This is a genomic window from Nocardioides aromaticivorans (genome assembly GCF_013408525.1).
Taxonomy (GTDB): domain Bacteria; phylum Actinomycetota; class Actinomycetes; order Propionibacteriales; family Nocardioidaceae; genus Nocardioides; species Nocardioides aromaticivorans.
Window position 1 is genome coordinate 4,586,944 of sequence record NZ_JACBZM010000001.1, and the last position, 223,514, is coordinate 4,810,457.

A 223,514-nucleotide genomic window follows, 5' to 3' on the forward strand; every position below is an offset into this window, starting at 1 on the left:
GTCCTCGCGCTCGGCCTTTGTGTACGCCGCCACCGGCTTCTCCGGCGGCAGGACCGCCTTGAAGGCCGCGACCATCCAGCCGTCCGCGGTGTAGCCGGGGACCAGGATCGCGCCGTCGACGAGCGACCTGCTCTCGTCGACGATCTGCGACAGGTCCAGGTCGGAGACCGTGCCGCGCCCCTCGCACTGCGGGCACATGCCGCCGAGGTAGACCTGCTGCTTGATGACGTTCTTCTTGCCCGACTCGGTGACCGACGCGCCGCCGACGGTCGTCGTGGGGATGTTGAACGAGAACGCGGTGGGCCCGCCGATGGAGGGCTCGCCGATCCGCGAGAAGAGCGAGCGCAGCATCGCGTGCGCGTCCGTGACCGTGCCCAGCGTCGAGCGCGGGTTGGCACCCATCCGCTCCTGGTCGACGAGGATGGCCGTCGTGAGGCCCTCCAGGACGTCGACGTCCGGCCGCGGCAGGTTGGGCATGAAGCCCTGGACGAACGTCGAGTAGGTCTCGTCGATCAGCCGTCGGGACTCGGCCGCGATCGTCCCGAAGACCAACGAGCTCTTCCCCGAGCCCGAGACGCCGGTGAACACCGTGAGGCGCCGCTTCGGGATCTCGACCGAGACGTCCTTGAGGTTGTTCTCCCGGGCGCCCTGGACCCGGATCAGGTCGTGGCTGTCGGCCGGTTCGGGGGTGGTGCTCATGGGTTCCTCTCGCTCCAGGTGCCGCCGCGCATGAGCGTGCGGCCCGCCATCTCGTTGACCTCGCGCCAGGCCTGGACCCGCTCGGGGCGCAGCACCAGGTAGACGTAGCCGGCCAGGCCGCGGGGGTCCCAGTCGGCCTGCGCTGCATAGGACTCGCCGAGCTCGCCGGACTCATCGGCCGGCACCGACCGCTCCAGCACGACGTCCAGCATCACGACGTCGCGGGTCGGACCCACCCCCAGCCGCGCCGTCCCCGACGCCAGCACGTTCCGGGCCGTCGGCGAGGCGGCGTCCGTCGCGACCACGGCCCGCTCCCCCACCCACGCCAGCGACAGCGGCACGAGATGGGGTACGCCGTCGGCGGACGCCGTCGCGACCCACGCGTCGGCCGCCGGGGCGGTCAGCTGCGCCAGGGCGTCGCGGGTGCGGGTCGCCCGGTCGCGGGGCTCGGCGGGCACCGGCACTCAGGCCTGGTTGATGCGGACGTGGTTGCCGGCCGGGTCACGGAACGCGCAGTCGCGGACGCCGTACGGCTGGTCGATGGGCTCCTGGATGACCTCGGCACCGGTGGCCTGGATCCGGTCGAAGGTGCCGTCGAGGTCGGAGGTGCTCAGCACCACCGTCGCGTAGGTGCCCTTGGCCATCATCTCGGCGATGGTGGTCTTCTCCTCCTCGGTGATGCCCGGGTCGGCCGCCGGCGGCGCGAGCACGATCGAGGGGCCGCCCTGGCCCTTCGGCGCGACGGTGATCCACCGCATGTCGCCGTACCCGACGTCGTTGAGGACCTCGAAGCCGAGCACGTCGCGGTAGAACGCGAGCGAGGCCTCGGGGTCGGTCTGCGGGAGGAAGCTGTGCTGAATGCTGATGTCCATGGCCGTCACGCTAGTGGCGTCCCGAAGCGGGGCGCTTCTCGATTCCTGACCTCTTGTCCTGCGTGCCCCACCTGGTCCGGGGAGGTCTGCGCGCCTCCGCGACGCAGCGGCCGGGTGACCTTCTTGGTCTCGCAGGAGGGCGGCTCGACCATGTCCTCCTCGCCGGCCGCGACGGCGTCGCGGTAGGCGCTCGGCGGCACCCCGACGAGCTCGGTGAACCGGGTGCTGAAGGTGCCGAGCGAGGAGAACCCGACCTCGAAGCACACGTCGGTCACCGACAGGTCGCCGCGCCGCAGCAGGGCCATCGCCCGCTCGATCCGACGGGTCATCAGGTAGGAGTACGGCGGCTCGCCGTAGGCACGCCTGAACTCGCGGCTGAGGTGGCCCGACGACATGTGCACGTCCCGCGCCAACGCCTCGACGTCGAGGGGCCGTGCGTACTCGCGGTCGATGCGGTCGCGCACCCGCCGCAGGAGGGCCAGGGTGCGCAGCCGCTCGGGATCCGCTGCCACGGGTCCATCTTGACAAAGGCTCCCCGGCCCTGGGCTTGACGTCTCTTGACCGATCGGTAAATTACCGATCGGTCAACACTGAGGAGGTGGCATGCGGATCCCCCGCGCGGAACGTGAGGAGCTCATCCTCGACGCGGCGACGACCGAGTTCGGCACCCTCGGGTACGCCGGCGCGTCCCTCTCCGCGATCGCCTCCGGCGCCGGCGTCTCGAAGCAGCTCGTGCTCGGCTACTTCGGCTCCAAGGACGCGTTGTTCGCCGCCTGCGCCGCCCGGGCGGGCGCCGGGATTACCGACCGGATCGACGTCGCACTGGCGGGCGGAGGTCCCCCGCTCGCGCTCGCCGAGGGCACCCTCTCCGCGATCTTCACCGCCCTCGAGAGCCGTCCGCACGACTGGAACGTCCTCAACGACCGCACGTTGCCGGCGGGCTCCGCCGGCCACGCCACCGCGCGCGCCGCCCGGCTGCGGATCGCCGGGCAGGCCCGGGCCGGCGTCGGCACGCTCGCGGCCCTCGACGAGGCCGCCGACGCCGACGACCTCGCGATCCTGACCGCCCTGTGGATGAGCGCCGTGTCGGCGCTGGTCGCCTGGTGGTTGCGCCACCCCGACCGCAGTCCGGCCGAGATGACCGAGCGCGGCCGCCGTGCCCTCACCGCCCTGTCCCGCACACCCGTCCCCGACGAAGGGAAGACCCGATGACCGCTCGATCCTGGTGGGGCTGGGGGCACACCGCGGCCGCGCTCGACGCGGCCGAGACCGACGCCCTGGTCGGCCGCGTGTCGGCGCTGCTGCCCGGCCACGACCTGAGCGACCACGAGCCCCCGGACCCGCGGTCACTCGAGGTCGCCGCGCCCCGGGTGGCGCTGCCGCCGGCGCTCGCCGGCCTCGGGTCCGACGACGTGGTCGACCGGCTCGGACACGCCCGCGGCAAGGCGTTCCGCGACGTCGTCCGCAACCTCCACGGCGACGTCGCCCACGTGCCCGACCTCGTCGTCCGCCCGCGCACCGAGCAGGACGTGGAGGACGTGCTCGACTGGTGCACCACCTCCGGAACGCCGGTGGTCCCGTACGGCGGCGGCAGCTCCGTCGTCGGCGGGGTAGAGCCGCGCTTCGACGGCCCCGCCGTCACCCTCGACCTCGGCCTGCTGGACCGGGTGCTCGAGGTGGACCCGGTCAGCCGCGCCGCGCGGGTCCAGGCCGGCGTCCTGGGGCCGGCTCTCGAGGACCAGCTGCGCCCGCACGGGCTGACCCTGCGCCACTTCCCCCAGTCCTTCGAGTTCTCCACGCTCGGCGGGTGGCTGGCCACCCGTGCTGGCGGCCACTTCGCCACCCTGGCCACGCACATCGACGACCTCACCGAGGCGCTGCGCGTGGTCTCTCCGGCCGGCACCGGCGAGTCCCGACGGCTCCCCGGGTCCGGCGCGGGGCCCTCGCCGGACCGGATGTTCCTCGGCTCCGAGGGCGCCCTCGGCGTGATCACCGAGGCCTGGATGCGGCTCCAGCAGCGCCCAGTGTGGCAGCGCACGGTCACCGTCGGCTTCACGTCGTACGACGACGCGGTCGCCGCGACCCGCGCCCTCGCCCAGTCCGGGCTGCACCCCTCGAACTGCCGCCTGCTCGACCCCGCCGAGGCGCTGATCAATGCCGGCACCACCACCTCCGGCGGGTTGCTGCTGGTCGCCTTCGAGTCCGCCGACCACCCGGTCGACGCCTGGCTCGACCTGGCGCTCGAACTGGTGCGCGACCACGGCGGCACGGTGCTGGCCAGCCGCGACCGCGACGGATCGGAGCGGGCGGCTCCGGACGCGCCCGACGCGTCTCAGGCGTGGCGCTCGGCCTTCATCCGGATGCCCTACCAGCGCGACGCGCTGGCCCGTCGCTCGATGCTTGTGGAGACCTTCGAGACCGCCTGCACGTGGGACGCCTTCCCGCGCTTCCACGCGGCGGTGACGGCCGCCGCGCAGCAGGCGATCGCGAAGGTGTGCGGCGGCCTCGGTGTGGTGACCTGCCGGTTCACCCACGTCTACCCCGACGGCCCGGCGCCCTACTACGGGATCTACGCGGCCGGCCGCTGGGGCAGCACCCTCGTGCAGTGGGACGAGATCAAGGCCGCGGTCTCCGACGCGATCAGCACGCACGGCGGCACCATCACGCACCACCACGCGGTCGGTCGCGACCACCGCCCGTGGTACGACGACCAGCGGCCCGCGCCGTTCGCCGCCGCCCTGCGTGCCGCGAAGTCGGCGCTCGACCCGGCCGGCGTGCTCAACCCGGGGGTGGTCGTGTGAACCCGCTCCGTCTCGCTGCCCCGGTCCTGGTGCCGGCGCTGGGCCTGCTCGACAGCCGGCTCCGCGCGTCGACCGAGCCGTTCGACCGCGACGACCTGTTCGTCCCGCACGCCCGCTCGCGCCGATGGGCGTGGACGCACTTCGGGGTCTTCCTGCCGGACCTGCCGGCGCCGTACCGCTTCCTCAACACGATGACGCTGATCGGCGCGACGGGCAGCACCTGCTTCGACGACGACCGGATCGCCGCAGCCGACGCACGCGACACCGCGATGCTGCTGTCGGCCACCGCCCACGCCGACCAGCACCACCATGCCGGCTACGACCTCGCCGAGTGCGACTTCCCCGACAGCGGGCCGCTGCGGTGGGGCGAGCACCTCGCCCTCGAGGTGGACCTGCCGCTCGTCCGCGTGAGCGGCCGCTACCTGGGCTTCGACGTCGACATCGAGCTGACCACCACGACCGCGGCGTCGTGGTTCATCCGTTCGGCGCCCTACGACCACGTCAGCCTGCTGGCCCCCTACACGGGCACGCTGACCGACGCGGACGGTCGCCACGAGCTGGGCGGGCTCGGCACCGTCGAGTACGCCCGCTGCCTGTCACCGCAGTCGCTGGTGCGCCGCCCGCTGCCCGCCTGGGCGAAGCTGCCGGTCGACTTCTTCACCTACCAGGTCGTCGACCTTGACGCCGACACCCAGCTGCTCCTCACCGACGTCAGCGCACTCGGGGCCACGGCGTGTCGGCTCGCCCACGTGCGCACCCGCGACGGCCGCGCCGAGGTGTACGACGACGTGGCCTTCGACGTCGTCGAGTGGGCCGACGAGCCGCAGGTCGACCCGGCCGGCCACCCGATGCCGGTGCCGCACCGGATGCGGTGGACCGTGCGCGACCGCGGCGAGGAGCTGCTCCGGCTGGACGCGGAGGTCGACGCCCCGTACCGGTACGGGCACGGGACCGGGTACGTGTCGGCGTACGCGCACCGCACGACGTGGCGCGGGCGCGAGCTGACCGGCAGCGGCTACCTGGAGTGGGTCGACCGGCGTCAGGGCTGGGCGACCTCGGCGACCCAGGCCTCGCTGCGCTCCCACAGCTCGGCGGCGAGCTCGTCGGTGACGACCCGCGACGGCTGCTTGATCCTGCGATCGTCGTAGTAGAGCCCGGTCTCGCCGGCGACATCGGGCGAGGTGGCGCAGTACAACGAGGTCTGCGCTCCCTGCGTGGTGTCCTTCATGAACAGCTTCATCACGTGCCGCAGCCCCGGCGGCACCTCCCGCCACACGTCGGAGGCGATCGCCCCCGGGTGCAGCGAGTACGTCGTCACGCCGGTCCCCTCCAGCCGGCGACCCAGCTCGCGGGCGTGCAGCACGTTGGCCAGCTTGGAGACGCAGTACTCGTCGAAGGCGGTCCGGGTGACCGACGGCCTGCGCACGGCGTCCCAGTCGATGCCCTTCGCGCGGTAGTGGCCGGTGCTCGCGACGTTGACGATCCGGCCGGGGCCGCTGGCGACGATGTGGTCGCGCAGCAGCTCGGTGAGCAGGAAGGTGCCGACGTGGTTGGTGCCGAAGGCCAGCTCGAAGCCGCTCGGGGTCATCCCGCGCTTCCCCGCGAGGCCCGCGTTGTTGATCAGCACGTGGAGCGGCTCCCCCGACGCGAGGAAGGTCTCCGCGGCCTGCCGCACCGACGCGAGGTCGCCCAGGTCGAGCGGGATCCAGTCGAGGTCCGTGTTGCCGGTCTGGTCGGCGATCTCACGGATCGCCGCCCGGTTCTTCTCCTCCGACCGGCCGGCGATGACGACCCGCGCGCCCCGTCCGGCGAGGTCGCGCACGGTCTCCTTCCCGATCCCGGTGTTGGCTCCCGTGACGAGGAAGGTGCGTCCGCTCAGTTCGCTCATGGCGCCGATGGTGTCGTGCCCGGAGACCTGTTGTCGTCCTCCCGTGGGAGGAACGACGGGGTCAGGACGTGAGCCCGATCCGCACCGCGAACAGGTCGAGCCCGTAGGGCAGCGGCTTCGACGGGTTGAGGGAGGGCGACACCAGCTCCGGTGTCGCCCGCGACAGCAGCGCCGCCAGGAAGGCCTGGCCGAGGAAGACCGACATGCCCGCGCCCGGACAGCCCTGCGGGCCGTGGCTGAAGAAGTTGAACGACCACGACGACGCGGCGTCGCCTCTGGCCCACTCCCCCGGGGCACAGCGGTCGGCGAAGGGGACCCGGTCGCGGTCGCGGTGGTTGTGCAGGTTGTGGATCAGCACCTGGCTGCCCTCCGGCAGCACCCGGCCGTCCGGGAAGGCCACCTCGCGCGTCGTGACCCGGCCGAAGAGCGGCGTCGTCGGCCACAGCCGCATGGCCTCGAGGATCACGCCGCCGAGGTAGTCGAGGGAGGCGACCTCCTTGGCCCGGGTGAGGACCTTGCCCTCGAGCTCGGCGTAGACCTCGGTGCGCACCTCGGGGTGGCTGCCGATGACCGCCAGGGCCCGGACCAGGTTGGCCGGCAGCGTGTCGCCCATCGCGAACAGCCAGTGCACGAGCTGGCCCGCCACCGCGGTGGCGTCGTCGTGCGGGGCCTGCGCGACGAGCGAGACCAGCGAGCCCTTCTCCCCCGCGTCGACGTACGACGCCAGCCGGGCCACCAGGTCGTCGTACCCCTTGGCGGGCTTGCCGGGCGTCTTGTTGCCGGCCGCCATGAGGTCGCCGAGCAGGTCGGTCAGCGCCGTGTCGTCGGCAGCCGCGTCACCGAGGACGACGCGGCGGGTCAGCCGCTGGAAGGCGGCGTTGAGGTCGTCGTACCCGATCTCGCCGGTGAGGCCCGCAGCCTCCTGGGCGGCGACCTTGACCATCCGCAGCGCCAGCGAGTGCAGCGGCCTCCCGGTCTGCAGCACGGCCTCGGCGAAGTCGCGTCGGTTGCGCCACAGGTCGCCGCGCGACAGCGTCAGCGCGTCGGGCTGGAAGGCGCTCATCCCGGCCTTCTTGGCCGGCGGGTCGGAGGCGAACGGGTCGGGCGAGCCACCGAGCACGAACTCGATGTCGGCAGGGTCGCTGAGCAGCAGGGCCTCGTCGGTGGCGACCCGGACCCAGAACGGGCCGGGGCCGTACTTGCGCACCAGCCCCTGGACCAGCGTGAACGCGAACAGGTCGGCGCGGGCGACGCCCGCCACCTTCGTCGGCAGCTCGCGCTTCTTGAACAGCCCCTGGATCACGTTCGGGACGCCGACCTGCGCCGTGAAGCGCACGCCCTCGATCACCGACGCGTGCGGAAAGTCCTCAGCCTTGCCCATCCCGGTCCCCCACGGTGTTGTTCCTCATCGGTTGGTCGGTCGCGGTCCGCTCGGCGCTCCAGCGCCGTCGTACCTCCAGCGCCAGGCACAGCTCGGCGACCTGGCGCGGGTCCGTCATCGAGCGACCGGTCAGCTCCTCGAGCCGCTTGAGCCGCTGGCGCACCGTGTTCGGGTGCAGGAAGAGGGCCTCCGCCGCATGGGAGGTCGAGCCGCCGGCGTCGAGCCAGGCCGCCAGGGTGTCGAGCATCAGCTCGCGGTCGCCCGGACGCTGCTCGTCGAGGCGGGCGAACACGGTCCGCGCCACTCGCTGCAGCAGCTCGGGCGAGCCGGTGGCGGCGAGGGCCAGGGGCGAGTCCTCGAAGACCCGCACGAGCTGGCCGGCACCGGTCCGGGCGCTCTCCATGGCCGACTCGGCGAGCCGGACCGCGTCACGGGCGTCGGCGAGGTCCTCGAACGAGGAGCTGATGCCCGTCGGGGTGGTCGCGAGCTGGCGGAGCCGCGTGACCAGCGCGCTCAGCTGCTCGGGGCGTCGTACCTCCACCACGCCGAGCTGGCGGTCCGGGCGCAGCAGCCAGACCGAGGGCAGGTCGCGGGCGCGCAGGTCCTCCTCGAGCCGCTCCAGCGCCGGCTGGCCGAGCGTCGGCACCGCGACCGCCACGGCGACGTAGGGGCCGGCGACACCGAGGCCGAGCATCCCGGCGAGCTCCCACACGGCGGACCGCTCGGCGATCCTTCCGCCCAGCAGTGCGTCGACCATCGCGGCACGGCGCTCTTGGTGGCGCACCAGCTGGCCGGCCACGACCTCGGCATGTGCGGCCGACGCGGCGTGGGCGAAGGCGTCGTGCGCGGCGACGGCGTGCTCGGTCGCGGCGAGCAGCGTCTCGGTGTCGACGCCGCTCCCGCGTCCCTCGGCGACGACGTGCTCCCAGATGTGCCGGAAGCCGACCCGGTACGCCGCCAGCAGGGCCGGCAGGGGCACCCCGGCCTCGGCCCGTTGCCGGCCGGTCTCCTCGGCCGCGGCGAGGTCGAGCTCCTGCTCGGAGGTCAGCGCGCTGAACACGAAGCGGAGGTGCTCGACCGAGCTCTGCCGCAGGTCGGTGGCGGCGACCGTCGGCGACGCGTCGTAGAAGGGGACCTGCGCGAGCACGGCGTCCGCGAGCGCCTCGCCGAGGTCCTCGGCCCGGTCCAGCAGCGCCTGGCCGAGGGCCGCGACGCTGCCCAGCTCGTCCACGCGCATGGAGCAGACAGTAGCGCCGTCGAGGCGCACATGTGATGTGTGTCACCACCGTCTTGGGGTCGGATCAGTGTGGCCGGACACATAGACGCGGCCGCGTGGCGCTCGTCACACTGAGCGCCGGGGCCGCCCCGACCGGGGGCCGGCGCCCGGCACGCAGGTCCATCGGTGACTGGGGGGTTTCGATGACGGACGCAGTACAGGACGGCGTGGACGCCGTGGCGCGTCTGGCAGACCTGCGTGCCGACGCCGGGAAGCTGGGGACAGCCGCGGCGGCGTGGGCCTGGCTGGAGGACCTGCGCGGCACCTCACGGGAGGACCTCGCGTCCGCAGAGCCCGTGCTGGACGCCCTGTTCGCCGCCGGGACCACGCCGACCGCGCTCGACGGGGCGACCGAGGGCATCCTGGTCGCGACCACCACGAACCGCGTGCTCGACACCGCGGTGAAGGCGCTCACCGCGGTGTGGATGCCGTGGCGCGGAAAGCGCTTCGACAGCGAGGCGGGCAGTGGCGACAACCGGATGACGGAGTCCTCCAGCCTGGTCGGCAAGCTCCTGTGGCCGCTCTACTCGATGCGGACCGACGACGACGGTCGCTCGGCCTTCGACTTCTCCACCTACGCCGAGCCCGGCGTCGAGGACCCGGACGTCACCGTCCTGGTCATCGACTACGCCGGCATCCCGCAGAACCCGGCTCTCGTCATCCGCAGCATCCGCGACGAGCTGGTCGAGCTCGTGCCCGGCGTCTACCTCGGGAAGATCTTCTTCAAGATGCCGAAGCTGACCGGCGACGGAGGCTTCGAGCGCATCGGCTTCTTCGCGCTCCGCTCGCCCTGATCCCCCACCGATCCCGCCCACCCACTCCCAGGAAGCAGGCACCGATGGTCCAGTGGCACCAGAACCCGTCGCTCATCCTCCAGCTCAAGGCCCTCTCCGGCGAGCGTGACGACCTCCGCTCGAAGAACCTGTTCGAGGGCGAGGGCGTGCGGCCCGAGGAGGACCCGAAGGAGACGCCGCCCGAGGAGGCGGTGCGGGCCCGTACGCCGGACGGCACGTGGAACGACCTCGGTTGCAAGCACATGGGGGCCAAGGGCACGGGCTTCGGCCGCAACGCTCCGATCGAGAGGACCGCTCCCGACCTCAAGCGACTGCTCGACCCCGACCCGCGCGTGATCAGCGAGCGCCTGATGGCCCGTGACACCTTCAAGCCGGCGGGCATCATCAACGGCCTGGCGGCGGCATGGCTGCAGTTCGAGAACCACAACTGGTTCTTCCACGGCGACGGCGTCCCGGACCGCACGATCGACATCCCGCTGCGCGACGGTGACGACTTCCCCGAGAACCCGATGCGGATCCGCTCCACCATCCCGATGGACGGCGGCGAGATCACCTCCGGCTGCCCGGCGCCGGTGTTCGCCAACCAGGAGACGCACTGGTGGGACGGCTCGCAGATCTACGGCAGCGGTCGCGAGCGCCAGGACGAGATGCGCACCTTCGTCGACGGCAAGATCAAGGTCGGCGACGACGGCCGCCTGCTCAAGAGCGACATCCCGGGGATCGACCTGACCGGCATGCGCGAGAACTACTGGGTGGGCGTGGGCCTCCTGCACACCATGTTCTCCCGCGAGCACAACGCGGTCTGCGACGCGCTGAAGAAGGCGTACCCCTCCCTCAGCGACCAGCGCCTCTTCGAGCTGGGAGTGCTCGTCGTGTCGGCCCTCATCGCCAAGATCCACACGGTCGAGTGGACCCCGTGCGTGCTGCGCCACCCGGCGCTGCAGATCGGCATGAGCGCCAACTGGTACGGCGCCCTCGGCGAGACCTTCCGCAGCCGCATCGGGCGGGTCGGCGACAGCGAGGCGCTGTCCGGCATCATCGGCTCGACCGCCGACCACCACTCCGCGCCGTTCTCGCTGACCGAGGAGTTCGTCTCGGTCTACCGGATGCACCCGCTCATCGCCGACGACTGGGACTTCTACTCGTTGGAGTCCGGCGAGTTCCTCGAGCACCGCGAGTTCACCGAGCTGCAGGGCCGCTACACGCGCGACTTCATGGACCGCATGGAGATGGGTGACCTCTGGTACTCCTTCGGGCTCGCCTCGGCCGGCGCGGTCTGCCTGAAGAACTACCCCAACGCGCTGCGCAAGCTGACCCGCGTCGACGGCCAGGTCACCGACCTCGCGACGCTCGACATCGTGCGCGACCGGGAGCGCGGCATCCCGCGCTACAACGACTTCCGCGAGGTGCTGCGGATGCCGCGGCGCAAGTCCTTCGACGACATCACGCCCGACAAGGCATGGGCCAAGGAGCTCGCCGAGATCTACAAGGGCGACGTCGACGCGGTCGACCTCCAGATCGGCATGCAGGCCGAGAAGCCGCCGAAGGGCTTCGGGTTCTCCGACACGGCCTTCCGGATCTTCATCCTGATGGCCTCGCGCCGGCTCAAGAGCGACCGCTTCTTCACCGACGACTACCGCCCGGAGATCTACACGCAGGTCGGCCTGGACTGGGTGAACGAGACGTCGATGAAGGACGTCATCCTGCGCCACTACCCCGAGCTCGAGCCCGTGATCGGCGACGTCGAACGGGTCTTCGCCCCCTGGCCGCAGCTCGGTGAGGCGGCTCCGGGCAAGCGGAACCCGGTCATCCGGCTGGCGGACACCGTGAAGTCGTACATGCCCCTGGGCTGACCAGCCGTCCGGCCACAGGCGGGATTGTCAGACAAGGTCTAGGTTGGAGACGTGGCCCTCAGCGTCTTCGACCTCTACTCCGTGGGCATCGGGCCCTCCTCGTCGCACACGGTGGGCCCGATGCGCGCGGCGAAGCTGTTCGCCGACGGCCTCGTCGCCGACGGGTGCCTGGACCAGGTCGCCCGGGTCCGCGCCGAGCTGTTCGGGTCCCTGGGCGCGACCGGACACGGGCACGGCTCCGAGAAGGCGGTGGTCCTCGGCCTCGAGGGTGAGGAGCCGGCCACCGTCGACATCGCGACGTACGACGCCCGCGTCGCCGCGATCCGGGAGGCCGGTCGGCTGCGGCTCGCCGGGCAGCGCGAGGTCGCCTTCGGCCCCGACGACCTCGTCCTGCACCGCCGCAAGTCGCTCCCCGGCCATCCCAACGGCATGCGCTTCGAGGCGTACGACGCCGACGGCGCCCTGCTGCGCGACCGGGTCTACTACTCGGTCGGTGGCGGGTTCGTCGTGGACGAGGCGGCGGTCGGGGCCGACCGGGTGGTCGCTGACGCCACGCCGGTGGCGTACCCGTTCTCCAGCGCGGCCGAGCTGCTCGCCATCTGCGAGCGGACCGGCCTGCGGGTCAGTGACGTGATGCTGGCCAACGAGCTGGCCTGGCGCTCCGAGGACGAGGTCCGCGCGGGCCTGCTGGAGATCTGGTCGGTCATGGAGGCCTGCGTCCGCAACGGCTGCGCCCACGAGGGCGTGCTGCCCGGCGGGCTCAAGGTTCCCCGGCGGGCGCCCGCCCTCCACGCCCGGCTGACGACGGAGGGCGGCGCGGACGACCCGCTGCGGGCGATGGACTGGGTCAACCTGTTCGCGCTCGCCGTCAACGAGGAGAACGCCGCGGGCGGGCGGATGGTCACCGCGCCCACCAACGGCGCCGCCGGGATCATCCCGGCCGTGCTGCACTACTACGACCGCTTCGTCCCCGGCGCCGATGCCGACGGCGTCGTCCGCTTCCTGCTCACGGCCGGCGCGATCGGCGTCCTCTTCAAGGAGAACGCCTCCATCTCGGGCGCCGAGGTCGGCTGCCAGGGCGAGGTCGGCTCCGCCTGCTCGATGGCCGCAGGCGCCTTCTGCGAGGTCCTGGGCGGGACGCCCGAGCAGGTCGAGAACGCGGCCGAGATCGGCATCGAGCACAACCTCGGCCTCACCTGCGACCCCGTCGGGGGCCTGGTCCAGATCCCCTGCATCGAGCGCAACGCGATCGCGTCGGTGAAGGCGATCAACGCGGCCCGCCTCGCCCTGGCCGGCACCGGCCGGCACACCGTGTCCCTCGACCGGGCGATCAAGACCATGCGCGACACCGGACGCGACATGCACACCAAGTACAAGGAGACATCGCGGGGCGGCCTCGCCGTCAACGTGATCGAGTGCTGATCCGCGACGCGCACGGTGCGTGAAAAGTGACGCACGTCATGTCAGGATGTTACCCATGGGTACCGTCACGCTCCTGGTCCTGATCGCCGCCGTCGTGTTCTTCCTCGGCCTCATCGGGGCGCTCTTCGGCGTCGTGTGGTTCGCGGGCAAGAACGGCCGGAAGGCCCAGCTGCGCGGTTGACGCACTGCTGTCAAACCCGGCAGCAGCATGACCGTTGCTTACACCGGTTGACCTTCCAGCCCGAATTCCTGCGGTTTGGGACCAAACCGCAGGCCTTCGACCCGCTCCGCCCTACTCGATCGCCTGCCCCAGCACCTCGGCCGCCCGCGCCCACACCTCCGGGTCGCCGTCGATCGTGATCCCGGTGGCGTCGAACCTGTGCCAGAGCCAGCCGTCGAGCCGGTCGGCGGTACCGGTGACCACGACGTCCGCCGCGACCGACGGGGCCGGGACGACGTGCTGGTCGGGCTCCCCGGTGCGGACGGTGCCGTCGGGCGCCGTGCCCGAGAAGGTGCCGAGCTGCGCCCACACCGAGCGCCCGGTGTCGCTGGTGCGGTACTCGACGTACAGCGGCTCGCCGTCGAAGCGACCCCACTCCGGCAGGCCGCCGTACATCACGTCGAGCACCTCGTCGACGCCGTCGGTGGCCAGGTCGGCCGGGAGCGGGCTGGTCGTGCCGGCCGCGAGCTCCGCGTCGAGGCGGTGGATGAGGGCCTCGTGCGCCTGGCGGCGGTAGGTGAAGGCGATGTTGTGGTGGCCGGGGTTGCTCGACCAGGACCAGGCCGCCTCGGCCGGGTCGGCGGCGGCGAGCTCCGTGAGGAAGCGGTCGTGCCACTCGTCGAAGAAGGACCGCAGCCCGGCCCAGGAGGCCGGCCGCTCGGGCTCGACGTAGCTCTCCGGCGGCGCCGGTCGGGTGGTGACGACGTGGTGCCACCAGTGCTGCACCTCGCCGAGGTGCCACAGCAGGTCGGAGGCGTCCCACTCGGGGCACGACGGCACTCTCGCGTCCGGGGCGAAGTCGGCCAGCACGGCGGCGAACCGGGCGGACTCCGTGCGGATGTGGTCGAGGTAGGTCGCGTCGTCGAGGCGGGTCATGTCGCAGAACCTAGGGCCCGCCGCCGACAGGGCGCATCCCGATTTGCCCGCGGGTCAGGGCTGCAGCATGACCTTGATCGCGCGCCGCTCGTCCATCGCCCGGTAGCCCTCCGGAGCCTCCTCCAGCGGCAGGGTCAGGTCGAAGACCTTCCCCGGGTCGATGGTGCGGTCCTGGACGAGCGCGAGGAGCTCGGGGAGGTAGCGCCGGACCGGGGCGATGCCGCCGCGCAGGCCGATGTTGCGCTCGAAGAGGGTCCGGATCGGCAGCTCGACGCCGTGCGGGACGCCGACGAAACCGACGCCGCCGCCGGGGCGGGTCACGCCGATCGCGGTCTTCATCGCCTCGTCGGTGCCGACGCACTCGAGGGCCGCGTCGACACCGATGTCGTCGGTGATCTCCCGGACCTCGGCGATGCCGTCCTCGCCGCGCGCCGCGACCACGTGGGTGGCGCCGAACGCGCGGGCGATCTCCTGCCGGGGCTCGTGGCGCGACATCGCGATGATCTTCTCCGCGCCCATCACGGAGGCCGCGAGGACGCCGCAGAGGCCGACCGCGCCGTCACCGACCACCACCGCGGTCCCGCCCTTGCGCACGCCTGCGCACACGGCCGCGTGCCAGCCGGTCGGCATCACGTCGGTGAGCGCCAGGACCGAGGCCAGCAGGTCGTCGGGCGGCGTACCGCCGGTCGCGACGAGGCTTCCGTCGGCCTGGTTGACCCGGGCGTACTCCGCCTGGCCGCTGGCCGTCATGCCGAGGTTGACGCACGCCGACTGGGCGCCGGCCTGGCAGTTCGCGCACGTGTTGTCGCAGTGGCAGAACGGTACGACGACGTAGTCGCCGGCCTTGAAGTCGCGGACCTCGCTGCCGACCTCCTCGACGATCCCGATGCACTCGTGGCCGATGGTGGCGCCCGAGCGGATCGGGTTCTCGCCGCGGTAGGGCCACAGGTCGGAGCCGCAGATGCAGCCGGCCGTGACCTTGACGATCGCGTCGGTGGGCTTCTTGATGACCGGGTCCGGGACCTCTTCGACGCGGATGTCTCCGGCGGCGTGGATCGTCGTGGCGCGCATGACCTGAATCCTGCCGCATCGGCGGTCGGCGGCCGAGACTCGCCGTCGCCGCCGTTGGCGATATCTCATATGTGAGTTACCGTCGTAGGCATGACGACGGACGAGTCGAACGACGACTACAAGGGCCGCATCGGGAACCTGATCCGCGACGCCCGCAAGCACCGGGGCCTGACCCAGGCCCAGCTCGCCGAGCGGCTGGCGACCAGCCAGAGTGCGATCAACCGGATCGAGAAGGGGCACCAGAACCTCTCCCTGGAGATGCTGGCCCGGATCGGCGCCGCCCTCGACTCGGAGATCGTGGCGCTCGGCGCCGGCCCGACCCACCTGCGGGTCAAGGGCCCCACGACGCTGTCCGGCAGCATCGACGTCAAGACCTCGAAGAACGCCGGTGTCGCGCTGCTGTGCGCCTCGCTGCTCAACCGCGGTCGCACGACGCTGCGCAAGGTCGCGCGGATCGAGGAGGTCAACCGCCTGCTCGAGGTGCTCGACAGCCTCGGCGTCCAGACCCGCTGGATCAACGCGGAGAACGACCTCGAGATCATCCCGCCCAAGGAGTTCGACCTCACCAAGATCGACGAGGAGGCCGCGCGGCGTACCCGCTCGGTCATCATGTTCCTCGGTCCCCTTCTGCACCGGATGGACACCTTCGAGCTGCCCTACGCGGGCGGCTGCAACCTCGGCACCCGCACCGTCGAGCCGCACATGTCGGCGCTGCGGCCCTTCGGGCTCGAGGTGAAGGCGACCGACGGGTGGTACCACGCCCAGGCCAACCGCGCGATCGTCCCCGGCCGCCCGATCGTGCTCACCGAGCGCGGCGACACGGTCACCGAGAACGCGCTGATGGCTGCCGCCCTGCACCCCGGCACGACCGTCATCCGCAACGCGTCGTCCAACTACATGGTCCAGGACCTCTGCTTCTACCTGCAGGCGCTCGGCGTCGAGGTCGAGGGCATCGGTACGACGACGCTGACCGTCACCGGCCGCGAGTCCATCGACGTCGACGTCGACTACTCCCCCAGCGAGGACCCGATCGAGGCGATGTCGCTGCTCGCCGCGGCGATCGTGACCCGCTCGGAGATCACCATCCAGCGCGCGCCGATCGAGTTCCTCGAGATCGAGCTCGCCGTGCTGGAGGAGATGGGTTTTCGCTACGACCGCTCCGAGGAGTACCTCGCCGCCAACGGCCGGACCCGGCTCGTCGACATCACGACGCACGCCTCCGACCTGGTCGCCCCGCGCGACAAGATCCACCCGATGCCCTTCCCCGGCCTCAACATCGACAACCTGCCGTTCTTCGCGGTGATCGCCGCGGTCGCCGAGGGCACGACCTACCTCAACGACTGGGTCTACGACAACCGGGCGATCTACCTCACCGAGCTCAACAAGCTCGGCGGCCGGGTGACCCTGCTCGACCCGCACCGGGTCCAGATCGACGGCCCGACCTCGTGGACCGGCACCGAGCTGGTCTGCCCGCCCGCGCTGCGTCCCGCGGTCGTCGTCCTCCTCGCCATGCTGGCCAGCAAGGGCACGTCGGTGCTGCGCAGCACCTATGTCATCCACCGCGGCTACGAGGACCTCGCCGAGCGGTTGAGCTCCCTCGGCGCCGAGATCGAGACGTTCAGAGACATCTGAGGATGACGTACCTCCCGAAGGGCAAGGTCCTGGCCTTCGCCCACCGCGGCGGTGCCTACCACCCGGAGATCGAGGGCCTCGAGAACACCATGGCGGCCTTCCGCCACGCCGCCGCGCTCGGCTACGACTACCTCGAGACCGATGTCCACCTGACCGCCGACGGCGTCCTGCTGGCGTTCCACGACGAGGTGCTCGACCGCGTCACCGACCAGGAGGGCGCCGTGCGCGACCTGACCCTGGCCGACGTACGACGGGCCCGGATCGGTGGGCGCGAGGAGGTCCCGACCCTGGTCGACCTGCTCGACGCCTTCCCGCAGGCGCGCTTCAACATCGACATCAAGTCCGATGACGCGGTCGCACCGCTGGCGGCGCTGGTGCGGGAGCGCGACCTGTGGGACCGGGTGTTCATCGGCTCCTTCTCCCGGCGCCGGATCCGGCGGTTCCGCGCTCTCACCGATCGTCGGGTGCCGACGGCGGCCGACCCGTGGCAGGTCGTCGTGTGGCGCCTCTCCCCCAGCGCCCGCATCGCCCGGTTGCTGGCCGGGGACGGGTTCGCGGCCTTCCAGGTGCCGCACCGCAGCGGCCGCTTCGTCGTCGTCACGCGCGGCCTGGTCCGCCGGGCGCACGCCGCCGGACTCCAGGTGCACGTGTGGACCATCGACGACCCGGCGGAGATGAACGAGCTGCTCGACCTGGGTGTCGACGGGATCTTCACGGATCGCACCGACCTGCTCAAGGATGTGCTCCAGGGGCGCGGCCAATGGTGGTCCGCGCAGGGAGGGGCGTCATGACGATCGCGGACCTGGGACCGCTCAACCGCGCGCGCGAGCAGCGTGCGTGGTACTTCACCGACTGGGCCGCCTCGGCGTTCCAGACGACCGTCGCAGGCGTGCTCTTCGCGCCCTACCTGATCTCGGTGGCGGAGAACGCCGTCGGCGAGCACGGGCGGCTGCACGTGCTCGGCCTGTCGATCGCGCCGGGCTCCCTGCCGTCGTACGTCATCACGCTCTCGACGGTGCTGAGCGTCTTCTTCTACCCCGTGATCGGCGCGTACGCGGACCGGATCGCGCGCAAGCCGGACCTCCTCGCCGCCTTCTCCTGGGTGGGCGCGGCGTTCGCCGGGCTGCTGTTCTTCATGAGCGGCGAGAACTGGCTCTTCGGCAGCATCGCCTTCATCGTCGCCAACCTGGCCGGCGGCGCCGCCATCGTCGTCAGCGACTCGATCCTGCCGGTCATCTCGACCGAGAGCGAGCGCGACCGGGTGTCGTCGGTCGGCTGGGCCTACGGGTACGCCGGCGGTGGGCTGCTGCTCGCGGTGAACTTCGCCGTCGTGAGCCTCCACGACTCGATCGGCCTCGACAAGGAGATGGCCGTCCGCCTCTCCCTGCTCTCGGCCGCGGTCTGGTGGGCGGCGTTCATGGTCATCCCGTGGCGCGGCATCAAGCGGCACCAGCCGGTCGCCGTGGAGGCGGTCGAGGGCGGCGTGCTGACCCGGTCCTTCGGCCAGCTGTGGGCGACCCTGAAGGATCTGCGCAACTACCCCGTCGCGCTCACCTTCCTGGCCGCCTACCTGTTCTTCAACGACGGCATCCAGACGGTCATCAACTCCGCGTCGACCTTCGGCACCAAGGAGCTCGGCTTCGGCGACGGCATCGTGCTCGGCACCTACCTGCTGGTGCAGCTGGTCGGCATCGGCGGCGCGATCCTCTTCGCCCGCGTCGCCGGCCGGTACGGCGCCAAGCGGGTGATCCTGGTCGGCCTGGTCGGCTGGATGGGCATCGTCACGGTCGCGCTCGTCGTGCCCGACAAGAGCGTGCTGCCGTTCCTGGCCCTCGGCGTGGCCATCGGCCTCGTGCTCGGTGGCACCCAGGCGCTGGCCAGGTCGTACTTCTCGCTGTTCATCCCCCGCGGCAAGGAGGCGGAGTACTTCAGCCTCTACCACGCCATGGACCGCGGGACGTCGTGGTTCGGGACGCTGACCTTCGGCCTCGTCTACCAGTTCACCGACTCCTACCGGCCGGCGATCTTCGCCCTGATCGCGTTCTTCGTCGTCGGCGGCCTGCTCCTGCTCCGCGTGGACACCGCACGCGGCATCCGCGAGGCGGGCAACACCGCTCCCCCGGTGATCTGACCCGCGACTCCTCCGACTGGTGGTCCGCCCGCCGATCTGCCACTGTGACCTGATCCGGCAATGCGCAGGGATTGGAACTTTTTACCGGCGGGTAGCGTTGTCAGACAGAGACGAAACACGGGAGGTGGAGTTCTCATGGCTGAGCGGACACTGCGTGGCGCCCGACTGGGGGGCCAGTCGTTCGAGGACGAGCGCGGCATCGAGTTCGCGGCCCGGCAGCAGGTGGGTTACCGCTGTCCCCAGGGTCACGAGTTCGAGATCACGATGTCGATCGAGGCCGAGGTGCCGGCGATCTGGGAGTGCCCGCGCTGCGGGCTCGAGGCCGAGAGCACGGCCGGCATCGAGCGTGAGGTCAAGGTCGAGAAGCCGCAGCGCACCCACTGGGACATGTTGCTGGAGCGGCGCTCGGAGAAGGAGCTCGAGGAGATCCTGACCGAGCGGCTCGAGCTGCTGCGCGGCGGCGAGATCGGCCCGGCGCACCTGCACCGCGCCAACGCGCGCAAGAAGAAGCCGGCGAAGGCCTAGAGCCTTTCGGGGCCGAGCGCGTCTTCGGCGTTGATGCGGGCAGCAAGCTGCCGTCGACGCCTCTCGCCGCGCTACCGGCCTTCGCGTCAGTCGTCGACGACCTCGCCCTGGACCACCTCTGGCCCGGGGCGAGTGCCATTTCCGGGCGCGGTGGACCCGCCCGGACCGAAGCCGGTACGCCGCACGACCTGGCGGCCGGCGTACGCCACCAGCAGTCCGCGGAACAACGGCCGCGTCACCGGCAGGATCAGCAGGATGCCGAGCGCGTCCGTGACGAACCCCGGACTGAGCATGAACGCCCCGCCGAGCACGACGAGCGCACCGTCGGCCAGCTCCTTGTGCGGCATCCGGCCGGTCTCGACCTGCTCACGCAGCGCCTGCCAGGCGCGCCGGCCCTCCCGCTTGATCAGCCAGGCGCCGATGATGCTGTCGAGGACGAGCAGCAGGATGGTCCACCAGGGGCCGATGGCCTGGCCGACCTGGATGAGCACGTAGATCTCCAGGATCGGCATTACGACGAAGGCGAGGATCAGCAGGACTGCTGCTCGCCGGCCGCGGCGGCTCATCGGGACCTCATGGTGTGCTCATCGGCTGGAGACCAGCTCCCGCCCGGTTGCGGGGCGGCCCTTGACCCGCGCCCAGCGCTCGCGGATGCCCCAGGCGGTGATCCGCTTGAGGGACTCCACGGCGACCTGGCCGCTCATCTTCGACTCGCCGCGCACGCGCTCGACGAACTCGATCGGCACCTCACGCACGGTCAGGCCGGCGCGCAGGGTGCGCGTCACGAGGTCGGTCTGGAAGACGTAGCCTGTCGAGCGCACCTCGTCGAGGTGGATCTTCTCCAGGGTGGTGCGGCGGAACAGCCGGTAGCCGGCCGTGGCGTCGCGGACCTTGATGCCGAGCAGCATCCGCACGTAGAGGTTGCCGCCCCGGGAGAGGACCTCGCGCTCCCACGGCCAGTTGACGACGGATCCGCCGGGGATCCAGCGCGACCCGATGACCAGGTCGGCGTCGAGCAGGCCGGTGAGCAGGCGCTGCAGCTGCTCGGGCTGGTGGGAGCCGTCGGCGTCCATCTCGCCGATGACGTCGTAGCCGCGCTCGAGCGCCCAGGCGAAGCCGGCGAGGTACGCCGCGCCGAGACCGCCCTTGGTCGTGCGGTGCAGGACGTGGACCTGCGGGTCGGTGGCAGCCAGGCCGTCGGCGATGTCGCCCGTGCCGTCCGGTGAGCCGTCGTCGACGACGAGGACGTCGAGGGACGGCTGGGCGGCGCGCAGCCGCCCCACGATCCAGGCGATGTTGTCCGCCTCGTTGTAGGTGGGCACGACCATCACGACACGTCCGAGGTCGGGGGTGTGGTCAACAAGCATCGCTGGGCTCCTTCGCCGGGACTTCCACGGGCCCGGCAAACTCTCGCCCTCGACGGTACGCGATGGCACCACAGACGAGAGCGGCAAGGGTCGATCCGGTGAACAACCGGGTGGGCCACGGCCCCAGCCACATCGCGGGGGTGAGCCCGCTCGCCAGGCCGACCTCCTCGACCATCACCGCGGTCCTCAGCTTCGGGGCCGTCGCGACGACGGTGCCGTCCGGCGCGATCACGCCGCTGCGGCCGTTGGTCGAGGCGACCGTGAGCCACCGGCCGGCCTCGATGGCGCGCAGCCGGGTGATGGCGAACTGCTGCTCGATCTGGTGGGTGAAGATGAAGCTCGCGTTGCTCGTCTGCACGGCGAGCAGTTCCGCCCCGTCGCGGACCTGCGGGGGCATCACGTCGTCGTACGCGACGTCGAAGCAGATCGCGTCGGCGACCCGCACCCCGGCGACCCGCAGTGGCTCGGTGCGGGTGCCGCTCTTCATGTCCCGGGAGATCAGGGCGAGCTGCCCGAACTTGGGGTCCCAGATGTCGCGGAAGGGGATGTACTCGCCGTACGGCACGGGGTGGTGCTTCGTGTAGCGGTCACCGGCACCCGCCTCGGGATCCCAGACGATGCCCTGGTTGAGCACGTGGTCGGGACCGTCGTCGACGATGCCACCGACGACGACGGGGACGCCGATCGCCTGCACCGCCTGCTGGATGCCGGTGCTGACCGGCAGGTCGTCGAAGGGGTCGACGGCGGTGGAGTTCTCCGGCCAGAGCACGAAGTCCGGCATCGGCTCGTTGCCGGCCGCGACGTCCGCAGCCAGCTCGACGGTCGCGTCCACGTGGTTCTGCGTCACGCCTCGCGGGTCCCAGAGGATGTCGTTGCCCGGGCCGGGCACGTTCCCCTGGACGACCGCCACCGTGGCCTTCCCCGTCTCGGGGACCGTCCAGGGGAACACCGCCGGCACCACGACGAGCGCGCACATGGCGACCAGTGCGCCGACGGCGGGCAGGGAGCGGTCCTCGACGGCACGGGCCAGCAGGAAGCCGAGCAGCGCCAGGAGGAAGGACAGCCCGGTCATCCCGACGTAGGCGACGGCCGGCGCGGCGGGCGTGTCGATCGCCGCGAAGGACAACCGCCCCCACGGCATGCCGCTGAACGGCCAGCCGCTTCGCGCGGTCTCCATCGTCGTCCACGCCGCGGCCAGCCAGACCGGCCACCACGGCAGTCGGCGCAGCAGCGGCACCGCGAGGCCCAGCAACCCGTAGAAGAGGGCCTCGACGGTGGACAGGGCGAGCCAGGCGTCCGGGCCGATCGAGGCCCGCATCCACTCGATGTGGCTGAAGTAGAAGGCGACGCCGAAGACCAGGCCGACCACGCCGGAGCGGCGTACCGACAGGCCGGAGGTGAGCAGCGCGAAGGACGCGACGCCGAACGGGAGCAGCCACGCGAACGCGATCGGCTCGAAGGACGCGGTGAGGAGGACTCCCCCGAGGACCGCGAGGAACGAGCGCTGCAGCACGCGCCGAGCCTAGCGGTGGTGGCCATCGGCCTTGCAGGCGCGAAAGGGTTCGAGCCGCCTTCGGACCATCCCGACTTCCGACCGGCTGCCGACGCGCGCGACGTTGTCTAGGGAGACCCGAACCCTTTCGGTCCGCCCTCGAGGAGCGAACCGACCTCCGCGAACCGCAACCCGGGAAGAGCTGGTGCTACTCCCCCGGGCGATGCGGCCACTCGGACGTCGGTCCGCCTGCCACGACCTGCACGGGCGAACGGTTCCGTACTTTTGTCAGCCGGACCGGCGCTGTCAACCGGCCGCTGACCTGCGCAGACGCGCGTTCTCGCAGGTCAGGAAGGCCTCACCGAACGAGAAAAATCTCAGAAAATCGGGACCTTGTCCGGCGTGTCGCGTCACAACACGCCGGCTCTCGTGCTGGATCAGCTCACCGGACGGTTCTCGTAGTACGTCGAGAGCACGATCGTGGTGCGCGTGGAGACGTTGGCCGCGCTCCGGATCCGGCCCAGCAGGCCCTCCATCTCGGCGGGCGAGGTGGTGCGGACCTTGAGGACGTACGACTCCTCGCCGGCCACGGACCAGCACGACTCGATCTCCGGCATGTCGACCAGCCGGTCGGGGCAGTCGTCCGGCTGGGACGGGTCGATGGGGCGGATGGCGATGAACGCCGTCAGTGGTAGGCCGATCTCGGCATAGTTCACCGTCGCGCCGTAGCCGAGGATGAGGCCGCGCTGCTCGAGTCGCTTGACCCGCTGGTGCACGGCCGAGGTGGAGAGCCCCGTGGCCCGCCCGAGATCGGTGTAGGACATCCGCCCGTCCTTGGCCAGGAGCTCCAGGATCTGCCGATCGGTCGCCTCGACGGCTGGATGGCTGCTCTGACTCACGCGCCCCACCCTAGTGGTCGCGGCGGCCCGTCACCGCGATGTCTCGCCGCGGCGCTCCGATCCACGCCGATCCACGCCGATCCGCACCACTACGCTGGCCCGGTGACGGACCGCCTGCTGCTCCTGGACACCGCCAGCCTCTACTTCCGGGCCTTCTTCGGCTCGCCCGAGATCCTCTCCCCCGGCGGCACCAACGTGAACGCTGTCCGCGGCCTGCTCGACTACATCTCCCGGCTGGTGGAGCAGTACCAGCCGACCCACCTCGCCTGCTGCTGGGACGACGACTGGCGCCCGCAGTGGCGCGTCGACCTGATCCCGACCTACAAGGCGCACCGTGTCGTCGAGGAGGTCGTCGGCGCCCCGGACGTCGAGGAGGTCCCGGACCCGCTGGAGCTGCAGGTACCGGTCATCCGCGAGGTGCTGGACGCGTTCGGCATCGCCGTGGTGGGCGCCCCCGGATACGAGGCCGACGACGTGATCGGCACGCTCGCGACCGGTGCCGGGATGCCGGTCGACGTGGTGACCGGCGACCGCGACCTCTTCCAGCTGGTCGACGACGCCGCCGGCGTCCGGATCCTGTACGTCGGCCGCGGGGTCGGCCGGCACGAGCGTGTCGACGAGGCCTGGGTGCTGGAGAAGTACGGCGTGCGGGCCGACCAGTACGCCGACTTCGCGACCCTGCGCGGGGACGCGTCCGACGGCCTGCCGGGCGTGAAGGGGGTCGGCGAGAAGACGGCCGCCAGCCTCCTGCAGAAGTACGACGACATCCCGGGCATCCTCGCCGCGGTCGAGGATCCGGGCAGCGACCTGGGCCCGGGTCCCCGGCTGAAGATCCGCGACGCGGCGGCGTACCTCGAGGTGGCTCCGACCGTCGTCGCGGTGGCCCGCGACATCGATCTCCGCCGCGACCACCTCGCGCTCCCCCAGCACCCAATGGACGCCGACCGGCTGGCGGCACTGGTGGAGCAGTGGGGCCTCGCGAGTCCGGTCGCACGGCTGACCGGCGTGCTCGCGTCACTCGCGGTGGAGCCCGCGGCCGACATGTAACACCGATTTCATTCCATTTGGTACTAGTTGGAAATCAGCCGTTCCTAGGTTCATCGCCACCGGGGCCCGGCGTCGTGCCCCCTGGCCCAGCGGCCGCCTCCCGAGAAGGCGGTCGCGATGACCGAGAGGGTTGTCCCTTGTTCCATTCCCGCTCCCGCCTTGCGACCGGCTCCGTGCTCGTGCTCACCGCGGCACTCAGCCTCAGCGCCTGTGGCGGTTCCAAGTCCGGGGAGTCGAGCTCAGCCGAGAGCTGCGTCGACACCTCCGGTGACACCATCAAGCTCGGGTTCCTGAACTCCACCTCCGGCGCCATGGCGATCAGCGAGCAGACCGTTCGCGACTCGCTGGTGATGGCCCTGGAGGAGATCAACGCCGACGGCGGCATCCTCGGGAAGAAGATCGAGCCGGTGGTGGAGGACGGGGCCAGTGACCCGGCCGTCTTCGCCGAGAAGATCGAGAAGCTGCTCACCGGCGACTGCGTCGCGGCCGTCTTCGGCGGCTGGACCTCCGCGTCGCGCAAGGCGATGCTCCCGGTCGTCGAGGCCGACAACGGGCTGCTCTTCTACCCGGTGCAGTACGAGGGCCTCGAGGCGTCGAAGAACATCTACTACACCGGCGCCACGACCAACCAGCAGATCATCCCGGCCATGGACTTCCTCAAGTCCAAGGGCGTGAAGACCCTGTTCCTCGCGGGTTCGGACTACGTCTTCCCGCGCACCGCCAACAAGATCATCAAGCAGTACGCCAAGGAGCTCGGCATCGAGATCGTCGGCGAGGAGTACGTCCCGCTGGACGACGACGACTGGACCACCCAGGTGTCGAAGATCGTCAAGGCGAAGCCGGACTTCGTGTTCAACACGATCAACGGCTCGTCCAATGTCGGCTTCATCAAGGCGTACTACGAGCAGGGCCTGAGCCCCGAGACGTCGCCGATCATCTCGGTCTCCATCGCCGAGGAGGAGGCGCCGGCGATGGGCAAGGACGTCACCGGCCAGTTCGCCGCGTGGAACTACTTCCAGTCGGTGAAGAGCCCGACCAACGACGCGTTCATCAAGGCGTTCAAGGCCAAGTACGGCGACAAGCGGCCCACGTCGGACCCGATGGAGGCGGCGTACACCTCGCTCTACCTCTACAAGGCGCTGGTCGAGAAGGCCGACTCCTTCGACGTCGACAAGATCAACGCCGCGGCCGACGGGGTCACCTTCGACGCCCCCGAGGGCACGGTCACGATCGACGGCGAGAACCACCACATCGCCAAGACCGGCCTGATCGGGCGGATCAACAAGGACAACCAGTTCGACGTGGTCTGGTCCTCGGACGCGCCGATCGAGCCCGACCCGTTCCTGAAGGGCTACTCGTGGTGGGACCCCAGCGGCGAGTGACCTGAGCCGGTCCGGATCGTCCCTCCCCCGGGGTGTCGTGCTCGCGCAGCGCGGCACCCCGGGGCCACCCGTCAGGAGTCCCCCGTGGACGCGTTCACCACCCCGCTGCTCGCCGGTGCCGCCACCGGCGCGTTGCTGCTCATCGCCGCGCTCGGCCTGGCCCTCACCTTCGGCCAGATGGGCGTGATCAACATGGCGCACGGCGAGTTCCTCATGGCCGGCGCCTACACGGCCTATCTCACCCAGCAGGTCGTGACCAACACCGACATCTCGATCCTCGTCGCGCTGCCGGTGGCATTCCTCGTCGCCGGCCTGCTCGGCCTCCTGCTGGAGGTCGCGATCATCCAGTGGATGTACCGGCGCCCGCTGGACACGCTGCTCGTCACCGTCGGCGTCAGCCTGCTGCTCCAGCAGCTCGCCAAGGACGTGTTCGGCGCGCAGGGCGACCCGGTGCACACGCCGGGCTGGCTCGACGGCAACGTCGACGTGTTCGGCTACCACTGGCCCTACCGGCAGATGTTCACGATCGTGCTCGCGCTCGCCGCGCTCGGAGCCCTCGGCGCACTGCTGAAGTACACCGCCTACGGACGCCAGATCCGGGCGACCGTGCAGAACCGCGACCTCGCCGAGACGATGGGCGTCTCCACGCGCACCGTCGACCGGGTCACCTTCTTCGTCGGCTCCGGCCTGGCGGGCATCGGCGGCGTCGCCGTGTCCCTCATCTCCGGCACGAACCCGAACCTCGGGACGACGTACATCATCTCGGCGTTCCTCGTCGTCGTGGCCGGCGGTCTCGGCCAGCTCAAGGGCACGGTGATCGCGGCCTTCGCCGTCGGCATCGTCACCGCGTACCTGACCGACTGGTACAGCTCGAGCATGGCCCAGGTGGTCACCTTCGGGCTCGTCGTGGTCTTCCTCCAGCTCCGGCCCCAGGGCCTGTTCACCGTGCGTACCAGGGGGCTCGCATGAAGCACCTGCAGAAGTGGGGACCGCTCGTCGGCATCGCCCTGATCGCGATCGCCCTGCTCGTCGTCGCGCCGGCCGTGCTCAGCCCGTTCCGGCTCAACAATCTCGGCAAGTACGTCTGCTGGGCGATCGCGGGCGTCGGCATCGGCCTCGCGTGGGGGCGCGGGGGCATGCTCGTCATGGGCCAGGGCGTCTTCTTCGGCCTCGGCGGCTACGCGATGGCCATGCACCTCAAGCTCGAGGCCGCGATGGCCACGGGTGGCCCGGACGCCATCCCCGACTTCATGGTCCTGTACGGCGACGGCACGATGCCCGGCTGGTGGGAGCCCTTCCGCAGCGGCGCCTTCACCCTGTTCGCCATCGTCGCCCTCCCGGCGGTCGCTACCGCGATCCTCGGCTGGGCAATCTTCAAGAGGCGGGTCAAGGGCGCCTACTTCGCGATCCTCACCCAGGCGCTGGCGGTCGCGTTCGCGACCCTGCTGATCGCGACCATCAAGCAGACGGGCGGCTTCAACGGGCTCAACCAGTTCACCGTGTTCTTCGGCTACAACCTCTACGACCCGGTGAACAAGAAGATGATCTACTCGATCGCCGCGGCCGTGCTGGTGGCCTGCCTGCTCGTGGTGTGGCAGCTCTACCGCAGCCGCTTCGGCGAGTTGCTGGTCGCGACCCGGGACGCCGAGGAGCGCGTCCGCTTCCTGGGGCACGACCCGGCCAACATCAAGCTGGTCGCCTTCGTGGTCGCCGCGGTGATGGCGAGCGTTGGCGGCGCCCTCTTCGCGCCGATCACCGGCATCATCTCGCCGTCCGACGTCGACGCGACCGCGTCGATCTTCCTGATCGCCGGCGTCGCGCTCGGCGGACGCGCACTCCTGCTGGGTCCGGCGCTGGGTGCGCTCGCCGTCGGCTACGGACGCACGTCGCTCTCGGAGTCCTTCCCGGACCAGTGGACCTACTTCCTGGGCCTGCTGTTCATCGTCGTGATCCTGTTCTTCCCCGCCGGTCTCGGCAGCGTCTGGTCCCAGGCCCTCGGACGGCTGCGCTCGGTGGTCCGCTCCCCCGCCGTCCCGAAGCACCGCACGGCAGAGCCGGCGGTCGACGACCTGGAGGTCGCCCGATGAACGACGACTACCTGGAGATCCGGGGGCTGAGCGTCGAGTTCGATGGCTTCAAGGCCATCGACGGGGTCGACCTGACCCTGCTGCAGGGCCGCCTGCACTTCCTGATCGGGCCCAACGGGGCCGGCAAGACCACGCTCGTGGACGCGGTGACCGGGCTCGTGCCCGCCACCGGGCTGGCCCGGTACCGCCACCGGGACCTGTTGCACACCAAGTCGCACCGGATCGTGCGCGCCGGCATCGGCCGCACCTTCCAGACGGCGACGGTGTTCGAGGGCCTCTCGGTCCTGCAGAACCTCGACATCGCCGGCGGGGTCCACCGGTCGGCGTGGAGGATGGCGCTCGCCCGGCGCGGCACGCCGTCGTACGTCGAGGAGGCGCTGGAGACCATCGGGCTCGCGGACCTGCGCGACAAGCCCGCGGGAGTCCTGGCCCACGGCCAGAAGCAGTGGCTCGAGATCGGGATGCTGCTGGTGCAGGACGCCCGGGTGATGCTGCTCGACGAGCCGGTGGCCGGCATGAGCGCCGAGGAGCGGGCCGAGACCGGCGAGCTGCTGCGGCGGATCGGCCGCGAGCGGACCATCGTCGTGATCGAGCACGACATGGAGTTCGTCCGCAGCTACGCCGACGTGGTGACCGTGATGCATGCCGGCAAGGTGCTGGCCGAGGGCAAGGTGGCGGAGATCCAGGCCGATCCGCGGGTCCAGGAGGTCTACCTGGGCCGACAGGCCGAGACGAGTGCCGCCGAGGCGAGCGAGGAGGTCGACCATGCTTGAGCTGCGAGGGGTGAGCGCCGGCTACGGCCGCACCCGCGTCCTGGAGGACGTGTCGCTGGAGGTCCCCGATGGCGGCGCCGTCGCCGTGATGGGTCACAACGGCGCGGGCAAGACCACGGTGCTGCGCGTCGCGGTGGGTCTGCTGCCGGTGATGCGCGGGCAGGTGCTGCTCGACGGCGAGGACGTGACCCGGCTCCGCCCGAACAAGCGGGTGGCGCGCGGCCTGGGCTACGTCCCGCAGGGCCAGCTGTCGTTCCCCCAGATGACGACCCTGGAGAACCTGCAGCTGGTCAGCACCGACCGGGCGGCGATCGACGAGGTGCTGGACACCTTCCCGGCGCTGCGTGACCTGCTCGCACGCAGGGCGGGTCTGCTCTCCGGAGGCCAGCGCCAACAGCTCGCGATCGCGCGGACGCTCCTGACCAAGCCGCGGATGCTGATCCTCGACGAGCCGACCGAGGGCATCCAGCCCAATGTGGTCGCCGAGATCGAGGCGGTCATCACCGCGCTCACGGCGCGGGGGGACCTGTCGGTCCTGCTGGTCGAGCAGCACGTCGGCTTCGCCCTGCGCAGCACCGACGCCTACTACGTGCTGGAGTCGGGCCGGGTCACCTCGAGCGGTGCCGGCGGCGCCGGAGCGCTCGAGGCGGTTCGTACGGCGATGGCAGTCTGAGGCCATGCACCTGACACCCTCCGACACGGAGAAGCTGCTGCTGAGCGTCGCCGGCATGGTCGCCCGGGACCGGCTGGACCGCGGGGTCCGGCTCAACTACCCCGAGGCGGTCGCCCTGCTGTCCTGCTGGGTCATCGAGGAGGCCCGCGCCGGTGCGCTGGTCTCGGACCTGATGGAGCGCGGCCGCGACGTGCTGCGCCGCGAGCAGGTCATGGCCGGCGTCCCCGAGATGCTGGTCGACGTCCAGGTCGAGGCCACCTTCCGCGACGGGCGCAAGCTCGTCACTCTCCACCACCCGATCGCGTGAGGAGCGAGCACCCATGGGCATCGTGAGCGACGGACCGGGCGCCACCCGGACCGCACCCGGCACGGTCGTGCTGAACGCGGACCGCTCCCCCGACGAGCGTGGCCTGCTGGTGGTCACCAACACCGGCGACCGGCCGGTGCAGATCGGCTCGCACATCCACCTGCCCGACGTGAACGCCGCCCTCGACTTCGACCGTGCGGCGGCGTACGGCTTCCGGCTGGACATCCCCTCGGGGACGTCACGCCGGTTCGAGCCGGGCGCGTCCCAGGAGGTCGCGATCGTCGCGCTCCGGGGAGCGCGGGTGGTGCCGGGCATCCAGGTGCGCACGGACGGAGGCCGGCTCGATGGTTGAGATCAGCCGTGCGGCGTACGCCGCCCTGTACGGCCCGACCGTCGGCGACCAGGTCCGGCTCGGCGACACCGACCTGTGGATCGAGGTCGAGCAGGACTGGGTGGTCGGCGGCGAGGAGGCGGTCTTCGGCGGCGGCAAGTCGATCAGGGAGTCGATGGCGCAGTCGACGCGCACGTCGGCCGAGGGCGCCCTCGACACGGTCATCACCAACGCGCTGGTGCTCGACCACTGGGGCGTCGTCCGGGCCGACGTGGGGATCAAGGACGGGCGGATCGTGGCGCTGGGCCGGTCGGGCAACCCCGACATCGCCGACGGCGTCCACCCCGACCTCGTGATCGGTCCCGGGACCGACGTGGTCGCCGGCGAGGGCAAGATCCTCACCGCGGGCGCCATCGACGTGCACGTGCACCTGCTCTCCCGCTCGCAGCTGGTGGAGGCGCTGGCCACCGGCATCACCACCATCGCGGGTGGCGGCACCGGCCCGTCCGAGGGCTCGAAGGCCACCACGGTGACGCCCGGTGCGTGGCACCTGGCGACCGTGCACCGGGCGCTGGACTCGGTGCCGCTGAACATCCTGCTGTTCGGCAAGGGCAACACGGTCAGCGCCGGCGGGCTCGCCGAGCAGGCGCTGGGCGGCGCGGCCGGCTACAAGGTGCACGAGGACTGGGGATCGACGCCCGCGGCCATCGACGCCTCGCTGCGCGCGGCGGACGAGTTCGGCCTGCAGGTCGCACTGCACTCCGACAGCCTCAACGAGGCCGGCTACGTCGAGTCGACCATCGCCGCGATCGCCGGTCGGGGCATCCACGCCTTCCACGCCGAGGGCGCGGGTGGCGGGCACGCGCCGGACATCCTCACCGTGGCCTCGCTGCCGCACGTGATCCCCGGCTCGACCAACCCGACGCTGCCGCACACCGTCAACACGGTCGCCGAGCACCTCGACATGCTGATGGTCTGCCACCACCTCAACCCGCAGGTCCCCGAGGACCTCGCGTTCGCCGAGTCCCGGATCCGGGCCACCACGATCGCCGCGGAGGACCTGCTGCACGACCTCGGGGCCCTCTCGATCACGTCGTCCGACGCGCAGGCCATGGGCCGCATCGGCGAGGTGGTCTGCCGGACCTGGCAGGTCGCGCACGTCATGAAGGCCCGCTACGGCGCCCACGGCGACCTCGCCGAGGGGCCGGCGGACAACGCGCGGGCCCGGCGCTACGTCGCGAAGTACACGATCAACCCGGCCGTCGCGCACGGCATCGACCACGAGGTCGGCTCGGTGGAGCCCGGCAAGCTCGCCGACCTCGTCCTCTGGGACCCGCGCTTCTTCGGGATCCGGCCGCAGGTGGTGATGAAGTCCGGAGCGCTCGTGTGGGGGGCACTCGGGGACCCGAACGCCTCCATCCCGACACCGCAGCCGGTGCTGATGCGGCCCACCCTCGGCGACGACGGCAGCGCGCACGGCGTGACCTTCGTGTCGCCTGCGGCGCTGGAGGACGGCCTCGCCGACCGGCTGGGGCTGCGTCGCCGGCTCGCGGCGGTGAAGCCGACGCGAGCGGTCACCAAGGCCGACATGGCCAACAACACCGCGCTGCCGCGGATCGACATCGACCCGGAGACCTTCGCGATCGACGTCGACGGCGAGCGGATCGTGCCGGCCCCGGCCACCGAGCTGCCCCTGGCGCAGCTGTACTCGATGTTCTGAGACCGCGATGGCCCACCCCGACCTGCTCACCCTGCTGCTCGCCGACGCGCGGCTGCCCGTCGCGGGGCACACCCAGTCCGGCACGCTCGAGGGCGCCGTGATGGCTGGTCTGGGAGCGGCCGACGTGCCGTCGTACCTCCGGACGCGGCTGCGGGGCGTCACCCGGGTCGAGGCGGGCACGGCGCTCGCGGCCCGGCGGGCGGTGCTGGACCGGACGCCGCTGGCGGACGTGGAGACGGCCTGGGCGGCGCGGACCGTCGCGCCGGCGGTCCGCAGCGCGTCGCGGGTGCAGGCCCGGACCCTGCTGCGCCTGTGCGCCCAGGTGTGGCCGGACGCCGCGGCGCCGCTGCAGGCGGTCCCCGGCGCGAGCAGGGCGGTGGCGCTCGGCGCCGTGGCGGCCGGCCTCGGGATCGGCGCGGAGGCGCTCGCCCGCCTCGTCGCGTACGACGACGTGCAGACCGTCTGCGCCGCGGCGCTCAAGCTGCTCCCCCTCGACCCGGCGGCCGTCACGGGATGGGTGGTCGACGCGCTGCCGCTCGTCGAGGACCTGGTCACGGCGACCGCCGGCGTCGCCGAGCCCGACGACATCCCCGCCGTCGGGGTCCCCCAGATCGAGGTGTGGGCGCAGGCCCATGCCCGCACCACCAGGAGGTTGTTCCGTGCCTGAGCACCATCACCACGACCACGCCCATGCCCACGTCGAGCGCCCGCTCCGGCTGGGCGTGTGCGGGCCCGTCGGCACCGGCAAGAGCTCGCTCATCGCGCTGCTGTGCCGCGAGCTGTCCGACCGGCTCAGCCTCGCCGTCGTCACCAACGACATCTACACCGACGAGGACGCCCGCTTCCTGCGCTCCGCCGGGGTCCTGGCAGCCGATCGCATCCGCGCGGTCGAGACGGGTGCCTGCCCGCACACGGCGATCCGCGACGACATCAGCGCCAACCTGCTGGAGGTCGAGGAGCTCGAGCGCGACTACCCCGACCTCGACCTGGTGCTCCTCGAGTCCGGCGGCGACAACCTGACGGCCACCTTCTCGCCCGCGCTCGTGGACGCGCAGGTGTTCGTGCTCGACGTGGCGGGCGGTGGCGACGTCGCACGCAAGGGCGGACCGGGGATCGAGCGGGCCGACCTGCTGGTGGTCAACAAGACCGACCTGGCGCCGTACGTCGGCGTGGACGTCGTGCAGATGAAGGCCGACGCCGTCGCGGCCCGCGACGGGCGACCGGTCATCGCCCTCTCCCGGACCGACCGGGCGAGCATCGACGCGATCGTCGCCTGGGTCCTCGAGGTCCGCTCCTCCCACCAGCACGGCCTGCTGGTGCCGGTGGATCCCGGCCCGATGGCCGCGCACTCGCACGCCGGTGAGCATGCTCACGAGCACTGAGCGCCTCGGCCGGACCCGCCTGCGCATCTCCGCCGGTCCCTCCGGCGGGCGCTGCCAGGTGCGCACGGCCGTCACCCGCTCGGACCCGACGGCGTCGGCACTGCGCGCCGTGGTGGTCGAGCACGCCGCCGCGAGGGCACGGGTCGCCCTCGTTCCGGAAGGTGCGCTGCTCCTCGCCGGCGACGCGATCGAGATCGACGTGTCGGTCGGCGAAGGGCTCGAGGTCGACCTCGTCGAGACGGGCGGCACCGTCGCCTACGACATGCGCGGCTCCGCCGCCCGCTGGGACGTGCGGGTCGACCTCGCCGCGGGAGCGACCCTGCGGTGGGGCGGGCTCCCCTTCGTCGTGGCGGCGGGGGCCGAGGTCGCGCGTGCGGTGCGCGTGCGGTGCGCTGCCGGCGCACGCCTGGCGCTGCGGGAGACCCTCGTGCTCGGGCGGTACGGCGAGCAGCCGGGATCGGTCCGGCAGACCACCACCGTCCACGACCCCGCCGGTCCGGTGCTGGTCGAGGACCTGCCGCTCGACGCCGCGTCCGCGCCGTGGATGCTCGGGGGCTCCCGGGTCGTGACGAGCGTGCTGTCGGTCGGTGCGGACGTGCCGGAGACTCCCGACGACCTCCACCGCTACGACCTCGACCGCCCCGGTGCCGTCCTGTGGCGGCGGCTCGGCCAGCAGGTCCACGACGTCGAGCTCACCGGCGCGTGGGACGAGATCAGCGGGTGCAGCTAGTGGGCGCGCGCGATCTGCTGCTCGACGCGGAACTCGAGCCCGTCCGCAGCGGCGAGGTAGACGTCCTGGTCGAGCAGGTTCCCGTCCAGGCGCATCAGGCCGCGGGGACTGGAGTAGAAGTGGCCCGAGGGCAGCGAGGCCGCCGCGTCGACGGTCAGCGAGCCGCACACCTCGCCGACGCGGGCGAGGAACGAGATGGCCTCGTAGCAGGACTCCCCGACGGCGTTGAGCGCCGGCGCCCACCGGCCCCAGCGCGCGTAGTAGTCCCGGGCGAGGGTCGAGCTCTCGACGGTGTCCATCCCGTCGAAGTACGCCGCCGCGGCGTACAGGCCCTCACTCGCGTCCGCACCGGCGGCGAGCAGCGTGTTCTCCTCGACCGCCGGGCTGAGCCGCGGGAGCGCCGCGGTGAGGCCCGCCCGGGCGAACTGCCGGTTGAAGTGCACGGCGTCCTGCCCCATCAGCAGCATGATCACGCCGTCCACCGGCTGCCGCTCGAGCTCACTGATCACGCCGGCGAAGTCGCTCGTGCCGAGCGGCACGTAGGTCTCGCTGACGATCTCCGAGGCGGTGCCCTGCAGGGCGAGGCGGGCCGTCGTCCCGGTCACCCGCGGGAACACGTAGTCGTTGCCGAGGATCGCCCAGCGACCGACGCCCAGCTCCTCGCGCATCCAGTGCGCCGCGGGCAGCAGCTGGTTGATCGGGCGCTCGCCGATCATGAACACGCCGGGCGTGGAGTCGCCGCCCTCGTGCATGGCGCCGAACGCGTAGACGACGCGACCCCCGACACGACGGGTGATCGCCTGGCGCACGGCCGAGGTGTGCCAGCCCGCCACGGCCTCGACCGCGCCCGTGTCGACCAGCCGGCCGACCTCGTCCGCCACCAGGTCCGGGTCGCGTCCGCCGTCGACCACGACCAGCTCGACGCGGCGCCCGGCGATGCCCGAGCCGGCGTTCAGCTGCTCGGCCGCCAGCTCGCCGCACGCCAGGCAGGACGGGCCGTAGATGCCGGTCGGCCCCTGCAGGGGGACCACGAAGGCAACCGGGAGGACGTCGTCTGGGCGCGTGCGAAGCACGGGGACCTCCGTGCGGGGCGTCGGCTGGTGCTGCCGGCGACGTTGCGGGCGACGGATCAACCGGGGGTCTTCGTGGTCCGCCCTAGGATAGTGCCGACGCCGCGGCGTGGCAGCGTCGTTCACGCGATTGTCACAATCCGACCGAGGAGATCGCCGTGACCCAGCCGCAGTCCCTGCACTCGGGAGAGCCCGGGAGCAGCCTCGCCGTGCACGTGCGCCAGGTCGAGGCGCGGCTGCGCGGCGCCCTGCGACCGCTGCTGGCCGAGCACGGCCTCACGATGGATCACTGGCGCATCATCGCCGTGATCGGCGCCGAGCCGGGCCTCGGGATGGGTGAGATCGCGACGCTGGCCGTCGTACCTGCCGCCAGCCTGACGCGGTACATGGACAAGCTGGTCGAGCGGGGCATCGTCGTACGCCGCATCGACCCGGGCGACAAGCGGCGCTCGGTGGTGGCGCTGTCGCCCCGGGGCGTCGAGTACGCGGCCCGGTTGCGGGCGGCTGAGGCGGGGGTCGCGTCCGAGGGACTCGGCTGAGGGTTCCCGTGGGTGGCGCTGCCGGGTGCTGCTGAGAGTTGCGGTTTGGTCCCAAACCGCAGCAAAGCGGCCGGGACGGCTGCAGTCGTGCCCGATCGACGGGGGTCCCGGGCCTGGTCGGGTCGCAGTACGCCGGACGTCAGTCGCCCGCGACGATCCCCCGCCGCAGCAGCTTCACCAGTGCCCGTGCGTTGTCCCGCACCGGCGTGCCGGCCGCGGCGTCGGCGATCTGCCCGGCGAAGTCGATCAGCTGCTTCATCTGGCGCACGAAGTCGCCCGCGGTCTGGTCGTTGCGGGTGATCACCTCGTCGAGGTCCTGGCCCTCGGCCCAGCGGTAGGCCGTCCACGCGAAGCCGCCGTCGGGCTTGCGGAGGAAGTCGAGCCGGTGCTCGCGCTCGAGCCGCTCCAGCTCGCCCCACAACCGGGTCATCGCGTCGATCGTGGTCCCGATCGCGCCGCCGGGGACGTTGGGCGGTCCGTCCTCGGGACGGCGGGCCTCGTAGACCAGCGCCGACAGCACGGCGCCCAGCTGGGCCGGGGACAGGTCGTCCCACAGCCCACTGCGCAGCGCCTCCGCCGCGACCAGGTCGAGGTCGGAGTAGATCCGCATCAGGCCGCGCCCGCGCTCGGTGACCTCGTCGCCGTCGAGGTACTCGAGCGCCTCCAGCACCTCGCAGACGCGGTCGAAGGTGCGCGCCACGGTGTTGGTACGCCGCTCGATCCGCTGCGACAGCGTCTGGGTGTCCTTGTCGAGCTTCGCCCACCGCTCGGCCCACCGGGCGTGGTCCTCGCGCTCCGCGCAGCCGTGGCAGGGGTGCTCGCGGACCTGGGCGCGCAGTGCCGCGATCTGCTGGGCGATCTCGGGGTCGACCTGGCCCCGCTCCGCCTTGGGGCGGGTGACCGACAGCGGCAGCCCGCGCACGGCCTCGCGGACGGCCTGTGCGACGTCCTTGCGCTGGTGCGGGTTGCGCGGGTCGAGCTTGCGCGGCAGCCGGATCTTGGCGACCGGCTCCACCGGAGTCGGGAAGTCCATCATCGCCAGCCTGCGGCCCTGCCGCTCCGCGGTGATCACGAGGGGGCGGTGCCCGTGCTCGGAGAGGCCCGGGTCGACGATGACCGCGGGACCGGCGAACTTGCCGACCGGCACCACGACGATGTCGCCGGGCTTGAGCCGCTCGAGCGACGCCTCGGCCTCGCTGCGCCGGTCGTTCCGGCGGACCTTGCTGGACTCCTTCTCGAGCTCGGAGATGCGACGGCGCAGGGCGGCGTACTCCATGAAGTCGCCGAGGTGGCACTGGGCGGCCTCGGCATAGCCGGCGAGCGCGTCCTCGGCCTTGCGCTGCTGGCGGGCGAGCCCGACGACGGCGCGGTCGGCCTGGAACTGCGCGAAGGACTGCTCGAGGAGCTCCCGCGCCCGGTGGCGTCCGTAGGAGTGCACCAGGTTGACCGCCATGTTGTACGACGGCCGGAAGCTCGAGCGCAGCGGGTAGGTCCGGGTCGAGGCGAGGCCGGCCAGCTCCCGCGGGTTCATGCCGGGCTGCCAGAGCACGACGGCGTGCCCCTCGACGTCGAGTCCTCGGCGGCCGGCGCGGCCCGTGAGCTGGGTGTACTCCCCCGGCGTGATGTCGGCGTGCGTCTCGCCGTTCCACTTGGTCAGCTTCTCGAGGACCACGGTGCGCGCCGGCATGTTGATGCCGAGCGCCAGGGTCTCGGTGGCGAAGACGATCTTGACCAGGCCGCGGAGGTAGAGCTCCTCGACGCACTCCTTGAACGCCGGGAGCATGCCCGCGTGGTGCGCGGCGACGCCGCGGGAGGCGGCGTCGAGGAAGTCGTGGTAGCCGAGCACGTGGAGGTCGTCGGACGGCAGGCCGCCGAGGGTGCGCTCGACGTACGCGATAACCTCGTCGCGCTCCTCGCCGTCGGTGAGCCGGAGGTTGGCGTCGAGGCACTGCTGGACGGCGGCGTCGCAGCCGGCCCGGCTGAAGATGAAGTCGATGGCGGGCAGCAGGTTCTTGCGCTGCAGCTGGTCGATGACGTCGAGGCGCGACGGGATCCAGATCCGCCGGCCGCTGCCGACCGAGCGCGGGTTCTTCGACGAGCCGGGGTTGCCCTTGCGGGGTGAGCGGCGGTCGCGCATCAGGCGGCTGCTCGCCCAGTCGTCGCGGGCCAGCTTCATCAGCTCGTCGTTGACCGGTGCTCCCTCGCGCACGAACCCGGCGGCCGCGTCGACGTCGGAGGAGGCGAACAGGTCGAGCAGGCGACGGCCGACCATCACGTGCTGGAAGAGCGGAACGGGGCGCCGTTCGGCGACGATCGTCCGGGTGGAGCCACGAACGGTCTCCAGCCACTCGCCGAACTCCTCGGCGTTGGAGACGGTCGCGGAGAGCGACACCACCGACACCGACTCGGGCAGGTGGATGATCACCTCCTCCCACACCGCGCCGCGCGAACGGTCGGCGAGGTAGTGCACCTCGTCCATCACCACGAAGCCGAGGCCGACGAGGGTGCGCGATCGCGCGTAGAGCATGTTGCGCAGCACCTCGGTCGTCATGACGACGACCGGCGCCTCGCCGTTGACCGTGGTGTCGCCGGTCAGCAGGCCGACGTTCTCGGCGCCGTACCGGTCCACCAGGTCGCTGTACTTCTGGTTCGACAGCGCCTTGATCGGGGTCGTGTAGAAGCATTTGCGCCCCGTCTCCAGCGCGAGGTGGACCGCGAACTCCCCCACGACCGTCTTGCCGGCGCCGGTCGGCGCGGCGACGAGCACCCCGTCGCCGTCCTCGACGGCCTTGCAGCCCTCGACCTGGAAGTCGTCGAGCGGGAATGGGAAGCCGGCGGCGAAGTCGCGGAAGACCGGGTGGCCCTTGTCGCGACGGTACGACGCGTAGCGCTCCGCAGCCCCGGGCTGCTGCTCGTCGTCACGGGCGCGGTCGTGGGCGCGATCGGCGTTGCGGTCGCTCATGCGCGCACCGCCAACGCGCCGGGGACCGCCTCCACGGTGAGGGGCAGCGGGCCGAAGCGCTCGCCGTCGGCGTACCCGACGATGCCGGCGCACGCGACCGTCACCCGCTTCACGCGGTGGTGCTCGTACTGCGGATGTTTCACGTGGCTCCCGTCGAAGAGCTTGGGATAGGTCCGGACCAGCTCCCGCCGGCTCAGTGGCTTGATGAGGACGACGTCGAGCAGACCGTCGTCGAGCTCGGCTCCGTGGGTGATGCGCAGGCCGCCGCCGAAGGACGGCCCGTTGCCGACGGCGACCAGCATCGCCTCCACGCTGCGCTCCTCGCCGTCGAGCTCGAGGAGGTACTTGAGCGGCTGGAAGACACGAAGCTCGGCCAGCGTGGCGAGGTTGTAGCGCATCTGCCCCCTGGGCCAGCGCATCCGGTTGGCGCGCTCGTTGACCACGGCGTCGAAGCCGGCGGCGAGGACCCCGCCGAAGTAGCGCTCGCCGATCCGCGCGAGGTCCACCGTGCGCGTCGTGGCGTGCACGATCCGGGAGGCGGCCGCGGCAGGGTCGCCGAGCGGGACGTCGAAGTAGCGGGCGAAGTCGTTGCCGGTGCCCGCGGGGAGGATGCCGAGCGGTACGCCGGTCCCGGCGAGCGCCTGCATCGCGATGTTGACCATCCCGTCGCCCCCGCAGACGGCCAGCACCTCGGGACGCTCGGCGGCGGCGACGCGCGCGAGGTCGAGCGCGTCGTCGGCGCTGCGGCTGGTGAGCGCCGTGGTCTGCCAGCCGGCGCCGTGGAAGCGCGGCAGGGCCTCGTCCCGCACCCGTGCCGCGCGCCCCTTGCCCGAGGTCGGGTTGGTCAGCACGACGACACGAGGCACAGGGTGAAGGTTAGCGGCCGGTCATCGTCAGGGCCCGCGGGTTGTGCGCTCAGAGGTCGAGCGGGCTCGCCTCGTCGGGCGAGAGGCCCGCGTTGATGGCGCGGCCGGCCCGGCGCTTGTCGTTGACCCGCGCGATCACCTCGGAGATGAGGAAGAGGATGACCATCGGGACGGCCATGAAGGTCATCGTGAACGGGTCGCCGGAGGGGGTCATCACGGCGGCGAAGATGAAGCAGCCGACGATCATCCACGGCCGGTGGGCGCCCAGCGACTTGCCCTTGACGATGCCCGCGAGGTTGAGCAGGACGACGAAGACGGGGATCTCGAAGGCGATCCCGAAGCCGAGGAGGGTGCGCACGAAGAACGACAGGTAGTCGTTGAACTCCACCAGGTTGGTGAGGTCCGCCTGGGTGAACCCGATCAGGATCTCCAGGCCCTTGGGCAGGGTGACGTAGCCCAGGACGATGCCGGCGATGAACAGCGGGCCGGCGACGATCGCGAAGACCAGCGTCCAGCGCTTCTCCTCCCGGTGCAGGCCGGGGAGGATGAACGCCCAGATCTGGTAGAGCCAGACCGGGCTGGTCGCGACGACGGCCGTGATGCCGCACAGCTTGAGGTAGAGCAGGAAGGGCCCGCCGATGCCGTTGGCCGTGGCCACCGTGCGGTCGGCGCCCAGCGCCTCGCGGGCCTGCTGGTAGGGCTCGTTGATGACCGCGAAGATCGGGTCGAAGAAGAACAGCGCGACCACGAAGGCCACGAGGATCGTGAAGACCGACTTCAGGAGGCGCGCGCGCAGCTCCCGGAGGTGGTCGGACAGCGCCATCCGGCCGTCCTGGCCGACGGGGTGGACCGGCTTGCCGATGAACAGCCGGGCGACCCCGGGCAGCGACATGGAGGTGGACCTGCGGGTGGTCGGATCAGGCGTTCTTCTCGCGGTGCTCGTCGACGATCTCGCCCTCGGCGATGTCGTCGGCGGCGTTGAGCTCGCCGGTGGAGGCCGGCGCGGCCGGCTTCTTGTCGTCGTCCTTGAGGCCCTTGGTCTCGGCCTTGAAGATCCGCAGCGCCTGGCCGGTGCCCCGCGCGAGGTCGGGGAGCTTGGCGGCCCCGAACACGAGGATCACGATGGCCAGAATGATGAGCCACTCGGCTCCCTGGGGCATTCCGATCAGGGCAGACATCGTGGGGACCAACTCTCACTTCACGGGGTACGACGGACAGGCACCATGCTACGCCCACGTCACCCGTAGAGCCTGAGTGTGTCCTGTGCACTGGTCGTGAAAGAGTCGGTGAACTCTTCGGGGGTCACCACCTCGGCGTACGGCGCGAGGCGGAGCAGGAGCCGGTTGAGCCACCTGCGGTCCACGACGACGAGGTCGACCTCGGCCGTCCCGTCGGGGTCGATGCGCACGTCGCGGACGGGGTAGTACTCCGTCGCCCAGCGCGCCTCCGGCGCCAGCCGCAGTGTGGCGACGACCTGGTCGGGCCCCTCGACGTCGGCGAACAGGCCGTCGCTGAGGTCCCGCGGCGGCTGCGGGTCGGTCGCGGTCGGTGAGTCGAGGACCTCGAGCTTGGTGATCCGGTCCAGCCGGAACAGCCGCTCCCCCTCCGCCCGGTGGCACCAGGCGTCGAGATAGGAGAAGACGCCGTGCGTCACCACGCCGCGCGGGTCGACGACGCGCTCCGACTCCTCGTCGCGGGAGGGTACGTAGTAGGTCAGCCGCACCTGACGGCCCGCCTCGACGGCGTCGTTGAGCTCACGGGTCCGCTCCACGATCGCGACCTGCTCCGCGTCGCGCGGCGACGGCGTGACCGCCACGTGCGCGGCACCGGCGGTCGCCGCCGCACCCTCGAGCTTGTCGAGCACCCGGGCGACCAGGGCCCGGGTGTCACCGGTCGAGGTGTCGCGGAGCATGCGCAGCGCCACGATGATCGCCGAGGCCTCCGTGGCGCTGAGGCGCAGCGGTCGGTCGAGGTACTCCGCGTTCTCGACCCGGATGACGCCCTCGGTGATGACCCCGCCCTGCTCGGTCTGGATGGCGTCCAGGTCGACGTCGATCAGGTCGCCCGGGAGCCCGCCGGGCAGGCCGCACATGAAGAGCACCTTGAGGTCGCGCAGGACCTGGTCGGACGTGGTACCGAGCAGGCGGGCGGCCTCGTCGAGGCGCACCCCGTCGCGGTGGTGGAGGAACGGGACGAGCGTGAGCAGGCGGGCGACCTGGTCGCGGGCGCCGGAGGGGGGTGGGGTGGCGCGGCTCATCGGGTGCCTCGTGAGGTGCGTCGATGGGGCAGGAACTGCAGCGTGGGGGGATCAGAAGTGGCGGTTTGGGACCAAACCGCAACACTCACGACGCGCATCCGACGACCTCCGTCAACCGAGCGACGACCTGGGCCCGGACAGCGGCTGGTTCCAGGATCACCACGTCCGGCCCGTGCCCGAGGACGTCGTCCGCGAGACCCTGCGCCTGTCGGACCAGCTCGACTCGGTCCCAGCGGGTGCGCTCGTCCGGCCCCGGTACGCCGACCTCGACCCTGGTCGCGGACCGCCGGAAGCCGTGCCCGGCACCCTCACGCACGAGCAGCACGGCGTGCTCGGTGGCGGTCGGCGGGGCCAGCCGTCGCGCGATCGAGCGGACGTCGGTGTCCTCCGGGACGTCGTACGCACCCGGCGGGCCGACGAGGCGCACCTCGCCCTGGACGCGGGAGAGCCGGAAGACGCGCTCGTCGGCGCGGTCGCGGTCGTAGCCGACGAGATACCAGCGGCCGGCGTGGCGGACCACTCCCCACGGCTGGACGTGGCGCGTCAGAGGCGCGTCCGCGCCCGGGCGCTGGTAGTCGAACTCGATCTCGGTGCGTTCGCAGACGGCGAGCCAGCACTTCTCGAAGCCCGGCTCCTCCGCGGTGAGCAGCGGCTGGGCGATGTCGAGGGCGTCGAGGTCGACGTCGATGCCCGCCGCCGACAGCTTCCGTACGGCGTCCGAGGTCGCCTGGGCCATGGTGGCGTGCTGCCAGACCCGGGAGGCGAGGCCGACCACGGCGGCCTCCTCGGGAGTCAGCTCGACGTCGGGGAGGGCGAACGCCTCGGGCGGGATCCGGTAGCCGACCTCGTCCTCGAAGAGGGGATCGATGGTGGCCACGTCGACGGGTACGCCGAGGCTGCGCAGCTCGTCCTTGTCGCGCTCGAACATCTTCTCGAAGGCGTCCGGGCGCGAGTCCGGGTAGAGCAGCTCCCGGATGCGCTCCTTGGCGATCGGTCGCCGCTGCACGAGCAGCATGATGAGGAGATTCAGCAGCCGCTCGCTCTTGGGTGCGGGCATGGTTCCGATTCTGCCCTGTGACCGCTACTCCGAGGGGGTGGAGGACGGCGAGCCCGTGGCAGACCCGGAGGGCGAGCCCGACGGCGAGCCGGACGGCGAGGCGGTCTCGGACGGCTTCGGGGCCGGCTCGACGTCCGCGACGTCGAGGATGTCGACCACGAAGTAGAGCGTGGAGTTCGCCGGGATGTCCTTGCCCTGCGCCTTGTTGCCGTAGCCCAGCTTCGGCGGGATCTGCAGGAGCACGCGGCTGCCGACCGGCAGGCCGACGAGGCCCTGCGACCAGCCCTTCACGACCGATGCCGCATCGCCGCCGACGACGGCCTCGAGGCCGCGCCCGTCGCTGTAGCTCTCGTCGAAGGGCTTCTTCCCCTTCGGGATCTGGCCGAGGTAGCTGGCAAGGATCTTCTGGCCGCTCTTGACGACCGGGCCGGTGCCCTTGACCAGGGTGGCGACCTCGAGGTCGCCCGACGGGGCGGGGGCGCCCTTGAAGTCGAGGCTGGCGGGCACGCCGTCCTTCTCGACGATCTTCGGCGCCCAGGCCGGCGCCTTCTGGGCGGTGCCGGCCGGGCCGGCGAGCGCGGCGACGTCCGCGACGATCAGCAGGCCGTCCTCGTTGCCGATGTCCATCGAGGCCATGGCCTGCTGGACCGTCGAGTTGCCGATGTAGTCCTTGAGCAGCTTGTCGCTGCCGACGGTCACCGCGATCCGGGTACCGACGGTCGTGCCGGGCTTGATCTCGGAGACGAGCGACTGCGTCAGCAGGTCGGCGACGCTTTGCGGCTCGGCCTTGGCGCCGACCTTCACGAGCGAGCCCACGTTGTAGTCGTGGCCGTCGTCGACGTACGTCGAGTAGTTGACCTTGTGGGTGTAGCCGTTGGCGATCGTGAAGTTCAGCAGGACCACGTCGTCCTTGGCGACCTCGTCGCCATCGCCCTTGGCGATGACCTTGCTGGTCGCGTCGCCCGGGGCGAGGGTGCCCTTCCAGTCGATCTTGGGCGCCTCACCCACGTCGCCGCTGACCGAGACGGCGTCGAAGCCCTTCAGCTCCTCGTCGCTGCTGCCGCAGGCGGCCAGCGTGAGGGAGGCCGGCAGCAGCGCGGTGACGAGCAGGGTCGCGGGACGAGGCAGGCGCTTCAGCACGCGCAAACCTTACCCAGTCGGCCTGAGCCCGGGTGTCAGGTGGGCTACATGCCGTCGATCAGGCGCTGGACCCGCTCGTCGTACGCGCGGAACGGGTCCTTGCAGAGAACGGTGCGCTGCGCCTGGTCGTTGAGCTTGAGGTGCACCCAGTCGACCGTGAAGTCGCGCCGGCGCTCCTGCGCCTTGCGGATGAACTCGCCGCGCAGTCGGGCGCGGGTGTTCTGGGGCGGCACCGACTTCGCCTCGAAGATCTTGAGGTCGCTGGTCACCCGGGTGACGGCGCCACGCTTCTCCAGGAGGTAGTAGAGCCCGCGGTTGCGGTGGATGTCGTGGTAGGCGAGGTCGAGCTGGGCGATGCGGGGGTGGCTCATCGGCAGGCCGTGCTTCGCGCGGTAGCGGTCGATCAGCTTCCACTTGATGACCCAGTCGATCTCCCGGTCGACGAGGCCCAGGTCGTCGGACTCGACCGCCTTGAGCGTGCGCTCCCACAGGTCGAGCGAGCGCTCGATCACGGGAGTGGCGATGCCGCGGCGGTCCACGAAGTCGCGTGCCTTGGTGAGGTACTCGGCCTGGATGTCGAGCGCGCTCGCCTCGCGGCCGTTGGCCAGCCGGACCTTGCGCCTGCCGGTGACGTCGTGGGAGATCTCGCGGATCGCCCTGATCGGGTTCTCCATCGTGAGGTCGCGCATCACCACGCCCTCCTCGATCATCCGGAGCACCAGGTCGCACGACGCGACCTTGAGCATCGTGGTCGTCTCGCTCATGTTCGAGTCGCCGACGATGACGTGGAGGCGGCGGTACTTCTCGGCGTCGGCGTGCGGCTCGTCGCGCGTGTTGATGATCGGGCGGCTGCGGGTGGTGGCGCTGGAGACGCCCTCCCAGATGTGCTCCGCGCGCTGGCTGACGGCGTACGACGTGCCGCGCGGCGTCTGCGTCACCTTGCCTGCACCGACGATGACCTGCCGGGTGACGAGGAACGGGATCAGGACGTCGGCGAGGCGGCTGAACTCCCCTGCCCTGCTGACCAGGTAGTTCTCGTGGCAGCCGTAGGAGTTGCCGGCCGAGTCGGTGTTGTTCTTGAACAGGTAGATCTCGCCGGCGATGCCCTCGTCGTGCAGCCGCTGCTCGGCGTCGAGCAGGAGGCCCTCGAGGACCCGCTCCCCCGCCTTGTCGTGGGTGACCAGGTCGACGACGTCGTCGCACTCCGGGGTGGCGTACTCCGGGTGGCTGCCGACGTCGAGGTAGAGCCGGGCACCGTTGCGCAGGAAGACGTTGCTGCTGCGTCCCCAGCTGACGACCTTGCGGAACAGGTAGCGCGCGACCTCGTCGGGGCTGAGCCGGCGCTGGCCGCGGAACGTGCAGGTGACGCCGTACTCGTTCTCGATACCGAAGATGCGCCGGTCCATGTATGCACATTACTGGCCCGGACGGCATCGGGTACCGGACGCGCATGAACAGCTCCGCGAACTTCGCGACCCGACCCGCCGACAGCATGCCGGTGTGGTTCACCCGCGCACGCCCGGGGCCGTTCCCGCCCCCGCCCGCGCGGTCGGTGTGCGACGTCGCGGTCGTCGGCGCAGGTGTGGCCGGGCTGCTCACCGCCCTGCTCCTGGCCCGGGCCGGACGGTCGGTCGTGGTGCTGGAGGCACGCCGTGTCGGCGACGGGACGTCGGGGCACACGACCGGGAAGGTGAGCCTCCTGCAGGGCACCAAGCTCAGCCGGGTGCTGCGGTCCAACCCGCCGTCGGCGGCGCGCAGGTACGTCGAGGCGGGGCGCGAGGGCCAGGCGTGGCTGCGGCGGTACTGCGACGACCACGGCCTGCTGGCCGAGGGTCGCCATGCGACGACGTACGCCGGCACCCGCGTCGGCGAGGTCCGGGCGCGGGCCGAGCTGCTGGCCTCCCGTACGGCGGGGCTGCCGGTCGAGTGGACCAACTCCGTCGAGCTCCCCTACGAGGTCCGTGGCGCCGTACGCCTCGAGGACCAGTTCCAGCTCGACGCCATGGAGCTGCTCTCGGCCTTGACGGCCGACGTCGTCGCGGCCGGCGCCGGACTCCACGAGGGGGCGCGGGTGACCACGGTGGTCCACGACGGGGACGGGGTGACCCTGACGACGGACGCCGGCGCCGTGGTGGACGCCGGGCAGGTGGTGCTCGCGACGAACCAGCCGATCCTCGACCGCGGAGCGTTCTTCGCGCGCCTCCAGCCGCAGCGTTCGTACGCCGCCACGCTCACGTCGTCATGGCAGCCGGCCGGGATGCACCTGTCGGCCGACCACGCCGTCCGCTCGGTGCGGTCGGTCAGCGGCGCCGACGGCGAGGAGCTGCTGATGGTCGGCGGCTCGGGCCACGTCACCGGCCGCAGCACCCCGGAGCGGCACGTCGAACGGCTCCTGCGGTGGGCGGAGCACTGCTTCCCCGGCAGCGAGGTGCGGCACGTCTGGTCCGCCCAGGACCAGTCGCCCGTCACCGCGCTCCCCTACGTCGGCCCGCTCCTCCCCGGCGACCACCGCATCCAGGTGGTGACGGGCTTCGACAAGTGGGGGCTCAGCACGGCGCCCGCAGCGGCACTCGTGCTCGCGGCCGACATCCTCGGCGGGGCGGTGCCGTCGTGGGGATCGGCCCTGCGCAGCTGGACGCCCCGGGAGGTGCTCGCCGCCGGCCGCGCCGCGCTGGTCAACGCGGAGGTCGGCTGGCAGCTGGCCTGCGGGTACGCCGCCCGCCCGTTCCGTGACGACGCACCCCGCTGCACCCACCTCGGTGGGGTGCTGTCGTGGAACGGCGCCGATCAGTCGTGGGACTGCCCGCTGCACGGGTCGCGGTTCGGGGTGGATGGGGGTGTTCTGGAGGGGCCGGCGACGCGGTCGCTCGAGCCCTGAGTGCTGCGGTTCGGGCCGAACCGCAGCAATCCCAACCCGCTACAGCGGCGGCGCCACCGGCGGCTCGCCCGAACCGTTCCCACCGTTGTCGCCGGATGCCGGCGTGGGCGGGAGGTCGGTGGGCGTCTCGGAGGTGTGTGCCGCGGGGGCGGTCTCGGCCGGTCCCCGCTCGCCCAGCAGCTCCGCCAGCCGCGCCGGGAGGATCCGGCGGAACTTGCGGGGCTGGATGCGGGTGCGGTCGAGCACCGCGACCTCGAGGTCCTCGACCGGGATCACCCGGTCCTGGACCTGCCCACCGTCGGCGCTGTGCCCCAGGGCGGCCACCGCGACCTTGAGCGCGGAGGCGAGGTCGGCCCCCTCCGCGTAGTTGTCCCGGAGGTACGACGACACCGTCTCCGCGTCGCCGCCCATCACCGCGTAGCCGTGCTCGTCGGCGACACGGCCCTCGTAGGTGAGCCGGTAGATCTGGTCGTCGGCGGCGCTCTCGCCGATCTCGGCGACGAAGATCTCGACTTCGTAGGGCTTCTCGCCGCCCGAGGAGAAGATGGTGCCGAGGGTCTGGGCGTAGGCGTTGGCGAGGCCGCGGCCGGTCACGTCGCGACGGTCGTAGGCGTAGCCGCGCATGTCGGCGAGGCGGACCCCGGCGATGCGGAGGTTCTCGAACTCGTTGTAGCGGCCGACCGCGGCGAAGGCGAGGCGGTCGTAGAGCTCGGACACCTTGTGCAGCGCCTGCGAGGGGTTCTCGGTGACGAGGAGCACGCCGTCGGCGTACTGGACGGCTGCGAGGGACCGGCCGCGGGCGATGCCCTTGCGGGCGAAGTCGGCCCGGTCCTTCATCAGCTGCTCGGGCGAGACGTAGAACGGGGTGCTCATGCCTGGGCCTCCTCTCCGCCGCCGGGAAGCGGGGCCACCGGTCCGTCGGGCCTCACCATCCGGGCTCCGACGAGCTGGTCGGCGAGCGCGGACAGCGTCTCCTCGGGCAGGCGCAGGACGCCGTCGGCGGTGACCACCCACACGACCGGGAAGATCCGGCGGGTGAGGTCGGGTCCGCCGGTCGCGGAGTCGTCGTCCGCGGCGTCGTACAGGGCCTGGAGGCACACACGCACGGCGTCGTCCTGGCTGAGGTCGTCGCGGTAGAGCTTCTTCAGCGCACCGCGGGCGAAGAGGGACCCGGAGCCGACCGTGAAGAAGGACGCCTCCTCGTGGCGGCCGCCGGTCACGTCGTAGCCGAAGATCCGGCCGACGCCGCGGTCGAGGTCGTAGCCCGCGAACATCGGGACGACGGCGAGGCCCTGCATCGCCATCCCCAGGTTGGCGCGGATCAGCGCGGAGAGGCGGTTGGCCTTGCCGTCGAGGGACAGGATCGTGCCCTCGATCTTCTCGTAGTGCTCGAGCTCGACCTGGAAGAGGCGGACCATCTCGACGGCGAGCCCGGCCGTGCCGGCGATGCCGACCACGGAGTACTCGTCGGCCGGGAAGACCTTCTCGATGTCGCGCTGGGCGATCACGTTGCCCATCGTCGCGCGGCGGTCGCCCGCCATCACCAGGCCACCCGGGAAGGTGGCGGCGACGATGGTGGTGCCGTGTGGGGCGAGCTCGGCCGCGCTGCCCGCAGGGAGCGAGCGGCGCGCCGGGAGCAGGTCAGGGGCGTTCTCGGCGATGAAGTCGCTGAACGAGGAGGTGCCCGGGCGCAGGAACGCACCCGGGATGCGCGCGTCGTTCATGGGCGACTACTCGCCGCCCTTCTGGATGAACGACTTCACGAAGTCCTCGGCGTTGGACTCGAGGACGTCGTCGATCTCGTCGAGGATCGCGTCGACGTCCTCGTCGAGCCCTTCCTTGCGCTCGGCGACGTCGGACTCGGTGACGGCCTCGGTCGTCTCCTCGGTCTCCTCCGCCTTGCGCGGCTGCTTCTGCTCCTGGGCCATGACGCAACCCTATCCACTTGCTGGCTGTGCGCGAGTGACTTGTCAGGTCACGGTTTGGCCATCGGTACGACGACCGGCCGATCGGCCACCACTCAGCGGCTGAGCGCCCGGACCAGCTGCTCGGCGGTCTCGCACGAGTCGATCAGCTCGCCGACGTGCTTCTTCGTACCGCGCAGGGGGTCGATGGTCGGCACCCGTTGCAGCGACTCGCGGCCGGGAAGGTCGAAGATCACCGAGTCCCACGACGCGGCGGCGATGTCGGTGGCGTACTTCTCGAGGCAGCGGCCGCGGAAGTAGGCCCGCGTCTCCGTCGGCGGGTTCGTCATCGCCGACTCGACGTCGTCGTCGGTGAGGAGCCGCTGGATCCGGCCGGCCTTGACCAGGCGGTGGTAGAGGCCCTTCTCCGGCCGGATGTCGGAGTACTGGTAGTCGATGAGCTGCAGCTTCGCGTCGTCCCACGCGAGCCCGTCGCGCGAGCGGTACTGCTCGATCAGCTTCAGCTTCGCGACCCAGTCGAGCTGGTCGGCGAGCGACATCGGGTCGGACTCCAGCCGGTTCAGCACGTCCTCCCACCGGGCGAGGACGTCGACGGTCTGCGGGTCCGCATCGGAGCCATAGCGGTCCTCGACGTACTTCTTCGCGAGGTCGAGGTACTCCAGCTGCAGCTGGATCCCCGTCAGGTGCCGACCGTCGGCAAGGGTCACCTCGTGGCGCAGCGTCGGGTCGTGGGACACCGCGCGCAGCGAGGCGACCGGCAGGTCGACGGTGAGGTCGCGGGAGATGAACCGGTCCTCGATCATCGCCAGCACCAGCGAGGTGGTGCCGACCTTGAGGTAGGTCGCGATCTCGGCGAGGTTGGCGTCGCCGATGATCACGTGCAACCGGCGGTACTTCTCGGGGTCGGCGTGCGGCTCGTCGCGCGTGTTGATGATCGGTCGCTTGAGGGTGGTCTCGAGGCCCACCTCGACCTCGAAGAAGTCGGCGCGCTGGCTGATCTGGAAGCCCTGGCCGCGCCCGTCCTGGCCCTTGCCGACACGTCCGGCGCCGCAGAAGACCTGCCGGCTCACGAAGAACGGGGTGAGGTGCTTGACGATGTCGGCGAACGGCGTCGAGCGCCGCATCAGGTAGTTCTCGTGGGCGCCGTACGACGCACCCTTGTTGTCGGTGTTGTTCTTGTAGAGCACGATCCCGGGGTTGCCGGGCAGGTTCTGCGCCAGACGGGCGGCGTCGAGCATCACCTGCTCCCCCGCCTTGTCCCACCGCACGACGTCGAGTGGCGAGACCACCTCCGGCGTGGAGTACTCCGGGTGCGCGTGGTCGACGTAGAGCCGGGCACCGTTCGTGAGGATGACATTGGCCAGGCCGAGGTCTTCGTCGGTCAGCTGCGACGGGTCGGCTATCTGGCGCGACATGTCGAAGCCGCGGGCGTCGCGCAGCGGCGACTCCTCCTCGAAGTCCCACCGGGCACGCCGGGCACGCACGGTGGCGGTGGCGTACGCGTTGACGACCTGGGACGAGGCGACCATCGGGTTCGCGGTCGGCTGCCCCTGCACCGAGATGCCGTACTCGACCTCGGTGCCCATCACTCGGCGCACGCTCATGACTCCAGCCTACGGCGCAGGGCACGCGCCGCGCTGCTGCCCGTCCGGACGGGCAGCAGCGATCGGGCGGATGCCGGTGCCCCGCGCGGGTAGTGCAGGACGAGGAGGAGCGATGACGGCCACGGGGGAAGCCGCGGGGCGGGCGGCACGGGAGGTCCGCGACCATCCGGTGCTGGACCGGATGGCCCGCATCGGCCTGGTCGTGTACGGCGTCGTCTACGTCCTCATCGGATGGCTCGCCGCCGAGGCCGGCCTCGGCCACCCGTCCGGCTCCGCGTCCGGTTCCGGGGCGCTGGAGGAGATCGCGCAGAAGCCGCTCGGCTCGGCCCTGCTGTGGCTCGTCGCCGGCGGACTGGCTGCCCTGGTGGTCTGGCAGGTCTGCCAGGCGATCGGCGGACACCGCGACGACGACGGCGCCAAGCGCTGGCTCGCCCGGCTCGGCTCCGCCGGCCGCGCCGTCGTACTCGGGGTGCTGTCCGCTCTGGCCGTCCGGACCGCGCTGGGCGACGGTGGTGGCGGAGGAGGGGGTACGACGGGCTCCCTGTTGCGGCTCCCGTTCGGGACCCTCCTCGTGCTGGCTGCGGCGGCCGTCGTCATGGCCGTCGCAGTCACCAGCGCCTGGCGCGGGCTGACCGACCGCTGGCGCAAGGACGTCGAGGTCGAGGGACGCACGGGAGACGTGGGTCGGGTGGTCCAGGTGCTCGCCCGCGCTGGACACCTGAGCCGCGCCGCGGCGTTCGGCGTGATCGCCGTGCTCGTCGGCCGCGCGGCCCTCGAGCACGACTCGCAGCAGAAGGCCGGGCTCGACCAGGCCATCGTCCGGTTCCGCGACGAGCCGCTGGGGCCGTGGCTGATCGTGGTCGTGGCCGTCGGCCTGGCCTGCTACGGCGCGTACCAGCTCGTCCGGGCGTGGTACCTGCGCAGCTCCTGAGGCCGACCCGGCGTGCAGGGATCACGCCACGTCGCCGGGTACGACGACGCCCCGGCACGGAACCGTGCCGGGGCGTGCTGTCAGGGGTGCGTCAGCGGGACTTCGCGACCTTGACCGCGGCGGTGACGCCGAGCGCGACGAGGACGACGAGGGCGAGCTTCTTGACCACAGGGGGCTCCTTCGGGAGTTGTCGATTGCTTGCTGGCCCAGCCTCTCAGGCCGGACCAAGGATTGTCAGAGGTACTGGCCCGTGTCGGACACGGTGTCGATCGACCGGCCCGGCTCGGTGCCCTGCTTGCCGGTGATGAGCGTGCGGATGAAGACGATCCGCTCGCCCTTCTTGCCGGAGATCCGCGCCCAGTCGTCGGGGTTGGTCGTGTTGGGCAGGTCCTCGTTCTCCTTGAACTCGTCGACGCAGGCCTGGAGCAGGTGGGAGACCCGCAGGCCCTTCTGGTCGTGGTCGAGGAAGTCCTTGATGGCCATCTTCTTCGCCCGGTCGACGATGTTCTGGATCATGGCGCCGGAGTTGAAGTCCTTGAAGTACAGGACCTCCTTGTCGCCGTTGGCATAGGTCACCTCGAGGAAGCGGTTCTCCTCGGTCTCGGTGTACATCCGCTCGACGGTCGCCTGGATCATGCCGGCGACGGCGGCCTGCTTGTCGCCGCCGAACTCGGCGACGTCCTCGGTGTGCAGCGGCAGCGACGGCGTGAGGTACTTGCTGAAGATGTCACGCGCCGACTCCGCGTCCGGGCGCTCGATCTTGATCTTCACGTCGAGTCGGCCCGGGCGCAGGATGGCCGGGTCGATCATGTCCTCGCGGTTGGACGCACCGATCACGAGGACGTTCTCCAGCGTCTCGACGCCGTCGATCTCGCTGAGCAGCTGCGGGACGATGGTGTTCTCGACGTCGGAGGAGACCCCCGAGCCGCGGGTGCGGAACAGGGAGTCCATCTCGTCGAAGAACACGATGACCGGCGTACCCTGCGACGCCTTCTCGCGGGCCCGCTGGAAGACCAGCCGGATGTGCCGCTCGGTCTCGCCGACGTACTTGTTGAGCAGCTCGGGGCCCTTGATGTTGAGGAAGTACGACTTCCCCTCGGCGCCCGTCTTCGCGGCGACCTTCTTGGCCAGCGAGTTGGCGACGGCCTTGGCGATCAGGGTCTTGCCGCAGCCGGGCGGGCCATAGAGCAGGATGCCCTTCGGCGGCTTCAGCTCGTGCTCGGCGAACAGCTCCGGGTAGAGATAGGGCAGCTCGACGGCGTCCTGGATCATCTCGATCTGGTTGCCGAGACCGCCGATGGTCTCGTAGGTGATGTCGGGGACCTCCTCGAGGACGAGCTCCTCGACCTCCGACTTCGGGACCTTCTCGTAGACGTAGCCGGCCCGGGAGTCGAGCAGCAGCGAGTCGCCGGCCCGCAGGGTCTCGTCGAGCAGCGGCTCGGCGAGCTTGACCACCCGCTCCTCGTCGGCGTTGGCGATGACCAGGACGCGCTCGCCGTCGGCGAGCACCTCCTTCAGCATCACGACCTCGCCGACCGTCTCGTAGTCGAAGGCGGCGACGACGTTGAGCGCCTCGTTGAGCATGACCTCCTGGCCGCGGCGCAGCGTGTCGAGGTCGACCGCGGGGCTCACCGTCACCCGGAGCTTGCGGCCCCCGGTGAACACGTCGACCGAGTCGTCCTCGTTGCGCTGGAGGAAGGTGCCGAACCCGGCCGGCGGCTGGGCAAGGCGGTCGACCTCCTCCTTGAGCTTCATGATCTGGTCACGCGCGTCGCGCAACGTGCTCGCGAGCCGCTCGTTCTGCGCGGTCACCGCAGCCAGCGAACGCTGCGCGTCCGCGAGCCGCATCTCGAGGGATCGTCCGGCGCCTCCCGGTGCGTCGACCGCCCGGCGGCGCAGGTCGCGGACCTCGTCCTCGAGGTAGCGCACCTGCTCCTCCAGCTCCTCGCGACTCGGAGAGCGGTGGCTACCCGTGCCTTCACCCATGCTCGTCATGTGGCACACCTCCTGTCACGACCCTACTCGCGGGCGTGTTGCACGGAAGTGCTTCGCCACGCTTTCGATGCAACGTTTCGGTTGCGGTGTGCGAGGTCGCGGCCGGTGCCGGGGGTGTCGCGGGGAGTCGTCGGTGGGGCACGAACTGCAGGTGGCCGGCCCGGATCGTTGCGGTTTGGGACCAAACCGCAACACTCCGCGGCGGTCAGTCCTCGGCCGGAGCCTCCGGCACCCCGGGCGGCCGCGGACCCGCGTAGTCCGGTCCGTACGCCCCCGGCGCCGGGCGGCGCTTCTTGATCGGCGCCCGCTCCCCCGGCGCCATCCGCCGGGCGGTGACCAGGAACGCCGTGTGCCCGATCATCTTGTGGCCGGGCCGCACGGCCAGGCCCTCGACGTGCCAGTCGCGGACGAGGGACTCCCACGGCGCGGGCTCGGTGAACCCGCCGTGGACCCGCACGGCCTCGACGAACTTGGACAGCTGGGTCGTGGTGGCGACGTACGCGCAGACGATGCCGCCGGGCAGCAGGGCGTCGGCGGCCGCGTCGAGGCAGTCCCACGGCGCGAGCATGTCGAGGATGATCCGGTCGCACCGCTCGCCGGAGGCCGGCAGCGCCTCGGCCAGGTCGCCGAGCGTGAGCTGCCAGGCCGGGTGGTCGCCGCCGAAGAACTGGGTGACGTTGCGGCGGGCGACGTCGGCGAACTCCTCGCGGCGCTCGTACGACGACACCTTGCCGTGTGGCCCGACGGCCCTGAGCAGGGAGCAGGTCAGCGCACCGGAGCCGACGCCGGCCTCGACGACGTGGGCACCGGGGAAGATGTCGGCCATCGCGATGATCTGCGCGGAGTCCTTCGGGTAGACGACCGCCGCGCCGCGGGGCATCGACACGACGTACTCCGAGAGAAGCGGCCGGAAGACGAGGTACTCGCCGCCCACCGAGGAGGTGATCGTGAAGCCCTCCTCGCGACCGATCAGGTCGTCGTGCTCGAGGTGGCCCTTGTTGGAGAAGAAGCGCTTGCCGGGCTCGAGGGCGAAATTGTGCCGCCGGCCCTTGCCGTCCAGCAGTCGCACCCACTCCCCTGCGCGCAGCGGGCCGCGGTGCACGCCGGACCAGGCGTCCTCGGGTACGTCGGGAGTTGCGTCGTTCACCGGCGCAATCTATCGGTTGCGCATCGCCCGGACGATGTCGGCCGTCGCGAGCACGCCGTGGACGCTGCCGTCCTCGGCGAGCAGGACGTACTCCGACGCCGGAGTACGCCGCAGCGCCGCGAGCAGGTCCTCGCCCGTGATCCCCACCGGCAGGGCGCGGCCGCCGACGAGGCTGCGGGCGACGGTCGACACGGCCAGCCAGGGCATCCGCTCCTCGGGGACCGCGCGCACCGCCTCGTCGGAGACGACGCCGACCGGCCGTCCGTCCGACGTCGTGGTGACGATGCCGGTGGTGCTGCCGGGGACGGAGGCGGCGCCGGCACGTCGTACGGCCTCGGCCAGGGGCAGGTCCTCGGGAACGGTGATGGCGGGTCGGGCGAGCTCGCGCGCCACGACGCCGGACAGGCCCCGGACCACGCCGGCGGCGGCGATCGCCTGGCTCGCGCCGGTCCAGAGGAACATCGCGACGATGACGAGGACGACCGAGTTGACGACCGTGCCGTCGCGACTGCTGAGGAACGCCCAGACGACGACGGCGACCGCCGTGACCCGGCCGCCCCAGCCGGCGACCACGGTGCCGACGTAGACCTTGCCCGTGAGCGCCCACACGCCGGCCTTGAGCACCCGGCCGCCGTCGAGCGGGAGCCCGGGGACCAGGTTGAGCACACCGATGACCAGGTTGGAGCCGGCCAGGCCCTCGACGACCAGCAGGAGCAGGCCCTGCTCCTCGGGAATGGCGAACCAGAGGGCGACCGCCACGGCACCGACCGCCAGGGACGTGATCGGGCCGACCACCGCGATCCAGAACTCCTGCCGGGGTCGGCGGGCCTCGCCGTCGATCGTCGTGGCGCCGCCCAGGAAGTGCAGGGTGATCGCCTCGACGGTGAAGCCGAAGCGCCGTGCGACCAGCGCGTGCGAGGCCTCGTGGAGCAGGATCGCGAGGTAGAGCGCCATCGCGAAGGCGACCCCGACGACGTACTTCCAGGCGCCGAGCCCGGGCTGGACCTGGTCGACGCGCGGTCCCATGATCCAGGCGATCAGCGCGGCGACGAAGAACCACGAGGTCGAGACGAGCACGTCGCTGCCCGCGATCCGGCCGATGCGGACCATGCCGCGGGGCACGGGTGGCCGCTGGGGCGCGGGCGACGGGGAGGACACACGGCGAGGCTATCCGGGCCCCGGCTGTCCGGTGGCGCGTGGGCAGGACCGGAATGTCGGAGGGCTGGCCTACTGTCGTGACATGACCACCTCACCAGCACCCGCCGGCGTCGAGCCGGCCGACCCGGCCGAGCGCGGTGGCACCCGCGTCGACGGCGTCGAGGTGCTGGGCGCGTTGTCCCCGTCCCGGGTCGGCGACTTCCTCAACTGCCCGCTGCTCTACCGCTTCCGCAGCATCGACCGGCTCCCCGAGCCGCCGTCGCCCGCCGCGGTCCGCGGCACGGTGGTGCACCGTGTGCTGGAGCAGCTCTTCGACCTGCCGGCGGCCGAGCGCACCCCGGAGCAGGCCGACACGATGCTGGCGCCGGCCTGGGCGGAGCTGCAGGCGATCGAGCCGGCCGTCAGCTCGATGTTCCCGGCCGACGGTCCCGAGATCGTCGCCTGGCTGGCGTCGTGCAGCGAGGTGCTCGCACGCTACTTCGCCCTCGAGGACCCGCGCCGGCTCGAGCCCGCCGAGCGCGAGCTCTACGTGGAGACGCTGACCGAGAGCAAGCTGCTGCTGCGCGGGGTGATCGACCGGGTCGACATCGCTGCCGACGGCGCGATCCGCGTGGTCGACTACAAGACGGGCAACTCGCCCGTCGAGATGTTCGAGGGCAAGGCCCTGTTCCAGCTCAAGTTCTACGCGCTCGTGCTGTGGCGGATGCGCGGCGTGGTGCCGAAGATGGTCCAGCTGGTCTACCTCGGCAACAGCGAGGTGCTGCGCTACGAGCCAGATGAGCAGGACCTGCTCGCGACCGAGCGCAAGGTGCTCGCGGTGTGGGACGCCATCCGGGCGGCGACCGAGAGGCGGCAGTTCGAGCCGCGCAAGGGTGCCGGGTGCGCGTGGTGCGCCCACCAGGCCATCTGCCCGGCGTGGGGTGGCGAGGCCCCGCCGTACCCGGTCCCCGAGGTCAGAGAGCCCCCAGCTCCTCCGGACTGAGGCCCTCGAGCGACTCCCGGAACACCCGGTTCGGCCCGTCCGGCACCGGCACGTGGTTCGGTACGACGAGCACGCGACAGCCGGCGGCCTCCGCGGAGCGGGCTCCTGTCGGTGAGTCCTCGATGGCCACGCAGTCCGCCGGGTCGACGCCCAGCGCCGCAGCGGCCGTCAGGTAGGCCTCGGGATGCGGCTTGCCCTCGCTCACCATGTCGCCGGTCACGATCACCCGGAAGGTCTCCGGCGGCAGGTGCTCGAGGATCGGCGCCACGAAGCGCTGGTAGGACATCGTGACCAGGCCGCACGGCACCCCGGCCGCGTGCAGCGCCAGCAGCAGCTCGCGGGAGCCGGCACACCACGGCACCGAGTGACGGACCTGGGCGACGACGCCGTCGAGGAGCATCTCGACGACCTCCTCGGGCGACTGGTCCAGGCCGAGCTTGGTCTTGAGGTACGCACCCGACACGAGCAGGTCGTTGCCCACGAGGCTCATCGCGTCCTCGTGGGTCCAGGTGCCGCCGTACTGCTCGGCGATGGCGGTCTCGGTGGCCATCCAGTAGGGCTCGGTGTCGACGAGGGTTCCGTCCATGTCCCACAGGACCGCGGCAGGCTTCACGAAGGGATCCTTTCACGCCTCGCTCGTCGGTCCGCCAGGAGCCACGAGGGCCTCGGCCCCAGATGGAACCGAGGCCCTCGCCGCGTACGTCAGGCTCAGTCGTCCGGGTCGTAGCCGAGGTTCGGCGAGAGCCACTTCTCGGTCTCGACGACGCTCCACCCCTTGCGGGCGGCGTAGTCCTCGATCTGGTCGCGGCCGAGGCGGCCCACGACGAAGTACTGCGCCTCGGGGTGGCTGTAGTAGATGCCGGAGACCGAGGCACCGGGCCACATCGCCATCGACTCGGTGAGCTCCATGCCGGTGTTGGCCTGGACGTCGAGGAGCTCCCAGATGGTGCGCTTCTCGGTGTGGTCCGGGCAGGCGGGGTAACCGGGCGCGGGGCGGATGCCGGTGTACTTCTCGGCGATCAGGTCCTCGTTGGAGAGCTGCTCCTCCGGCACGTGTGCCCAGAACTCGGTGCGCACCCGCTGGTGCAGCCGCTCCGCGAACGCCTCGGCGAGCCGGTCGGCGAGCGCCTCGAGCAGGATCGCCGAGTAGTCGTCGAGCTCCTCCTTGAACGCCGTGATCCGCTCGGTGGTGCCGATCCCGGCCGTGACCGCGAAGGCACCGACCCAGTCGCCGCCACCCGGTGCGAGGTCGGCGCCGATCGGGGCGACGTAGTCAGCGAGCGACCGGTTGGGCACGCCCTCGCGGTGCTGTCCCTGCTGGCGCAGCTGGTGCAGCGTCGTGCGTACCACGGCCCGCGAGTCGTCCTCGTAGACGAGGACGTCCTCGCCGTTGCTGGCCGCCGGGAACAGGCCGTAGACGCCGTTGGCGGTGAGCCACTTCTCCTCGACCAGCCGGTCGAGCATGGCCTGCGCGTCGTCGTACAGCTTGCGGGCAGCCTCGCCGTGCGTGGGGCTGTTGAGGATGTCGGGGAACTTGCCCTTCATCTCCCAGGCGTTGAAGAACGGCTGCCAGTCGATGAAGTCGCGCAGCTCGGTGAGGTCGTAGTCGGCGAGGACGTGGACCCCGGGCGTGCGCGGCTGCGGCGGGGCGTAGCCGGTCCAGTCGATGGGCGACTTGTTGGCCTGCGCGTCCGCGAAGGACAGCTGCGGGCGCTCCGACTTCTGCGCGTGGCGGGCGCGGAGCGCGTCGTAGTCGGCCTGGGTGGCCTCCATCAGCTCGCCGCGCTGGCGCTCGTCGAGCAGGGCGGCGGCGGTCGGCACGGAGCGCGAGGCGTCCTTCACCCAGACGACGGGGCCGTCGTACTTCCGGTCGATCTTGACCGCCGTGTGCGCGCGCGAGGTCGTGGCGCCACCGATGAGCAGCGGGATCTCGAGGCCCAGGCGCTGCATCTCGGTGGCGAAGCCGACCATCTCGTCGAGGCTCGGCGTGATCAGGCCGGAGAGGCCGATGATGTCGGCACCGACCTCCTTGGCCGTGTCGAGGATCTTCTGCGCGGGCACCATCACGCCGAGGTCGATGACCTCGTAGTTGTTGCACGACAGCACGACGCCGACGATGTTCTTGCCGATGTCGTGGACGTCGCCCTTGACCGTCGCCAGGACGATCGTCCCGTTGGTGTCCTTCTGGGTGGCCAGCGCGGGGTTGCTCGCCTTCTCCTCCTCGATGAAGGGGATCAGGTAGGCCACGGCCTTCTTCATCACGCGGGCCGACTTCACGACCTGCGGGAGGAACATCTTGCCCGCGCCGAAGAGGTCGCCGACGACGTTCATGCCGTCCATCAGCGGGCCCTCGATGACCTCGATCGGACGCCCGCCGCGGGCGGCGATCTCCTGGCGCAGCTCCTCGGTGTCGGCCTCGACGAAGCCGTCGATGCCCTTGACCAGCGCGTGCGTGATCCGCTCCCCCACGGGCAGCGAACGCCACTCCTCCGCGGCCGCCTCGACCTTCTCACCCGTGCCGCGGTGCGCCTCGGCGAGCTCGAGCAGGCGCTCGGTCGCCGCCAGGGAGTCGTCGGTGCGGTTGAGGACGACGTCCTCGATCGCGTCACGCAGCTCCGGGTCGATCTCGCTGTAGGGCACCAGGGCACCGGCGTTGACGATGCCCATGTCGAGGCCGGCCTCGATGGCGTGGAACAGGAAGACGGCGTGGATCGCCTCGCGCACCGGGTTGTTGCCGCGGAAGCTGAAGCTCACGTTCGAGATGCCGCCGGAGACCTTCGCGCCGGGCAGGTTCTGCTTGATCCAGCGCGTCGCCTCGATGAAGTCGACGCCATAGGTGGCGTGCTCCTCGATGCCGGTCGCGACCGCGAAGACGTTGGGGTCGAAGATGATGTCCTCGGCCGGGAAGCCGACCTGGTCGACGAGGATCCGGTAGGCCCGCTCGCAGATCTGCTTGCGGCGCTCGAGGTTGTCGGCCTGGCCGTCCTCGTCGAAGGCCATCACGACCGCGGCCGCGCCGTACTTCTTGCAGAGCCGGGCCTGCTCGACGAACTTCTCCTCGCCCTCCTTCATGGAGATCGAGTTGACGATCGGCTTGCCCTGGACGCAGCGCAGGCCAGCCTCGATGACCTCCCACTTGGAGGAGTCGATCATCAGCGGGACCCGGCTGATGTCGGGCTCGCTGGCGATCAGCTTGACGAAGCGGTCCATCGCGGCGACGCCGTCGATCATGCCCTCGTCCATGTTGATGTCGATGACCTGGGCGCCGGCCTCGACCTGCTGCGCGGCGACGGACAGCGCGGTGTCGTAGTCGCCGTCCTTGATCAGGTTGCGGAAGCGCGCGGAGCCGGTGATGTTGGTGCGCTCCCCGACGTTGACGAACAGGCTGTCGTCGGTGATGGTGAACGGCTCGAGGCCCGAGAGGCGCATGGCCGGCTCGTTGACGACGGGCTCGCGCACGGCGCGGCCGTCCATCTGCTTCGCGATCTCCGCGATGTGCGCCGGCGTCGTGCCGCAGCAGCCGCCGACGATGTTGAGGAAGCCGGCGTCCGCGAACTCGACGAGCACCGCTGCCGTGTCCGTGGGCGCCTCGTCGTACTCGCCGAAGGCGTTGGGCAGCCCGGCGTTGGGGTACGCCGAGACGAACGAGTCCGCGAGCCGGGACAGCTCGGCGACGTACGGGCGCATCTCCTTGGCCCCGAGGGCGCAGTTGAGGCCGACGGCGAGTGGCTGGGCGTGGCGCACCGAGTCCCAGAAGGCCTCGGTGACCTGGCCCGACAGGGTGCGGCCGGACGCGTCGGTGATGGTGCCGGAGATGACGACCGGCCAGCGGCGGCCGGCCTCCTGGAACAGCGTCTCGACGGCGAAGATGGCCGCCTTCGCGTTCAGGGTGTCGAAGATGGTCTCGATGAACAGCAGGTCCGAACCGCCGTCGACCAGGCCTCGGGCGGCCTCCAGGTAGGCGTCGACGAGCTGCTCGTAGGACACGTTGCGCGCGCCGGGGTCGTTGACGTCGGGGCTGATCGAGGCCGTGCGCGTCGTGGGACCGAGCGCCCCGGCGACGTACCGCTTGCGGCCGGTCTCGGCGGCGACCTCGTCGGCGATGCGGCGGGCCAGGCGAGCCGACTCGAGGTTGAGCTCGTATGCCAGCGACTCCATGCCGTAGTCGGACAGCGAGACCGAGTTCGAGTTGAACGTGTTGGTCTCGATGATGTCGGCGCCGGCGTCGAGGTACTCGCGGTGGATGCCACCGATGATGGCCGGCTGCGTGATCGAGAGCAGGTCGTTGTTGCCCACGAGGTCCGAGGGCCACTCCTCGCGGCTGGCGAAGCGCTCGCCCCGGTAGCCGGCCTCGTCGGGCCGGTCCCGCTGGATGGCGGTGCCCATCGCGCCGTCGAGGATCACGATCCGCTCCCGCAGGAGCGCCGTGAGCTCGCCGGTCGCGTCAGGCTGCCACTGAGCGTCGTGCGACCTGTCGTGAGCCATCAACCCATCCTTCCAGTGAAATGGAAGGCGCCCTTGGTGTCCCGGCCGAGCGTGGCGGAGATCCCTGGACGGCCCTCCGTTGCAACGCCTCTCGGCTGTTGCACATGTTACTCGTGCTTCGCTGACTAGGCTGGCAGAGTGATGGAGATCGAGACGGTCACCGGTCTGGTGCGGCCCGTGGTCATCGCTGCGTTCGAGGGCTGGAACGACGCTGCCGAGTCGGCGACGGCCGTGGTGGACCACCTGATGAAGGCGTGGAACGCCCGGGTGGTGGCCGCGATCGACCCCGAGGAGTACTACGACTTCCAGGTCAACCGGCCCACCGTCGGCATCGACGAGAACGGCTTCCGCAAGCTGACCTGGCCCAGCACCCACGTCGCCGTCGCCTCACCCCCGAACCTCGACCGCGACGTCATCCTGATCCGCGGCATCGAGCCGAACATGCGCTGGCGGCAGTTCACGACCGAGCTGCTCGAGGTCATCGACGAGCTCGGTGGCGAGCTGCTGGTGACCCTCGGCGCACTGCTCTCGGACAGCCCGCACACCCGCCCGATCCCGGTGTCCGGCTCCTCGACCGAGCCCGACCTGCTGGACCGGCTCGACCTCGAGCAGTCGACCTACGAGGGCCCCACCGGCATCGTCGGCGTCCTCCAGGACGCGTGTACGACGGTCGACCTGCCCGCCGTGTCGTACTGGGCCGCCGTCCCGCACTACGTCGCGCAGCCGCCCTGCCCGAAGGCGACCCTGGCCCTGCTGAGCCGTCTCGACGACCTCTTCGACATCTCCCTGCCGCTCGGCGACCTCCCGGAGGAGGCGCGGGCGTGGGAGCGCGGTGTCGACGAGCTCGCCGAGGAGGACGAGGACATCGCCGACTACGTCCGTTCGCTGGAGGAGTCGCGCGACACCGCGGACCTCCCGGAGGCGTCGGGTGAGGCGATCGCGCGGGAGTTCGAGCGGTATCTCAAGCGGCGGCGCGACGACGACTGAGGCGCTGTCGGGGGTCCGGAATTGCTGCGGTTTGGTCCCAAACCGCAGGAATTCGGCTCCGGATGTTGCGGTTTGGGACCAAACCGCAACCGTCAGGCCGACCTCAGAGGCTGAGGCCGAGCGCAGCGTCGAGCACCGGCAGCAGCGTCACCGCAGCCTCGGCGTCGCTGGTGTCCGCCAGCCCGTCGGTCCCGAGCGTGGCCCGGACCCACCCGTCGACCGCGGCCGTGGCGCGCGGGGCATCCAGGTCGTCGGCGAGCGCCGCGAGGATCTCCTCCACGACCGGCGCGGCGGCGGCACCGGCACCCAGCGCGAGCGCCCGGCGCCAGTCGGCGAGGTCGTCGACGGCGGTCCACAGCTGGTCGTCGGTCCACTCCCAGTCGGTCCGGTAGTGGTGGCGCAGGAGGCTGAGCCGGATGGCCATCGGGTCGATGTCGCTGTTGCGCAGCGCTGAGACGAAGACGAGGTTGCCGAGCGACTTCGACATCTTCTCGCCGTCGTAGGCGACCATGCCGGCGTGCGAGTAGGCCTTCGCGAACGGCTCGCCCGTCGCGACCTGCACGTGGCCGGCGCACATCTCGTGGTGCGGGAAGACGAGGTCGCTGCCGCCGCCCTGGACGTCGAAGGCGCCGCCGAGCTCCTTCAGCGCGATCGCGGCGCACTCGATGTGCCAGCCCGGACGGCCCTTGCCCCACGGGCTGTCCCAGGACGGCTCGCCCTCGCGCTCGCCGCGCCACACGACGCAGTCCAGGGGGTCCTTCTTGCCGGCCCGGTCCGGGTCGCCGCCGCGCTCGCCGAAGAAGCGCAGCATGGTCTCGCGGTCGTAGCCCGACTCCTCACCGAACGCCGGGTCGGCGCTGACCGAGAAGTAGAGGTCGTCCTCGACCCGGTAGATCGCGCCGGCTGCCTCGAGGCGCTGGATCAGCTCGATGACGAGCGGGATCGACTCCACGGCACCGGTGTAGGCCACCGGCGGCAGCACCCGCAGCGCCTCCATGTCCTTGCGGAACAGCTCGGTCTCGCGCTCCGCCAGCTCGACCCAGTCGACGCCGACCTTCGTGGCGCGCTCCAGCAGCGGGTCGTCGACGTCGGTGACGTTCTGCACGAAGCGGACGTCGTGGCCCGCCGTGCGCCAGGCCCGGTTGAGCAGGTCGAAGGCGATGTAGGTGTTGGCGTGGCCGATGTGGGTGGCGTCGTACGGCGTGATGCCGCAGACGTAGAGGCGCGCCGTACCGCCCTCGGGCGAGGTCTCGACGGAGCCGCCCGTCGCGGTGTCGTGGAGGACGACGGGAGGACCGGTCACCGGCAGTACCGGGATCCCCGGGGCGTTCCATGCGCGCATGCCGACGATGCTAGTTGCTGGCGGTGAGACGGTGAGCCGGGAGGGTCCGGGTCGGGTCAGAACGGTGGCCAGGGAATCGGCGGCCAGCCGCCCTGCGGCCCGGGGAGCACGCCGGCGGCGAGCAGCCGTTCGGTACGACGCTCCAGGGCCGCGAGCTCGTGCTGGGCCAGGTGGAAGCCGAGCGCCTCCCCCAGCTCGCCCCGGACGGCGGCGAGCACGGTACGGACGGTCGCGGTCTCGTCGCCGGTCAGCGGCTTGCCCGCCCAGCCCCACAGGACGGTGCGGAGCTTGGGCTCGTGGTGGAACGCGATGCCGTGGTCCACGCCGTACCGGTGGCCTCCGGGCATCGCGAGCACGTGCCCGCCCTTGCGGTCGGCGTTGTTGACGAGGACGTCGAAGACGGCGAGGCGCCGCAGCTCGAGGGTGTCCTCGTGGACGAGGGTCACCGGGTGGTCGCGGTCGTCGAGGCCCTCGACGACCTCGAGCCAGCCCTCGGGCGTCGTACCGGATCGGACCAGGTCGACGGCGTCCTGGTCCGGGTCGACCTCACGCCACTCCTGGAGCATGCCGGGGCCGTGCGGTCCCTCGTCCCACCAGGTCCGGGGCACCAGGTCCCAGCCCGTCGCGGCAGAGACGAGGTACGCCGCCACCTCGCGGTCGGCCAGCGTGCCGTCCGGGAAGTCCCACAGCGGACGCTCGCCGGAGACCGGCTTGTAGACGACCTCGGTGCCGTCGAGGTCGGCCAGGAAGGTCGCATTCGAGGCCGGCATGATCCGGCCCTTGATCGTCAGCTCGGCCATGGGCGGCTCAGGGCTGGCGGCGCTTGAACCCGTTGGCGCGCACGCAGAGGTGGCCGTCGGGGTCGATCGGCTGGCCGCAGAACGGGCAGGACGGGCGGCCGGCACCGACGACGGCCTCGGCACGCTTCACGAACGCACGCGCCTGGCCGGGCTCGAGCCGGACCAGCAGCATCTCGGCCGGCTCCTCGCCGTCGGCGAGCTCGGCCGGCTCCTCCCCGACGGGGAACACCTCGATCACGACGCGCTCGTCACCGGGGTCCCACGACAGGGTCATCGTGCCGGCCCGGAACTCCTCCTCGATCGGCTGCGCCAACGGCGCGTCGTCGGCGAGGCCGAACGGCGCGATCGCGGGGATCACGCCCCGGGCGGTGCCGTCGGCGATCACCTCGTCGAGGAGCTCGTCCACCCGCTCCGACAGCGCCTCGACCTGCTGCTTCTCGAGGGCGACCGAGACCACGCGGTTGCCCTCGACGGCCTGGAGGAAGAACGTGCGGCTCCCGGGCTCGCCGACGGTGCCGGCGACGAAGCGCTCCGGCGGGTCGAATCCGTGGACGATCGGCATGCCGCCACCCTAGCGACGGGCGGCTAGGCCGGCCCGGCGCCTCCTCCGACGACCGCTCCCTTGGCCGTCGGCGGCTTGCGGAGCCAGGACAGGTCACCGTCGTGCGTGTTGCTCGCCAGGACGTAGGGCCGGTCGGCGGCGTACCGGATCACCGAGACCGACGCAGGGTCGACGTTGATCCGCTGGAACAGGTCGAGGTGCATCCCGAGCGCGTCGGCGAGCAGCGACTTGATGATGTCGCCGTGGCTGACCGCGACCCAGACCGCATCGGCGCCGTGCTCGGCGGTGACGGCGGCGTCGATGCGGCGTACGGCGGCCACCGCACGGTGCTGCATCGCCACCATCGACTCCCCGCCGGGGAACGTGACGGCCGACGGCTGCTGCTGCACGGTGCGCCACAGCGGCTCCTTGAGCAGCTTCTTGATCGGCTGGCCCTGCCAGTCGCCGTAGTCGCACTCCGCGAGCGCCTTCTCGGTCGTCGCGCGGGTGACGGTGTGACCGGCACCCCGCTGGCCGTCGGCGACCGCCTTCGCGGTCTGCTTGCAGCGCTCCTGCGGGCTGGTCACGAGGCGCGCGATCGGCACCGCCGCGATCCGTGCGCCCGTACGCGCCGCCTGCTCGGTGCCGGTGTCGTCGAGGAGCACCCCCGGCGTACGACCGGCGAGCACACCGGAGGCGTTGGCGGTGGTCCGACCGTGGCGGACCAGCAGCAGCGTTGCCATGGCGGCGAGCCTAGAGCAGGCGCGGTCGCCCGCACGCTTACCGTGGTGCTGTGATCGTCGACAGCGCCGTCTACCGCCACGGGGTCCGCCTCCCGGTCGACTGCTACCCGCACGACTACGCCGCGCTCCGCGAGGCCGCCAGCCGTGACCACGACTTCGTCTGGGTCGGGCTCTACGAGCCCAGCCACATCGAGCTGTCCGAGATCGCCCAGGCCTTCGAGCTCCACCCGCTCGCGGTCGAGGACGCGGTCGTCGCGCACCAGCGACCCAAGCTCGAGAAGTACGACAACAGCCTGTTCCTCGTCCTCAAGACACTCTGGTACGTCGACGAGGACGACGCTGTCGAGACCGGCGAGATCAACGTCTTCATCGGCCCCGACTTCGTGATCACGGTGCGTCACGGCCGCGGCTCGGCCCTCAGCAACGCCCGCCACGACCTCGAGCAGAAGCAGGCCGTCCTCGACCACGGCCCCTCCGCCGTCGTGTACGCCGTCTGCGACGCGGTCGTGGACGGCTACACCTCCGTCGTGGCCGAGCTGCAGACCGACGTCGACGAGGTCGAGACCTCGGTCTTCTCCGAGGAGCGGACCAACGACGGCAACCGCATCTACATCCTCAAGCGCGAGCTGTCCGAGGTACGCCGTGCCGTGCTCCCCCTGCGCGAGCCGATGCGCCGCTTCGCCACCGGGTCCGTCGACCTGATCGAGGCCGAGGCCGGGCCGTTCTTCCGTGACGTCAGCGACCACCTCTCGCAGGCCGCCGACGAGATCGACACCCTCGACGGCCTCCTGTCGACGGCCTTCGACGCCCACCTGGCCCGGATCGCCGTCCAGCAGAACGACGACATGCGCAAGATCTCCGCGGGGGCCGCGCTGGTCGTCGTACCCACGCTGATCGCGGGGATCTACGGCATGAACTTCACGCACATGCCCGAGCTGGACTGGACCTTCGGGTACCCATTCGCGTTGTTGCTGATGATCGGGACGGCGGGCGGGTTGTGGGTGCTGTTCAAGAAGTCGGGGTGGTTCTAGCCGCGCCGGAGTTGTTGCGGTTTGGGACCAAACCGCAACATCCAGGGCTGGAAGGTCAATCGGTGTAAGCAACGGTCATGCTGCTGCCGGGTTTGACAGCAGTGCGTCCAGCGCTTGGGCTGGGGTTCGCATGTCCAGCGTAGGGCGTGGTCGGGCGTTGAGGGTCGCAGCGATCCGGCGTAGGTCGGCTGCGGTGAACCGGGACAGGTCGGTGCCCTTGGTCAGCCAGTGCCGCAGGAGCCGGTTGGTGTTCTCGTTGGTCCCGCGTTGCCACGGCGAGTGGGGATCGCAGAAGTAGACCGGCATGTCGAGCTCGACCTGGATCTTGTCGTAGCGAGCCAGCTCGGTGCCACGGTCCCAGGTCAGCGAGCGGCGCAGGTGCTCGGGCAACTCGCCCATCTCGCGGATCATCACCGCCGCGACGGACTCCGCGTCGTGACGTCCGGGCAGGTGCAACAGGATCGTGAACCGGGTCGAGCGCTCCACCAGGGTCCCGACCGCGGGAGTGCCAGGAGGGCCCATGATCAGGTCGCCTTCCCAGTGGCCTGGCACGGCACGGTCGGTGACCTCGGCAGGACGCTGACTGATCTTGAACGCTTCCTTGTACGGCGAGGGACCACGCCGGCCGGTGCCTCGGGCCTGCCGGTGGGGCCGTTTGGTCGACAGCTGTCGGTAGAGGTCCTTGCGCAACGACCCGCGGGTCTGGACGTAGAGCGCCTGGTAGATCGTCTCGTGCGACACCCGGCCCATGATCATGTGTGGTGACTCCTCGCGCAGCACCCGGGCGATCAGTTTCGGTGACCAACCGTCGTCCATCCAGGCTTCGATCCGCCGGCACAGGCGCGACTCGGCGATCAGCCGGAACTCTTTGGGCCGCCGCCGACGCTCGTGGGCTGCACGATGTGCGACAGGCGCCCAGTAGGTGCCATCCGGTCCGCGGTTGCGGGCGACCTCGCGACTCACCACCGACTTGTTCCGGCCGATCAGGGCGCCGATCTGGCCGTAGGACAGCTCCATCCGCAGCCCGACCGCGATGACTGAGCGGTCCTCGCTCGACAACGAGCGTCGTCTGCGGTCGGCCAGGCGGGGATCGCCGATCGTCCGTGTCGGTGCGGTGTCTGCCAGCCCGCCCGGTTTGGATGAGTTCTTCGGCCACATGGGAATCGAGGATTGCCACCACGACAGCGCGGTCCCGCGGGACACGCCGACAGCAGCCGCAGCCGTGATCAGCGGCATCCCCGCACAGACCAAGTCGTAGAACTCCTCGCGGACGTCCTCACCGATCACCCGCATGCCCATCAGCAACACCACCTCAATCAGCGTTGCTTAGACCACTTGAACCTGCCGGCCCGCGAGCTGCAGTTCCTGCCCGATCGGCGGGGTCGTTCAGGCGGTGAGGACGCCGGCTGCGAGCAGCGCCAGCACCCCGCCGCCGAGCAGCACCCGGTAGACCACGAACGGCGTGTAGGACTTGGTGGAGACGTAACGCAGCAGCCAGGCGATGGCGGCGTACCCGACGACGAAGGACACGACCGTCGCGGTGATGGTCGGGCCCCAGCCGTAGTCGGCCTCGCCGGCGTGCGCCTGCCCGACGTTGCCGATCTCCTTGAGCTCGAAGACCCCGGCGCCGACGACGGCGGGGATGGCGAGCAGGAAGGCGAAGCGGGTGGCGGCCTCGCGGTCGTAGCCGAGGAAGCGGCCCATCGAGAGGGTGGCGCCCGAGCGGGAGACGCCCGGGACGAGGGCCAGGGCCTGCGCGCCACCCATCAGGGCGGCGTCGCGCAGGGTCATCTGCTTGATGACCTTGTCGGTGCGCCCGACGCGGTCCGCGATGCCCAGGACGATGCCGAGCACGATCAGGGTGCAGCCGATCAGCCACAGGTTGCGGAAGTGCTCCTCGATGACGTCCTTGAGCAGGACGCCGAGGATCACGATCGGCAGCGACCCGATGATGATGAACCAGCCCATCCGGGCGTCGAGCGCGCCGCGGTACTCCGGCTTGAAGAGCGACAGCACCCAGGCGCGGGCGATGCGCCAGATGTCCTTGCGGAAGTAGATGAGCACCGCGAGCTCGGTGCCGATCTGGATGACCGCGGTGAACGCGGCGCCGGCGTCGCCCCAGCCGAACAGCTCGGGGAAGATCCGCAGGTGCGCGCTGCTGGAGATCGGCAGGAACTCCGTCAGGCCCTGGAGGATGCCGAGGAACACTGCCTGAAGGTAGTCCGCCACGGGAGAGCATCCTAGGCAGAGGCTGGTTGTCGTCCGCGCATCGGCGTGGCCGGACCGGTTCGCTGCGGTGGGGCGGCTACCTTTTCCTCCATGCAGCAGCGGTACGTCGGAGCGAGCGGCCTCCAGGTGTCGCGGCTGGCCCTGGGCACGATGACCTGGGGCAAGGACACCGACGAGCACGAGGCGCGCGACCAGCTCACCGCCTTCGTCGAGGCCGGAGGTACGACGCTCGACACCGCCGCCGGCTACACCGACGGCCGCTCGGAGGAGCTCATCGGCGCGCTGCTCGGCGACGTGGTCCGCCGCGACGAGGTGGTCCTCGCGACGAAGGCCGGCATCTGGCGCCGCGGCGGCGAGCGGGTCACCGACACCTCGCGCGGCGCCCTCCTGCGGGGCCTCGACACCTCCCTCAAGCGGCTCGGCACCGACCACGTCGACCTGTGGCAGGTGCACATCTGGACCGACCAGGTGCCGCTCGAGGAGACGCTGGGAGCGCTCGACCACGCGGTCAGCAGCGGCCGGGCGTCGTACGTCGGCATCTCGAACTACACCGGCTGGCAGACCGCGCGCGCCGTCACGCTGCAGGAGGCGGCGCCGGGGCGGGCGCCGATCGTGTCCACGCAGGTGGAGTACTCACTGGTCAACCGCCGGATCGAGCGCGAGGTGCTGCCCGCGGTCGAGGCGCTCGGGCTCGGCGTCTTCCCGTGGTCGCCGCTGGGGCGGGGTGTGCTGACCGGCAAGTACCGCACCGGCACCCCGTCCGACTCCCGCGCCGCGTCGCCGGTCTTCTCCGGTTTCGTCGAGGCCTACCTCGACGATCACAGCCGCGGCATCGTCGAGGCGGTCTGCCGGGCTGCCGACGGCCTCGGCTGGACGCCGCTCGAGGTGGCGCTGGTCTGGGTGCGCGACTCCCCCGGCGTCACCGCGCCGGTCGTCGGCGCGCGCACCGCCGCCCAGCTCAAGGTCGCGCTCGGGAGCGAGGAGAAGGTCCTGCCCGCGGAGATCCGCGGCGCACTCGACGATGTGTCAGGAGGTGCGGCATGACGGTCTCGATGCTGCGGCCGGGCGTGATGCGCGGCCTGGGGCGCGGGGTGGAGTGGGAGTTCGAGCGGGTGACCTTCGACCGGGAGTTCTCCCGCAACATGGTCGCGAAGCTGCTCGTCGAGCGCGCCGAGCACGGTGGCTGGGAGCTCGACCGGGTGCAGATCGGTCCGGACGGCAAGCGGCGGGTCGTGCTGCGGCGGAAGATCATCCGGGCGGTTCGTACCGCCTGAAAGTGTTGCGGTTTGGGACCAAACCGCAGCAATTCCGGACCCGCTCAGACCTGGTCGAGGAACCGGTCCATCACCCGGGCCCCGAACTCCAGCGACTCCACCGGCACCCGCTCGTCGACCCCGTGGAAGAGCGCGGTGAAGTCGAGGTCCTCGGGCAGTCGCAGCGGCGCGAAGCCGTAGGAGCGCATGCCGAGCTTGGTGAAGTGCTTGGCGTCGGTGCCGCCGCTCATCAGGTACGGCGCCACCAGGGCGTCGGGGTCCTCGGCGAGGAGGCTGCGGGTCATCGCGTCGACCAGCGCGCCGTCGTACGGCATCTCCCACGGCGGCTGGTTGGAGACGTAGTCGATCTCGATGCCCTCGCCGGTCAGCTCGGCCAGGGTGGTGAAGAACTCGTCCTCGAAGCCGGGCAGGAAGCGGCCGTCGACATGGGCGGTGGCCTCGGTCGGGATGACGTTGACCTTGTAGCCGGCGCCGAGCATGGTCGGGTTGGTCGAGTTGCGCAGGACCGCGCCGAGCATGCGGGCCGCTCCCCCGAACTCCTCGACCAGCGCGGGCGCGTTCTCGGGGGTGGCCTCGGTGCCGACGAGCTCGGCGACCGCGGCCAGGAGGGTCTGCATGGTGGGCGTCAGCCGGACCGGCCACTCGTGGGCACCGAGCCGGGCGACCGCGGACGCGAGCCGGGTGACGGCGTTGTCGTCGTTGATCATCGAGCCGTGGCCGGCGCGGCCGCGGGCGGTGAGCCGCATCCAGGCCATGCCCTTCTCGGCAGCCTCGATGAGGTAGAGCCGTCGGCCGCGGACGGTGGTGCTGAAGCCGCCGACCTCGCCGACGGCCTCGGTGCAGCCCTCGAACCAGTCCGCGTGGTGCTTCACGAGCAGCTCGGCGCCCTGGTGGCCGCCGGCCTCCTCGTCGGCGGTGAAGCAGAGGACGACCGGCCGCTCGGGGACCCGCCCGGACCGCTGGCGGGCCCGGACGACCGACAGCAGCATCGCGTCGAAGTCCTTCATGTCGACCGCGCCGCGCCCCCACACGTAGCCGCCGTCGACCTCGCCGCTGAACGGGTCGACCTGCCAGTCCTCCGCAGCAGCGGGTACGACGTCGAGGTGGCCGTGCAGCAGGAGGGCGTCCTGCCGCCCGGACGCGCCGGTGCCGCCCCAGCGGGCGAGCACGTTGGCCCGTCCGGGGGCGGTCTCGATGACCTCGGCGGCGATGCCGACCTCGTCGAGGAGGCCGGCGACGTGCTCGGCGGCCTTGCGCTCGCCGGGCCCCTCCTCGCTGCCGTAGTTGCTGGTGTCGATCCGGATCAGCTCGCGGCACAGGTCGACGACCTCGGTGGATTCGGCCATGTCGCCATCGTTGCACGCCGCACGGCACTAGCCTCCGAACGTGGCTCCCCCGACCTGGAAGCGCTACCGGCCCGACCCGACGCCCGGCGGCGAGCCGGAGCCGGGCACGCCCACGTCGCCGCGGATCAAGGCCTACCAGCCACCGAAGCAGCCGAAGCCGGTCCGCTCCCTCGAGGAGCGCACGGTACGCCGCCGCGGCTGGAAGCTCCCCGCGGCCGGTGCGGTGGTGCTGGGCCTGGTGGTGTGGGGCGTGGTGGCGATCTTCCGCGGCGTCACGGCTCCCGACGAGCCGCAGACGGTCGAGGGCTACGCGGCGATGCTGGACGACCTGCAGGAGGAGACCGGTGGCACCCAGGCGTTCCGTGCGGTGCTCTACCCCGGCTACGCCGTCGTCGACGTGCCCTACGCGGACGACGAGCGGTCGTTGTCCTACTACTGGGACGGTGGGCTGGACGATCCCTCGAAGGGAACCAGCACCGAGACGCCCTTCGACCTCTCCGCGCTCGAGCCGGCGGACTTCGCCGGCATGTGCGAGGCCGTGCGCAGGACCGTCGAGGACCCGGAGACCTGCTACCTGATCCTGGAGAGGCCCGACGAGCCGGCCGGGGGCTGGATCTCGGCCTACACGAGCAACGAGTTCGGCCAGTCGTCGTACATCGTCTTCGACCTCGACGGCACCGAGGTCAGTCGCTACCCAGCCGAATGACGGGCAGGCGGTAGGCACCCGGGGCGGATTCCGGCACCACGGGCCGCAGCGGCGCGACCGGCTGGACGCGCTCGTAGGCACCACCGAGGGCTGGACGGGGGTCGGCATCGCCGCGGTTCGGCCACATCGCGACCGCGCGCTCGGCCATCGCCGTGATGGTGAGCGACGGGTTCACGCCGAGGTTGGCAGCCACGGCCGACCCGTCGATGACGTGGAGGCCGTCGTACCCGTGCAGGCGGTGGTAGGGGTCGATCACCCCGTCGGTGGGCGACTCCCCGATCGGGCAGCCGCCGATCAGGTGGCCCGTCGCCGGGATGTTCACGAGGTCCGCCCAGGTGCCGCCGGGGATGCCGTCGACCTCTTCGCCGACGCGCCGGGCGACCTCGTGGCCCTGCGGGATCCAGACCGGGTTGGCCTCGCCGGTGCCCTGGCGGGTGGTGAGGGTCCGGCCCCACGGCCGCCTGCGGAGGTACGTCGTCAGGGAGTTGTCGAGGCTCTGCATGACCAGCAGCACGATGGTCTGCTCGGACCAGTGGCGCGGGTCGTGCAGGTGCGGCAGGTCGCGCCGCTGGCGCCACATCTCGCGCAGGCCGGCCACCAGCCGGGAGCGCCCGTCCGGCGGCGCGTCGGTCAGGGTCGCCATCAACAGGCCGAGCAGGTTGCTCCCGCGGCCGTAGCGGACCGGCTCGACGTGGGTGTGGTCGTCGACGTGGATCGACGACGTGATCGCGACGCCCTGCGAGTAGTCGACCTCGTCGCCGCGGGCCCGCACACCGAGGATCGCCTCGGAGTTGGTCCGGGTCAGCTCGCCGAGCCGCGGCGAGATCGCGGGCAGGCTGCCGCCGTCACGGAGCCGGTGCAGCAGGCGCTGCGTGCCCAGCGACGCGGCGCTGAACACGACCTGGTCGGCCGTGAACGTGCGTCGGCCGCGGCGGACCTTGCCCTCGGTGCGACGCGTCGTGACGTCGTACCCACCTCCGGGGCGGGGCCCGACGTCCGTCACCGTCGTCATCGGGTGCACGACCGCGCCCGCGCGTTCGGCGAGGTGCAGGTAGTTCTTCACGGTCGTGTTCTTCGCGCCGACGCGACAGCCGGTCATGCAGGCGCCGCAGTCGGTGCAGGTCGTGCGCGCCGGTCCGGCGCCGCCGAAGAACGGGTCGTCGACCCGCTCCCCCGGTCGCTCGCCGAAGAGCACGCCGACGTCCGTCGGCCCGAACGTGTCGCCCACGCCGAGGTCGTCGGCGACCGCCTTCAGCACGTGGTCCGACGGCGACATCCGTGGGTACGACGTCACGCCGAGCATGCGCCGCGCCTGGTCGTAGTAGGGCGCGAGCTCGTCGGCCCAGTCGGTGATCCCGGCCCAGTGCGGGTCGTCGAAGAACGCCCGCGGCGGCTCGTAGAGGGTGTTGGCGTAGACCAGGGAACCGCCGCCCACCCCCGCCCCGGTGAGCACGAGGACGTCCTTCAGGAGCGTCATCCGGAGCAGCCCGTAGCAGCCGAGCGCCGGGTTGAAGACGTAGTCGCGGACCTTCCACGACGAGGTCGGCAGCTCGTCGTCGGCGAAGCGGCGGCCGGACTCGAGGACACCGACCCGGTAGCCCTTCTCGGACAGCCGGAGCGCGGTCACGCTGCCGCCGAAGCCCGAGCCGACGACCAGCACGTCGTAGTGGGTCATCGCGCCGCCACCGCCACGGTCTCGAAGTCGCTCGGGTCGAACGCGGAGGTCCGCTGCTGGTACTCCGCGACGGTGCCCGGCCAGTTCGTCGTGATCCGGCCGCCGGGCTCGCGGTACCAGCTCGTGCAGGAGCTCCACACGCTGCTGTCGAGACGACGCTGCATCTCCTCGTCGTACGCCGCCGCCCGGTCGGCTCGCACGACCAGCGGCGCGCGGCGCGCGGCGGTCTCGAGGGCCGCCCGGACGACGTACCCGGCCTGCGCCTCGAGCATCCCGATGATCGAGCTGCCGCCGAGGTTGGTGTTCGGGCCGTAGAGCACGTAGAAGCCGGGGAAGTCGGGCACGGTGATCCCCAGGTGGGCGCGTGCCCCGCCCTCCCACGCCTCGGCCAGGCGACGTCCGCCGCGGCCGGTGATCTCCATCGGCGCGAGGAACTCGGTGGCGGCGAAGCCGGTGCCGAGGATGACCACGTCGAGCTCGTGCAGGGTGCCGTCCGCGGTGCGGATCCCGTCCGGCTCGACGTCGGCGACGCCGTCGGTCACGACGTCGACGTGGGGCTGGGCGAGCGTCGGGTACCAGTCGTTGGAGAACAGCAGCCGCTTGCAGCCCAGCGGGTAGTCCGGCACGAGCTTCGCCCGCAGGTCGGCGTCCTTGACGTGCCGGCGCAGGTTGAGCTGCCACGCCTTCTCGAGGACGACGGCGAGCCGGCCGTCCGAGTCGAGGGTCCTGTTGAGCTGCTCGGAGAGGTGGAAGACGCCGCGGCGGGTGAGGTGGTGCAGTCGCGGGTGGTGGGCGAAGCGGCGCTGCTGGCGGGTGCTGTAGGCGCCGTCCGGCTTCGGGACGACGTACGGCGCCGAGCGCTGGAACACCGTCAGCGAGGCCACCTCACCAGCGATCGCCGGGACGAACTGGATCGCGCTGGCGCCGGTGCCGATGACGCCGACCCGCTTGCCCGTGAGGTCGACGTCGTGGTCCCAGGTCGCGGAGTGGAAGATCGGTCCGTCGAAGTCGTCGAGGCCGGGGATGCGCGGCACGGCCGGTCGGGAGAGCTGGCCGACCGCGGAGACGAGCACGTCGGAGGTGAGCTCCTCCCCGGTCGCGAGGGTGACGGTCCACCGGGCCGTCGCGTCGTCCCACGCCGCCCCCGTGACCTCGGCGCCGGTACGGACCAGGTCGCGCAGCCCGCTGCGGGCGGCGTGGTCGCGGATGTAGTCGAGGATCTCCGGCTGGCGGGCGTAGCGGTGCGACCAGTCGGACTTGCGGGCGAAGGACCACGAGTAGAGCACCGACGGCACGTCGCAGGCGGCGCCCGGGTAGGTGTTGTCGCGCCACACGCCGCCCACGTCGTCGGAGCGCTCGAGGAGGGTGATGTCGGTGATGCCGGCCGCGCGCAGGTGGTGGGCGACGGCGAGGCCGCCGAACCCGGCGCCGATCACGATGACACGAGGGGACGTGGGCTGCTCCATGGCAGGACTCTAGGAATCGCCGACGCGGGGATCGAGCGGTCAACGGCCAGAGGATCCATAATTCCGGACATGTTCGAGCCGCCGGTGACCCGCTCCTGGGACTTCCCGCGGCAGGTCGCCGGCACCGCGCTGCTCGTGGCGGCTGGCGCCGATGCCGGCGTCGCGCCGTCGGTGCTGCTGGACGGCAGCGGTCTCGGTCCCCGCGACCTGGCCGACCACCGGCGTGAGGTGACCGCCCAGCAGGAGCTCCGGGTGGTGCGCAACCTGCTCGCCGCGGCGCCCTCGATGACGGGGGTCCGCGTCGGCACCCGCTACCACGCCTCGACCTTCGGACCGCTCGGCTTCGCCCTGATGAGCAGCGCGACGCTCGGCGACGCGGCCAACCTGACCTTCCGCTTCCTCGACCTCAGCTTCACCTTCTGCGTGCCGACGGCCGGCACCGACGGCGACCAGGTCGTGATCGGCGTCGACGACGGCGACCTGCCGGCGGACGTGCGGCGGTTCCTCGTGGAGCGCGACCTCACGGCGGTCTGGACCGTGCTGCGCGAGATCGCCGGCGGGGCGCCGCGGCTCACCTCGCTGACCCTGCCAATCGCACCGGGCGAGTCCGGTGCCCTCCGGTCGGCGTTCGGCACCACTCCGTCGGCCGGGGACGGTCGGGCGGAGCTGCGCCTGGACGCCGCCTGGTTCGACCTGCCGCTCCCCCAGGCGAACCCCCACGCGTTCGCGATGGCCGAGGCGCTGTGCCGCGAGCTCGTGGCCAGCCGCCGCAGCCGGACCGGTGTGGTGGAGGAGGTCCGGGTCCTCGTCGCGCAACGGCTCGCCGACGGCGCCCCCATGGGTGCGGTCGCGGCGGTCCTCGGGCTCAGCGAGCGCTCACTCCGGCGGCACCTGACCGAGGCCGGGACGTCGTACCGCACCCTGCTGGACGAGGTACGCCGCAGCGCCGCCGAGGAGCTCCTCGCCCGTCCCGGCCTGAGCGTCGACGACGTCGCGCGGGAGCTGGGCTACGCGGAGGCGACCAGCTTCGGGGCGGCGTACCGGCGCTGGACGGGTCGCTCGCCGCGCGCCGGACGCACACGACCCGGCCGGTGAGGGTCAGGCGGCGGGGTCGGTGACGTCCGCGACCGTCGCGCCCAGCGCCGACACCAGGTCGGCGGCCTCCACGGTCAGCGCGACGCCGTGCGCCCCGCCGCCGATCGAGACCCGGCCCGCGACCCGCTCGTCGGCGATGACCGGCAGGGGCGCGAGCGAGCCCAGCGGCGTGATCGTTCCGCGCACGTAGCCGGTGACCTCGCGGGCCGCGTCCGCCGACGGCATCGAGAGCCGGTTGGCGCCGAGCAGGGCGCGCAGCTTCGGCCAGGCGATCTCCCGGTCGCCGGGCACCAGCACGAACCGGTGGTCGCCCTCGGCCACCCGGACGACCATCGTCTTCACGATCTGGCGGGGCTCGACGCCGCGCGCCGCCGCGGCCTCCGCCAGCGAGCGCACCGGGCCGTGCCGGGTCTCGGTGAAGCTGAGGCCCAGGGCCTCGGCGGCCGCGATCGCGCGGGCTGACTGGTCCGTCGGGTCGGTCGCGTCGTCCACGCCAGCAGCCTACGGGCGCCTCCTCGCCTCAGCGCACGGTGAACGAGGTGGTGGAGCTGGAGGCGGCGTAGGTGTTGTTCTGCAGGAAGACCATGCGGATCCGGTGGGTCCCGCGGCTGAGGCCGCGCAGGGTGATCGCGCGCCGGCCACCGTCGATGTAGGAGCGGGTGAGCAGGCGCGAGCCGTCGTAGATCCGGACGTTGCCGTAGACCTGCGTCTGGTCGGCCTTGAAGAGGTCCGACCAGGCGTAGGAGACGGCGGTCAGGCGCAGCTGCCCCTTGGCCGGCGAGGTCCCGCGCAGGATCGACCGGGTGGCCCAGCGCACGGGCGGGACGACGCCCCCCACCTTGGCGACGGATCCCCACCGGCGGTCGATCGCGAGCACGTCGTTGGGCGCCGGGAACTGGTGGTAGGCCATGACCAGCAGCGTCACCGGCTTGCCGACGTCGGCAGGACGGGTGCGATAGGTCAGTCCCGTCTCACCGGCGATGTCGCGCATCTCGGAGGTGCCGACACGACCACGTCGCCACTGCGGCTCGACGTCCCAGTCGGAGGTCCAGGACCCGAGGGAGGCGGTCAGCAGCTGGCCGACGAGCGGCTTGCCGCTGATCACCGGCGTCCGCATCTGCCAGAGGATGAAGTTGGTGACGCCGGAGGAGCGCTCCTCGACGACATTGCCGTCCTCGACCGCACGGACCCGGACCTTGAGCCGGTGGTGGTGGTCGTCGGCCGTCATGGTGTAGGTGCTGTCCGTCGCCCCGGGGATCGCCTCGAAGCTGGACGGGGTGTTGTCGATGTCGCCGCGCAGCCACTGGTAGCGCAGCACCGTCCCTGCCGGTGGGGTGCCGTTGATGCCGACCGAGAAGTGGTAGCCGACGACCGGCCCGGCGTAGAGGTCCTCGTGGAGGAACACCACCGACCAGGTCGCCGCGGAGCTGGGGGCAGCGGTCGACAGCAGGCCCACCACGAGGCCGGCGGCCGCGAGGAGGGCCAGGAGCCCGGTACGGAGACGCGTCATCACGCGTCGACGGTAACCGGAGAGCGGCCCAGGGCTGATGTCAACGGCGGGCCCGCGGGACTTCGTCCCGGCAAGTCGAACCGGTCAGCCTTCCTTGGGCCGGCACGCGGCCTCGTACACGCCACCGGCGCGGGTGCGGAGGCGCTCGAAGTAGGCGAGGAAGCGGGCATGCATCGGCCGGCTGCGGATGCCGAGCACCGCCTCGTCGGACGCCATGCCGTCGGTGGTCCAGTTGTCCGAGCCCACCCAGGTCCAGTACTGCCGCCGGCCGCCGGAGAGCCACGACGCCGACATGTCCTTGGAGTGCGTGTACGTGCCGTCGCGGAAGCAGCCGGCGTACACCGCGACCCCGCCGCTGCGCATCGTCGCGCGGACCTCGGGCGCCACCGTGGGCCCGGCGACGAGCACCACCCGCGCCCCACGCCGCGCCATCGAGGCCAGCCGGTCGGCGATCCACAGCGCACGGGTGTCCCACATCGAGTACATCGCGATCCGGATGACGGTGCCGTCGCCGACCGGGATGCCCGCCAGGCGCCGCATCACCGGGTCACCGGCCGGCGTCCGTGCGGTGAGCGGCGAGAAGTACGCCGACCAGTCCGGACCACGGAAGGTCCGCAACCGAGGCGCCGCGTCGTGCATCCGCACCTGTGCGGCCCACACGCTCGCGAAGGCGTCGTACACGCCCTCGTCGACCCACTGCCACATCAGCGAGTGGGCGCGGGAGTCGGCGAGGTCGCTGGCGTTGTACGACCCGGTGACGGTGACGAAGCGGGCCCCGCCAACCCGGCTGAACCGCCACGTCTTCTGGTGCATCGCGCCGCCGCTGGCACGCGTCGAGCCCGCGGTGAAGCGGACCCACGAGCGATCGGTCGAACGCCTGTTGAGGATCCGGCCGAGGGCGGTCCCCTCCCGGTGGTCCTCGCGGGTGTGCGCCTCGAAGACCGCACGCACCTCGACGCCCCGGCGGAACGCGTCGACGAGCGCCGCCTCCAGCGCCGGTGAGCCGAGGAAGTAGGTCATCACCTCGATGCTCTCGCCGGGCGGCACGTTGTCGATCAGGCGGACCAGCTGGTCGGTGATCCGGTGCGGCGCCCGCACCGGGTCGCTGGCGATCAGCGTCGACCGCGGCGTGAACGTGTACGCCGCCCCGTCGGCTGCGCGATCGGTCGCGGACGCGGCCACGGTGGTCACCGCCGGCGGTGGAGCCGGCGGTGCGTCGTCATCGGTGAACGCCGAGAGCACCGGGGCCGCGACGAGCAGCAGGGCGACCAGGAGGGTGCGGACGGGACGGACGGGGTGGACCGGGCGGAGTGGACGCATGTCACCTCGGAGCGGGGTGCCGGCAGGGCGGCCTTCGTCGGGCGAGGTCCACGCTGCCCGGTCCCGGCCTACGCCAGGCTGCTCCGAGGTGACAGTGGGTGGTCAGGAAGCGGAACCCTCACGACCAGGCGCGCACGTAGTCCACCGTCATCGTGGCCGGCAGGGGCGTCCCGTCGACCAGCGTGTTGCCGGTCTGCGAGCCGAGGGCCTGGGTCAGCGCCATGATGTAGCGCTTCTTGAACGCGTCGTTGCCGGAGGTGTTCACCAGGCAGGACCGCCCGTTCACGAAGACCTCGACCCGCTCGGGTGACCACTCGAGGGTGTAGGTGTTGAACTCGCCGCGGGGTGCGGTGCAGCTCCACGTCGTGTTGGCGTCGCTGCCGGTGAGGATCCCGCCGACCGTGTCGAGGGCGGTGTGCAGGTAGGGCACGACGAGGTCGGCGAACTTCGAGTAGGTCTCGGCGATGTCGATCTCACCGTTGGCCGGCCACGCCTGCTGGCCCTCGGGGTAGCGGTCGTCGGGCCACAGCCAGAAGGCCTCGTGCAGGCCGGGGCTCGTCGTCGCGGTGGTCTTCACCCGCGCCTCGAAGCGGCCGTACTGCTGCGACCACCGGTGGGCCGTCGTGACCATGCCGGAGGTGTACGGCGTCACCAGGCCGCCCTGGCCCTCGCAGGCCCGCGGCTCGCCCTTGCGGACCGTCAGGTGCAGCGCGCCGTCGGACACGGCGACGTTGTCGGGCGAGTCGACGTAGCAGGCGACGCTGTCCTCGTGGCCGCTGGCGAAGATGGTCTGCACGTTCCACTTCGCCCGGTCGAGCGTCGTCCCGACGAAGTCGTCGGCGAAGGTGCAGGTCCACGGCGTGCCGTCCGCCTTGAGGACCGTCTCGCCGCAGGCTCCCGCCGCGGGCACCGGGCTGGTGTCGACCGACCAGGTGGCGGTGGCGGTGCTCGCCTGCTGCGTCGCGCTCGGGCGGTAGCGGACCTTGACCCCGAGGGCCCCGCCCACGCGGCTGCCGAGGGCGACCGTCGTACGACCGTCGGTCAGCGTGTGGGTGGTCTGCGCCCGGCCGTCGACCCAGAGGTCCACCGGGTTGGTGGTCGCGCTCCCGTTCGCGGCGACGACCTTGATCGTCGCCGTGCCGTCGGGCATCACGCTCAGGGTGGTCGTCGTCGCCACCTGGTCGGCCGTCGTGACCGACCACGGCAGGCTCGCTTGGCTCGCGCCGCTGGTGCTGCTCGGGCGGTAGCGGACGGTGACCCGGTGGTCGCCGCCCGGCTGGGGCCCGAGGTCGAAGGTCGCCTGGCCGTTCGTCAGGGTGTACGCCCGCTGCCACGTGCTGTCGATCCACAGGTCGACGGGGTTGGCGAGCGACGCGGACGCGCCCCCGTCGGCGGTGACCTTGATGGTCCCGGTGCCGTCGGCGCTGAGGTCCAGGGTGGTCGTCGTGGGCACCTGCACCGTGCCCGGCGCCGTCCACATCAGCGACGCCTGGCTGGCTCCGGTCGTGGTGCTCGGTCGGTAGCGCACGGTGATCCGGTGGTCACCGAGTGCCTGGGCGCCGAGGTTGACGGCCGCCTGCCCGTTGGTGAGCGTGTACGCCTTCTGCCAGGTGCTGTCGACCCACAGGTCGACCGGGTTCGAAGGCGTCGGGCCGCTGGCGGCCGTCACCTTGATCGTGCCCGAGCCGTCGGCGTTGAGCTGGAGCGTGGTGGTCGTGGGGACCTGCACGGTGCCGGGCGCGGTCCACGGGACGGTCATCTGGCTGGTGCCGCTGGTGGTGCTGGGCCGGTAGCGCACGGTGACCTTGTGGTCGCCCGCGGTCTGGGTGCCCAGGTTGACCGCGGCCTGGCCGTTGGTCAGCGTGTACGCCTTCTGCCAGGTGCTGTCGACCCACAGGTCGACCGGGTTCGAGGGCGTCGGGCCGCTGGCCGCGGTCACCTTGATCGTGCCGGTGCCGTCGGCGTTGAGCTGGAGCGTGGTGGTCGTGGGGACCTGCACGGTGCCGGGGGCGGTCCACGGAACGGTGACCTGGCTGGCCCCGCTGGTGCTGCTCGGACGGTGCCGGACGGTGACCTTGTGGTCGCCCGCGGTCTGGGTGCCCAGGTTGACCGCGGCCTGGCCGTTGGTCAGCGTGTACGCCTTCTGCCAGGTGCTGTCGACCCACAGGTCGACCGGGTTCGAGGGCGTCGGTCCGCTGGCCGCGGTCACCTTGATCGTGCCCGTGCCGTCGGCGTTGAGCTGCAGCGTCGTGGTGGTCGGGACCTGCACCGTCCCCGGTGCCGTCCACATGATCGACGCCTGGCTGGCCGCGTGGGTCGCGCTGTTGCGGTAGCGGACGGTGATCCGGTGGTCACCGGGCGTCTGCGCCCCGACGTCGATCGCGGCCCGGCCATCGGCGAGCGTGAACGTCTGCACCCAGGTGGTGTCGACCCACAGGTCGACCGGGTTCACCGGTGCCGAGCCGTCAGCGGCGACGACCCGGACCGTCCCGGTGCCGTCGGCGTTCATCGTCAGCGTCGTCGTGGTGGCCACCGGGTCGACGGCAACAGCCGGTCCCGAACCGGCCAACCCGGCAACGACGGTCAACAGCCCCACGACGACGACGGCCGAACGGCCAAGCGATCGAACCCGAGCTCGCACGTGTTCCACAGCGGCTCCCCCTCCCAGAAGTCCCACACCTTGACGCTAGGCGCGCGGGGTGCGGCTGGGCATCGGTGGAAGGGGCGCACCCGGATGCCCACAAAGGACTAGTCCGCGGCGCCCTTCGGTCAACCGGCCGAAATGGCGAAAGGCCCCGGGGATCCCGGGGCCCTTCCTGTGTGTCCGAGGGGGGACTTGAACCCCCACGCCCTAATACGGGCACTAGCACCTCAAGCTAGCGCGTCTGCCAATTCCGCCACCCGGACGAGTGCGGAGAAACCGTAGCAAAGGGTGGCCCGAGATGCCGCATCGGGACCCCGATTCCCGCTCTGCGGCGCTCGGTCCGACGTGGCCCGGGCCCGCCGACCGGGAGACGGCGACACGCCGGGGCGCTTGAACGGGCCCAGCGCCCGTGCAACGGTCGGAAGGGTCACTGACCACGAGAACGAGAAGGCACATCATGCTCACCCTGACTGAGAACGCCTGCACGATCGTCAAGCAGATGACCGACACCCCCGATGCGGCCGAGTCTGCCGGCCTGCGCATCTCCGAGGCCGAGGCCGGCTTCGCCGTCACCGCGACCAACCAGCCACAGGCCGGGGACCAGGTCGTGGAGCAGGACGGGGCCACCGTCTACCTCGACAACAACGCCGCCGAGAAGCTAGACACGATGATCCTCGACGCAGGAGTGGACGACGCCGGCGCCGTGCAGTTCGGGCTGCTGGCGCAGGCCTGACACCTCCCCCCAGGGCGAAGCCCGGGCGCTGCGGCGCCCGGGCTTCGTCGTACCCGGGCACGGTCCGGGACACTGGTGCCATGGAGCAGCTGAGGATCGCGTTCGTCACGGGCGTCACGCCGGACAAGTGGGCGCGGGTGTGGCGCGAGCGCAACCCGCGGATCCGGCTCGAGCTGCTGCCGATCGAGCAGGCCGACCAGCGCGCGGTGCTCGACGAGGGCATCGCCGACATGGTGCTGGCGCGACTCCCCGTCGACCTCGACTCCCCCACGCCCCTCCACTGCGTCCGCCTGTACGACGAGCTGCCGGTCGTGGTCGCCGGACGCGAGCACTTCGTGGCCGCCGTCGAGGAGCAGGACGTCGTCGCGCCCGACGACCTCGCCGACGAGCAGCTGGTGCTGCCGCACCCCAGCGGCTGGACGCCGGGCGTGCCGCAGCTCGACTTCCCGGCGATGACGGAGAAGGACGCGATCGAGGTGGCCGCCTCCGGCACCGGCGTGGTCATCGTCCCGATGTCGGTCGCCCGGCTGCACCACCGCAAGGACGTCGTGCACCGGGTCGTCGACCTGCCGCCGACCACGGTCGCCCTGCTCTGGCAGCGCGACGCCGACAGCCCGGTCCACCAGGACTTCGTCGGCGTCGTCCGCGGCCGGAAGCCCAGCAGCAGCCGCTGACCTCAGCCGAGGTTGGCCGCCACCCAGTCCCCGAGGACCCGGGCGCTGCGGTCGACCAGCGTCGCCCACTCGAGGGCGCCCTCGTCGGCGTTGTCGGAGACGTGCTTGACCAGCCGCACGGGCACCCCGAACTCGGCGGCGACGTAGGCGACCGCATAGCCCTCCATGTCGACCAGCTCGGCCTGCTCGGCCAGCCGCGCCCGGACGACCGGGTCGGTCACGAAGACGTCGCCCGTCGCGAGCACGGTGGCCGACGGTCCGACGGTGAGCCGCTCGCGCGGGTCGTAGCCGAGCGCGCGGATGGCGTCGGCGTTGATGTCGTGGTTGAGCACGGTGCCGACCTCGAACAGGCCGTCGACGTGGTCGTGCAGGGCACCGGCGGTGCCGATGTTGACGACCTCGAGGCCCGCCAGGTCGTCGTACGACGCCAGGCGGCGGGCCAGCGCCGTGGCGGCCGCGGTCTTCCCCATGCCGGTGACGAGGACGTCGAGACCGGCGGGCAGGTGGGCCGCCTCGGCCCGGGTGGCGGAGACGATCAGGTGGCGGGGCACGGGCGCCAACCTAGGGCACCGCGGCCCGTGACCTGATCCGGTAACAGTGTGACTCGATGTCGCATTCACCGTTGCACCCACGCAAGGAGGTTCCGTCTCGGGAACCATCACCTCGATGGAAGGACACATCCATGCGCACCATGAAGCGTGCCTCCGCAGCGGCGGCCGTCGCCCTGCTCGCCCTCGCCCTCGGCGCCTGCTCGGACGCCAAGGACGCCGCGGACAAGGCTGCGGACGACGCCAGGGAGAAGGCCGGCGAAGCCGGCTCCTCGCTCGCGGCCGATGCCTCGGACAAGGCCGGGAGCGCCCTCTCCGACGCGACCGCCGGGGACGACAGCTCGGCGACGTCCGGCACCGGCGGCTCCGGCGGTACGGGCGACGCGTCCGCGACGGACGGCTCGGCGGGCTCGGGCGACGTCGGAGGCATCGCCCTCGACCTGGGCGAGTTCGCGACGGACCCCTCGGCGAAGGCGGTCGGCGAGTTCTACAGCGCTCGCGAGGAGGTCCGCGGCGGGGGCGACAGCGCGGCCCTCGAGGCCGTCACCGGCGCCGACCACTTCCAGGACGTGCTGGCGTGGGCCGAGAGCCACCCGTCGACGGGATCCTTCAGCGTCGTCGTGACCGCGGTCGACGGCTCGTCGGTCAGCGCCTGCGTGGGCGAGGACGGCGAGGGCCCACGCGTCCTGACGGTCGAGGACGGCAAGGTCACCGGCAACGCCCGCGGCGACTTCGACTGCTGATCCCCCGACCGCGGCCCGTCACCTTCCTGCTGGTGGCGGGCCGCCGCCGTCGGTCCGCCGCGATCGGTGAGGATGGTCCGATGAGGACCGCACGTGCCGTGGCCCCCGGCCGGGTCAACCTGATCGGCGAGCACACCGACTACAACCGCGGCCTGTGCCTGCCGTTCGCGATCCCGCTCGCCACGACCGCCACGGTGAGCGCCCGGGACGACGACCGGCTGCGCATCGCGAGCGACCGCGGGGAGCCGTGGGAGGGCGTGCGCGGCGAGCGCCCGGCCGGCTGGGCGTCGTACGTCGCCGGGGTGCTGTGGGCGCTCGAGGAGGCCGGCTGGGAGCTTCCGGGCCTCGACATCTCGCTCTCCTCCACCATCCCGCTGGGTGGTGGCTTGTCCAGCTCCGCGGCGCTCGAGTGCGCGGTCGCCGTGGCCCTCGCCGGCCTGCTGCACGAACCGCTCGACCGGGCCGCGCGGCTCGACCTTGCCGAGGCCTGCCGCCGCGCCGAGACCGAGTACGTCGGCGCGCCGACCGGTGGAGTCGACCAGCTCGCCAGCCTCCTCGCCACCGAGGGACACGGCGTCCTCGTCGACTTCGCCGACCCCGCCGCGCCCGCGGCGACGAACGTCCCCCTCGACCTCGACGCGGCGGGCCTCACGATCCTGGTCACCGACACCGGCGTGCGGCACTCGCTCGCAGACGGCGACGGCGGCTACGCGCAGCGCCGGGCGGAGGCGGAGGCGGGCGATCCGCGGCGGTGGCGCCACATCGACTCCGAGAACGAGCGGGTCCGCGCCACCGTGCAGGCCGTCGAGACGGGTGACTGGGCGGCGGTCGGCCGGCTGCTGACGGCCTCCCACGTCTCCCTGCGCGACGACTACGAGGTGTCCTGCCGCGAGCTCGACGTCACCGTCGATGCCGCTCTCGCCGCCGGCGCGCTGGGCGCCCGGATGACCGGTGGTGGCTTCGGCGGCTGTGCGATCTCGCTGGTGCCGACCGCGGGCGCCGCGGCGCTCAGGGCTGCCGTCGACCGGGCCTATGCGGCCCAGGACTGGGCACCGCCGGTCCACCACGAGGTGCAGCCGTCCGCGGGCGCGCGCCTGCTCTGACCCGCGGGGCCCGACGCGAACGGGCCCGCCTCCGGTCGGAGACGGGCCCGTGCAGCGAGCGGGTCAGCTCACTTCAGCTCGGAGCTCGACAGGCCGAGGATCCGGCGCGCCACGATCAGCTGTTGAATCTGCTGGGTGCCCTCGAAGATGTCGAGGATCTTGGAGTCGCGGGCCCACTTCTCGAGCAGCTCCTCCTCGCTGTAGCCCACCGATGCGCACAGCTCGACGCAGGAGAGCGTCACGTCGGAGCCGACGCGGCCGGCCTTCGCCTTGGCCATCGAGGCCTCCAGCGAGTTGGGCTTGCGGTTGTCCGCCATCCACGCGGCCTGGAGGGTGAGCAGGCGGCCCGCCTCCCAGTCCGACTCCAGCTGGAGGAACTTCGCCGCGGCAGCGGACTGCAGGATCGCCGGCTTGTCGTAGTCGACCTCGACACCGGCCTCCTTGAGCAGGTCGCGGGTGAGGTCGAGGGACGCACGGGCGCAGCCCACGGCCATCGCGGCCACGAGCGGACGGGTGTTGTCGAAGGTCGCCATCGCACCGGCGAAGCCCTGCTCGACGTTGATCTCCGGCGAGCCGAGGAGGTTCTCCTTCGGGACGCGGGCGTCGGTGAAGGTGATGACGGCGGTGTCGGAGGCCCGGATGCCGAGCTTCTCCTCGAGCCGCTCCACCTTCACGCCCGGCGTGCCCTTCTCGACCACGAACGACTTGATCGCCGCGCGGCCCAGGGACTTGTCGAGCGTCGCCCAGACCACGATGCAGTCGGAGCGCTCGCCGGAGGTGACGAAGATCTTCTCGCCGTTGATGACGTACTCGTCGCCGTCGAGGACCGCGGTGGTCGAGATGGCGGCCGAGTCGGAGCCGAACGACGGCTCGGTGATCGCCATCGAGGCCCAGCGGCCCTTGAAGCGCTCGAGCTGCTCGTCGTTGGCGACGGAGGCGATGGCGGAGTTGCCGAGGCCCTGGCGGGGCATCGACAGCAGCAGGCCGGTGTCGCCCCAGCACATCTCGGCGACCGAGGTCACCGACGCGAGGTTGGCGCCGTTCTTGACCTTGCCCTTCTCCTCGTCACCGGCGTCGCGACGGACACCGGTCGCGCCGGCACCCTCGCTCGCGCCGGACTCGGAGAGCCCGTCGATCATCGCCGCGAGCATGTCGAGCTCCTTGGGGTACTCGTGCTCGGCGATGTCGTACTTGCGGGAGATCGGTCGCAGCATGTTCATCGCGACCTGGTGGGCCTGGTCGACCAGCGCCCGGTGCTTCTTGGGGACTTCCAGGTTGATCGCCATCAGACGAGCACCGTTCCTTCCATGATCCCGATGGCACGCAGGTCGCGGTACCACCGCTCGACCGGGTGCTCCTTGACGAACCCGTGGCCACCGAGCAGCTGGACGCCGTCGAGGCCGATCTGCATGCCCTTGTCGGTGCAGGCCTTGCGGGCCAGCGCGACCTCGCGGGAGAAGTCCTTGCCAGCCGCGGCGCGCGAGGCGGCGCGGTAGGTCAGCAGGCGCATGCCCTGCAGCTCGATCGCGATGTTGGCGACCATGAAGGCCACCGACTGGCGGTTGGCGATCGGCTCGCCGAACGCCTCACGCTCCTTGACGTAGGGCGTCACGTAGTCGAGCACGGCCTGGCCGGTGCCGATCGCGAGCGCACACCACGCGAGGCGCGAGAGCCGCACGCACTCGGTGTACGTCGACCCGTCGGTCTCGCCGAGCACGGCGTCCGCCGGGACCTTCACGTCCTCGAGGACCAGCTTGGTCATCGACGCGGCGCGCACACCCATGGCCGGGTCGCCCTCGACGGACAGGCCCTCGGTCGAGGACTCCACGAGGAACAGGACCGGCTTGCCGTCGAGGCTCGCGCCCACGATGAACAGCTCGGCGTGGTCGCCGCGGGCGACCAGGCTCTTCGTGCCGTTGAGGACGTAGCCGTCGCCCGACTTCGTCGCGGTGGTCGACGGGCTGAGCACGTCGAAGAGCACGGTGGGCTCGTTGAGCGCCAGCGCGGCCGCCGGCACCTCGTCACCCGTGAACGCCGGCAGGTAGGTCTGCTGCTGGGCGTCGGTGCCCCACAGGCCGATCGCGGTGGCGACCGAGCCCGGGGCGAGCGTCGCCACGGCGAGACCCATGTCGCCCTTGGCGAGCGCCTCCGCGACGAGCGTGCCGGCCATGGCCGAGCGTTCCTCCGAGACACCGCCGAGCGACTCCGGCACGCCGAGGATCGGCAGGCCGATCTCGAGGCTGGCCTTGAGCAGGTCGTCGGGCGCGGAGCACGCCTTGTCGGCCTCGAACGCTGCGGGCCGCACGACCTCCTCGGCGAACTCGTTGACGACGTCGACGAGCATCTGCTCGTCCTCACCCGGGGTGAGGTCGAAGACGCCGCTCGCGGCGGCCGCGGTCGGGCGCGTGCCCGGCTGGCCCTTCTTGCCGGCCTTGGCGAAGGTCCGGCTCGCGTTGGTCATGGTCTTGAACCCGGTCCGGGTCACGGAGAAGACGGCCTGCTCGGCGGGCTTGCGGAGGCGGACCTTGTCGAGGAGGTCGGTCTGGGCGAGCCGGTTGAGGCCGGCCACCAGGTAGCCGATGGGGTCGCGGCTCTCGGAGCTCGGCACCCCGTGCTTGCCACCCGGCTTGAGGTTGCTGATCAGGGACATGCCCTAAATGTAACTGTGAGTTACACATTGCGCTACACGTGGGGTGACATCGATCCCTGTGATCTGCGTTGCGGCGCTCACACCTAGAGTTGGCGCCATGGCGTGGGGCAAGGCGGATGACCAGGGGACCGACGAGACGGGCGAGGTCGTCCACGCGCCGTACGGGCCTCTCCCCCGGGGCGGCAACGTCCGCCCGATGACCCGGTGGGGCACTCCGGTCATGCACCGGCCGCAGGCGAAGGTCACCGTGTTCGACGACGCGCTGCGGGCGCTCGCCGCCGACATGGTCGCCACGATGTACGCCGCTGAGGGCGTGGGGCTCGCGGCGTGCCAGATCGGCGAGGACGTCGCCATGTTCGTCATGGACTGTCCCGACGCGGCCGGCGAGCGCTGGATGGGCGTCGTGTGCAACCCGGTCGTCCACCTGCCGGAGGGCAGGGACCGGGTGCTCGACGACAGCCCGGAGGGGTGCCTGTCCTTCCCCGGGGCCTTCGTCGACTGCGCCCGCCCCGACCACGCCGTCGTCGAGGGCGTCGGCCTCGACGGCCAGCCGGTCCGCTTCGAGGGCGACGGGCTGCTGGCCAAGTGCCTGCAGCACGAGACCGACCACACGCTCGGCACGGTCTTCGGCGACCGGCTCTCGGCGCGCTCGATGAAGAAGCTGCGCAAGCAGCACGACGCCGCCGCGGAGGACTACCCCGCGGAGTGGCCGACCTGACGCACCCGCGCTGCGGGTAGCGTGCGGCCATGCCCGTGGACGCCCAGCTCGCTCCCCTCCTCCAGATGATCGAGGCGGGGACCCCCATGAACACGCTCACCCCGGCCGAGGCACGCGACGCGTTCCGCAAGCTGACCGTCGACTTCCGCCCGCCGGGCACGCTGCCCGAGGTCGCGTCGGTCGCGGACGGCACGGTCGCGGGCGCGGAGGGTCCGCTCCCAGCCCGGGTCTACCGGCCGGCGGCCGAGGGACCGGTGCCGACGGTGGTCCTGCTCCACGGCGGCGGCTTCGTGATCGGCGACCTCGACACGCACGAGGCGATGGCCCGCGCGATCTGCAGGGGCACCGACTCCGTCGTCGTCGCGGTCGACTACCGCCTCGCGCCGGAGGCGAAGTTCCCTGCCGCCGCCGAGGACGCCATCGCCGCGGTCCGCGACGTCCAGGCCCGCATCGCCGAGTACGGCGGGAGCGACGTCCTCGCCGTCGCCGGCGACTCGGCCGGAGGCAACCTGTCGGCCGTGGCCGCGCAGCACGTGCCCGGCATCGCCGCCCAGCTCCTCGTCTACCCGGCGACGGACGTGCTCGGCGCCTACGCCTCGCGCGACGAGAACGCGACCGGCTACTTCCTCGACCAGCCGACCCTGATCTGGTTCATCGGCCACTACGCCGACACCGCGGAGGACCTGAATGACCCGAAGATCTCCCCGCTGCACGGCACGCTCGAGGGCCAGCCGCCGGCGGTCGTGGTCACCGCCGAGTTCGACCCGCTCCGCGACGAGGGCATCGCGTACGCCGATGCGCTGGCGGCCGCAGGGGTGCCCGTGCACCAGACGACGTACCCGGGGCTGATCCACGGGTTCTTCGACATGGGGCCGTGGTCGGCCGCCTGCCAGCAGGCGATCGACGAGACGATCGCGCGGTTCCGGGAGCTGCTCCGCCCCTGACGGGTGGCGCTGCTCAGCCGCCGGCGGCGTGGCTGGGCAGCACGCAGGCCGTGTCGAGGCCGAGCACGCGGTTGAGCCTCCCGAAGGCCAGCCACGAGCCGAGGCACATCGACAGCTCCGCGATCTCGCGGTCCGAGTAGTGCGTGCGCATCCGCTGCCAGAAGCCGTCGTCGATGCCGTGGTGGTCGAGGGCGTAGCGCTCGGCGTACTCGGCAGCGAGGCGGGTGCGGTCGTCGAAGTCGCGGGTGGTGCGCCACTCGGCGACGGCCTGGTCGAAGGTGTCCTCGACCTTCTGCCCGTCGCGCTCGGTGCGCCAGTCCTGGCAGAAGAGGCAGCCGTTGATCTGCGCGATCCGGAGCCGGGCGGCCTCGAACTCGCGCAGGCCGAGCGTGCTGTGCTCGTAGACGCTCATCGCCATCGCGGACGCGGCCGGCCCGATGCCGGGCACCAGCTCGCCCCAGACGTAGAGGATCGGGTCCTTGCCCTCGGGGATCTCGATGAACATCGCGGTCAGCCCTCCCGGCCGCTGAGGTAGGTGCTCGGCACGAGCGGCACGTCCAGTCCGTCGTACAGGCCGGGGGTGGCTTCGCGGAGCCACGGGATGGCGTTGACGAGCCGGTTGGCGGCGGTGGCGTTGCCGCCGGCGGCCCGGTTGCCGCCCTCGTCGGTGGCCTCGACGTTGATCTCGATGCGCGGGCGGCCCTCGATGATCACGCGGTGGGCGCCGTCACCGCCGTCGGGCGGCATCGGCCAGTCCTGCGCGCAGGCGCCGGTGATCCGGGTGACGTGCTCGATCACGATCCGGGCCTCGCCGCCGACGATGCCCTGCACCTCGAAGCGCAGCGCGCCCTGGGTGCCGGCCTCGAAGTCACCGAGCGCCGTGGTGACGGTCGCGTCCAGCGCCCGACGCTCGACGGCCTCGCGGATCTCATCGACCTCGACACCGAGGGCCCGGGCGATGAGCCGCACCTGGCCGCCCCACACCATCGACGGGATGCCCGGGGCCACCATCATCGGCTCGTAGTCCATGGGCTGGCCCATGCCGACGATGTAGCGGACCGAGTCCTCCGCGTCGTACGTCGAGTAGTCGAAGATCTCCTGGCAGCGCACCTGCTCGATCTCCGAGGCCAGCCCGCTCACCAGGGCCGGCAGGAGGTCGTTGCCCCACCCCGGGTCGATGCCGCTGACGAACAGCGCCGACGCCCCCTCGGCACAGGCCTTCTCCAGGGGCTCGCGCAGCTCCACCGGTGCGCTGCGGTGATCGTAGAGCGCGTAGACCGACGGCGTCACCACCACCGCCCCGGCCGCGAGGACCCGGGCGAAGTCGGCGCAGGCCTCCTCCGGGCGCAGCTCGCCGGAGGCCATGTAGGCGACGGCTCCCCCACCGCCGAGCGTCGCCAGCGCAGCGTCCACGTCACGCGTCGCGAGCACGCCGGTCGACCGGCCCAGGTCGGCGAGCTCGCCGGCGTCCCGGCCCTCCTTCGCCTCGTCGCTGACGATCACCGCCGCCAGGGTCAGGCTCGGGTGAGCCGTCACCGCGCGGATGGACGCACGTCCCATGTTCCCGGTGCCCCACACCGCCACCGGGATCGTCGAATAGAACGTGTTCTCGTTCGTCATGGTGGGAGCGTAGGCCGACCCGCGCCATTGCGGTAGTGCGACACCGTGTCTTTTTGGTGAGGCCTTGATCTGCCGGCCGAGGGCGGCTCAGCGGCGCGCGGTCACGTAGCAGGCGACGGCGGTCGCGGCCGCGACGTTGAGCGAGTCGATGCCGGCCGACATCGGGATGATCGCGCGGCGGTCCGCGCTCTGCTCCCAGCGCGGCGAGAGACCGTGCCCCTCCGAGCCGAGCACGAGGGCCACCTTGTCGACGCCGGCCACCGCCTCCTCGATCGGTACGGCGTCCGGGGCCAGCGTGAGCGCCACGGTGGTGAAGCCGCGCGCACCGAGGTCGGGCAGGGCGTCGTACCAGTCGGGCAGGCGGGTCCACGGCAGGCTGAACACCGCTCCCATGGCCACCTTGATGGCACGGCGGTAGAGAGGGTCCGCGCAGCGCGGCGCCAGCAGCACGGCGTCGAAGCCGAGGGCGGCGCCGCTGCGCAGGATGGCACCGACGTTGGTGTGGTCGACGAGGTCCTCGAGCACCAGCACCGACCGGGCGCCGGCGAGCACCTCGTCGACCTCCGGCAGCGGTCGACGACGGAGCGAGGCGAGGGCGCCGCGGTGCACGTGGAAGCCGGTGACCTCCTCGGCGAGCACCTCGTCGATCACGTAGCAGGGCGCGTCGGAGCGGTCGAGCACGTCGGCCAGCCCGTCGAGCCAGCGCGGGGCCATGAGGAACGAGCGGGCGTCGTACCCGGCCTCGACGGCGCGGCGCACGACCTTCTCGCCCTCGGCGAGGAAGAGGCCGTGCTCGGCCTCGAGGGCCTTGCGGAGCTCGACGTCGCGCAGGTCGCGGTAGTCGGCCAGCCGGGGGTCGTCGGCCGACGCGATCTCGACGAGCTCCGCCATGCTCGCCGCCTCAGCCCTGGAAGGCGTCCGGGTGGGCGACCGCGACGACCTCGCCGACCACGATGATCGCGGGCGGCTTGACCTCCTCGGCCACGAGCTGCTCGGCCAGCGTGCCGAGGGTGGCGAGCACGGTGCGCTGCGTGGGCATCGTGCCGTCGCAGATGACCGCGACCGGCGTGGTCGCGGGGCGACCGCCCGCCACCAGCGCGTCCGCGATCCGCGGCGCGTTCTCGACGCCCATCATCACCACGACCGTGCCCTGCATCTTCCCGAGCGCGTCGTAGTTGACGAGCGACTCCGGGTGGCCCGGTGGGAGGTGGCCGGAGACGACGGTGAACTCGTGGGTGACGCCGCGGTGGGTGACCGGGATGCCGGCGATGCCCGGCACCGAGACCGGCGAGGTCAGGCCGGGGATGACGGTCACGGCGACGCCCGCCTCCCGGCAGGCGATGATCTCCTCGTACCCGCGCCCGAAGACGAAGTTGTCGCCGCCCTTGAACCGGACGACCCGCTTCCCCTCGAGGGCGCGCTCGACGATGATCCGGTTGATCTCCTCCTGCATCGCGGAGCGGCCGCGGGGCAGCTTCGCCACGTCGACCAGCTCGACGTCGGCGGGCAGGTCGCCGAGCAACTCACGCGGGGCGAGCCGGTCGGCGACGACCACGTCCGCCGACATCAGGGCCTTGTGGCCCGCGACCGAGATCAGCCCGGGGTCGCCGGGGCCGCCGCCGACGAGCGTGACGCCGGGCGTGCGCTCGGGGGTGGCCTCGCGGTGGTGGGGCGCCGCGATGGTGCCGTCGCGCAGGGCGGCGACGATCTCGTCGCGGACCGAGGCCGAGCGGCGCGGGTCGCGGTTGCCCACGACGGCCACGGTGATGCCGGCCTCCCGGCCCACCGCCGGGGTCCAGGCGGTGCCGAGGGTGGCGTCGTCGGAGCGGACGCAGAAGATCCGCTGCTGCTCGCACAGGTCCGACACGTGGTCGTTGACCTCGCGGTCGTCGGTGACGGCGATGACGTACCAGGTGCCATCGAGGTCGGCGTCCGCGAACGGGCGCTCGTGCCAGGTGATCTCACCCGATCCGACGAGGCCCTCGATGGCCGGGGTGACCTCCGGCGAGACGACGTGCACGTCCGCACCGACCGCGATCAGCTGCGGGACCCGCCGCTGGGCGACGTGACCACCACCGACGACGAGGACGCGGCGCCCGGCGAGGCGCAGACCGGAGGGGTACGGCGGGAAGTCACTCACCCGGACATTCTCCCGACATGCCCTCACCGGCCACTGACACGGGCCCACGGAGCGGACTAGCGTCGGTGACATGAGTCTCGATCGCCCGGTGACCCCGGACCCGTACCCGCTCCTGCCCGCCGCGCCGTCCTTCGGCGTCACCAGCGCGGACGTCACCGACGGCCAGCCGCTGAAGGACGACCAGGTCTACGCCCTCGGCAACACCTCGCCCCAGCTGACCTGGGAGCCCGGCCCGGAGGGCACCCAGAGCTATGTCGTGACCTGCTTCGACCCCGACGCCCCGATCCCGAGCGGGTTCTGGCACTGGGTCGTCGTCGACATCCCGGCCGACGTGACCAGCCTCGACACCGGTGCGGGCGCCTCCGACGCCACCCTGCCCGGCGGTGCGTTCCACGTCCGCAACGACTTCGGCACGCCGAACTACGGCGGCGCCGCCCCGCCCGAGGGCGACCAGGTGCACCGGTACTTCTTCGTGGTCCACGCGGTGAAGGAGCCCAGCCTCGGCGTCGACGGCTCGGTCTCCGCCGCCGTCGTCGGGTTCAACCTGGCGTTCAAGACGCTGGGGCGGGCGATCATCACGGGGACGTACCAGCACTGATCACTTGCTGCAGGAATCCCCGCTCGGCCGGGGATTCCTGCGCTTGTTGGGGTTTGCAACGGCCGACAAGTGCATGAATCCCCGGCCAGCCGGGGATTCATGCACGCCCGGGCCAGCCCTCAGAGCCCCATCGACTTCGCGAGGATCAGCTTCATCACCTCGGACGTGCCGCCGTAGATCCGGGTGACGCGGGTGTCGGCGTAGAGCCGGGCGATCGGGTACTCGTTCATGTAGCCGTAGCCGCCGTGCAGCTGGAGGCAGCGGTCGATGACGCGACCGGCGACCTCGGTGCAGAAGAGCTTGGCCGACGCCGCGTCGACCGGCGTGAGCTCGCCGGCGTCGTGCGCCTCCAGCGCCCGGTCGACGACGGCCTGCGCGGCGTCGACCTCGGCACGGCAGGCGGCCAGCTCGAACTTGGTGTTCTGGAAGGACGCCACCGGGGTGCCGAAGACCTGCCGCTCCTCGACGTACGCCTGCGTGAAGCGGATGGCCGCCTCGGCCTGGGCGTAGGCGCCGAAGGCGATGCCGAGGCGCTCCTGCGGGAGGTTCTGGCCGAGGTACGAGAAGCCCTCGTTCTCCTCGCCGAGCAGGTCGGTGGCGGGGACGCGGACGTCGGTGAAGGACAGCTCGGCGGTGTCCGAGGTGCGCAGCCCGATCTTGTCGAGCTTGCGGCCGACCTCGTAGCCCTCCGACTTCGTGTCGACGGCGAACAGCGAGATGCCGAAGCGCCGGTTGCTCTCCAGCGGCGGCGAGGTCCGGGCACAGACGATGACGCGGTCGGCGAGCACGCCGCCGGTGATGAAGGTCTTGGCGCCGTTGAGGACGTAGCTGTCGCCGTCGCGGCGCGCGGTCGACCGCATCCCGGCCAGGTCCGAGCCGGTCCCCGGCTCGGTCATCGCGATCGCCCACATCTCCTGGCCGGAGACGAAGCCCGGCATCCAGCGCTTCATCTGCTCCGGCGTCGCGAGCTTGAGCAGGTAGGGCAGGCAGAGCTCGAGGTGCACGCCGACGCCGCCGAGGTGGACGCCCGCCCGGGCCGTCTCCTCCGTCAGTACGGCCGAGAACTTGAACGAGTGGATCCCCGCGCCGCCGTACTCCTCGGGGACCTCGATGCCCAGGATGCCGAGGTCGCCGAGCTTGGTGTAGAGCTCGCGGTCGACGACACCGGCGTCGTACCACTCCTGGTAGTGCGGGACGACCTCCGACTCCAGGAAGGACCGGAAGGTCTTGCGGAAGTCCTCGTGCTCCTCGGTGAAGACGCTGCGGCGCATGGTGTTCCTCTCACGACGATGGGCGAAGCACCATCATGACACCATCACTGTCACGGTCGCCGCAGGGTCAGCGGACGGAGTCCCCGCCCGCCTCGCGGAGCAGCTGCTCGAAGGGCGTCGGCGCCGCGAACTCGTCCGCGACCGAGCGGCGCTGCGGCGCGGGAGCCGGGGCGCCCGAGCCGGCGCCGAGCAGGGCGGCGAGCTCCCCGGCCGCACGCTGGACGCGCTTGTCCAGACTGCCGTCATCGCTCGCACCGAAGTCCTCGCTGGCGGCGAAGACGCCGGTCGGGACGACCACGGCACGCAGGTAGGCGAACAGCGGCCGGAGCGCGTGGTCGAGCACCAGGCTGTGCCGGGCCGTGCCCGCGGTCGCGGCGATCACGACCGGCTTGCCGTCGAGGGTGCCCGGCTCCAGGACGTCGAAGAAGGTCTTGAAGAGCCCCGAGTACGACGCCGAGAACACCGGCGTGACGACGACGAGCGCGTCCGCGTGGCGGACCTGCTCGAGCGCGCCCGCGAGGTCGCCCGTCGGGAAGCCGGTGAGCAGGTGGTCGGCCAGCGCGTGGGCCAGCGGCCGGAGCTCGACGTGCTGGACGTCGACCTCCTGGCCGCGGGCGCCGACGGCCCGCTCGACCGCGTCGCCGAGCTTGTCGGCGAGCAGCTTCGTCGACGACGGGACGGAGAGTCCCGCCGAGACGACGACGATCCGCTTGGTCATGCGTCCACCTCCTCGCGGTCGGTCGTGCCGGTCATGGTGTCCTCGGCGTGCACGGTGCTGTCCTTCGCGCCACCAGCGGCCGCGACGAGCGAGGCGTGGGTGGGCGCGTCCGGGATGTCGGCCGGGCGTCCCTCGGCGAAGCCCTTGCGCATCTCGGGCAGGATCTCGCCGAGCAGGTCGAGCTGCTCCAGGACGGTCTTGAGCGGGAGTCCCGCGTGGTCGACCAGGAAGAGCTGGCGCTGGTAGTGGCCGGCGTACTCACGGAACGACAGGGTGCGCTCCAGGACCTGCTGCGGGGAGCCGACGGTGAGCGGCGTGTGCTCGGTGAACTCCTCCAGCGACGGGCCGTGGCCGTAGACCGGGGCGTTGTCGAAGTAGGGGCGGAACTGCCGGACGGCCTCCTGGCTGTCCTTGTGCATGAAGATCTGGCCACCGAGGCCGACGATCGCCTGGTCCGCACGGCCGTGGCCGTAGTGCTCGTAGCGCTCGCGGTAGAGGTTGACCATCTGCGCGGCGTGCGAGGGCGGCCAGAAGATGTGGTTGTGGAAGTAGCCGTCGCCGTAGTAGGCCGCCTGCTCGGCGATCTCGGGGCTGCGGATCGAGCCGTGCCACACGAACGGCGCGACACCGTCCAGCGGACGCGGCGTCGAGGTGTAGCCCTGGAGCGGCGTACGGAAGCGGCCCTCCCAGTCGACGACGTCCTCGTTCCACAGCCGGCGCAGCAGCGCGTAGTTCTCGATCGCCAGGTTGATGCCTTGGCGGATGTCCTTGCCGAACCACGGGTAGACGGGACCGGTGTTGCCGCGGCCCATCATCAGGTCGACGCGGCCGTCGGTGAGGTGCTGGATCTTGGCGTAGTCCTCGGCGATCAGCACGGGGTCGGTCGTGGTGATGAGGGTCGTCGCGGTCGAGAGGATGATGTTCTCGGTCTGCGCGCCGATGTAGGCCAGGGTCGCGGTCGGGTTGGACGCGATGAACGGCGGGTTGTGGTGCTCGCCGGTCGCGAAGACGTCCAGGCCGATCTCCTCGGCCTTCTTGGCGATCGCGACGGTCGCCTTGATCCGCTCGTGCTCCGTCGGGGTCCGGCCCGTGGTGGGGTCCGTGGTGACGTCGCCGACGGTGAAGATCCCGATCTGCATGGTGATCCGCTCCCTGGTGTGGTGGTGTCGCTGTCACCCCGCACAACGGGTGACATGTCAACTATATTCCACCGGGTGCCAGCCGTCGAACGATGAGCACCGCGCGGTCGTCGTCACCCCGGTCGACCTGCGCGATGAGCCGCTTCGCGGCCCCCTCCCAGCCGTCGAGCACTGCGGTGCGCGCAGCGGCGCGGAGCCAGGCGATGCCCTCGTCGATGTCGGCGGAGCGCGACTCGACGACGCCGTCGGTGTAGAACATCAGCGCCTCACCGGGCGCGAGCACGCCGGTCGTCTGGCCGAACTCCGGTGCGTCGCACACCCCCAGCGCGGTGCCGCGGGCGTTGTCGATCACCCACTCGGCCGTCGCGAGCGACCAGTGCAGGGCGGGCGGGTGGCCGGCGCTGCGGATCAGGTACTCCCCCGTGGCGAGGTCGAGCACGACCTGCACGGCCGTCGCCAGGTCCTCGTCGGACGGCTGGCGCTGGAGGTAGGCGTTGGCGGCGCCCAGCAGCGCGTCGTCCGGTACGGCGACGACGAGGCTCTCGAGCGCGCCGGCGAACCTCACCGCGGCCGGCACCGCCGACTCACCGCCGCCGCACACGTCGACGAGCACGGCCTGGAGCCGCTGCTGGTCGGCCGACAGGTCGCTCACGATGAAGTCGCCGCCGTACGCGAAACCGGAGGCGGCGAGCATCGCCGACTGGTGCGACCAGCCCGCGGGGAGCGCCGGCATGCGCCCGCGCGCGAGCAACCTGTCGCGCAATCTGGCCCATTCGGCGTGATCCTGCATGCCGACAGGGTAGGGCCGGGTAACCTTCCTTCGGGCCCGGTCCGGCCAACCCCCCTTGGTCGGACCGGGTTCCTCCGTCAGGCGTCCTCGCCGGCTCCTAGAATCGGGGCGTGAGCGAGCCGACCGACGTCGAGACCACCGTCGACATCCTGGGCGAGCCGTGGGTCGTGGAGACGATCCCGCTCGACGACGACTTCGAGGGCGAGGTCGTGGCCACCCTGGTCAGCCGCCGCGGTGACAGCCCGACCGAGCACGCCGTCCTGCACGTGCACGGGTTCTCCGACTACTTCTTCCACACCGAGTACGGCGAGTGGTGGCTCGAGCGCGAGCACGACGTCTACGGCCTCGACCTCCGCAAGTACGGCCGGTCGATCCGTCCGCACCAGTCCGCGACCTATGTCGCCGACCTGGAGGAGTACTTCGCGGACCTCGACGCGGCGTGGGAGCGGATCACCGTCCGCGACGGCCACACGAGGGTCGTCGTCTCCGGACACTCGACGGGCGGGCTGATCGTCGCGCTGTGGGCCGACGCCCGTCAGCCGGCGGAGCTCGCCGGGCTCCTGCTCAACTCCCCCTGGCTCGACCTCCAGGGCCGTCCCGCGCTGCGCACGCCGGTCGCCGGCCTGCTCATCGACCAGGTCGGCCGTCGCCAGCCGATGCGCTCGCTGCCGCGCGAGGTCAAGGGCCACTACGCGCGCAGCCTGCACCGCGACCACGAGGGCGAGTGGGACTTCGACCTCACCTGGAAGCCGGTCGAGTCGTTCCCCGTCCGGTTCGGCTGGTTGCGCGCCATCCGCAAGGGCCACGCCCGCCTGCAGGCGGGACTCTCGGTGGCGGCGCCCGTCCTGGTCCTCTCCTCCGACCGCAGCAGCTCGCCGTCGGCGATGGACGAGGACGTCTTCAGCACCGACATCGTGCTCGACGTCCGGCAGATCCGGCGCTGGTCGACCGCCGTCGGCCCGCACGTCACTTATGCGGCCGTCCCGGGAGCCGTCCACGACGTCGTGCTCTCGCGTCCGGAGCCCCGGGCACGGGCCTACGAGGAGATCCGACTCTGGTTGGACGCCTACGTCCTCCGCAGCCGCTAACCTCGCGCCATGGATCCCGTCACCGGACTCTCGCTCGGCCGCATCGTCATCGGCATCGGCTCCCTCGTCGCTCCCTCGGCCACGGCCCGGCTCTTCGGCATCGACCCCGCCGCCAACCCGAACATGGGTGTCATCAACCGGATGTTCGGCGCCCGCGAGATCGCGCTCGGCGCGGTCACGCTGGTCTCCAAGGGCTCGCTGCGCCGCAACCTGACCGTGGTCGGCATCGCCGTCGACGGCGCGGACGCCGCCAGCGGTGCGCTCGAGATCGCCGGCGGCGGCCTGCCCAAGCTGCAGGGCGGCGCGCTCGTCGGCATCGCCGCGGGCGCCGTCGGCTCGGGCATCGCCGCGCTGGTCCTCAGCCGCGGCAAGTGACGCGCGGGCGACCGGGCGCCCCCGGCGTCAGGTCGCCAGCATCACGGTGACGGCCACCAGGCCGACCACCACGATCGCGCCGCGCAGCACGAGCGGCGGCAGCTTGCGGCCCACCGCCGCGCCCAGGAAGCCGCCGATCACCGCACCGACGGCGATCACCGCCACGACCAGCCAGTCGACCTCGGCGTCGCTGCCGAGCAGGCCGAGCTCGGCCACCACGACGAAGATCAGCCCGGCCACGCCGTTGACGACGGCCACGAGCACGTTCTTCACGCCGTTGAGCCGCTGCAGGCCCTCGTTGACCCCGATCCCGAGCACGCCCATCAGGATCACGCCCTGGGCGGCGCCGAAGTAGCCGCCGTACACGCCGGTCAGGAAGGCGGCGGCCAGCACCCACGGCGGACCCGTGGGCGATTCCCTCGTCGCGTCGCCGGTACGACGCTCGGCCCGCGCGGCGACGTACCGCGACAACCGCGGCTGGACCACCACCAGCGTCACGCCCAGCAGGATGAGCACCGGTACGACGGCCTCGAAGGCCCCGGGAGGCAGCACGAGCAGCAGCACCGCCCCCAGCACGCCCCCGGTCGTGGAGAAGACCAGCAGCCGCACGATCCGGGTGCGCTGGCCCTCCAGCTCGCATCGGTAGCCGACGGCGCCGGCGACCGATCCCGGCACGAGGCCGAGGCTGTTGGACATGTTGGCGGTCACGGGGGGAACGCCGAGCGCCAGCAGGGTCGGGAAGGTGATGAGGGTGCCGGAGCCGACGACGGCGTTGATCGTCCCGGCGCCGACGCCCGCGAGCAGGACGGCGGCGATCTCGAGGATGGTCACGGCTGGGCGGGAGGCTCCCCCGGCTGGCCCGGGCGTGCCGCGCTCTCGGCCTCGGCGATGGCCTCCTGGACCGCCTCGCTGGTGCCGGTCACCGACTCCACCGGCTCGGACGGGCCCATGTCGACGCGCTTGGCCGGGCCGGAGGTCGACCTCGGGATGCCGGCGACCTCGTGGATCGAGGAGCCGAGGCCCTCGAGCGCCTTGGTGATCTCGGACGGGATGACCCACACCTTGTTGGCGTCGCCCTCGGCGATGCGCGGCATCATCTGGAGGTACTGGTAGGCGAGCAGCGACTGGTCCGGGCGGCCGTCGTGGATCGCCTGGAAGACCGTCTGGATCGCCTGCCCCTCGCCCTGGGCCCGCAGGATCTGGGCCTCCCGCTCGGCCTGGGCGCGCAGGATCTGCGACTCGCGCTCACCCTCGGCGTTGAGGATCGCGGCCTGCTTGTTGCCCTCCGCGGTGAGGATGGCCGACTGGCGCTGGCCCTCCGCGGTGAGGACGAGGGCGCGCTTGTCGCGCTCGGCGCGCATCTGCTTCTCCATCGCGTCCTTGATGGACGGCGGCGGGTCGATCCCCTTGATCTCGACGCGCTTGACCTTGATGCCCCAGCGCCCGGTCGTCTCGTCGAGCACTGCGGACAGGCCGCTGTTGATCGACTCGCGGCTGGTCAGCGTCTGCTCGAGGTCCATGCCGCCGACGACATTGCGCAGCGTGGTCATGGTGAGCTGCTCGATCGCCTGGATGTAGTTGGAGATCTCGTACGTCGCCGCGATGGGGTCGGTGACCTGGAAGTAGATGACCGTGTCGACGTCGACCGTCAGGTTGTCCTCGGTGATGGCGGCCTGGGGCGGGAAGCTGACGACCTGCTCGCGCAGGTCGATCATGTAGCGCACCTTGTCGATGAAGGGCACCACGAAGTTCAGGCCCGCGGGCAGCGTCTCCTTGTACTTGCCGAAGCGCTCGACGATGCCGGTGTAGGCCTGCGGCACCACCCGGATCGACTTCGCGACCACGGTGATCACGAAGAGAAGCAGGAGGATCAGGACGACCAGGACGACCATGGGGGGCTCCTTCAGCCGGGGTCTGGGGGGTCAGTTCGCTTCGGGAAGCGCGGGCGGAGCAGGCGGGTCGCTCACCGGGCGCACCACGGCGGTGGCGCCGCCGATGGAGACGATCTCGACGGTACGCCCGACCTCGATGCCGGACTCCGCGCCCGCGGAGACGGCCAGCCAGCTCTCGCCGCCGATCTTCACGCGGCCGGGCCGGTGCTCGGCGACGGCCTCGGTGACGATGCCGCGCGACCCGACCAGGCTCGCCGGTCCGAGGACCAGGTCCGGTCCACCGTGCAGGCGGCGTACGAGCGGTGGGCGGACGCCGGCCAGGAGCAGCAGCGCTGCAGCCGAGGCGACGAGGACCTGGACGACGACGCTGTCGGTCAGGAAGGCCGCGCCCATGCCGGCGAGCGCACCGCCGGCGAGCATGAGCAGGAACAGGTCCATGCTGAGCAGCTCGGCCAGCGCGAGGGCGATCCCAACGGCGAGCCAGGTCTCCCAGAGGTGGTCGCGCAGCCAGTCCATGACCGAACCCTAACCGTGGCGACTAGCCACGCCGCTGGCGGCGGCGGGCGGCGTACCGTCCGTCGTTCTGCTCCAGCACGAGCGGCATGCCGAAGGTCGCCGACAGGGCCTCGGCGTTGAGCGTCGACTCCATCGGACCCTGCGCCACGACGCCGCCACCGCGCAGCATCAGCACATGGGTGAAGCCCGGCGGGATCTCCTCGACGTGGTGCGACACGAGGACGGTCGCCGGCGACGTCGGGTCGTAGGCGAGCACCGACATCGTCGACACCAGGTCCTCGCGGCCGCCGAGGTCGAGGCCGGCAGCCGGCTCGTCGAGGAGCAGCAGCTCGGGGTCGGTCATCAGGGCGCGGGCGATCTGGACGCGCTTGCGCTCGCCCTCGCTGAGCGTCCCGAAGGTGCGGTCGGCGAGGTGCATGACACCGACCTCCCGCAGGAGCGCGTCGGCGCGGGCGTGGTCGACGTCGTCGTACTGCTCGCGCCAGCGGCCCAGCACGGCGTACGACGCCGACAGCACCACGTCACGGACCTTCTCGTCGCGCGGGATCAGCTCGGCGAGCGCGGCGCTCGAGACGCCGATGCGCGGACGCAGCTCGAACACGTCGACGGTCCCGATCAGCTCACCGAGCACGCCGACGGCACCGGTGGTGGGATACATCTGGGCGGCGGCGACCTGCATCAGCGTGGTCTTGCCCGCACCGTTCGCCCCGAGCAGGATCCACCGCTCCCCCTCGCGGACCACCCAGCTCACGCGGTCGAGCAGCGTGGCCTGGCCACGCCGTACGGTCACCTCTGCGAGCTCGAGCACGGCGGACATGAAGGCCACCCTAACGACTAGGTTTGCACCGTGAGTGGACTCCCCGCATCTGGCCGGCTCGCGTGGTGGGGTACGGCGTGGCTGCAGGGCCGGATCGGACCGGACGCCTTCCTCGACGGCGTGCTCGGCGACGACGCGGCGCACGTGGTCGGTGGCCCCGACGGCGCCTCTCCCCTCCTGCTCGAGCTCGCCGACGCCCGCAACCGGGGCGCGACCGGCGTCGCGGCGGTCTTCCCCGTGCCCGGCGACCCGGCCGGCTTGCGGGGGCCGCGGGAGCTCAACGCGGCCGCGATCGACGCCGGCGAGGCCGCCCTCCTGCTCGGCGCCGCGACCGCGCTGGTGCCCGCCCAGGTCGGGCGCGCCGTCGAGTGGACCGTGCTGCCCGCGGAGCGGCGTCCCCCGCTCGACCTCGGCGAGGCCGACCGGGCGCTGCGGTCCGGGCTGCTGGCGGCGGCGAACCTGCTCGCGGAGCTGGACGTGGCGAGCTGGCAGCCGGAGGTCGCCGACGAGCTGCACGACCTGCGGGCCGCCGTACCGCTGCCGGCGCCGGAGGGCGTCCCGGCCCGGTCCGTCGAGCTCGCCGGGCGTGCGCAGCACCTGCTGGCCGTCGCCCAGCTGGCCCTCGGCGACGACGGCGGAGCGGTCAGTGCGGGCGAGGCGGCGGCCCGGCGGGCCGCGATCGAGCCGCTCGAGCGGGCCGCGCGGCACGCCCTCGGCGCCGCGTGCTCGCCCGACGGCTGGCCACCGGCTCGGTGACAGCCCCCGGAGCCGATAGCCTGCAGCCGCGATGAGCCCTCACGACGCCCCTGACACGCTGCTGATCACCGTCACCGGAACGGACCGGCCGGGCGTGACGTCCGCGGTCCTCGAGACCCTCTCCCTCTCCGGGGTCTCGGTCGTCGACGTCGAGCAGATCCTGATGCGCGGGCGGCTCGTGCTCGGCGTGCTGGTCACCGCGCCGCGCGACGCCAAGAAGCTGCGCAAGGCCGTCACCGAGACCGTCGAGGCACTCGGCATGAGCGTCGACATCGAGCGCGGCTCCGGCGACAACCGCAGCCGCTCGCGCGACCGCGCCCACGTCACGATCATCGGCGCTCCCCTCAAGGCATCGGCCATGGCGGCGATCGCCGGCCGGATCGCCGACTGCGGCGGCAACATCGACCGCATCGAGCGGATGGCGCGCTACCCCGTGACCGCCATCGAGCTGCACACCTCGGGCGCCGCGCCGGACCGCCTCCGGACCCTGCTCGCCGTCGAGGCGGCCCGCCACGGCATCGACGTCGCCGTCCAGCCGGCCAGCCTCCTGCGCCACGGCGTCCGCCTGATCGTGATGGACGTCGACTCGACGCTCATCCAGGGCGAGGTCATCGAGATGCTCGCCGAGCACGCCGGCTACGGCGCCGAGGTCGCCGACGTCACCGAGCGTGCGATGCGCGGCGAGCTCGACTTCGAGCAGTCGCTGCGCGCCCGGGTCAAGCTGCTCGCGGGACTCGACGCGTCCGTCATCGACGAGGTGTACGACGCCATCGTGGTCAACCCCGGCGCCCGGACGATGGTCCGCACCCTGCGCCGGCTCGGCTACCGGTTCGCCATCGTGTCCGGCGGGTTCAGCCAGATCACCGACCGGCTCGCCGAGGACCTCGGCATCCACCGCGCCCGCGCGAACACGCTCGAGATCGTCGACGGCAGGCTCACCGGCGAGGTCGTCGGCGAGGTGGTGGACCGGGCCGGCAAGGCGCGGGCACTGCGCGAGTTCGCCGCCGACCTCGGCGTCCCCGAGGCGGCCACCATCGCGATCGGCGACGGCGCGAACGACCTCGACATGCTCGACGCCGCGGGCCTCGGCATCGCGTACAACGCGCGCCCGGTCGTGCGCGAGGCGGCCGACACCTCGCTCACCGTGCCCTACCTCGACACGATCATGTACCTCCTCGGGATCAGCCGCGAGGAGATCGAGGCGGCCGACGCCGAGGCCGGGATCGTGACCCCGGCTCCCCCGCTGGCCTGATCCGGGCCCGGCTCGCCTCAGGGCCCGGTCAGGCCCGGGCGACGTGGAAGGCGTCGAGCCGGGCCGCCATGGGCGCCAGGTCCGCCCAGGCGCCGTCGACGGTGAAGATCGCCGCCGTGCTGGTCGGGAAGCTGCCGAGCGCGACGGAGCCGGTCGCGGCACCCTCGCCGTCGTCGAGGAGCTGGACCAGCATCCCCATCGTCGGGTTGTGCCCGACGACCACGACCGTCGCAGCGTCGTCCTTCGTGCCGCGGACCAGGTCGAGGACGCCCTCCTCGTCGGTGCCGTAGAGGTTGCCGTCGTACTCGGGCACGAGGGTCCAGCCGGCTCCGGCGGCGACGACGTCCCAGGTCTCACGGGTGCGGGCGGCGTACGAGACGTAGGCGGCATCGGGGGCCACGCCCTCGGCCGCGAGCCACTCGCCGAGCATCCGGCCCTCGACCCGGCCCCGGTCGGCCAGCACGCGCTCCACGTCGGTGGGCGCGTACGGCTCCGCCTTGGCGTGCCGGATGATGACGAGACGCCGAGAGTTCTGCACGTGCTCACCCTACGACGTGGGCCATGCTGGATCCGTGGACCCGTACGGCACGACACACCTGGTGCCGCTGGGCCTGTTCGTCGTGGGCCTGGCGGTCGCGGTCGTGCTGGGCAGGCGACACGCGGAGGCCGACGGGCCGACCCGGTTCAGCCGCGCCTGGGCGCTCCTCGTGCCGGCGGTGACGATCCCGTTCCAGGTGATCGACCTCGTCGCGAACTTCGACATCGACGTCACGCTGCCGCTGCACCTGTGCGACCTGGCCTGGATCGCCGCGACCTGGGCGCTGTGGACGCACCGTCCGTTCCCGGTGGCGCTGACCTACTTCTGGGGTCTCACGCTAACGATCCAGGGCGTGCTCACGCCCTCGCTCAACGAGGACCTGCCGCACCCGCGGTACTTCGCCTTCTGGGCGCTGCACCTGCTGATCGTGTGGGCGGCGGTGTACCTCGTCGTCGGGCTGCGCCGGGCGCCGCGCTGGCAGGACTACCGTGCCGCCGTCGTCACGACGCTGGCGTGGGCCGTGGCGACGTACACCTTCAACGTGCTGGCCGACACCAACTACGGCTACCTCGTCCGCAAGCCGCGCTCGTCGATCCTCGACCTGCTCGGCCCGTGGCCGTGGTACGTCGTCGAGGAGATCGCGATCGTGGTCACGGCCTGGGCGCTGCTGACCGTCGCCGCCCAGTGGTGGGCGGCGCGTGCGGCAGGACCGTCAGGCACCCATGGCGTGGAAGCCGCCGTCGACGTGGACGATCTCGCCGGTGGTGGCCGGGAACAGGTCTGACAGCAGGGCGCAGACCGCCTTGGCGGTCGGCTCCTGGTCGGTGTTGTCCCAGCCGAGCGGCGACTTCGTGGTCCACATCGACTCGAGGTCCTCGAAGCCGGGGATGGCCTTGGCGGCCAGCGTGCGCAGCGGGCCGGCGGAGACCAGGTTGACCCGGACACCCTCGGAGCCGAGGTCGCGCGCGAGGTAGCGGTTGGTCGACTCGAGGGCCGCCTTGGCGACGCCCATCCAGTCGTAGACCGGCCAGGCGACCGACGCGTCGAAGGTGAGGCCGACGATCGAGCTGCCCGGCTGCAGCAGGGGGCGGCAGGCGACGGCGAGGGACTTCAGGGAGTACGCCGAGACCTCGACGGCCTGCGCGACGTCCTTCCACGGACCCTCGAGGAACTTGCCGCCGAGCAGCGTCTCCGGGTTGCCGTAGGCGATCGAGTGGACGACCCCGTGGAGGACCGCGTCCTCGCCGAGCGCCTCGCGCACCGCGCCCGGGAGGGCGGCGAGGTGCTCGGGGTCGGTGACGTCGAGCTCGATGACCTCGGGCAGCACCGGGAGGCGCTTCACGATCCGGCGGGTGATCCGCAGGGCCTGGCCGAAGTTCGACACGAGGACGGTCGCGCCCTGCTCCTGCGCGAACTTCGCGACCGCGAAGCCGATCGAGGTGTCGAGGGTGACGCCCGCGACGAGGACGTTCTTGCCGGCGAGAATGCCGTTGCTGTTGATGGTGGTCTCCGTCATTGTCAGTGCCCCATTCCGAGTCCGCCGTCGACAGGGATGACCGCGCCGGTGACGTACGACGCCGACGAGCTCGCCAGCCAGAGCACGGCTCCGGCGACCTCCGTCGGGTCGGCGTACCGGCCGAGCGGGACCTGGCTCCGGATGCCTTCCTTCTGCTCGTCGGTGAGCACCGCGGTCATGTCGGTGTCGACGTAACCGGGCGCCACGACGTTCGCGGTGATGGACCGCGGGCCGAGCTCGCGGGCCATCGAGCGGGCCATGCCCACCAGGCCGGCCTTCGAGGCGGCGTAGTTGACCTGGCCGGGCGAGCCGAGCAGGCCGACGACGCTGGAGATGAAGATGATCCGGCCCTTCTTCTGGCGCAGCATGCCCTTGGCGGCACGCTTGGCCAGCCGGAAGGATCCGGTGAGGTTCGTGTCGATCACCGACTGCCAGTCGTCCTCCGACATGCGGAGCAGCAGGGTGTCGGCGGTGATGCCGGCGTTGGCGACGAGCACCTCGACGGGGCCGTGGGCCTCCTCGGCCGCGGCGAAGGCGGCGTCGACGGCAGCGGCGTCGGTGATGTCGGCCTTGAGCTCGAGCGCGCCGTCGGGCGCACCGCCGCTCCGGGTGGTGACGGCGACCTTGTCGCCGTTGGCGAGGAACGCTTCGGCGATGGCGCGGCCGATGCCGCGGTTGCCGCCGGTGACCAGGACGGATCGGGGTTCGTTCACGCTCCTGACGCTACGGGCGTCGGTGCCTGCCGCTCGCCCGCGGCAGGCACCAAGTTCGCCCCGCTCCCTTGTAGGGGTCCTACAAGGGAGCTCGACAGGCGGTTGCCTACTCGTCGTCCTCCAGCCGGAAGCCGATCTTCATCGTGACCTGGAAGTGCTCGACCTGGCCGTCCTTGACCTGGCCACGGACCTGGGTGACCTCGAACCAGTCGAGGTGGCGCAGGGTCTGGCCGGCGCGGTCGACGCCGTTGCGGATGGCCTGGTCGATGCCGTCGGGAGAGGTGCCGACGATCTCGCTGATGCGGTAGGTGCGATTGGACATGCGGATCAGCCTAGTCCTGCGGCCCGGCGTAGGCTGGGGGCATGTCCTCCTCGCGTCACGGCCGCTCGCACGAGCCCGACGCGATCCGGATCACCACGGCGGGCGACAGCCCGGAGGCCGACATCGCCCGGCGGCAGAAGAAGTACGCCATCGCGATGGGCATCCGCACCCTGTGCTTCATCGGCGCAGCCATCACCGGCGCAGCCGGCCTGCACTGGGTCTGGCCCTTCCTCATCCTCGCCTCGCTGTTCCTGCCGTACGTCGCCGTCGTGATGGCCAACGCCAACGACAGCCGCTCCACGGAGCTCCCGCTCACCGGTGGCGGCGACGCGCAGCGCCAGCTCGGACCGGGCGGCCATGGAGACTGAGCCCGACTTCTGCTCGGCCAAGGGCTGCCGGGCCGACGCCGTGTGGCAGCTGCACTGGAACAACCCCAAGCTGCACACCCCCGAGCGCCGCAAGATCTGGTTGGCCTGCGACGACCACCGCGAGTCCCTCGAGCACTTCCTCGGCGCCCGCGGCTTCCTCAAGGACACCCTCCCCCACCCCTGACTTGCCGCTCTGCCGGGTCGAGTTGCCGGTCCGGCGCGGCGAGTTGCCGATCTGGCGCGTCGAGTTGCCGGTCTGCCCGACCGACTCGCCAATCTGCTCCGACGAGTCGGCCCCATGAGTCACTCCATCAGCCACCGCCCGCCCACAGGTCGATCCGTCGCAACGACCATCCACAGCCATGAAGGCACCCCCGTCGCTCACCGACCGGAGTGACGACAGTCGTGCAGCATGGAGATCAACGACTTGCCGGTCGAGCCCTTCCTGATCCGCAATGCAGAAGCGCTCGGGCTCACCCGGCGGCAGGTTCAACTGGCGACGGAGGACGGTCTGCTGGTCCGGGCCGCCAACGGCGTCTACCGACGCTCAGACATCGCCGACACGATCCAGGCACGTGCACTGGTCGTTGCTTGCGCGGTGGCAGCTCACCACGTGGCGGTGGACCGGACCGCAGCTTGGCTCCATGGGGTGGAGATGCTGACCCTCGACGAGCAGGTGCTGCCGCCGCCGATCGAGAGCTGCGCGCTGCGCGGGCGTCGCCCGTCGCGCCGACCGGAACTGGACGGCCGAACGCGCGATCTCGCCCCGGATGACGTCATGGTCGTCGACGGTGTCCGGGTCACCACGCCGCTACGAACCGCTCTTGACCTCGGCTGTCACCTCCGTCAGCGAGAGGCCTTCGCAGCGATGTGTCTTCTGGCCCGAGGGCACGCCTTCAATTCCCGGGACCTCGTCCACGAGCTCCCGAGATTCCGTGGGCGTCGCGGCGTGATCCAGCTGCGCGCCCTCGCACCACTGGTGGATCCGCGCGTCGAGTCGCACCGGGAGGCGTGGACCCTGCTGGAGATCGTCGGCTCGGGCTTGCCGGCCCCGCAACCCCAGTGGTGGGTCGAGATCGACGGTGTTCCGACCTATCGCCTGGACTTCGCCTATCCCCTCGCCCGGGTATGCGTCGAGTACGACGGCTTCGAGCACCATCTGCGAACGCCGGAGCAACGCGAGCACGACGAGAGGCGACGCCGCTGGCTGCACGAGGCGGGGTGGACGGTCATCGTGATCCGCCGCGGTGACTTCGCCGACGGCGCCTCGGCGCGCTGGACCCGTGAGCTGCGAGAGGCCCTCACGCCGTCGTACACGAACCGGCGCTGGTGACAGCTCGCACCGCGGAACCGGCAACTCGCGCCGCCAAAGTGGCAACTCGGCGGAGGAGGGGGAGCGTCAGCCGCCGATGGCGGACATGGGGCGGTCGGGCTGGAGGAAGGTGGGGTCGTCGATGCCGTGACCCGGGAGCTTGCCCCACATGGCAGTGCGCCAGCGCTCGGCGAGCTCGGCGTCGGTGGCACCGGCGCGCAGGGCGAGGCGGAGGTCGGACTCGGAGCGGGCGAAGAGGCAATTGCGGACCTGGCCGTCGGCGGTGAGCCGGACCCGGTCGCAGTCGCCGCAGAACGGGCGGGTCACCGAGGCGATCACGCCGACCGTGGCCGGGCCGCCGTCGACGGTGAACAGCTCGGCGGGAGCGCTCCCCCGCGGCTCGGAGGCGGTCGACAGCGTGAAGGCGGCCGACAGCGAGGCCAGGATCTCGTCGGCGGTGACCATCTCGGCGCGGCTCCACCCGTGCTGGGCGTCGAGCGGCATCTGCTCGATGAAGCGGAGCTGGTAGCCGCGCTCGATGCACCACGCGAGCAGCTCGGGCGCCTGGTCGTCGTTGACGCCACGCAGGAGCACGGCGTTGACCTTGACCGGGCCGAGCCCGGCGGCCTCCGCGGCGGCCAGCCCGGCCACCACGTCGTCGAGGCGATCGCGTCGGGTGATCTCGTGGAAGGAGTCGCGGCGCACCGTGTCGAGGCTGACGTTGACCCGGTTGAGCCCCGCGTCGGCGAGGGCGCCGGCCGTGCGGGCGAGGCCGAGCGCGTTGGTGGTGATCGACATCTCGACGTCGGCGTCGCGCTCGCGCACGCGGCGGACGATGTCGACGAGCCCGCGGCGCACGAGCGGCTCGCCGCCGGTGAACCGGATCTCCTCGACGCCGAGCTCGCCCACGGCGATCCCGATCAGCCGGACGACCTCGTCATCGGTGAGCTGGTCGTCGGTGGGCAGCCAGTCGAGGCCCTCGGCCGGCATGCAGTAGGTGCAGCGCAGGTTGCAACGATCGGTCAGCGAGACCCTCAGGTCCGTCGCCACCCGTCCGTACTGGTCGATCAAGGGCTGCACCCCACCATCCTAGGCCGCCTACTGGTTGGAACCAGGCTGGTCCTACCTTTGTCGGGTGCGATCGTGGCTGGCCTCCTGGCGATTCCTGCTCAGCAGGCGCTGGGTGCTCTTCTTCCTCGCCATCATCGTGGTCGGCTACGGCACGTGGTGGCTCGGCGAGTGGCAGTTCGGCCGGCTCGAGGACCGCAAGGAGCGCAACGCCTATGTCGTCGCCAACGAGAGCCGCGAGCCGATCCCGGTGACCGACGTCCTCGCCCCCGGCAAGGACGTCGCCGAGAGCGACGAGTGGCGGCTGGTCACCGCCACCGGCGTGTACGACGCCGAGGAGACCATCGTCGTGCGCTACCGCACCCGCAAGGGCGCCCCCGGCGTCGAGGTCGTCGTCCCGCTCGTGACCGCCGACGGCACCGCCGTCGTGGTCGACCGGGGCTGGTTCGCCACCGACGACCCCGAGATCGGCGCCGACGAGCTGCCCGCCCCTCCGGAGGGCGAGGTCACCGTCACCGGCTGGGTCCGCGCCGACGGCGAGGGCGACAGCACGGAGATCGTGGGTCACTCGACCCGGGCGATCTCCAGCGAGAGGATCGGCGACGCGATCGACACCCCGGTCCTCACCGGCTTCGTGGCGCTCAAGGCCGAGGACCCGGCCCCGGACGAGGCGCTCGCACCGGTCGAGCTCCCCGAGCTCGGCGAGGGCCCGCACTTCTTCTACGGCCTCCAGTGGTGGTTCTTCGGGGTGCTCGGCGTCGGCGGCTTCGCCTATCTCGCCTGGGACGAGCGCAAGAACGGTCGCCGCGGCGACCGGCGCCCGCAGCGGAAGGCCCGCGGACCGTTCTCCCGGCGCACCGACGACGAGGACGAGGACCGACGCGCGGCTCAGAGCCCGCGCGACATCCCGCCGTCGACCGGCACCATCACCCCGGACAGGAACGACGCGACGGGCGAGAGCAGGAACGCCGCCACCCGGCCGAACTCCTCCGGCCGGCCGTAGCGCCCGAGCGGGATCTGCGCGACGGCGGCTGCCTTCGAGGCCTCCGCGTCGCCGGTCGAGGCGTCCAGCTCGGCCACCCGCTCCGTCGCGATCCGCCCCGGGAGGAGCCCGTTGACGCGGATCCCCCGCGGGCCGAGCTCGTCGGCGAGGTTCTTCGCCACCATCGCCAGCCCGGGCCGGAGGCCGTTCGAGATGGCGAGACCGGCGATCGGCTGGCGCACGCTGGTGGACAGCACGAACGCGATCGAGCCGCCCTCGCCGAGCGCGGCGGCCGTCGTACGGGCCAGCCGGACGGCGCCGAGGAAGACCGAGTCGAAGGCGGCGAGCCACTGCTCGTCGGTCATGTCGGTGACCTTGCCGCCCGGCGGGCCGCCGACGCTGACGAGGACGCCGTCGAGCCGGCCCCAGGCGTCCTTCGCCGCCGCGACGAGCCGGTCGGCGGAGTCCGGCGCCGCGTTGTCGGCGACCACGCCGACGGCGCACCCGGCCCCACCGACGGCTTCCAGCGCGGCGACGGCCGCGTCGACCGACTCCTGTCGTCGCCCGGAGACGACCACTCGCGCGCCGTCGGCGACCAGCGCCTCGGCGGTGGCGTGCCCGAGCCCGCGGGTGGCGCCGGTGAGCAGGTAGACGTGGTCGCGAACCCCGAGGTCCATCAGCTGGTCTCCATCATGTCGTCGTTGTTCTCGAGCTCCTCCGCGATCCGGGACACCGGTACGACGTCCGGGGCGCCCTTCCGCGCGGCGTCGGCCGTGTGGTCGTCGGGCTGGCGCTGGCTCTCGCGCTCGGCCTCGACCCGCTTCAGGTAGTGCTCCAGCTCGCGCTTGGTCTGGTCGACGTCCCACTGGAGGTAGCCGCGGACCAGCTCGGCCACGTGCGGTGCGGCCGCGACGCCGCGGTCGAAGGTCTCGAAGGAGATCCGCATCCGCCGGGTGAGGATGTCGTCGAGGTGGCGGGCACCCTCGTGCGTGACGGCGTACACGGCCTCGGCCTGCAGGTAGTCCTCGGCGCCCGGCAGCGGCTCGGCGAGGTCCGGCTCGGCGGCGATCAGGTCGAGCACCTCCAGCACCAGCGAGCCGTAGCGCTCGAGCAGGTGCTCGATGCGGTTGATCGCGAGGCCGGACTGGGTGGCGAGGGTGCGGCGCTGGTTCCACAGCGCGTGGTAGCCGTCGGCCCCGACCAGTGGGATGTTCTCGGTGACGCACTCCCCCGACTTGCGCCCGAGCACGGTCTCCAGGCCGTGGACCGCCTCGTCGACGGCGTCGGCGGCCATCACCCGGTAGGTCGTGTACTTGCCGCCGGCGACCACGACGAGCCCCGGCACGCTGTGCGCGACCGCGTGCTCGCGCGACAGCTTCGACGTCGCCTCGGACTCACCCGCGAGCAGCGGCCGGAGGCCGGCGAAGACGCCCTCGACGTCGTCGCGGGTCAACGGCACCTCGAGCACGTCGTTGACGTGGGCGAGCAGGTAGTCGATGTCGCTGGAGCTGGCCGCCGGGTGGTCCTTCGAGAGCTCCCAGTCGGTGTCGGTGGTGCCGATGATCCAGTGCCGCTTCCACGGGATCACGAAGAGCACGGACTTCTCCGTGCGCAGGATGAGCCCGGTCTCGCCCCGGATCCGGTCGCGCGGCACGACCAGGTGGATGCCCTTGCTGGCACGCACCTTGAACTGCCCGCGCTCGCGCGCCATCCCCTGCGTCTCGTCGGTCCACACACCGGTGGCGTTGATGACCTGGGAGGCGCGGATGTCGAAGCGGCGCCCGGTCTCCAGGTCGATGACCGACGCGCCGACGACGCGCTCGCTCTCCTTGATCAGGCCGAGGACGCGGGTGCGGGAGGCCACCGCGGCGCCGTACGTCGCGGCCGTGCGGGCCAGGAACATCGTGTGCCGGGCGTCGTCCACCTGGGCGTCGTAGTAGCGGATCGCGCCGACCAGGGCGTCCTTGCGCAGCGACGGGAACACCTTGCGCGCCCCGTGCCGGGTCAGGTGGCGGTGCAGCGGCAGGCCGTCGCCGTACCCGCTGGCCCTGGACATCGCGTCGTACAGCGCGACGCCGCTGCCGGCGTACCAGCGCTCCCAGCCGCGGCCGTTGAGCGGGTAGAGGAAGGGCACCGGGCGCACCAGGTGCGGCGCGAGGCGCTGCATGAGCAGGCCGCGCTCCTTGAGCGCCTCAGCGACGAGGCGGAAGTCCATCATCTCCAGGTAGCGCAGGCCGCCGTGGATCAGCTTGGAGCTGCGGCTCGACGTCCCGGACGCGAAGTCGCGGGCCTCGACGAGCCCGACGGACAGGCCGCGCGTGGCGGCATCGAGGGCGGCGCCGGCACCCACGACTCCCCCGCCGATGACGAGGACGTCGAAGTGCTGGCTGCCGAGCTTCTTCAGCGCTGCCGAGCGGGCGCGCGGGGAAAGTGCTGCGGGCTTCATCGGTCGGTCTCCACATCCACCCAGTCGAGGGTTCGCTGGACTGCCTTCTTCCACTGCGCGTACCCCGCTGTACGCCGGTCCTCGTCCCACTGGGGCTCCCAGCGGGTGTCCTCCTGCCAGTTCTCCCGCAGCTCGTCGGTCGACGACCAGTAGCCGACCGACAGGCCCGCGGCGTACGCCGCTCCGAGCGCGGTCGTCTCCGGCACGACCGGCCGGCTCACCGGTACGCCGAGGACGTCGGCCTGGATCTGCATGCAGAGGCTGTTCATCGTCACGCCGCCGTCGACCTTGAGCACGCCGAGCTCGACGCCCGAGTCGCTGCACATCGCCTCGACGACGTCACGCGACTGGTAGCAGATCGCCTCCAGCGTCGCCCGGGCGACGTGGGCGTTGGTGTTGAAGCGGGAGAGCCCGACGATCGCACCGCGGGCGTCCGAGCGCCAGTAGGGCGCGAACAGGCCCGAGAACGCGGGCACGAAGTAGACCCCGCCGTTGTCCTCGACCTGCCGGGCGAGCGACTCCGACTCCGATGCCCCGCTGATGATGCCGAGCTGGTCGCGCAGCCACTGCACGGCCGAGCCGGTGACCGCGATCGATCCCTCGAGGGCGTAGACGCAGGGCTGGTCACCGAGCTGGTAGGCCGGCGTGGTCAGCAGCCCGGCCTTCGAACGCACGATCTCCGTGCCGGTGTTGAGCAGCATGAAGTTGCCCGTGCCGTAGGTGTTCTTCGCCTCGCCGGGAGCGAAGCAGACCTGTCCGACCGTGGCCGCCTGCTGGTCGCCGAGGATGCCCGTGATCGGGACCTCGCCGCCGAAGGGGCCGCTGCGCAGCGTCGTACCGAAGGGCGTGGTGGCCGAGGACTCCCGGATCTCCGGCAGCATGGCGCGCGGGACGCCGAAGAAGCCCAGCAGCTCGTCGTCCCACTGCAGCGTCTCGAGGTCCATCAGCATCGTGCGGCTGGCGTTGGTCACGTCGGTGACGTGGACTCCTCCGTCCGGCCCGCCGGTGAGGTTCCACAGCACCCAGGTGTCGGGGGTGCCGAACAGTGCGTCACCGCGCTCGGCCGCCTCCCGCGCGCCCGGGACGTTCTCCAGGATCCACTGCAGCTTGCCGCCCGAGAAGTACGTCGCCGGCGGCAGCCCCGCGCGGTGGCGGATCACGTCGCCGCGGCCGTCGCGGTCCAGCGCCGCCGCGATCGCGTCGGTCCGGGTGTCCTGCCACACGATGGCGTTGTGCAGCGGCCGTCCGGTCCGGCGGTCCCAGACGATGGTGGTCTCGCGCTGGTTCGTGATCCCGACCGCCGCCAGGTCCGCCGCGTCGAGGCGCGCCTTGCCCAGCGCGGTCTTCACGACGGCGGAGGTGCGCTCCCAGATCTCGACCGGGTTGTGCTCCACCCAGCCGGCCCGCGGCAGGACCTGCACGTGCTCCAGCTGGTGCCGCGCCACCTCCCTGCCCTGGTGGTCGAACACCATGAACCGGGTGCTGGTGGTGCCCTGGTCGATGGCCCCCACGAACCGCGCCTGCGCCATGCGCACACCCTACGGGCGCCGGGTCACCTCCCGCGCGACCTCCCACGCCATCTCTCGGGGACGACTCGGGGTCAATCCTGATGCCGGGGGTCCGTGGCGACTGGCAGGGTGGTGCCATGAGCGCCGCCCCCACGACCTCTGTCCCCCCGTCCGTCCCTCCGTCCCGCGCCGCGGCCCGGGCCATCGACCTCCGCAAGGTCTACGGCTCGGGCGACTCCGAGGTCCGTGCCCTCGACGGCGTGTCGATCGACCTCGCGGCCGGTGAGTTCACGGCGATCATGGGCCCCTCCGGCTCCGGCAAGTCCACCCTGATGCATTGCCTGGCCGCCCTGGACACCCCCACGTCGGGGCAGGTCGTCATCGGCGACACAGAGCTCTCCCGGCTGCGCGACAAGGCGCTCACGGCGCTGCGCCGCGACGAGATCGGCTTCGTCTTCCAGGCCTTCAACCTGGTCCCCACGCTCTCGGCCCGGGAGAACATCCTGCTCCCGCTCAGCCTCGCCGGGCGCAAGCCCGACCAGCAGTGGTTCGACACGGTCGTCGACACCGTCGGCCTGCGCGACCGGCTCGGCCACCGGCCCGCCGAGATGTCCGGCGGCCAGCAGCAGCGCGTCGCCTGCGCCCGCGCCCTGGTGAGCAAGCCGGAGATCGTCTTCGCCGACGAGCCGACCGGCAACCTCGACAGCACGTCCGGCGCCGAGGTGCTGTCCTTCCTGCGCCGGAGCGTGGACGAGTTCGGCCAGACGATCGTGATGGTCACCCACGACGCCGTCGCGGCGTCGTACTGCGACCGCGTCGTTTTCCTCGCCGACGGCCGGATCGTCGACGAGCTCCGCAAGCCGGAGCGCGAGCAGATTCTCGAGCACATGACCTCCCTGCAGGACGCCGCTGCGCGCGGGAAGGCCTGAGATGCTGCGCCTGACCCTGCGCAACCTCCTCGCCCGCAAGGTCCGGCTCGTGATGAGCGGGCTGGCGATCGTGATCGGCGTGGCCTTCCTGTCCGGCGTGCTGGTCTTCAGCAACGGGCTGTCCACGACCTTCGACGGGATCATCTACGGCTCGACGCCCGACGGAGTCGTCCGCGCACAGGACACCGACGAGTTCAGCGGCGGCGTGTCCGGGCAGTCCGCCCAGGCGATGACGCCGGACACGGTGGAGGCGCTCGCGGCCCTGCCCGAGGTCGCCCGCGCGGACGGTGACATCAACGCCGGCGGCATGAGCCTGCTCGCGAAGGACGGCACGCTCGTCGGTGGCACCGGCGCGCCGACGCTGGCCTTCAACTACCACGACGGCCCCAACATGGCCGGCGACGAAATCCTGCTGCTCAAGGGCGGTCGCTGGCCGCAGGGCAAGGACGAGATCGTCCTCGACGAGGGCGCCGCCGAGGCGGGCGACTACCGGATCGGCGACGAGGTCAAGCTCCTCGCGCCCTTCGGCGTCCTCGAACGCACCGCGACGCTGGTCGGCACGGCCGAGTTCAACGGAGGCGGTACGGCGGGCGCCACCCTCCTGGTCTTCTCGACCGAGGGTGCGCAGGACCTGTTCTTCCAGGGCAAGGACGTCTACAACCGGATCAGCCTCACGGCCGCACCCGGTGTCACCCAGCGCGAGCTCGCCGACGCCGCCTCGACCGTGCTCCCGGACGGCTTCGAGGCAGTCACCGGCGACAAGGTGGCCGAGGAGTCGCAGGACGCCGTCGGCAGCTTCCTCGACGTGATCAAGACCTTCCTGACCGTCTTCGCGATCATCGCCGTCATCGTCGGCGGCTTCATCATCGTCAACACCTTCTCGATCCTGATCGCCCAGCGAACCCGCGAGCTCGCGCTGCTCCGCGCGCTCGGGGCCTCCCGCGGCCAGGTGATGCGCTCCGTTCTCGTCGAGGCCTTCGTGCTGTCGGTCGTGTCGTCGACGCTCGCCATCGGGCTGGGGCTCCTGCTCGCGCGTGCCCTCGCCGCGCTCTTCCGCAGCGTCGGCCTCGACATCTCCGGCGACGCGCTCGACCTGACGTCGAAGGCGACGATCCTCAGCTATGTCGTCGGCATCGGCGTCACCATGGTGGCCGCCTTCCTGCCGAGCTGGCGGGCCGGCAAGGTCGCCCCGGTCGCCGCCATGCGGTCCGACGTCGCGCCCGAGCGCGCATCCCTGCGGCGTCGTACCGTCATCGGGGCGGCGCTCCTCGCCATCGGCGCCGGGTTCGCGGTCGCCGGGCTGGCGCAGTCCAACGCGCTCCTGATCGGAATCGGGGCGGTGCTGTGGATCCTCACCGTCGCCGCCACCAGCTCGATCATCGGCAAGCCGGTCCTGGCGCTGTGCCGCGGCCTGTTCGCCGGCGTCTTCGGGACCACCGGGCGCCTCGCGGGTGAGAACGCGCTGCGCGACCCGCGCCGCACCGGCGCCACCGCGTCGGCACTGATGATCGGGCTCGCCCTCGTCTCCACGATCGGCGTGCTCGCAGCCTCGCTCAACAAGTCCGTCGACGACGTGGTGGACGAGCAGTTCACCGCCGACCTGCTGGTGCAGAGCACGACCTTCCTGCCCTTCTCCACCGAGGTGGGCGACCGGATCGCCCAGGTCGACGGGGTGGGCACGATGAGCCGCCAGCAGTTCACCACGGCGCAGTACGACGGCAAGGCGGCCTACATCACCGGGATCGACCCGGAGTTCGGGTCGATCTACCACCTCGACGTGCTGGACGGTACCGAGCGGATCAGCGGCGACCAGGCCTTCATCGGCACGGACTTCGCCGAGAAGCACCACCTGTCCGTCGGCGACACGTTGCCGCTCGCCTTCCAGGGCGGGAAGAAGCTGACGCCCGAGGTCGTCGGGATCGTCGACGACACCGAGGTGGCGTCCGAGGTCAACGTGCCGCTCGACCAGCTGGCCGAGGTGGGCGTGCTGCGGCAGGACACCTCGATCAGCATCCTGCTGGAGCCGGGCGCCGACTCCAGCACGGTCCGGGACGCCGTCGACGACGCCGCGAAGTCGGTGCCGATCGTCGGCGTCTACGACAAGGAGGAGTTCTCCGACCAGATCCGCGGTCAGGTCAACCAGCTGCTCTACATGATCTACGGGCTGCTGGCGCTGGCGATCGTGATCGCCGTCATCGGCATCGTGAACACCCTCGGCCTCAGCGTCATCGAGCGCACCCGTGAGATCGGCCTGCTGCGGGCCGTCGGCATGAGCCGGGCCAAGCTGCGCCGGATGATCATGCTCGAGTCGGTCACGATCGCGGTGCTCGGCGCGGTGCTCGGCATGGCGCTCGGCCTGCTGATCGGCGTACTGCTGCAACGGGTGCTGAAGGACGACCTGACCAGCCTCGGCCTCCCGGTCGGACAGCTGGTGCTCTTCCTCGTGATCGCGATCGTCGTCGGCGTGCTCGCCGCCGTCATCCCCGCGATCCGCGCCGCCCGGCTCAACGTGCTGGCCGCGATCGCCACGGAATAGGACTACGCCAGCGCGACCAGGTCCGCGTAGTCGGCGCTCCAGAGGTCCTCGACCCCGTCCGGGAGGATGAGCACCCGGTCGGGCTCGAGGGCGTGGACCGCGCCCTCGTCGTGGGTGACCAGCACGATCGCGCCCTCGTAGCGGCGGATCGCGTTGAGCACCTCCTCGCGAGAGGCGGGGTCGAGGTTGTTCGTCGGCTCGTCGAGGAGCAGCACGTTGGCGGCCGACACGACCAGCGACGCCAGCGCGAGCCGGGTCTTCTCGCCACCGGACAGCACGCCCGCCGGCTTGTGGACGTCGTCGCCCGAGAACAGGAAGGAGCCCAGCACCGAGCGGGCCTCGGTGTCGGTCAGCTGCGGCGCCGCCGACTGCATGTTGTCGAGCACCGTCCGCCCGACGTCGAGCGTCTCGTGCTCCTGGGCGTAGTAGCCGACCTTGAGGCCGTGACCGGCCACGACCTCGCCGGTGTCCGGCTTGTCGACGCCCGCGAGGATCCGCAGCATCGTGGTCTTGCCGGCGCCGTTGAGGCCCAGGATGACCACTCGGGAGCCCTTGTCGATGGCCAGGTCGACGGCGGTGAAGATCTCCAGGGCGCCGTACGACTTGGAGAGGTCGTGGGCCGACAGCGGCGTCCGGCCGCAGGCGGCCGGCGTCGGGAACTTGATCGCCGCGACCTTGTCGGACTGCCGCTCGCCCTCGACCCCGTCGAGGAGCTTCTCCGCCCGCTTGAGCATCTGCTGGGCGGCGCTGGCCTTGGTGGCCTTGGCGCGCATCTTGTTGGCCTGGTCGGTGAGCGTCTTGGCCTTGTTCTGCGCGTTCATCAGCTCGCGCTTGCGGCGGGCCTCGTCGGTCTCGCGCTGGGTGAGGTAGTTCTTCCAGCCCATGTTGTAGACGTCGATGACGGCCCGGTTGGCGTCGAGGTGGTAGACCTTGTTGACGGTCTCCTCGAGCAGGGCGTTGTCGTGGGAGATGACGATGAACCCGCCCTTGTACGACTTCATCCAGTCGCGCAGCCACGTGATCGAGTCGGCGTCGAGGTGGTTGGTGGGCTCGTCGAGGATCAGCACCTCGGCGCTGGAGAAGAGGATCCGCGCGAGCTCCACGCGGCGCCGCTGGCCACCGGAGAGCGTGCCGAGCGGCTGCTCCATCAGGCGGTCGGGGATGCCGAGGCTCTGCGCGATCTGGAGCGCCTCCGTCTCGGCGGCGTACCCACCGCCGGCGTCGAGCTCGTCCTGCGCCCGCTGGAACTTGCGGAACGCCTTGTCCCGCTCGTTCGGGTCGTCGGAGGCCATCGCGACCTCGGCGGCCCGCATCCGTCGTACGGCGTCGTCGAGGCCGCGCGCCGAGAGGATCCGGTCGCGGACGATCACCTCGGGGTCGCCCACGCGGGGGTCCTGCGGGAGGTAGCCGAGCTCACCGCTGTTGGTCACCGAGCCGTTGGCAGGCAGGACGTCGCCGGCGAGGACCTTGGTGAGGGTCGTCTTGCCGGCGCCGTTGCGGCCGACGAGGCCGACCTTGTCGCCGGGGCCGACGCGGAAGCTGACGTTCTCCATGAGGAGCCGCGCACCGACGCGGACCTCGAGCTGGTGCGCAGTGATCATGACGGGTCGATTCTCCCACCGCGCCTCTCGCTCCCCCTAAACCGCGCGGTGCTGGCATAGGGTGCTGACCGTGGTGCGATTCAATCCGAAGGCCCGCCTCGACCAATCTCGGGTTCGTGACGCCGGGAGCGGCGGTGGCGGCGGCATGGGGGGCGGCGGACTCGGCGGCGGCGGGATGCGCCTCCCGATCCCGACGGGCAGGGGCGGCATCGGCGGCATCATCCTGCTGGTCGTGCTGTTCGTGGTCGCGCGCTGCGCGGGCATCGACCTCGGGCTCGGCGGCGACGGCGGGACCGGCGGGCTCGGCTCCGTGTACTCCCCCTCGCGGCTCAGCGACGCCCAGGACGGCTCCGACCGCTACGCGAACTGCAAGACCGGCGAGGACGCCAACAAGAGCCAGGACTGCGCCCGGGTCGCGATCGAGAACTCACTGACCGACTACTGGGGGTCCGAGCTGGGTGGCAAGTTCCGTCCCGAGGAGGCGATGGTCACCTTCACCGGGTCCGTGAACACCGGCTGCGGCGCCGCGTCGAGCGACGTCGGCCCGTTCTACTGCCCCTCCGACGAGACGATCTACCTCGACACCACCTTCTTCGACGACGTCCTCGAGGGCCAGCTCGGCGGGCCGGACGGCAGCTTCGTCGAGTTCTACGTGCTGGCGCACGAGTACGGCCACCACATCTCGAACCTGCTCGGCTTCATGACCGAGGCGAGCCGCCGCGGCCAGAACGGCCCGCAGAGCGGCAGCGTCCGCCTCGAGCTGCAGGCCGACTGCTACGCCGGGCTGTGGGCCAACCACGCCGAGTCCACCGAGGACGCCGCCGGTGAGCCGCTCATCGAGGGTCTGACGCAGGAGGACATCGACCAGGCCATCGAGGCCGCCAAGGCCGTCGGCGACGACTACATCCAGAAGCGCAGCGGCGGTCGCGTCGACGAGGAGGCCTGGACCCACGGCTCCTCCGAGCAGCGCAAGAAGTGGTTCATGGTCGGCTACGAGCAGGGCAGCCGCGACGCCTGCGACACGTTCTCCGTCGACCGGGTCTGACCATTCGGGCGAGCGCGTCTCCGGCGCGATGACGGGAGGCAGCAAGCTGCCGTCGCGCCTCCCGCCGCGCTGCCGCCGGGACCCGGAGACGCTGCGGTTTGGTCCCAAACCGCAGAGATCCGGCCCGAGATGTTGTGGTTTGGGACCAAACCGCAACCATTCGACCGGCCCCGCGGGTCACAGCTCGAGCAGCGCCTCCATGTGCCCGAACGTCCGCTGCAGCGTGCGCAGGTGGGGCGCGACGGCCGGATGCCGGTACTTCGCCGCCAGCGCTCCCTCGCCGGTCGCGACCCGCGCCAGCGCCCACTCCGCGCGGCTGAGCGCCGTGTAGACCGCGACCACCCGGGCGCCGAGGACGACGGTGTCACGGTCGGCGGTGGCGGTCGGCAGCCCGAGCAGGTAGGCGTCGAGCAGCGGCTCGAACTCCTCGCGCGACGACAGCGACAGGTAGCCGAGGTCGCCGCCGACCGGGCCGTGGCCGAGGGTGCCCCAGTCGATCGCGAGCGCGTCGTCGCCCTCGCGACCCGGCAGGTTCAGCGGCGTGGGGTCGCCGTGCTGGAGCACCTGCGGCAGTCCGTCGAGGAGGGTCAGCATCAGCTCGCGGCGGGTCCACAGGTGCTCGGCGATGTCGGCGACGGTGGTCCGGGCGAGGGTCGGCCAGCCGCCGCGCCGCGCCACCCGGTCGAGGCGGTTGCGCATCAGGTCGTTCGCCAGGAAGGTCGGGTGCCCGAGCGCGGCGCCGGCGAAGCGGCCGACGGAGAGGGCCAGGAAGAGCCCGCTCGACGCGGCGTCCTCCACCCAGTCGCGGGTGATCGTGATGCCGTCGTCGTCCTCCTCGACGGAGGCACCGGCGGCGCGCAGCCCCGGCGTGCCCGCCGTGAGGCCGGTCTCGAGCACGTCGGCCTCCCGACGCCAGTACGCCACGTGGCCGCGCTCGGAGAGGATGCCGGGGTCGCCGGGCTCGGGCCTGCCGAGACGCTTGACCACGACCGGTCGGCCGCCGAGGGCCGTGCGCCACACACCGACGGTGGACGTCCCGGATCCTCCCGGGAGCGCCACCCAGTCGGGCTCGGGCTGCCACATGGGGCCGAAACTAGTGGATGCGGTGCCCCATCTAGTGGATGTCACGCTCGCGGAAGCGCCACCACGCCACGACGAGGAGTCCCGCGGCGACCGCGCTCAGTGCCGTGGCGCTCCCCCAGCTCCACGGTTCGGAGGGCACCGCCGGCACGTGTGCGTACGGCGACAGGTCGGTCACCCACGCCGGGAGCTGGAGCAGGTCGCCCATCAGCGCGAGCACCATGAACGCGGCCGGCCACACCCACGCGAGCACTGCCCACCGGGTTCCCCAGGCGAGGGAGAGGACGGCGAGCGCCCCGACCACCCACGCGGCCGGCACCCACGCGAGGGCCGCCACGAGCAGGTTGCCGATCCCGGGACCGTCGGCGGCGACGTACCCGATCCAGAGGCCGAGGCCGGTGACCGCGAGGAGCAGTGCGGTGCCCACGAGCGCGAGGAGCAGCGAGGCACCGAACCAGGGCGCGCGGCTGGTGCCGGTGGCGAGGACCAGCTCGGCCCGGCCGTCGGTCTCGTCGCGGGCGGTGTGCGCGACGACGGTCGCGGCGAAGTAGGTCAGCACGACGGCGACCACCGACAGGATCGCCGCGACGAGCTCGCCGCCGAGCTCGTCGATGATCGACTGGGCGGTCTCGGAGTCCAGCAGGTCGCCGATCCCCGGCGCGATCATCCCGAAGACGACCCCCATGACGCCGGCCGCCAGCGTCCACAGCACGAGCGTCGTGCCGCTGGTGCGGACCGCCAGCGCGAAGGCGTCGGCCAGCCGGGGTGAGCCCGTCGCCGGTCCCGGGCGGGCGGCGAGCAGGCCGGAGCCGAGGTCGCGGCGCGCCCGGAGCGCGACCGCGACCGCACCGAGGACGAGCGCCAGGACGGGGTACGCCGCGAGCAGCCACCAGCGGGTGTCGCCGTACGCGCCGACCTGGGTGTTCCACCCGAGCGGCGAGAGCCAGCTCAGCCACTGCGGGCCGGTGTCGCCGGCGGCCCGGAGGACGAAGGCCACGCCGATCACGCCGGCCGCGAAGCCCGCGCAGGTGCGCGCGCCGGCGGAGAGCTGCGCGGTGACAGCGCCGATCCCGGCGGCGACCAGGCCGGTGCCGGCCCAGAGCCCTCCGAACGCCACCGAGCCCGTCGCGGAGAGACCGCTCAGGGTGTTGCCGACCGCAGTCAGCGCGCCGAGGGCGACGGCGAGCAGCAGCGCCTCGACGGCCACCGCCGCGAGCGGCGCGTTGCGTCCGACGGCCGTGCCGCCGACGAGCTCGGTCCGGCTGCTCTCCTCCTCCACCCGGGTGTGCCGGCGGACGACCACGACGAACAGCACGGCGACGAAGACGGCGTACAGGACGGTCATCTTGGTCATGGCGAGCTCACCCTCGCTCGTCACGTCCAGCACGGGGCCGTAGAGCGCGACGATGGCGGGGCTGGCGTTGAGGGCCTCTGCGGCGTGGACCCGGGCGGCCTGGTCGGCGTACAGGCTGGGCGTCGCGGCGGCCGAGGCGACGCTCATCATGACCAGCACGGCGATCCAGACCCCGGCAGGAACGCGGTCGCGACGCAGGGCCAGGCGCAGCAGCAGCCGCCAGCCCGCGGTCGTGCTCATCGCCCGGCGCCGGCGCGGTCGCGGTAGGCGTCGAGGAAGAGCTCCTCGAGGCTCGGCGGGCTGCTGGTCAGGCTGGTGATGCCGGCAGCCGTGAGCTCGGCAAGGACGCCGGGCAGCGCGTCGGCGTCGACGGTGCAGGAGAGCTGGGCGCCGTCCACCGTGACGTCGTGGACGCCGGGCCGCCCCGACAGGTCGGGTACGGCGCCGGAGAGTCCCGCCACCAGCCGGGTCCGCTGCAGGTGCCGCAGCGAGGCCAGGGTGCCGGTCTCCACCACCCGGCCCTCGCGGATGATCGTCACCCGGTCGGCCAGGCGCTCGACCTCGCTGAGGATGTGGCTGGAGAGCAGAACGGTGGCGCCGCGGGCGGTCTGCTCGGCCACGCAGTCGTTGAACACCTGCTCCATGAGCGGATCGAGGCCCGAGGTGGGCTCGTCGAGGATCAACAGGTCCGGGTCGGTGGCGAAGGCCGCCACGAGCGCCACCTTCTGGCGGTTGCCCTTGGAGTAGGCGCGCCCGCGCTTGGTCGGGTCGAGCCCGAACCGCTCGACCAGCTCGTCGCGGCGCGACGTGCGCGGGTCGGCGCCGCGCATCCGGATCAGCAGGTCGAGCGTCTCGCCGCCGCTGAGGTTCGGCCAGAGGCTGACGTCGCCGGGCACGTAGGCGAGGCGCCGGTGCAGCGACGCCGCGTCGCCCCACGGGTCGCCGCCGAGCAGCCGCACGTCCCCGGAGTCCCTGCGCAGGAGGCCGAGCAGCACCCGGATCGTCGTGGACTTCCCGGCCCCGTTCGGGCCCAGGAAGCCGTGCACCTCCCCCGGCGCCACCGACAGGTCCAGCTCGTCGAGGGCGCGGAAGCTGCCGAAGGTCTTCACCAGGTCGCGGATCTCGATGACGGGCGTCGTGCTGTCGTCCACGTCCCGAGGCTAGACCTCGAATCCTTCCGCAGGGGCCCGCGCCGACGGGGTGGGGACGAAGGACCCGGCGCCGTGGTGACCTCCGCCCCGCGGCAGGATGGCCCCGTGCAGATCCAGGTCGACGACCCCCGCCGTCCCGACGTGCTGGCGCTCCTCGAGGAGCACCTCGCCGACATGTACGCCACCTCGCCGCCCGAGAGCGTGCACGCCCTCGACCCCGACGCGCTGACGGTCCCGTCGATCACCTTCTGGACCGCGCGGGACGGCGACACCCTGCTCGGCTGCGTCGCCCTGAAGGCGATCTCGGGCGAGCACGCCGAGATCAAGTCGATGCGCACCGCCACGGCGGCCCGCCGCCGGGGCGTGGCCGGCCTGCTGCTGGACCACGTCCTGGCCGAGGCCCGCGAGCGCGGGCACGCGCGGATCAGCCTGGAGACCGGCGCGGAGGACTACTTCGTCGCGGCCCGGACCCTCTACTCCACCCGAGGCTTCCGCGAGTGCGGGCCGTTCGAGGGCTACGCGCCCGACCCCAACAGCGTGTTCATGACCCTGGAGCTCTGACACCCGGACCGGCGGCGTTCTCCACGTCGACCACCAGCGACTCCGCGTCCCGGACGACCTGCTCCAGCACCGCCCGCCGCGGATCGGGTACGGCGAACCACGGGCCCACCACGCGCACCGACCCCAGCCTCCGGTCGGCCAGCACCTCGGCGACCGCGGCCCGGTCGCCGCCGGCGACGACCACCTCGACGCCCTCCAGCACCCGGACGGCGTGGTCGGCCGCTGCCTCGAACGCCTCGCGCGCCTGGTTCGCCCGGCGGCGCGCGAACCGCTGCTGCGACTGGCCTCCGGCCTTCGTGCGGCCCTGGACGTGGCGCTGGCCCGTCTTCGATGCGACCACCGTGCCCCGCTCGATGCGGGCCGCCGCGAAGCCGCCCTTGCGCACGAGCAGGACTCCCCAGCCGGCTGGCGCGGCGACCGCATCGGCGAAGGCAGCGGGATCGGGCGGTCCGTCGTACCCGGTGGAGAAGGGGAGGTGGGCCACGAACCGCGACCCGTCGGGAGCGCTCCCCCGCAGACCGCCGGCAGCGACCTCGATCGTCGCGGGTCCGTGGGACGCCTCGAAGTTGGCGAGCCACCGGGGCCAGCGGGCGACTGGGACGAGGACCTCGGGCACGCGCCGACGGTACCGGCAGTCCGTTCACGAGAACGTGTTCTAGTCTGCTGCCATGGCCCGGATGCACCCCTGCGAGCGCGTCGGGATCGACTTCGTCGAGACCGCTCCCCACCGCTACGCCAACAGCGTCGAGCTCGCCGTCACGCCGGAGCAGCTCTTCGAGGTGCTGGCCGACGCCGACGCCTGGCCGCGCTGGGCGAGCGTCATCACGAAGGTGGTCTGGACCACCCCGGAGCCGCGCGGCACGGGAACGCGCCGGACGGTCACCATGCGCGGCGGGCTCGTGGGCGACGAGGAGTTCCTCGCGTGGGAGCCACCGAGGATGATGTCCTTCCGGTTCAACGAGGCGTCCACGCGCACCGTCAAGGCCTTCGCCGAGCGGTACGACGTCGTCGCGACCCCGACCGGCTGCCGGCTCACCTGGACCCTCGCCCTCGACGTCCGCGGACCCTCGCGCCTCGGCATGCCGCTGGGCAAGCCGGTCATGAACGCCGTCTTCCGGCGCTTCCTGAGGAACCTCCGGACCTACACCGACGAGCGCTTCGCCTGAGCCCGGGCCGGGCAGTCCTCGATCCGACGGTCCCCGTTCCGCCCACGCACGGGTCGGGTCGAGCCTACGATCCAGGGATGCTCCCCCGTCGCGTCGTCGTCGCGCTCGTCCTGCTGGCGCTCGCCGCGCTGACCCTCCCGAACGGCGGGTCCGCGACAGCGAGCACCGGCACGCCGTCGTACACGTGGTCGGCGACGCCCTCACCCGTCGTGCTGCTGCTGCCGAGCAGGATGGTGCGGCTCCGGGCGACCACCTTCTGCTGGACGGCTCCGCCGGAGAGCTCGGGCGAGGGCGAGATCGGCTCGGCGCTGTGCAGCGACGGGATCGAGCCGTCCCGGGCGGACCTGCCGAAGGTGGCGCGCAGCCGGCCGATCCGGTTCTGGTTCGGCCGTCCCGGCTGGCGCTGGAGCGCGACGCTGACCAGCTTCGCGCACCCGCGCCGCGACGGCTGCCGGGTGCGCCGGGTGCCGACCCGGGTCACGGCGCAGCGCTACGACCTCGCACCGCCGCGCCACCGCGGCACCTACCGGGTGCGCCTGTTCGGGCAGGGGCCCGAGGGCGACGTGCTGGTCAGCTTCTCGTGGCGCTACGGGAGCCGGCCGGGCCGCTGCTCCTGAGGTTTCGAGACGATCGGTTCTCAACCTCTTCGCCCCACGCCGACCGCTCGTCCCTCGCGGCCGACTGGCCTCAGGTTTCGAGACGATCGGTTCCGGCCTCGCAGGCTCAGCCGGACGATCCCTCAACCTCTTCGCCCCACGCCGACCGCTCGTTCCTCGCGGCCGGCTGGCTCAGACGTTGAAGCCGAGCGCGCGCAGCTGCTCGCGGCCGTCGGGCGTGATCTTGTCGGGGCCCCACGGCGGCATCCAGACCCAGTTGATCGCGACGTCGTTGACCAGGCCCTCGAGGGCGCTGTTGGTCTGGTCGGTGATCACGTCGGTCAGCGGGCAGGCCGCGGACGTGAGGGTCATGTCGAGGACGAGGTTGGTGCCCTCGTCGACGTGCATGCCGTAGACGAGGCCGAGGTCGACGACGTTGATGCCGAGCTCGGGGTCGACCACGTCCTTCATGGCCTCCTCGATGTCCGCGAGGGCGACGCTCGTGGAGGCGTTGGTGCTCGACTCGGCGAGGCCGGCGGCCTCGGGCACGTGCGGCAGGTCGTCGTGGTGGCCGTGACCGTGGCCGTGGTGGCTGTGGTCGTGCCCGTCGTGGGAGTGCCCGTCGTGGGAGTGGTCGTGGGCGTGCTCGCTCATGCCTTCTCGTCTCCGTCTGCTCCGCTGGCGACGACCTGGGCCGTCGCGTCCTTCCATGCCATCCACGACAGCAGCGCGCACTTCACGCGCGCGGGGAACTTCGCCACGCCGGCGAAGGCGATGCCGTCCTCGAGGACGTCCTCGTCCGGCTCGACCGTGCCCTTGCCCTGCATCAGGGTCAGGAACTCCTGGTGGATCTCCATCGCCTCGTCGACGCTCTTGCCGACCACGAGGTCGTAGAGCACCGACGCGGACGCCTGCGAGATCGAGCAGCCGACGGCGTCGTACGACACGTCCTCGACCACACCGTCGTGGAGGTGGACGCGCAGCGTCACCTCGTCGCCGCAGGTGGGGTTGACGTGGTGGACCTCGGCCTCGTGGGCCTCGCGCAGGCCCTTGCCGTGGGGGTTCTTGTAGTGGTCGAGGATGATCTCCTGGTAGAGCGCGTCCAGGTCCTGACCGTGTGCGGTGGTCATCGTCAGTCCAACTTGAAGTACGAGCGGGTGTATTCCAGCGCCTCGACGAGGGCGTCGATCTCCCGCGGCTCGGTGTAGAGGTACGACGACATCCGCGTCGAGCTCTGCACGCCGAAGCGCGCGTGGGCGGGCTTCGCGCAGTGGTGGCCGGCCCGCACGGCGACGCCGCGGCTGTCGAGCACCTGCGCGATGTCGTGCGGGTGCACGCCGTCGAGCTCGAACGAGATCGCACCACCGCGGGAGGCCGCGTCGAGCGGTCCGAGGACCGTGAGGCCCTTGACCGACTGCAGGCCCTCCAGCGCGTAGCCGGTGATGGCCTGCTCGTGGCGGTGGATCGCCTCCATGCCGATGTGGCCGAGGTAGTCGACCGCGGCGCCGAGGCCGATCGCCTCGACGATCGGCGGAGTGCCGGCCTCGAACTTGTGCGGGATGCCGGCGTACGTCGACGCCTCCATCCGGACCGTCTCGATCATCTCGCCACCGCCGAGGAACGGTGGCAGCTGGTCGAGGACGGCGCGGGCGCCCCAGAGCACGCCGATACCGGTCGGTCCGACGACCTTGTGTCCGGTGAAGGCGACCAGGTCCGGTCGCTCGTCAGCGGGCATGGCCGCGATGTCGATCGGCAGCTGCGGCGCGGCCTGCGACGCGTCGACGACGACGATCGCGCCGACAGCGTGCGCCTTGCGGGTGATCTCGGCGATCGGGTTGATCGTGCCGAGCATGTTGGACACCCAGGTCAGCGAGACGACCTTGGTGCGCTCGTTGATCATCTCGTCGATCGTCGACAGGTCGAGACGACCGTCGTCGGTGAGGCCGAACCACCGCAGCGTCGCGCCGGTGCGCTGCGTGAGCAGCTGCCACGGAACGATGTTGGAGTGGTGCTCCATCTCGGTGATGACGACCTCGTCACCCGGACCCACCTGCCGCTCGCCGGCCCAGGCCAGCGTGTTCGCGACCAGGTTGAGCGCCTCGGAGGCGTTCTTGGTGAAGATCACCTCGTCGCGGTCGGGGGCGCCGATGAAGGCCGCCACCCGGTCGCGGGCCGCCTCGAAGGCCTCGGTCGACTCCGCGCCGAGCTGGTGCATCGCCCGCGCGATGTTCGCGTTGTGCCGCTCGAGGTGGTCGACCATCGTGTCGATCACCACCTGCGGCTTCTGCGAGGTGTTCGCGCTGTCGAGGTAGACCAGGGGCAACCCGCCCGCGAGCGTGCGCTCGAGGATCGGGAAGTCCTTGCGGATGACCGCCAGCTCGGGGAGCAGGCCTTCGAGGGACATGGTCAGACCGCCGCGCCGGTGGTGAACCGCTCGTAGCCGCTGGCCTCGAGCTCGTCGGCCAGCTCGGGACCGCCGGACTCGGCGATCCGGCCGTCGACGAACACGTGGACCACGTCGGGCTTCACGTAGCGCAGGATGCGGGTGTAGTGCGTGATCAGCAGCAGGCCCTTGCCCTCGCGCGCGGCGTAGCCGTTGATGCCGTCCGAGACGACCTTGAGCGCGTCGATGTCGAGGCCGGAGTCGATCTCGTCGAGGATCGCGAACTTCGGGTCGAGCAGGTCGAGCTGGGCGATCTCGGCGCGCTTCTTCTCACCGCCGGAGAAGCCCTCGTTGACCGAGCGGCTGGAGAACTGGGTGTCGAGCTTCATCCGGTCCAGGGCGCCGTTGACGTCCTTGACCCAGGTGCGCAGCTTGGGCGCCTCGCCGTCGAGGGCGGTCTTGGCGGTGCGCAGGAAGTTCGACATCGAGACGCCGGGGACCTCGACGGGGTACTGCATCGCGAGGAACAGGCCGGCGCGGGCGCGCTCGTCGACGCTCATCTCGAGCACGTTCTCGCCGTCGAGGAGGACCTCGCCACCGGTGACGGTGTACTTCGGGTGCCCCGCGATGGAGTACGCCGTGGTCGACTTGCCCGAGCCGTTGGGGCCCATGATCGCGTGGGTCTCGCCGTCCTTGATGGTCAGCGTGACGCCCTTGAGGATCTCCTTGGCGCCGTCCTCGGTGTCGACCGACACCTGCAGGTTCTTGATCTCGAGGGTGCTCATGCGGGGGTGACTCCATTCAGGGTCGTGGTGACGTCGACGTAGATCTCGCCGTCACGCACTTCGACAGGGAAGGTGGCGACCGGTTCGGTCGCCGGGAGGCTGGTGGGCTTGCCGGTGCGCAGGTCGAAGGTCGACCCGTGCAGCCAGCACTCGACGGTGCAGTCGGCGACCTCGCCCTCGCTCAGCTGCACGGCAGCGTGCGAGCAGAGGTCCTGCAGGGCGAAGACCTCGTCGCCGTCGCGGGCGATCGCGACGTCGTACCGGTCGACGGTGACCGCGAGGGCCTCGTCGTCCGGTACGTCGGCGAGCGCTGCGACTCGTTCGAACGTCACAGCGCGGCCTCGCGCAGGACGTTCTTCGCGAGCTCGGCCTCGACGGTGGTGAGGAGCTTCTCCTCGATCTCCGGGACGTCGATCTTGCGGATCACGTCGTTGAAGAAGCCGTGCACGACCAGGCGCTGCGCCTCCTTCTCGGAGACACCGCGCGAGCGGAGGTAGAAGAGCTGCTCGTCGTCGAAGCGGGCGGTCGCCGACGCGTGGCCCGCGCCCTCGATCTCGCCGGTCTCGATCTCGAGGTTGGGGACCGAGTCGGCCTGGCAGCCGTCGGAGAGGACCAGGTTGCGATTCTCCTCGTAGGTCTCGATGCCCTCGGCGACCTTGCGGATCAGCACGTTGCCGATCCACACGGTGTGCGCCTTCTCGCCCTGGAGCGCGCCCTTGTAGACGACGTGCGACTTCGTGCGCGGCGCCGTGTGGTCGACGAACAGCCGGTGCTCGATGTGCTGGCCGGCGTCGGCGAAATAGAGGCCGAGGCCCTCGTAGGACCCGCCGGGACCGGCGTAGTCGGCCGTGCTGTCGCTGCGGACGACGTCGCCACCGAAGGTGACGGCGACGTGCTTGAGCGCGGCGTCGCGGCCGATCCGGGCCCGCTGGCTGACGACGTGGACGGCGTCGTCGTCCCAGTCCTGGACCGTCACGAACGTCAGGTCGGCGCCGTCCTCGACGACGACCTCGATGTTCTCGGCCCAGGTCGCGGAGCCGGAGTAGACGACGACCACGGTCGCCTTGCTGAACCGGCCGGCGCGCACCAGCAGGTGGGCGGCGGTCGCGTGGTCGGTGCCCGTGCCGGTCAGCCGGATCGTCGAGGCACCCTCGACGACGGCGTCCTCGGGGATGTCGACCTCGTAGACCGAGGTCGCGGCCTCCCAGGCGCGCGCGGAGATCCGGTCGAGCGGGATGAAGCCCGACGTCCCGCGGCGGGAGTCGGCGGCCGCGACGCTCTGCGCGGTGACGCCGTCGGCGAGGTCGGCCTCGACCTTGAACGACGAGCCGTCCAGCGCCGCGTCCTTGTGGACGTCGCGCAGCCGCTTGAGCGGGGTGAACCGCCAGATCTCCTCGCGACCGGTCGGCACCTCGTGGGCGTCGACGTCGAAGGAACCTTCGGGGTGGAGGTGCGACTCGACCTTCTCGAGCGCGTTCTCCAGCACTTCCGCCGTCATCCGACAGCACCCTCCATCTGCAGTTCGATCAGTCGGTTCAGCTCGAGGGCGTACTCCATCGGGAGCTCCTTCGCGATCGGCTCCACGAAGCCGCGCACGATCATCGCCATCGCCTCGTCCTGCTCCATGCCACGCGACATGAGGTAGAACAGCTGGTCGTCGGAGACCTTCGAGACCGACGCCTCGTGGCCCATCGACACGTCGTCCTCGCGGATGTCGACGTAGGGGTAGGTGTCCGAGCGGCTGATCTGGTCGACCAGCAGCGCGTCGCACAGCACGTTGGACTTCGAGCCGTAGGCGCCCTCGTTGACCTGGATCAGGCCGCGGTACGACGTACGGCCACCGCCGCGCGCCACCGACTTGCTCAGGATGCTGGACGAGGTGTGCGGGGCCGCGTGCACCATCTTGGCGCCCGCGTCCTGGTGCTGGCCCTCGCCCGCGAACGCGATCGACAGGGTCTCGCCCTTTGCGTGCTCGCCCATGAGGTAGACGGCGGGGTACTTCATCGTGACCTTGGAGCCGATGTTGCCGTCGACCCACTCCATCGTCGCGCCGGCCTCGCAGACCGCGCGCTTGGTGACGAGGTTGTAGACGTTGTTCGACCAGTTCTGGATGGTCGTGTAGCGGCAGCGGCCGCCCTTCTTCACGATGATCTCGACGACCGCGGAGTGCAGCGAGTCGGACGAGTAGATCGGCGCGGTGCAGCCCTCGACGTAGTGCACGTAGGCGTCCTCGTCGACGATGATCAGCGTCCGCTCGAACTGGCCCATGTTCTCGGTGTTGATCCGGAAGTAGGCCTGCAGCGGGATGTCGACGTGGACACCCTTCGGGACGTAGATGAACGAGCCGCCGGACCACACCGAGGTGTTGAGCGCGGAGAACTTGTTGTCGCCGACCGGGATGACGGTGCCGAAGTACTCCTTGAAGAGCTCCTCGTGCTCCTTCAGCGCGGTGTCGGTGTCGAGGAAGATGACGCCCTGCTCCTCCAGGTCCTCGCGGATCTGGTGGTAGACGACCTCCGACTCGTACTGCGCGGCGACACCGGCGACGAGGCGCTGCTTCTCCGCCTCCGGGATGCCGAGCTTGTCGTAGGTGTTCTTGATGTCCTCGGGCAGGTCCTCCCAGCTCTGGGCCTGCTTCTCCGTGGACCGCACGAAGTACTTGATGTTGTCGAAGTCGATCGCGCTGAGGTCGGAGCCCCAGGTCGGCATCGGCTTGCGGTCGAAGAGCTTGAGGCCCTTCAGGCGCAGGTCGAGCATCCAGCCCGGCTCGCTCTTCTTCGAGGAGATGTCGCGGACGACGTCCTCGTTGAGGCCACGCTTGGCGTTGGCGCCGACGTCGTTCTTGTCGGACCAGCCGAAGTCGTAGCGACCGATTCCCTTGAGCTCGGGGTTCAGCTCTTCGATCGAGGTCATGAGACCTGCTCCTTCTTGTTGATGCCTGCGTCGGGGATGCACGTGGTGCACACCCCGTCACCGTGGGCGATGGTGGCCAGGCGCTGGACGTGGGTGCCGAGGACCCGGCTGATCGCCTCGGTCTCGGCCTCGCACAGCTGGGGGAACTCGTGGGCGACGTGGGAGACCGGGCAGTGCTGCTGGCACAGCTGCTCCCCCACGACGGGCAATTCACGGACGGCGGCGGCGTAGCCCTCGTCGGAGAAGACCATCGCCAGCACCTGCGCCGGCGAGGCTTCCGGGTGGGCGGCCTGGACCTCGGGGAAGCGCCGCTCGATGAAGGTGGCGCGCCGGTCGGCGAACGCCTTCACCGCCTCGGCTCCGCCCGTCTCGGCCAGGAAGCGCAGGGCCTCGGTGGCGAGGTCGTCGTACTGCTGGTCGAAGAGGTCGCGTCCGTGCTCGGTCAGGGCGAACACCTTGGCCGGGCGACCACGACCGCGCGAGCCGACCGGCCGCGGGTCCCGCTGCTCGACCGCCCCGTCAGCGAGGAGCTGGTCGAGGTGGCGGCGGACGGCGGCCGGGGTGAGCCGGAGGCGCTCCGCGAGCGCCGCCGCGGTGGACGGGCCGTTGACCAGGATCGACTGCGCGACGCGCTGGCGCGTCGGCTGGTCGCTCTCGGTCGGCATTTCCACAACACAAGTGTGCCGATAATGCCCCGGCCCGTTCAAGCAAGGTGACCCTTACCGGCTCAGGAGTCGGCGGCCGGCCTCGTGTGGTGCAGCCACGCCAGCCCGGCGAAGGGCAGTACGAGCGGCAGGAAGCCGTAGCCCTGGCCGAAGTGCGACCACACCGTCTTGTCGTGGAACAGGTCGGTGTCGAGGTAGCTCCAGGCACCCACCGCGAGCACGCCGACCAGCTCGACGGAGACCGCGACCCGGGCCACCGCCCAGCCGGTCCGGCCGCCCACGAGCAGGCACGTGGTGGCGACCAGGTAGAGCACGGCGGCGAGCAGGGAGAGCCAGTACGGCAGCTTGCCGGCGTCCTCGCCGAGCTGCACCGCCGACCGGCCGGTCGCGGCGACCGCGAAGACGCCGTAGACGAAGACCAGGGCGCGGCCCCAGCCGCTGGAGAGCTCAGCCACCGGTGCCTCCCCAGATGTCCCACAGGCGCAGCTCGAGCCCGGCGACCGTCGCGACGGCGAGCAGCAGGATCGTCGTACCGACCCGGGAGCGCTCGGCGAGCGAGAAGAAGGCGCCGACGACCGGGAGCAGCGCCACGGTCACGAGATAGCTGACGAAGACGGCGCCCTCGACGTCGCGGTCGGTCCGCGCCAGCGCGACGCACCCGCCGACCAGCTGGGCGAGCGCGCCCACCTGCAGCACGCCGAGGCCGATGTAGTGCGCGTCCTGCGCCGCCCGGTCGCGGACCAGGTCGACCACCAGCAGCACCGCGACCACGCCCGAGATGGCGAGGATCACGCCGTAGGACCAACCAGTCACGGCCGCCAGCGTAGAGCGGGAGGCCTGGTCCTACACTCGCCGGGTGCCCGATGCCCGTCCTGCTGTGCTCGTCGACGGCCTGGTGATGCGGTACGGCGAGCGTACGGCGGTCGACGGCCTGTCCTTCGAGGTCGAGTCCCACACCATCACCGCCGTCCTCGGCCCCAACGGCGCCGGGAAGACCACGACGCTCGAGACCTGCGAGGGCTACCGCCGCGCGCAGGGCGGCACCGTCCGCGTGCTCGGCCTCGACCCGGTGCGCCAGCGGCACGAGCTGATCCCGCGGATCGGCGTGATGCTGCAGTCGGGCGGCGGGTGGAGTGGCGCGCGCGCCGACGAGATGCTGCGACACTTCGCCAAGCTGCACGCGAACCCGCTTCCGACCGACCTGCTGATGGAGCGCCTCGCCCTGCACGAGTGCGGCCGGACGCCGTACCGGCGGCTCTCGGGTGGCCAGCAGCAGCGCCTCGGCCTCGCCCTGGCCCTGGTCGGCCGGCCCGAGCTGGTGTTCGTGGACGAGCCCACCGCCGGCCTGGACCCCCAGATCCGCCGGGGCGTCTGGGAGCTGCTGGAGGAGCTGCGCGCCGACGGCGTGACCGTCGTGCTCACCACGCACTACCTCGAGGAGGCCGAGCGGCTCGCCGACAAGGTCCACATCCTCGACCAGGGCCGGCTGGTCGCGAGCGGCTCGCCGCTCGAGCTGACCCGCGGCGGCACCGTCGCCACCATCCGGCTCGTCGTGACCCAGCCCTTCCCCGAGGGCGCCCCTCAGGCGCTGGCCCGCGCCCTCGGCGACAGCACCGAGCTGACCGTCCTCGACCCGCTGAGCCTGCAGGTCTCCGGCCCTGCCGACGGTACGACGCTCGCCACCGTGGCTGCGTGGTGCGCCGACCACGACGTCCTCCCCGAGTCGCTGTCCCTGGGCCAGCGCAACCTGGAGGACGTCTTCCTCGAGCTGACCGGTCGGGAGGACTTCGCATGAGCGGCACCTTCGCACCCGCGCCCGGCGGCGCGCCCGTGGTCCGCCAGCTGCTGACCCAGGCCGGCATGGAGGCGCGGCTGATGCTGCGCAACGGCGAGCAGCTGCTGCTGGCGGTCGTGATCCCGGTCGTCGTACTGGTCGGCGCGGTCCGCAACGCCGACCGGATCGACCTCGGCATCGACGGCCGCCCCGTCGACGTCCTCACCCCCGGCGTGCTCGCGCTCGCCGTCATGTCGACCGCCTTCACCTCGCTGGCGATCGCCACCGGCTTCGAGCGCCGCTACGGCGTGCTCAAGCGCCTCGGCACCGCTCCCCTGTCCCGCACGACGCTCCTCGGCGGCAAGGTCGCCGCACTGCTCGTCGTCGAGGTCATCCAGTTCGTGGTGATCGGCGGCGTCGGGCTCGCACTCGGCTGGGACGGCCCGTCGGGCGTCGCCGGCGTGCTCGCGGTGGTGCTGGCGGCCCTCGCTGGAACCGCCGCCTTCGCCTCCCTCGGCATGCTGATCGCCGGCACGCTGCGCGCGGAGGCGACGCTCGCCGCCGCCAACCTCGTCTACCTGCTGCTCCTCGCCGGTGGCGCGGTCATCCTGCCCGCCAGCACGTACGGCGGCCTCGGCGACCTCGTGCAGTGGCTGCCCTCCGGCGCCCTGGGCGAGGCGATGCGGTCCGCCTGCGACGGCGCCGTCGCCGTACGGGACCTGCTGGTGCTGCTCGCCTGGACCGTCGTCGGCTCCGCCCTGACCGCCCGCACCTTCCAGTGGGAGTGAACGTGACCACCTCGACCACCGGCCGCCTCGCGACGCTCCGGCAGGCCCTCGGCGACCGGCTGGTGCCGCTCGCGTGGGCGAACCTCGTCGCCAACATCGCGATCGCCGTGACCGGCGGCGCCGTGCGGCTGACCGACTCCGGCCTCGGCTGCCCGACCTGGCCGAAGTGCACCGACGAGTCGTACCTCCCCCACGGTGCCCTCGGCGTCCACGGCGCGATCGAGTTCGGCAACCGGATGCTGACCTACGTGCTCGTCGTGATCGCGGTGGCCTGCTGGGTCGCGGCCCGCGAGCGCGCGGCGGAGCACCCCCTCGCCGTACGGCTGACGACGATCGTCGCGCTCGGCATCCCGGCGCAGGCCCTCGTCGGCGGCGTCACCGTCCTGACGGACCTCAACCCGTGGATCGTGTCGATCCACCTGCTGCTGTCGATGGCCCTCGTCGGGGTGTGCGTGCTGCTCCTCGACCACCTGACCGGCCCCACCCGGTCCTCCGCGCCGCTGCCGGTACGCCGCCTCACGGCCGCGCTCTTCGCCGTCGGATGGGTCGTCCTCTACCTCGGCACCGTCGTCACCGGATCCGGGCCGCACTCGGGCGACCTCGAGTCGAAGCGGACCGGACTCGACCCGCAGGTGATGTCGCACGTCCACGCGTGGGCGGTCTACGTGCTCGTCGCCCTGACGCTCGTCACGCTGTGGCGCGCGCGCCGGCTCGGCCTGCTGACCCTCTACCGCGCCGCTCGCCTGCTCCTGCTCATCGAGCTCTCGCAGGGCGCGATCGGCTTCTGGCAGTACTTCACCGACCTCCCGGAGCTGCTCGTCGGCGTCCACATGCTCGGCGCCGGCATCACGTCCGCCGGCATCACCTGGGTGCTCCTGGCGTCGCGGACGCGCGGCTGGTCACGCAGCTCCTGACCGGCAGGAGCCGAGCTCACTCGACCAGCGCCGCCATCTCCTGGAGGGCCTCGATGATCGCCTCGTTGCCCTCGATGCCGTTCTCGTGGTTGCCGACGAGGGTGAGCACGCCGCCGGCCACCTCGATGCCGCAGTAGTCACCGGAGACCGTGCCGGGGTAGCACTTGCCCTCGCCGACCGGTGTGACGGGGTACTGGCCGTCGGTGGCCTGGTAGGTCGTCCAGTCGTCCAGGTCGTCGTCCGGGAACCACTGGAACAGCATCAGGTCGGCGCCCTCGCGGGGGTAGAGCGCCTGGGAGCGGTACTCGGACCGCTTCGCCTGGCGCTGTGACTCCGCCTCCTCGATCGGGACGCCACGGAAGTGGTCCGGGAAGGTGAAGGCGAGCTCCGCGGTGGGCTCGGTGGACGCCTCCTCCGTCGAGGGCTCGGTCGGGGGCTCCGTCACCGCGTCGGTCAGGGCGTCGGTCGGTCCGTCGGTCGAGCCCGTCTGCTCCGTGGTGTCCGACTCGCGGTCCTCGGCCACCGGGTCGTCGTCGCCGCTCGACACCGCGATCGCCACGCCGACGACGACCAGCACCAGCACCACCGCGGCGGCGATCGCACCCCCGATCAGCAGCCCTCGGTTGCCACCGGGCGGCCGTTGGCCCGGGGGTGGCCCCCAGCAGGGCGGCGGGCCCTGGGGCGGCGGGCCCTGGGACGGCGGGCCCTGGGGCGGCGGGCCCTGGGGCGGCGGACCCTGGGGCGGGAAGGAAGGGGGCGGCGGCAGCTGTCCGGACACGCGAGGGCCTTTCGGTCACGAACCACCCGGCGGCCCGAGCGGCCCGGAGGTCATCCCCGGACCCGACCTTTGCCAAACCCTCTCGGGTCCAGCAGCCAGCGCGGCTCAGTGCAGCAGCGGGTCGATCGCGACGGCGACGAACAGCAGGCTGAGGTAGAGGTTCGACGAGTGGAACAGCCGCATCGGCTGGAGAACGCTCAGCTCGTCGGAGTCCTTCGCCCGGCGGTACAGCCCGTGCGCCTGGACCAGGAAGACGGCGCCGAGAACCGCCGCGACCACCGGGTAGACCAGTCCGGTGTCGGCGACGGGCCAGAGCACCAGCGAGGTCGCGACCATCACCCAGCTGTAGACGACGATCTGGAAGGCGACCGAGCGCGCCGACTTCACGACGGGCAGCATCGGGACGTCGACCTGGGCGTAGTCCTCGCGGTAGCGCAGCGCGAGCGCCCACGTGTGCGGCGGCGTCCAGAAGAAGACGACCATGAAGAGCACGATCGGCACCCACGACAGCTCGCCGGTGACGGCCGTCCAGCCGATCAGCGCCGGGAAGCAGCCCGCGATGCCACCCCAGACGATGTTCTGGGTCGTCCGCCGCTTGAGCAGCATCGTGTAGACGAAGACGTAGAAGGCGTTGGCGCTGACCGAGAGCACGGCCGACAGCGGGTTGACCCAGATCGCCAGGACCACCGTCGACAGGACGCCCAGCACGGTGCCGAACACCAGCGCCGCGGCCGGCGTCACGATGTGCCGCGGCAGCGCGCGACGGCGGGTACGCCGCATCTGCTCGTCGATGTCGCGGTCGTAGACGCAGTTGAAGACCGACGCCGAGCCGGCGGACAGCGTGCCGCCGATGACGGTGGCCACGACGAGGCCCAGCCCGGGAACGCCCCGCGCGGCGAAGAACATCACCGGAACGGTGGTGAGGAGAAGGAGCTCGATGACGCGCGGCTTGGTGAGACCCACGTAGGCCATCACCACGTCGCGCAGCGTCTTCGGGGTCCCTGCGTCGTCGGCCAGCAGCTCGGGGCTGGTGGGGTCGACGTAGGTCACGACAGGTGTTCCTCGTGGCAGGGCCTCGCGGGCAGGGCTTGAGAGCGCTCCGAGTGTAGCCGCAGGTACCCGTGTCCGCCGCACCCAGCCGGTGTCGTGTGCGCCACCGCGCTCGGTAGGCTCGGAGCATGATCCCGGAGCTGGACTGGACCGACCTCGACCGCAAGGCCGTCGACACCGCACGAGTGCTGGCCATGGACGCCGTGCAGAAGGTCGGGAACGGCCACCCCGGCACCGCGATGAGCCTCGCGCCGGCGGCGTACCTCCTCTTCCAGAAGGTGATGCGCCACGACCCCGCCGACCCGGCGTGGACCGCCCGCGACCGCTTCGTGCTGAGCTGCGGCCACAGCTCGATCACGCTGTACACGCAGCTCTACCTGGGCGGTTTCGGCCTCGAGATCAGCGACCTCGAGAGCCTGCGCACGTGGGACTCCAAGACCCCCGGCCACCCGGAGTACGGCCACACCGCCGGTGTCGAGGTCACGACCGGCCCGCTCGGCCAGGGCGTGGCGAACGCGGTCGGGATGGCGATGGCCGCCCGGCGCGAGCGCGGCCTGCTCGACCCGGCGGCCGACGGCGGCCCGTCGATCTTCGACCACCACGTCTACGTCATCGCCTCCGACGGCGACCTCGAGGAGGGCGTGAGCGGCGAGGCGTCGTCCATCGCCGGCACGCAGGAGCTCGGCAACCTCACCGTCATCTACGACGCCAACCGGATCTCGATCGAGGGCGACACCCACATCGCGTTCAACGAGGACGTCGCGAAGCGCTACGAGGCCTACGGCTGGCACGTCCAGACCGTCGACTGGACCGGCAACGACCACTCCGACCTCACCAACTACGAGGAGGACGTCCCCGCCCTCCACGCCGCCATCAAGGCCGCCGACGAGGTCACCGACAAGCCCTCGCTGATCGTCCTCAAGACCGTCATCGCCTGGCCCGCTCCCAGCGCGCAGAACACCGAGGCCGCGCACGGCTCCGCGCTCGGCGCGGACGAGGTCGCCGCGACCAAGGTCGTCCTCGGCTTCGACCCGGAGAAGAACTTCGAGGTCCCCGAGGACGTGATCGCCCACACCCGCGGCCTCGTCGCCCGCGGGAAGGTCTGGGCGGCGGAGTGGAACGAGCAGTTCAACGCCTGGGCAGCCGCCAACCCGGAGGGTGCCGCCCTCCTGCACCGGCTCAAGGAGCGGCGCCTGCCGGACGGCATCGAGGCCGCGCTCCCGGTGTTCGAGGCCGACCCCAAGGGCGTCGCGACCCGCGCCGCGTCCGGCAAGGTCATCAACGCGCTCGCGCCGGTCATGCCCGAGCTGTGGGGCGGCTCGGCCGACCTCGCCGGCTCCAACAACACGACCATCAAGGACGCCAAGTCGTTCCTGCCCGTCGACCGCTCCGTCGAGGAGTGGCAGGGCGACCCCTACCAGGGCCGCGTCCTCCACTTCGGCATCCGCGAGCACGGCATGGGCGCGATCATGAATGGCATCGCCGTCCACGGCGGCACCCGCGTCTTCGGCGGCACCTTCCTCACCTTCTCCGACTACATGCGCGGCGCCGTCCGCGTGGCCGCGCTCATGAAGGTCCCGGTCACCTACGTCTGGACCCACGACTCGGTCGGGCTCGGCGAGGACGGCCCGACCCACCAGCCGATCGAGCACCTCTGGGCGCTGCGCGGCATCCCCGGGCTCGACATCATCCGCCCTGCGGACGCCAACGAGACCGCCGCCGCGTGGCTGCAGGTGCTGCGCAACAGCGACCGCCCGGCCGGCCTCATCCTGAGCCGCCAGAACGTCCCGACCTTCCCCCGCGGCACGGAGGGCTTCGCGTCCACCGAGGACGTCGCCAAGGGCGGCTACGTGCTGATCGACTCCGAGGGCGGCGAGCCCGACGTCGTACTGCTGGCCACGGGCTCGGAGGTCCAGCTGGCCGTCGCGGCGCGCGAGCAGCTCGCGGCCGAGGGCATCGGCGCCCGCGTGGTGTCGCTCCCCTGCCTCGAGTGGTTCGAGGCGCAGACCCAGGCCTACCGCGACACGGTCATCCCGCCGATCGTCAAGGCCCGCGTCTCCGTCGAGGCCGGCACGAAGACCGGGTGGCGCGAGTACGTCGGCGACGCCGGCCGGATCGTGAGCATCGACCACTACGGCGCCAGCGCCGACGCCGGCACCCTGTTCCGCGAGTTCGGGTTCACCCCCGAGGCCGTGGTGAAGGCCGCCAAGGACAGCATCGCCGCTGCCGGAGCCTGACCGGTTCCCGCAGCACCCCGCATCTCTCACAAGGAGGACACATGACTGACCGACTGAAGGCCCTTGCTGACGCGGGGGTGTCCATCTGGCTCGACGACCTGTCGCGCGAGCGGATCGAGACCGGCAACCTCGCCGAGCTCGTGACGAGCTCCTCGGTGGTGGGCGTCACGACCAACCCGACCATCTTCGCGAGCGCGATCTCCAACGGCGAGCGGTACGACGACCAGGTCCGCGGCCTGGTCGCCGACGGCGCGGACGCCGACGGCGTGATCTTCGCCCTCACCACCGACGACGTGCGCAACGCCTGCGACATCCTCGCGCCCGTCGCCGCGGCGACGAAGGACGACGGCCGGGTGTCGATCGAGGTCGAGCCCACGCTGGCCAACGAGACCGACGCCACCATCGCCTCGGCGAAGGCGCTGTGGGCTGCCGTCGACCGCCCCAACGCCCTGATCAAGATCCCCGCGACCCTCGAGGGCCTGCCGGCCATCACCGAGGTCATCGCGGCGGGCATCAGCGTCAACGTCACCCTGATCTTCTCCGTCGAGCGCTACCGCGCCGTGATGGACGCCTACCTCGCGGGCCTGGAGAAGGCGCAGGATGCGGGCATCGACCTGTCGACCATCCGCTCGGTCGCGTCCTTCTTCGTGTCCCGCGTGGACACCGAGATCGACGCCCGCCTCGAGAAGGTGGGCTCCGACGAGGCCCTGGCGCTGCGCGGCAAGGCCGCCGTCGCCAACGCCCGCCTCGCCTACGCCGCCTTCGAGGAGGTCGTGGCCTCGGAGCGCTGGCAGGCGCTCGCGGCGGCCGGCGCCCACGCCCAGCGCCCGCTGTGGGCATCGACCGGCGTCAAGAACCCGGCCTACCCGGACACGCTCTACGTCAGCGACCTGGTCGTCGCCGACACCGTCAACACGATGCCGGAGAAGACCCTGCAGGCGTTCGCCGACCACGGCGAGGTCACGGGTGACGAGGTCAGCGGCAAGGCCGCCGAGGCGCAGGCCGTCTTCGACCAGCTCACCGCGGTCGGCATCGACATCGACGACGTGTTCGTGACGCTGGAGACCGAGGGTGTCGACAAGTTCAAGGTCTCCTGGACCGAGCTGATCGACACGGTCAAGGCACAGATGGCCGCCGTCGCTGGTCCCACCCAGGCCTGAGCCCATGTGTGCGGCGCCGGTCGACCCCCGTTCCACAGCCGCCTGGACGACGCTCACCAAGCTCGCCGACGGCTTCACCCCGGACCTGCGGCGCTGGTTCGCCGAGGACGCCGATCGCGCGTCCCGGTTCACGCACGACGCTGCCGAGCTCCATGTCGACCTGTCGAAGAACCTGGTCGACGACACCATCTTGGGCGCCCTCGTGGAGCTCGGCCGCGAGGTCGGGCTCGAGGCGCGGCGCGACGCCATGCTGCGCGGTGACCACATCAACGTCACCGAGGACCGCGCCGTCCTGCACACCGCCCTGCGGCAGCCGGCCGACGCCGACCTCGAGGTCGAGGGCCACGACGTCGTCGACGACGTCCACGACGTCCTCGCGCGGGTGTACTCCTTCGCCGCCGACGTGCGCTCCGGCGCGTGGACCGGAGTCACCGGCGAGCGGATCCGGACGGTGGTCAACATCGGCATCGGGGGTTCCGACCTCGGTCCGGTCATGGCCTACGAGGCCCTCGCGCCGTACGTCCAGGACGGCCTCGAGTGCCGCTTCATCAGCAACATCGACCCGACCGATGCCGCCCGCACGCTGGCCGGCCTCGACCCCGCGTCGACGCTGTTCGTGGTCTCGAGCAAGACCTTCGGCACCCTCGAGACGCTGACCAACGCGCGGCTGTGTCGCGCGTGGCTGCTCGACGCGCTCCGCGCCGCCGGAGCCATCGAGGCGGGCGACGAGGCCGCGGCCGCTGCCGTCGCCAAGCACTTCGTCGCGGTGTCGACGGCGCTCGACAAGGTCGCCGCCTTCGGCATCGACCCGGCCAACGCCTTCGGCTTCTGGGACTGGGTGGGCGGGCGCTACTCGGTGGACTCCGCCATCGGCACCTCGCTTGTGGTCGCCATCGGTCCGGAGCGGTTCGAGGAGTTCCTCGCCGGCTTCCACGCCATGGACGAGCACTTCCGGACCGCTCCCCTGGAGCAGAACGTGCCGGCGCTGATGGGCCTGCTGAACATCTGGTACGTCAACTTCCTCGACGCCCAGACCCACGCCGTGCTGCCCTACGCGCAGCTGCTGCACCGCTTCCCGGCGTACCTCCAGCAGCTGACGATGGAGTCCAACGGCAAGGGGGTGCGCTGGGACGGCACGCCGGTCACCACCGACACCGGCGAGGTCTTCTGGGGCGAGCCCGGCACCAACGGCCAGCACGCGTTCTACCAGCTGATCCACCAGGGCACGCGGCTCATCCCGGCGGACTTCATCGCATTCGCCGAGCCCGCCTACCCGCTGGTCGACGGCGACACCGACGTCCACGAGCTCCTCCTGGCCAACTTCTTCGCCCAGACCAAGGCGCTCGCGTTCGGCAAGACGGCCGACGAGGTCCGCGCCGAGGGCACGGCCGAGGCACTCGTGCCCGCGCGTGTGTTCCCGGGCAACCGGCCGACCACCTCGATCATGGCGCCGTCGCTGACGCCTGCCGTGCTCGGCCAGCTGATCGCGCTCTACGAGCACATCACCTTCACCCAGGGCGTGGTGTGGGGCATCGACAGCTTCGACCAGTGGGGCGTCGAGCTCGGCAAGCAGCTCGCGCTCCAGGTCGCGCCCGCGATCCACGGCGACGAGACGGTGCTCGCCGGGCAGGACCCGTCCACGCAGTCCCTGATCCGCTACTACCGGGAGCACCGCGCATGACCCTCGACCGACCTGCTCCCCTCGTCGAGGTCCACGCCGACGCCGCGACGCTCGCGACGGCGGTCGCCGGCGAGCTGCTCAACCGGATCGCGGACTCGCAGGCCGCCGGCCACGTCCCCGACGTCGGGCTCACCGGCGGCACGATCGCCGAGGCGATCCACCGGGAGGTCGCCCGGCTCGCGGACGCGTCCGGGGTGGACTGGGGTGCCGTGCAGTTCTACTTCGGCGACGAGCGGTTCGTGCCGTCCGACTCCCCCGACCGCAACGTCGGCCAGGCCCGCGCGGCCTTCCTCGACGAGGTCGGCGCCCGCCGGGTCCACGCCGTCCCGGCGTCCGACGAGGTGGCGACGGCGGAGGAGGCGGCCGACGCCTACGCCGCGACGATCCGTTCGACGGGCAGCGGCGACTTCGACGTGCTGATGCTCGGCGTCGGCCCGGACGGCCACATCGCGTCGCTGTTCCCCGGCCACGCCGGCCTGGACGCGGTCGACGCCATCGCGATCGGGGTCCACGACTCCCCCAAGCCCCCGCCCGACCGCGTGTCGCTGACCTTCGAGGCGCTCAACCGGGCGCAGGCGGTCTGGTTCCTCGTGAGCGGGGAGGGCAAGGCCGACGCCGTACGACGCGGCCTGGCCGAGCTCACACCCGAGGACGAGGCGGGTGCGCTCCGGGAGACGCCGGCGCGCGGCGTCCGCGGGACGGCCGAGACGGTCTGGTTCCTCGACAGCGCCGCCGCCTCGCTGCTCTGACCCACTCGTCCCTCCCGCCCCGGGAGGGTCCGTCAGCCCTCCCCAGGCCGCGTGGGCGGAGGACTCCTCCACAGCGCCCCTCCGGGCTGCGGCGGAGGGTCGAGCCCCGCCCGCAGGATCTCGGGCATGACCTCCATGCCCCGTGCTGCCGTGCGCGCCCTGCTCGGCGCCCTCGTCCTCCTCTGCCTCGCCCTGCCGCCCGCCCGTGCCGAGCGGCTCGGGCCCGGCCACGCCTCGTCGCCGGGCTTCTCCGGCTACGTCACGCGGTCCGGCCACGAGCTCGGCGTCGCCCGAATCCCCGGCGGCCCGTTCGGCATCTGCCTCGACACGGGCACGCGCCGGTGGCCCTCCGGCGCCGGATCGCCCACCCGCGTCACCGATCCCGTGACGGCCTACCTGCTCTCCCGCCACCTCGACCGTGCCCGCACCGACGGAGCGCTCGCCACCGCCCTGTGGTGGGCGATCGGGCGGCTGCGCGGCCTGAACGCCGAGCCGGAGCGGATGAGCCGGCGGATGGCCGAGCTGGGGCGCGAGGCTCCCGCGCTGCGTGACCGGGTCCTGCGCCGGGCGAGGTCGCTGCTCGCCGACGCGCACCGCTTCGCCCCACCGCCGACCGGGTACGCCGCTCGCACGCCACGGCTCTCCACGGACGGCCCGACCGGGACGCTCACCGGCGTCGGGCTGCTGTCGGCCAGTGGCCGCTGGACGCCGGGCGTCGTAGCGCGGATCGAGCTCTCCGGCGCGACCTTCGCCGACGGCAGCGCGAGCCAGGTGGTCCGCACCGGCACCGTTCCGGTGCGGGCGGCATGGCGCCGCGACAGCGCGAGCGAGGTGGTCGTCCGCGTCCGCTACACCGACGTTCCCGAGCACCGCTACCTCCGCTACCGGCTCGGCGCCCGGTTCCAGCGGGTCGCCAGCTCCGCGGGCTCCCGCACCGTCGTCGCGACGGCACGCACCGCGGCCCTGAGCACGCCGCAGCTCTCCACCCGGGTGAACCGACAGCGGTCCCGGGTGGGCGACCTGATCGTCGACGCGGTGACCGTCACGGGCAGCCGCGACGGCGACCTGCGCGGCGAGTGGATGCTGCTCGGCCCGGTGGCACCTGACGACCGCCACCGATGCCGGCAGGCCCGGTGGACCGGTGCTCCGGTCGCGGCGCGCGGTGCCTTCTCGACCCGGGGCGATGGCACCGTGCAGGTCGGGCGGACGCGGATCCGTCGCGGCGGCTGCTACACCTACCGCGAGCGACTGCTGGCCTCACCCACGTCGACGGGGGCGCCGTGGACGCCGGCGGGCCTGGTCACCGAGACCTCGCTCGCCGGTCCGCGGCAGCCCACGGTGCCCGAGCACCCGCAGGTCGACACGGGTGCCCGCTGGACCGCGGGATCGCGGACCCCCGCTCCGCGGCACGCGGCGCGGGTCGTCGTACCGTCGGCACGGATCGCGGCGGGGCTCTCCTCCGTCCGCTTCCGCGGATCGGTGCTCCCCGCGCCGCACCGACGCAGCAGCGCCGGGGTGTGGGACGGCAGCGTGCCGCTGTCGTCGCTCGTCGGCACCACGCTGCTCGCCGGCCACGTCTCCGACGCCCGCGACCGCGCCGGCGCCTTCCACGGACTGCGCCGCGCGCGGGTGGGCGACCGGGTCGCGACCACGGACACCACCGGCGCCGTGCGCCAGTGGCGGATCGTGCGGGTCGACTCCGTCGACCGCCGCCGCCTGCCGAGGAGCCTGTTCCAGCAGGGCATCGCTCGCCGACTGGTCCTCGTCACCTGCACCGACCGGGTGACCCGGCCGGGCGGTGGCTTCCACTACCGCCGGAACCTCGTGGTCCAGGCGGTGCCGTGGTGAGGGATCAGAAGATGATCTCGCCCGACTTGCGGCGCGAGCGCAGCAGCTGGATCGCCTCGTCGAGGATGACCTCGGCCTCCTTGTCGGAGCGGCGCTCCTTCACGTAGGCGAGGTGCGTCTTGTAGGGCTCGATCTTCGGCGCCGGCGGCGCGTTGTCCGAGTCCAGGCCCGCAGGGAGGCCGCACTTCGGGCAGTCCCACGAGTCCGGCACGGTCGCCTCGACCGAGAAGGTGATCACCGAGCGGTGGCTGTTCGCACAGAAGTAGGTCACCGCCTGACGCGGCGCCGCCTCACCACGCTCGGCCTCGCCCATCGGGCCTGCACCGACGCGACTACCGCGGATCGCGTTCCCACCACCAGCCAACGGATTCTCTCCTCAAGCATTTCCATCGACCCGGAGCCAGGGTCGGTTGGAGTCGATCAGTTCTGATAGGCGAGCAGCAGGCCGAGTGCGATGACGCACGCGAACCAGATGACGCCGATGCCGACCGTGAACCGGTCGAGGTTGCGCTCGGCAACGGAGGAGCCGCCGAGCGAGCTCGACACACCGCCACCGAACATGTCCGAGAGTCCGCCGCCACGACCCTTGTGCAGCAACACCAGAAGGATGAGCAACAGGCTCGTGATCACGAGCAGCACAGTGAGAAGCGTCGACAACACGCGGGAATCCTACGTCAGACCCGGTGCTAGCCCAGCACCGGCATGTCGTAGAACCGGCAGATGCCGCCGAACTCGTCGGCCTGGAGGCTGGCGCCGCCCACGAGGGCACCGTCGACATCGGTCTTGGCCATGATGCCGGCGACGTTCGCGGCCTTCACCGAGCCGCCGTAGAGGATGCGCACGGAGTCGGCGGCCTCGTCGCCGTACGACTCCCGGACCTGGCCGCGGATGGCCTCGCAGACCTCCTGGGCGTCGTCCGGCGTCGCCACCTCGCCGGTGCCGATGGCCCAGACCGGCTCGTAGGCGATCACGAGACCGGCGACCTGCTTCTTCGACAGCCCGGCGAGGGAGCCCTCGACCTGCGCCATCGTGTAGGGAACGTGCTCGCCGGCCTGGCGGACCTCGAGGCCCTCGCCGACGCACACGATCGGGGTGATCTTCTCCCCCAGCGCCGCCTTCGCCTTGGCGTTGACGACCGCGTCGGTCTCGGCGTGGTACTGCCGCCGCTCGGAGTGGCCGACCACGACGTAGGAGCAGCCGAGCTTCGCGAGCATCGCTGCCGAGATCTCACCGGTGTAGGCGCCGCCCGCGTGCTCGGAGACGTCCTGGGCACCGTACCGGATCGAGAGGCGGTCACCGTCGACGAGGGTCTGCACCGAGCGGATGTCGGTGAACGGCGGGATCACCGCGACCTCGACCTTGCCGTAGTCGTGCCGCTTGTCGGACAGCGTCCACGCGAGCTTCTGGACCAGCACCACCGCCTCGGCGTGGTTGAGGTTCATCTTCCAGTTGCCCGCCATGAGCGGGGTGCGCCCCGCGCCTGCGGTCGAGCTCGTCGAAGCCATCAGTCCTCCAGAACCGTGATGCCGGGCAGTTCCTTGCCCTCGAGGTACTCGAGGCTGGCGCCACCGCCGGTCGAGATGTGGCCGAAGGCCGACTCGTCGAAGCCGAGGGTGCGGACGGCGGCCGCGGAGTCGCCGCCACCGACGACCGAGAGGCCGTCGACATGGGTGAGCGCCTCGGCGACCGCACGGGTGCCCTCGGCGAAGGCAGGCTGCTCGAAGACGCCCATCGGGCCGTTCCAGAACACCGTGCGGGCGTCGGCGAGGGCCGCGGCGAACGCCTTGCCGGACTCGGGGCCGATGTCGAGGCCGAGGGCGTCCGCCGGGATGTCGGTGGCCGCGACGACCCGGGCCGAGGCCTCGTCGCCGAAGCTGTCGGCTACGACGATGTCGGTCGGGAGCACGATCTCGACGCCGAGCTCCTTCGCGCGGGCCTGGTGGGACCGCACGGTGTCGAGCTGGTCCTCCTCGAGCAGGCTCTTGCCGACCTCGAGGCCGTCCGCCTTGAGGAAGGTGAAGACCATGCCGCCGCCGATGAGCAGCTTGTCGGCCTTGCCGAGCAGGTTGTCGATCACGCCGAGCTTGTCGGAGACCTTCGAGCCGCCGAGGACGACGACGTAGGGACGCTGCGGGTCGACGGTCAACCGGCGCAGGACGTCGATCTCGGTGGCGACGAGGCCGCCCATGGCGTGCGGCAGCCGCTGCGCGACGTCGTACACACTGGCCTGCTTGCGGTGCACGACGCCGAAGCCGTCGGACACGAACGCGTCGGCGAGCGCCGCGAGCTGGTCGGCGAAGGCGCCGCGCTCGGCGTCGTCCTTGCTCGTCTCGCCCGCGTTGAAGCGGACGTTCTCGAGCAGCGCGACCTGGCCGTCGCCCAGGGCCGCCACCGTCTCCTGCGCCGAGGCACCCACGGTGTCGGTCGCGAAGGCGACCGGGGCGCCGAGGAGCTCGGCGAGGCGCGCGGCCACCGGGGCCAGCGAGTACGCCGGGTCCGGCTCACCCTTCGGTCGGCCCAGGTGCGCCGTCACCACCACCCGGGCACCGGCGTCGGCCAGCGCCTTGATGGTGGGGACGCTCGCACGGATGCGCCCGTCGTCGGTGATCGTCGTGCCGTCCAGCGGCACGTTGAGGTCCGATCGGACGAGGACGCGCTTGCCGCTGACCTCGCCAAGTCCCTTGAACTCCGTCACAAGCGTCAGAGCCTAGTGGCGTTCAGAGCGACGCGCCGACGTGGGTGATCAGGTCGGCGAGGCGGTTGGAGTAGCCCCACTCGTTGTCGTACCAGCCGGCGACCTTGACCTGGTTGCCGATCACCTTGGTGAGCGGCGCGTCGAAGATGCACGACGCCGGGTTGGTGACGATGTCGGACGAGACGATCGGGTCGGTGGAGTAGACGAGGTAGCGGCCGTCGGCGGCTGCCTTCACGATCTCGTTGACCTCCTCGACCGAGGTCTCGCGCGAGGCCTCGAAGGACAGGTCGGTCAGGGAGCCGGTCGGGGTGGGCACGCGCAGGGCGTAGCCGTCGAGCTTGCCCTTGAGCTCGGGCAGGACCAGGCCGATCGCCTTCGCGGCGCCCGTCGAGGTCGGGATGATGTTGAGCGCGGCGGCCCGCGCGCGGCGCAGGTCCTTGTGGATGTTGTCCTGCAGGTTCTGGTCGGCGGTGTAGGCGTGCACCGTCGTCATCAGGCCACGCTCGATGCCGAGGCCGTCGTTGAGCGCCTTCGCCATCGGGCCGAGGCAGTTGGTGGTGCACGACGCGTTGGAGATCACCGTGTGGGCGGCGGCGTCGTAGAGCTCGTGGTTGACGCCCATCACGATCGTGATGTCCTCGTTGGAGGCGGGCGCGGAGATAATCACCTTCTTGGCCCCGCCGCCGTCGACGTGAGCCCGCGCCTTGGTGGCGTCGGTGAAGAAGCCGGTCGACTCCACGACGACGTCGACACCCAGGTCGCCCCAGGCGAGGGCGGCCGGGTCGCGCTCGGCGAACGCCTTGATCTTCGTGCCGCCGACGACGATCGCGTCCTCCGTCGAGGAGACGTCGGCGTCGAGCGGGCCGAGGATGGAGTCGTACTTCAGCAGGTGCGCGAGCGTGGCGTTGTCGGTGAGGTCGTTGACACCGACGATCTCGATGTCTGCCCCGCTGGCTCGCACTGCGCGGAAGAAGTTGCGGCCGATCCGGCCGAATCCGTTGATGCCTACGCGGACAGTCACCGTTGTTGCTCCTCTTGTGTCAGCTGGGTGAGTCAGGGTGTGACGCAGATCATGCGTCCACTGACGACCCTAGCCTCGGCGCCCTGTTCGGCGCCGCCCCCCGTCCGCGATACGGGCAGGTAACAACACAAAGCCACACAAAACAACATTCCGGGCAGGGGGCAGCGCCACCACCGCGGTCGCGGACTCCGTCGTCCGCCCGGCGCCTCAGGCGTCGCCGGCCAGCATCTCCGGCGTCAAGGACGCCTCGGTGTCGGGGATGCCGAGGTCCTCGGCACGCTTGTCGGCCATCGCGAGGAGCCGACGAATCCGGCCCGCGATCGCGTCCTTGGTGAGCACCGGGTCGTGCAGCTGCCCGAGCTCCTCGAGCGAGGCCTGCTTGTGCTGGAGACGCAGCTCCCCCGCCATCCGCAGGTGGTCGGGCACCTCCTCGCCGAGGATCTCCATCGCCCGCTCGACCCGCGCACCGGCAGTGACGGCGGCGCGCGCGGAGCGGCGCAGGTTGGCGTCGTCGAAGTTGGCGAGCCGGTTGGCGGTCGCGCGGACCTCGCGACGCATCCGTCGCTCCTCCCACGCCATCAGCGTCTCGTGGGCACCGAGCCGGGTGAGGAGCTGCCCGATGGCGTCGCCGTCGCGGATCACCACGCGGTCGACGCCACGCACCTCGCGGGCCTTGGCCTGGATGCCGAGCCGGCGGGCCACGCCGACCAGCGCGAGCGCCGCCTCGGAGCCGGGGCAGGTCACCTCGAGGGAGGACGAACGGCCGGGCTCGGTGAGCGAGCCGTGCGCGAGGAAGGCCCCACGCCAGGCGGCGACCGCGTCACAGGCACCACCGGACACGACCGCGGGCGGCAGGCCGCGGACCGGACGGCCGCGCTGGTCGAGCAACCCGGTCTGGCGGGCCAGCGCCTCGCCGTCCTTGGCGACGCGCACGATGTAGCGGCTGCCCTTGCGCAGGCCGTTGCCCTGCACCATCACGACGTCGGAGGACTGGCCGTAGATCTCGGAGATGTCCTTGCGCAGGCGGCGAGCGGCCGCACCCGTGTCGAGCTCTGCCTCGACCACGATCCGGCCGCCGACGATGTGCAGCCCGCCCGCGAAGCGCAGGGTCGAGGCGACCTCCGCCTTGCGACAACACGCCTTGGTGACCGGGGTACTGGCCAGTTCCGCCTTCACCTGTGCCGTCATCGCCATGCGCCCGATCCTGCCACGTTGGTCAACAACCCCCGACGGCGACGACGACGTGATCGTCATGACTCCGGAGAGCTCAGCGCCCGCCGAAGATCCGGGAGTACGCCGCCGCCAGCTTCACGGGGTCGTGGCGCGGCGTACCGTCATCGGCGGCGACGTCGTCGACGACCAGCCGGGCGCCGAGGGCGTGGACCATCTCCTCCAGCTCGTGCAGGTCTCCCCCGACCGAGCCGGTGTCGGCGAGCACGGTGTGGATGTGTAGGTCGGGTGCGTGCTCGGCGAGGACCCGCAGGTGGTCGGCCGGCCCGAAGCCGGGCGTCTCCCCCTCCTGCTCGTCGAGGTTGAGCACGACGACCAGGCGCGCGTCCGTGCGGACGAGGGCCTCGCGCAGCGCCGGCACCAGCAGGTGCGGCAGCACGGAGGTGAACCAGGAGCCCGGCCCCAGCACGGCCCAGTCGGCGCCGGTGATCGCGTCGATCACCGCCGGGCTCACCTCGGGCGCGGCCGGGTCGAGGGCGATCGAGTCGATCACCCCGTCGGTCGTGGCGACCTCCACCTGGCCGCGCACCGACGTCAGGGCATCGGGGTCACCAGGCACCAGACCGCGCACCTCGGCGGTGATGTCCATCGGGGTGAGCGCCATCGGCAGCACCCGACCGCGGGCGCCGAGGAGCCGACCGACCCAGTCGAGCGCGTCGACGTGGTCACCGAGGAGCTCCCAGAGACCGACGATCAGCAGGTTGCCGACGACGTGGCCGCGCATCTCCCCGTCACCCTCGAAGCGGTGCTGGAGGACGCGGGCCCAGGTGTCGCCCCACTCGTCGTCACCGCAGAGGGCGGCGAGGGCCATCCGCAGGTCGCCCGGCGGCAGGACGCCGAACTCGCCGCGCAGCCGGCCCGACGAGCCGCCGTTGTCGGCCACCGTGACGACCGCGGTGAGCGTGTCGACGGTCAGGTCGTCGAGCAGGTGCCGGAGGGCGCTGAGCGACGCGTGCAGGCCGTGGCCTCCCCCGAGCGCCACCACTGCCTGGGCGCGCTGGTCACTCACGGCCGAGGTCGCGGTGGATCGCGCGGGCGACGAAGCCCTGGTCGCGCAGGCGGCGGGTGATCTCCTCGGTCATCGCCACGCTGCGGTGCTTGCCGCCGGTGCAGCCGATGGCCACGCGCATGAAGCGCTTGCCCTCGCGCAGGTAGCCCTCGGCGACACCGGTGAGGAGGGGCACGTAGGCATCCAGGAACTCCTCGGCCCCCGGCCGGCCCAGAACGTACGACGACACCTCGCCGTCCTGGCCGGTGCGCGGGCGCAGCTCGGGGACCCAGTGCGGATTGGGCAGGAAGCGCATGTCGGCGACATAGTCCGCGTCGACCGGGATGCCGTACTTGAAGCCGAAGCTGATCACGCTGACCCGCAGCCGGGTGGCCTCCTCGTTGCCGAAGGCGTCGGCGATCCGGTCGGTCAGCTGGTGCACGTTGAGGTTGCTGGTGTCGATGACGAGGTCGGCCTCGGAACGGAGGTCGCCGAGCACGACGCGCTCGCGCTGGAGGCCGTCGAGGAGGCGACCGCCGTGCTGCAGCGGGTGCGGCCGCCGGGCGGCCTCCTGCCGCCGGACGAGCACCTCGTCGACGGCGTCGAGGAAGACGAGGGTCGTGTCGCGACCGGTCGCACCGTGGGCGAGGACGCTGCGCAGGCTCTGGAAGAACTCACCCGAGCGGACGTCGACGACCACGGCCACGGGCTGGGCCGGTCCGTGGCTCTCGTCGACGAGGCGTACGACGTCGGCCAGCAGGCTCGGTGGCAGGTTGTCGACCACGAAGAAGCCGAGGTCCTCGAGCTCCTTCGCGGCGGTGCTGCGGCCGGCGCCGGTCATGCCGGTCACCACCACGAGCTGGCCGGGCGTGCTCTCACTCATGGACGTCATTGTGGTGCAGTCTTCGCCCGGCCCGCCTTCTGGGCCGCGGCACCGGTGTCCTCGCGGTCCAGCGCGTCCTTGATCGCGCTCGCGGTGCGCGGGCCCACCCCCGGCACGGCGGCGATCTCCTCGACCGTCGCCGCCCGCAGCTTGCGCAGCGACCCGAAGTGGCGCAGCAGGGTCCGGCGCCGGACCTCGCCGAGGCCCGGCACGCCGTCGAGGACGGACTCGACCATCGACTTCGACCGCCGGTTGCGGTGGTGGGTGATCGCGAAGCGGTGGGCCTCGTCGCGGACCCGCTGCAGCAGGTAGAGCCCCTCGGAGGTGCGCGGCAGGATCACCGGGTCCTCCTCGCCGGGCAGCCACACCTCCTCCAGGCGCTTCGCGAGGCCGCAGACCGGGATGTCGTCGATGCCGAGCTCGTCGAGGGCGCGCTGCGCCGCGGCGACCTGGGGCGCACCGCCGTCGACGACCACCAGCCCGGGCGCGTAGGCGAACTTCCGGGGGCGGCCGGTGTCCGGATCGACCAGCATCGGGCCGCTGCCGGTCTCCGGGTCGCCGGGCTTCAGCTCCGAGCGGGCCTGCTCGTCGAGCAGCCGGCGGAAGCGGCGGGTGATCACCTCGTGCATCGCCGCGACGTCGTCGGAGCCTTCCTGGTCGCGGATCACGAAGCGGCGGTACTCCCCCTTGCGAGCCAGGCCGTCCTCGAAGACGACCATCGACGCGACGATCTCGGTGCCCTGGATGTGCGAGACGTCGTAGCACTCGATCCGCAGCGGCGCCTCCTCGAGGTCGAGCGCCTCGGCGATCTCGGCGAGCGCCAGGTTGCGGGTGGTCAGGTCGCTCGCCCGCTTGGTCTTGTGCAACGCCAGGGACTCCGTCGCGTTGCGCGCCACCGTCTCCTGCAGCGTCCTCTTGTCGCCGCGCTGGGGCACCCGGATCTCCACCCGCGAGCCCCGCAGGTCGGAGAGCAGCTGCTCCCACGTCGCCGCCTCGGGTGGCAGCTGCGGGACCAGGATCTCGCGGGGTACGGCGTCGCGGGCGTCCTCGGCGGCGACGCCGGCGTAGAGCTGCAGCAGGAAGTGCTCGACCAGCGAGGAGGTGTCGCCGTCGTCCGTGCGGTCGGCCACCCACCCGCGCTGGCCGCGGATCCGCCCGCCGCGGACGTAGAACACCTGCACGGCGACCTCGAGCGGGTCCTCGGCGATCGCGATCACGTCGGCGTCCGAGCCGTCGCCGAACACGACGGCCTGCTTCTCGAGGGCCTTCTGCATCGCGCCCAGGTCGTCGCGCAGGCGCGCCGCCTTCTCGAAGTCCAGCGCGTCGCTGGCGGCGTACATCTCCTGCTCGATGCGCTTCATGAACGGTCGCGTCCGCCCGGCCATGAACTCGCAGAAGTCGTCGACGATCGCCCGGTGGTCCTCGGGCGAGATGTTGCCGACGCACGGCGCCGAGCACTTGTCGATGTAGCCGAGCAGGCAGGGCCGGCCGATCTGGCTGGACCGCTTGAACACGCCGTTGGTGCACGAGCGCATCGGAAAGACGCGGAGCAGGATGTCGACGGTCTCGCGGATCGCCCACGCGTGGCTGTAGGGCCCGAAGTAACGGGTGCCGCGGCGCTTGGCCCCGCGACCGACCATCACCCGGGGGAACTCGTCCGAGACCGTGACGGCGAGCCACGGGTAGGACTTGTCGTCGCGGTACTTCACGTTGAAGCGCGGGTCGAACTCCTTGATCCAGGAGTACTCCAGCTGCAGCGCCTCGACCTCGGTCTTCACGACCGTCCACTCGACCGACGCGGCCGTGGTGACCATCGTGGCGGTGCGCGGGTGCAGGTTGCCGATGTCCTGGAAGTACGACGACAGGCGGGCCCGCAGGCTCTTCGCCTTGCCGACGTAGATGACCCGGCCCTTCGCGTCGCGGAACCGGTAGACCCCCGGCTCCGTCGGGATCTCCCCCGGCTTGGGCCGGTAGCTCAACGGGTCGGGCACGCCCTCCACCCTACGGATCGGCGCCGACAACGCCTTACTAGGGAATGTCAGGTGGTTTACTGTGGTTATGGGTTGTCGCGACTCCTACGGTTACCCCCTGACCACCAGCCGGCCCGCTGCCGATGCCTACGTCGACGGTGTCCGCGACCTGCTGCGCCTGCGCTCCGGCGCCGCCACCCGGTTCGCCACCGCGATCGCACTCGACCCGACCTTCGCCCTCGGGCACGCGACGCTGGCGCTGCTCGGGCACGAGATGTGCGTGCAGGTCGACGTCCGGGCCCGCCTCGCCGACGCCAGGCTGCACGCGCAGCGCGCGACGGAGCGCGAGCGCAGCCACGTGCACGCCGTCGACCGGCACCTCCAGGGCGACCCCGGCCCGCTGGTGGCCCACCTGGCGTCGTACCCGAGGGACGCGGTGCTGCTCTCCGTCGCGATGCCGACGATCGCCTTCGCGGGCGTCACCGACCTGCCCGAGCAGGCGTGGCGGATCGTCGAGGCCGCAGCACCGGCCTACGGCGACGATGCGTGGATCAACGGGCTGATGGCGTTCGTGCGGCAGGAGCAGCGCCGCTTCGACGACGCGATGGACCTCGCCTGCCGGTCCCTCGCGGTGGAGCCCTCCGGCGGCCATGCGGCGCACGCCCGCGCCCACGCGCACTACGAGACGGGCGACCACGCCGCGGGACTGGCCTGGATGGACTCGTGGGTGCTCGGCGACGGTGCGGCCACCGACAGCCTCACCCACTTCTCGTGGCACGCCGCGCTCCACGAGCTCTCCCTCGGCGACGTCGCCGCCGTACGCCGCCGCTACGACGAGCAGCTCCAGCCGCGCCACGCCGTCGGCTGCCGGGCGCTGGTGGACACCGGATCGCTGCTGGTCCGCTGGGCACTGACGCCGGGCGGCGCCGTCGTACCTCCGCTGGACGAGGTCGTCGCGCTCACCGGGACCGCCGTCCTCGAGCAGCCGTCGACGGCCTTCCTCGGCATGCACGCCGCGGTCACCCTCCTGGCGGTCGACGACGCCGCCGGGCTCGACCGGCTGGCCCGCTGGTGCGACGGCCACGACGGCGCCACCCACCGCGAGGTCGTCGCGCCGCTCGCCCGCGCACTGCGGCTGATGGCGGGCGGACGCTGGAGCGAGGGCGCGGACCGGCTGGCCGCCCTCGCCCCGCAGGTCTGGCGGCTCGGTGGGTCCGACGCGCAGCGCGAGATCGTCGAGGAGGCCCGGATCGCCGCACTGCTCCGCGCCGGACGGTACGACGAGGCGCGGCGCCTGCTCGACGAACGGCTCGACCGACGACCGGCCGTCCGCGACGAGCGGTGGCGCGACGAGGCGCTCCGGGCGGATCAGGCAGCGAGGATCTTGTCGCCCTGAACGTCGATCTCGACCGACGCCAGTGCGGACGGGGCGGGACCGCCCTCGACCTCACCGGTCTCCGCGGAGTACGACGAGCCGTGGTTGGCGCACTTGATCGTCCCGTCCTCGACGGACGTGACCAGCAGGCCCTGGTGGGTGCACACCGCAGTGAACGCCTTGAACTCGCCCTCGGTCGGCTGGGTGATCACCAGCTTCTGCTCGGTGAGGATGATCCCACCACCGACCGGCACCTCGCTGGTCGAGGCCAGCTCGGCACCCGCGTCGACGGTGGGCGTCGATCCGCCGTCGTCGCCGCTCCCGGCGCAGCCCGCGAGTGCGACCGCGACGCCGAGGGCCCCGAGGCCCGAGAAGACGATGCGGCGGTGGACGACCGGCCCCGTCACGCCTTCACCACCTGGTCGCCGTCGACCTTGACCGCGACCTCCGCGAGCGGCGCCGTGGCCGGCCCGCCCTCGACCGAGCCGTCCGCGGCGGAGAACGTGCTGCTGTGGCACGGGCAGTGGATCGTGCCGTCGGAGACGGAGCCCACAAGGCAGCCCTGGTGGGTGCAGATCGCGGTGAACGCCTTGAACTCGCCCTCGGCCGGCTGGGTGACCACCAGCTCGTCGTCCTTGAGCACGACGCCGCCGCCCACCGGCACGTCCGCGGTCGCGACGAGCCCGCCGGCCGCGGGAGCCTGGCTGGTGGCCCCGTCGGCGGTCTCGGTGGTCGCCGCCGAGGTCGGTGCGCTGGTGGGGTCGCTGCTGGCGGGGTCGTTCGCCGTCGCCTCCCCGTCGTCGCCGCACGCAGCGAGAAGGGGGACGCCGACGCCGAGGGTCGCTGCTCCGGTGAGTGCGCGTCGCCTGCTCAGGGGGGCCGTCATGGCGCTCAGGCTACGGGCCCTTCCTGAGGGGACCCTATGAGCTCGCCGCGGCCTTCCGTGGCGTCCGCGTCGTGGTCTTCTTCGCCGCTGCCTTCTTCGCCGGCGCCTTCCTCACGGCTGCCTTCTTGGCCGGGACCTCCGCCTTGGGCGCCCGCTTCGGCGCGCCGGGCTGCTTCGCCCCGCGGCCGTCGAGCAGCGGCTTGAGGAACTGTCCGGTGTGGCTGGCCGCCACGGCGACGACGTCCTCGGGGGTGCCCTCGGCGACGACCGTGCCACCGCGCGAGCCTCCCTCGGGCCCCATGTCGATGAGCCAGTCGGCGGTCTTGATGACGTCGAGGTTGTGCTCGATCACCAGCACTGTGTTGCCCTTGTCGACCAGGCTGGACAGCACGCCGAGCAGCTTGCGGATGTCCTCGAAGTGCAGGCCGGTGGTGGGCTCGTCGAGCACATAGACCGTGCGCCCCGTGGACCGCTTCTGCAACTCCGCGGCGAGCTTGACCCGCTGGGCCTCGCCGCCGGACAGGGTGGTCGCCGGCTGGCCGAGCCGGACATAGCCCAGGCCGACCTCGACCAGGGTCTTCATGTGCCGCGCGATGGCCGGCACGGCCGCGAAGAACTCCAGCGCCTCCTCGATCGGCATGTCGAGGATCTCGGCGATGGTCTTGCCCTTGTAGTGGACCTCGAGCGTCTCGCGGTTGTAGCGGGCGCCGTGGCACACCTCGCACGGGACGTAGACGTCGGGCAGGAAGTTCATCTCGATCTTGATCGTGCCGTCACCGGCGCACGCCTCGCAGCGGCCGCCCTTGACGTTGAACGAGAACCGGCCCTGCTGGTAGCCGCGCATCTTCGCCTCGGGCGTCTGCGCGAACAGCTTGCGGACGTGGTCGAACACCCCCGTGTACGTCGCCGGGTTGGACCGCGGGGTGCGGCCGATCGGCGACTGGTCGACGTGGATCACCTTGTCGACGTGCTCGAGACCGGTGATCTTCTGGTGCCGTCCGGGGATCGCGCGGGCGTTGTAGATCTGCTTGGCCAGCGAGGTGTAGAGGATGTCGTTGACCAGCGTCGACTTCCCGGAGCCCGAGACGCCGGTGACCGCACAGAAGACGCCGAGCGGGAAGCTCACGTCGACGTTCTTCAGGTTGTGCTCGCGGGCGCCGTGCACCTTGAGCTCGCGGCCGACGGTCCGCGGACGGCGCACGGCCGGGACCGGGATCTCGCGGCGACCGGAGAGGTACTGCCCGGTCATCGAGTCGGGGTGCTCGAGGAGGCCCTTGACCGTGCCCGAGTGGACGACCTGTCCCCCGTGCTCGCCGGCCCCCGGGCCGATGTCGACGACCCAGTCGGCGACGCGGATGGTGTCCTCGTCGTGCTCGACGACGATGAGCGTGTTGCCGAGGTCCTTGAGCCGGACCAGGGTCTCGATCAGCTTCTGGTTGTCGCGCTGGTGCAGCCCGATCGACGGCTCGTCGAGCACGTAGAGCACGCCGACGAGGCCGGCACCGATCTGGGTGGCGAGCCGGATCCGCTGCGCCTCGCCGCCGGACAGCGAGCCGGACGGCCGGTCGAGCGAGAGGTAGTCGAGGCCCACGTCCAGGAGGAAGTTGAGCCGCTCCTGGATCTCCTTGAGCACGCGCTCACCGATCTGGCGCTCGCGGGCCGACAGGTCGAGGTCCCTGAGGTAGGCCGCTGCCTCGTTGATCGGCAGCGCGCACACCTCGGCGATGTTCTTGCCACCGCCGTTGGGGCCGTCCTTGGGGCCGAGGGTGACCGCCATCGACACCGGCTTGAGCCGGCTGCCGTGGCACACGGGGCACGGGACCTCGCGCATGAAGCCCTCGAAGCGCTCGCGGCTGGTGTCGCTCTCCGCCTCGCGGTGCCGGCGCTCGACGTACGTCCGCACGCCCTCGAAGTCGGCGTAGTAGGACCGCTCGCGGCCGTAGCGGTTGCGGGTGACGACGTGGACCTTGGTCGGGTGGCCCTCGAGGATCGACTTCTGCGCCCGCGGGGGCAGCTGCTCCCACGGGGTGTCGACGTCGAAGCCGAGCTCCTCGCCGAGCGCGATCAGCAGGCGGCCGAAGTAGTCGGCGACGTGGGCGTGGCTCCACGGCTGCAGGGCGCCCTCGGCCAGCGTCGCGGTCGGGTCGGGCACGACCAGCTCGGGGTCGACCTCCATCCGGGTGCCGAGGCCGGTGCAGGACGGGCAGGCACCGAAGGGCGAGTTGAACGAGAACGAGCGCGGCTCGAGGTCGTCGGTCTCGATCGGGTGCTCGTTGGGGCACGCCATCTTCTCGGAGAACTTCAGCTCCTGGCCGCTGTCGACCATGTCGAAGACGACGAGGCCCCCGGCCAGCCCGAGCGCGGTCTCGACCGAGTCGGTGAGCCGGCGCTTGGCCGTCTCCTTGACCGCGAGCCGGTCGACCACGACGTCGATGGTGTGCTTGTACTTCTTGTCGAGCGTCGGCGGGTTGTCGAGGCTGTGGGTCTCGCCGTCGACACGGGCGCGGGAGAAGCCCTGCGTCTGGAGCTGTCGGAACAGCTCGACGAACTCGCCCTTGCGCCCGCGCACGACCGGCGCGAGGACCTGGAAGCGGGTGCCCTCCTCGAGCGCCATCATCCGGTCGACGATCTGCTGGGGCGTCTGCCGCTCGATCGGCGCGCCACAGGTCGGGCAGTGCGGCCGGCCCGCGCGGGCGTAGAGCAGGCGCAGGTAGTCGTAGACCTCGGTGATCGTGCCGACGGTCGAGCGGGGGTTCTTCGACGTGGACTTCTGGTCGATCGAGACGGCCGGCGAGAGGCCCTCGATGAAGTCGACGTCGGGCTTGTCCATCTGGCCGAGGAACTGCCGGGCGTACGCCGACAGCGACTCGACGTAGCGGCGCTGGCCCTCGGCGAAGATCGTGTCGAACGCGAGGCTCGACTTGCCCGAGCCGGAGAGGCCCGTGAACACGATGAGCGAGTCCCGCGGGAGGTCGATCGACACGTCCTTGAGGTTGTGCTCGCGCGCCCCACGGATGATCAGCTGATCCTGCACTACCGGGTCCCTTGCTGGTCTTGACGGAATCGAACAAGTGTTCGCCATGGTACGGCGTGGAGGCAAGCCGCCACGCAGGGATCCACCCTCTCACCCACCGCCGACAACCACATTTCAGCGGCATGATGGGGACGTGACCCTCCACGTCCAGGCCGCGACGCAGCGGCTGCTGCACACGGTCGACCGCCTCCCCGACAGCGCCTGGTCCGGGCCCAGCCACTGCACGGGCTGGTCGCGCGCCCACGTGATCGCCCACCTCGCGCTCAACGCGGAGGCGCTGGCCGGCGTGCTCCGCGGGTTCCGGGACGGCGTGCCGACGACGATGTACCGCTCCGACGAGGCGCGCGACCAGGACATCGACGACCTCGTGGCCGTCGCGGGCACCTCACCGGCGGCCGTCCGGGAGCGCTTGCGCACGGCCGTCGCCGCGTTCGCCGACGTGGTCGCCGTCGCCGACGGCCTGCCGAAGGACGCGACCTTCGAGCGGACCCCGGGCGGCCGCGTGGTGCCCGGACGCGCCGTACCCTTCCTCCGGCTGCGGGAGGTCGAGATCCACCACGCCGACCTGGACGCGGGCTACACCGCCTCCGACTGGCCACCGGACAACGCGATGTCCTTCCTCAGCAACGACGCACGGCAGTACCGCGGTCCCGGCTTCCACGCCGTCGCCACCGACGAACCGGCCCGGTGGACCTTCGGCGAGACCGACGCGACGTCGCCGACGGTGAGCGGCCCGCTCGGTGCGCTCGCGTGGTGGGCGACGGGCCGCGACCCGGGGTCGGTACTGTCCAGCACGAACGGGACGCTGCCGACGATGGAGGGACGATGACCTACACCGGAGAGGTGACGCCGGGAGGCGCACCCGACGTACGCGAGCTGCCGGCGCTGACGATCACCAAGCTGGCGGTCGACGAGAAGATGTCGAACAACTGCTACCTCCTCACCTGCCGCTCGACGGGCGAGAACCTCCTGATCGACGCGGCGGACCAGCCGGAGACCCTCTTCCAGGTCGCCGACGGCGCGATCGCCACGATCGCCACCACCCACCAGCACTGGGACCACCACCGCGGCCTCGCCGAGCTCGTGAAGCTGACCGGGGCCACCACCGTCGCCGGCGAGCCCGACGCGGACGCGATCATCGAGCAGACCACGGTCCCGATCGACCGCCGGGTCGTCGACGGCGACACCGTCACCGTGGGCGACTGCACGCTCGAGATCATCCGGATCACCGGCCACACCCCCGGCTCGATCTGCCTGCTCTACCGCGACCCCGAGGGCCACGGCCACCTGTTCACCGGCGACTCGCTCTTCCCGGGCGGGGTCGGCAACACCTTCGGCGACGCCGCCGCCTTCGCGACGCTCATCGACGACGTCGAGACCAAGCTGTTCGGCACCCTCCCGGACGACACCTGGTTCTACCCCGGCCACGGCAACGACTCGACCCTCGGCAACGAGCGGCCGCACCTCGCGGAGTGGCGCGAGCGCGGCTGGTGAGCAGCCCCGGCGACGAGCTCGTCCCCCTGTACGACGAGTCGGGCCGCCCCTCCGGCGAGGTGGTCACCCGCCGCGAGATGCGTGCGCGCAACCTCCGCCACGCGGCGACCGCGGTCGTGGTGCGCAACAGCGTCGGTGACGTCTACGTGCACCGGCGCACCGACACCAAGGACGTCTTCCCCGGCCGCCACGACTTCGCCGCGGGCGGGGTGCTGCAGGTCGGCGAGGCGCCGTACGACGCCGCGGTCCGCGAGGCCGAGGAGGAGCTCGGCGTCACCGGGGTCCCGCTGGAGCCGCTGGGCGAGGCGGACTACGCCGACGACCACACGTCGTACCACGCGTTCTGCTTCACCTGCGTGTACGACGGCCCGATCACCTGGCAGGCCGAGGAGGTCGCCTGGGGCGCATGGGTCCCGGTGGCCGAGCTGCGCGCGATGGTCGAGCGGGAGGAGTTCGTGCCGGACACGCTGGCGCTGCTCTGGCCGCTCGACCGTTCGTCCAGTTGAGCCGGAGCTGGGGCGGGACGTCATACGAAAGGGTCGCCCCGGCGGCCGCTCCGTATGACATCCCGCCCCAGACCAGCAGGAATCTCCGGGACGTCATGCGAATCGGTCGCCCGGGGGCTCGCAACGTATGACATCGCGGCTCCGCCACCGTGGGAGCGACAACCGGGTCCCGTAGGACGACGAGAACGACGACCCTACTCAGCGACCCGGCGGTTGTGGCACGCTCGCCGCGTGACCTCCGTGACCTCGCTCGCCACCGCCATGTTCACCGTCGCCGACCAGGACGCCGCGGTCGGGTTCTACACCGACACCCTGGGCTGGGAGCTGCGCTCCGATGTCGGCTTCGGCGAGGGCGACACCGCCGGGCGCTGGGTCGAGGTCGCTCCGCCCGGCTCGGTCGCGGTGCTGGCGCTCAATGTCGCCTGGGACGGCTCGGCGCCCGGCGGCGGCGCCGTCGGGGTGGAGGCCACCGATGTCCGGGGCGAGCGCGACCGGCTCGAGCAGGCGGGCGTCGCGGTCGGCGAGCTCATGGGCGGGGAGGGCCCGGTGCCGCTGATGTTCTCCGTCAGCGACGCGGACGGCAACACGATCTGGGTGGTCGAGGCGCCGCCCGTCACGCCGGGGGCGTGAACCCCGCCCGCGCCTTCGCCACCTCGTCGCGGGTCACGCAGCCCTCGGCGTGGTCGTTGACCAGCCCCATGGCCTGCATGAACGCGAACGCCGTCGTCGGCCCGACGAACCTCCACCCGCGCTTCTTGAGGTCCTTCGACATCGCGATCGCGGCGGGCGAGGTGGTAAGTGTCTGCGGCTCCCCCAGCTCGGCGAGGTCGGGCTCGAAGGACCAGAAGTAGGCGGCGAGCGAGCCGCGCTCCGCCACGAGGTCCAGCGCGCGGCCGGCGTTGTTGACCACCGCCTCGATCTTGCCGCGGTGGCGGACGATCCCCGCGTCGGCGAGCAGGCGGGCGACGTCCTCCTCGTCATAGCCTGCGACGACGGACGGGTCGAAGTCGGCGAACGCCGCGCGGAAGGCCGGGCGCTTCACCAGGATGGTGCGCCAGCTGAGGCCGGACTGGAAGCCCTCGAGGCTGACCTTCTCGAAGAGGCGCTGGTCGTCCACGACCGGGAAGCCCCACTCCGTGTCGTGGTAGGCGGGGAACTCCGGGGCGGAGGTCGCCCACGCACAGCGCAGAACGCCGTCGGGGCCGGGCAGCACGCTCGTCATGCGACGAACTGTGCCACCCGGCCCCGACAGGCCGATCAGCTGATCGAGGTGATCTGGGAGATCAGATCGCGCGGACGTTCTCCGCCTGCAGGCCCTTCTGGCCCTGCGTCACGTCGAACTCGACGCGCTGCTCCTCGGCGAGCGACTTGAAGCCGCTGCCGGCGATACCGGTGTGGTGAACGAACACGTCGGCGCCGCCGCCGTCCTGCGCGATGAAGCCGAAGCCCTTGGTGTCGTTGAACCACTTCACGGTGCCCTGTGCCATTTTTCTGCTCCTTGTGTGTCATCCCGGAAGCCACGCGAACCGGATTGGACGCGCGGGCTGAAGCCAACTGAACGCGCCTCGTGGAATGACCAGGTGGAGCTACAACAGTGAACCGGACGCCGGCGAGATGGCCCGGCGTCAAGACAGGGCCGACGAATCGGTCCCCTTCAACACGACGAGGCTATCAGGCAAGTCCTCGCGGCGCTCCATTCCGAGGTCCTAGTGTCAGCCCATGGCGTTCACCCCGAGGCAGGTCCGGGCGATGGGCCTCATCGCCGACACCTTCGCGACCGGCGGCGACGGCGTCCCGTCGCCCACCGAGGTCGGCTCCCACGAGCTCGCGCTCCGGATCGCGGAGGCCAACCCCCGCGCCGGCGAGGTGCGCCAGCTCAAGGCCCTGCTCGACGCGTGGGACACCCGTGCCCTCGGCCTCGCGCTGACCGGGCGACCGCGACTGTTCTCGCAGCTCAGCCAGGCCGAGCGCGAGGCCGTCCTCCTGTCGCTCTCCGACTCGCGCGTCGGCGCCAAGCGGGCCCTCTTCCAGGGACTCAAGGGCGCCTCCCTGCTCCCCTACTACATGACCGGCGGCCCGGCCCTGTGGGAGGGCATCGGGTTCCCCGGTCCGCTCGGCGTCCGCGCGGACCCGCCGCCGGCGACGATCACCCCGTTGCCCGTCGCCCGCGACACCGACCTGTCGTGCGACGTCGTCGTCGTGGGCAGCGGCGCCGGCGGGGGTACGGCGGCGGGCGTGCTCGCCGCGGCCGGGCTCGACGTCGTCGTACTCGAAGCGGGCGGGTTCCACGACGAGCGCCACTTCGACGGCGGCGAGGAGACCGGCTTCCTCGAGCTCTACGCGCTGGCACCGCAGGCCACGGCCGAGGGCCAGGTCCAGCTGGTCGCCGGGCGCGGACTCGGCGGCGGCACGGTCGTCAACTACACGACGTCCTTCCGCACCCCCGACCACGTCCGCGCGGAGTGGGCGTCCCACGGTGCGACGCAGTTCTCCGGCCCCGAGTACGACGCCTCGATGGACGCCGTCTGCGCCCGGCTCGGCGTCAACACCGACCACGACAAGGCCGCGCCGCGCGACGCGATCCTCGAGCGGGGCGCCCGCGGCCTCGGCTGGGACGTCGCGGCGATGCCCCGCAACGTCGACGGGTGCGACCAGGACGTCGAGTGCGGGCGGTGCGGGATGGGCTGCCGGCTCGGCGCCAAGCAGTCGACCGCCAAGACCTGGCTCGCCGACGCCGCTGCCGCCGGTGCCCGGATCCTCACCGGCGTCTCGGTGCGCACGGTGAGCACCAGCTTCGGCCGCGCGACCGGCGTCGTCGGCAGCACGGCCGAGGGCCACCGGGTCAGGGTGCGCGCCCGTGCCGTCGTCGTGGCGGCCGGTGCCATCCAGACACCGGCGCTCCTGCAGCGCAGTGGCCTGGCCAACCCCAACATCGGCCGCTACCTGCGCCTGCACCCCGCCACGGCGGTGTGGGGCCGGATGGACGAGCCGGTCGACGGCTGGGTCGGCGCCATGCAGAGCCGCTACGTCGACGCGCTCACCGACCTCGACGGCACCGGCTACGGGGTGCTCTACGAGACCGCTCCCCTGACCCCTGCCTTCGGCACCGGCTTCGTGAACTGGCGCGGCGCCGACGACTTCCGCCGCCGGATGGAGGAGCTCAAGCACACGCTCGGGGTCGCCGTGATCGTGCGCGACCGCGACCCCGGCGGGACCGTCCGGATCGGCCGCGACGGCGAGCCCGTCGTCCGCTACCAGCTCTCCCCGCGCGACACCGACCACCTCGTGCAGGGCCTGGTCGGCGCGGCCCGCATCGCCGAGTCCGCCGGCGCTGACTGGATCGCCTCCACCCACCACCGCACCGTCAGCTACGAGCCCGGCCGGCGTGGGTCCGTCGCGACCTTCGAGGCCGATCTCCGCGCGGCAGGGGCGGCTCCGGCGACGATGGCGCTCGCGGCGCTGCACATCATGGGCACCGCCCGGATGGGCGGCTCCGCCGCCGGCTCGGCCGTCGACCCCGACGGCCAGACGTGGGACGTCCAGGGCCTGTACGTCGCCGACGCGTCCTGCTTCCCGACCGCCTCGGGCGTCAACCCGATGATCTCCATCGAGTCCATCGCGCACATGACGGCCACCCGCCTGGCGGCGAAGCTGGGCTGAGCGCGGCGGCGGGCTCAGAGGGCGAGCAGGTGCTCCTCGAGACTGGCCGCCACCCGGGTCCCGAGCAGCTCGATGCCGCCCGCGAGGAGAGGCGTCGCCAGCTTCGCCGCGCCCTTCGGCCTGAACTCCGAGCGGTAGGTGACCGTCGTCGTCTCCGGGCCGGACGCGAAGCTGATCGTGTCGCGAAGGTCCATCCCGTTCGCGGTCCCCGTCAGCTCGAAGACCCGGTACGGCTCGTACTGCACCACCTCGTAGTCGACCGCCACCTCGCGGCCGAGCAGGCGGCTCACGTTGTGGTACGTCGTCCCGACGCCGCCGTCACCCGAGGTGCAGACGGTGGAGACGGTGGGCGGGTCCCACTGCTCGGTGGTGGTGAAGTCGGTGAGGTAGGTCCAGATGGCCTGGACCGGCCTCTCGACGGTGATCGTGCGCTCGACGGTCGGCATTCCGCGGAGGTACCCGGCATGGCAGCCGCCATCCGACCTCCCGCAGGGCTGTCTTGCCGCCCGACAGCCGCAACCACGCACCCATCCCGACTGCGCGCGCGGCAGCGTGGCGCCACCGCGGCGAAGCCGCATCGGAGGCAAGCGTGGGTCCGAAGGGTCTGCGCGCCGCCTTCGATCTGGCGACGCGCTCGCGCCAGTTCAGCTGTACGTGACCTTGACGTGGTCGGTGAGCGGGACCGACTGGCAGCCGAGCCGGATGCCGTCGTCCAGGTCGTCCTTGTCGAGCACGTCGTTGTAGATCATCTTGACGTCGCCCTCGAGCAGCCGGATGGCACAGGCGGAGCACTCGCCCTCGCGGCACGAGTACGGCGCCTTGACGCCCTTCGACTCGAGGAAGTCGAGCAGCTTGGTGCGCGGGTCCCAGTCGTCGAACGTGAACTCCTCGCCGTCGAGCTCGACCTCGACCTTGACCGGCCCGGTCGGGCCGTCCGCGAACACGTCGGCGGCGGAGCCGTCCTCGTCCGACTCGGCGAGGGCGATCTCCTCCTCGGCCGCCTGCACCTCGGCGATGTCGCCGAACGGGTTGCCGCCGAGCGAGACGAACTTCTCCTGGTGGCGCAGGCTGCGCGGGACCTCGAGCTCCTTGAGGACGGTGGTGACCATCTTCATGAAGGGCGCCGGGCCGCACACGAAGGAGTCGTAGCCGCCGTACTGAGACGAGAAGGCCTTCATCTGGGCCTCGGTCGGCAGGCCCTGGACGGACTCGAGCCAGTGGATGACCTGCAGGCGGTCGGGGAACTCCTGGGCGAGCCGGGTGAGCTCGTCGGCGAAGATGACCGACTTCTCGTCACGGTTGGCGTAGAAGACGACGATCCTGCCGGAGCCGTGCGCGAGCGCCGTGCGGGTGATCGACATGATCGGGGTCACGCCCGAGCCACCGGCGAAGAGCAGCAGGTCGGCGTCGAGCGAGGCGGGCGTGAAGATGCCCGACGGCGGGAGGACCCGGAGCGTGTCACCCACCGACAGGTTGTCGCAGATCCAGTTCGACGCGTAGCCGTCGGCGGTGCGCTTGACGGTGACGGTGAGCGGGCCACCGTCGTGCGGGCTGCTGGACAGGGAGTAGCAGCGGGCGGCGATCCCGGTCTGGTCGCTCGGGACGGCGACGGTCAGGAACTGGCCCGGCTTGTAGTCGAACGTGTCCTCCGCGCCGGCCGGCACGGCGAAGCTGATCGACTTGGCGTCGGCGGTCTCCTCGACCACACCGACGACATCCAGGACGAAGGACTCGATGTCCACGGAACTCCCCTGTAGAAAGACGACATTTGGCGGGGCTCAGTACCCGTCGTGCGCTCCGACCGGGACGACCCCGTCCCGAACGGCCCCATCGATGCTAGCCATCAGACGAGGGCACGGCTTGTGCATGTCCCGCCCAGCGGGCGCTTCGCCTCGTCGCTGGAACTCTTGACAATCGGACCTCGACTGTCCAGTCCACTGCACGGAGGTGTGGTGGTCGCTGTTCTTCTTGACCCGGACCCGGGCCAGGCAGTCCATGCACGCCACCTCGACGAGGCGCTCCTCGGTGTAGCGCCGGAGGTCGGCGAGGGTCTCCTCGCTGGTCGGGACGAAGGAAGCCATGTCAGCCGCCGGTCAGGCGTCCGCGGGCGCGGCGGCCTCGTCGGCCGCACGCTTGGCGAGGTTCTCGGCGACCTCGGCGTGCCAGTACTCGTTGGCCTTGGTGGTGTCGACCTCGAACTCGAAGCGGTCGACCATCTCGGGCTTGATGTCGGCGACGTCGACGTAGAACTGCTCGTACCAGCGGCGCAGCTGGTAGACCGGGCCGTCCTCCTCGCACAGCAGCGGGTTCTGCACGGCGACCTTGTTCTCCCAGATGGCGACGTCCTGGAGGAAGCCGTCGCCGAAGGACTCGGTGTAGCGCTCGGCGATGTAGTTGCACGTCTTCTCGTCCAGGCCCTCCGGCTTGCGCACGCTGATGCCGTACTGGAGCGTGAACGAGTCGGGGCCGGTCGGGATGTGGCAGTTGATGAGGATGACCTCGGTGATGAAGCCCTTGTAGTCGACCTCGAGCCAGTTGATCATGTACGACGGCCCGTAGTAGGTGGCCTCCGATTTGAGCGTCGAGTTCTCGTCGCCGTACCCGCCGCCCATCGTGTCGGGGCGGCCCTTCGACTCCATGAACTGGGTCGCGGTGTGGCCGTCGAAGATGTTGCGGAAGCTGGTCGGGAAGGCGAAGTGCACGTAGTAGAAGTGCGCCATGTCCGCGACGTTGTCGATGAGCTCACGGCAGTGGGAGCCGTTGATCTCCCGGGTGTGCCACGACCACGGCGTGTACTTGTCGGTCATCACGTCCGGCAGCTCGGGCGGCAGGATGTCGTGGTCGGCGGCCGAGCCCTCGGGGTCGTGCCAGATGAGCAGCTGGCCGTTGCGCACGACGGTCTCGTAGCGCTGGGTCCGCGCCCGCAGCGGCACCCGGCGCGCGTACGGGATCTCCTTGCACTTGCCGTCGCCACCCCAGCGCCAGTCGTGGAAGGGGCACGCGACGTTGTCGCCCTTGACCTCGCCCTGGGTCAGGTCGCCGCCCATGTGGCGGCAGTAGCCGTCCAGCACGTTGAGCTCACCCGAGCTGTCGGCCCACACCACGAGCTTGGTGCCGAAGCCGTGGACGGCGTGCGGCTTGCCGTCGGAGAAGTCCGAGGCCAGTCCCAGGCAGTGCCACCCACGCGCGAAGCGGATCGGCGCGGTGCCCTGATCGAGAAGTCGGCTGTCGCTCATGTAGAACACGTTACAGTTTTGGCGTTAGGGTGACAACAACCAGGCGGCCCGACCCGCCTGAAATCATCGTCACAGGAGAGCCGATGCACATCGACCTGGAGCCGCAGCAGGTAGCGCTGCGCGAGGAGCTGCGCGCGTACTTCGCCGAGCTCGTCACCCCCGAGATCCGCGCCGGGCTGGCCTCGGCCACCGGCGAGTTCGGCGAGGCCGGCGTCTACAAGGACGTCATCCGCCAGATCGGCAAGGACGGCTGGCTCGGCATCGGCTGGCCGAAGGAGTACGGCGGCCAGGCGCGCTCCATGGTGGAGCAGCTGATCTTCACCGACGTCGCCGCCATCGCCGGCGTGCCGATCCCCTACCTGACGCTCAACACCGTCGGCCCGACGATCATGCGCTTCGGCAGCGACGAGCAGAAGGAGTACTTCCTCCCGAAGATCCTCGCCGGCGAGCTGCACTTCTCGATCGGCTACTCCGAGCCGGGCTCCGGCACCGACCTCGCATCGCTGAAGACGAAGGCGACCCTCGAGGGCGACGAGTGGGTGATCAACGGCCAGAAGATGTGGACCTCCCTCATCCAGTACGCCGACTGGCTCTGGATGGCCTGCCGCACCGAGCCCGACGCCCCGCGCCACAAGGGCCTCTCGATGATCCTCGTCCCGGCCGACGCGCCGGGCGTGTCGTACACGCCGGTGCACACGGTGGCCGGTGTCGGCACCTCCGCGACCTACTACTCCGACGTCCGCGTCCCGGCCTCCAACCTGGTCAGCGAGCGCGGCGGCGGCTGGGCGCTGATGACCAACCAGCTCAACCACGAGCGGGTGGCGCTCACCTCGGCCGCTCCCCTGGTCCACTCGCTCCAGCTCGTGAAGGACTGGGCCGCCGAGACCCGCAACCCCGACGGCCGCCGCGTCATCGACACCGAGTGGGTGCAGATCGCCCTCGGCCGGGCGCACGCCCGGGTCGAGGCGCTGTCGCTCATCAACTGGAAGCTCGCCGCCGACGCCGACCACGGCGTCGCGCTGTCGCCGGCCGAGGCGTCGGCCACCAAGATCTACGGCTCCGAGCTGGCGACGGAGGTCTACCGCTCGCTGATGGAGATCGTCGGGCCGCACGCCGGCATCACCGGCGACTCCCCCGGCGCCGCCCTCGCCGGGCGCCTCGAGCGCTTCCACCGGTCGTCCCTGGTGATGACCTTCGGTGGCGGCACCAACGAGATCCAGCGCGACATCATCGGCTACGTCGGCCTCGGCCTGCCTGCCGCCAAGCGAGCCTGAGGAGCTGACATGGACTTTCTCTTCACCCCCGAGCAGGACGAGGCCGCCGAGCTGGCGGCGCAGATCCTCGCCGACAAGACCACCAACGAGCGGCTCAAGGAGGTCGAGGCCGGCGGCGACCGGTTCGACCGCGAGCTCTGGGCCACGCTCGGCGATGCCTTCGACTGGACCGAGCTCGACCTGATCATGCTCGCGCGCGTGCTGGTCGAGTGCGGCAGGCGCGTCGCGCCGGTGCCGCTGGCGGTCCACGCCGCCTGCATCAGCGTCCTCGGCGACGCGGTCGACCCGTCGCTGCTGTACGCCGCCGCCGTCGCCGAGGAGCGGGCGCACCTGCCCGCCTCGCCGACCGCCACGGCGGACGCCGAAGGCGCGCTCACCGGCACCAAGACCCTCGTGCGCGCCGGCATGGCCGCCGACGCGCTGCTCGTCACCGCGACCGGGCCCGACGGCCCGGGCGTGTACCTCGTCGACGCGACGGCGACCGGTGTCGAGCGGCAGGCGCAGAAGACCAGCGACGGCGACGTCGCCGCGCTGGTCACGCTCACGAACGCCGCGAGCACCCGGATCGGTGGGGCCGAGACGACGTCCCGCCTGAACCAGCTCCTGGTCGCGCTGTCGGCGGCCGAGCAGCTGGGCGTCACCGAGGGCGCCCTGCGCCTGACGTCGGAGTACGCCAAGACCCGCGAGCAGTTCGGCCGCCCGATCGGCACCTTCCAGGCGGTGTCGCAGCGCCTCGCCGACGGCTTCATCGACGTCCTCGGCCAGCGCCTGACGCTCTGGCAGGCGATCTGGCGCCTGCAGGAGGGTCTCCCGGCCGAGACCGAGGTCGCGACCGCGAAGCTCTGGGCCGCCGACGCGGGCCACCGGATCGCCCACACCACCGTCCACGTGCACGGCGGCGTCGGGATCGACCTCGACGGCGAGGCGCACCGCTACTTCACCAGCGGCAAGCGGTTCGAGTTCCTCTTCGGGGGCGCCACCGAGCAGGCTCTCGCCATCGGCCGCTCCTTCGCGTGACCGTCCGGGACCTGCTTCTCGCCCGCGCCGAGGACGACCGTCCGGCACTGCGCTGGCGGGAGGCAGGATCCGTCGCCTCCCTGTCGTGGCGTGAGTACGTCGCCGCCGCGGCCCGCCTCGCAGCGGAGCTCGGGTCGCGGCTCGACCCAGCGCGACCCCCGCACGTCGGCGTGCTGCTGCCGAACGGGCCGGCCTTCGCGCTGCACCTCGCGGCGGCCGGCCTCGGCGGCCACGTGCTCGTCGGGCTGAACTCGACCCGCCGCGGCGAGGCCCTCGAGGCCGACGCCGCCAGGGCCGACTGCCAGCTGGTCGTCGACTCCCTCGACGTGGCGCTGGGCGCGCTGCGCAGCAGGGAGACCGTCGCGCCGCCGGTCGCCGATCCGGCGCCGGACAGCCTCTTCATGCTGATCTTCACCAGCGGCACCAGTGGCTCGCCCAAGGCCGTCCGGGTGACCCACGAGAAGATCACCGGTCCCGGCACCCACCTCGTCGGCCGGCTCGGGCTGACCCCGGACGACGTCCACTACATCGCGATGCCCCTGTTCCACTCCAACGCGGTCATGGCCGGGTGGGCGCCGGCCCTCACGACCGGGGCTGCGTTCGCGGTCGCACCGTTCTCGGCGAGCGGCTTCCTTCCCGACGTACGCGACTTCGGCGCGACCTACGCCAACTACGTGGGCAAGCCGCTGACCTACGTCCTGGCCACCCCCGAGCGGCCCGACGACGCCGACAACCCGCTGCGCCTGGTGTTCGGCAACGAGGCCAACGAGGGCGACATCGCGGCCTTCGCGGAGCGGTTCGGGTGCGAGGTCGTCGACTCGTACTCGTCCACCGAGAACGCCGTCATCGTGCAGCGCCGCCCGGGGATGCCCGCCGGGAGCCTCGGCCTGCCGCTCGACGGGATCAAGGTGCTGTCCAGCGAGACCGCCGAGGAGACGCCTGATGCCGTCTTCGACGCGACCGGGCGCCTCACCAACCCGGACGAGGCGATCGGCGAGCTGGTCAACACCACCGGTCGCGGTGCCTTCGCCGGCTACTACAACGACGACGACGCCGAGGCCGAGCGGATGCGCGGCGGGATGTACTGGTCCGGCGACCTCGCCTACCGCGACGCCGACGGCTGGGTCTACTTCGCCGGCCGGACCGGGGACTGGCTACGAGTCGACGGCGAGAACCTCGCCGCGGCACCGATCGAGCGGATCCTGCTCCGACACCCCGCCGTCGCCGAGGCGGCCGTGTACGCCGTGCCCGACGAGAAGGTCGGCGACCAGGTCGCCGCGGCACTCGTCCTGCGTGGGTCGCTCACGCCCACCGAGCTCGAGGAGTTCCTGGCCGACCAGGACGACCTCTCGTCGAAGGCCTGGCCGCGCTACGTGCAGGTCGTGGCCGACCTCCCGCGGACCGCCACCAACAAGGTGCTCAAGCGCGCGCTGGCCGCCGGCGGGGTGCCGGCGCCCGGGACCGCATGGCTGCGCGCGTCCCGCGGGACGTCGTACCGCTGACGCGGGGGCTACTCGTCGTCGCAGTGGTCGAGGGTCGAGCGGTCCTCGACGGAGCCGTCGGCGACGACGACCTGGTCGGCGTCGAGGTCGCGCAGCTGGTCGGGCGTGAACGAGACCTGGCTCGCCTCGGCGTCGGCGCCCGAGTCGGACGCGTTCAGGACATAGGTCCGGCCGTCCTCGAGCTCGGGCGCCTCGGGGCCGGTCCAGCCGTCCTGACGGCCGTCGAGGGTCAGCTCCACGGTGCCCGTCCGTCCACGGTCGGCCCGCCACGTGCCCAGGACCGGGTTCGGCTCGTCGTCATCGAGGCCGGTGCGATCGCCCAGCAGCTCGATCGTGTCGACCTCGCCGTCGCAGACCCGGACGACGGCCACCGCCCGGCCCTCGTCGTCGACGCCGATGCCCGCCCAACCGACGATCTGCGCGTCGACGGAGTTGCCGCAGGCGGTCAGGGCCGTGCCGGTGACGGCGAGGAGGACGGCGAGGAGGACGGTGCGGACGGGGGTACGGCGCTGGGTGGTGTTCATGAGCCCGATCGTCGAGGCTGGGAGCTCCGTGCGGTTGAGTACGGCTGCTCAGAATCAGGGCAGCAGGGCTGCCGCGCGGCCCCGCAGACCCACCGCGAAGAAGCCCTCGTCGGTGTCGGTGTACCAGACCTGCCGGCGGGCGATGTCCCACGCCGGCTGCGACATCGCCGAGGCGCCGTCGGGACCCGGCTGGTTGAAGTAGCCGACCTCGCGCGGGTGGGCCAGGTCGGAGATGTCGAAGAGCCGGAGCCCGGAGCCGATCATCGAGCAGGCCGCGATCCGGGGGTTCGAGCGCGTCGGCACCGAGCAGTAGTGCCCGGTGTAGCTGCGCACGATCGACGACGCCCCGGGGTCCTTCATGACGTCGGCGCGGATCGCCGGGTCGTGCACGTCGAGGCGCACGTTGGACACGACGACCGGCGCCCGCGGGTCGGTCACGTCGATGATCCGGGCCGCGCCGACCGGGCTGGTGGCGGAGTTGAACTTCGTGATGTCGCCGAACAGGTCGCTGAACTCGTCGACCTCGAAGACGTAGCGCCGCGCGCCGCGGACGAAGGGCTCCGCCACCTGCGGGATCGACGACTCCTCCCACGTGAGCCGCGAGAGCGTGCGGATCTGCGGGTTGGCGCGGCGGTCCTGGACGTCCGACACGTCGAGGATGTCCAGGCCGGCACCGTCGAGGAAGTTCGCGTCGCGGCCGCTGGGGCTGCCGATGTTCGCGACGTACATGGTGCGGCCGTCGCCGGACAGGCGCAGGCCGTGGTAGACCACGCCCGTCTTCGTCTTCAGCGTCCGCGGGCGGCGCGGGTCCGTGAGGTCGACCGCGGTGAGGGTGAAGCCGGCCGCGCCGGCGGTCCAGAAGGTCTTGCCGTCCGGGGCGAACCCGCTCTCGTGGCCCATCACGCCGGAGAGCGTCGTGGACATGAGGCGCGGCTTGCGGCAGTCGCGGCTGACGTCGTACACGTCGAGGACGCCGGGCGCCGTGGCCAGCGTGCCCATCACGGCCGCGAGCAGGCCCCGCTTCTGGTTGACGAGCAGCGACTCGTGCGGCTGCAGCATCGCCGGGGTGATCAGGTTGGCCGTCCTCACCGGCTTGGCGGGATCGGTCATGTCGAGCACGACGACGCCGAGCCCGGCACCTCCGGTGAGCAGGCCGGGGACGTTGAGGCCGACCATCAGCGCCGAGTCGTAGTAGGCGCAGGTGCGGCCGGTGACATCGGTGTACCGCTGCACCTTGAAGCCGCCCGAGCCGAGCACGGAGCGCTTGCCGTGGTGGCCGACCTGCACGGTGTTGCAGCGGTAGCCCCGGGCCGCGCGTCCGGACTCGTAGTCGGCCTTCGGGACGCGGCCCTGCTCGGCGGTCTCGGTGAGGTCGCCGGCCGCGCAGGTCGCCTCGGGTACGCCGCCGAGCGGCAGCTCGGCCTGGGACGACCCGGCCGTGACCACCGCGCCGCTGACGACCAGCGCCGCGGCGGCACCGGCGAGCAGCAGCCGCCGTACAGCGTGCTGGGAACGCCCCGCCGGCGGAGCGTCGTGAACCGTCTGGTCTGCCATCTCGACCCCCATGTCGCGTCCGGCGCGCCTCCCGCCGCCGGGTCGGGCCCACCCTGACACGGTGACGACGGTCACGTCGACCGTTCCGAATGACGGTTTGCCGAAAACCGGTCACGGGAGCCGCGGCGTTGCTGCACCATGGCGGCTGACCCGCGGAGGGCGGGTCGCTGCAGGGATCGGGAGCACATGGACGACGTACAGCAGGGCGGGCAGCCCGACGAGGACGGATCGGGTCCGGCGGACACCGCAGCACCGCTCCGCAGGCGACGCTGGGCGCTCGCCAGTGCGGGCCTCGCGACCCTCGCGGCGGCCTCCACGGGACTCGCCCTCGCCCTGACGGGCGGCGACGGGGGCGCAGGTGCCTCGGCCGACGAGCTGCCCTCACCCCGGTCGATCACCCGCGACGGAGTCACCTACGAGGTCGGCCTCATCTCGCCTGCGGCCGCGGCCCTCGACCCGGACGACCCGAAGGCCGTGACCGTCTACGTGTTCGCGGGTGAGAGCGCGGAGCAGCCCGAGTGCTCGATGCTCGAGCCCCGGGCGCGGATCGTCGAGCAGACGTCGAGCGCCGTCCGGATCGCCACCTACGTCTACCGGGTCCCGATCGAGGGCGACGAGTCGATCTCGTGCGGGTTCGTCACCAGCACGCCCGGCGCGGACTACCGGGCGATGACCATGCACCTCAGCGAGCCGCTGGGTCAGCGTCGCCTCGTCGACGAGCAGTCGGGCGAGGACATCGGCCATCTCGAGCACGACTACGAGCCCACCCCGGGATGGCTGCCGAGCGGCTTCGCGCCACGGGACCGCGACCCGATGCTGGATCTCTACTCAGGATTCACACCGGAGGGCGACTTCCGCGTGAGCCGCCAGTACGTCCGTGGCCGCGACGGCTTCCTCGATGTCGACGTCCGGTCGTCCACCGGCTGCTGCGAGATGGGCGACGCGGTGTCACACGCCGACGTCGGCGGCCACGAGGCGACCATCACCGAGAACGACTACCACCGCTGCGTCAGCTGGTCGCCCCTGCCCGGCATCGTCACGGACGTGTGCTCCACGATGACGTTGCTGCCGGCCGACGACCTGCTCCGCGTCGCCCGTAGCGTCCCGGAGCCCTGAGCGACGGCTCAGCCCTCGTAGGCGATCTCCGGACGCCAGTCGGACTCGTCCTGGTCGATCGCGGCCCGCAGCGCCTTCGCGACGTTGTCGGGCGCGAACGGACCCTCCTTGGCGAGCATCCCGCGCACGGTCACGGACACCGCACGGATCCCGTCGCCCGCGAGCGCGGCGTCGATGCTGCGCACGAGGTTCTGGAGGCCGGCCTTCTGCACGCCGAGCGATGCCGCCCCGAACCACGGCTTGTCCGCCGCCATGCTGCCCGTGGCACTCAGCCGGCCACCCGGTCCCATGAACGGTCGCGCCGCCTGGAGGAAGGTCAGCAGCGCCCCGACCCCGAGCCGGACGTCCTCGAGCAGCTCGTCGGGCGACAACGACAGCGGGTCCTTCTCCCGGTACGCCGAGGGGTTGAAGTGCAGGACGTCGACGTGCCCGAGCTTCTCCGCCATCCGGGTCACGGCCGCCCGGGTCGCGACGTCGTCGGTGAGGTCGGCCACGGCGGTCTCGGCGGACCCACCGGCCGCCTCGACCTGGTCCGCCAGCGTGGCCAGCACTCCCTGGTCCGCGCCCAGCAGGCCGACCGTCGCGCCCTCGGCGGCGTACAGGCGGGCGAGCGAGCCGCTCACCCCGGGTCCGGCTCCGGCGATCAGGACGTTACGGGTCATGACGCCAACCTAGTGGGGCCACGCCTGCTCAGCCGAGCGGGCCGACCCCCGAGGGGACGTCGGGGTCGACGGTGAAGCTGGGAGGCAGGCCGCGCTGCCGGCCCGGCTCGAGCACGCCAGCGCGCCGACCCAGCCGCATCGCGGCCACCTTCGCCGCCGGGAGCAGGCCGTCCTCGCGGGTCGAGCGCGGGACCCGGCCGAGCCGGTTGCGCAGGTAGTAGTTGGCCGTCCAGAGGTGCTCGCGGCGGACCGACGCGGCCGTCCAGTGCTCCGTTGACAGGGAGACGTTCATGCCGCCGACGTTCTCGACACGGTGCGGGCTGTTCTGGGGCCACCACGCGACCTGACCGGGCTCCAGGTCGAGGACGGCCGCATGCTCGTCGTACGCGAGCTCGAAGGGTAGCTCCTCCTCGGTCTCCCCGGCGACCAGTCGCTCGAGGTTCTGGTCGCTCACGAACCGCTGGGCACGCGGGTACACAAATGCCCGCTTGCGCCCCCGCAGGTGCCACAGCAGGTTCGGCTGGTTGTCGGCGTGGTAGTAGACCATCGCCGCCGGCGAGGACAGCAGCAGCGTGGCCGAGGTGCGGACGGGGGCGAACCCGGGCACCAGCTCGCGGATCCCCGCATAGAGCTCGTCGACGAGGCGCGCGATCTCGGCATCGTGGCGGTGGACGCCGACCAGGTTGAGCCACAGGTGGCCGCGGGCGACCACCTCGAGCAGCTCCTTGCCGGGCAGGTCGGTCTCGGCGCCCCGCCGCCAGTCGTCCGGCCGGGCCGGGTCGTCGCCCATCGTGTAGGGGTGGACGATCGACCTCGGCAGCCGGTCGAGCAGGTCGGCCAGGGCGTCATCGGTGAACAGCGGCTGCTCGTGCAGCCGGTGGCGCGCTAGGTGCGGGCGGGCGCCGAACGCAGCGATGTCGTCGAAGCCCCACGGGAGGAGGGAGGAGTCGGTCACGTCGTACTGGTGCGTCCGGTACAACGAAAAGATCCTCGCTCCGTCAGATTCCTGCGATCCCGTCCAGCTTCTTCACCGTGTCCTCGAACTCCGCCACGAGGTCGGCCATGACCTCGGCGACGGGGCGCACCTCGTTCATCCGGCCGACGATCTGGCCGACGGGCATCGAGATGACGTCCGGGTCGCCGGAGGCGTTGATCCGGTTGTGCGCGTCGGCCACGAGCAGGTTCTGCAGGGGCATCGGCAACGGAGCCGGAGCGCCCTCCTCGGCCCAGGCCTCGGTCCACTTCGTCTTGAGCAGGCGAGCCGGCTTGCCGGTGTAGATGCGCGTGCGCACCGTGTCGGACGAGGTGGCGCGCAGGAAGGCCGTCTCCCAACCCTGGTTGGAGGCCAGGTTGCGGTACTCCTCGGTGCCGAGCCAGATGGAGCCGGTCCACACGCCCTGCGAGCCGAGCGCGAGCGACGCCGCGATCTGGCGGCCCGAGCCGATGCCGCCGGCACCGAGCACCGGGACGTCCGGGCCCACCGCGTCGACGATGTCGGGCGTGAGCACCATGCTGGCGATCTCGCCGGTGTGGCCGCCGGCCTCGTAGCCCTGGGCGATGATGATGTCGACGCCGTTGGCGACATGGCTCTGCGCGTGCTTGGGCGCCCCGGCGAGCGCGGCGACCTTGAGGCCCGCGGCCTGGCACTCGGCGATCACGTCGTTGGGCGGCGTGCCGAGGGCGTTCGCGATGAGCACCGGGCGGTGCTGCAGGGCGACGTCGACGTGCGAGCGGGCCATCGAGTGCAGCCAGCCGAGCACGCCCTCGCGGCCCTCGCCCTCCGGGAGCGGCGGCACGCCGAGCTTGAGCAGCGTCTCGTCGACGAACTTCTTGTGCTCCTCGGGGATGTACGACGACAGGTCGGCCGAGGTCCCCTCGGTGGGCACCTTCATCGGCATCACGACGTCGACGCCGTAGGGCTTGCCGTCGGTGTTCTCGTCCATCCAGGTGAGCACCCGGTCGAGCTCGTCGGGGTCGTTGAAACGGACGCAGCCGAGGACGCCGAGGCCACCGGCGCGCGACACGGCCGCCGCGACGTGCTCGGACGGGGTGAAGGCGAAGATCGGGTACTCGATGCCGAAGGCATCACAGAGGGGGGTGCGCATCAGGCGTTCGCTCCTGCGGTGGTGTCGGACTCGGTGCCGGACTGGCGGGCGGCGAGGGCCATCTCCTTCGCCTTGGGGTACTGCGCCTTGCCGGTCGCGTTGCGCGGGATCTCGGGCACGATCGTCAGCGCGCGCGGCAGCTTGTAGCCCGAGAGGTGGGCGCGCAGGAAGGTGCGCAGCTCCTCGAGCTCGACGGTGTGGCCGGGACGCTCCTCGACGACGGCGGCCACGGTCTGGCCGTACTTCTCGTCGGGGAGGCCGACCACCAGGACGTCGTACACGCCGGGGTGGGCCTTGATCGCCTGCTCGACCTCCTCGGGGTAGACCTTCTCCCCGCCGGTGTTGATGCAGTTCGAGCCACGGCCGAGCAGGGTGATCCGGTTGCCCTCCTCGATCCGGGCGTTGTCGCCGGGGATCGAGTAGCGGACGCCGTCGATCTCGATGAAGGTCTTCGCCGACTTCTCGGGGTCCTTGTAGTAGCCGACCGGGACGTTGCCGGAGCGGGCCGTGCGGCCGATCCTCCCGACGTCCTTCACCGGGTCGAGGATCTGGTTGTCGTCGCCGAGGATGACCGTCGTGGGCGGGATCGAGACGACCGGCCCGTCGGTGGACAGGGCGCTCGCGTCCTGCAGGCCGGTGCCCTGGAAGCCGGTCTCCGAGGAGCCCACGGAGTCGGTGAAGACCGCATTCGGGAAGTGCTTCATCCAGCGCTCCTTCACCGACTTCGAGAAGATCGCGGCGCTGGAGGCGATGGCGAACAGGGTCTGGCCGTCGAAGCCGCCGGCCTCGTAGGCGTCGATGAGCGGGACGGCCATGGCGTCACCGGTCATGAAGAGCATCTGCACGCCGTGCTCGTCGACGAGCTCCCAGGTGCGCACCGGGTCGAACTTCGGCTCGAGGATGGTGACCTGGCCGGCGAACAGGTGCATGAGCAGCGACGCCTGCGCACCGCCGTGCATGAGCGGGCTGAGCGGCAGGGTGACGAGGCTGTCCTGGAGCGCCTTCTTCGACTGGTCGTACTCCTCGAGCGGCTCGGCCGTCATGAAGTCGATGCCACCGCCCAGCACGCGCCAGAAGTCCTCGTGGCGCCACATGACGCCCTTCGGGAAGCCGGTGGTGCCGCCGGTGTAGATGATGTGGATGTCGTCGGGGCTGCGCTCGCCGAAGTCGCGGGCGTCCGACTGGCCGGCCACGGCCTCCTCGAGGGTGACCCCGCCGAAGGGCGCGAGGTCGCTGGCGTCGTCGGGCTCGAGCGGGTTCGGCACCGCGATGATCGCCTTCATCGGCGCGACCTTGGGCGTCACCTCGGCGACCAGCGGGGCGTAGACCCGGTCGTGGACCAGGCCGACCAGGTCGGCGTTGTCGAAGAGGTACTCGAGCTCGCCCGCGACGTAGCGGTAGTTGACGTTGATCGCCACCGCCCGCACCTTGAGGATCGCGATGAGGGCGATGACGTGCTCGATGCTGTTCTTGGCGTAGAGGCCGACGTGGTCACCGGTGCCGATGCCCTGGGCCTGCAGGTAGTGGGCGAGCTTGTTGGACTCCGCCTCCAGCTCGGCGAAGGAGATGACGCGGTCCCCCACCTGCACGGCAGGCTTCTCCGGGACGGCGTCGACGGCGTGTTCGAAGAGATCGGCGATGTTCAGGGCCACGACGCGAGACTAGAACACGTTTCACTTTTTCGCTAGCGTGGTTCACATGTCCGCGACCGACGCCCCCGTGCGCACCACCCCCGACTGCCTCGTCGAGCAGGACGGGCACAAGCTGATCGTCACCATGAACCGCCCCGAGCGACGCAACGCGCTGTCCAGCGAGATGCTGCGGATCATGGAGGACGCCTGGGACCGGGTGAACGAGGACCCGGAGATCCGGGTCTGCATCCTCACCGGTGCCGGTGGCTACTTCTGCGCGGGCATGGACCTCAAGAAGGCCGACGAGAAGCCGCCGTCGGAGAGCTTCGAGGACGGCAGCTACGACCCCACCGTGATCAAGGGCCTGCTCAAGGGCTTCCGGCTGACCAAGCCGCTCATCGCCGCGGTCGAGGGCCCCGCCATCGCCGGCGGCACCGAGATCCTGCAGGGCACCGACATCCGGGTGGCGGGCGAGTCGGCGAGGTTCGGCGTGGCCGAGGCCCGCTGGTCGCTGTACCCGATGGGCGGCTCCGCCGTCCGGCTCCCCCGCCAGGTCCCCTACACCGTCGCGGCCGAGCTGCTCCTCACCGGTCGCACCCTCGGCGCCCCCGAGGCGAAGGAGCTCGGCCTGATCGGCCACGTGGTCCCCGACGGCGAGGCGCTCGCGAAGGCGCACGAGCTCGCCGACATGATCGCCGCCAACGGCCCGCTCGCGGTCCAGGCGATCCTCAAGACGATGCGCGACTCCGAGGGCAAGCACGAGGAGGACTGCTGGGCCGACGACGCCAGGATCGGCGCCGCCGTGTTCTCGTCCGAGGACGCCAAGGAGGGCCCGCGGGCGTTCCTCGAGAAGCGGAAGCCGGAGTTCAAGGGCCGCTAGCGTGGGTCCCGTGGTTCGGGCGGGCCCGGCAGCGGGAAGGAGGGCGGCATGGACGTCGTCCTCCCCCTGATCCTGTTCGGGTTCCTCGGCGCGGTGACCCTCGGCGTCCTCGTGCTGGTGCCGGTGCTGCTCGTGCAGGCGCACCGGCGGGCCGTGGAGCGACGCGCGGGGCTGGCGGCGTACGCGCAGGCACGGGAGTGGGAGTACCGGCCCCAGGACCCGGCCCTCGTGGGCCGCTTCCACGGCGCCCCCTTCGGTCGGGGCCACGGCCAGCGGGCCGTCAACGTCATCCTCGGCCGGTACGACGGCCGGGCGTTCACGGCGTTCGACTACCACTACGTGACCGGCAGCGGTGACGAGCGACGCTCCCACGACTGCTCGGTGATCGCCCTCAACCTCGGTGTCACCGCGCCGGACCTCGCGGTCGGTCCCACCACCACGCTGCGGCGCTGGGTGGACGCGCTCACGGGCCGTGACATCGCCATCGGCGACCCGCCCTTCGACGACTTCTTCACCGTGCACTCGCCGTCACCGGAGTTCGCGCGCGACGTCCTGCTCTCCGACGTCCGTGACGTCATGCGCCACCACCCGACCCTGGCGTGGCGGATCGCGGGCGACTCCCTGCTGGTGATCCGGCCGGGCGGGCACACCCCCGCCGACGTCGACGCCACCTTGCAGGCGATGGGCGCGTTGCTGGACCGGGTCCCGGAGCACGTGTGGCACCGGCTGGACCCGCGACGCGAGCAGGAAAGGTAAAGACTTCGCCATTCCGTGGCGCGCGGCCCCCGACAGGAAGATAGTGATCATCGCCACTTCCTGCTCTGCTCCCAAACCCCCCCATTGGCAGGTGAACTCGTGCGCGCTCGGATGCTTTGTGCTGCCCTCTCCGCGACGGCGATGCTGACGGTTCTCGTCAGCCCGACGTCCGCCTTCGCCGAGCCCGGAGACCCGGGCTCCTCCTCGACCGTGCGGTGCGCGAGCCCACCCGGGACCGACGGCGCGACCGCGGAGAACCGCGACCGCTTCGTCGACCTCTGGTCCGCCCGCTTCCGCGACAACGCGTGGCGCAAGGACTTCGTCGCGCTCAAGGCCGTGCCGGCGGACATCCTCGCCGAGGGCTTCCACTCGCTGCCGGAGCCGACGCAGCTGTGGCTCAGCGCCTGCCTCCTCGAGGACATCCTCGCGTCGTCGCACGAGTCGCCGACCGCACAGGAACGGGAGACCTACCTCGCGGGGGTCGCGCTGGTGATCTTCGGCAAGGAGGGCACGCGGGAGCTGCGCGAGGAGCTCAACGAGCCCGCGCCACCGGCGCCCGCCGACCTGCCCCCGGTGAAGCGTGACCTCACCGGCCAGGCACTGGACGAGGTCGCCGGCGACCTCGCCGAGGAGCCGAGCCTGACCTCCGCGAAGCAGCCGCGCGTGAGCGTCGCCGCCCCGACGACGCGGACGTCGAGCAACATCACGGCCGGCGCGCCGGGGGCCTTCCTCGACGAGCTGACCGCGCTGCCCGCCGTACCGCTGGTCCTGGACGCGCTCGACGCGCTCCTCCAGGAGGTCAGCAAGGTGCAGGGCACCCTGTTCACGTTGCCCGTGGTCAACCTCCTGTCGCCGCTCTTCTACAAGATCTGCGCCGAGTCGTCGACCATGGAGCTGTCCTGCAGCGTGTCCGTGCCGATCGGCGTCCCGGTCCCGGCGGACGTGACCGGCGACAAGCTGCCCGACGTGCTCGCGCAGCTGAACCCGATGACCAACCTCGTCGACGTCGGCGCCCGGTTCTGGGTGCAGCGGCTCAACACCACCGGCGGTCCCCTGCCGGCCCACGTGTTCGCCGTCTACGACACGCCCGTCGTGAAGAAGCGCGTCGCCGTCGGCATCGACGGGCGCGGCTCGACCCTGGGCTGGAACAGCACCGCGAAGCTGACCCTGAAGAACATCGTCAAGGCGATCACGGGCGACATCGAGGTCGCCGCCAACGTCAGCACCAACCACCCCGGCGCCACCCAGGCGATCACCTTCGGCGTGAAGTCGCTCGTCGCCGGCGCGCCGGGCGTCCCGGCCACCGAGCAGGACCCGCTCACGGGATCCGTCCAGATGAGCCCGTTCCCGACCACACTCGACGTCGGCGCCCGGATGACCCACGGCAGCACCCGGAGCCAGGACACGATCACCGTGTCCACGCCGACCCCGACGAAGGTCGACGCCGTGATCGACCAGGCCGTCGACTCAGGCACCACGGACAGCAACCGCCGGTTCACCGCGACGGTCGACAAGCTCCCGACCGACGTCCGCATCGACCTGGTCCGCCAGGGCACCCGCCAGGACGTCACCTACAAGGCCAGCGACGAGATCGGCTTCGTCCAGGCGACGGACACCACCACGCCCGACACCAGCAAGCCGGCCGAGGTGGACCACGCCGTCTACCAGGTCCACGGCGTGCCGAAGGAGGTCGGCGTCGCCCTCGACGGCAACCGGATCGTGTACGACGCCAGCGACACCATCGACAAGGTCTACGCCGGCGTCGAGCGGATGGACGGCGACACCGTCACCGCCGAGGTCGTCGACATCCCCGACCACGCCGAGGTCCTGTTCGACGGCAAGAACGCGATCCTCGACTGGGACGCCTCGGCGGCGATCACCAGCGCCTCCGCCGCCGCCCACCTGACGGCGAAGACCCTCGACATGGACCGCGACTTCGACGCGGGCCTGACGATCACGTCGATCCCGGCGAAGTGGAACGCCAGCTGGGCGAACGGCAACGTCCTGTTCGAGGCGCCGGAGGGCGGCATCGGGTCGATCACGGCGCATGTCACCAACCACGAGGACTACCAGACCCTCGCCGGCGACCACCTCAGCGGTTACTACGACGAGGCCTCCGGCGACCTGGACGCGAGCCTGCGGATCAGCAACCTGCGCCGCGCGGCGTTCACGAAGCTGGCCGACACCGGCAACGGCGGCGGCTTCGAGGCGGGCCTCGACATGGGCGACAAGGGCGCGTTCTCCTTCGCCGGCGAGGTCCACACGGCCCAGGGCGACCTCCAGGCCACCGGTGGGTTCACCAAGCTCCCGTCCGAGATCACCCTGCGCAGCGAGGGTGGCCACATCACCTACACGGGCAGCACGAACCCCGACCTGACGCTGTCGGTGGCGGCCGGCAAGAAGGCGGCCCTCGCGGCGACGCCGGTGCCCAACCAGGTGCACGGCGTGGCGGTCCGCGACGGCGCGAGCGGCGCCGACAAGGCGGTGCGGGCGAAGGTCTACCTGACCGGCCTGCCGACCGGGCTCGACCTCGACTCGACGACCGGCATCTACACCGTCACGGGCTACCACCCGACGATCGACAAGCTCGTCGTCGACGCGGTGCTGACGGCGCTCACCCCCAAGCCGCTCAGCCTGCAGCTGCAGCAGGGCGTGCCGACGGCGGAGCCGGTCGACTTCACCTTCGGGCCGATGACGACCCGAACCGAGCCGGACGGCAGCCGGACCATCGGCATCGACTACGTCACGAGCCAGCCGCTCGGCGCGCTCCTCGCGAACGCGCGCTACGACAACACCGACGAGGCACAGCTGTCGATCAGCGCGATCCCGGAGACGATCGGCGTCGACGCCTCGTTCGGCGCCGACACCAAGACCGTCAACGTCGCGATGAGCCGCGGGATCGACGACATCACGGCGTCGTACAAGCACGTCGGCGACGCCGACTTCGCGGCGTCGGTGCACCTGCACGACGTGCCGAAGACGGTCGACCTGACCATCGGCAAGAAGACCACCGCGGGCGGCGGCACCACCGTCGACGCCCCGGTGTTCACGATGGAGGCCGAGAAGCCCGGCCTCGACATCGACGCGTTCGCGTCGGCCCGCATCACGGACCCGGTGGACGCGTCGGCCGCGGTGACGCTGACGGTGACCGACCTCGGCCAGCTGGTCACCGCCGACCTCGTCGGAGCTCGCCTGCACATCACGTCGAGCCCGGCGACCGCCGAGTTCGCCCTCGAGGCGGCCGGGCGGGTGCAGAAGGACATCTCGCTCGACTGGGGCAGCGGTGAGGACGGCAAGACCGGGTTCTTCCAGAACCGGGGCAGCCTGGCGGTCGACCTGAAGATCAACCGGGTCACCCTGGGCCTCACGGCCTTCTCGGACGTGAACCTCCGGCTGGGCTTCACGACCGGCCTCGACGGTAGCTTCGGCAGCTTCACGTTCGGCCAGGACAGCGACCTGACGGTCGAGCTCGAGGACGAGTTCTCGGTCTTCATCGACTGGCCCGACCCGCTCGGGTCGGACACCTTGTCGATCGTGAAGATCCCGCACCTGCGGATCCCGTTCGGCAACGTGGTCCCGCAGTGGCACATCAACGAGAACGTGCAGGCGCGCGCCTTCCACCTCCCGATCATCCACTTCGGGATCGCGGACTGCGGGGTCTCCTTCGACGTGCGGCCGGCTCCGGGCTACACGACCCCGGGCAACACGTTCACGCTGCCCCAGCCGACCGGCGACGGCACGAACACGCCCGCCTGGCTGATCACGCCCGACATCAACCTGCTCGGGTTCTCGCTGCCGAGCTTCGGGCTGGACATCATCGCCTACTTCCTCTCGCCGTACGGCAACAACATCCACCCATACCCGGAGTGCCAGTGGCTCGTGTAGAACCCGCCACCGCCACGCGCCGACCCGCGGCTCTCCTGCTGGGCCTGCTGGTCGCGCTGGCGGTGGCCTCCGGGTGCAGTGACGACACCGACCCGCCAGAGGCCGACCCGTCGGCCCCGCTGAGCGACGTCACCGTCGACTGCGACCGCTACGAGGACACGGCACAGCGGATCACCGACGCGCAGACCGCCCTGTACGACGGCAAGGACTCCCCCGAGGACGCCACGGCCGTCGACGACCTGGTCGGCGAGCTCGAGGCGCTCGAGGACGACGCGCCCGACGACGTCGACGCCGCGCTCAACGGACTCGCCGACGGCTTCCGGTCCGCGCAGGAGCTCCTCGCGGATCCGGAGGCGGCGGACCCCGGCGAGCTGTCGGCGCTGTCGGCCGCGCTGGCCGAGGACAGCCAGGCGGTGACGGCCTGGATCCTCAGCCAGTGCGAAGGCTGAGATGGCCTGAGAGCCAGTCGGGGAAGTCCTCGAGGCTGTCGAGCACGGCGTGCGTGCCGGCCGCCCGCAGCTCCCCCGCCGTGCATCCGCCGGTCAGCACGGACACGCCGGTGACGCCGGCGGCCAGGGCGCCCTCCACGTCGTGCACGTGGTCGCCGACGTAGACCGAGGCGGCCTCGCGGCGCAGCACGTCGGCCTTGCCGACGCCCCAGACCCACCCCTCGAGCACGTCGACGTCGAGCCCGGTGTGGTCGATGTGGAGCTGGGCGTTGGGCGCGTACTTGCCGGTGACCACGACCACCCGGCCTCCGAGCCGTCGTACGGCGGCGATGGCCTCGTGCGCGCCGGGGAGGACCGGCACGGTGGTGATCGCGTGGTCGGGGTAGAGCGCGCGGAAGCGCTCGCCGGCGGCCGGGATGCGCTCCGGCGGCAGGTACGGCGCGAGCAGCATGTCGAGCGGGGGCCCCAGCCGACGGGTCATCTCCTCGACCGGGAACTCCACCTCGAGCTCGGCGCCGAGGGCCCGGAGCACCTGTTGGAAGCCCGGAGCGGTGTCGATGAGGGTCAGGTCGAGGTCGAACCCGACGACGAGGTCCGGCATGCCGCAACGGTACCGGCGCGCCGGCGGCGGACCTCAGCCGACGGAGCGCTCGCCCGTCCAGAAGCGCGCGCGCAGCGCCTTCTTGTCGGGCTTGCCCAACGCGGTCAGGGGCAGCGCGTCGACCGCGATGACGTCCTTCGGGGACTGCACCGAGCCCTTGCGCTCCTTCACGGCCGCCTGGATCTCGGCGACGACCTCCTCGGTGAGCTCGTGCCCCTCGCGCAGGACCACGACCGCGGTGACCGCCTCGCCGAACTTCTCGTGCGGCGTACCGATCACGCCGACCTGGGCGATCGCCGGGTGCTCGGCGATGACGTCCTCCACCTCGCGGGGGAAGACGTTGAAGCCGCCCGTGACGATCATGTCCTTGGTGCGGTCGACGATGTACCAGAAGCCGTCCTCGTCCTCGCGCGCCACGTCGCCGGTGTGCATCCAGCCGTCGCGGAAGGTCTCGGCCGTGGCCTCGGGAAGCTGCCAGTAGCCCGCCGACAGCAGCGGGCCGGCCACGCAGATCTCCCCCGGCTCGCCCTGCGGCACCGGGTTGCCCGCCTCGTCCAGCAGCGCGGTCCGGAGGTACGCCGAGGGCCGGCCGCAGGAGGTGAGCCGGGACTCGACCGGGCGACCGTCGGCGTCGACGTGGTCGCCCTTCGGGAAATAGCTGATCACCATCGGCGCCTCGGACTGGCCGTAGTACTGCGCGAAGATCGGCCCGAACCGCTCGATCGCCTCCTTGAGCCGGACCGGGTTGATCGCGGACGCGCCGTAGTAGACGGTCTCCAGCGACGACAGGTCACGGGTGCGGGAGTCAGGGTGGTCCATCAGCGCGTAGAGCATCGTCGGCACGAGCATCAGCGAGTTGATCCGCTTCTCCTCGATCGTCTGCAGCACCTCGGCCGGGTCGAAGCGCGAGGAGACGAACAGGGTGCCGCCCTTGAGCACGACCGGCACGAAGAAGGCCGCGCCGGCGTGCGACAGGGGCGTGCACATGAGGAAGCGCGGCTCGGCCGGCCACTCCCACTCCGACATCTGGACCTGCGACATCGTCGAGAAGGCGCGGGCGGTGCCGATCACGCCCTTCGGCTTGCCGGTCGTGCCGCCGGTGTAGGTGATCGAGGTGATGTGGTCGGGCTCCAGCACGGCCGCCGTCAGGGTCCGCGGCTCGAAGGTGGCCGCGACCGCGGTCAGGTCCGTGCCCACCTCGGCGAGCTCCTCGGGGACCGGGCCGATGGTGAGGACCTGCTTGAGGCCGGGGCACTTGCCCAGCAGCTCGACCGCACGGGCGGCGAAGTAGGGGTCGATGACGAGCGTGGTGATGCCCGCGTCGTTGATCACGTAGGCGTGGTCGTCGGCCGAGCCGAGCGGGTGCAGCGAGGTCCGCTGGAAGCCCTGCGTCTGGCCGGCGCCGAGGATGAAGAGGACCTCGGGCCGGTTGAGCGCGAGCAGCGCCCCCGGCGTACCACGCCCGGCGCCGAGGGACTCGAACGCCTGGATGTACTGGGAGATCCGGTCCGCCGTCTCCTTGCCCGTGAGGGTCACGTCGCCCAGGTGGACGATCGGGCGGTTCGCATGCCGCTTGAGGGCGGCGACCATGAGGTGGCCGTTGTGGGCAGGGGTGCGCAGCGTGTCGGTCACGAGCGCAACATTAGAACGTGTTCTATTTCAGGGCAAGCAACCCGCAGCTTCAGCCCGCAGCCTTCTCGACCGGCGCGACGAGCGGCCGCACCCCACCGAGCCGGCGCTGGAACCGGACCTGCTCGGCGTGCGCGTCCAGCACGTCCCACAGGGCGCGGTGGGCGGCCCACGGCAGCGGGTCGCCGCCCGAGGCCCAGCGCTCGCCGAAGCTGATCCAGACCGGCGTCCACCCGGCAGCGCAGTCCCAGGCGCCCCGCTGCGCCTCGACCAGGCGGCGCCGCACCTGGAAGGCGGTGCGCGGACCGTCGACACAGATCGGCGCGGTCCGGACCGGCCAGACCCACAGGTCCAGCTCCATCAGCTCGATCTCGAGGTCGCGCAGCAGCGCAGGATCGACCAGCACCGTGGCGACGTTCTCGTGCGGCTCCCGCCTCATGCCCGGAACGCTAGTCGGCACCGCCGACAGCGGCCAGCGTTCCGGACAACCGGCTCAGCGGGGATCCAAGCTCAGGCGAGGACCTCGGCCACCTGACGCACCTCGGCGGCGCTGCGGCACGAGAGCAGCAGCGTGGTCACGCCGGTCTCCTCCCACTGCGCGACCCGCTCCCTCACCTCGGAGGCGGTGCCGATGATGTGCATGTCGTCGACGAGCTCGTCGGGGATGAGCGCGGTCGCCTTGTCCTTCTCCCCCGACAGGTAGAGCTCCTGCACCTGGGCCGCGAGCTCGCCGTAGCCCATGCGCGTGAAGACCTGGTTGTGGAAGTTCTGCTCCTTGGCCCCCATGCCGCCCATGTAGAGCGACACGAACGGCTTCATGGCATCGACGACCATCTGCTTCTGCTCGGCGTTCTCCACCACCTGCAGGTGGCAGGTCGCGGAGATCTCGAAGTCGGCGCGGGTACGACGGGCGCCGGGTCGCGCGAAGCCCTCGTCGAGCCACGGCTGGTACATCCCGGCACTCCTGGGCGTGTAGAAGATCGGGATCCAGCCGTCGGCGATCTCCGCGGTCTGGGCGACATTCTTCGGCCCCTCGGCCCCGAGCCAGATCGGCAGGTCGGCGCGCAGCGGGTGCACGATCGGCTTCAGCGGCTTGCCCAGCCCGACCGAGCCGGGACCGCGGTAGGGCAGCGGGTGGTGCGGTCCGTCGTTGGTGACCGGCGCCTCGCGGGCCAGCACCTTGCGGATGATCGAGACGACCTCGCGGGTGCGCGCGAGCGGCTTCTCGAAGGGCTGGCCGTACCAGCCCTCGACGACCTGCGGGCCGCTGACGCCCATCCCGAGGATGACCCGGCCGCCGGTGAGGTGGTCGAGGGTCAGCGCGTGCATGGCGATCGAGGTCGGCGTACGGCCGGACATCTGGACGATCGAGGTGCCGAGCCGGACCCGCGAGGTCTCCCGGCCCCACCAGGCGAGCGGCGTGAAGGCGTCGCTGCCCCAGGCCTCCGCGGTGAAGATCGCGTCGAAGCCGGCGTCCTCCGCCGCGGCGACGAGCTCACCGACGCCCTGCGGGGGCTGTGCGCCCCAGTAGCCCAGCTGCAAGCCAAGTTTCATGCTCCGCATCATGGCGGATCGACCGGATTCATTTCTAGAACATGTTTCACTTTCGAGCAGAACATGTTTCACTTTGGCCCATGAGCCGTACCTTGCAGGCGCCGGTGACGGTCGCCTTCGACTACACGCGTTCCACCGGCCCCGTCGTCGGTCGCTTCCTCTCCGGGCTCCGCGACGGCGTCGTCGTCGGCGGCCGCACCTCGACCGGCCAGGTCGTCGTACCGCCGCTCGAGTTCGACCCCGTGACCCACGAGCCGACGACCGAGTTCGTGGAGGTCTCCTCCGTCGGCACGGTCACCTCGTGGACCTGGGTGCCGGAGCCCGTGAAGGACCAGCCGTTCGACCGGCCGTTCGCGTTCGCCCTGGTCACCCTCGACGGCGCCGACGTGCCGCTCCTGCACGCGCTGGACGTGTCCTCGCCCGCGGAGGTCACCACCGGCATGCGGGTGCGCGTGCGCTGGGCCGCCGAGCGGGTCGGCCACATCAACGACATCGCGTGCTTCGAGCCCCTCGCCCCCGGCGAGGCCGACGCCCCCGTCCCCCCGGTCGCCTCCGATGAGCCGGTCACCGGCGTCGTCACCAAGGTGTCGCTCGACTACAACTACGCCGCCTCGCCCGAGGAGTCGCTGTTCTACCGCGGGCTCAACGAGGGCCGGATCATGGGCCAGCGCTGCCCCACCTGCCAGAAGGTGTACGTCCCGCCGCGGAGCGCCTGCCCCTCCGACGGCACGCCGACCGTGGAGGAGGTCGAGCTGTCGCAGACCGGCACCATCACGACCTTCTGCATCGTCAACGTGCCCTTCCTCGGCCAGAAGATCACCCCGCCGTACGTCTCGGCGTACGTCCTCCTCGACGGCGCCGACATCGCGGTTCTCCACCTCATCCTCGGCGTGCCCGCCGAGGAGGTCCGGATGGGCATGCGGGTCAAGGCGGTCTGGAAGCCGAAGGACGAGTGGGCGTACTCCCTGGAGAACATCGACCACTTCGCGCCGACCGGCGACCCGGACGCCGACTTCGACACCTACAAGCACCACCTCTAGAGAGGGACAACGACAGATGCGTGACGTCGCCGTCGTCGGGTTCGCCCAGCGACAGATGCCCCAGTTCGACGGGTCGCCGACCTGCGTCGAGCTCCTGGTGCCGGTCTTCAAGGAGCTCTACGAGCAGACCGGCTGGACCCGCAAGGACGTCGGGTTCTGGTGCTCCGGCTCCTCCGACTACCTGGCCGGACGCTCGTTCTCGTTCGTCCAGGCCGTCGACGCGATCGGCGTCATCCCGCCGGTCAACGAGTCGCACGTCGAGATGGACCTCGCCTGGGCCATGTACGAGGCGTGGATCAAGATCCAGACCGGCGAGGTCGACACCGCCCTCGTCTACGCCTTCGGCAAGAGCTCGGCGGGCGTCCTGCGGCGTACCCTCGCGCTCCAGCTCGAGCCCTACACGATGACGCCCCTGTGGCCCGACACCGTGTCCCTCGCCGGCCTCCAGGCCCGGGCGGGCATCGACGCGGGTGCCTGGGACGAGCGGGCGATGGCCGAGGTGGCGAACCGCTCGCTCACCGACGCGGAGAAGAACGAGCACGCCATCCGCAAGGGCGGCTCGTCGGTCGAGGAGCTGCTCACCCGCCCGATGTACGCCGACCCGCTGCGCAAGCACGACTGCGCCCCGGTGACCGACGGCGTGGCGGCCCTGGTGCTGGCCGCCGGCGACCGGGCCCGCGACGTCCGCGAGCGGCCCGCCTGGCTCACCGGGATCGCCCACAACGTCGACCCGATGGGCATGGGCGTGCGCGACCTGACCCGGTCCCCCTCCGCCCAGCGGGCCGGCGCCGCACTCGACCTCGGCGGCGTCGAGGTGGCCGAGCTGCACGCGCCGTTCAGCCACCAGGAGCTCATCCTGCGCAAGGAGCTCGGCCTCGGCGACGACGTCGTCATCAACCCGTCCGGCGGCGCGCTGGCGAGCAACCCGATGTTCTCGGGCGGCGGCATCCGCGTCGGCGAGGCCGCGCAGCGGATCTGGTCCGGCGAGGCCGACAAGGCCCTCGCCCACGCCACCAGCGGCCCCGCCCTGCAGCAGAACCTCGTCTGCACCCTGGCAGCCAGCACCGAAGGAGCACGGAACTGATGGGCAAGCAGCCTGCAGCGATCATCGGCGTCGGCCAGACGCACCACCGCGCGAAGCGCGAGGACGTCTCCATGGCGGGCCTGTGCCGCGAGGCGATCGACCGCGCGCTCCTCGACGCCAACCTGACGCTCGACGACATCGACGCGATCGTCGTCGGCAAGGCGCCCGACCTGTTCGAGGGCGTGATGATGCCCGAGCTGTTCCTCGCCGAGGCGCTCGGCGCCGCTGGCAAGCCCCTGCTGCGCGTCCACACCGCGGGCTCGGTCGGCGGCTCGACCGCCATCGTCGCGTCGTCGCTGGTGCAGGCGGGGGTCCACAAGCGGGTGCTGACCGTCGCCTACGAGAAGCAGTCGGAGTCCAACGCCATGTGGGCGCTGTCGGTCCCGCTGCCGTTCAACATGCCCGTCCACGCGGGTGCCGGCGGCTACTTCGCGCCGCACGTGCGCTCCTACATCCGCCGCTCGCAGGCGCCCACCCACGTGGGTGCGATCGTCGCGGCCAAGGACCGCAACAACGCGCTCAAGAACCCCTACGCGCACCTGCACAACGAGGGCACGACGGTCGAGTCGGTGCTGGCCTCGCAGATGCTCTGGGACCCGATCCGGTACGACGAGACCTGCCCGTCGAGCGACGGCGCCTGCGCACTGGTCATCGTCGACGAGGACACGGCGAAGTCCTCGCCGAACCCCGCGTGGATCCACGGCACCGTGATGCGGTCGGAGGCCACCACGGCCGCCGAGCGCGACCAGGTCAACCCGCAGGCGGGCCGCGACGCGGCGGCCGCGCTGTGGAAGCAGGCCGGCATCACCTCGCCCATCGACGAGATCGACGCCGCGGAGATCTACGTCCCGTTCTCGTGGTTCGAGCCGATGTGGCTGGAGAACCTCGGCTTCGCCGCCGAGGGTGAGGGCTGGAAGCTCACCGAGGCCGGCGAGACGGCCATGACCGGCCGGATCCCGGTCAACTGCTCGGGCGGCGTGCTGTCCTCCAACCCGATCGGCGCCTCCGGCATGCTCCGCTTCGGCGAGGCGGCCCTGCAGGTGCGCGGTGCGGCCGGCGAGCACCAGGTCGAGGGCGCCCGCAAGGCCCTCGGCCACGCCTACGGCGGTGGGTCGCAGTTCTTCGCGATGTGGGTCGTCGGCTCGGAGAAGCCCACCAACTGAGCACCAGCCGGGAGGTCCCTCCTCCGCGGCGTTCACTGCCGTTTCGACAGCGGGCGCCGCGGAGAGGCTTCTGGGCGTGAACGACCCCACCTCGTCGTACCCGCCGCCGCCCGGACCGATCCCTCCCGGGCCGTTCCAGCCGACCCCGGCGAGGCCGCCGTCCAACGGGCTCGCGGTCGCCGCCCTCGTGATCGGCATCGTCGCCCTGACCATCGCGCTGATCCCGATCCTCAACCTGGTCGGCGTCGTCGGCACGCTGGTCGGCATCCCACTCGGCATCGCGGGTGTGCGGAAGGGCCGCCGCGTCGGGCGGGGCACTGCGATGGCCGGCGCGGGCATCGCGCTGTCCGGCGTCGCGCTCGTCCTCTCGGCGGTGATCTCCTTCCTGTTCTGGCGCTACCTCGGCGACCTGCTCGACTTCGTGGAGCCGCCCGACCCGAGCGCCGAGATCGGTGAGGAGTTCGAGACCGATGGCGGCGACCTCGTCGTCACGGTCACCTCGCTGGAGTGCGGCACGGAGCCCGACGAGTGCACCTTCACGTTCGACGCCACCAACAACGGACACCGCTCGATCTCCCTGGACGACATCACCGTCAAGTCGGTCGTCGACGGCCAGTGGGACAGCGCGGACGTGAGCGATCCGGGGACGTCGAGCTACGGCGTCGACCTCGCGCCCGGGGAGTCGAAGTCGCTCACCGGCTCGGTCCGCGTCTACTCCGGTGAGCACCTCGACGGCATCGTCTTCGACGCCAACGACGCCTCCAGCCACAGCGCCGTCGTGGTCGATGCCGGTGACGCCTCGCCGGGTCAGTAGGCTCGCCCTGTGATCGAGCTGCGCACCCCGACCCAGATCGAGCAGATGCGTCCCGCCGGACGCTTCGTCGCCTCCGTGATCAAGGCCCTCGCCGAGAAGGCCGCCGTCGGGGTCAACCTGCTCGAGCTCGACGAGCTGGCGCACCAGATGATCAAGGACGCCGGCGCCGAGTCCTGCTACATCGACTACCACCCGTCGTTCGGTGCGAGCCCGTTCGGAAAGGTGCTGTGCACCTCGGTCAACGACGCGGTGCTGCACGGCCTGCCCTTCGACTACGTCCTCCAGGACGGCGACCTGCTCTCGGTCGACTTCGCCGCCTCCGTCGACGGCTGGGTCTCCGACTCCGCGCTCTCGGTCATCGTCGGCACGCCGCGCGAGGAGGACGTCCGCCTCATCGAGGTCACCGAGCGGGCCCTCGCCGCAGGCATCGCGGCCGCGCGGCCGGGCAACAAGCTCGGCGACATCTCCTTCGCGATCGGCAGCGTCGCCCACGAGGCCGGCCTCAAGGTCAACCTCCAGTTCGGCGGCCACGGCGTCGGCCGCACGATGCACGGCGAGCCGCACGTCGCCAACGACGGTCGCGCCGGCCGCGGACTCAAGCTGCGTCCCGGCCTGGTCATCGCCATCGAGCCGTGGTTCCTCCACACCACCGACGAGATCGTCTTCGACCCCGACGGCTGGACCATCCGCAGCGCCGACGGCTCGCGTGGCGCCCACGCCGAGCACACCGTCGCGATCACCGACGGCGACCCGATCATCCTCACCGCGCGCGACTGACGTCCCGGACCGACGCGCCGTGGCACTCTTCAGGCGCCGTCGGCGGGACGACGGCGACCGGACCCCCGCCCGGCCGGCCGACCCCGACGAGGCGCTCACCTTCCTCGGCGCCGAGGACGCCCAACGGGTCCGGGCACTCGTGCGCGATGCCTTCGCCCGCCGCGGCATCGAGGTCACGGTGTACGTCGACCACGTCGTCGACGACTCGGGGCGCCAGTTCGGCCTGTGGAACGTCGCGGCCGCCTGCCACCAGGACGATCGCGGCCGCTCCGCCTGGGCGGACGTCGTCGACCAGCACGTCGGCCGGGTGCTGGCCAGCATGGACGCGCCCGACCCGTTCGACGGGCTCACCCCCGAGCAGGCGCGGCAGCGCACCTACGCACGCCTCTACGAGCGCGACGGGATCCCGGACCTGACCGGCTTCCCGCACCAGGAGTTCGCCCCCGGCCTGGTCGAGATGATCGCCCTCGACCTGCCCGACGCGGTCGTCGTCTACAACGAGGAGCGCGCCGAGGCGTTCGGCGGCGCGGACCTCCTGCGCACGTGGGGGCGGGAGACCCTGCGCCGCGAGCCGGTCGAGCGCCACGAGCGGATCGACCTCCCCGACGGCGGCTGGTTCGACGTACTGCTCGGGTCCTCCGTCCACACCGCGAGTCGCGCGCTGCTCATGCCCTCGCTCGCGGCCGAGGTCGCCGGTGAGGAGGCCGGGCGCCACGGGTGGCTGCTCAGCGTGCCCAACCGCCAGCAGGTCGTGTGGCACCTGGTCCGCGACATCTCGGTGCTGCCCAGCCTGCAGGCGATGGCCGGCTTCGCGTCCGCCGGCTTCAGCGACTCCCCCGGCCCGCTCAGCCCCCACGTCTACTGGTGGGACGGCACGGCCTACCAGCAGCTGACGCGGATCGACGACGACGGCGCACTTGCGATCGTGGTCGAGGCGGACTTCCAGGCCGTCCTCGAGGAGCTCGCCCGCGACGCCTGAGCGCCGCGGCTGCGCATCGACGCCCCGGGTACCTCCCCGCCATGGTGCGCACCGTGGGGGTCGAGGAGGAGCTGCTGCTGGTCGACCCGCAGACCCGGACCGCCGCGCCACGCTCCCAACAGGTCCTGAAGTACGCCGCCGAGCACGGCATCGCGGCCCACGACCAGCTCGACCACGAGCTGTTCCGGCACCAGCTCGAGACGCGGACCCGGCCGGCGGTCGACCTGGCGGACCTGCGCCGCGACGTGATCGCCGGACGGCGCGCCGCCGCGTCCGCCGCGGCCGGCGTGGGGCTGCTGACCGCCGCCACCGGCGCCGTACCCCTGCCGGGCGGCCCGCCGAGGACGACGAGGGACGACCGCTATCTCGCCATGGTCGAGACCTACGGCGAGGTCGCGCGGCCGGGAGGGACGTGCGGCATGCACGTGCACGTCCACGTCGCCTCCGACGAGGAGGGCGTGACGGTGATCGACGGGATCACGCCCTGGCTCCCGGTCCTGCTGGCGATCAGTGCCAACTCGCCCTTCCACCACGGCCGCGACACCCGCTACGCCTCGTGGCGCTCGCACTCGTGGTCGCAGTGGCCCAGCGCGGGGCCCGTCGAGCGGTTCGGCTCGGTGGCTGCCTACCGCGACGTGAGCCGCAGGATCATCGCCTCGGGTGCCGCGCTCGACGAGGGCATGCTCTACTACGACGCCCGGCTCGCGCGCTCGCACCCGACGGTGGAGGTCCGGATCACCGACGTGTGCACCGATCCCGACGACGCGGTGCTCGTCGCCGCCCTGGTCCGCGCGCTGGTCTCCCATGCCGCGGAGCGCCCTGTCGAGGGCATCGCCTGGCGGGCGGAGCTGCTGCGCGCGGCCCGATGGCGCGCCGCGCGCTACGGCCTGGCCGAGCGCCTGCTCGACCCCGTGACCGGTGAGCTGCGGCCGGCACGGGAGGTGCTGGAGCACCTGCTCGCGACGGTGACCGAGCCGTTGGAGGACGCCGGCGACGCGGAGCTGGTCCAGGACGCGGTGGCCCGGGTGCTGTCGGAGGGGGGATCCGTCCGGCAGCGGGCGGCGTACGAGCGCAACGGCGGCAGCGTGGCCGCCGTCGTCGACGACCTCGTCGGGCGCACCAACGCCGCGTTCAGTGCGTGACGCCCCAGATGAAGCCGAAGACGCCGGCACCCACGCCGAGCACGATGATCGTCCACAGGGAGATCCACGCGAGCGTGTGCATCCCGTGCTGGTAGTGGTTCTCGGAGAACCCCTGGAACTGCTCCACGTTGACGTCGCTCATCGCGTCCTCCTGTCGGCCTGCGTCCACGACGGAACGCTACTGCAACTTCGGCCGGTTGGGTGTGAGGTCCGGCGTCGGGTTCAGCGGTCGGCGCGCTTCGCCACGACGGAGAAGTCGGCGGCCAGGTCGACGTCCCACTCGACACCCTTGGCGTCGCGGACCTCGGCCTCGTAGGCCACCCCCGGGTCGTCGCTCGGGTCGACGTCGACCACCGTGCCGCTGCCGACCGCCGCGAGGGCCGCCGTCTCCGCGGACGCGCGCTCGGCAGCGCTGAGGACCCGGTCGTCGGCGTCGGGCCGCTCGCCCACGTCGTCCCGGTCGTCGGCCTCGTCCCGGTCGTCCCGGTCGTCCCGGTCGTCCCGGTCGTCCTTGTCGACGGTGACGACGCCGAGCTCGGAGTCCAGGGTCACGTCGACCTCGCTGCCGTCGGCGAGCCGGACCTCGACCTCGTAGGCCTCCCCCGGGTCGTCGGCCTTCTCGACCTCGACGGCCTCGCCGCCGCCGGCCGCCTCGGTCGCCGCGGTGGCGACCCGGTCGCGCTCGTCGCCCGACACGTCGTCGGCCGAGGCCGCCCAGACGGTGCCGCCGACAGCGAGGACGGCGACGGTGGCGAGGGCGGGCAGGACGACGCGCTTGCGGCGCAGGGTGCTGGTCTTCATGGGAGATCTTCCTCTCGGTCCTTCTCGGGCTGGCTTGCTGCTCCGAGCCTGCCGGGAGGTCGCTGAACCCTTCCTGAACCCTCCTGAAGGTGGCTTCAGGAAGCACCCGACGGCAGTCGTACGACGAAGCGCGCGCCCCCGAGCGCACCCGACTCGACCGCCACCGAGCCACCGTGGCCGGCGACCACGGCGCGCACGATCGCCAGTCCGAGACCGCTGCCACCGGCATCGCGGGCGCGGGCCTCGTCGAGCCGGACGAACCGCTCGAAGACCCGCTCACGGTCGGCGGTCGGCACGCCCGGTCCGTCGTCGTCCACGGCCAGCACGACCGTCTCCCCGTGCTGCGCGACCGACACCGCGATCCGCGCCGCCGCATGCCGCGCCGCGTTGTCGACCAGGTTGCGGACCACCCGGCCCAGCGCCAGGGGGTCGCCGAGCACGCGCCCGGGTCCCACGCCGGTGGTGTCGGTGGCCAGGCCCGACCGGGCGACGCGTCGTACCTCCGCGAGGACGAGGTCGTCGACGTCGACCTCCGTGCGCGGCGTGCGGACGGGTCCCTCGCCCGCACGGGTGAGCGCGAGCAGCTGGTCGACGAGCGACTGCATCCGCTCGGACTCCACCAGCACGGTCTCCGCGAGCTCGCCCTCCGGGAGCGCGTGGGGATGGGCGTGCGCGACCTCGGCCGCCTGGCGCAGACTGGCGAGGGGCGAGCGCAGCTCGTGCGAGGCGTCACCGACGAACTGCCCCTGCCGTTCGCTGGCGTCCTGCAGCCGGCCGAGCATCGCGTTCATGGTGCGGGCCAGCCGGCCGACCTCGTCGCGCGCGGCCGGTTCGGGGACCCGGCGGTCGAGGCTGCTGCCACTGATCCGCTCGACCTCGGTGCGGATCCGCTCGACCGGGCGCAACGCCCGGCCGACGACGAGCCAGGTCGTCGCACCGACGACGAGGACGAGCACCGGGAGTCCGAGCAGGAGCGGCAGGGCCAACGCGGCGGTGGTCTCGTCGACGTCCTCGAGGGACACCGCCACGGCGACCTCCCCGCCCTCGGCCGTGTCCTCGGTGACGACGAGGTAGGGGTGCTCGCCCCCGGACAAGCGGGCTCTCTCCCCGTCCTCGGTCGGGATGGCGCCGCCGTTCAACGACGCCGACGCGGCGAGGACCCGGCCCTCGGCATCGGTGACCTGCCACACGACGTCGTCGGGCTCGTCGTCGGCCTCCCCCGGCGCCGGCAGCCCGCCGTCGTCGACCTGGCCGGCGATCGCGGCCGCCTGCTGCTCGGCCGTGGACTCGGCCGCGCCGTGCAGCGACGAGCGGACGGTCAGTACGAGCGCGACGGCCGCGATGAGCAGCGCGACCCCGACGACCACCGTGGCCGCGAGCGTCGTCCGGGTGCGGACGGAGGAACGACGCACGTCAGCCCCCGTCGCTCGCGAGCCGGTAGCCGGCGCCGCGCAGGGTCTGGATCGCCTCGCGCCCGAACGGCCGGTCCACCTTGTTGCGCAGGTGCCGGACGTAGACCTCCACGATGTTGGGGTCGCCGTCGAAGTCGCCGTCCCAGACGGCGTCGAGGATCTGGCGCTTCGAGACGACGTCGCCCTTGTGACGGGCGAGGAAGGCCAGCACGGCGAACTCCCGCGCCGTCAGGCTGACCGCGACCTCCCCACGCCGCACCTCCCGCGCCGCGGGGTCGACGACGAGGTCGCCGATCTCCAGCGCCGTCGGCCGTTCCCGCGCGCCCCGCCGGGCCACCGCCCGCAGCCGCGCCACGAGCACCGGGAAGGAGAAGGGCTTGGTCAGGTAGTCGTCCGCGCCGGTGTCGAGTCCCTCCACCTGGTCCCACTCGCCGTCCTTGGCGGTGAGCATCAGGATCGGTGTCCAGTTCTCCTCGGCCCGCAGGGTCTCGCAGACCTTGTAACCGTTGATCCCGGGCAGCATCAGGTCGAGCACCATGGCGTCGTACGCGTTCTCGCGCGCCAGCCACAGGCCGTCGGTGCCGTCGTGCGCCACGTCGACCGCGAAGCCCTCGGCCTCGAGGCCGAGCTTGAGTGATCGCGCGAGCCGCCGCTCGTCGTCGACGACCAGGACACGCATGCGACCTCCGGGAAAGCAGTTCAGGGCGGCCCCATTCTCACGGAGCCACCCTGAACCTGCGCTGAAGAGCGCCGGAGTACGACGCTCAGGCGTATTTGACCTGCATCTCCTTGATCGCGTTGAGCCAGCCCGAGCGCAGGCGGCGCGGCTTGCCCACCAGCTCGATGTCGGGCGCGAGGTCGGCGATCGCGTTGAAGATCAGGTTGATCTGCAGCCGCGCCAGGTTGGCGCCGAGGCAGTAGTGCGCGCCGTGGCCGCCGAAGGCGACGTGCGGGTTGTGCTCGCGCAGGATGTTGAAGGAGAACGGGTCCTCGAAGACGGTCTCGTCGAAGTTGGCGGACGCGTAGAACATGGCCACGCGGTCGCCCTTCTTGATCGCCTGGCCGGCGAGCTCGGTGTCCTTCTTCGCGGTGCGCTGGAAGACGGTGACGGGGGTCGCCCAGCGGACGATCTCGTCGATGGCCGTCTCCGGGCGCTCCTTCTTCCACAGCTCCCACTGGTCGGGGTGCTCGAAGAAGGCGTGCATGCCGTGGCTGGTCGCGTTGCGCGTGGTCTCGTTGCCGGCGACGGTCAGCAGGATCACGAAGAACCCGAACTCGTCGTTGGTGAGCGCGCCGTGGTCGTCGTCGGCGCCCACGCTGATCAGCTTCGTGACGATGTCGTCCTGCGGGTTCGCGCGACGCTCGTTGGCGAGCTGGTCGAAGTAGACGAGGATCTCCATGGACGCGACCGCCGGGTCGGCGCCGATGTCGGGGTCGTCGTACCCCATCATCTGGTTGGACCACTCGAAGAGCTTCTTGCGGTCCTCCTGCGGGACGCCGAGGAAGTCGGCGATCGCCTGCAGCGGCAGCTCGGCGGCGATGTCCTCGACGAAGTCGCCGGAGCCCTTCGCCACGGCAGCGGCGACGATCTCGCGGGCGCGCTCCTCGAGGACGGTCCGGAGGGCGGCGATCACGCGCGGGGTGAAGCCGCGGGACACGATGCCGCGCATCTGGGTGTGGTCCGGCGGGTCGTGGTGGATCAGCATGGCCCGCTGGACCTCGACCTGGTCGCGGGTCATGTCGGGGGCGAAGCGGATGATGACGCCGTTCTCCATCGCGGACCAGTTCTCGTTGTCCTTCGAGACCTGGCGGACCTCGGCGTGCCGGGTCAGCGCCCAGTACCCGGTGTCGAGGAAGCCGGCGCGCGCCTCGGGGACCTGCTCGATCCACCGGATCGGCTCGTTGGTCCGCAGCGCGCGGAACTCGTCGTGCGGCAGGGCCACTTCGTTGATGTCGGGATCGGTGGGATCCCATCCCTCCGGAATGAGGAGCTCGGTCACGGCGAACCTTTCGCAGATGGGGGTGGTGGAACACGTTCTAGACCCACCGTACAAAGCATCGCGGGATTACGAAAGGGTTTCGTTCAACGTTTCTCGCGCGAGCGGGACAGAACGAGAACGTGTTCTAGTTCGGTGCTATCGTGGGCCCATGGGCAACCCTGTGATCGTCGACGCCGTCCGCACTCCCCTGGGCAAGCGGAAGGGCTGGCTGGCCGGCCTCCACCCGTCCCAGACGCTGGGCTTCATCCAGGCCGAGGTGCTCCGCCGCGCCGGTGTCGACCCCGCGCTGGTCGAGCAGGTCATCGGCGGCATCGTCACCCAGGCGGGCGAGCAGTCCAACGACGCCGTACGCCGCGCATGGCTCTACGCCGGCCTGCCGATCGCGACCGCCGGCACGGCGCTCGACGCCCAGTGCGGCTCGGGCCAGCAGTCCACCCACCTGGTCAACGACATGGTCGCCGCGGGCACGATCGACGTCGGCATCGCCTGCGGCGTCGAGATGATGTCGCGCATCCCGCTCGGCGCCAACGTGCCGCCCGGCATGGGCGACCCGCGCCCCGCCGACTGGTCGATCGACATGCCCAACCAGTTCGAGGCGGCCGACCGGATCGCGCGCAACCGCGGCATCTCGCGCGCCGACCTCGAAGTGCTCGGCCTCGCCTCGCAGGCCAAGGCCCGTGTCGCCGTCGACGAGGGCCGCTTCAAGCGCGAGATCGCCGCCATCGAGGCGCCGGTGCTCGACGACGAGGGCAACCCGACCGGCGAGACCCGTCTCGTCGACACCGACCAGGGCCTGCGCGACACGACGGCGGAGGGACTCGCGTCGCTGCGCAGCGTGCTGCCCGACGGCCTGCACACCGCCGGCACCTCGTCGCAGATCTCCGACGGCGCCGCGGCGCTGCTGATCATGGACGAGGACAAGGCGCGGGCTCTCGGCCTCACCCCGCGTGCCCGGATCAAGGCCCAGTGCCTCGTCGGCTCCGACCCGTACTACCACCTCGACGGGCCGATCGACGCCACCCAGCGGCTCCTCGACCGGACCGGCATGGCGATCAGCGACTTCGACATCTTCGAGGTCAACGAGGCGTTCGCGTCCGTCGTACTCTCCTGGGCCGGCGTCCACGGCGTCGACCTGGACAAGGTCAACGTCAACGGCGGTGCGATCGCGCTCGGCCACCCGGTCGGCGCCACCGGCGTCCGGCTGATCACGACCGCGCTGCACGAGCTGGAGCGGCGCGACGCCTCGACCGCCCTGATCTCGATGTGCGCGGGCGGGGCGATGGCGACTGGCACGATCATCGAGCGCATCTAGGGGCTCACGGCCGGCAGAGGGTCTTGCCGTGACGCCGCGTCACGGCAAGACTCCTGCGCTATGGGCTCCCGTCACCATGTCGTCGTCGTCGGCTCCGGCTTCGGCGGTCTCTTCGCCACCAAGGCGCTCAAGCACGCCGACGTCGACGTCACGCTCATCTCGAAGACGACCCACCACCTGTTCCAGCCGCTGCTGTACCAGGTGGCGACGGGCATCCTGGCCCAGGGCGAGATCGCGCCGCCGACCCGCGAGGTGCTGGCGCGCCAGGCCAACGCCCGGGTCGTCCTCGGCGAGGTGAGCGCGCTCGACCTCGAGGCGCGCACGATCACGTCCGACATCCAGGGTCGCGTGCACCAGCTCTCCTACGACTCCCTGGTGGTCGCTGCCGGCGCCGGCCAGTCGTACTTCGGCAACGACCACTTCGCCGACTTCGCCCCCGGCATGAAGACGATCGACGACGCGCTGGAGCTTCGCGGCCGGATCTTCGGCGCCTTCGAGCTGGCCGAGCTCGCCGAGACGAAGGAGGAGCTGGCGCGCTACCTGACCTTCGTCGTCGTCGGCGCCGGCCCGACCGGCGTCGAGATGGCCGGCCAGATCGCCGAGCTCGCCCACAAGACGCTGCGCCACGACTTCCGCAGCTTCGACCCCCGCCAGGCGCGGGTGGTCATGGTCGACGCGGCGCCGCAGGTGCTCCCGCCCTTCGGCGCCAAGCTCGGCGCGGTCGCCCAGCGCTCGCTGGAGAAGCGAGGCGTCGAGGTGCTGCTCGGCGGCATCGTGACGAGCGTCGACCAGTTGGGCATCGAGCTGCAGCACAAGGACGGCACGACCACCCGGATCGAGGCCGCCACCAAGGTCTGGGCCGCGGGCGTCCAGGCCTCCCCGCTGGGCAGGCTCCTCGCCGAGCAGACCGGTGCCCAGCTCGACCGCGCCGGCCGGGTAGCCGTCAACCCCGATCTGACGCTGCCGGGCTACCCCGAGGTCTTCGTGATCGGCGACATGATGGCCCTCGACAACCTCCCGGGCGTCGCGCAGGTCGCGATCCAGGGCGGCAAGTACGCCGCGCGGACGATCACCCGTCGCGTCGAGCAGAAGGCTCCGCCGGCGCCCTTCAAGTACTTCGACAAGGGCTCGATGGCGACCATCTCGAGGTTCAGCGCCGTCGCGCTCGTCGGCAGGCTGCGCCTCAGCGGCTTGCTGGCCTGGTTGATGTGGCTGGTGATCCACCTGCTGTACCTGACCGGCTTCAAGAACCGCTTCAGCGCCCTGCTGCACTGGCTGGTGACCTTCGTGAGCAACAGCCGCTCCGAGCGCACCGCGACGGCGCAGCAGATCTATGCCCGACTGGCCATCGGCCGGCTCGAGGGAGGTACGGCGTCCGTCGCCTCCTCCCCCGCGCACTGGAACGAGCTGCGTGCCGAGCTCGAGGCCCGGGCGGCCGAGGAGACCCGCCTCACCGACAGCGGCGAACGCGGCGCCCGGGTGGACGCCGGCTGACCGACCTGCCGCTCAGGCGCCGTACACGGGCTCGGGAGTGGGCGCCTCGGCGAGCAGCTCGCGCAGGGCGGGGCCGACCTTCTCGGCCTCCCAGCGGCCGCCGGCGTCCCGGGACGGACCGTGCGACCAGGCGTTCTCGACGGTCACGACGGAGCCGTCGACCTCGATCACCCGTCCGGTGACGTCGCCGGCCTCCTCCGACGCGAGCCAGGCGACGATCGGCGAGTTGTCCTCGGGCAGCGCCATCGCGGAGGTGTCGAACGCCCCCTCGGTCATCCGCGTCTTGGCGACCGGGGCGATCGCGTTGACAGTGACGCCGACGCGTCCCAGCTCGGCAGCGGCGACGAGGGTCATCGTGGCGATGCCGCCCTTCGCGGCGGAGTAGACGACCTGGCCGATGGAGCCCTGGAGCCCGGCGCCCGACGTCGTGTTGATGACGCGCGCCGCCCGCTGGCGGCCCTCCTTCGACTCGGCGCGCCAGTAGGCCGCGGCGTGGCGCAGCGTGGCGAAGTGGCCCTTGAGGTGCACCCGCACGACCGCGTCGAACTCGTCCTCGGTCGCGTTGACGAGCATCCGGTCGCGGACGAATCCGGCGTTGTTGACGAGGATGTCGAGGCCGCCGAAGGTGTCGACGGCCTGCTGCACCAGGGCGGCGGCCTGCTCGAAGTCGGCGACATCGGCACCGTTGACCACGGCCTCGCCCCCCATCGCCTCGATCTCGGCGACGACCTCGTGCGCCGGCGAGTCGGTCTTCTCGCCGTTGTTGGAGACGCCGTAGTCGTTGACGACGACCTTGGCCCCGTGGCGGGCCAGCTCCAGGGCGTGGGCCCGGCCGATCCCCCGGCCTGCGCCGGTGACGATCGCGACGCGGCCTTCGAGAAGCTTGCTCACTGGGACTCTCCTTGGTTGCTCTTGCTGTTCTGGGTGCTCTGGGTGCTCTGGGCGATGTAGAGGAAGACGGGCTGCTCGCCGCCGCCGTGGCAGGCGACCCGCGCCCCCGAGACGTACGACGCCAGGTCGCTCGCGAGGAAGGCGACGACCTGTCCGATCTCGGCGACATCGGCCATCCGCCCCGCGGGGATGGTGGCCTCGATCGCGGCGACGGTCTCGTCGCCCCCGTAGTGGTCGGCGGTGTCGGCCGTGCGGACGAGGCCGACGTCGATCGCGTTCACCCGCACCCGGGGGCCCCACTCCTGGGCCAGCGAGGTGGTCAGCGAGTCGACACCGGCCTTCGCGGCGCCGTACGCGGCCGTCCCCGGAGAGGGGCGCACGCCCGACACCGAGGAGATGTTCACGATCGAGCCGCCGCCGGGCTGTTCCTGCATGACCCGGTTGGCGGCCTGGCTGACGAGCAGCGACGACATCAGGTTGAGCCCGACGATCTTGTCGTGGAACCGCGGCGACGCGGTCGCGGCCGGTGCGAAGGGAGCGCCGCCGGCGTTGTTGACCACGACGTCGAGCCGGCCGTGGTCGGCGACGATCCCGCTCACCAGGACCTCGACGGACTCGGCGTCGCGGACGTCGCACAGCCGGTGCGTCGCGCCCGCGGGCGGCTCGGCCTCGGAGCGGCCGCAGGTCACCACGGTCGCGCCGGCGGCCAGCAGGACCTCCGTGATGCCGCGGCCGATGCCGCGGGCACCACCGGTCACCAGCGCGACGCGCCCGGTCAGGTCCAAGGTGAGAGCCATGGCGGGAGCATACCAAGCAAATGCTTGGTAGGGTGCCTCCATGCCCATCACCAGCGAGCTCCGTGACGACGGGATCCGCCTCGTCACCATGAGCGCTCCCCCGGTCAACGCCCTCACCGTGCAGGGCTGGTTCGACGTGGCCGCGGCCCTCGACGAGGCCAGCGCGGACCTGGCGACGAAGGTCGTCGTGCTGCGCGCCGAGGGCAAGGGCTTCAACGCCGGCGTCGACATCAAGGAGATGCAGAACACGACCGGGTTCGACGCGCTCCTCGGCGCCAACAAGGGCTGCTTCGCCGCGTTCAAGGCCGTGTACGAGTGCTCCGTCCCGGTGATCGCGGCCGTCAACGGCTTCTGCGTCGGTGGCGGCGTCGGGCTGGTCGGCAACGCGGACTGCGTCGTGGCGAGCGACGACGCCTACTTCGGCGTACCCGAGGTCAACCAGGGCGCCCTCGGTGCCGCGACCCACATGGCGCGACTGGTGCCCCAACACATGATGCGGACCCTCTACTTCACCGCCCGCACGATCCCGGCGAAGGACCTCGTGCAGTTCGGCTCGGTGCTCGAGGTGGTGCCCCGTGACGAGCTCGACGAGGCGGCGCTGCGGGTCGCCCGCGACATCGCCGCCAAGGACACGCGCGTCATCCGCGCGGCCAAGGAGGCGCTCAACGGGATCGACCCGGTCAACGTCAACAAGTCCTACCGCTGGGAGCAGGGGTTCACCTTCGAGCTGAACCTGATGGGCGTCAGCGACGAGCTCCGCGACGAGTTCGCCGGAACCGACAAGGGGAGCAACAAGTGAGCAGCCGCAAGCCCCGCGACAAGCAGATGACGATCGACGAGGTCGTCGCGTCGCTCGAGGACGGGATGACGATCGGCATCGGCGGCTGGGGCCCGCGGCGCAAGCCGATGGCGCTGGTCCGCGCGATCCTCCGCTCCGACCTGAAGGACCTGACCATCGTCAGCTGGGGCGGCGCCGACGTCGGCCTGCTCGCCCGCGCGGGCAAGATCCGCAGGCTGGTCTACGCCTTCGTCAGCCTCGACTCCATCCCCCTCGAGCCGAACTTCCAGCGAGCGCGCCAGACCGCGTCCATCCCCGAGGTCGTCGAGCTCGACGAGGGCATGTTCCAGACCGGCCTCAAGGCCGCGGCCGAGCGGCTGCCCTTCCTGCCGATGCGCGCCGGCCTCGGCTCCGACGTGCTGGTCAACAACCCGTGGATCAAGACCGTCACCAGCCCGTACGACGACGGGGCCGGCCACGAGGAGCTCGTCGCCGTGCCCGCGCTGAGGCTCGACGTGGCGCTGGTCCACCTCAACCGCGCCGACGTGCACGGCAACGCCACCTATCTCGGCCCCGACCCCTACTTCGACGACCTGTTCGCGATGGCCGCGGACCGCACCTACCTGTCGGTCGAGCAGATCGTCGACACCGCCGGCCTCACCGTCGACACCCCCGTCCAGCGGGTGCTGCTCAACCGGATGATGGTCACCGGCGTGGTCGAGACCCCCAACGGTGCGCACTTCACCAACTGCGTCCCCGACTACGAGCGCGACGAGCGCTTCCAGAAGGCCTACGCCGCCGCCGCGGGCGGGTCCGACGAGGACTGGGCCGCGTTCGAGGAGCGGTTCCTGTCCGGCGACGAGGCCGCCTACCAGGCCGCGGTCCAGGCGTTTGCAGAGGAGAGCAGCAAGTGAGCACCGACAGCCCCGCCAACGAGCAGATCACCCGGGCGGACGTCTGCGCCGCCGCCATCGCCGACGCGTTCGCCGACGACGGCGAGATCTTCGGCAGCCCGATGGGGATGCTCCCCATGCTCGGCGTCCGGCTCGCCAAGCTCACCAGCAACCCCGACCTGGTGATCTCCGACGGCGAGTCGCTCTTCCTCTCCGGCGTCCCGCCGCTGTTCGCCAAGGGCGACGTGGTCGAGGGCTGGATCCCCTTCCGCCGCGTGTTCGACGTCGTCGCCTACGGCAAGCGCCACGTGATGATGGGTGCCACGCAGGTCGACCGCCACGGCAACCAGAACATCTCCGCCATCGGCCCCTTCTCCCAGCCGAAGCGCCAGCTGCTCGGCTCGCGCGGGGCGCCCGGCAACACCGTGAACAACCGGACGTCGTACTGGGTCCCGAAGCACTCGCCCCGCGTCTTCGTCGAGCAGGTCGACATCGTCTCCGGGGTCGGCCCGAAGCGGGCCAGGGAGGCGGGTCCCGGCGCCGCCCGCTACAACGACATCCACCGGATCGTCAGCAACCTCGGTGTCTTCGACGTCAAGGGCGCCGACGACACGGTGCGGCTGCTGTCGGTGCACCCGGGCGTGAGCGTCGACGAGGTCGTCGAGGCCACCGGCTTCGCCCTCGACCTCCCCGCCGACCGCTCCGAGGTGCCCACGACCCGCGAGCCGTCGTACGAGGAGCTCGTGATCATCCGCGAGATGCTCGATCCCAAGGGCCTGCGCTTCCGCGAGGTCCCCGAGCCGGAGGCCGCGAAGTGATCGGGCAGCAGCTCCGCACGCCGTTCACCGACCTCGTCGGCGTCCCGCACCCCGTCGTCCAGACCGGCATGGGCTGGGTCTCCGGTCCGCGCCTGGTCTCCGGCACCGCCAACGCCGACGGCCTCGGCATCCTGGCCTCCGCGACGATGACCTTCGCGGAGCTCGAGAAGGCGATCATCGAGACCAAGGGCCGCACCGACAAGCCGTTCGGCGTCAACCTGCGCGCCGACGCGAGCGACGCCGCCGACCGCTGCCAGCTGCTCATCGACCACGGCGTCAAGGTCGCCTCCTTCGCGCTGGCCCCCAAGCCGGAGCTGATCGCCAAGCTGAAGGAGCACGACATCGTCGTGATGCCGTCGATCGGCGCGGCGAAGCACGCGAAGAAGGTCGCCTCGTGGGGCGCGGACGCCGTGATGGTCCAAGGCGGCGAGGGAGGCGGCCACACCGGCCCCATCCCCACCACCCTGCTGCTGCCGACCGTGCTCGACGCCGTCGACATCCCGGTCATCGCGGCCGGCGGGTTCTTCGACGGGCGCGGCCTCGCGGCCGCCCTGTCGTACGGCGCCGCCGGCGTCGGCATGGGCACCCGCTTCCTGCTCACCCAGGACTCCGCCGTGCCCGACGCGGTCAAGCAGCTCTACCTCGACCGCGGCCTCACCGACACCGTCGTCACCGCCAAGGTCGACGGCATGCCGCACCGCATGCTGCGCACCGATCTCGTCGAGTCCCTGGAGGAGACCTCCGCCGTCCGGCGCCTCGGCCCGACGGCCCGCCGCACGCTGGAGTTCAAGAGGTCGTCCGGGATGTCGTGGACCGCGCTCCTCAAGGACGGCCGGGCCATGAAGAAGGCGCAGGGCCGCACGCTCGGGCAGATGGCCCTCGCCGCCAACACGCCGACCATGCTCCGCGCCGGCCTCGTCGAGGGCGACACCTCCGCGGGCGTGCTCGCGAGCGGCCAGGTCGTCGGCGTCATCGACGACCTGCCGACCTGCGAGGAGCTGGTCGACCGGATCGTCGTCCAGGCTGCCGCGGAGCTGAAGCGCGCGTCGTCGTACGTCGTGTGAGGCTGCGCCTTGCGGCCGGCGCTCAGCTCTCGGGGCCGAGCACCTCGCCGCACCCGCAGGCGGCCTGGATCGCCGGAGCCAGGTCGACATTCGAGCCGGTCGTCTTGACGTAGGCCTCGCCCGGGATGTGGAACACGGCCCGCCCGACCAGGTCGTCGGTGGCCGCGGCGAAGTTGTCGGCGTAGTTGTCGGCACCGACGACGTAGTCGAAGCGCGGGATCCCCGCGCAGACGAAGCGGACGTACTCCCCGTCGGCCGACGAGCCGATGCTCTTGTCCTCCGTCTCACCGGTCTCGCAGGAGGACCGATCACCGTCGGAGGTGCTGGCCAGCCAGAGCGCCTTCACCTCCTCGTACGACGGCAGTTCGCCCGCGGCACCCGGATCGGCGGCGCCGGTGTCGTCGCTCGACCCGGCAGGGGGCGAGGTGGGATCCGACGTGGCATCAGAAGCCCCCTGGCTCGTGGCCTCCGAGGTGGGATCCTCCGCGGCGTCGCCGTCATCGGAGCCGCAGGCCGCCGAGGCCAGGAAGAAGAGGACGGTGACGCTGGTCGTGGCAAGACGTCGCACGGGAGGTCCTTCCGAGGGGGTGGCAGGAGGCTAGCGCGCCGCCCGGGTCGTCCGTGGCGCTTTGCCGGCAACCCAGCGGCCGCCTGTGTCGGCCCCCTCCCCTAGGGTCACCCGGGTGATCCACCGATGAGCAAGCTCGATGCAGTGCGCGCGATGCGCGAGGCCCGCTACGCCGAGGCGCAGACGCGCGCGGGGGCGGCGAGGCCCGCACCCCGACGGGCCCCCGGGCCTGCCTCGAAGCCCAGCATTTCTCCGGCTCCCGAGCCGACGGCGAGCGACGAGGAGCTGTGCGGCCACCGCAACATCGGCGGCCGCACCTGCACCCGCGAGCGCGGGCACGCGGCGAAGACCCACCGCTACGGCTGATCGAGCGGGCGCTGGTAGGCCCACTCGCGGCCCATCACCCGGTAGCCGAGGACCTCGTTGACCCCGATCATGTGGTCGTTGGACTCGGCGTTCCACGTGTCGATGAGCTGGAGCTGCGGCTCCTCGGCCGCGAGCCAGCGCAGCATGTCGGTCTTGAGGAGGAGCCCGAGGCGGTGGCCGCGGTGCGCGCGCGTGACCGAGGTGTCGTGCTGGTGGCCCCGCTCGGGGTGGTCGATCTCGACGGCGACGACCGTCTGCGCCGCGAGGTCGCCGGTCGGCAGGTGCCGGGCGACCAGGCGGTAGAGGCGCTCGCGGCGTCCTGCTGCGGCCACCTCGTAGGCCCGCATCCGGGCCCCGGTGAAGACCTCGTCCTCGTAGTCGAGGTCGTCGAGCGGGGCGTCGTTGATCGCGGCGGCCATCTCGGCCAACGCGTCGAGCCGGTCGTCCGGCGTCGGGACCGGCCACCTCTCGATCACGTAGTCGGCGCCGTACGGGAGCGCGTTGTCGTAGCGCCGGGTCAGCTCGGCCCAGTCGACGTCGGCGAGGACCTGCCGACGGTTGATCGACGCCAGCTTGCGCTCGAACCCGTGGTGCGTGGCGAACGCGTGGCCGGCCTCGGTGTCCCACGCGTCGGCGACGATGCTCGTGCGGCCGAGACCACGTGCCTCCTCGAGCAGGTGGGTCAGCATCGTCGTACCGTGCCCGCGGCGACGGTGTGCCGGATGCACCTCCACGTGGATGAAGGCCAGGTCGAGGTTGTCGTACTCGCTCGTGGCCAGCGAGCCCCACGTCACCGCCTCCCCGTCGCTGGTGCCGAGGTACGGCGTCTCCGGCTCACCGTCCCAGCCGTGCTCGAAGCGGTCGGCGCCCTGACGTGCCGTCGTGGGGTGCGACCACGGCGCGTCGACCGCGGCTGCGGCGTTGACCAGGTCGGCCCACTGCTCGAGCTCGGCGACGTCGTCGGGCCGGAAGGGCTTGATGTCCATACCGGCCAGCATGCGACGCCGGAGGGCCGCTCGCCACTGGATATCCTTGGGCGGTGAACCAGCAGTCCCCCGCGCGCCGGCGCCACCTGATGGACCCGAACGCGCCCCGCAAGGCTCCTGACCCGAAGGACCTCGAGCGGCTGCAGCGGGTGCAGCGCCGGGTCATGTCGGTGCTGCTGGTCACCACGGTCCTGCACCTCTCCGTCGGCCTGGTGATCGCGGCCGACCACGTCGACGAGGACCGACTCGACGCGCGCATCGGGCTGAACGTCATCGCGACCGCGTTCATGGTCGGCGGCATCGCGGCCACGCTGCTGATCAACCACAGGTCGTGGAAGTCGCCGTGGCTGCTGCTCGGCCTGCTGCCCGGCATCGTCGGCATCTGGTGGACGGTGCTCTGAGCCGGCCCGGCAGGCCCGGTCAGTCGACCAGCTCGACCTCGTAGAGGTCGTCGACCCCGTCCCCGACGGAGAACGCCCATCCCACGGGCAGCGCGAGCCGGGCCAGGATGTCCGGGTGCGCCCGTGACGCCTCCTGCACCGTCACGATGTCGAAGCCGACCGTCTGGGCCACGGCCTCGAAGTCGTCGCCGCGGAAGAAGACCCAGCCGGTGTCCCGTCGCTCGGGGGCCGGCTCGAACCGGGCCCCCTGCAGCACCCCGGACCCACCGGGCACGTCGCGCGCCAGCAGGGCGAGCCCGAACGGCGACGGTGGCTCGGCCCGGACACCCGCGCGGTCGCAGATCGCCTGCTGATCGCTTCGAATGCGCGGGCGGGCGCCCGGGTCGACGGGCGTGGCGGAACCCGCCGGTCGCTCGTCCTGGGCCGCCATGCGCTCGGCGAAGGCGAGGTGCTCGGCCAGCTCGGGGCGCACGTCCCCCGTGGCGATCAGGTGGGTCAGGGGCAGGCTCAGCGGATCGAGCACCTCCAGGCTGGTGTGGGTGGCGTAGGGCTGGTTGTCGAGCAGGCACGCGACCCGATCCCCCTGCCGCCCCGTGACGACCGCCCACATCCGCTCGACATGCGTCACGAGCACCGGCGCACCCGAGGGGTCGTAGGGCGCGAGGCCGTCGCGCGAGAAGTCCGCGATGTCGACCAGCCGGAACATGGCGCGCACGAGACTGCCCGGCTGCAGCCGGTCCAGGTCGTCGGCGCTGGGCAGCTCGAAGGTGTCCGGGTGCTCGGCGGCCGTGGGGCGGGGATCCACGAGCTCCCACCCGCCGCGCGCCAACAGGTCCCCGAGATCCGCGTCCATGCACCCATCGAACCACGCCGCTCAGGTCGCGCCCCCGGGTGCCGACGGGAACGGCATGTCGACCTCGCGCCCGGCCACGACCGCAGCAGAGGTGCACCCGGCGCTGCTGCAGGCCGTCGCGATGACGCTGCGTCCCACCGTGGGCGAGCCGGTGGACGTCGAGACGCGAGTCCTCGACGTGGAGCCGTACGGCGAGAGCGGCACCGCGCTGGTCGTGGCCTGCCCGGACGGGCTCGATCCCGACGAGCACCACTTCGACGCCAGCGTCACCTGGACCTATCCCCTCGGCCGGATGGTCTGCCCGGTCAGCACCCGGCCGGCCCAGCGCCACTACGGCCGAGTCTGGCTGCTGCGCCCGTCCGCCGCGCCCACGCGGCTCCAGCAGCGCACCTTCTTCCGCGCCCGGCTGGCGGTCCCGGTCGCCCTGACCTGGCCGCTCCCCACCGACGAGGCCGCGGACGACGACGAGGCGGACGAGCACGCCACTGCGCCGACCAGCCTGCTCGGGGTCGCGGTCGACCTCAGCGAGGGCGGTGTGCTGGCCGCGACGCAGGGCCCGGTCCCCGATCCCGGCACGCGGGTCGAGGCGACCATCCGCATCGACGGCGACAACCTCGCCCAGCCGGCCCGGGTGGTCCGCCACGTCCGGTTCGCGGGCGGCGGCGTGGGCGTCGCGGTCTCGTTCGCCGACCCGACCGTCCACGGCGACCGGATCCGGCGTGCCGTTTTCGAGACCGAGCGCCGGCGCCGCCGGCCGCGCTGAGCGGCCAGGCGGCTCAGGCGGCGTGGCGGTGGTGGGTCAGCTCGGCGACCCCGCCGGCGAGGCGTCGTACACCGTGCTCGTCGGTGGAGCCGCGCGACCAGAGCGCGGCGATCGAGCGGCCGGCGAGATAGCCGATGGCATACGTCCCGAGGACGACCAGCGGGATCTGCTCCGCGCGTCGGTGGTTCATGACGTCCCCCTCTCCCCGTGTCCGGTCCCATCGGCAGGACCGGGGCCGAGGTGAAGGAGACGGCCCGCGTCAGCCCAGGCGCTCGATGATGGTGACGTTGGCCTGGCCGCCGCCCTCGCACATCGTCTGCAGGCCGTAGCGACCGCCGGTGCGCTCGAGTTCGTTGAGCATCGTGGTCATCAGGCGGGTGCCGGTGGCCCCGATCGGGTGACCCAGCGCGATGCCGCCGCCGTTGACGTTGACCTTCTCGTGCGGCGCGCCGGTCTCCTTCATCCACGCCAGCGCGACGGACGCGAACGCCTCGTTGCACTCGAAGAGGTCGATGTCGTCGATCGCGATGCCGGACTTCTGCACGGCGTGCTTGGTCGCGTTGATCGGACCGGTGAGCATCCAGACCGGGTCGTCGCCGCGGACGGACAGGTGGACGATCCGGGCCCGGGGCGTCAGCCCGTGGTCCTTCACGGCCTGCTCGGAGGCGATGAGCATCGCGGAGGACGCGTCGCAGATCTGCGAGGCGACGCCGGCCGTGATCCGACCCCCCGGAGCCAGCGGCTCGAGTCCGGCCATCTTCTCGAGCGAGGTCTCGCGCGGGCACTGGTCGGTGTCGAAGACGGTGCCGTCCTCGAGGGTGAGCGGGATGATCTCGTTGGCGAAGCGTCCCTCGGCGATCGCGGTCCGGGCCCGCTCGTGCGAGGCGAGCGCGAACCGCTCCATCTCCTCGCGGGAGATGTCCCACTTCTCGGCGATCATCTCGGCCGAGCGGAACTGGCTGACCTCCTGGTCGCCGTACCGCTTGAGCCAGCCGGGTGACTCGGCGAAGGGGGTGGAGAAGCCGTACTGCTGGCCGACGAGCATCGCGGCCGAGATCGGGATGGCGCTCATGTTCTGCACGCCACCCGCGACGACGAGGTCCTGGGTGCCGGACAGGACGCCCTGCGCGGCGAAGTGGACGGCCTGCTGGGACGAGCCGCACTGACGGTCGATCGTCACGCCCGGCACGTGGTCCGGGAGGCCGGCCACGAGCCACGCCGTACGGGCGATGTCGCCGGCCTGCGAGCCGATGGTGTCGCAGCAGCCGAGGATCACGTCGTCGACCGCGCCCGCGTCGACGCCGGTGCGCTCGACGAGCGCTGCCAGCGAGTGCGCGGCCAGGTCGGCGGAGTGGACGCCGGCGAGCGCGCCACCGCGCTTGCCGACCGCGGTGCGGACCGCGTCGACGATGTAGGCCTCAGGCATTGCTAATCCCATCTAGGAGAATCCGGACGTACTGGTCGGCGACGGTCGTGTGGCTCAGGCCGCGGCCGGGGCGGTACCACCGGACGGCGACCCACACGGTGTCGCGGATGAAGCGGTAGGTCAGCGTGACGTCGAGGTCGGGGCGCAGCACGCCCGTGCGCACGCCCTCCTCGATCAGCGTCACCCACACCTGCCGGGACTGGGTGTTGCGGTCGGCGAGGTAGCCGAACCGCTCGAAGGTGCCGAGGTGGTCGGCGTCGTTCTGGAAGATCGCCACCTCGTGCGGGTGCTGGTCGATCGCCTCGAAGGAGACCCGGACGGCCCGCTCCAGCTTGGTCCGGGCGTCGTCGCCGCTGGCGAGGATCTCGTCGTACTTGCCGAAGAGCTCCTCCTGGAAGGGCACGAGCAGCTCGTCGACCATCGACTCCTTGGAGTCGAAGTGGTGGTAGAGGCTGCCGGAGAGGATGCCCGCGGCGTCGGCGATGTCGCGCACCGTCGTGTTGCGGAAGCCCTTCTCCGCGAAGAGCTCCGCGGCGATCGCGAGCAGCTGCTCGCGCCGCGTCGGCGTGCCGTTGGACTCAGGCGTGCTGGCTGCTGACACTGATCACCTCACCGGTCAGGTACGACGAGTAGTCGCTCGCGAGGAAAACCATCACGTTGGCAACCTCCCACGGCGCAGCCGCGCGACCAAAGGCCTCCCGCTGCTTGAGCTCCACCAGCAGCTCGGGCGAGGTCACCTTCTCGAGGAAGGGGTGCATCGCCAGGCTCGGGGAGACCGCGTTGACGCGGATGCCGTGCGGGGCCAGGTCGAGGGCGGAGCAGCGGGTCAGCGCCATCACACCGGCCTTGGCGGCGGCGTAGTGGGCCTGACCCTCCTGGGCGCGCCAGCCGATGACGGAGGCGTTGTTGACGATGACGCCCTTCTTGCCGGCGGCCACGAAGCGCTGGCCGACCGCCCGGGTGGCGCGCATGGTGCCGGTGAGGGTGATGTCGATGACGCGGTTCCAGGTCTCGTCGGTGACCTCGAGGATCGAGTCGGTGCCGCCCAGGCCGGCGTTGTTGACCATGACGTCGACGCCGCCGAACTCCTCGGCCGCGTCGAGGAGGGCCTGGATGTCCTCCTCCTTCGTCACGTTGCAGACGAGCTGGCGGACCCGGTCGGCGCCGAACTCGGCGGCCAGCGCCTCCTCGGCCTCTGCGAGGCGGCGCTCGTGGGTGTCACTGAAGACGACCGCCTTCGCGCCCTCCTCCAGCGCCCGTCGTACGACGGCGGCGCCGATGCCGGCACCGGCGGCAGCCGTCACGACGACGACCTTGCCGGCCAGCAGGTCGTGCCCGGGGACGTAGTCGGGGGTGGGCTGCTCGGGACGGAGCTGGGTCATCAGGATCCCTTCGGTTCGCGGGGAAGGCCGAGCACGCGCTCGGCGAGGATGTTCTTCTGCACCTCGTCGCTGCCGCCGTAGAGGGTGTCGGCGCGCGAGAAGAGGAAGAGCCGCTGGTGGTCGTCGAGGTCGTACGACGCCGCGCTGGTGGGCCGCGCCAGCAGGCCCTCGGCCCCGGCGACGTCCATCGCCACCTCGCCGAGGGTGCGGTGCCAGTTGGCCCACGCCAGCTTGAAGATCGATCCCGCCCCGTTGCCGGCGGCCGAGTCCTGGCCGCCCTCGACGAGGGCGAGCGAGCGCAGTGCGAAGCTGCGGATGACGGCGAGCTCGGTCTTCATCCGGGCCAGCCGGTCGCGCACGACCGGGTCGTCGATGGAGCCGTTGGCCTTCGCCCGGTCGACGACCGTCGCCAGCTCGCGCGCGAAGCCCACGGTCTGGCCGAGGGTCGAGACACCGCGCTCGAAGCCGAGCAGGCCCATCGCGACGCCCCAGCCCTGCCCGGGCTCGCCGACGACGAGGTCGCCGGCGGTGCGGGCGCCGGTGAAGAAGACCTCGTTGAACTCCGAGCCGCTGGTGAGCTGCTCGATCGGGCGGACCTCGACGCCGTCCTGGTCGAGCGGCACGAGGAGGAAGGACAGGCCGTGGTGCCGGGTCGACCCGGGCTCCGTGCGGGCGACGACGAAGCACCAGTCGGAGAGGTGCGCGAGCGAGGTCCACACCTTCTGGCCGTCGATGACCCACTCGCCGGTCGACTCGTCGCGGCGGGCGCGGGTCTGCACGTTGGCCAGGTCGGAGCCGGCGTCCGGCTCGGAGTAGCCCTGCGCCCACAGCTCGCGCACGGCGACGATCTCGGGCAGGAAGCGCTTCCTCTGCTCCTCGGTGCCGAACGCGATGAGCGTCGGGCCCAGCAGCTGCTCGCCGAGGTGGTTGACGCCGGCGGGCGCGTCGGAGCGGGCGTACTCCTCGTGGAAGATCACCTGCTGCCACAGCGACAGCCCACGGCCGCCGTGCTCGGTCGGCCAGCCGACGGCGGTCCAGCCGTGCTCGGCGAGGTGGCGGTTCCACGCGAGGCGCTCGTCGTGCGCCTCGTGCTCGCGACCGGGGCCGCCGAGGCCGCGCAGCGCGGCCCACTCACCCGTCAGGTGGTCGGCGAGCCACGTGCGCACCTCCTCGCGGAAGGCGCGGTCGGCTGCACTCTCGGTCAGGTCCACATCGGAAGCATACCAAGCAAATGCTTGGTAGGGTGTGGCCATGGACACGATTCCCGCCGTCCTGCGCGCTGCAGCGGAGGAGCACGGCGACCGCCCCGCCTACGTCGACGGCGACCGCGTCGTCTCGTTCACCGGGATGCTCGAGCTCGTGCGCCGTACGGCGGCCGGCTACCGCTCCCGCGGCTTCGCCCCCGGGGAGCGCGCCGCGATCTGGGCGCCCAACAGCATCGACTGGGTCGTCGCGGCGCTGGCCGTCTCCTACGCCGGCGGCACCCTGGTCCCGCTGAACTCGCGCTACACCGGCCACGAGGCCGCCGACATCGTCGAGCGCGCGGGCGCGACGCTGGTCGTCGTGGCCGACGGCTTCCTCGGCCGCCACCAGATCGACGAGCTGCGCGCGGCCGCCGACCTCGCGGGCGTGCGCGACCTCGTCGACATCGCCACGCTGGCCGACCTGGCCACCGAGCCGGGCGACATCGACGAGGTGGCCGCCGCGGTGGCGCCCGACGACGTCGCCGACATCCTGTTCACGTCCGGCACGACCGGACGGCCCAAGGGCGCGATGAGCGCGCACCGGCAGACCGTCGGCGTGGCACGGACCTGGGGCGAGCTCGGTGGCGTCACCGCCGACGACCGCTACCTCGTGGTCAACCCGTTCTTCCACTCGTTCGGCTACAAGGTCGGCATCGTCACCGGCCTGACCACCGGCGCCACGCTCTACCCGCTCGCGACCTTCGACCTCGAGCGGACGATGGAGCTGATCGAGACCGAGCGGATCAGCGTGCTCCCCGGAGCGCCGGCGATCTACCAGTCGCTGCTGACCGCGCCGGGCCGCGCCGACCGCGACCTCTCCAGCCTCCGCCTCGCCGTCACGGGTGCGGCCGTCGTACCCGTCGTGCTGATCGAGCGGATGCGTGAGGAGCTGGGGATCGACCAGGTCGTCACCGCGTTCGGGATGACCGAGGCCGTCGTGGTCACGATGGCGCGCGAGGGCGACGACGCCGAGCTGGTCGCGACCACCTGCGGGCGGGCCATCCCCCGCATGGAGACCCGCATCGACGCGGAGGCGCCCGGCGAGTCGGGCGAGCTGCTGGTGCGCGGCGACTTCGTCATGCTCGGCTACCTCGACGACCCCGCCGCCACGGCCGAGGCGATCGACGCCGACGGCTGGCTGCACACCGGCGACGTCGGCGTCCTCGACGAGGCCGGCAACCTGCGCATCACCGACCGCCTCAAGGACATGTACATCTCCGGCGGGTTCAACGTCTATCCCGCCGAGGTCGAGCAGGCCCTGATGCGGATGGACGGCGTCGACGACGTCGCCGTGGTCGGCGTCCCCGACGAGCGGATGGGCGAGGTCGGCAAGGCGTACGTCGTCGGCCGGGCCTCCGGCGAGGACGTGATCGCCTTCGCGAAGGAGCGGCTCGCGAACTTCAAGGTGCCGCGCTTCGTCGAGACGGTCGACGCGCTGCCGCGGAACCTGTCCGGCAAGGTGCTCAAGACCGAGTTGAGGAAGAACTGATGGACCTGGACCTGTCCCCCTCCGAGCTGGCCTTCCAGGCCGAGGCGCGCGCCTGGCTGGCGGAGAACGTGCCGGCCGAGCCCCTGCCGTCGCTCGACACCCCCGAGGGCTTCGAGCTGCACCGCCAGTGGGAGGCCAAGCTGTCGGCTGCTCGCTGGCCGGTCGTCTCGTGGCCGGAGGAGTACCACGGCCGCGGCGCGTCGCTGGTCGAGTGGATCATCTTCGAGGAGGAGTACTACCGCGCCGGCGCACCGCTCCGGGTCGGCCAGAACGGCATCTTCCTGCTCTCCCCCATCCTCTTCGAGCACGGCACGAAGGAGCAGCAGGACCGCTTCCTCCCGTCGATGGCGACCGGCGAGAAGGTCTGGGCCCAGTGCTGGAGCGAGCCCGAGGCCGGCTCCGACCTGGCCTCGTTGAAGTCGACCGCCCGTCGTGACGACGAGCGCGGTGGCTGGGTGCTCAACGGCCAGAAGATCTGGTGCTCGCGCGCCGCGCTCGCCCACTGGGGCTTCGGGCTGTTCCGCAGCGACCCGGAGGCGCAGAAGCACGCCGGGTTGACCTACTTCCTCTTCCCGCTCGACGCCGAGGGCGTGACGGTGCGCCCCATCGCGCAGCTCGACGGCGAGGCCGGCTTCGCGGAGGTCTTCTTCGACGACGTGTTCGTGCCCGACGCCGACGTGCTCGGCGCGCCCGGCGACGGATGGCGGGTCGCGATGAGCACCGCCGGCAACGAGCGTGGCCTGTCGCTGCGCTCCCCCGGCCGGTTCACCGCCGCCGCCGACCGCCTGCTCGCCCTGTACGCCGACCGGCCGGACCCGCGCGTCGCGGACCGGGTCGTCGACGCCTGGATCGGCGCCGAGGCCTACCGCCTCTACACCTGGGGCACCGTGTCGAGGCTCAAGGACGGTGGCGACATCGGCGCCGCCGGCTCGGTCAACAAGGTCTGGTGGAGCGAGCTCGACGTGGCGCTCCACGAGACGGCCCTCGACCTGCTCGGCGCCGACGCCGAGCTCGAGTCGACCTGGCTCGACGGCTACACCTTCTCGCTCTCCGGCCCGATCTACGCCGGCACCAACGAGATCCAGCGCAACATCGTGGCCGAGCGCATCCTCGGCCTCCCCCGCGAGCCGAAGGGAGCCCAGAAGTGAGGTTCGAGCTCACCACCGACCAGCGGGACTTCGCGGCATCGCTGGAGTCCCTGCTCTCCGCGGCCGACACCGTCGCGGCGGCCCGCGCCTGGGCGGCCGGCGACCACGACCCCGGGCTCAAGCTGTGGCAGCGCCTGGCCGAGCAGGGCGTGACCGAGCTCGCCACCGAGGCCACCCCGGTCGAGGTCGTCGTCGCCTTCGAGGCGCTCGGACGGCACGCCGTGCCCGGGCCGTGGGTCGAGTCGGCGGCGTACCTGCCGGTGGCGCTGGGCCGCGAGGTCGAGGGCATCGGCACCGTGGGCGCGCCGCGGGCCCTCGACGCCGACGTCGCCGACGAGCTGTACGCCGTCGTGGACGGTGCGCTGCACACGGCGACCGCCGGAGCGGCGCACGTCTCGGTCGACCGCGCGCGGCACCTGTTCGACGTCACGGTGGGCGACCCCGTCGAGCACGGCGACCTCGCCGCGGCGTACGACCTGGCCGCCCTGGCCACCGCCGCCCAGCTCCTGGGCGCCGGCGAGCGGGTGCTGGCCGACGCGGTCACCTACGTGAAGCAGCGCAGGCAGTTCGGCCGCGAGATCGGCTCCTACCAGGCGATCAAGCACAAGCTCGCCGACGTGCGGATCGCCCTCGACTTCGCGCGCCCGCTGGTCTTCGGTGCCGCCCTGGTGCCGACGGGCTCGATCACCGAGAGGGAGCGCGCGGTGTCGGCGGCCAAGGTCGCCTGTGCGGACGCGGCGTACCTCGCCTCCCGCACGGGCCTGCAGGTGCACGGCGCGATCGGCTACACCCAGGAGTTCGACCTGAGCGTGTGGATCACGAAGATCCGCGCGCTCGTCACCGCGTGGGGCACCCCGGCCGAGCACCGAGCCCGGATCCTCGACTCGCTGGTGGGTGCCTGATGGACTTCGCACTCAGCGAGGAGCAGGCCGAGCTCGCGGCCACCGTGCGCAGCCTGCTCGAGAAGCGGGCCGACTCCGCCTCCGTCCGCGCCGCCTCCACGTCGGAGTCCGGTCACGACGAAGCGCTGTGGGCGACGCTGTGCGAGCAGATCGGGGTCGCGGCGCTCGCCGTCCCCGAGGAGTACGACGGCGTGGGGGCCAGCTTCTTCGAGACGGCCGTGGTCCTGGAGGAGCTCGGCCGCTCGCTCGCCCCGTCCCCGCTGCTCGCGACGACGATCGCGACCGAGGCCCTCCTGGCCGGCGGCACCGAGGACGCGAAGCAGCGCCTGCTCCCCCGCATCGCCGCCGGTGAGATCGCGACGCTCGTCACCGGCGCGGCGCCGGTGCTCGACGGCGACCGCGCCTCGATCGTGCTCGCGGTGATCGGCGACGAGCTCGTCGAGCTCGAGGGCGCGGTCCCGACCTGGACCGAGTCGATGGACCAGAGCATCCGCCTCGCGCGGCTGGACCTGACCGGTGCGAGCACCGTCCGGCTCGGCGACGGCACCAGCGCAGGGGCGCGGGCCGAGCTGGTCGCGGGCGCGTCAGTCGCGGCGCTCGCGGTCGGGCTCGCCGACCGGGCACTGCGGATGACGGTCGACTACAGCAAGGAGCGGGTCCAGTTCGGGCGCGCGATCGGCTCCTTCCAGGCGCTCAAGCACCGGATGGCCGAGGTGTTCGCCCGGACCGAGATGGCGCGCTCGGCGAGCTGGGCCGCGTCGTACGCACTGGCGGAGGGCGCCGACGACGCCGACTTCCTGACCCGGGCGGCGGCGTCGTACGCGATCGAGACGGCTCAGCTCGCGGCCAGCGAGTGCGTGCAGCTGCACGGCGGCATCGCGATCACCTGGGAGCACGACGCCCACCTGGTGTTCAAGCGCGCCCACGCCCTGGGGCAATTGTCCGGCGCACCGCACCGACACCGGGCAGCCGTGGCGCTCTGAGCGGGAGCCGACGGCCGCGGCGCCGGGCCGGCTCCGGGTCCTCGACCTCGGGCCGGACGACGTGGTCGAACGCGTCCTCGCCCTGCAACGCCGCCGCGATCGACGGCGCCGCCATCCGCACGACCTCGTCCACGGGGGCGGAGGCGAGCGGCTCGATCTTGAGCACGTAGCGGGTCATGGCGAGCCCGATCAGCTGCGACGCGACGAGCTCCGCCTTCATCGCCGACATGGCCCGGCGCTCCAGCACCGGCTGGAAGCGCGGGTTCAGCACCGCCTTGTTGATCCATCCGTAGAGGCGCGGCGCGCCCGGACCCATCCGCGTGGACTGGCGCACCATCTGCAGCATCCGCTGGCGGGTGCGCGGGTGCTCGCAGAGCAGCAGGAAGCGCCGCAGCAGGCGGATCGCGAAGTCTTCGGTGGGGTCGAGGCTGTGCATGGCCCCTCGATGGTGCCGCACAGGCCATCCCGATGGTCAGCCCGAGGCCCCGCGCCGGACGGTGGTCTACGCCACAGCGCACCGGGTTTGACTGTCAGTTGACACGTTTCGGTTCCGATTTTGACTCGGCGCACGTACTCTCGCACACCATGGGTCAGATCGATACGAGCACGGCCGACCTCGCGTCGGTGGACGTCCACGCGCTGGGCGCACGCATCCGGGCGCTTCGCAGCCAGCGTGGCCTGACGCAGGG

General features: G+C 71.7%; 225 protein-coding genes and 1 tRNA gene (2 of these 226 only partly in view). 98 read left to right on the top strand and 128 right to left on the bottom strand.

What is annotated here, in order from left to right; all coding sequences use genetic code 11:
• The 4 genes in view from BJ993_RS21995 to BJ993_RS22010 are tightly spaced (at most 5 nt apart) and all read right to left on the bottom strand, a layout consistent with a single transcriptional unit that may run on beyond the window.
• A protein-coding gene (locus BJ993_RS21995; protein WP_179651239.1) for an ATP-binding cassette domain-containing protein crosses the window boundary here: on the bottom strand, positions 1–699 show its start. Its footprint begins 1,650 nt before the window's first position; only the first 699 of its 2,349 coding nucleotides appear in the window; its start codon is at positions 697–699; the stop codon falls past the left edge of the window.
• The gene (locus BJ993_RS22000; RefSeq protein WP_179651241.1) at positions 696–1,163 is read right to left on the bottom strand and encodes a pyridoxamine 5'-phosphate oxidase family protein; all 468 of its coding nucleotides are present in this window, start codon (positions 1,161–1,163) and stop codon (positions 696–698) included. The genes BJ993_RS21995 and BJ993_RS22000 overlap by 4 nt, the downstream gene beginning before the upstream one ends.
• A complete protein-coding gene (locus BJ993_RS22005; protein WP_179651243.1) occupies positions 1,164–1,571 on the bottom strand; it encodes a VOC family protein in 408 nt (135 codons plus the stop codon).
• 5 nt (positions 1,572–1,576) lie between these two features.
• Entirely contained in the window at positions 1,577–2,083 is a 507-nt protein-coding gene (locus BJ993_RS22010; protein ID WP_179651244.1) for a helix-turn-helix transcriptional regulator, read from the bottom strand.
• Positions 2,084–2,174: 91 nt separating this feature from the next.
• On the opposite strand from BJ993_RS22010, the gene BJ993_RS22015 reads away from it, so the two are divergent.
• Genes BJ993_RS22015 through BJ993_RS22025 form a run of 3 tightly spaced genes read left to right on the top strand, consistent with a single transcriptional unit; the run spans position 2,175 to position 5,520 of the window.
• Complete coding sequence (locus tag BJ993_RS22015) at positions 2,175–2,783, top strand: TetR/AcrR family transcriptional regulator (RefSeq protein ID WP_179651245.1); 609 nt, start codon at positions 2,175–2,177, stop codon at positions 2,781–2,783.
• Positions 2,780–4,372 (top strand): FAD-binding oxidoreductase, encoded by a 1,593-nt coding sequence (locus tag BJ993_RS22020; RefSeq protein WP_179651246.1) that lies wholly within the window; start codon positions 2,780–2,782, stop codon positions 4,370–4,372. The genes BJ993_RS22015 and BJ993_RS22020 overlap by 4 nt, the downstream gene beginning before the upstream one ends.
• Positions 4,369–5,520: a DUF6670 family protein gene (locus tag BJ993_RS22025; protein WP_218864771.1), complete on the top strand. Its 1,152-nt coding sequence runs from the start codon at positions 4,369–4,371 to the stop codon at positions 5,518–5,520. Before BJ993_RS22020 ends, BJ993_RS22025 begins: the two co-directional genes overlap by 4 nt.
• On the opposite strand, the gene BJ993_RS22030 is transcribed toward BJ993_RS22025, so the two are convergent.
• From BJ993_RS22030 to BJ993_RS22040, 3 genes are all read right to left on the bottom strand, one after another.
• Positions 5,412–6,260 carry an SDR family oxidoreductase gene (locus BJ993_RS22030; protein ID WP_179651247.1) on the bottom strand — a complete coding sequence of 283 codons (849 nt, stop codon included), beginning with the start codon at positions 6,258–6,260 and terminating at the stop codon, positions 5,412–5,414. The genes BJ993_RS22025 and BJ993_RS22030 overlap by 109 nt on opposite strands.
• A 61-nt stretch (positions 6,261–6,321) precedes the next feature.
• Complete coding sequence (locus tag BJ993_RS22035) at positions 6,322–7,641, bottom strand: cytochrome P450 (RefSeq protein ID WP_179651248.1); 1,320 nt, start codon at positions 7,639–7,641, stop codon at positions 6,322–6,324.
• Positions 7,628–8,878 carry an RsbRD N-terminal domain-containing protein gene (locus BJ993_RS22040; protein ID WP_179651249.1) on the bottom strand — a complete coding sequence of 417 codons (1,251 nt, stop codon included), beginning with the start codon at positions 8,876–8,878 and terminating at the stop codon, positions 7,628–7,630. The genes BJ993_RS22035 and BJ993_RS22040 overlap by 14 nt, the downstream gene beginning before the upstream one ends.
• A gap of 182 nt (positions 8,879–9,060) precedes the next feature.
• Here BJ993_RS22040 and BJ993_RS22045 point away from each other — a divergent pair, with 182 nt between their 5' ends.
• From BJ993_RS22045 to BJ993_RS26175, 4 genes are read left to right on the top strand one after another with little or no spacing between them, the layout of a single operon-like run.
• Complete coding sequence (locus BJ993_RS22045) at positions 9,061–9,711, top strand: hypothetical protein (RefSeq protein ID WP_179651250.1); 651 nt, start codon at positions 9,061–9,063, stop codon at positions 9,709–9,711.
• A 44-nt stretch (positions 9,712–9,755) separates the two neighbouring features.
• Positions 9,756–11,564: a peroxidase family protein gene (locus BJ993_RS22050; protein ID WP_179651251.1), complete on the top strand. Its 1,809-nt coding sequence runs from the start codon at positions 9,756–9,758 to the stop codon at positions 11,562–11,564.
• Between the two features lie 51 nt (positions 11,565–11,615).
• Positions 11,616–12,986 carry an L-serine ammonia-lyase gene (locus BJ993_RS22055; RefSeq protein ID WP_179651253.1) on the top strand — a complete coding sequence of 457 codons (1,371 nt, stop codon included), beginning with the start codon at positions 11,616–11,618 and terminating at the stop codon, positions 12,984–12,986.
• A gap of 55 nt (positions 12,987–13,041) precedes the next feature.
• The gene (locus tag BJ993_RS26175) at positions 13,042–13,167 is read left to right on the top strand and encodes a hypothetical protein (RefSeq protein ID WP_257026957.1); all 126 of its coding nucleotides are present in this window, start codon (positions 13,042–13,044) and stop codon (positions 13,165–13,167) included.
• A gap of 111 nt (positions 13,168–13,278) precedes the next feature.
• Here BJ993_RS26175 and BJ993_RS22060 read toward each other — a convergent pair whose 3' ends face one another.
• A complete protein-coding gene (locus BJ993_RS22060) occupies positions 13,279–14,082 on the bottom strand; it encodes a maleylpyruvate isomerase family mycothiol-dependent enzyme (RefSeq protein ID WP_179651255.1) in 804 nt (267 codons plus the stop codon).
• 54 nt (positions 14,083–14,136) lie between these two features.
• Complete coding sequence (locus BJ993_RS22065; protein ID WP_179651257.1) at positions 14,137–15,153, bottom strand: zinc-dependent alcohol dehydrogenase family protein; 1,017 nt, start codon at positions 15,151–15,153, stop codon at positions 14,137–14,139.
• A 90-nt stretch (positions 15,154–15,243) separates the two neighbouring features.
• On the opposite strand from BJ993_RS22065, the gene BJ993_RS22070 reads away from it, so the two are divergent.
• The 4 genes from BJ993_RS22070 to BJ993_RS22085 all read left to right on the top strand — a co-directional run bounded on the left by BJ993_RS22070 (position 15,244) and on the right by BJ993_RS22085 (position 19,441).
• A complete protein-coding gene (locus BJ993_RS22070) occupies positions 15,244–16,785 on the top strand; it encodes a helix-turn-helix domain-containing protein (protein WP_036545693.1) in 1,542 nt (513 codons plus the stop codon).
• A 2-nt stretch (positions 16,786–16,787) separates the two neighbouring features.
• Complete coding sequence (locus tag BJ993_RS22075) at positions 16,788–17,576, top strand: glycerophosphodiester phosphodiesterase family protein (RefSeq protein WP_179651259.1); 789 nt, start codon at positions 16,788–16,790, stop codon at positions 17,574–17,576.
• Complete coding sequence (locus BJ993_RS22080; protein WP_179651261.1) at positions 17,573–18,916, top strand: MFS transporter; 1,344 nt, start codon at positions 17,573–17,575, stop codon at positions 18,914–18,916. The genes BJ993_RS22075 and BJ993_RS22080 overlap by 4 nt, the downstream gene beginning before the upstream one ends.
• Positions 18,917–19,051: 135 nt before the next feature.
• Positions 19,052–19,441 (top strand): RNA polymerase-binding protein RbpA, encoded by a 390-nt coding sequence (locus BJ993_RS22085; RefSeq protein ID WP_036545700.1) that lies wholly within the window; start codon positions 19,052–19,054, stop codon positions 19,439–19,441.
• Positions 19,442–19,527: 86 nt separating this feature from the next.
• Here the strand turns inward: BJ993_RS22085 and BJ993_RS22090 are convergent, their stop codons facing one another.
• The 4 genes from BJ993_RS22090 to BJ993_RS26410 all read right to left on the bottom strand — a co-directional run bounded on the left by BJ993_RS22090 (position 19,528) and on the right by BJ993_RS26410 (position 23,199).
• On the bottom strand, positions 19,528–20,007 hold the full coding sequence (locus BJ993_RS22090) for an FxsA family protein (protein WP_179651262.1): 480 nt from the start codon (positions 20,005–20,007) through the stop codon (positions 19,528–19,530).
• Between the two features lie 18 nt (positions 20,008–20,025).
• The gene (locus tag BJ993_RS22095) at positions 20,026–20,808 is read right to left on the bottom strand and encodes a polyprenol monophosphomannose synthase (protein WP_036545704.1); all 783 of its coding nucleotides are present in this window, start codon (positions 20,806–20,808) and stop codon (positions 20,026–20,028) included.
• Positions 20,798–22,321 (bottom strand): apolipoprotein N-acyltransferase, encoded by a 1,524-nt coding sequence (gene lnt / locus BJ993_RS22100; protein ID WP_179651264.1) that lies wholly within the window; start codon positions 22,319–22,321, stop codon positions 20,798–20,800. The genes BJ993_RS22095 and lnt overlap by 11 nt, the downstream gene beginning before the upstream one ends.
• 416 nt (positions 22,322–22,737) lie before the next feature.
• Entirely contained in the window at positions 22,738–23,199 is a 462-nt protein-coding gene (locus BJ993_RS26410) for an Lrp/AsnC family transcriptional regulator (protein ID WP_036545706.1), read from the bottom strand.
• Positions 23,200–23,301: 102 nt separating this feature from the next.
• On the opposite strand from BJ993_RS26410, the gene BJ993_RS22110 reads away from it, so the two are divergent.
• From BJ993_RS22110 to BJ993_RS22165, 12 genes are all read left to right on the top strand, one after another.
• A complete protein-coding gene (locus tag BJ993_RS22110) occupies positions 23,302–24,246 on the top strand; it encodes a 5'-3' exonuclease (RefSeq protein WP_308645673.1) in 945 nt (314 codons plus the stop codon).
• A 137-nt stretch (positions 24,247–24,383) separates the two neighbouring features.
• Positions 24,384–25,628 (top strand): urea ABC transporter substrate-binding protein, encoded by a 1,245-nt coding sequence (urtA, locus tag BJ993_RS22115; RefSeq protein WP_036545712.1) that lies wholly within the window; start codon positions 24,384–24,386, stop codon positions 25,626–25,628.
• A gap of 84 nt (positions 25,629–25,712) precedes the next feature.
• Positions 25,713–26,597: an urea ABC transporter permease subunit UrtB gene (urtB, locus tag BJ993_RS22120; protein ID WP_036545714.1), complete on the top strand. Its 885-nt coding sequence runs from the start codon at positions 25,713–25,715 to the stop codon at positions 26,595–26,597.
• On the top strand, positions 26,594–27,715 hold the full coding sequence (gene urtC, locus BJ993_RS22125; protein ID WP_179651268.1) for an urea ABC transporter permease subunit UrtC: 1,122 nt from the start codon (positions 26,594–26,596) through the stop codon (positions 27,713–27,715). Before urtB ends, urtC begins: the two co-directional genes overlap by 4 nt.
• Positions 27,712–28,488, top strand: a complete 777-nt coding sequence (urtD, locus tag BJ993_RS22130) for an urea ABC transporter ATP-binding protein UrtD (RefSeq protein WP_179651270.1) — start codon at positions 27,712–27,714, stop codon at positions 28,486–28,488. The genes urtC and urtD overlap by 4 nt, the downstream gene beginning before the upstream one ends.
• Complete coding sequence (locus tag BJ993_RS22135) at positions 28,481–29,161, top strand: ATP-binding cassette domain-containing protein (RefSeq protein WP_179651273.1); 681 nt, start codon at positions 28,481–28,483, stop codon at positions 29,159–29,161. The genes urtD and BJ993_RS22135 overlap by 8 nt, the downstream gene beginning before the upstream one ends.
• Positions 29,162–29,165: 4 nt before the next feature.
• Positions 29,166–29,468 carry an urease subunit gamma gene (locus BJ993_RS22140; protein ID WP_036545722.1) on the top strand — a complete coding sequence of 101 codons (303 nt, stop codon included), beginning with the start codon at positions 29,166–29,168 and terminating at the stop codon, positions 29,466–29,468.
• 13 nt (positions 29,469–29,481) lie between these two features.
• Entirely contained in the window at positions 29,482–29,820 is a 339-nt protein-coding gene (gene ureB, locus BJ993_RS22145) for an urease subunit beta (RefSeq protein ID WP_036545723.1), read from the top strand.
• Positions 29,813–31,519, top strand: coding sequence for an urease subunit alpha (locus tag BJ993_RS22150; RefSeq protein WP_179651275.1), 1,707 nt, complete (start codon positions 29,813–29,815; stop codon positions 31,517–31,519). The genes ureB and BJ993_RS22150 overlap by 8 nt, the downstream gene beginning before the upstream one ends.
• 7 nt (positions 31,520–31,526) lie before the next feature.
• Positions 31,527–32,186 (top strand): urease accessory protein UreF, encoded by a 660-nt coding sequence (locus BJ993_RS22155; RefSeq protein WP_179651277.1) that lies wholly within the window; start codon positions 31,527–31,529, stop codon positions 32,184–32,186.
• Positions 32,179–32,901: an urease accessory protein UreG gene (gene ureG / locus BJ993_RS22160; RefSeq protein ID WP_308645674.1), complete on the top strand. Its 723-nt coding sequence runs from the start codon at positions 32,179–32,181 to the stop codon at positions 32,899–32,901. The genes BJ993_RS22155 and ureG overlap by 8 nt, the downstream gene beginning before the upstream one ends.
• Complete coding sequence (locus BJ993_RS22165) at positions 32,885–33,631, top strand: urease accessory protein UreD (RefSeq protein WP_179651281.1); 747 nt, start codon at positions 32,885–32,887, stop codon at positions 33,629–33,631. Before ureG ends, BJ993_RS22165 begins: the two co-directional genes overlap by 17 nt.
• Here the strand turns inward: BJ993_RS22165 and BJ993_RS22170 are convergent.
• Positions 33,628–34,704 (bottom strand): substrate-binding domain-containing protein, encoded by a 1,077-nt coding sequence (locus tag BJ993_RS22170; protein WP_179651283.1) that lies wholly within the window; start codon positions 34,702–34,704, stop codon positions 33,628–33,630. The two genes, BJ993_RS22165 and BJ993_RS22170, sit on opposite strands and share 4 nt — an antisense overlap.
• Before the next feature lie 155 nt (positions 34,705–34,859).
• Here BJ993_RS22170 and BJ993_RS22175 point away from each other — a divergent pair, with 155 nt between their 5' ends.
• The gene (locus tag BJ993_RS22175) at positions 34,860–35,240 is read left to right on the top strand and encodes a MarR family winged helix-turn-helix transcriptional regulator (protein ID WP_179651285.1); all 381 of its coding nucleotides are present in this window, start codon (positions 34,860–34,862) and stop codon (positions 35,238–35,240) included.
• A 139-nt stretch (positions 35,241–35,379) separates the two neighbouring features.
• Here BJ993_RS22175 and BJ993_RS22180 read toward each other — a convergent pair whose 3' ends face one another.
• The 8 genes from BJ993_RS22180 to pafA form a co-directional block, all read right to left on the bottom strand.
• Complete coding sequence (locus tag BJ993_RS22180; protein WP_179651286.1) at positions 35,380–38,202, bottom strand: DEAD/DEAH box helicase; 2,823 nt, start codon at positions 38,200–38,202, stop codon at positions 35,380–35,382.
• A complete protein-coding gene (locus BJ993_RS22185; protein WP_179651288.1) occupies positions 38,199–39,068 on the bottom strand; it encodes a diacylglycerol kinase in 870 nt (289 codons plus the stop codon). Before BJ993_RS22185 ends, BJ993_RS22180 begins: the two co-directional genes overlap by 4 nt.
• A gap of 49 nt (positions 39,069–39,117) precedes the next feature.
• A complete protein-coding gene (gene tatC, locus BJ993_RS22190; RefSeq protein ID WP_179651290.1) occupies positions 39,118–39,960 on the bottom strand; it encodes a twin-arginine translocase subunit TatC in 843 nt (280 codons plus the stop codon).
• Between the two features lie 25 nt (positions 39,961–39,985).
• On the bottom strand, positions 39,986–40,228 hold the full coding sequence (locus tag BJ993_RS26190; RefSeq protein ID WP_036545735.1) for a Sec-independent protein translocase subunit TatA: 243 nt from the start codon (positions 40,226–40,228) through the stop codon (positions 39,986–39,988).
• A 77-nt stretch (positions 40,229–40,305) separates the two neighbouring features.
• The gene (locus BJ993_RS22200) at positions 40,306–41,325 is read right to left on the bottom strand and encodes a helix-turn-helix transcriptional regulator (protein WP_179651294.1); all 1,020 of its coding nucleotides are present in this window, start codon (positions 41,323–41,325) and stop codon (positions 40,306–40,308) included.
• A gap of 85 nt (positions 41,326–41,410) precedes the next feature.
• Positions 41,411–42,382, bottom strand: coding sequence for a helix-turn-helix transcriptional regulator (locus BJ993_RS22205; RefSeq protein ID WP_036545740.1), 972 nt, complete (start codon positions 42,380–42,382; stop codon positions 41,411–41,413).
• 24 nt (positions 42,383–42,406) lie between these two features.
• Complete coding sequence (locus tag BJ993_RS22210) at positions 42,407–43,522, bottom strand: FKBP-type peptidyl-prolyl cis-trans isomerase (RefSeq protein WP_179651296.1); 1,116 nt, start codon at positions 43,520–43,522, stop codon at positions 42,407–42,409.
• Positions 43,523–43,566: 44 nt separating this feature from the next.
• Positions 43,567–44,928 (bottom strand): Pup--protein ligase, encoded by a 1,362-nt coding sequence (pafA, locus tag BJ993_RS22215; protein ID WP_036545742.1) that lies wholly within the window; start codon positions 44,926–44,928, stop codon positions 43,567–43,569.
• 44 nt (positions 44,929–44,972) lie between these two features.
• Here pafA and BJ993_RS22220 point away from each other — a divergent pair, with 44 nt between their 5' ends.
• The gene (locus BJ993_RS22220; protein WP_179651298.1) at positions 44,973–46,400 is read left to right on the top strand and encodes an FAD-dependent oxidoreductase; all 1,428 of its coding nucleotides are present in this window, start codon (positions 44,973–44,975) and stop codon (positions 46,398–46,400) included.
• 39 nt (positions 46,401–46,439) lie between these two features.
• Here the strand turns inward: BJ993_RS22220 and prcA are convergent, their stop codons facing one another.
• From prcA to dop, 4 genes are all read right to left on the bottom strand, one after another.
• Positions 46,440–47,273 carry a proteasome subunit alpha gene (gene prcA, locus BJ993_RS22225; protein WP_179651300.1) on the bottom strand — a complete coding sequence of 278 codons (834 nt, stop codon included), beginning with the start codon at positions 47,271–47,273 and terminating at the stop codon, positions 46,440–46,442.
• The gene (prcB, locus tag BJ993_RS22230; RefSeq protein ID WP_036545746.1) at positions 47,270–48,124 is read right to left on the bottom strand and encodes a proteasome subunit beta; all 855 of its coding nucleotides are present in this window, start codon (positions 48,122–48,124) and stop codon (positions 47,270–47,272) included. The genes prcA and prcB overlap by 4 nt, the downstream gene beginning before the upstream one ends.
• Before the next feature lie 6 nt (positions 48,125–48,130).
• Positions 48,131–48,328: a ubiquitin-like protein Pup gene (locus BJ993_RS22235; RefSeq protein WP_036545748.1), complete on the bottom strand. Its 198-nt coding sequence runs from the start codon at positions 48,326–48,328 to the stop codon at positions 48,131–48,133.
• A gap of 92 nt (positions 48,329–48,420) precedes the next feature.
• The gene (dop, locus tag BJ993_RS22240; RefSeq protein WP_179651302.1) at positions 48,421–49,929 is read right to left on the bottom strand and encodes a depupylase/deamidase Dop; all 1,509 of its coding nucleotides are present in this window, start codon (positions 49,927–49,929) and stop codon (positions 48,421–48,423) included.
• A gap of 112 nt (positions 49,930–50,041) precedes the next feature.
• On the opposite strand from dop, the gene BJ993_RS22245 reads away from it, so the two are divergent.
• Positions 50,042–50,860 (top strand): DUF1206 domain-containing protein, encoded by an 819-nt coding sequence (locus BJ993_RS22245; RefSeq protein ID WP_179651304.1) that lies wholly within the window; start codon positions 50,042–50,044, stop codon positions 50,858–50,860.
• A gap of 234 nt (positions 50,861–51,094) precedes the next feature.
• Here BJ993_RS22245 and arc read toward each other — a convergent pair whose 3' ends face one another.
• The 3 genes from arc to BJ993_RS22260 all read right to left on the bottom strand — a co-directional run bounded on the left by arc (position 51,095) and on the right by BJ993_RS22260 (position 55,160).
• Entirely contained in the window at positions 51,095–52,855 is a 1,761-nt protein-coding gene (gene arc / locus BJ993_RS22250; protein WP_051932283.1) for a proteasome ATPase, read from the bottom strand.
• A 205-nt stretch (positions 52,856–53,060) separates the two neighbouring features.
• A complete protein-coding gene (locus tag BJ993_RS22255) occupies positions 53,061–54,002 on the bottom strand; it encodes a tRNA (adenine-N1)-methyltransferase (RefSeq protein WP_277987704.1) in 942 nt (313 codons plus the stop codon).
• A 9-nt stretch (positions 54,003–54,011) separates the two neighbouring features.
• Positions 54,012–55,160 carry a site-2 protease family protein gene (locus tag BJ993_RS22260; RefSeq protein WP_308645675.1) on the bottom strand — a complete coding sequence of 383 codons (1,149 nt, stop codon included), beginning with the start codon at positions 55,158–55,160 and terminating at the stop codon, positions 54,012–54,014.
• 82 nt (positions 55,161–55,242) lie between these two features.
• On the opposite strand from BJ993_RS22260, the gene BJ993_RS22265 reads away from it, so the two are divergent.
• A complete protein-coding gene (locus BJ993_RS22265; RefSeq protein WP_179651306.1) occupies positions 55,243–56,142 on the top strand; it encodes a RecB family exonuclease in 900 nt (299 codons plus the stop codon).
• Here the strand turns inward: BJ993_RS22265 and BJ993_RS22270 are convergent.
• Positions 56,114–56,755 (bottom strand): HAD family hydrolase, encoded by a 642-nt coding sequence (locus tag BJ993_RS22270; protein WP_308645676.1) that lies wholly within the window; start codon positions 56,753–56,755, stop codon positions 56,114–56,116. The genes BJ993_RS22265 and BJ993_RS22270 overlap by 29 nt on opposite strands.
• A 95-nt stretch (positions 56,756–56,850) precedes the next feature.
• A complete protein-coding gene (metH, locus tag BJ993_RS22275; RefSeq protein WP_179651308.1) occupies positions 56,851–60,627 on the bottom strand; it encodes a methionine synthase in 3,777 nt (1,258 codons plus the stop codon).
• 141 nt (positions 60,628–60,768) lie between these two features.
• Between metH and BJ993_RS22280 the strand changes: the two genes are divergently transcribed.
• Positions 60,769–61,614, top strand: a complete 846-nt coding sequence (locus tag BJ993_RS22280) for a PAC2 family protein (protein ID WP_218865313.1) — start codon at positions 60,769–60,771, stop codon at positions 61,612–61,614.
• 103 nt (positions 61,615–61,717) lie between these two features.
• On the opposite strand, the gene mshC is transcribed toward BJ993_RS22280, so the two are convergent.
• From mshC to BJ993_RS22300, 4 genes are read right to left on the bottom strand one after another with little or no spacing between them, the layout of a single operon-like run.
• The gene (mshC, locus tag BJ993_RS22285) at positions 61,718–62,956 is read right to left on the bottom strand and encodes a cysteine--1-D-myo-inosityl 2-amino-2-deoxy-alpha-D-glucopyranoside ligase (protein WP_179651310.1); all 1,239 of its coding nucleotides are present in this window, start codon (positions 62,954–62,956) and stop codon (positions 61,718–61,720) included.
• Between the two features lie 56 nt (positions 62,957–63,012).
• Complete coding sequence (locus BJ993_RS22290; RefSeq protein ID WP_179651312.1) at positions 63,013–63,756, bottom strand: SCO1664 family protein; 744 nt, start codon at positions 63,754–63,756, stop codon at positions 63,013–63,015.
• A 7-nt stretch (positions 63,757–63,763) separates the two neighbouring features.
• Positions 63,764–64,318 carry a DUF3090 domain-containing protein gene (locus tag BJ993_RS22295; protein ID WP_036545774.1) on the bottom strand — a complete coding sequence of 185 codons (555 nt, stop codon included), beginning with the start codon at positions 64,316–64,318 and terminating at the stop codon, positions 63,764–63,766.
• A 23-nt stretch (positions 64,319–64,341) separates the two neighbouring features.
• A complete protein-coding gene (locus BJ993_RS22300) occupies positions 64,342–65,040 on the bottom strand; it encodes a histidine phosphatase family protein (RefSeq protein WP_179651314.1) in 699 nt (232 codons plus the stop codon).
• A gap of 50 nt (positions 65,041–65,090) precedes the next feature.
• On the opposite strand from BJ993_RS22300, the gene corA reads away from it, so the two are divergent.
• Positions 65,091–66,071 carry a magnesium/cobalt transporter CorA gene (gene corA, locus BJ993_RS22305; RefSeq protein ID WP_036545779.1) on the top strand — a complete coding sequence of 327 codons (981 nt, stop codon included), beginning with the start codon at positions 65,091–65,093 and terminating at the stop codon, positions 66,069–66,071.
• 75 nt (positions 66,072–66,146) lie between these two features.
• Here corA and BJ993_RS22310 read toward each other — a convergent pair whose 3' ends face one another.
• Positions 66,147–67,370, bottom strand: coding sequence for an IS30 family transposase (locus tag BJ993_RS22310; RefSeq protein WP_179652406.1), 1,224 nt, complete (start codon positions 67,368–67,370; stop codon positions 66,147–66,149).
• Positions 67,371–67,457: 87 nt separating this feature from the next.
• Positions 67,458–68,300, bottom strand: a complete 843-nt coding sequence (locus BJ993_RS22315; protein ID WP_179651316.1) for an undecaprenyl-diphosphate phosphatase — start codon at positions 68,298–68,300, stop codon at positions 67,458–67,460.
• 90 nt (positions 68,301–68,390) lie between these two features.
• Here BJ993_RS22315 and BJ993_RS22320 point away from each other — a divergent pair, with 90 nt between their 5' ends.
• Both BJ993_RS22320 and BJ993_RS22325 read left to right on the top strand, forming a co-directional pair.
• Complete coding sequence (locus BJ993_RS22320; RefSeq protein WP_179651318.1) at positions 68,391–69,344, top strand: aldo/keto reductase; 954 nt, start codon at positions 68,391–68,393, stop codon at positions 69,342–69,344.
• Entirely contained in the window at positions 69,341–69,574 is a 234-nt protein-coding gene (locus BJ993_RS22325) for a DUF5703 family protein (RefSeq protein ID WP_051932284.1), read from the top strand. The genes BJ993_RS22320 and BJ993_RS22325 overlap by 4 nt, the downstream gene beginning before the upstream one ends.
• Positions 69,575–69,618: 44 nt before the next feature.
• On the opposite strand, the gene BJ993_RS22330 is transcribed toward BJ993_RS22325, so the two are convergent.
• On the bottom strand, positions 69,619–70,920 hold the full coding sequence (locus BJ993_RS22330; RefSeq protein ID WP_179651320.1) for a M20/M25/M40 family metallo-hydrolase: 1,302 nt from the start codon (positions 70,918–70,920) through the stop codon (positions 69,619–69,621).
• Between the two features lie 40 nt (positions 70,921–70,960).
• Here BJ993_RS22330 and BJ993_RS22335 point away from each other — a divergent pair, with 40 nt between their 5' ends.
• Positions 70,961–71,626 carry a hypothetical protein gene (locus BJ993_RS22335; protein ID WP_179651322.1) on the top strand — a complete coding sequence of 222 codons (666 nt, stop codon included), beginning with the start codon at positions 70,961–70,963 and terminating at the stop codon, positions 71,624–71,626.
• Here BJ993_RS22335 and BJ993_RS22340 read toward each other — a convergent pair.
• Together BJ993_RS22340 and BJ993_RS22345 are read right to left on the bottom strand one after the other, a co-directional pair.
• The gene (locus BJ993_RS22340) at positions 71,604–73,301 is read right to left on the bottom strand and encodes a GMC oxidoreductase (RefSeq protein WP_179651324.1); all 1,698 of its coding nucleotides are present in this window, start codon (positions 73,299–73,301) and stop codon (positions 71,604–71,606) included. The two genes, BJ993_RS22335 and BJ993_RS22340, sit on opposite strands and share 23 nt — an antisense overlap.
• Entirely contained in the window at positions 73,298–74,767 is a 1,470-nt protein-coding gene (locus tag BJ993_RS22345) for a flavin-containing monooxygenase (protein WP_179651326.1), read from the bottom strand. The genes BJ993_RS22340 and BJ993_RS22345 overlap by 4 nt, the downstream gene beginning before the upstream one ends.
• 69 nt (positions 74,768–74,836) lie before the next feature.
• On the opposite strand from BJ993_RS22345, the gene BJ993_RS22350 reads away from it, so the two are divergent.
• Complete coding sequence (locus BJ993_RS22350; protein ID WP_179651328.1) at positions 74,837–75,862, top strand: AraC family transcriptional regulator; 1,026 nt, start codon at positions 74,837–74,839, stop codon at positions 75,860–75,862.
• Between the two features lie 3 nt (positions 75,863–75,865).
• Here the strand turns inward: BJ993_RS22350 and BJ993_RS22355 are convergent, their stop codons facing one another.
• The 5 genes from BJ993_RS22355 to BJ993_RS22375 form a co-directional block, all read right to left on the bottom strand.
• Positions 75,866–76,354, bottom strand: coding sequence for an aminoacyl-tRNA deacylase (locus tag BJ993_RS22355; protein WP_179651329.1), 489 nt, complete (start codon positions 76,352–76,354; stop codon positions 75,866–75,868).
• A 28-nt stretch (positions 76,355–76,382) separates the two neighbouring features.
• Positions 76,383–77,375, bottom strand: a complete 993-nt coding sequence (locus BJ993_RS22360) for an Ig-like domain repeat protein (protein ID WP_179651330.1) — start codon at positions 77,373–77,375, stop codon at positions 76,383–76,385.
• Positions 77,376–77,456: 81 nt separating this feature from the next.
• On the bottom strand, positions 77,457–78,692 hold the full coding sequence (locus BJ993_RS22365) for a phospholipase D-like domain-containing protein (RefSeq protein ID WP_179651331.1): 1,236 nt from the start codon (positions 78,690–78,692) through the stop codon (positions 77,457–77,459).
• 118 nt (positions 78,693–78,810) lie between these two features.
• On the bottom strand, positions 78,811–81,225 hold the full coding sequence (locus BJ993_RS26415) for a glycoside hydrolase family 16 protein (protein ID WP_179651332.1): 2,415 nt from the start codon (positions 81,223–81,225) through the stop codon (positions 78,811–78,813).
• 288 nt (positions 81,226–81,513) lie between these two features.
• A tRNA-Leu gene (locus tag BJ993_RS22375) sits at positions 81,514–81,599 on the bottom strand.
• Between the two features lie 194 nt (positions 81,600–81,793).
• Here BJ993_RS22375 and BJ993_RS22380 point away from each other — a divergent pair.
• Positions 81,794–82,069, top strand: coding sequence for a Fe-S cluster assembly protein HesB (locus BJ993_RS22380; RefSeq protein WP_036545804.1), 276 nt, complete (start codon positions 81,794–81,796; stop codon positions 82,067–82,069).
• Positions 82,070–82,149: 80 nt separating this feature from the next.
• On the top strand, positions 82,150–82,743 hold the full coding sequence (locus tag BJ993_RS22385; RefSeq protein WP_179651333.1) for a substrate-binding domain-containing protein: 594 nt from the start codon (positions 82,150–82,152) through the stop codon (positions 82,741–82,743).
• Between the two features lie 2 nt (positions 82,744–82,745).
• Here the strand turns inward: BJ993_RS22385 and BJ993_RS22390 are convergent, their stop codons facing one another.
• Entirely contained in the window at positions 82,746–83,294 is a 549-nt protein-coding gene (locus tag BJ993_RS22390; RefSeq protein WP_308645677.1) for a nucleosidase, read from the bottom strand.
• Between the two features lie 131 nt (positions 83,295–83,425).
• Here BJ993_RS22390 and BJ993_RS22395 point away from each other — a divergent pair, with 131 nt between their 5' ends.
• Positions 83,426–84,034 carry a hypothetical protein gene (locus BJ993_RS22395; protein ID WP_179651335.1) on the top strand — a complete coding sequence of 203 codons (609 nt, stop codon included), beginning with the start codon at positions 83,426–83,428 and terminating at the stop codon, positions 84,032–84,034.
• Positions 84,035–84,114: 80 nt separating this feature from the next.
• Positions 84,115–85,137: a galactokinase gene (locus tag BJ993_RS22400; RefSeq protein WP_179651336.1), complete on the top strand. Its 1,023-nt coding sequence runs from the start codon at positions 84,115–84,117 to the stop codon at positions 85,135–85,137.
• Between the two features lie 68 nt (positions 85,138–85,205).
• On the opposite strand, the gene BJ993_RS22405 is transcribed toward BJ993_RS22400, so the two are convergent.
• Entirely contained in the window at positions 85,206–86,423 is a 1,218-nt protein-coding gene (locus BJ993_RS22405; RefSeq protein WP_036545814.1) for an acyl-CoA dehydrogenase family protein, read from the bottom strand.
• Entirely contained in the window at positions 86,423–87,787 is a 1,365-nt protein-coding gene (locus BJ993_RS22410) for an acyl-CoA dehydrogenase family protein (RefSeq protein ID WP_051932288.1), read from the bottom strand. The genes BJ993_RS22405 and BJ993_RS22410 overlap by 1 nt, the downstream gene beginning before the upstream one ends.
• 97 nt (positions 87,788–87,884) lie before the next feature.
• Here BJ993_RS22410 and def point away from each other — a divergent pair, with 97 nt between their 5' ends.
• Together def and BJ993_RS22420 are read left to right on the top strand one after the other, a co-directional pair.
• Positions 87,885–88,505, top strand: a complete 621-nt coding sequence (gene def, locus BJ993_RS22415; protein WP_179651337.1) for a peptide deformylase — start codon at positions 87,885–87,887, stop codon at positions 88,503–88,505.
• A gap of 29 nt (positions 88,506–88,534) precedes the next feature.
• Positions 88,535–89,449, top strand: a complete 915-nt coding sequence (locus BJ993_RS22420) for an alpha/beta hydrolase (protein WP_179651339.1) — start codon at positions 88,535–88,537, stop codon at positions 89,447–89,449.
• A 13-nt stretch (positions 89,450–89,462) separates the two neighbouring features.
• Here BJ993_RS22420 and BJ993_RS22425 read toward each other — a convergent pair whose 3' ends face one another.
• The 4 genes from BJ993_RS22425 to cobA all read right to left on the bottom strand — a co-directional run bounded on the left by BJ993_RS22425 (position 89,463) and on the right by cobA (position 93,209).
• Complete coding sequence (locus BJ993_RS22425; RefSeq protein WP_179651341.1) at positions 89,463–89,954, bottom strand: carboxymuconolactone decarboxylase family protein; 492 nt, start codon at positions 89,952–89,954, stop codon at positions 89,463–89,465.
• Positions 89,955–89,959: 5 nt separating this feature from the next.
• Complete coding sequence (locus tag BJ993_RS22430) at positions 89,960–91,069, bottom strand: NAD(P)H-dependent amine dehydrogenase family protein (RefSeq protein ID WP_179651343.1); 1,110 nt, start codon at positions 91,067–91,069, stop codon at positions 89,960–89,962.
• An 87-nt stretch (positions 91,070–91,156) separates the two neighbouring features.
• Positions 91,157–91,960: a TrmH family RNA methyltransferase gene (locus tag BJ993_RS22435; protein ID WP_179651345.1), complete on the bottom strand. Its 804-nt coding sequence runs from the start codon at positions 91,958–91,960 to the stop codon at positions 91,157–91,159.
• 10 nt (positions 91,961–91,970) lie between these two features.
• Positions 91,971–93,209 (bottom strand): uroporphyrinogen-III C-methyltransferase, encoded by a 1,239-nt coding sequence (gene cobA / locus BJ993_RS22440; RefSeq protein ID WP_179651347.1) that lies wholly within the window; start codon positions 93,207–93,209, stop codon positions 91,971–91,973.
• Between the two features lie 70 nt (positions 93,210–93,279).
• Here cobA and BJ993_RS22445 point away from each other — a divergent pair, with 70 nt between their 5' ends.
• Positions 93,280–93,807, top strand: a complete 528-nt coding sequence (locus tag BJ993_RS22445; protein ID WP_179651349.1) for a YbhB/YbcL family Raf kinase inhibitor-like protein — start codon at positions 93,280–93,282, stop codon at positions 93,805–93,807.
• Between the two features lie 119 nt (positions 93,808–93,926).
• Here the strand turns inward: BJ993_RS22445 and BJ993_RS22450 are convergent, their stop codons facing one another.
• The 4 genes from BJ993_RS22450 to BJ993_RS22465 form a co-directional block, all read right to left on the bottom strand.
• Positions 93,927–95,078, bottom strand: coding sequence for an acyl-CoA dehydrogenase family protein (locus tag BJ993_RS22450; RefSeq protein ID WP_036545829.1), 1,152 nt, complete (start codon positions 95,076–95,078; stop codon positions 93,927–93,929).
• A 67-nt stretch (positions 95,079–95,145) separates the two neighbouring features.
• On the bottom strand, positions 95,146–95,796 hold the full coding sequence (locus BJ993_RS22455; RefSeq protein WP_179651351.1) for an FMN reductase: 651 nt from the start codon (positions 95,794–95,796) through the stop codon (positions 95,146–95,148).
• On the bottom strand, positions 95,793–96,935 hold the full coding sequence (locus BJ993_RS22460) for an LLM class flavin-dependent oxidoreductase (protein ID WP_179651353.1): 1,143 nt from the start codon (positions 96,933–96,935) through the stop codon (positions 95,793–95,795). Before BJ993_RS22460 ends, BJ993_RS22455 begins: the two co-directional genes overlap by 4 nt.
• 61 nt (positions 96,936–96,996) lie before the next feature.
• On the bottom strand, positions 96,997–97,725 hold the full coding sequence (locus BJ993_RS22465; protein WP_179651355.1) for a PP2C family protein-serine/threonine phosphatase: 729 nt from the start codon (positions 97,723–97,725) through the stop codon (positions 96,997–96,999).
• A gap of 110 nt (positions 97,726–97,835) precedes the next feature.
• Between BJ993_RS22465 and BJ993_RS22470 the strand changes: the two genes are divergently transcribed.
• Both BJ993_RS22470 and BJ993_RS22475 read left to right on the top strand, forming a co-directional pair.
• Positions 97,836–98,813: an alpha/beta hydrolase gene (locus BJ993_RS22470; protein WP_036545840.1), complete on the top strand. Its 978-nt coding sequence runs from the start codon at positions 97,836–97,838 to the stop codon at positions 98,811–98,813.
• 9 nt (positions 98,814–98,822) lie between these two features.
• The gene (locus BJ993_RS22475) at positions 98,823–99,188 is read left to right on the top strand and encodes a hypothetical protein (RefSeq protein WP_179651357.1); all 366 of its coding nucleotides are present in this window, start codon (positions 98,823–98,825) and stop codon (positions 99,186–99,188) included.
• A 27-nt stretch (positions 99,189–99,215) separates the two neighbouring features.
• On the opposite strand, the gene BJ993_RS22480 is transcribed toward BJ993_RS22475, so the two are convergent.
• The 4 genes from BJ993_RS22480 to BJ993_RS22495 are packed head-to-tail and all read right to left on the bottom strand — an operon-like array spanning position 99,216 to position 102,413.
• On the bottom strand, positions 99,216–100,019 hold the full coding sequence (locus BJ993_RS22480) for a sulfite exporter TauE/SafE family protein (protein ID WP_179651359.1): 804 nt from the start codon (positions 100,017–100,019) through the stop codon (positions 99,216–99,218).
• Positions 100,016–101,080, bottom strand: coding sequence for an SPFH domain-containing protein (locus BJ993_RS22485; RefSeq protein ID WP_179651361.1), 1,065 nt, complete (start codon positions 101,078–101,080; stop codon positions 100,016–100,018). Before BJ993_RS22485 ends, BJ993_RS22480 begins: the two co-directional genes overlap by 4 nt.
• A 30-nt stretch (positions 101,081–101,110) precedes the next feature.
• Positions 101,111–101,596, bottom strand: coding sequence for an NfeD family protein (locus BJ993_RS22490; RefSeq protein ID WP_179651363.1), 486 nt, complete (start codon positions 101,594–101,596; stop codon positions 101,111–101,113).
• Between the two features lie 22 nt (positions 101,597–101,618).
• Complete coding sequence (locus BJ993_RS22495; RefSeq protein WP_036546274.1) at positions 101,619–102,413, bottom strand: ABC transporter ATP-binding protein; 795 nt, start codon at positions 102,411–102,413, stop codon at positions 101,619–101,621.
• 30 nt (positions 102,414–102,443) lie between these two features.
• Here BJ993_RS22495 and BJ993_RS22500 point away from each other — a divergent pair, with 30 nt between their 5' ends.
• Positions 102,444–103,169, top strand: a complete 726-nt coding sequence (locus BJ993_RS22500) for an Rv1486c family protein (RefSeq protein WP_179651365.1) — start codon at positions 102,444–102,446, stop codon at positions 103,167–103,169.
• Between the two features lie 31 nt (positions 103,170–103,200).
• Entirely contained in the window at positions 103,201–104,421 is a 1,221-nt protein-coding gene (serB, locus tag BJ993_RS22505) for a phosphoserine phosphatase SerB (RefSeq protein ID WP_036545848.1), read from the top strand.
• A 28-nt stretch (positions 104,422–104,449) separates the two neighbouring features.
• On the opposite strand, the gene BJ993_RS22510 is transcribed toward serB, so the two are convergent.
• The gene (locus BJ993_RS22510) at positions 104,450–104,959 is read right to left on the bottom strand and encodes a SixA phosphatase family protein (protein WP_179651367.1); all 510 of its coding nucleotides are present in this window, start codon (positions 104,957–104,959) and stop codon (positions 104,450–104,452) included.
• A gap of 34 nt (positions 104,960–104,993) precedes the next feature.
• Between BJ993_RS22510 and BJ993_RS22515 the strand changes: the two genes are divergently transcribed.
• The gene (locus BJ993_RS22515) at positions 104,994–105,743 is read left to right on the top strand and encodes a YwaF family protein (RefSeq protein ID WP_179651369.1); all 750 of its coding nucleotides are present in this window, start codon (positions 104,994–104,996) and stop codon (positions 105,741–105,743) included.
• On the opposite strand, the gene fabI is transcribed toward BJ993_RS22515, so the two are convergent.
• From fabI to BJ993_RS22530, 3 genes are all read right to left on the bottom strand, one after another.
• Positions 105,672–106,475, bottom strand: coding sequence for an enoyl-ACP reductase FabI (gene fabI / locus BJ993_RS22520; protein WP_036545853.1), 804 nt, complete (start codon positions 106,473–106,475; stop codon positions 105,672–105,674). The genes BJ993_RS22515 and fabI overlap by 72 nt on opposite strands.
• Positions 106,476–106,477: 2 nt before the next feature.
• Complete coding sequence (gene fabG / locus BJ993_RS22525) at positions 106,478–107,188, bottom strand: 3-oxoacyl-ACP reductase FabG (RefSeq protein ID WP_179651370.1); 711 nt, start codon at positions 107,186–107,188, stop codon at positions 106,478–106,480.
• Between the two features lie 106 nt (positions 107,189–107,294).
• Entirely contained in the window at positions 107,295–107,510 is a 216-nt protein-coding gene (locus tag BJ993_RS22530) for a dodecin (RefSeq protein WP_036545859.1), read from the bottom strand.
• A gap of 41 nt (positions 107,511–107,551) precedes the next feature.
• Here BJ993_RS22530 and BJ993_RS22535 point away from each other — a divergent pair, with 41 nt between their 5' ends.
• The 3 genes from BJ993_RS22535 to BJ993_RS22545 all read left to right on the top strand — a co-directional run bounded on the left by BJ993_RS22535 (position 107,552) and on the right by BJ993_RS22545 (position 109,211).
• Positions 107,552–107,878, top strand: a complete 327-nt coding sequence (locus BJ993_RS22535; RefSeq protein WP_036545861.1) for a DUF3099 domain-containing protein — start codon at positions 107,552–107,554, stop codon at positions 107,876–107,878.
• The gene (locus tag BJ993_RS22540; protein ID WP_036545864.1) at positions 107,868–108,062 is read left to right on the top strand and encodes a hypothetical protein; all 195 of its coding nucleotides are present in this window, start codon (positions 107,868–107,870) and stop codon (positions 108,060–108,062) included. The genes BJ993_RS22535 and BJ993_RS22540 overlap by 11 nt, the downstream gene beginning before the upstream one ends.
• Positions 108,063–108,290: 228 nt before the next feature.
• Positions 108,291–109,211: a type IV toxin-antitoxin system AbiEi family antitoxin gene (locus BJ993_RS22545; RefSeq protein WP_179651373.1), complete on the top strand. Its 921-nt coding sequence runs from the start codon at positions 108,291–108,293 to the stop codon at positions 109,209–109,211.
• Positions 109,212–109,277: 66 nt separating this feature from the next.
• On the opposite strand, the gene moaA is transcribed toward BJ993_RS22545, so the two are convergent.
• Positions 109,278–110,270: a GTP 3',8-cyclase MoaA gene (gene moaA, locus BJ993_RS22550; RefSeq protein ID WP_308645678.1), complete on the bottom strand. Its 993-nt coding sequence runs from the start codon at positions 110,268–110,270 to the stop codon at positions 109,278–109,280.
• A 55-nt stretch (positions 110,271–110,325) separates the two neighbouring features.
• Between moaA and BJ993_RS22555 the strand changes: the two genes are divergently transcribed.
• The gene (locus BJ993_RS22555) at positions 110,326–111,261 is read left to right on the top strand and encodes an SURF1 family cytochrome oxidase biogenesis protein (RefSeq protein WP_308645679.1); all 936 of its coding nucleotides are present in this window, start codon (positions 110,326–110,328) and stop codon (positions 111,259–111,261) included.
• Here BJ993_RS22555 and BJ993_RS22560 read toward each other — a convergent pair.
• Genes BJ993_RS22560 through glpK form a run of 3 tightly spaced genes read right to left on the bottom strand, consistent with a single transcriptional unit; the run spans position 111,147 to position 115,215 of the window.
• Positions 111,147–111,917, bottom strand: coding sequence for an SDR family oxidoreductase (locus BJ993_RS22560; RefSeq protein ID WP_179651375.1), 771 nt, complete (start codon positions 111,915–111,917; stop codon positions 111,147–111,149). The genes BJ993_RS22555 and BJ993_RS22560 overlap by 115 nt on opposite strands.
• Entirely contained in the window at positions 111,917–113,686 is a 1,770-nt protein-coding gene (locus tag BJ993_RS22565; protein ID WP_051932294.1) for a glycerol-3-phosphate dehydrogenase/oxidase, read from the bottom strand. Before BJ993_RS22565 ends, BJ993_RS22560 begins: the two co-directional genes overlap by 1 nt.
• Positions 113,683–115,215, bottom strand: coding sequence for a glycerol kinase GlpK (glpK, locus tag BJ993_RS22570; RefSeq protein WP_036545874.1), 1,533 nt, complete (start codon positions 115,213–115,215; stop codon positions 113,683–113,685). Before glpK ends, BJ993_RS22565 begins: the two co-directional genes overlap by 4 nt.
• A gap of 116 nt (positions 115,216–115,331) precedes the next feature.
• On the opposite strand from glpK, the gene BJ993_RS22575 reads away from it, so the two are divergent.
• Positions 115,332–116,123: an ABC transporter ATP-binding protein gene (locus BJ993_RS22575; RefSeq protein ID WP_036546283.1), complete on the top strand. Its 792-nt coding sequence runs from the start codon at positions 115,332–115,334 to the stop codon at positions 116,121–116,123.
• A gap of 1 nt (position 116,124) precedes the next feature.
• On the top strand, positions 116,125–118,659 hold the full coding sequence (locus tag BJ993_RS22580) for an ABC transporter permease (protein WP_179651377.1): 2,535 nt from the start codon (positions 116,125–116,127) through the stop codon (positions 118,657–118,659).
• A gap of 2 nt (positions 118,660–118,661) precedes the next feature.
• Here BJ993_RS22580 and abc-f read toward each other — a convergent pair whose 3' ends face one another.
• The gene (gene abc-f, locus BJ993_RS22585; protein ID WP_179651379.1) at positions 118,662–120,260 is read right to left on the bottom strand and encodes a ribosomal protection-like ABC-F family protein; all 1,599 of its coding nucleotides are present in this window, start codon (positions 120,258–120,260) and stop codon (positions 118,662–118,664) included.
• Between the two features lie 70 nt (positions 120,261–120,330).
• Here abc-f and ypfJ point away from each other — a divergent pair, with 70 nt between their 5' ends.
• Positions 120,331–121,305, top strand: a complete 975-nt coding sequence (gene ypfJ / locus BJ993_RS22590) for a KPN_02809 family neutral zinc metallopeptidase (RefSeq protein WP_308645680.1) — start codon at positions 120,331–120,333, stop codon at positions 121,303–121,305.
• Positions 121,306–121,482: 177 nt separating this feature from the next.
• On the opposite strand, the gene BJ993_RS22595 is transcribed toward ypfJ, so the two are convergent.
• From BJ993_RS22595 to BJ993_RS22605, 3 genes are read right to left on the bottom strand one after another with little or no spacing between them, the layout of a single operon-like run.
• Complete coding sequence (locus BJ993_RS22595) at positions 121,483–122,388, bottom strand: phosphotransferase (protein WP_179651381.1); 906 nt, start codon at positions 122,386–122,388, stop codon at positions 121,483–121,485.
• 31 nt (positions 122,389–122,419) lie between these two features.
• Positions 122,420–123,979: an ABC transporter permease gene (locus BJ993_RS22600; RefSeq protein ID WP_179651383.1), complete on the bottom strand. Its 1,560-nt coding sequence runs from the start codon at positions 123,977–123,979 to the stop codon at positions 122,420–122,422.
• Positions 123,976–124,890: an ABC transporter ATP-binding protein gene (locus BJ993_RS22605; RefSeq protein ID WP_308645681.1), complete on the bottom strand. Its 915-nt coding sequence runs from the start codon at positions 124,888–124,890 to the stop codon at positions 123,976–123,978. Before BJ993_RS22605 ends, BJ993_RS22600 begins: the two co-directional genes overlap by 4 nt.
• Before the next feature lie 105 nt (positions 124,891–124,995).
• On the opposite strand from BJ993_RS22605, the gene BJ993_RS22610 reads away from it, so the two are divergent.
• The gene (locus tag BJ993_RS22610) at positions 124,996–125,451 is read left to right on the top strand and encodes a GNAT family N-acetyltransferase (protein WP_308645682.1); all 456 of its coding nucleotides are present in this window, start codon (positions 124,996–124,998) and stop codon (positions 125,449–125,451) included.
• On the opposite strand, the gene BJ993_RS22615 is transcribed toward BJ993_RS22610, so the two are convergent.
• Complete coding sequence (locus BJ993_RS22615; RefSeq protein ID WP_179651385.1) at positions 125,432–126,067, bottom strand: acVLRF1 family peptidyl-tRNA hydrolase; 636 nt, start codon at positions 126,065–126,067, stop codon at positions 125,432–125,434. The two genes, BJ993_RS22610 and BJ993_RS22615, sit on opposite strands and share 20 nt — an antisense overlap.
• A gap of 52 nt (positions 126,068–126,119) precedes the next feature.
• Between BJ993_RS22615 and BJ993_RS22620 the strand changes: the two genes are divergently transcribed.
• Both BJ993_RS22620 and BJ993_RS22625 read left to right on the top strand, forming a co-directional pair.
• Positions 126,120–126,617: an SRPBCC family protein gene (locus BJ993_RS22620; RefSeq protein ID WP_218864775.1), complete on the top strand. Its 498-nt coding sequence runs from the start codon at positions 126,120–126,122 to the stop codon at positions 126,615–126,617.
• 77 nt (positions 126,618–126,694) lie between these two features.
• Complete coding sequence (locus tag BJ993_RS22625; RefSeq protein WP_179651386.1) at positions 126,695–127,234, top strand: hypothetical protein; 540 nt, start codon at positions 126,695–126,697, stop codon at positions 127,232–127,234.
• A gap of 171 nt (positions 127,235–127,405) precedes the next feature.
• On the opposite strand, the gene BJ993_RS26200 is transcribed toward BJ993_RS22625, so the two are convergent.
• The 10 genes from BJ993_RS26200 to BJ993_RS22675 all read right to left on the bottom strand — a co-directional run bounded on the left by BJ993_RS26200 (position 127,406) and on the right by BJ993_RS22675 (position 134,772).
• Positions 127,406–127,696 (bottom strand): metal-sulfur cluster assembly factor, encoded by a 291-nt coding sequence (locus BJ993_RS26200; protein WP_277987709.1) that lies wholly within the window; start codon positions 127,694–127,696, stop codon positions 127,406–127,408.
• Between the two features lie 167 nt (positions 127,697–127,863).
• Positions 127,864–128,343, bottom strand: a complete 480-nt coding sequence (gene sufU / locus BJ993_RS22635) for a Fe-S cluster assembly sulfur transfer protein SufU (protein WP_036545892.1) — start codon at positions 128,341–128,343, stop codon at positions 127,864–127,866.
• A 2-nt stretch (positions 128,344–128,345) separates the two neighbouring features.
• The gene (locus BJ993_RS22640; protein WP_179651391.1) at positions 128,346–129,617 is read right to left on the bottom strand and encodes a cysteine desulfurase; all 1,272 of its coding nucleotides are present in this window, start codon (positions 129,615–129,617) and stop codon (positions 128,346–128,348) included.
• Between the two features lie 2 nt (positions 129,618–129,619).
• The gene (sufC, locus tag BJ993_RS22645; RefSeq protein WP_179651393.1) at positions 129,620–130,381 is read right to left on the bottom strand and encodes a Fe-S cluster assembly ATPase SufC; all 762 of its coding nucleotides are present in this window, start codon (positions 130,379–130,381) and stop codon (positions 129,620–129,622) included.
• Positions 130,378–130,713, bottom strand: coding sequence for a non-heme iron oxygenase ferredoxin subunit (locus tag BJ993_RS22650; RefSeq protein WP_179651395.1), 336 nt, complete (start codon positions 130,711–130,713; stop codon positions 130,378–130,380). Before BJ993_RS22650 ends, sufC begins: the two co-directional genes overlap by 4 nt.
• On the bottom strand, positions 130,710–131,879 hold the full coding sequence (gene sufD, locus BJ993_RS22655; RefSeq protein ID WP_179651397.1) for a Fe-S cluster assembly protein SufD: 1,170 nt from the start codon (positions 131,877–131,879) through the stop codon (positions 130,710–130,712). The genes BJ993_RS22650 and sufD overlap by 4 nt, the downstream gene beginning before the upstream one ends.
• Positions 131,876–133,294, bottom strand: coding sequence for a Fe-S cluster assembly protein SufB (gene sufB, locus BJ993_RS22660; protein WP_036545902.1), 1,419 nt, complete (start codon positions 133,292–133,294; stop codon positions 131,876–131,878). Before sufB ends, sufD begins: the two co-directional genes overlap by 4 nt.
• Positions 133,291–133,959: a helix-turn-helix transcriptional regulator gene (locus BJ993_RS22665; RefSeq protein WP_179651399.1), complete on the bottom strand. Its 669-nt coding sequence runs from the start codon at positions 133,957–133,959 to the stop codon at positions 133,291–133,293. Before BJ993_RS22665 ends, sufB begins: the two co-directional genes overlap by 4 nt.
• A 62-nt stretch (positions 133,960–134,021) precedes the next feature.
• Positions 134,022–134,414 (bottom strand): hypothetical protein, encoded by a 393-nt coding sequence (locus BJ993_RS22670; RefSeq protein WP_179651401.1) that lies wholly within the window; start codon positions 134,412–134,414, stop codon positions 134,022–134,024.
• Positions 134,407–134,772 carry a hypothetical protein gene (locus tag BJ993_RS22675; RefSeq protein ID WP_179651403.1) on the bottom strand — a complete coding sequence of 122 codons (366 nt, stop codon included), beginning with the start codon at positions 134,770–134,772 and terminating at the stop codon, positions 134,407–134,409. Before BJ993_RS22675 ends, BJ993_RS22670 begins: the two co-directional genes overlap by 8 nt.
• A 43-nt stretch (positions 134,773–134,815) precedes the next feature.
• Here BJ993_RS22675 and BJ993_RS22680 point away from each other — a divergent pair, with 43 nt between their 5' ends.
• The 3 genes from BJ993_RS22680 to BJ993_RS22690 are packed head-to-tail and all read left to right on the top strand — an operon-like array spanning position 134,816 to position 137,435.
• Positions 134,816–135,754: an ABC transporter ATP-binding protein gene (locus tag BJ993_RS22680; RefSeq protein WP_308645683.1), complete on the top strand. Its 939-nt coding sequence runs from the start codon at positions 134,816–134,818 to the stop codon at positions 135,752–135,754.
• Positions 135,751–136,521: an ABC transporter permease gene (locus tag BJ993_RS22685; RefSeq protein WP_179651405.1), complete on the top strand. Its 771-nt coding sequence runs from the start codon at positions 135,751–135,753 to the stop codon at positions 136,519–136,521. The genes BJ993_RS22680 and BJ993_RS22685 overlap by 4 nt, the downstream gene beginning before the upstream one ends.
• A gap of 2 nt (positions 136,522–136,523) precedes the next feature.
• Positions 136,524–137,435, top strand: a complete 912-nt coding sequence (locus tag BJ993_RS22690; RefSeq protein ID WP_308645684.1) for a COX15/CtaA family protein — start codon at positions 136,524–136,526, stop codon at positions 137,433–137,435.
• A 16-nt stretch (positions 137,436–137,451) separates the two neighbouring features.
• Here BJ993_RS22690 and BJ993_RS22695 read toward each other — a convergent pair whose 3' ends face one another.
• Together BJ993_RS22695 and BJ993_RS22700 are read right to left on the bottom strand one after the other, a co-directional pair.
• Entirely contained in the window at positions 137,452–138,021 is a 570-nt protein-coding gene (locus BJ993_RS22695) for a hypothetical protein (RefSeq protein WP_179651409.1), read from the bottom strand.
• Positions 138,022–138,318: 297 nt separating this feature from the next.
• Positions 138,319–139,233, bottom strand: a complete 915-nt coding sequence (locus BJ993_RS22700; protein ID WP_257027668.1) for a heme o synthase — start codon at positions 139,231–139,233, stop codon at positions 138,319–138,321.
• A gap of 158 nt (positions 139,234–139,391) precedes the next feature.
• Between BJ993_RS22700 and tkt the strand changes: the two genes are divergently transcribed.
• The 5 genes from tkt to BJ993_RS22725 all read left to right on the top strand — a co-directional run bounded on the left by tkt (position 139,392) and on the right by BJ993_RS22725 (position 146,938).
• A complete protein-coding gene (tkt, locus tag BJ993_RS22705; RefSeq protein WP_179651411.1) occupies positions 139,392–141,500 on the top strand; it encodes a transketolase in 2,109 nt (702 codons plus the stop codon).
• Between the two features lie 41 nt (positions 141,501–141,541).
• Positions 141,542–142,660, top strand: a complete 1,119-nt coding sequence (gene tal / locus BJ993_RS22710) for a transaldolase (RefSeq protein ID WP_179651413.1) — start codon at positions 141,542–141,544, stop codon at positions 142,658–142,660.
• Between the two features lie 4 nt (positions 142,661–142,664).
• On the top strand, positions 142,665–144,341 hold the full coding sequence (gene pgi / locus BJ993_RS22715; RefSeq protein ID WP_179651415.1) for a glucose-6-phosphate isomerase: 1,677 nt from the start codon (positions 142,665–142,667) through the stop codon (positions 144,339–144,341).
• A complete protein-coding gene (pgl, locus tag BJ993_RS22720) occupies positions 144,338–145,090 on the top strand; it encodes a 6-phosphogluconolactonase (protein WP_179651417.1) in 753 nt (250 codons plus the stop codon). The genes pgi and pgl overlap by 4 nt, the downstream gene beginning before the upstream one ends.
• Positions 145,091–145,216: 126 nt before the next feature.
• Complete coding sequence (locus tag BJ993_RS22725; RefSeq protein WP_179651419.1) at positions 145,217–146,938, top strand: class F sortase; 1,722 nt, start codon at positions 145,217–145,219, stop codon at positions 146,936–146,938.
• A 4-nt stretch (positions 146,939–146,942) separates the two neighbouring features.
• Here BJ993_RS22725 and BJ993_RS22730 read toward each other — a convergent pair whose 3' ends face one another.
• From BJ993_RS22730 to uvrC, 9 genes are all read right to left on the bottom strand, one after another.
• A complete protein-coding gene (locus tag BJ993_RS22730; protein WP_036545935.1) occupies positions 146,943–147,302 on the bottom strand; it encodes an RNA polymerase-binding protein RbpA in 360 nt (119 codons plus the stop codon).
• Positions 147,303–147,358: 56 nt separating this feature from the next.
• Positions 147,359–147,577 (bottom strand): preprotein translocase subunit SecG, encoded by a 219-nt coding sequence (secG, locus tag BJ993_RS22735; RefSeq protein ID WP_373366960.1) that lies wholly within the window; start codon positions 147,575–147,577, stop codon positions 147,359–147,361.
• Between the two features lie 47 nt (positions 147,578–147,624).
• Positions 147,625–148,443 (bottom strand): triose-phosphate isomerase, encoded by an 819-nt coding sequence (gene tpiA / locus BJ993_RS22740; RefSeq protein ID WP_257026965.1) that lies wholly within the window; start codon positions 148,441–148,443, stop codon positions 147,625–147,627.
• Entirely contained in the window at positions 148,443–149,633 is a 1,191-nt protein-coding gene (locus tag BJ993_RS22745; protein WP_179651421.1) for a phosphoglycerate kinase, read from the bottom strand. Before BJ993_RS22745 ends, tpiA begins: the two co-directional genes overlap by 1 nt.
• 22 nt (positions 149,634–149,655) lie before the next feature.
• Positions 149,656–150,654: a type I glyceraldehyde-3-phosphate dehydrogenase gene (gene gap, locus BJ993_RS22750; RefSeq protein WP_179651423.1), complete on the bottom strand. Its 999-nt coding sequence runs from the start codon at positions 150,652–150,654 to the stop codon at positions 149,656–149,658.
• 207 nt (positions 150,655–150,861) lie between these two features.
• Entirely contained in the window at positions 150,862–151,848 is a 987-nt protein-coding gene (gene whiA, locus BJ993_RS22755) for a DNA-binding protein WhiA (protein ID WP_036545945.1), read from the bottom strand.
• Between the two features lie 73 nt (positions 151,849–151,921).
• A complete protein-coding gene (locus BJ993_RS22760; RefSeq protein WP_179651424.1) occupies positions 151,922–152,893 on the bottom strand; it encodes a gluconeogenesis factor YvcK family protein in 972 nt (323 codons plus the stop codon).
• On the bottom strand, positions 152,886–153,755 hold the full coding sequence (rapZ, locus tag BJ993_RS22765; protein WP_179651425.1) for an RNase adapter RapZ: 870 nt from the start codon (positions 153,753–153,755) through the stop codon (positions 152,886–152,888). The genes BJ993_RS22760 and rapZ overlap by 8 nt, the downstream gene beginning before the upstream one ends.
• A gap of 5 nt (positions 153,756–153,760) precedes the next feature.
• On the bottom strand, positions 153,761–155,746 hold the full coding sequence (uvrC, locus tag BJ993_RS22770) for an excinuclease ABC subunit UvrC (RefSeq protein ID WP_051932318.1): 1,986 nt from the start codon (positions 155,744–155,746) through the stop codon (positions 153,761–153,763).
• Positions 155,747–155,813: 67 nt separating this feature from the next.
• Between uvrC and BJ993_RS22775 the strand changes: the two genes are divergently transcribed.
• On the top strand, positions 155,814–157,121 hold the full coding sequence (locus BJ993_RS22775; RefSeq protein ID WP_179651426.1) for a tetratricopeptide repeat protein: 1,308 nt from the start codon (positions 155,814–155,816) through the stop codon (positions 157,119–157,121).
• On the opposite strand, the gene BJ993_RS22780 is transcribed toward BJ993_RS22775, so the two are convergent.
• From BJ993_RS22780 to uvrA, 3 genes are read right to left on the bottom strand one after another with little or no spacing between them, the layout of a single operon-like run.
• Entirely contained in the window at positions 157,094–157,507 is a 414-nt protein-coding gene (locus BJ993_RS22780; RefSeq protein ID WP_051932299.1) for a Rieske (2Fe-2S) protein, read from the bottom strand. The genes BJ993_RS22775 and BJ993_RS22780 overlap by 28 nt on opposite strands.
• Positions 157,504–157,986: a Rieske (2Fe-2S) protein gene (locus tag BJ993_RS22785; RefSeq protein ID WP_179651427.1), complete on the bottom strand. Its 483-nt coding sequence runs from the start codon at positions 157,984–157,986 to the stop codon at positions 157,504–157,506. Before BJ993_RS22785 ends, BJ993_RS22780 begins: the two co-directional genes overlap by 4 nt.
• A 34-nt stretch (positions 157,987–158,020) precedes the next feature.
• Positions 158,021–161,020 (bottom strand): excinuclease ABC subunit UvrA, encoded by a 3,000-nt coding sequence (uvrA, locus tag BJ993_RS22790; RefSeq protein WP_179651428.1) that lies wholly within the window; start codon positions 161,018–161,020, stop codon positions 158,021–158,023.
• 133 nt (positions 161,021–161,153) lie between these two features.
• Here uvrA and BJ993_RS22795 point away from each other — a divergent pair, with 133 nt between their 5' ends.
• The 4 genes from BJ993_RS22795 (at position 161,154) to BJ993_RS22810 (ending at position 163,650) form a co-directional block, all read left to right on the top strand.
• Positions 161,154–161,849, top strand: coding sequence for a maleylpyruvate isomerase family mycothiol-dependent enzyme (locus tag BJ993_RS22795; protein ID WP_179651429.1), 696 nt, complete (start codon positions 161,154–161,156; stop codon positions 161,847–161,849).
• Positions 161,846–162,514 carry an MBL fold metallo-hydrolase gene (locus BJ993_RS22800; protein ID WP_179651430.1) on the top strand — a complete coding sequence of 223 codons (669 nt, stop codon included), beginning with the start codon at positions 161,846–161,848 and terminating at the stop codon, positions 162,512–162,514. Before BJ993_RS22795 ends, BJ993_RS22800 begins: the two co-directional genes overlap by 4 nt.
• Positions 162,511–163,020: an NUDIX hydrolase gene (locus BJ993_RS22805; RefSeq protein WP_308645685.1), complete on the top strand. Its 510-nt coding sequence runs from the start codon at positions 162,511–162,513 to the stop codon at positions 163,018–163,020. The genes BJ993_RS22800 and BJ993_RS22805 overlap by 4 nt, the downstream gene beginning before the upstream one ends.
• Before the next feature lie 231 nt (positions 163,021–163,251).
• The gene (locus BJ993_RS22810; protein WP_308645686.1) at positions 163,252–163,650 is read left to right on the top strand and encodes a VOC family protein; all 399 of its coding nucleotides are present in this window, start codon (positions 163,252–163,254) and stop codon (positions 163,648–163,650) included.
• Here the strand turns inward: BJ993_RS22810 and BJ993_RS22815 are convergent.
• Positions 163,634–164,242 carry a DNA-3-methyladenine glycosylase I gene (locus BJ993_RS22815; protein WP_036545961.1) on the bottom strand — a complete coding sequence of 203 codons (609 nt, stop codon included), beginning with the start codon at positions 164,240–164,242 and terminating at the stop codon, positions 163,634–163,636. The genes BJ993_RS22810 and BJ993_RS22815 overlap by 17 nt on opposite strands.
• A 61-nt stretch (positions 164,243–164,303) precedes the next feature.
• Complete coding sequence (locus tag BJ993_RS22820; RefSeq protein ID WP_036545964.1) at positions 164,304–164,507, bottom strand: cold-shock protein; 204 nt, start codon at positions 164,505–164,507, stop codon at positions 164,304–164,306.
• Positions 164,508–164,739: 232 nt separating this feature from the next.
• Between BJ993_RS22820 and BJ993_RS22825 the strand changes: the two genes are divergently transcribed.
• Positions 164,740–166,680, top strand: coding sequence for a GMC family oxidoreductase (locus BJ993_RS22825; RefSeq protein WP_179651431.1), 1,941 nt, complete (start codon positions 164,740–164,742; stop codon positions 166,678–166,680).
• A gap of 14 nt (positions 166,681–166,694) precedes the next feature.
• On the opposite strand, the gene BJ993_RS22830 is transcribed toward BJ993_RS22825, so the two are convergent.
• From BJ993_RS22830 to BJ993_RS22840, 3 genes are all read right to left on the bottom strand, one after another.
• A complete protein-coding gene (locus tag BJ993_RS22830) occupies positions 166,695–167,126 on the bottom strand; it encodes an SRPBCC family protein (RefSeq protein WP_179651433.1) in 432 nt (143 codons plus the stop codon).
• Between the two features lie 198 nt (positions 167,127–167,324).
• Positions 167,325–168,422: a ferredoxin--NADP reductase gene (locus BJ993_RS22835; RefSeq protein ID WP_179651435.1), complete on the bottom strand. Its 1,098-nt coding sequence runs from the start codon at positions 168,420–168,422 to the stop codon at positions 167,325–167,327.
• 351 nt (positions 168,423–168,773) lie between these two features.
• On the bottom strand, positions 168,774–169,916 hold the full coding sequence (locus BJ993_RS22840; RefSeq protein ID WP_036545975.1) for a 3-ketosteroid-9-alpha-monooxygenase, oxygenase component: 1,143 nt from the start codon (positions 169,914–169,916) through the stop codon (positions 168,774–168,776).
• Between the two features lie 83 nt (positions 169,917–169,999).
• Between BJ993_RS22840 and BJ993_RS22845 the strand changes: the two genes are divergently transcribed.
• From BJ993_RS22845 to BJ993_RS22855, 3 genes are read left to right on the top strand one after another with little or no spacing between them, the layout of a single operon-like run.
• Positions 170,000–171,190, top strand: coding sequence for an acyl-CoA dehydrogenase family protein (locus tag BJ993_RS22845; protein ID WP_179651437.1), 1,191 nt, complete (start codon positions 170,000–170,002; stop codon positions 171,188–171,190).
• A 9-nt stretch (positions 171,191–171,199) separates the two neighbouring features.
• Entirely contained in the window at positions 171,200–172,207 is a 1,008-nt protein-coding gene (locus BJ993_RS22850) for an acyl-CoA dehydrogenase family protein (RefSeq protein WP_179651439.1), read from the top strand.
• Positions 172,204–173,709 carry an AMP-binding protein gene (locus tag BJ993_RS22855; protein ID WP_179651441.1) on the top strand — a complete coding sequence of 502 codons (1,506 nt, stop codon included), beginning with the start codon at positions 172,204–172,206 and terminating at the stop codon, positions 173,707–173,709. The genes BJ993_RS22850 and BJ993_RS22855 overlap by 4 nt, the downstream gene beginning before the upstream one ends.
• Before the next feature lie 8 nt (positions 173,710–173,717).
• Here the strand turns inward: BJ993_RS22855 and BJ993_RS22860 are convergent, their stop codons facing one another.
• Together BJ993_RS22860 and BJ993_RS22865 are read right to left on the bottom strand one after the other, a co-directional pair.
• Positions 173,718–174,233 carry a hypothetical protein gene (locus BJ993_RS22860; protein ID WP_179651443.1) on the bottom strand — a complete coding sequence of 172 codons (516 nt, stop codon included), beginning with the start codon at positions 174,231–174,233 and terminating at the stop codon, positions 173,718–173,720.
• 54 nt (positions 174,234–174,287) lie between these two features.
• Complete coding sequence (locus BJ993_RS22865; protein WP_179651445.1) at positions 174,288–175,787, bottom strand: LVIVD repeat-containing protein; 1,500 nt, start codon at positions 175,785–175,787, stop codon at positions 174,288–174,290.
• Positions 175,788–175,973: 186 nt separating this feature from the next.
• Between BJ993_RS22865 and BJ993_RS22870 the strand changes: the two genes are divergently transcribed.
• Complete coding sequence (locus tag BJ993_RS22870; protein WP_179651447.1) at positions 175,974–176,903, top strand: hypothetical protein; 930 nt, start codon at positions 175,974–175,976, stop codon at positions 176,901–176,903.
• Positions 176,904–176,911: 8 nt separating this feature from the next.
• Here the strand turns inward: BJ993_RS22870 and BJ993_RS22875 are convergent, their stop codons facing one another.
• Genes BJ993_RS22875 through BJ993_RS22890 form a run of 4 tightly spaced genes read right to left on the bottom strand, consistent with a single transcriptional unit; the run spans position 176,912 to position 181,322 of the window.
• Positions 176,912–177,565, bottom strand: a complete 654-nt coding sequence (locus tag BJ993_RS22875; protein ID WP_036545992.1) for an SDR family oxidoreductase — start codon at positions 177,563–177,565, stop codon at positions 176,912–176,914.
• Between the two features lie 28 nt (positions 177,566–177,593).
• Positions 177,594–178,544 carry a hypothetical protein gene (locus BJ993_RS22880; protein ID WP_179651449.1) on the bottom strand — a complete coding sequence of 317 codons (951 nt, stop codon included), beginning with the start codon at positions 178,542–178,544 and terminating at the stop codon, positions 177,594–177,596.
• Between the two features lie 19 nt (positions 178,545–178,563).
• Complete coding sequence (locus BJ993_RS22885) at positions 178,564–179,670, bottom strand: NAD(P)H-dependent flavin oxidoreductase (RefSeq protein WP_036545995.1); 1,107 nt, start codon at positions 179,668–179,670, stop codon at positions 178,564–178,566.
• Entirely contained in the window at positions 179,670–181,322 is a 1,653-nt protein-coding gene (locus BJ993_RS22890) for an acyl-CoA synthetase (protein ID WP_179651451.1), read from the bottom strand. The genes BJ993_RS22885 and BJ993_RS22890 overlap by 1 nt, the downstream gene beginning before the upstream one ends.
• A 46-nt stretch (positions 181,323–181,368) precedes the next feature.
• On the opposite strand from BJ993_RS22890, the gene BJ993_RS22895 reads away from it, so the two are divergent.
• The 4 genes from BJ993_RS22895 (at position 181,369) to BJ993_RS22910 (ending at position 187,271) form a co-directional block, all read left to right on the top strand.
• Positions 181,369–182,181 carry a crotonase/enoyl-CoA hydratase family protein gene (locus tag BJ993_RS22895; RefSeq protein ID WP_179651453.1) on the top strand — a complete coding sequence of 271 codons (813 nt, stop codon included), beginning with the start codon at positions 181,369–181,371 and terminating at the stop codon, positions 182,179–182,181.
• A gap of 48 nt (positions 182,182–182,229) precedes the next feature.
• Complete coding sequence (locus BJ993_RS22900) at positions 182,230–182,937, top strand: type III secretion system chaperone family protein (RefSeq protein ID WP_179651455.1); 708 nt, start codon at positions 182,230–182,232, stop codon at positions 182,935–182,937.
• 141 nt (positions 182,938–183,078) lie between these two features.
• Positions 183,079–186,822, top strand: coding sequence for a hypothetical protein (locus BJ993_RS22905; RefSeq protein WP_179651457.1), 3,744 nt, complete (start codon positions 183,079–183,081; stop codon positions 186,820–186,822).
• Positions 186,810–187,271 carry a hypothetical protein gene (locus BJ993_RS22910; protein WP_179651458.1) on the top strand — a complete coding sequence of 154 codons (462 nt, stop codon included), beginning with the start codon at positions 186,810–186,812 and terminating at the stop codon, positions 187,269–187,271. The genes BJ993_RS22905 and BJ993_RS22910 overlap by 13 nt, the downstream gene beginning before the upstream one ends.
• Here BJ993_RS22910 and BJ993_RS22915 read toward each other — a convergent pair.
• The 4 genes from BJ993_RS22915 to BJ993_RS22930 form a co-directional block, all read right to left on the bottom strand.
• Complete coding sequence (locus tag BJ993_RS22915) at positions 187,252–187,872, bottom strand: HAD family hydrolase (RefSeq protein ID WP_179651460.1); 621 nt, start codon at positions 187,870–187,872, stop codon at positions 187,252–187,254. The genes BJ993_RS22910 and BJ993_RS22915 overlap by 20 nt on opposite strands.
• A gap of 33 nt (positions 187,873–187,905) precedes the next feature.
• Positions 187,906–189,504 carry a fatty-acid--CoA ligase FadD8 gene (gene fadD8, locus BJ993_RS22920; protein WP_179651462.1) on the bottom strand — a complete coding sequence of 533 codons (1,599 nt, stop codon included), beginning with the start codon at positions 189,502–189,504 and terminating at the stop codon, positions 187,906–187,908.
• A 49-nt stretch (positions 189,505–189,553) separates the two neighbouring features.
• Positions 189,554–189,940, bottom strand: a complete 387-nt coding sequence (locus tag BJ993_RS22925) for a hypothetical protein (protein WP_036546012.1) — start codon at positions 189,938–189,940, stop codon at positions 189,554–189,556.
• A gap of 71 nt (positions 189,941–190,011) precedes the next feature.
• A complete protein-coding gene (locus tag BJ993_RS22930) occupies positions 190,012–191,055 on the bottom strand; it encodes an LLM class F420-dependent oxidoreductase (protein ID WP_179651464.1) in 1,044 nt (347 codons plus the stop codon).
• A gap of 80 nt (positions 191,056–191,135) precedes the next feature.
• Between BJ993_RS22930 and BJ993_RS22935 the strand changes: the two genes are divergently transcribed.
• From BJ993_RS22935 to BJ993_RS22965, 7 genes are all read left to right on the top strand, one after another.
• Positions 191,136–192,095, top strand: coding sequence for a Zn-ribbon domain-containing OB-fold protein (locus tag BJ993_RS22935; RefSeq protein WP_179651466.1), 960 nt, complete (start codon positions 191,136–191,138; stop codon positions 192,093–192,095).
• Between the two features lie 16 nt (positions 192,096–192,111).
• Positions 192,112–193,179, top strand: a complete 1,068-nt coding sequence (locus BJ993_RS22940) for a thiolase family protein (RefSeq protein WP_036546019.1) — start codon at positions 192,112–192,114, stop codon at positions 193,177–193,179.
• Positions 193,179–194,342: a thiolase family protein gene (locus BJ993_RS22945; protein WP_036546021.1), complete on the top strand. Its 1,164-nt coding sequence runs from the start codon at positions 193,179–193,181 to the stop codon at positions 194,340–194,342. Before BJ993_RS22940 ends, BJ993_RS22945 begins: the two co-directional genes overlap by 1 nt.
• 76 nt (positions 194,343–194,418) lie before the next feature.
• A complete protein-coding gene (locus BJ993_RS22950; RefSeq protein WP_179651468.1) occupies positions 194,419–195,156 on the top strand; it encodes a DUF4190 domain-containing protein in 738 nt (245 codons plus the stop codon).
• Positions 195,157–195,165: 9 nt separating this feature from the next.
• Positions 195,166–195,933 (top strand): type I methionyl aminopeptidase, encoded by a 768-nt coding sequence (map, locus tag BJ993_RS22955; RefSeq protein WP_036546023.1) that lies wholly within the window; start codon positions 195,166–195,168, stop codon positions 195,931–195,933.
• Positions 195,934–195,952: 19 nt separating this feature from the next.
• Positions 195,953–196,912, top strand: coding sequence for a hypothetical protein (locus BJ993_RS22960; RefSeq protein WP_179651470.1), 960 nt, complete (start codon positions 195,953–195,955; stop codon positions 196,910–196,912).
• A 41-nt stretch (positions 196,913–196,953) separates the two neighbouring features.
• A complete protein-coding gene (locus tag BJ993_RS22965) occupies positions 196,954–198,054 on the top strand; it encodes a carboxylate-amine ligase (RefSeq protein ID WP_179651471.1) in 1,101 nt (366 codons plus the stop codon).
• Here BJ993_RS22965 and BJ993_RS22970 read toward each other — a convergent pair.
• The 5 genes from BJ993_RS22970 to BJ993_RS22990 all read right to left on the bottom strand — a co-directional run bounded on the left by BJ993_RS22970 (position 198,044) and on the right by BJ993_RS22990 (position 202,267).
• Positions 198,044–198,223 carry a hypothetical protein gene (locus BJ993_RS22970; RefSeq protein ID WP_179651473.1) on the bottom strand — a complete coding sequence of 60 codons (180 nt, stop codon included), beginning with the start codon at positions 198,221–198,223 and terminating at the stop codon, positions 198,044–198,046. The genes BJ993_RS22965 and BJ993_RS22970 overlap by 11 nt on opposite strands.
• Before the next feature lie 53 nt (positions 198,224–198,276).
• The gene (locus BJ993_RS22975) at positions 198,277–198,855 is read right to left on the bottom strand and encodes a PepSY domain-containing protein (RefSeq protein WP_179651475.1); all 579 of its coding nucleotides are present in this window, start codon (positions 198,853–198,855) and stop codon (positions 198,277–198,279) included.
• Between the two features lie 95 nt (positions 198,856–198,950).
• Positions 198,951–200,267, bottom strand: coding sequence for a sensor histidine kinase (locus tag BJ993_RS22980; RefSeq protein ID WP_179651477.1), 1,317 nt, complete (start codon positions 200,265–200,267; stop codon positions 198,951–198,953).
• Between the two features lies 1 nt (position 200,268).
• A complete protein-coding gene (locus BJ993_RS22985) occupies positions 200,269–200,946 on the bottom strand; it encodes a response regulator transcription factor (RefSeq protein WP_179651479.1) in 678 nt (225 codons plus the stop codon).
• Between the two features lie 85 nt (positions 200,947–201,031).
• Positions 201,032–202,267, bottom strand: a complete 1,236-nt coding sequence (locus tag BJ993_RS22990) for a cytochrome P450 (RefSeq protein ID WP_036546041.1) — start codon at positions 202,265–202,267, stop codon at positions 201,032–201,034.
• Positions 202,268–202,415: 148 nt separating this feature from the next.
• Here BJ993_RS22990 and BJ993_RS22995 point away from each other — a divergent pair, with 148 nt between their 5' ends.
• Complete coding sequence (locus BJ993_RS22995) at positions 202,416–203,579, top strand: steroid 3-ketoacyl-CoA thiolase (RefSeq protein ID WP_179651481.1); 1,164 nt, start codon at positions 202,416–202,418, stop codon at positions 203,577–203,579.
• 60 nt (positions 203,580–203,639) lie between these two features.
• Entirely contained in the window at positions 203,640–205,073 is a 1,434-nt protein-coding gene (locus BJ993_RS23000) for an NAD(P)/FAD-dependent oxidoreductase (protein ID WP_179651483.1), read from the top strand.
• 12 nt (positions 205,074–205,085) lie between these two features.
• Here BJ993_RS23000 and BJ993_RS23005 read toward each other — a convergent pair whose 3' ends face one another.
• Both BJ993_RS23005 and BJ993_RS23010 read right to left on the bottom strand, forming a co-directional pair.
• Positions 205,086–205,964: an SDR family oxidoreductase gene (locus BJ993_RS23005; RefSeq protein WP_179651485.1), complete on the bottom strand. Its 879-nt coding sequence runs from the start codon at positions 205,962–205,964 to the stop codon at positions 205,086–205,088.
• Complete coding sequence (locus tag BJ993_RS23010) at positions 205,961–206,761, bottom strand: SDR family oxidoreductase (protein WP_179651487.1); 801 nt, start codon at positions 206,759–206,761, stop codon at positions 205,961–205,963. Before BJ993_RS23010 ends, BJ993_RS23005 begins: the two co-directional genes overlap by 4 nt.
• Positions 206,762–206,801: 40 nt before the next feature.
• Here BJ993_RS23010 and BJ993_RS23015 point away from each other — a divergent pair, with 40 nt between their 5' ends.
• Genes BJ993_RS23015 through BJ993_RS26690 form a run of 4 tightly spaced genes read left to right on the top strand, consistent with a single transcriptional unit; the run spans position 206,802 to position 210,314 of the window.
• Positions 206,802–207,560: an enoyl-CoA hydratase family protein gene (locus BJ993_RS23015; RefSeq protein ID WP_179651489.1), complete on the top strand. Its 759-nt coding sequence runs from the start codon at positions 206,802–206,804 to the stop codon at positions 207,558–207,560.
• Positions 207,557–208,453 (top strand): CoA transferase subunit A, encoded by an 897-nt coding sequence (locus BJ993_RS23020; RefSeq protein WP_242530227.1) that lies wholly within the window; start codon positions 207,557–207,559, stop codon positions 208,451–208,453. Before BJ993_RS23015 ends, BJ993_RS23020 begins: the two co-directional genes overlap by 4 nt.
• Entirely contained in the window at positions 208,450–209,250 is an 801-nt protein-coding gene (locus tag BJ993_RS26685; RefSeq protein ID WP_036546051.1) for a CoA-transferase subunit beta, read from the top strand. Before BJ993_RS23020 ends, BJ993_RS26685 begins: the two co-directional genes overlap by 4 nt.
• On the top strand, positions 209,247–210,314 hold the full coding sequence (locus tag BJ993_RS26690; protein WP_179651491.1) for an NAD(P)H-dependent flavin oxidoreductase: 1,068 nt from the start codon (positions 209,247–209,249) through the stop codon (positions 210,312–210,314). Before BJ993_RS26685 ends, BJ993_RS26690 begins: the two co-directional genes overlap by 4 nt.
• A 22-nt stretch (positions 210,315–210,336) precedes the next feature.
• On the opposite strand, the gene BJ993_RS23035 is transcribed toward BJ993_RS26690, so the two are convergent.
• Complete coding sequence (locus BJ993_RS23035; protein ID WP_179651493.1) at positions 210,337–210,882, bottom strand: hypothetical protein; 546 nt, start codon at positions 210,880–210,882, stop codon at positions 210,337–210,339.
• A 126-nt stretch (positions 210,883–211,008) separates the two neighbouring features.
• Here BJ993_RS23035 and BJ993_RS23040 point away from each other — a divergent pair, with 126 nt between their 5' ends.
• Positions 211,009–211,248 (top strand): hypothetical protein, encoded by a 240-nt coding sequence (locus tag BJ993_RS23040; protein ID WP_179651494.1) that lies wholly within the window; start codon positions 211,009–211,011, stop codon positions 211,246–211,248.
• Here the strand turns inward: BJ993_RS23040 and BJ993_RS23045 are convergent.
• Entirely contained in the window at positions 211,239–212,234 is a 996-nt protein-coding gene (locus BJ993_RS23045) for a GNAT family N-acetyltransferase (protein WP_179651495.1), read from the bottom strand. The two genes, BJ993_RS23040 and BJ993_RS23045, sit on opposite strands and share 10 nt — an antisense overlap.
• A 53-nt stretch (positions 212,235–212,287) precedes the next feature.
• On the opposite strand from BJ993_RS23045, the gene BJ993_RS23050 reads away from it, so the two are divergent.
• A complete protein-coding gene (locus tag BJ993_RS23050; protein ID WP_036546062.1) occupies positions 212,288–212,635 on the top strand; it encodes a hypothetical protein in 348 nt (115 codons plus the stop codon).
• Positions 212,636–212,654: 19 nt separating this feature from the next.
• Here BJ993_RS23050 and BJ993_RS23055 read toward each other — a convergent pair whose 3' ends face one another.
• Complete coding sequence (locus BJ993_RS23055; RefSeq protein ID WP_179651496.1) at positions 212,655–213,488, bottom strand: immunity protein Imm33 domain-containing protein; 834 nt, start codon at positions 213,486–213,488, stop codon at positions 212,655–212,657.
• A 55-nt stretch (positions 213,489–213,543) separates the two neighbouring features.
• Here BJ993_RS23055 and BJ993_RS23060 point away from each other — a divergent pair, with 55 nt between their 5' ends.
• Complete coding sequence (locus BJ993_RS23060; RefSeq protein WP_179651497.1) at positions 213,544–214,251, top strand: PilZ domain-containing protein; 708 nt, start codon at positions 213,544–213,546, stop codon at positions 214,249–214,251.
• A 13-nt stretch (positions 214,252–214,264) separates the two neighbouring features.
• Here the strand turns inward: BJ993_RS23060 and BJ993_RS23065 are convergent, their stop codons facing one another.
• The 5 genes from BJ993_RS23065 to BJ993_RS23085 form a co-directional block, all read right to left on the bottom strand.
• The gene (locus tag BJ993_RS23065; protein WP_179651498.1) at positions 214,265–214,441 is read right to left on the bottom strand and encodes a hypothetical protein; all 177 of its coding nucleotides are present in this window, start codon (positions 214,439–214,441) and stop codon (positions 214,265–214,267) included.
• Between the two features lie 69 nt (positions 214,442–214,510).
• On the bottom strand, positions 214,511–215,677 hold the full coding sequence (locus BJ993_RS23070; RefSeq protein WP_179651499.1) for an acetyl-CoA C-acetyltransferase: 1,167 nt from the start codon (positions 215,675–215,677) through the stop codon (positions 214,511–214,513).
• Positions 215,670–216,278 (bottom strand): TetR/AcrR family transcriptional regulator, encoded by a 609-nt coding sequence (locus BJ993_RS23075; protein WP_036546069.1) that lies wholly within the window; start codon positions 216,276–216,278, stop codon positions 215,670–215,672. The genes BJ993_RS23070 and BJ993_RS23075 overlap by 8 nt, the downstream gene beginning before the upstream one ends.
• A complete protein-coding gene (locus BJ993_RS23080; RefSeq protein ID WP_179651500.1) occupies positions 216,256–217,059 on the bottom strand; it encodes an SDR family oxidoreductase in 804 nt (267 codons plus the stop codon). The genes BJ993_RS23075 and BJ993_RS23080 overlap by 23 nt, the downstream gene beginning before the upstream one ends.
• Positions 217,059–218,270 (bottom strand): acyl-CoA dehydrogenase family protein, encoded by a 1,212-nt coding sequence (locus BJ993_RS23085; RefSeq protein WP_308645687.1) that lies wholly within the window; start codon positions 218,268–218,270, stop codon positions 217,059–217,061. Before BJ993_RS23085 ends, BJ993_RS23080 begins: the two co-directional genes overlap by 1 nt.
• 40 nt (positions 218,271–218,310) lie before the next feature.
• Between BJ993_RS23085 and BJ993_RS23090 the strand changes: the two genes are divergently transcribed.
• The 4 genes from BJ993_RS23090 to BJ993_RS23105 are packed head-to-tail and all read left to right on the top strand — an operon-like array spanning position 218,311 to position 222,825.
• On the top strand, positions 218,311–219,792 hold the full coding sequence (locus BJ993_RS23090; RefSeq protein ID WP_179651504.1) for a FadD3 family acyl-CoA ligase: 1,482 nt from the start codon (positions 218,311–218,313) through the stop codon (positions 219,790–219,792).
• Positions 219,792–220,940: an acyl-CoA dehydrogenase family protein gene (locus BJ993_RS23095; protein ID WP_179651506.1), complete on the top strand. Its 1,149-nt coding sequence runs from the start codon at positions 219,792–219,794 to the stop codon at positions 220,938–220,940. The genes BJ993_RS23090 and BJ993_RS23095 overlap by 1 nt, the downstream gene beginning before the upstream one ends.
• A complete protein-coding gene (locus tag BJ993_RS23100) occupies positions 220,937–221,842 on the top strand; it encodes an acyl-CoA dehydrogenase family protein (protein WP_179651508.1) in 906 nt (301 codons plus the stop codon). The genes BJ993_RS23095 and BJ993_RS23100 overlap by 4 nt, the downstream gene beginning before the upstream one ends.
• Complete coding sequence (locus tag BJ993_RS23105; protein WP_179651510.1) at positions 221,842–222,825, top strand: acyl-CoA dehydrogenase family protein; 984 nt, start codon at positions 221,842–221,844, stop codon at positions 222,823–222,825. The genes BJ993_RS23100 and BJ993_RS23105 overlap by 1 nt, the downstream gene beginning before the upstream one ends.
• Here the strand turns inward: BJ993_RS23105 and BJ993_RS23110 are convergent.
• Positions 222,755–223,261: a TetR/AcrR family transcriptional regulator gene (locus BJ993_RS23110; RefSeq protein ID WP_179651512.1), complete on the bottom strand. Its 507-nt coding sequence runs from the start codon at positions 223,259–223,261 to the stop codon at positions 222,755–222,757. The genes BJ993_RS23105 and BJ993_RS23110 overlap by 71 nt on opposite strands.
• Before the next feature lie 149 nt (positions 223,262–223,410).
• Between BJ993_RS23110 and BJ993_RS23115 the strand changes: the two genes are divergently transcribed.
• Positions 223,411–223,514 carry the 5' portion of a helix-turn-helix domain-containing protein gene (locus BJ993_RS23115; protein WP_179651514.1) on the top strand. 1,261 nt of this gene lie beyond the right edge of the window, so only the first 104 of its 1,365 coding nucleotides appear in the window; its start codon is at positions 223,411–223,413; its stop codon lies off the right edge, out of view.

Excerpts from the sequence above, each read along its gene's own strand:
- BJ993_RS22005 (WP_179651243.1), bottom strand. The coding sequence starts at position 1,571 with ATGGACATCAGCATTCAGCACAGCTTCCTCCCGCAGACCGACCCCGAG.
- BJ993_RS22015 (WP_179651245.1), top strand. The coding sequence starts at position 2,175 with ATGCGGATCCCCCGCGCGGAACGTGAGGAGCTCATCCTCGACGCGGCG.
- BJ993_RS22020 (WP_179651246.1), top strand. The coding sequence starts at position 2,780 with ATGACCGCTCGATCCTGGTGGGGCTGGGGGCACACCGCGGCCGCGCTC.
- BJ993_RS22030 (WP_179651247.1), bottom strand. The coding sequence starts at position 6,260 with ATGAGCGAACTGAGCGGACGCACCTTCCTCGTCACGGGAGCCAACACC.
- BJ993_RS22035 (WP_179651248.1), bottom strand. The coding sequence starts at position 7,641 with ATGGGCAAGGCTGAGGACTTTCCGCACGCGTCGGTGATCGAGGGCGTG.
- BJ993_RS22040 (WP_179651249.1), bottom strand. The coding sequence starts at position 8,878 with ATGCGCGTGGACGAGCTGGGCAGCGTCGCGGCCCTCGGCCAGGCGCTG.
- BJ993_RS22045 (WP_179651250.1), top strand. The coding sequence starts at position 9,061 with ATGACGGACGCAGTACAGGACGGCGTGGACGCCGTGGCGCGTCTGGCA.
- BJ993_RS22050 (WP_179651251.1), top strand. The coding sequence starts at position 9,756 with ATGGTCCAGTGGCACCAGAACCCGTCGCTCATCCTCCAGCTCAAGGCC.
- BJ993_RS26175 (WP_257026957.1), top strand. The coding sequence starts at position 13,042 with ATGGGTACCGTCACGCTCCTGGTCCTGATCGCCGCCGTCGTGTTCTTC.
- BJ993_RS22060 (WP_179651255.1), bottom strand. The coding sequence starts at position 14,082 with ATGACCCGCCTCGACGACGCGACCTACCTCGACCACATCCGCACGGAG.
- BJ993_RS22065 (WP_179651257.1), bottom strand. The coding sequence starts at position 15,153 with ATGCGCGCCACGACGATCCACGCCGCCGGAGACATCCGCGTCGAAGAG.
- BJ993_RS22070 (WP_036545693.1), top strand. The coding sequence starts at position 15,244 with ATGACGACGGACGAGTCGAACGACGACTACAAGGGCCGCATCGGGAAC.
- BJ993_RS22075 (WP_179651259.1), top strand. The coding sequence starts at position 16,788 with ATGACGTACCTCCCGAAGGGCAAGGTCCTGGCCTTCGCCCACCGCGGC.
- BJ993_RS22080 (WP_179651261.1), top strand. The coding sequence starts at position 17,573 with ATGACGATCGCGGACCTGGGACCGCTCAACCGCGCGCGCGAGCAGCGT.
- BJ993_RS22085 (WP_036545700.1), top strand. The coding sequence starts at position 19,052 with ATGGCTGAGCGGACACTGCGTGGCGCCCGACTGGGGGGCCAGTCGTTC.
- BJ993_RS22090 (WP_179651262.1), bottom strand. The coding sequence starts at position 20,007 with ATGAGCCGCCGCGGCCGGCGAGCAGCAGTCCTGCTGATCCTCGCCTTC.
- BJ993_RS22095 (WP_036545704.1), bottom strand. The coding sequence starts at position 20,808 with ATGCTTGTTGACCACACCCCCGACCTCGGACGTGTCGTGATGGTCGTG.
- urtC (WP_179651268.1), top strand. The coding sequence starts at position 26,594 with ATGAAGCACCTGCAGAAGTGGGGACCGCTCGTCGGCATCGCCCTGATC.
- urtD (WP_179651270.1), top strand. The coding sequence starts at position 27,712 with ATGAACGACGACTACCTGGAGATCCGGGGGCTGAGCGTCGAGTTCGAT.
- BJ993_RS22135 (WP_179651273.1), top strand. The coding sequence starts at position 28,481 with ATGCTTGAGCTGCGAGGGGTGAGCGCCGGCTACGGCCGCACCCGCGTC.
- BJ993_RS22140 (WP_036545722.1), top strand. The coding sequence starts at position 29,166 with ATGCACCTGACACCCTCCGACACGGAGAAGCTGCTGCTGAGCGTCGCC.
- ureB (WP_036545723.1), top strand. The coding sequence starts at position 29,482 with ATGGGCATCGTGAGCGACGGACCGGGCGCCACCCGGACCGCACCCGGC.
- BJ993_RS22150 (WP_179651275.1), top strand. The coding sequence starts at position 29,813 with ATGGTTGAGATCAGCCGTGCGGCGTACGCCGCCCTGTACGGCCCGACC.
- BJ993_RS22155 (WP_179651277.1), top strand. The coding sequence starts at position 31,527 with ATGGCCCACCCCGACCTGCTCACCCTGCTGCTCGCCGACGCGCGGCTG.
- BJ993_RS22165 (WP_179651281.1), top strand. The coding sequence starts at position 32,885 with ATGCTCACGAGCACTGAGCGCCTCGGCCGGACCCGCCTGCGCATCTCC.
- BJ993_RS22180 (WP_179651286.1), bottom strand. The coding sequence starts at position 38,202 with ATGAGCGACCGCAACGCCGATCGCGCCCACGACCGCGCCCGTGACGAC.
- tatC (WP_179651290.1), bottom strand. The coding sequence starts at position 39,960 with ATGTCGCTGCCCGGGGTCGCCCGGCTGTTCATCGGCAAGCCGGTCCAC.
- BJ993_RS26190 (WP_036545735.1), bottom strand. The coding sequence starts at position 40,228 with ATGCCCCAGGGAGCCGAGTGGCTCATCATTCTGGCCATCGTGATCCTC.
- BJ993_RS22200 (WP_179651294.1), bottom strand. The coding sequence starts at position 41,325 with ATGAGCCGCGCCACCCCACCCCCCTCCGGCGCCCGCGACCAGGTCGCC.
- BJ993_RS22205 (WP_036545740.1), bottom strand. The coding sequence starts at position 42,382 with ATGCCCGCACCCAAGAGCGAGCGGCTGCTGAATCTCCTCATCATGCTG.
- pafA (WP_036545742.1), bottom strand. The coding sequence starts at position 44,928 with ATGGACCGGCGCATCTTCGGTATCGAGAACGAGTACGGCGTCACCTGC.
- BJ993_RS22220 (WP_179651298.1), top strand. The coding sequence starts at position 44,973 with ATGAACAGCTCCGCGAACTTCGCGACCCGACCCGCCGACAGCATGCCG.
- prcA (WP_179651300.1), bottom strand. The coding sequence starts at position 47,273 with ATGAGCACCCCGTTCTACGTCTCGCCCGAGCAGCTGATGAAGGACCGG.
- prcB (WP_036545746.1), bottom strand. The coding sequence starts at position 48,124 with ATGAACGACGCGCGCATCCCGGGTGCGTTCCTGCGCCCGGGCACCTCC.
- BJ993_RS22235 (WP_036545748.1), bottom strand. The coding sequence starts at position 48,328 with ATGGCCCAGGAGCAGAAGCAGCCGCGCAAGGCGGAGGAGACCGAGGAG.
- dop (WP_179651302.1), bottom strand. The coding sequence starts at position 49,929 with ATGAGCGTGCGCCGAGTGATGGGCACCGAGGTCGAGTACGGCATCTCG.
- BJ993_RS22245 (WP_179651304.1), top strand. The coding sequence starts at position 50,042 with ATGACGGCCACGGGGGAAGCCGCGGGGCGGGCGGCACGGGAGGTCCGC.
- arc (WP_051932283.1), bottom strand. The coding sequence starts at position 52,855 with ATGACGAGCATGGGTGAAGGCACGGGTAGCCACCGCTCTCCGAGTCGC.
- BJ993_RS22265 (WP_179651306.1), top strand. The coding sequence starts at position 55,243 with ATGACCACCTCACCAGCACCCGCCGGCGTCGAGCCGGCCGACCCGGCC.
- metH (WP_179651308.1), bottom strand. The coding sequence starts at position 60,627 with ATGGCTCACGACAGGTCGCACGACGCTCAGTGGCAGCCTGACGCGACC.
- BJ993_RS22280 (WP_218865313.1), top strand. The coding sequence starts at position 60,769 with ATGGAGATCGAGACGGTCACCGGTCTGGTGCGGCCCGTGGTCATCGCT.
- mshC (WP_179651310.1), bottom strand. The coding sequence starts at position 62,956 with ATGCGCGCATGGAACGCCCCGGGGATCCCGGTACTGCCGGTGACCGGT.
- BJ993_RS22290 (WP_179651312.1), bottom strand. The coding sequence starts at position 63,756 with ATGGCCGAGCTGACGATCAAGGGCCGGATCATGCCGGCCTCGAATGCG.
- BJ993_RS22295 (WP_036545774.1), bottom strand. The coding sequence starts at position 64,318 with ATGCCGATCGTCCACGGATTCGACCCGCCGGAGCGCTTCGTCGCCGGC.
- BJ993_RS22300 (WP_179651314.1), bottom strand. The coding sequence starts at position 65,040 with ATGGCAACGCTGCTGCTGGTCCGCCACGGTCGGACCACCGCCAACGCC.
- BJ993_RS22310 (WP_179652406.1), bottom strand. The coding sequence starts at position 67,370 with ATGGGCATGCGGGTGATCGGTGAGGACGTCCGCGAGGAGTTCTACGAC.
- BJ993_RS22320 (WP_179651318.1), top strand. The coding sequence starts at position 68,391 with ATGCAGCAGCGGTACGTCGGAGCGAGCGGCCTCCAGGTGTCGCGGCTG.
- BJ993_RS22325 (WP_051932284.1), top strand. The coding sequence starts at position 69,341 with ATGACGGTCTCGATGCTGCGGCCGGGCGTGATGCGCGGCCTGGGGCGC.
- BJ993_RS22330 (WP_179651320.1), bottom strand. The coding sequence starts at position 70,920 with ATGGCCGAATCCACCGAGGTCGTCGACCTGTGCCGCGAGCTGATCCGG.
- BJ993_RS22340 (WP_179651324.1), bottom strand. The coding sequence starts at position 73,301 with ATGACCCACTACGACGTGCTGGTCGTCGGCTCGGGCTTCGGCGGCAGC.
- BJ993_RS22345 (WP_179651326.1), bottom strand. The coding sequence starts at position 74,767 with ATGGAGCAGCCCACGTCCCCTCGTGTCATCGTGATCGGCGCCGGGTTC.
- BJ993_RS22350 (WP_179651328.1), top strand. The coding sequence starts at position 74,837 with ATGTTCGAGCCGCCGGTGACCCGCTCCTGGGACTTCCCGCGGCAGGTC.
- BJ993_RS22365 (WP_179651331.1), bottom strand. The coding sequence starts at position 78,692 with ATGCGTCCACTCCGCCCGGTCCACCCCGTCCGTCCCGTCCGCACCCTC.
- BJ993_RS22380 (WP_036545804.1), top strand. The coding sequence starts at position 81,794 with ATGCTCACCCTGACTGAGAACGCCTGCACGATCGTCAAGCAGATGACC.
- BJ993_RS22385 (WP_179651333.1), top strand. The coding sequence starts at position 82,150 with ATGGAGCAGCTGAGGATCGCGTTCGTCACGGGCGTCACGCCGGACAAG.
- BJ993_RS22395 (WP_179651335.1), top strand. The coding sequence starts at position 83,426 with ATGCGCACCATGAAGCGTGCCTCCGCAGCGGCGGCCGTCGCCCTGCTC.
- BJ993_RS22400 (WP_179651336.1), top strand. The coding sequence starts at position 84,115 with ATGAGGACCGCACGTGCCGTGGCCCCCGGCCGGGTCAACCTGATCGGC.
- BJ993_RS22405 (WP_036545814.1), bottom strand. The coding sequence starts at position 86,423 with ATGGCGATCAACCTGGAAGTCCCCAAGAAGCACCGGGCGCTGGTCGAC.
- BJ993_RS22410 (WP_051932288.1), bottom strand. The coding sequence starts at position 87,787 with ATGTCCCTGATCAGCAACCTCAAGCCGGGTGGCAAGCACGGGGTGCCG.
- def (WP_179651337.1), top strand. The coding sequence starts at position 87,885 with ATGGCGTGGGGCAAGGCGGATGACCAGGGGACCGACGAGACGGGCGAG.
- BJ993_RS22420 (WP_179651339.1), top strand. The coding sequence starts at position 88,535 with ATGCCCGTGGACGCCCAGCTCGCTCCCCTCCTCCAGATGATCGAGGCG.
- BJ993_RS22425 (WP_179651341.1), bottom strand. The coding sequence starts at position 89,954 with ATGTTCATCGAGATCCCCGAGGGCAAGGACCCGATCCTCTACGTCTGG.
- BJ993_RS22430 (WP_179651343.1), bottom strand. The coding sequence starts at position 91,069 with ATGACGAACGAGAACACGTTCTATTCGACGATCCCGGTGGCGGTGTGG.
- BJ993_RS22435 (WP_179651345.1), bottom strand. The coding sequence starts at position 91,960 with ATGGCGGAGCTCGTCGAGATCGCGTCGGCCGACGACCCCCGGCTGGCC.
- BJ993_RS22445 (WP_179651349.1), top strand. The coding sequence starts at position 93,280 with ATGAGTCTCGATCGCCCGGTGACCCCGGACCCGTACCCGCTCCTGCCC.
- BJ993_RS22450 (WP_036545829.1), bottom strand. The coding sequence starts at position 95,078 with ATGCGCCGCAGCGTCTTCACCGAGGAGCACGAGGACTTCCGCAAGACC.
- BJ993_RS22455 (WP_179651351.1), bottom strand. The coding sequence starts at position 95,796 with ATGACCAAGCGGATCGTCGTCGTCTCGGCGGGACTCTCCGTCCCGTCG.
- BJ993_RS22460 (WP_179651353.1), bottom strand. The coding sequence starts at position 96,935 with ATGCAGATCGGGATCTTCACCGTCGGCGACGTCACCACGGACCCCACC.
- BJ993_RS22465 (WP_179651355.1), bottom strand. The coding sequence starts at position 97,725 with ATGCAGGATCACGCCGAATGGGCCAGATTGCGCGACAGGTTGCTCGCG.
- BJ993_RS22475 (WP_179651357.1), top strand. The coding sequence starts at position 98,823 with ATGGATCCCGTCACCGGACTCTCGCTCGGCCGCATCGTCATCGGCATC.
- BJ993_RS22485 (WP_179651361.1), bottom strand. The coding sequence starts at position 101,080 with ATGGTCGTCCTGGTCGTCCTGATCCTCCTGCTTCTCTTCGTGATCACC.
- BJ993_RS22490 (WP_179651363.1), bottom strand. The coding sequence starts at position 101,596 with ATGGACTGGCTGCGCGACCACCTCTGGGAGACCTGGCTCGCCGTTGGG.
- BJ993_RS22495 (WP_036546274.1), bottom strand. The coding sequence starts at position 102,413 with ATGTCCGCCGTGCTCGAGCTCGCAGAGGTGACCGTACGGCGTGGCCAG.
- serB (WP_036545848.1), top strand. The coding sequence starts at position 103,201 with ATGAGCCCTCACGACGCCCCTGACACGCTGCTGATCACCGTCACCGGA.
- fabI (WP_036545853.1), bottom strand. The coding sequence starts at position 106,475 with ATGACGGAGACCACCATCAACAGCAACGGCATTCTCGCCGGCAAGAAC.
- BJ993_RS22530 (WP_036545859.1), bottom strand. The coding sequence starts at position 107,510 with ATGTCCAATCGCACCTACCGCATCAGCGAGATCGTCGGCACCTCTCCC.
- BJ993_RS22535 (WP_036545861.1), top strand. The coding sequence starts at position 107,552 with ATGTCCTCCTCGCGTCACGGCCGCTCGCACGAGCCCGACGCGATCCGG.
- BJ993_RS22540 (WP_036545864.1), top strand. The coding sequence starts at position 107,868 with ATGGAGACTGAGCCCGACTTCTGCTCGGCCAAGGGCTGCCGGGCCGAC.
- BJ993_RS22545 (WP_179651373.1), top strand. The coding sequence starts at position 108,291 with ATGGAGATCAACGACTTGCCGGTCGAGCCCTTCCTGATCCGCAATGCA.
- BJ993_RS22560 (WP_179651375.1), bottom strand. The coding sequence starts at position 111,917 with ATGGACCTCGGGGTTCGCGACCACGTCTACCTGCTCACCGGCGCCACC.
- BJ993_RS22565 (WP_051932294.1), bottom strand. The coding sequence starts at position 113,686 with ATGAAGCCCGCAGCACTTTCCCCGCGCGCCCGCTCGGCAGCGCTGAAG.
- glpK (WP_036545874.1), bottom strand. The coding sequence starts at position 115,215 with ATGGCGCAGGCGCGGTTCGTGGGGGCCATCGACCAGGGCACCACCAGC.
- BJ993_RS22575 (WP_036546283.1), top strand. The coding sequence starts at position 115,332 with ATGAGCGCCGCCCCCACGACCTCTGTCCCCCCGTCCGTCCCTCCGTCC.
- BJ993_RS22580 (WP_179651377.1), top strand. The coding sequence starts at position 116,125 with ATGCTGCGCCTGACCCTGCGCAACCTCCTCGCCCGCAAGGTCCGGCTC.
- abc-f (WP_179651379.1), bottom strand. The coding sequence starts at position 120,260 with ATGATCACTGCGCACCAGCTCGAGGTCCGCGTCGGTGCGCGGCTCCTC.
- BJ993_RS22595 (WP_179651381.1), bottom strand. The coding sequence starts at position 122,388 with ATGTGGCAGCCCGAGCCCGACTGGGTGGCGCTCCCGGGAGGATCCGGG.
- BJ993_RS22600 (WP_179651383.1), bottom strand. The coding sequence starts at position 123,979 with ATGAGCACGACCGCGGGCTGGCGGCTGCTGCTGCGCCTGGCCCTGCGT.
- BJ993_RS22620 (WP_218864775.1), top strand. The coding sequence starts at position 126,120 with ATGGCCCGGATGCACCCCTGCGAGCGCGTCGGGATCGACTTCGTCGAG.
- BJ993_RS22625 (WP_179651386.1), top strand. The coding sequence starts at position 126,695 with ATGCTCCCCCGTCGCGTCGTCGTCGCGCTCGTCCTGCTGGCGCTCGCC.
- sufU (WP_036545892.1), bottom strand. The coding sequence starts at position 128,343 with ATGACCACCGCACACGGTCAGGACCTGGACGCGCTCTACCAGGAGATC.
- BJ993_RS22640 (WP_179651391.1), bottom strand. The coding sequence starts at position 129,617 with ATGTCCCTCGAAGGCCTGCTCCCCGAGCTGGCGGTCATCCGCAAGGAC.
- sufC (WP_179651393.1), bottom strand. The coding sequence starts at position 130,381 with ATGAGCACCCTCGAGATCAAGAACCTGCAGGTGTCGGTCGACACCGAG.
- sufD (WP_179651397.1), bottom strand. The coding sequence starts at position 131,879 with ATGACGGCGGAAGTGCTGGAGAACGCGCTCGAGAAGGTCGAGTCGCAC.
- sufB (WP_036545902.1), bottom strand. The coding sequence starts at position 133,294 with ATGACCTCGATCGAAGAGCTGAACCCCGAGCTCAAGGGAATCGGTCGC.
- BJ993_RS22665 (WP_179651399.1), bottom strand. The coding sequence starts at position 133,959 with ATGCCGACCGAGAGCGACCAGCCGACGCGCCAGCGCGTCGCGCAGTCG.
- BJ993_RS22685 (WP_179651405.1), top strand. The coding sequence starts at position 135,751 with ATGAGCGGCACCTTCGCACCCGCGCCCGGCGGCGCGCCCGTGGTCCGC.
- tkt (WP_179651411.1), top strand. The coding sequence starts at position 139,392 with ATGATCCCGGAGCTGGACTGGACCGACCTCGACCGCAAGGCCGTCGAC.
- tal (WP_179651413.1), top strand. The coding sequence starts at position 141,542 with ATGACTGACCGACTGAAGGCCCTTGCTGACGCGGGGGTGTCCATCTGG.
- pgi (WP_179651415.1), top strand. The coding sequence starts at position 142,665 with ATGTGTGCGGCGCCGGTCGACCCCCGTTCCACAGCCGCCTGGACGACG.
- pgl (WP_179651417.1), top strand. The coding sequence starts at position 144,338 with ATGACCCTCGACCGACCTGCTCCCCTCGTCGAGGTCCACGCCGACGCC.
- BJ993_RS22725 (WP_179651419.1), top strand. The coding sequence starts at position 145,217 with ATGACCTCCATGCCCCGTGCTGCCGTGCGCGCCCTGCTCGGCGCCCTC.
- tpiA (WP_257026965.1), bottom strand. The coding sequence starts at position 148,443 with ATGGCTTCGACGAGCTCGACCGCAGGCGCGGGGCGCACCCCGCTCATG.
- whiA (WP_036545945.1), bottom strand. The coding sequence starts at position 151,848 with ATGGCGATGACGGCACAGGTGAAGGCGGAACTGGCCAGTACCCCGGTC.
- rapZ (WP_179651425.1), bottom strand. The coding sequence starts at position 153,755 with ATGAGTGAGAGCACGCCCGGCCAGCTCGTGGTGGTGACCGGCATGACC.
- BJ993_RS22775 (WP_179651426.1), top strand. The coding sequence starts at position 155,814 with ATGGGTTGTCGCGACTCCTACGGTTACCCCCTGACCACCAGCCGGCCC.
- BJ993_RS22785 (WP_179651427.1), bottom strand. The coding sequence starts at position 157,986 with ATGACGGCCCCCCTGAGCAGGCGACGCGCACTCACCGGAGCAGCGACC.
- BJ993_RS22800 (WP_179651430.1), top strand. The coding sequence starts at position 161,846 with ATGACCTACACCGGAGAGGTGACGCCGGGAGGCGCACCCGACGTACGC.
- BJ993_RS22815 (WP_036545961.1), bottom strand. The coding sequence starts at position 164,242 with ATGACGAGCGTGCTGCCCGGCCCCGACGGCGTTCTGCGCTGTGCGTGG.
- BJ993_RS22820 (WP_036545964.1), bottom strand. The coding sequence starts at position 164,507 with ATGGCACAGGGCACCGTGAAGTGGTTCAACGACACCAAGGGCTTCGGC.
- BJ993_RS22825 (WP_179651431.1), top strand. The coding sequence starts at position 164,740 with ATGGCGTTCACCCCGAGGCAGGTCCGGGCGATGGGCCTCATCGCCGAC.
- BJ993_RS22830 (WP_179651433.1), bottom strand. The coding sequence starts at position 167,126 with ATGCCGACCGTCGAGCGCACGATCACCGTCGAGAGGCCGGTCCAGGCC.
- BJ993_RS22840 (WP_036545975.1), bottom strand. The coding sequence starts at position 169,916 with ATGAGCGACAGCCGACTTCTCGATCAGGGCACCGCGCCGATCCGCTTC.
- BJ993_RS22845 (WP_179651437.1), top strand. The coding sequence starts at position 170,000 with ATGCACATCGACCTGGAGCCGCAGCAGGTAGCGCTGCGCGAGGAGCTG.
- BJ993_RS22850 (WP_179651439.1), top strand. The coding sequence starts at position 171,200 with ATGGACTTTCTCTTCACCCCCGAGCAGGACGAGGCCGCCGAGCTGGCG.
- BJ993_RS22860 (WP_179651443.1), bottom strand. The coding sequence starts at position 174,233 with ATGAACACCACCCAGCGCCGTACCCCCGTCCGCACCGTCCTCCTCGCC.
- BJ993_RS22865 (WP_179651445.1), bottom strand. The coding sequence starts at position 175,787 with ATGGCAGACCAGACGGTTCACGACGCTCCGCCGGCGGGGCGTTCCCAG.
- BJ993_RS22870 (WP_179651447.1), top strand. The coding sequence starts at position 175,974 with ATGGACGACGTACAGCAGGGCGGGCAGCCCGACGAGGACGGATCGGGT.
- BJ993_RS22875 (WP_036545992.1), bottom strand. The coding sequence starts at position 177,565 with ATGACCCGTAACGTCCTGATCGCCGGAGCCGGACCCGGGGTGAGCGGC.
- BJ993_RS22885 (WP_036545995.1), bottom strand. The coding sequence starts at position 179,670 with ATGCGCACCCCCCTCTGTGATGCCTTCGGCATCGAGTACCCGATCTTC.
- BJ993_RS22895 (WP_179651453.1), top strand. The coding sequence starts at position 181,369 with ATGTCCGCGACCGACGCCCCCGTGCGCACCACCCCCGACTGCCTCGTC.
- BJ993_RS22900 (WP_179651455.1), top strand. The coding sequence starts at position 182,230 with ATGGACGTCGTCCTCCCCCTGATCCTGTTCGGGTTCCTCGGCGCGGTG.
- BJ993_RS22905 (WP_179651457.1), top strand. The coding sequence starts at position 183,079 with ATGCTGACGGTTCTCGTCAGCCCGACGTCCGCCTTCGCCGAGCCCGGA.
- BJ993_RS22915 (WP_179651460.1), bottom strand. The coding sequence starts at position 187,872 with ATGCCGGACCTCGTCGTCGGGTTCGACCTCGACCTGACCCTCATCGAC.
- BJ993_RS22925 (WP_036546012.1), bottom strand. The coding sequence starts at position 189,940 with ATGAGGCGGGAGCCGCACGAGAACGTCGCCACGGTGCTGGTCGATCCT.
- BJ993_RS22930 (WP_179651464.1), bottom strand. The coding sequence starts at position 191,055 with ATGAAACTTGGCTTGCAGCTGGGCTACTGGGGCGCACAGCCCCCGCAG.
- BJ993_RS22935 (WP_179651466.1), top strand. The coding sequence starts at position 191,136 with ATGAGCCGTACCTTGCAGGCGCCGGTGACGGTCGCCTTCGACTACACG.
- BJ993_RS22940 (WP_036546019.1), top strand. The coding sequence starts at position 192,112 with ATGCGTGACGTCGCCGTCGTCGGGTTCGCCCAGCGACAGATGCCCCAG.
- BJ993_RS22945 (WP_036546021.1), top strand. The coding sequence starts at position 193,179 with ATGGGCAAGCAGCCTGCAGCGATCATCGGCGTCGGCCAGACGCACCAC.
- BJ993_RS22965 (WP_179651471.1), top strand. The coding sequence starts at position 196,954 with ATGGTGCGCACCGTGGGGGTCGAGGAGGAGCTGCTGCTGGTCGACCCG.
- BJ993_RS22975 (WP_179651475.1), bottom strand. The coding sequence starts at position 198,855 with ATGAAGACCAGCACCCTGCGCCGCAAGCGCGTCGTCCTGCCCGCCCTC.
- BJ993_RS22985 (WP_179651479.1), bottom strand. The coding sequence starts at position 200,946 with ATGCGTGTCCTGGTCGTCGACGACGAGCGGCGGCTCGCGCGATCACTC.
- BJ993_RS22995 (WP_179651481.1), top strand. The coding sequence starts at position 202,416 with ATGGGCAACCCTGTGATCGTCGACGCCGTCCGCACTCCCCTGGGCAAG.
- BJ993_RS23000 (WP_179651483.1), top strand. The coding sequence starts at position 203,640 with ATGGGCTCCCGTCACCATGTCGTCGTCGTCGGCTCCGGCTTCGGCGGT.
- BJ993_RS23010 (WP_179651487.1), bottom strand. The coding sequence starts at position 206,761 with ATGGCTCTCACCTTGGACCTGACCGGGCGCGTCGCGCTGGTGACCGGT.
- BJ993_RS23015 (WP_179651489.1), top strand. The coding sequence starts at position 206,802 with ATGCCCATCACCAGCGAGCTCCGTGACGACGGGATCCGCCTCGTCACC.
- BJ993_RS23040 (WP_179651494.1), top strand. The coding sequence starts at position 211,009 with ATGAGCAAGCTCGATGCAGTGCGCGCGATGCGCGAGGCCCGCTACGCC.
- BJ993_RS23045 (WP_179651495.1), bottom strand. The coding sequence starts at position 212,234 with ATGGACATCAAGCCCTTCCGGCCCGACGACGTCGCCGAGCTCGAGCAG.
- BJ993_RS23055 (WP_179651496.1), bottom strand. The coding sequence starts at position 213,488 with ATGGACGCGGATCTCGGGGACCTGTTGGCGCGCGGCGGGTGGGAGCTC.
- BJ993_RS23060 (WP_179651497.1), top strand. The coding sequence starts at position 213,544 with ATGTCGACCTCGCGCCCGGCCACGACCGCAGCAGAGGTGCACCCGGCG.
- BJ993_RS23065 (WP_179651498.1), bottom strand. The coding sequence starts at position 214,441 with ATGAACCACCGACGCGCGGAGCAGATCCCGCTGGTCGTCCTCGGGACG.
- BJ993_RS23070 (WP_179651499.1), bottom strand. The coding sequence starts at position 215,677 with ATGCCTGAGGCCTACATCGTCGACGCGGTCCGCACCGCGGTCGGCAAG.
- BJ993_RS23080 (WP_179651500.1), bottom strand. The coding sequence starts at position 217,059 with ATGACCCAGCTCCGTCCCGAGCAGCCCACCCCCGACTACGTCCCCGGG.
- BJ993_RS23090 (WP_179651504.1), top strand. The coding sequence starts at position 218,311 with ATGGACACGATTCCCGCCGTCCTGCGCGCTGCAGCGGAGGAGCACGGC.
- BJ993_RS23095 (WP_179651506.1), top strand. The coding sequence starts at position 219,792 with ATGGACCTGGACCTGTCCCCCTCCGAGCTGGCCTTCCAGGCCGAGGCG.
- BJ993_RS23105 (WP_179651510.1), top strand. The coding sequence starts at position 221,842 with ATGGACTTCGCACTCAGCGAGGAGCAGGCCGAGCTCGCGGCCACCGTG.
- BJ993_RS23110 (WP_179651512.1), bottom strand. The coding sequence starts at position 223,261 with ATGCACAGCCTCGACCCCACCGAAGACTTCGCGATCCGCCTGCTGCGG.